Source organism: Lysinibacillus sp. BNK-21, from assembly GCF_048684915.1.
In the GTDB taxonomy this organism is placed as follows: domain Bacteria; phylum Bacillota; class Bacilli; order Bacillales_A; family Planococcaceae; genus Lysinibacillus; species Lysinibacillus capsici.
In genome coordinates this window covers 115344-346029 of sequence record NZ_JBLQTS010000001.1, presented here as the reverse complement: position 1 = coordinate 346029, position 230686 = coordinate 115344, and the positions used below count along the sequence as shown (strand labels likewise).

At 37.1% G+C, this 230686-nt stretch carries 222 protein-coding genes, 9 tRNA genes, 3 rRNA genes, 1 riboswitch and 2 other annotated features (2 of these 237 only partly in view); of the genes, 53 read left to right on the top strand and 181 right to left on the bottom strand.

Features of this window, described 5'->3' with window-relative positions:
- Positions 1-518, top strand: partial view of a YdhK family protein gene (locus ACMGGO_RS01735; RefSeq protein WP_420281534.1) — the 3' portion only. The gene continues 52 nt to the left of window position 1, outside the view; the window shows 518 of its 570 coding nt (coding positions 53-570); its start codon lies off the left edge, out of view; its stop codon occupies positions 516-518.
- 41 nt (positions 519-559) lie between these two features.
- On the opposite strand, the gene ACMGGO_RS01730 is transcribed toward ACMGGO_RS01735, so the two are convergent.
- The 6 genes from ACMGGO_RS01730 to ACMGGO_RS01705 form a co-directional block, all read right to left on the bottom strand.
- Positions 560-1261 (bottom strand): response regulator transcription factor, encoded by a 702-nt coding sequence (locus ACMGGO_RS01730; RefSeq protein WP_054548876.1) that lies wholly within the window; start codon positions 1259-1261, stop codon positions 560-562.
- Positions 1239-2633, bottom strand: coding sequence for an ATP-binding protein (locus tag ACMGGO_RS01725; RefSeq protein ID WP_420281533.1), 1395 nt, complete (start codon positions 2631-2633; stop codon positions 1239-1241). The genes ACMGGO_RS01730 and ACMGGO_RS01725 overlap by 23 nt, the downstream gene beginning before the upstream one ends.
- Positions 2634-3116: 483 nt before the next feature.
- Positions 3117-3659: an NADPH-dependent FMN reductase gene (locus ACMGGO_RS01720; RefSeq protein WP_048394950.1), complete on the bottom strand. Its 543-nt coding sequence runs from the start codon at positions 3657-3659 to the stop codon at positions 3117-3119.
- A 63-nt stretch (positions 3660-3722) separates the two neighbouring features.
- A complete protein-coding gene (locus ACMGGO_RS01715; protein ID WP_004224402.1) occupies positions 3723-4340 on the bottom strand; it encodes a nitroreductase family protein in 618 nt (205 codons plus the stop codon).
- Between the two features lie 70 nt (positions 4341-4410).
- The gene (locus ACMGGO_RS01710) at positions 4411-5394 is read right to left on the bottom strand and encodes a ring-cleaving dioxygenase (protein WP_420281532.1); all 984 of its coding nucleotides are present in this window, start codon (positions 5392-5394) and stop codon (positions 4411-4413) included.
- A gap of 50 nt (positions 5395-5444) precedes the next feature.
- Entirely contained in the window at positions 5445-5879 is a 435-nt protein-coding gene (locus tag ACMGGO_RS01705) for a MarR family winged helix-turn-helix transcriptional regulator (protein ID WP_004224400.1), read from the bottom strand.
- A gap of 152 nt (positions 5880-6031) precedes the next feature.
- Between ACMGGO_RS01705 and ACMGGO_RS01700 the strand changes: the two genes are divergently transcribed.
- Positions 6032-8026: a catalase gene (locus tag ACMGGO_RS01700; protein WP_048394948.1), complete on the top strand. Its 1995-nt coding sequence runs from the start codon at positions 6032-6034 to the stop codon at positions 8024-8026.
- Positions 8027-8073: 47 nt separating this feature from the next.
- On the opposite strand, the gene ACMGGO_RS01695 is transcribed toward ACMGGO_RS01700, so the two are convergent.
- The 3 genes from ACMGGO_RS01695 to ACMGGO_RS01685 form a co-directional block, all read right to left on the bottom strand.
- A complete protein-coding gene (locus ACMGGO_RS01695; protein ID WP_231595732.1) occupies positions 8074-8547 on the bottom strand; it encodes a YusW family protein in 474 nt (157 codons plus the stop codon).
- 96 nt (positions 8548-8643) lie between these two features.
- Positions 8644-10851, bottom strand: coding sequence for a YcdB/YcdC domain-containing protein (locus ACMGGO_RS01690; RefSeq protein ID WP_420281531.1), 2208 nt, complete (start codon positions 10849-10851; stop codon positions 8644-8646).
- Between the two features lie 128 nt (positions 10852-10979).
- Positions 10980-12152 (bottom strand): glycosyl hydrolase family 18 protein, encoded by a 1173-nt coding sequence (locus tag ACMGGO_RS01685; protein ID WP_412758673.1) that lies wholly within the window; start codon positions 12150-12152, stop codon positions 10980-10982.
- 604 nt (positions 12153-12756) lie between these two features.
- Here ACMGGO_RS01685 and ACMGGO_RS01680 point away from each other — a divergent pair.
- Both ACMGGO_RS01680 and ACMGGO_RS01675 read left to right on the top strand, forming a co-directional pair.
- Positions 12757-13176, top strand: coding sequence for a hypothetical protein (locus ACMGGO_RS01680; RefSeq protein WP_048394944.1), 420 nt, complete (start codon positions 12757-12759; stop codon positions 13174-13176).
- Between the two features lie 12 nt (positions 13177-13188).
- The gene (locus ACMGGO_RS01675) at positions 13189-18279 is read left to right on the top strand and encodes a DUF4132 domain-containing protein (protein ID WP_420281530.1); all 5091 of its coding nucleotides are present in this window, start codon (positions 13189-13191) and stop codon (positions 18277-18279) included.
- Positions 18280-18322: 43 nt separating this feature from the next.
- Here ACMGGO_RS01675 and ACMGGO_RS01670 read toward each other — a convergent pair whose 3' ends face one another.
- Positions 18323-19054 carry a hypothetical protein gene (locus ACMGGO_RS01670; RefSeq protein WP_066038139.1) on the bottom strand — a complete coding sequence of 244 codons (732 nt, stop codon included), beginning with the start codon at positions 19052-19054 and terminating at the stop codon, positions 18323-18325.
- Positions 19047-20384, bottom strand: coding sequence for an ATP-binding protein (locus tag ACMGGO_RS01665; protein WP_259951103.1), 1338 nt, complete (start codon positions 20382-20384; stop codon positions 19047-19049). Before ACMGGO_RS01665 ends, ACMGGO_RS01670 begins: the two co-directional genes overlap by 8 nt.
- 149 nt (positions 20385-20533) lie before the next feature.
- On the opposite strand from ACMGGO_RS01665, the gene ACMGGO_RS01660 reads away from it, so the two are divergent.
- The 4 genes from ACMGGO_RS01660 to ACMGGO_RS01645 all read left to right on the top strand — a co-directional run bounded on the left by ACMGGO_RS01660 (position 20534) and on the right by ACMGGO_RS01645 (position 27192).
- Positions 20534-20959, top strand: coding sequence for a hypothetical protein (locus ACMGGO_RS01660; protein ID WP_420281529.1), 426 nt, complete (start codon positions 20534-20536; stop codon positions 20957-20959).
- A 524-nt stretch (positions 20960-21483) separates the two neighbouring features.
- Positions 21484-23232, top strand: coding sequence for a methyl-accepting chemotaxis protein (locus tag ACMGGO_RS01655; protein ID WP_054548886.1), 1749 nt, complete (start codon positions 21484-21486; stop codon positions 23230-23232).
- Positions 23233-23368: 136 nt separating this feature from the next.
- Entirely contained in the window at positions 23369-26539 is a 3171-nt protein-coding gene (locus ACMGGO_RS01650; RefSeq protein ID WP_066038142.1) for a non-ribosomal peptide synthetase, read from the top strand.
- Positions 26536-27192 carry a 4'-phosphopantetheinyl transferase family protein gene (locus ACMGGO_RS01645; protein ID WP_420281528.1) on the top strand — a complete coding sequence of 219 codons (657 nt, stop codon included), beginning with the start codon at positions 26536-26538 and terminating at the stop codon, positions 27190-27192. Before ACMGGO_RS01650 ends, ACMGGO_RS01645 begins: the two co-directional genes overlap by 4 nt.
- A 79-nt stretch (positions 27193-27271) precedes the next feature.
- Here the strand turns inward: ACMGGO_RS01645 and ACMGGO_RS01640 are convergent, their stop codons facing one another.
- The 5 genes from ACMGGO_RS01640 to groES all read right to left on the bottom strand — a co-directional run bounded on the left by ACMGGO_RS01640 (position 27272) and on the right by groES (position 32537).
- Positions 27272-28282 carry an ABC transporter substrate-binding protein gene (locus ACMGGO_RS01640; RefSeq protein ID WP_420281527.1) on the bottom strand — a complete coding sequence of 337 codons (1011 nt, stop codon included), beginning with the start codon at positions 28280-28282 and terminating at the stop codon, positions 27272-27274.
- Positions 28283-28292: 10 nt separating this feature from the next.
- The gene (locus ACMGGO_RS01635; RefSeq protein WP_054548890.1) at positions 28293-29054 is read right to left on the bottom strand and encodes an ABC transporter ATP-binding protein; all 762 of its coding nucleotides are present in this window, start codon (positions 29052-29054) and stop codon (positions 28293-28295) included.
- 4 nt (positions 29055-29058) lie between these two features.
- Positions 29059-30138: a FecCD family ABC transporter permease gene (locus tag ACMGGO_RS01630; protein WP_281217461.1), complete on the bottom strand. Its 1080-nt coding sequence runs from the start codon at positions 30136-30138 to the stop codon at positions 29059-29061.
- 353 nt (positions 30139-30491) lie between these two features.
- Positions 30492-32123: a chaperonin GroEL gene (groL, locus tag ACMGGO_RS01625; RefSeq protein ID WP_036075467.1), complete on the bottom strand. Its 1632-nt coding sequence runs from the start codon at positions 32121-32123 to the stop codon at positions 30492-30494.
- Positions 32124-32252: 129 nt separating this feature from the next.
- The gene (gene groES / locus ACMGGO_RS01620) at positions 32253-32537 is read right to left on the bottom strand and encodes a co-chaperone GroES (protein WP_004224358.1); all 285 of its coding nucleotides are present in this window, start codon (positions 32535-32537) and stop codon (positions 32253-32255) included.
- A gap of 171 nt (positions 32538-32708) precedes the next feature.
- On the opposite strand from groES, the gene ACMGGO_RS01615 reads away from it, so the two are divergent.
- On the top strand, positions 32709-33473 hold the full coding sequence (locus ACMGGO_RS01615; protein ID WP_036075465.1) for a CPBP family intramembrane glutamic endopeptidase: 765 nt from the start codon (positions 32709-32711) through the stop codon (positions 33471-33473).
- Positions 33474-33550: 77 nt separating this feature from the next.
- Here ACMGGO_RS01615 and tatC read toward each other — a convergent pair whose 3' ends face one another.
- The 3 genes from tatC to ACMGGO_RS01600 all read right to left on the bottom strand — a co-directional run bounded on the left by tatC (position 33551) and on the right by ACMGGO_RS01600 (position 35379).
- Positions 33551-34375 carry a twin-arginine translocase subunit TatC gene (tatC, locus tag ACMGGO_RS01610; RefSeq protein ID WP_048394925.1) on the bottom strand — a complete coding sequence of 275 codons (825 nt, stop codon included), beginning with the start codon at positions 34373-34375 and terminating at the stop codon, positions 33551-33553.
- 17 nt (positions 34376-34392) lie between these two features.
- The gene (locus ACMGGO_RS01605) at positions 34393-34578 is read right to left on the bottom strand and encodes a twin-arginine translocase TatA/TatE family subunit (protein WP_008176991.1); all 186 of its coding nucleotides are present in this window, start codon (positions 34576-34578) and stop codon (positions 34393-34395) included.
- A gap of 165 nt (positions 34579-34743) precedes the next feature.
- Entirely contained in the window at positions 34744-35379 is a 636-nt protein-coding gene (locus tag ACMGGO_RS01600; RefSeq protein ID WP_004224350.1) for a redox-sensing transcriptional repressor Rex, read from the bottom strand.
- A 253-nt stretch (positions 35380-35632) separates the two neighbouring features.
- On the opposite strand from ACMGGO_RS01600, the gene ACMGGO_RS01595 reads away from it, so the two are divergent.
- Complete coding sequence (locus tag ACMGGO_RS01595) at positions 35633-37576, top strand: ATP-binding cassette domain-containing protein (protein ID WP_066038145.1); 1944 nt, start codon at positions 35633-35635, stop codon at positions 37574-37576.
- Between the two features lie 435 nt (positions 37577-38011).
- Here ACMGGO_RS01595 and tsaD read toward each other — a convergent pair whose 3' ends face one another.
- The 6 genes from tsaD to ACMGGO_RS01565 all read right to left on the bottom strand — a co-directional run bounded on the left by tsaD (position 38012) and on the right by ACMGGO_RS01565 (position 41687).
- Positions 38012-39028, bottom strand: coding sequence for a tRNA (adenosine(37)-N6)-threonylcarbamoyltransferase complex transferase subunit TsaD (tsaD, locus tag ACMGGO_RS01590; RefSeq protein ID WP_048394920.1), 1017 nt, complete (start codon positions 39026-39028; stop codon positions 38012-38014).
- The gene (gene rimI / locus ACMGGO_RS01585; RefSeq protein WP_054548892.1) at positions 39028-39480 is read right to left on the bottom strand and encodes a ribosomal protein S18-alanine N-acetyltransferase; all 453 of its coding nucleotides are present in this window, start codon (positions 39478-39480) and stop codon (positions 39028-39030) included. Before rimI ends, tsaD begins: the two co-directional genes overlap by 1 nt.
- Complete coding sequence (tsaB, locus tag ACMGGO_RS01580; RefSeq protein ID WP_420281526.1) at positions 39473-40180, bottom strand: tRNA (adenosine(37)-N6)-threonylcarbamoyltransferase complex dimerization subunit type 1 TsaB; 708 nt, start codon at positions 40178-40180, stop codon at positions 39473-39475. The genes rimI and tsaB overlap by 8 nt, the downstream gene beginning before the upstream one ends.
- Positions 40177-40626 (bottom strand): tRNA (adenosine(37)-N6)-threonylcarbamoyltransferase complex ATPase subunit type 1 TsaE, encoded by a 450-nt coding sequence (gene tsaE / locus ACMGGO_RS01575; RefSeq protein WP_054548893.1) that lies wholly within the window; start codon positions 40624-40626, stop codon positions 40177-40179. Before tsaE ends, tsaB begins: the two co-directional genes overlap by 4 nt.
- A 179-nt stretch (positions 40627-40805) precedes the next feature.
- A complete protein-coding gene (locus ACMGGO_RS01570; protein WP_048394912.1) occupies positions 40806-41144 on the bottom strand; it encodes a hypothetical protein in 339 nt (112 codons plus the stop codon).
- Between the two features lie 467 nt (positions 41145-41611).
- Positions 41612-41687: transfer RNA gene (locus ACMGGO_RS01565), tRNA-Asp, on the bottom strand.
- Between the two features lie 209 nt (positions 41688-41896).
- On the opposite strand from ACMGGO_RS01565, the gene ACMGGO_RS01560 reads away from it, so the two are divergent.
- The gene (locus ACMGGO_RS01560) at positions 41897-42961 is read left to right on the top strand and encodes a M24 family metallopeptidase (protein WP_420281525.1); all 1065 of its coding nucleotides are present in this window, start codon (positions 41897-41899) and stop codon (positions 42959-42961) included.
- Positions 42962-43120: 159 nt separating this feature from the next.
- Here the strand turns inward: ACMGGO_RS01560 and rrf are convergent.
- The 23 genes from rrf to acpS all read right to left on the bottom strand — a co-directional run bounded on the left by rrf (position 43121) and on the right by acpS (position 59134).
- A 5S ribosomal RNA gene (gene rrf / locus ACMGGO_RS01555) occupies positions 43121-43236 on the bottom strand.
- 191 nt (positions 43237-43427) lie between these two features.
- Positions 43428-46355 (bottom strand): 23S ribosomal RNA (locus tag ACMGGO_RS01550).
- 181 nt (positions 46356-46536) lie between these two features.
- Positions 46537-48088, bottom strand: a 16S ribosomal RNA gene (locus ACMGGO_RS01545).
- Together the 16S, 23S and 5S rRNA genes with 8 tRNA genes alongside form the textbook arrangement of a ribosomal RNA operon.
- Before the next feature lie 195 nt (positions 48089-48283).
- Positions 48284-48357, bottom strand: a tRNA-Gly gene (locus tag ACMGGO_RS01540).
- 17 nt (positions 48358-48374) lie between these two features.
- Positions 48375-48451, bottom strand: a tRNA-Arg gene (locus tag ACMGGO_RS01535).
- Between the two features lie 22 nt (positions 48452-48473).
- Positions 48474-48559: transfer RNA gene (locus ACMGGO_RS01530), tRNA-Leu, on the bottom strand.
- 66 nt (positions 48560-48625) lie between these two features.
- Positions 48626-48698 (bottom strand) — tRNA-Lys (locus tag ACMGGO_RS01525).
- Positions 48699-48713: 15 nt separating this feature from the next.
- A tRNA-Gln gene (locus ACMGGO_RS01520) sits at positions 48714-48788 on the bottom strand.
- A gap of 5 nt (positions 48789-48793) precedes the next feature.
- Positions 48794-48869, bottom strand: a tRNA-Asp gene (locus ACMGGO_RS01515).
- 30 nt (positions 48870-48899) lie between these two features.
- A tRNA-Glu gene (locus ACMGGO_RS01510) sits at positions 48900-48971 on the bottom strand.
- A 1-nt stretch (position 48972) separates the two neighbouring features.
- Positions 48973-49049 (bottom strand) — tRNA-Asn (locus ACMGGO_RS01505).
- 91 nt (positions 49050-49140) lie between these two features.
- On the bottom strand, positions 49141-49602 hold the full coding sequence (locus tag ACMGGO_RS01500; protein ID WP_048394293.1) for a SprT family protein: 462 nt from the start codon (positions 49600-49602) through the stop codon (positions 49141-49143).
- Between the two features lie 67 nt (positions 49603-49669).
- Positions 49670-51841 carry a Tex family protein gene (locus tag ACMGGO_RS01495; RefSeq protein WP_311198642.1) on the bottom strand — a complete coding sequence of 724 codons (2172 nt, stop codon included), beginning with the start codon at positions 51839-51841 and terminating at the stop codon, positions 49670-49672.
- Between the two features lie 135 nt (positions 51842-51976).
- Positions 51977-52762 (bottom strand): RNA polymerase sigma factor SigB, encoded by a 786-nt coding sequence (gene sigB, locus ACMGGO_RS01490; RefSeq protein WP_048394290.1) that lies wholly within the window; start codon positions 52760-52762, stop codon positions 51977-51979.
- Complete coding sequence (gene rsbW / locus ACMGGO_RS01485) at positions 52740-53210, bottom strand: anti-sigma B factor RsbW (RefSeq protein ID WP_016993413.1); 471 nt, start codon at positions 53208-53210, stop codon at positions 52740-52742. The genes sigB and rsbW overlap by 23 nt, the downstream gene beginning before the upstream one ends.
- Complete coding sequence (locus ACMGGO_RS01480) at positions 53210-53542, bottom strand: STAS domain-containing protein (protein ID WP_016993414.1); 333 nt, start codon at positions 53540-53542, stop codon at positions 53210-53212. Before ACMGGO_RS01480 ends, rsbW begins: the two co-directional genes overlap by 1 nt.
- A 63-nt stretch (positions 53543-53605) precedes the next feature.
- The gene (locus ACMGGO_RS01475) at positions 53606-54556 is read right to left on the bottom strand and encodes a PP2C family protein-serine/threonine phosphatase (protein WP_048394289.1); all 951 of its coding nucleotides are present in this window, start codon (positions 54554-54556) and stop codon (positions 53606-53608) included.
- A gap of 58 nt (positions 54557-54614) precedes the next feature.
- Positions 54615-55016 (bottom strand): anti-sigma regulatory factor, encoded by a 402-nt coding sequence (locus tag ACMGGO_RS01470; RefSeq protein WP_048394287.1) that lies wholly within the window; start codon positions 55014-55016, stop codon positions 54615-54617.
- A gap of 361 nt (positions 55017-55377) precedes the next feature.
- Positions 55378-55728 (bottom strand): type II toxin-antitoxin system PemK/MazF family toxin, encoded by a 351-nt coding sequence (locus tag ACMGGO_RS01465; RefSeq protein WP_004232054.1) that lies wholly within the window; start codon positions 55726-55728, stop codon positions 55378-55380.
- A gap of 4 nt (positions 55729-55732) precedes the next feature.
- Entirely contained in the window at positions 55733-55996 is a 264-nt protein-coding gene (locus ACMGGO_RS01460; protein ID WP_004232053.1) for a hypothetical protein, read from the bottom strand.
- A 301-nt stretch (positions 55997-56297) separates the two neighbouring features.
- Complete coding sequence (alr, locus tag ACMGGO_RS01455; protein ID WP_420281524.1) at positions 56298-57419, bottom strand: alanine racemase; 1122 nt, start codon at positions 57417-57419, stop codon at positions 56298-56300.
- A gap of 178 nt (positions 57420-57597) precedes the next feature.
- The gene (locus ACMGGO_RS01450; protein WP_048394283.1) at positions 57598-58656 is read right to left on the bottom strand and encodes a LolA family protein; all 1059 of its coding nucleotides are present in this window, start codon (positions 58654-58656) and stop codon (positions 57598-57600) included.
- A 124-nt stretch (positions 58657-58780) separates the two neighbouring features.
- The gene (gene acpS / locus ACMGGO_RS01445; protein WP_048394281.1) at positions 58781-59134 is read right to left on the bottom strand and encodes a holo-ACP synthase; all 354 of its coding nucleotides are present in this window, start codon (positions 59132-59134) and stop codon (positions 58781-58783) included.
- 65 nt (positions 59135-59199) lie between these two features.
- On the opposite strand from acpS, the gene ACMGGO_RS01440 reads away from it, so the two are divergent.
- The gene (locus ACMGGO_RS01440; RefSeq protein WP_048394279.1) at positions 59200-59823 is read left to right on the top strand and encodes a rhomboid family intramembrane serine protease; all 624 of its coding nucleotides are present in this window, start codon (positions 59200-59202) and stop codon (positions 59821-59823) included.
- Between the two features lie 60 nt (positions 59824-59883).
- Here the strand turns inward: ACMGGO_RS01440 and ACMGGO_RS01435 are convergent, their stop codons facing one another.
- The 8 genes from ACMGGO_RS01435 to ACMGGO_RS01400 form a co-directional block, all read right to left on the bottom strand.
- Positions 59884-60459 carry a GNAT family N-acetyltransferase gene (locus ACMGGO_RS01435; protein ID WP_374805683.1) on the bottom strand — a complete coding sequence of 192 codons (576 nt, stop codon included), beginning with the start codon at positions 60457-60459 and terminating at the stop codon, positions 59884-59886.
- A gap of 111 nt (positions 60460-60570) precedes the next feature.
- Positions 60571-62037 (bottom strand): PH domain-containing protein, encoded by a 1467-nt coding sequence (locus ACMGGO_RS01430; RefSeq protein ID WP_048394275.1) that lies wholly within the window; start codon positions 62035-62037, stop codon positions 60571-60573.
- On the bottom strand, positions 62030-62509 hold the full coding sequence (locus tag ACMGGO_RS01425) for a PH domain-containing protein (protein WP_004232029.1): 480 nt from the start codon (positions 62507-62509) through the stop codon (positions 62030-62032). Before ACMGGO_RS01425 ends, ACMGGO_RS01430 begins: the two co-directional genes overlap by 8 nt.
- Before the next feature lie 136 nt (positions 62510-62645).
- A complete protein-coding gene (locus tag ACMGGO_RS01420) occupies positions 62646-64169 on the bottom strand; it encodes a DEAD/DEAH box helicase (protein ID WP_048394273.1) in 1524 nt (507 codons plus the stop codon).
- Between the two features lie 352 nt (positions 64170-64521).
- Positions 64522-65214 carry an alpha/beta hydrolase gene (locus ACMGGO_RS01415; protein ID WP_054549593.1) on the bottom strand — a complete coding sequence of 231 codons (693 nt, stop codon included), beginning with the start codon at positions 65212-65214 and terminating at the stop codon, positions 64522-64524.
- A 75-nt stretch (positions 65215-65289) separates the two neighbouring features.
- On the bottom strand, positions 65290-66657 hold the full coding sequence (locus ACMGGO_RS01410; RefSeq protein ID WP_305193595.1) for a UDP-N-acetylmuramoyl-tripeptide--D-alanyl-D-alanine ligase: 1368 nt from the start codon (positions 66655-66657) through the stop codon (positions 65290-65292).
- A gap of 11 nt (positions 66658-66668) precedes the next feature.
- Complete coding sequence (locus ACMGGO_RS01405) at positions 66669-67748, bottom strand: D-alanine--D-alanine ligase (protein WP_048394267.1); 1080 nt, start codon at positions 67746-67748, stop codon at positions 66669-66671.
- A gap of 223 nt (positions 67749-67971) precedes the next feature.
- Positions 67972-68724 carry a hypothetical protein gene (locus ACMGGO_RS01400; RefSeq protein ID WP_048394266.1) on the bottom strand — a complete coding sequence of 251 codons (753 nt, stop codon included), beginning with the start codon at positions 68722-68724 and terminating at the stop codon, positions 67972-67974.
- A gap of 353 nt (positions 68725-69077) precedes the next feature.
- Between ACMGGO_RS01400 and ACMGGO_RS01395 the strand changes: the two genes are divergently transcribed.
- Complete coding sequence (locus ACMGGO_RS01395; protein ID WP_305193596.1) at positions 69078-70265, top strand: FtsW/RodA/SpoVE family cell cycle protein; 1188 nt, start codon at positions 69078-69080, stop codon at positions 70263-70265.
- Positions 70266-70322: 57 nt separating this feature from the next.
- On the opposite strand, the gene ACMGGO_RS01390 is transcribed toward ACMGGO_RS01395, so the two are convergent.
- A complete protein-coding gene (locus ACMGGO_RS01390) occupies positions 70323-70460 on the bottom strand; it encodes an Lmo0850 family protein (RefSeq protein ID WP_004232019.1) in 138 nt (45 codons plus the stop codon).
- A gap of 368 nt (positions 70461-70828) precedes the next feature.
- Here ACMGGO_RS01390 and ACMGGO_RS01385 point away from each other — a divergent pair, with 368 nt between their 5' ends.
- Positions 70829-71989: an MFS transporter gene (locus ACMGGO_RS01385; RefSeq protein ID WP_115674569.1), complete on the top strand. Its 1161-nt coding sequence runs from the start codon at positions 70829-70831 to the stop codon at positions 71987-71989.
- A gap of 186 nt (positions 71990-72175) precedes the next feature.
- Positions 72176-73633, top strand: coding sequence for a cardiolipin synthase (cls, locus tag ACMGGO_RS01380; protein WP_103119112.1), 1458 nt, complete (start codon positions 72176-72178; stop codon positions 73631-73633).
- A gap of 49 nt (positions 73634-73682) precedes the next feature.
- Here cls and ACMGGO_RS01375 read toward each other — a convergent pair whose 3' ends face one another.
- From ACMGGO_RS01375 to ACMGGO_RS01360, 4 genes are all read right to left on the bottom strand, one after another.
- On the bottom strand, positions 73683-74462 hold the full coding sequence (locus ACMGGO_RS01375; protein WP_048394259.1) for a M15 family metallopeptidase: 780 nt from the start codon (positions 74460-74462) through the stop codon (positions 73683-73685).
- A gap of 149 nt (positions 74463-74611) precedes the next feature.
- Entirely contained in the window at positions 74612-74860 is a 249-nt protein-coding gene (locus tag ACMGGO_RS01370) for a hypothetical protein (protein ID WP_048394257.1), read from the bottom strand.
- Between the two features lie 55 nt (positions 74861-74915).
- Positions 74916-75677: a membrane protein insertase YidC gene (yidC, locus tag ACMGGO_RS01365; protein ID WP_004232011.1), complete on the bottom strand. Its 762-nt coding sequence runs from the start codon at positions 75675-75677 to the stop codon at positions 74916-74918.
- Between the two features lie 176 nt (positions 75678-75853).
- Entirely contained in the window at positions 75854-76648 is a 795-nt protein-coding gene (locus tag ACMGGO_RS01360) for a helix-turn-helix transcriptional regulator (protein WP_048394255.1), read from the bottom strand.
- Between the two features lie 505 nt (positions 76649-77153).
- Between ACMGGO_RS01360 and ACMGGO_RS01355 the strand changes: the two genes are divergently transcribed.
- The 3 genes from ACMGGO_RS01355 to ACMGGO_RS01345 all read left to right on the top strand — a co-directional run bounded on the left by ACMGGO_RS01355 (position 77154) and on the right by ACMGGO_RS01345 (position 80974).
- Positions 77154-77804, top strand: coding sequence for a LytTR family DNA-binding domain-containing protein (locus ACMGGO_RS01355; RefSeq protein WP_004232004.1), 651 nt, complete (start codon positions 77154-77156; stop codon positions 77802-77804).
- A 352-nt stretch (positions 77805-78156) separates the two neighbouring features.
- Positions 78157-79677 (top strand): succinate CoA transferase, encoded by a 1521-nt coding sequence (locus ACMGGO_RS01350; protein WP_004232003.1) that lies wholly within the window; start codon positions 78157-78159, stop codon positions 79675-79677.
- 154 nt (positions 79678-79831) lie between these two features.
- Positions 79832-80974: an MFS transporter gene (locus ACMGGO_RS01345; RefSeq protein WP_054549597.1), complete on the top strand. Its 1143-nt coding sequence runs from the start codon at positions 79832-79834 to the stop codon at positions 80972-80974.
- Between the two features lie 17 nt (positions 80975-80991).
- Here ACMGGO_RS01345 and ACMGGO_RS01340 read toward each other — a convergent pair whose 3' ends face one another.
- From ACMGGO_RS01340 to ACMGGO_RS01285, 12 genes are all read right to left on the bottom strand, one after another.
- Positions 80992-81300: a hypothetical protein gene (locus ACMGGO_RS01340; protein WP_004232000.1), complete on the bottom strand. Its 309-nt coding sequence runs from the start codon at positions 81298-81300 to the stop codon at positions 80992-80994.
- A 499-nt stretch (positions 81301-81799) separates the two neighbouring features.
- Positions 81800-82081 (bottom strand): GNAT family N-acetyltransferase, encoded by a 282-nt coding sequence (locus tag ACMGGO_RS01335; RefSeq protein WP_009370656.1) that lies wholly within the window; start codon positions 82079-82081, stop codon positions 81800-81802.
- 227 nt (positions 82082-82308) lie between these two features.
- Entirely contained in the window at positions 82309-83223 is a 915-nt protein-coding gene (locus ACMGGO_RS01330) for a DUF1002 domain-containing protein (protein ID WP_048394252.1), read from the bottom strand.
- A gap of 158 nt (positions 83224-83381) precedes the next feature.
- Complete coding sequence (locus ACMGGO_RS01325; RefSeq protein ID WP_048394250.1) at positions 83382-84239, bottom strand: S1 RNA-binding domain-containing protein; 858 nt, start codon at positions 84237-84239, stop codon at positions 83382-83384.
- 29 nt (positions 84240-84268) lie between these two features.
- Positions 84269-84688, bottom strand: coding sequence for a transcriptional regulator MntR (gene mntR / locus ACMGGO_RS01320; protein ID WP_004231993.1), 420 nt, complete (start codon positions 84686-84688; stop codon positions 84269-84271).
- A 122-nt stretch (positions 84689-84810) separates the two neighbouring features.
- Positions 84811-85107 (bottom strand): late competence development ComFB family protein, encoded by a 297-nt coding sequence (locus tag ACMGGO_RS01315; protein ID WP_369700627.1) that lies wholly within the window; start codon positions 85105-85107, stop codon positions 84811-84813.
- A 170-nt stretch (positions 85108-85277) separates the two neighbouring features.
- Positions 85278-87401 (bottom strand): heavy metal translocating P-type ATPase, encoded by a 2124-nt coding sequence (locus ACMGGO_RS01310; RefSeq protein ID WP_420281523.1) that lies wholly within the window; start codon positions 87399-87401, stop codon positions 85278-85280.
- Positions 87382-87753, bottom strand: coding sequence for an ArsR/SmtB family transcription factor (locus ACMGGO_RS01305; protein ID WP_048394243.1), 372 nt, complete (start codon positions 87751-87753; stop codon positions 87382-87384). The genes ACMGGO_RS01310 and ACMGGO_RS01305 overlap by 20 nt, the downstream gene beginning before the upstream one ends.
- Before the next feature lie 141 nt (positions 87754-87894).
- Entirely contained in the window at positions 87895-90264 is a 2370-nt protein-coding gene (locus tag ACMGGO_RS01300) for a penicillin acylase family protein (RefSeq protein WP_328013025.1), read from the bottom strand.
- A 457-nt stretch (positions 90265-90721) separates the two neighbouring features.
- The gene (locus ACMGGO_RS01295) at positions 90722-91477 is read right to left on the bottom strand and encodes an exodeoxyribonuclease III (RefSeq protein WP_048394240.1); all 756 of its coding nucleotides are present in this window, start codon (positions 91475-91477) and stop codon (positions 90722-90724) included.
- Positions 91478-91529: 52 nt separating this feature from the next.
- Positions 91530-92444, bottom strand: coding sequence for a UDP-N-acetylmuramate dehydrogenase (murB, locus tag ACMGGO_RS01290; RefSeq protein ID WP_115674564.1), 915 nt, complete (start codon positions 92442-92444; stop codon positions 91530-91532).
- A 219-nt stretch (positions 92445-92663) separates the two neighbouring features.
- Positions 92664-92969: a winged helix-turn-helix transcriptional regulator gene (locus ACMGGO_RS01285; protein WP_004231981.1), complete on the bottom strand. Its 306-nt coding sequence runs from the start codon at positions 92967-92969 to the stop codon at positions 92664-92666.
- 359 nt (positions 92970-93328) lie between these two features.
- Between ACMGGO_RS01285 and ACMGGO_RS01280 the strand changes: the two genes are divergently transcribed.
- Together ACMGGO_RS01280 and ACMGGO_RS01275 are read left to right on the top strand one after the other, a co-directional pair.
- Positions 93329-93856 carry a YceI family protein gene (locus tag ACMGGO_RS01280; protein ID WP_048394236.1) on the top strand — a complete coding sequence of 176 codons (528 nt, stop codon included), beginning with the start codon at positions 93329-93331 and terminating at the stop codon, positions 93854-93856.
- A 34-nt stretch (positions 93857-93890) separates the two neighbouring features.
- Positions 93891-94256: a DUF2500 domain-containing protein gene (locus ACMGGO_RS01275; RefSeq protein ID WP_066038021.1), complete on the top strand. Its 366-nt coding sequence runs from the start codon at positions 93891-93893 to the stop codon at positions 94254-94256.
- 31 nt (positions 94257-94287) lie between these two features.
- Here ACMGGO_RS01275 and ACMGGO_RS01270 read toward each other — a convergent pair whose 3' ends face one another.
- From ACMGGO_RS01270 to ACMGGO_RS01260, 3 genes are all read right to left on the bottom strand, one after another.
- The gene (locus ACMGGO_RS01270) at positions 94288-96648 is read right to left on the bottom strand and encodes a bifunctional 2',3'-cyclic-nucleotide 2'-phosphodiesterase/3'-nucleotidase (RefSeq protein ID WP_112116763.1); all 2361 of its coding nucleotides are present in this window, start codon (positions 96646-96648) and stop codon (positions 94288-94290) included.
- A gap of 303 nt (positions 96649-96951) precedes the next feature.
- Entirely contained in the window at positions 96952-97578 is a 627-nt protein-coding gene (locus tag ACMGGO_RS01265; RefSeq protein ID WP_004231976.1) for an FMN-dependent NADH-azoreductase, read from the bottom strand.
- Between the two features lie 178 nt (positions 97579-97756).
- Positions 97757-98464 carry a DsbA family oxidoreductase gene (locus tag ACMGGO_RS01260; RefSeq protein ID WP_112116765.1) on the bottom strand — a complete coding sequence of 236 codons (708 nt, stop codon included), beginning with the start codon at positions 98462-98464 and terminating at the stop codon, positions 97757-97759.
- Between the two features lie 125 nt (positions 98465-98589).
- Between ACMGGO_RS01260 and ACMGGO_RS01255 the strand changes: the two genes are divergently transcribed.
- Positions 98590-99969, top strand: a complete 1380-nt coding sequence (locus ACMGGO_RS01255; protein WP_066038018.1) for an FAD-dependent oxidoreductase — start codon at positions 98590-98592, stop codon at positions 99967-99969.
- Between the two features lie 41 nt (positions 99970-100010).
- Here the strand turns inward: ACMGGO_RS01255 and ACMGGO_RS01250 are convergent, their stop codons facing one another.
- Positions 100011-100937: a manganese-dependent inorganic pyrophosphatase gene (locus ACMGGO_RS01250; protein WP_054549605.1), complete on the bottom strand. Its 927-nt coding sequence runs from the start codon at positions 100935-100937 to the stop codon at positions 100011-100013.
- 452 nt (positions 100938-101389) lie between these two features.
- Between ACMGGO_RS01250 and ACMGGO_RS01245 the strand changes: the two genes are divergently transcribed.
- Entirely contained in the window at positions 101390-102193 is an 804-nt protein-coding gene (locus ACMGGO_RS01245) for a GNAT family N-acetyltransferase (protein ID WP_259950583.1), read from the top strand.
- 109 nt (positions 102194-102302) lie between these two features.
- On the opposite strand, the gene ACMGGO_RS01240 is transcribed toward ACMGGO_RS01245, so the two are convergent.
- On the bottom strand, positions 102303-103169 hold the full coding sequence (locus ACMGGO_RS01240) for a MurR/RpiR family transcriptional regulator (protein ID WP_103118902.1): 867 nt from the start codon (positions 103167-103169) through the stop codon (positions 102303-102305).
- A gap of 316 nt (positions 103170-103485) precedes the next feature.
- Complete coding sequence (locus tag ACMGGO_RS01235) at positions 103486-104715, bottom strand: MFS transporter (protein WP_115673157.1); 1230 nt, start codon at positions 104713-104715, stop codon at positions 103486-103488.
- Positions 104716-104919: 204 nt separating this feature from the next.
- Between ACMGGO_RS01235 and thrC the strand changes: the two genes are divergently transcribed.
- From thrC to ACMGGO_RS01220, 3 genes are all read left to right on the top strand, one after another.
- Positions 104920-105972 carry a threonine synthase gene (thrC, locus tag ACMGGO_RS01230; protein ID WP_004231969.1) on the top strand — a complete coding sequence of 351 codons (1053 nt, stop codon included), beginning with the start codon at positions 104920-104922 and terminating at the stop codon, positions 105970-105972.
- Positions 105969-106883, top strand: a complete 915-nt coding sequence (gene thrB / locus ACMGGO_RS01225) for a homoserine kinase (protein WP_420281522.1) — start codon at positions 105969-105971, stop codon at positions 106881-106883. The genes thrC and thrB overlap by 4 nt, the downstream gene beginning before the upstream one ends.
- 99 nt (positions 106884-106982) lie before the next feature.
- Positions 106983-107669 (top strand): MtnX-like HAD-IB family phosphatase, encoded by a 687-nt coding sequence (locus ACMGGO_RS01220; RefSeq protein WP_269897935.1) that lies wholly within the window; start codon positions 106983-106985, stop codon positions 107667-107669.
- Positions 107670-107724: 55 nt separating this feature from the next.
- Here the strand turns inward: ACMGGO_RS01220 and zupT are convergent, their stop codons facing one another.
- The 8 genes from zupT to ACMGGO_RS01180 form a co-directional block, all read right to left on the bottom strand.
- Positions 107725-108534, bottom strand: coding sequence for a zinc transporter ZupT (gene zupT / locus ACMGGO_RS01215; RefSeq protein WP_016992734.1), 810 nt, complete (start codon positions 108532-108534; stop codon positions 107725-107727).
- 157 nt (positions 108535-108691) lie between these two features.
- Positions 108692-109300 (bottom strand): phosphatase PAP2 family protein, encoded by a 609-nt coding sequence (locus ACMGGO_RS01210; protein ID WP_054549609.1) that lies wholly within the window; start codon positions 109298-109300, stop codon positions 108692-108694.
- A gap of 85 nt (positions 109301-109385) precedes the next feature.
- Entirely contained in the window at positions 109386-109517 is a 132-nt protein-coding gene (locus ACMGGO_RS01205; protein WP_255349868.1) for a hypothetical protein, read from the bottom strand.
- Between the two features lie 39 nt (positions 109518-109556).
- The gene (locus ACMGGO_RS01200) at positions 109557-110456 is read right to left on the bottom strand and encodes a hypothetical protein (protein ID WP_048394215.1); all 900 of its coding nucleotides are present in this window, start codon (positions 110454-110456) and stop codon (positions 109557-109559) included.
- Positions 110457-110878: 422 nt separating this feature from the next.
- Complete coding sequence (locus tag ACMGGO_RS01195) at positions 110879-111490, bottom strand: response regulator transcription factor (protein WP_225341057.1); 612 nt, start codon at positions 111488-111490, stop codon at positions 110879-110881.
- The gene (locus ACMGGO_RS01190) at positions 111474-113777 is read right to left on the bottom strand and encodes a sensor histidine kinase (RefSeq protein ID WP_233436267.1); all 2304 of its coding nucleotides are present in this window, start codon (positions 113775-113777) and stop codon (positions 111474-111476) included. Before ACMGGO_RS01190 ends, ACMGGO_RS01195 begins: the two co-directional genes overlap by 17 nt.
- The gene (comX, locus tag ACMGGO_RS01185) at positions 113768-113926 is read right to left on the bottom strand and encodes a competence pheromone ComX (protein WP_054549612.1); all 159 of its coding nucleotides are present in this window, start codon (positions 113924-113926) and stop codon (positions 113768-113770) included. Before comX ends, ACMGGO_RS01190 begins: the two co-directional genes overlap by 10 nt.
- 12 nt (positions 113927-113938) lie before the next feature.
- Positions 113939-114841, bottom strand: a complete 903-nt coding sequence (locus tag ACMGGO_RS01180; protein ID WP_066038010.1) for a polyprenyl synthetase family protein — start codon at positions 114839-114841, stop codon at positions 113939-113941.
- Between the two features lie 340 nt (positions 114842-115181).
- On the opposite strand from ACMGGO_RS01180, the gene ACMGGO_RS01175 reads away from it, so the two are divergent.
- Complete coding sequence (locus ACMGGO_RS01175; protein WP_103118905.1) at positions 115182-115727, top strand: hypothetical protein; 546 nt, start codon at positions 115182-115184, stop codon at positions 115725-115727.
- A gap of 740 nt (positions 115728-116467) precedes the next feature.
- Here ACMGGO_RS01175 and tnpA read toward each other — a convergent pair.
- The 13 genes from tnpA to putP all read right to left on the bottom strand — a co-directional run bounded on the left by tnpA (position 116468) and on the right by putP (position 130657).
- On the bottom strand, positions 116468-116944 hold the full coding sequence (gene tnpA / locus ACMGGO_RS01170) for an IS200/IS605 family transposase (RefSeq protein WP_115673398.1): 477 nt from the start codon (positions 116942-116944) through the stop codon (positions 116468-116470).
- A gap of 170 nt (positions 116945-117114) precedes the next feature.
- Positions 117115-117429: an antibiotic biosynthesis monooxygenase family protein gene (locus ACMGGO_RS01165; RefSeq protein ID WP_054549614.1), complete on the bottom strand. Its 315-nt coding sequence runs from the start codon at positions 117427-117429 to the stop codon at positions 117115-117117.
- 1 nt (position 117430) lies between these two features.
- On the bottom strand, positions 117431-118456 hold the full coding sequence (locus ACMGGO_RS01160) for a siderophore ABC transporter substrate-binding protein (protein WP_054549615.1): 1026 nt from the start codon (positions 118454-118456) through the stop codon (positions 117431-117433).
- 62 nt (positions 118457-118518) lie between these two features.
- The gene (locus tag ACMGGO_RS01155; protein ID WP_048394201.1) at positions 118519-119280 is read right to left on the bottom strand and encodes an ABC transporter ATP-binding protein; all 762 of its coding nucleotides are present in this window, start codon (positions 119278-119280) and stop codon (positions 118519-118521) included.
- Positions 119277-120230, bottom strand: coding sequence for an iron chelate uptake ABC transporter family permease subunit (locus tag ACMGGO_RS01150; RefSeq protein ID WP_004231949.1), 954 nt, complete (start codon positions 120228-120230; stop codon positions 119277-119279). Before ACMGGO_RS01150 ends, ACMGGO_RS01155 begins: the two co-directional genes overlap by 4 nt.
- Positions 120223-121173, bottom strand: coding sequence for an ABC transporter permease (locus ACMGGO_RS01145; RefSeq protein ID WP_048394199.1), 951 nt, complete (start codon positions 121171-121173; stop codon positions 120223-120225). Before ACMGGO_RS01145 ends, ACMGGO_RS01150 begins: the two co-directional genes overlap by 8 nt.
- A 284-nt stretch (positions 121174-121457) precedes the next feature.
- Entirely contained in the window at positions 121458-122510 is a 1053-nt protein-coding gene (locus ACMGGO_RS01140) for a hypothetical protein (RefSeq protein ID WP_054549616.1), read from the bottom strand.
- A gap of 50 nt (positions 122511-122560) precedes the next feature.
- Positions 122561-123667 carry an o-succinylbenzoate synthase gene (gene menC / locus ACMGGO_RS01135; protein ID WP_054549617.1) on the bottom strand — a complete coding sequence of 369 codons (1107 nt, stop codon included), beginning with the start codon at positions 123665-123667 and terminating at the stop codon, positions 122561-122563.
- 21 nt (positions 123668-123688) lie between these two features.
- Positions 123689-124513, bottom strand: coding sequence for a GNAT family N-acetyltransferase (locus ACMGGO_RS01130; RefSeq protein ID WP_054549618.1), 825 nt, complete (start codon positions 124511-124513; stop codon positions 123689-123691).
- Complete coding sequence (locus ACMGGO_RS01125) at positions 124513-125658, bottom strand: M20 peptidase aminoacylase family protein (protein ID WP_048394190.1); 1146 nt, start codon at positions 125656-125658, stop codon at positions 124513-124515. Before ACMGGO_RS01125 ends, ACMGGO_RS01130 begins: the two co-directional genes overlap by 1 nt.
- Before the next feature lie 203 nt (positions 125659-125861).
- The gene (locus tag ACMGGO_RS01120; RefSeq protein WP_048394189.1) at positions 125862-127349 is read right to left on the bottom strand and encodes a peptide MFS transporter; all 1488 of its coding nucleotides are present in this window, start codon (positions 127347-127349) and stop codon (positions 125862-125864) included.
- Positions 127350-127749: 400 nt separating this feature from the next.
- Positions 127750-129036, bottom strand: coding sequence for a GTPase HflX (hflX, locus tag ACMGGO_RS01115; RefSeq protein ID WP_420281521.1), 1287 nt, complete (start codon positions 129034-129036; stop codon positions 127750-127752).
- 133 nt (positions 129037-129169) lie between these two features.
- On the bottom strand, positions 129170-130657 hold the full coding sequence (gene putP / locus ACMGGO_RS01110; protein WP_066038005.1) for a sodium/proline symporter PutP: 1488 nt from the start codon (positions 130655-130657) through the stop codon (positions 129170-129172).
- A gap of 198 nt (positions 130658-130855) precedes the next feature.
- On the opposite strand from putP, the gene ACMGGO_RS01105 reads away from it, so the two are divergent.
- Entirely contained in the window at positions 130856-132016 is a 1161-nt protein-coding gene (locus ACMGGO_RS01105; protein WP_328023509.1) for an SAM-dependent methyltransferase, read from the top strand.
- A 62-nt stretch (positions 132017-132078) separates the two neighbouring features.
- On the opposite strand, the gene ACMGGO_RS01100 is transcribed toward ACMGGO_RS01105, so the two are convergent.
- Together ACMGGO_RS01100 and ACMGGO_RS01095 are read right to left on the bottom strand one after the other, a co-directional pair.
- On the bottom strand, positions 132079-133398 hold the full coding sequence (locus ACMGGO_RS01100) for an ABC transporter permease (protein WP_257961902.1): 1320 nt from the start codon (positions 133396-133398) through the stop codon (positions 132079-132081).
- 1 nt (position 133399) lies between these two features.
- Positions 133400-134086, bottom strand: coding sequence for an ABC transporter ATP-binding protein (locus ACMGGO_RS01095; RefSeq protein WP_048394180.1), 687 nt, complete (start codon positions 134084-134086; stop codon positions 133400-133402).
- Between the two features lie 425 nt (positions 134087-134511).
- Between ACMGGO_RS01095 and ACMGGO_RS01090 the strand changes: the two genes are divergently transcribed.
- The 3 genes from ACMGGO_RS01090 (at position 134512) to ACMGGO_RS01080 (ending at position 138387) form a co-directional block, all read left to right on the top strand.
- On the top strand, positions 134512-135132 hold the full coding sequence (locus tag ACMGGO_RS01090) for a DUF47 domain-containing protein (protein WP_004231927.1): 621 nt from the start codon (positions 134512-134514) through the stop codon (positions 135130-135132).
- 21 nt (positions 135133-135153) lie between these two features.
- Positions 135154-136170, top strand: coding sequence for an inorganic phosphate transporter (locus ACMGGO_RS01085; RefSeq protein WP_004231925.1), 1017 nt, complete (start codon positions 135154-135156; stop codon positions 136168-136170).
- A gap of 105 nt (positions 136171-136275) precedes the next feature.
- The gene (locus ACMGGO_RS01080) at positions 136276-138387 is read left to right on the top strand and encodes an MMPL family transporter (protein ID WP_420281520.1); all 2112 of its coding nucleotides are present in this window, start codon (positions 136276-136278) and stop codon (positions 138385-138387) included.
- Between the two features lie 46 nt (positions 138388-138433).
- Here the strand turns inward: ACMGGO_RS01080 and ACMGGO_RS01075 are convergent, their stop codons facing one another.
- The 20 genes from ACMGGO_RS01075 to ACMGGO_RS00980 form a co-directional block, all read right to left on the bottom strand.
- On the bottom strand, positions 138434-139042 hold the full coding sequence (locus ACMGGO_RS01075; RefSeq protein WP_259950552.1) for an alpha/beta hydrolase: 609 nt from the start codon (positions 139040-139042) through the stop codon (positions 138434-138436).
- A gap of 17 nt (positions 139043-139059) precedes the next feature.
- Complete coding sequence (locus ACMGGO_RS01070; RefSeq protein ID WP_004231917.1) at positions 139060-139251, bottom strand: hypothetical protein; 192 nt, start codon at positions 139249-139251, stop codon at positions 139060-139062.
- Between the two features lie 22 nt (positions 139252-139273).
- Positions 139274-139738, bottom strand: coding sequence for a hypothetical protein (locus tag ACMGGO_RS01065; protein WP_004231915.1), 465 nt, complete (start codon positions 139736-139738; stop codon positions 139274-139276).
- A gap of 134 nt (positions 139739-139872) precedes the next feature.
- Entirely contained in the window at positions 139873-140496 is a 624-nt protein-coding gene (locus ACMGGO_RS01060) for an NUDIX hydrolase (protein ID WP_420281519.1), read from the bottom strand.
- A gap of 11 nt (positions 140497-140507) precedes the next feature.
- Positions 140508-141599 (bottom strand): AI-2E family transporter, encoded by a 1092-nt coding sequence (locus ACMGGO_RS01055; protein WP_048394176.1) that lies wholly within the window; start codon positions 141597-141599, stop codon positions 140508-140510.
- Between the two features lie 165 nt (positions 141600-141764).
- Positions 141765-143462 (bottom strand): M3 family oligoendopeptidase, encoded by a 1698-nt coding sequence (locus ACMGGO_RS01050; protein ID WP_420281518.1) that lies wholly within the window; start codon positions 143460-143462, stop codon positions 141765-141767.
- A gap of 141 nt (positions 143463-143603) precedes the next feature.
- A complete protein-coding gene (locus ACMGGO_RS01045; protein WP_420282313.1) occupies positions 143604-144164 on the bottom strand; it encodes a YdcF family protein in 561 nt (186 codons plus the stop codon).
- A 92-nt stretch (positions 144165-144256) separates the two neighbouring features.
- On the bottom strand, positions 144257-145999 hold the full coding sequence (locus tag ACMGGO_RS01040; protein ID WP_054549625.1) for a methyl-accepting chemotaxis protein: 1743 nt from the start codon (positions 145997-145999) through the stop codon (positions 144257-144259).
- 217 nt (positions 146000-146216) lie between these two features.
- The gene (locus ACMGGO_RS01035; protein WP_112116779.1) at positions 146217-147965 is read right to left on the bottom strand and encodes a methyl-accepting chemotaxis protein; all 1749 of its coding nucleotides are present in this window, start codon (positions 147963-147965) and stop codon (positions 146217-146219) included.
- An 82-nt stretch (positions 147966-148047) separates the two neighbouring features.
- On the bottom strand, positions 148048-149343 hold the full coding sequence (locus tag ACMGGO_RS01030; RefSeq protein ID WP_305193605.1) for an arsenic transporter: 1296 nt from the start codon (positions 149341-149343) through the stop codon (positions 148048-148050).
- Between the two features lie 64 nt (positions 149344-149407).
- Positions 149408-150127, bottom strand: coding sequence for a YebC/PmpR family DNA-binding transcriptional regulator (locus ACMGGO_RS01025; protein WP_004231899.1), 720 nt, complete (start codon positions 150125-150127; stop codon positions 149408-149410).
- Between the two features lie 201 nt (positions 150128-150328).
- Positions 150329-150790 carry a low molecular weight protein-tyrosine-phosphatase gene (locus tag ACMGGO_RS01020; protein ID WP_420281517.1) on the bottom strand — a complete coding sequence of 154 codons (462 nt, stop codon included), beginning with the start codon at positions 150788-150790 and terminating at the stop codon, positions 150329-150331.
- A gap of 60 nt (positions 150791-150850) precedes the next feature.
- Positions 150851-151453 carry a lysophospholipid acyltransferase family protein gene (locus ACMGGO_RS01015; RefSeq protein WP_048394163.1) on the bottom strand — a complete coding sequence of 201 codons (603 nt, stop codon included), beginning with the start codon at positions 151451-151453 and terminating at the stop codon, positions 150851-150853.
- A gap of 79 nt (positions 151454-151532) precedes the next feature.
- Complete coding sequence (locus tag ACMGGO_RS01010; RefSeq protein ID WP_387256398.1) at positions 151533-152366, bottom strand: putative RNA methyltransferase; 834 nt, start codon at positions 152364-152366, stop codon at positions 151533-151535.
- Positions 152367-152368: 2 nt separating this feature from the next.
- A complete protein-coding gene (locus ACMGGO_RS01005) occupies positions 152369-153736 on the bottom strand; it encodes an MATE family efflux transporter (RefSeq protein WP_048394160.1) in 1368 nt (455 codons plus the stop codon).
- Positions 153737-153870: 134 nt separating this feature from the next.
- A complete protein-coding gene (locus ACMGGO_RS01000) occupies positions 153871-154638 on the bottom strand; it encodes a tyrosine-protein phosphatase (RefSeq protein WP_066037996.1) in 768 nt (255 codons plus the stop codon).
- Between the two features lie 145 nt (positions 154639-154783).
- Entirely contained in the window at positions 154784-155734 is a 951-nt protein-coding gene (locus tag ACMGGO_RS00995; protein WP_420281516.1) for an ABC transporter substrate-binding protein, read from the bottom strand.
- Positions 155718-156275, bottom strand: coding sequence for a hypothetical protein (locus ACMGGO_RS00990; RefSeq protein WP_004231886.1), 558 nt, complete (start codon positions 156273-156275; stop codon positions 155718-155720). Before ACMGGO_RS00990 ends, ACMGGO_RS00995 begins: the two co-directional genes overlap by 17 nt.
- A 157-nt stretch (positions 156276-156432) precedes the next feature.
- A riboswitch (cobalamin riboswitch) is annotated at positions 156433-156631 on the bottom strand.
- A gap of 124 nt (positions 156632-156755) precedes the next feature.
- On the bottom strand, positions 156756-157301 hold the full coding sequence (locus tag ACMGGO_RS00985) for a glutathione peroxidase (protein ID WP_420281515.1): 546 nt from the start codon (positions 157299-157301) through the stop codon (positions 156756-156758).
- 80 nt (positions 157302-157381) lie between these two features.
- Positions 157382-157936 (bottom strand): hypothetical protein, encoded by a 555-nt coding sequence (locus ACMGGO_RS00980; RefSeq protein WP_420281514.1) that lies wholly within the window; start codon positions 157934-157936, stop codon positions 157382-157384.
- A 90-nt stretch (positions 157937-158026) separates the two neighbouring features.
- On the opposite strand from ACMGGO_RS00980, the gene ytvI reads away from it, so the two are divergent.
- A complete protein-coding gene (gene ytvI / locus ACMGGO_RS00975; protein WP_048394150.1) occupies positions 158027-159085 on the top strand; it encodes a sporulation integral membrane protein YtvI in 1059 nt (352 codons plus the stop codon).
- A gap of 131 nt (positions 159086-159216) precedes the next feature.
- Here the strand turns inward: ytvI and ACMGGO_RS00970 are convergent, their stop codons facing one another.
- Together ACMGGO_RS00970 and ACMGGO_RS00965 are read right to left on the bottom strand one after the other, a co-directional pair.
- Positions 159217-160371 (bottom strand): C40 family peptidase, encoded by a 1155-nt coding sequence (locus ACMGGO_RS00970; RefSeq protein WP_004231877.1) that lies wholly within the window; start codon positions 160369-160371, stop codon positions 159217-159219.
- Positions 160372-160692: 321 nt separating this feature from the next.
- Complete coding sequence (locus ACMGGO_RS00965; protein ID WP_066037994.1) at positions 160693-162681, bottom strand: ABC1 kinase family protein; 1989 nt, start codon at positions 162679-162681, stop codon at positions 160693-160695.
- A 249-nt stretch (positions 162682-162930) separates the two neighbouring features.
- Here ACMGGO_RS00965 and ACMGGO_RS00960 point away from each other — a divergent pair, with 249 nt between their 5' ends.
- Positions 162931-164625 (top strand): FAD-dependent oxidoreductase, encoded by a 1695-nt coding sequence (locus ACMGGO_RS00960; RefSeq protein WP_420281513.1) that lies wholly within the window; start codon positions 162931-162933, stop codon positions 164623-164625.
- A gap of 38 nt (positions 164626-164663) precedes the next feature.
- On the opposite strand, the gene ACMGGO_RS00955 is transcribed toward ACMGGO_RS00960, so the two are convergent.
- From ACMGGO_RS00955 to hmpA, 11 genes are all read right to left on the bottom strand, one after another.
- A complete protein-coding gene (locus ACMGGO_RS00955) occupies positions 164664-165614 on the bottom strand; it encodes a c-type cytochrome (RefSeq protein WP_009370633.1) in 951 nt (316 codons plus the stop codon).
- Positions 165615-165848: 234 nt separating this feature from the next.
- Complete coding sequence (locus ACMGGO_RS00950; protein WP_054549636.1) at positions 165849-166553, bottom strand: DsbA family oxidoreductase; 705 nt, start codon at positions 166551-166553, stop codon at positions 165849-165851.
- Positions 166554-166565: 12 nt separating this feature from the next.
- Positions 166566-167342 carry a sulfite exporter TauE/SafE family protein gene (locus ACMGGO_RS00945; protein WP_103118920.1) on the bottom strand — a complete coding sequence of 259 codons (777 nt, stop codon included), beginning with the start codon at positions 167340-167342 and terminating at the stop codon, positions 166566-166568.
- An 80-nt stretch (positions 167343-167422) separates the two neighbouring features.
- On the bottom strand, positions 167423-167653 hold the full coding sequence (locus ACMGGO_RS00940) for a sulfurtransferase TusA family protein (protein WP_103119113.1): 231 nt from the start codon (positions 167651-167653) through the stop codon (positions 167423-167425).
- A gap of 141 nt (positions 167654-167794) precedes the next feature.
- Positions 167795-168922 (bottom strand): MBL fold metallo-hydrolase, encoded by a 1128-nt coding sequence (locus ACMGGO_RS00935; RefSeq protein WP_054549638.1) that lies wholly within the window; start codon positions 168920-168922, stop codon positions 167795-167797.
- Between the two features lie 79 nt (positions 168923-169001).
- A complete protein-coding gene (locus tag ACMGGO_RS00930; RefSeq protein ID WP_048394137.1) occupies positions 169002-169397 on the bottom strand; it encodes a DsrE/DsrF/DrsH-like family protein in 396 nt (131 codons plus the stop codon).
- 17 nt (positions 169398-169414) lie between these two features.
- Positions 169415-169963, bottom strand: coding sequence for a sulfurtransferase TusA family protein (locus ACMGGO_RS00925; protein WP_048394135.1), 549 nt, complete (start codon positions 169961-169963; stop codon positions 169415-169417).
- 66 nt (positions 169964-170029) lie between these two features.
- Positions 170030-170326, bottom strand: a complete 297-nt coding sequence (locus ACMGGO_RS00920) for a rhodanese-like domain-containing protein (RefSeq protein WP_048394133.1) — start codon at positions 170324-170326, stop codon at positions 170030-170032.
- A gap of 12 nt (positions 170327-170338) precedes the next feature.
- On the bottom strand, positions 170339-170680 hold the full coding sequence (locus ACMGGO_RS00915) for a rhodanese-like domain-containing protein (RefSeq protein ID WP_066037989.1): 342 nt from the start codon (positions 170678-170680) through the stop codon (positions 170339-170341).
- A 41-nt stretch (positions 170681-170721) separates the two neighbouring features.
- Positions 170722-170982, bottom strand: coding sequence for a metal-sensitive transcriptional regulator (locus tag ACMGGO_RS00910; protein WP_048394130.1), 261 nt, complete (start codon positions 170980-170982; stop codon positions 170722-170724).
- A gap of 220 nt (positions 170983-171202) precedes the next feature.
- Complete coding sequence (gene hmpA, locus ACMGGO_RS00905; protein WP_112116789.1) at positions 171203-172369, bottom strand: NO-inducible flavohemoprotein; 1167 nt, start codon at positions 172367-172369, stop codon at positions 171203-171205.
- Between the two features lie 190 nt (positions 172370-172559).
- Between hmpA and ACMGGO_RS00900 the strand changes: the two genes are divergently transcribed.
- The gene (locus ACMGGO_RS00900) at positions 172560-172997 is read left to right on the top strand and encodes an Rrf2 family transcriptional regulator (RefSeq protein WP_048394127.1); all 438 of its coding nucleotides are present in this window, start codon (positions 172560-172562) and stop codon (positions 172995-172997) included.
- 49 nt (positions 172998-173046) lie between these two features.
- On the opposite strand, the gene ACMGGO_RS00895 is transcribed toward ACMGGO_RS00900, so the two are convergent.
- The 4 genes from ACMGGO_RS00895 to ACMGGO_RS00880 form a co-directional block, all read right to left on the bottom strand.
- The gene (locus tag ACMGGO_RS00895) at positions 173047-174027 is read right to left on the bottom strand and encodes a GNAT family N-acetyltransferase (protein WP_048394125.1); all 981 of its coding nucleotides are present in this window, start codon (positions 174025-174027) and stop codon (positions 173047-173049) included.
- Between the two features lie 177 nt (positions 174028-174204).
- Complete coding sequence (locus ACMGGO_RS00890; protein WP_103118923.1) at positions 174205-175323, bottom strand: DUF4179 domain-containing protein; 1119 nt, start codon at positions 175321-175323, stop codon at positions 174205-174207.
- The gene (locus ACMGGO_RS00885) at positions 175295-175885 is read right to left on the bottom strand and encodes an RNA polymerase sigma factor (protein WP_048394121.1); all 591 of its coding nucleotides are present in this window, start codon (positions 175883-175885) and stop codon (positions 175295-175297) included. The genes ACMGGO_RS00890 and ACMGGO_RS00885 overlap by 29 nt, the downstream gene beginning before the upstream one ends.
- 225 nt (positions 175886-176110) lie before the next feature.
- On the bottom strand, positions 176111-176605 hold the full coding sequence (locus tag ACMGGO_RS00880; RefSeq protein WP_103118925.1) for a DUF1648 domain-containing protein: 495 nt from the start codon (positions 176603-176605) through the stop codon (positions 176111-176113).
- A 311-nt stretch (positions 176606-176916) separates the two neighbouring features.
- Between ACMGGO_RS00880 and ACMGGO_RS00875 the strand changes: the two genes are divergently transcribed.
- Both ACMGGO_RS00875 and ACMGGO_RS00870 read left to right on the top strand, forming a co-directional pair.
- Entirely contained in the window at positions 176917-178611 is a 1695-nt protein-coding gene (locus tag ACMGGO_RS00875) for a methyl-accepting chemotaxis protein (RefSeq protein ID WP_259950531.1), read from the top strand.
- A 262-nt stretch (positions 178612-178873) separates the two neighbouring features.
- Positions 178874-179112, top strand: a binding site (T-box leader).
- Positions 179113-179204: 92 nt separating this feature from the next.
- A complete protein-coding gene (locus tag ACMGGO_RS00870) occupies positions 179205-180776 on the top strand; it encodes a 2-isopropylmalate synthase (RefSeq protein WP_036079516.1) in 1572 nt (523 codons plus the stop codon).
- Positions 180777-180825: 49 nt separating this feature from the next.
- Here the strand turns inward: ACMGGO_RS00870 and metG are convergent, their stop codons facing one another.
- The 4 genes from metG to rsgA form a co-directional block, all read right to left on the bottom strand.
- A complete protein-coding gene (gene metG / locus ACMGGO_RS00865; RefSeq protein ID WP_420281512.1) occupies positions 180826-182460 on the bottom strand; it encodes a methionine--tRNA ligase in 1635 nt (544 codons plus the stop codon).
- A 57-nt stretch (positions 182461-182517) separates the two neighbouring features.
- Positions 182518-182778, bottom strand: a binding site (T-box leader).
- An 87-nt stretch (positions 182779-182865) separates the two neighbouring features.
- Positions 182866-183513, bottom strand: coding sequence for an HAD hydrolase-like protein (locus tag ACMGGO_RS00860; protein WP_279493330.1), 648 nt, complete (start codon positions 183511-183513; stop codon positions 182866-182868).
- A 15-nt stretch (positions 183514-183528) separates the two neighbouring features.
- Positions 183529-183954: a FosM family fosfomycin resistance protein gene (fosM, locus tag ACMGGO_RS00855; RefSeq protein ID WP_279493331.1), complete on the bottom strand. Its 426-nt coding sequence runs from the start codon at positions 183952-183954 to the stop codon at positions 183529-183531.
- A gap of 17 nt (positions 183955-183971) precedes the next feature.
- The gene (gene rsgA / locus ACMGGO_RS00850; RefSeq protein ID WP_319839709.1) at positions 183972-185042 is read right to left on the bottom strand and encodes a ribosome small subunit-dependent GTPase A; all 1071 of its coding nucleotides are present in this window, start codon (positions 185040-185042) and stop codon (positions 183972-183974) included.
- 392 nt (positions 185043-185434) lie between these two features.
- On the opposite strand from rsgA, the gene ACMGGO_RS00845 reads away from it, so the two are divergent.
- On the top strand, positions 185435-186517 hold the full coding sequence (locus tag ACMGGO_RS00845) for a type III polyketide synthase (protein ID WP_279493335.1): 1083 nt from the start codon (positions 185435-185437) through the stop codon (positions 186515-186517).
- A 1-nt stretch (position 186518) separates the two neighbouring features.
- Positions 186519-187061, top strand: a complete 543-nt coding sequence (locus tag ACMGGO_RS00840; RefSeq protein WP_036079526.1) for an isoprenylcysteine carboxyl methyltransferase family protein — start codon at positions 186519-186521, stop codon at positions 187059-187061.
- Positions 187062-187081: 20 nt separating this feature from the next.
- Here ACMGGO_RS00840 and ACMGGO_RS00835 read toward each other — a convergent pair whose 3' ends face one another.
- Positions 187082-188275, bottom strand: coding sequence for a GTP-binding protein (locus ACMGGO_RS00835; protein ID WP_066037980.1), 1194 nt, complete (start codon positions 188273-188275; stop codon positions 187082-187084).
- A 169-nt stretch (positions 188276-188444) separates the two neighbouring features.
- Between ACMGGO_RS00835 and rpmG the strand changes: the two genes are divergently transcribed.
- Positions 188445-188594 (top strand): 50S ribosomal protein L33, encoded by a 150-nt coding sequence (gene rpmG / locus ACMGGO_RS00830; protein WP_004231780.1) that lies wholly within the window; start codon positions 188445-188447, stop codon positions 188592-188594.
- 211 nt (positions 188595-188805) lie between these two features.
- Here the strand turns inward: rpmG and ACMGGO_RS00825 are convergent, their stop codons facing one another.
- The 4 genes from ACMGGO_RS00825 to ACMGGO_RS00810 all read right to left on the bottom strand — a co-directional run bounded on the left by ACMGGO_RS00825 (position 188806) and on the right by ACMGGO_RS00810 (position 191134).
- On the bottom strand, positions 188806-189540 hold the full coding sequence (locus ACMGGO_RS00825) for a hypothetical protein (RefSeq protein ID WP_420281511.1): 735 nt from the start codon (positions 189538-189540) through the stop codon (positions 188806-188808).
- Between the two features lie 12 nt (positions 189541-189552).
- On the bottom strand, positions 189553-189834 hold the full coding sequence (locus ACMGGO_RS00820; RefSeq protein WP_048394106.1) for a hypothetical protein: 282 nt from the start codon (positions 189832-189834) through the stop codon (positions 189553-189555).
- Positions 189827-190399 carry a hypothetical protein gene (locus tag ACMGGO_RS00815; protein WP_048394104.1) on the bottom strand — a complete coding sequence of 191 codons (573 nt, stop codon included), beginning with the start codon at positions 190397-190399 and terminating at the stop codon, positions 189827-189829. Before ACMGGO_RS00815 ends, ACMGGO_RS00820 begins: the two co-directional genes overlap by 8 nt.
- 84 nt (positions 190400-190483) lie before the next feature.
- Positions 190484-191134: a hypothetical protein gene (locus ACMGGO_RS00810; protein ID WP_004231775.1), complete on the bottom strand. Its 651-nt coding sequence runs from the start codon at positions 191132-191134 to the stop codon at positions 190484-190486.
- Positions 191135-191369: 235 nt separating this feature from the next.
- On the opposite strand from ACMGGO_RS00810, the gene ACMGGO_RS00805 reads away from it, so the two are divergent.
- Positions 191370-192557 (top strand): hypothetical protein, encoded by a 1188-nt coding sequence (locus ACMGGO_RS00805; RefSeq protein ID WP_420281510.1) that lies wholly within the window; start codon positions 191370-191372, stop codon positions 192555-192557.
- A 163-nt stretch (positions 192558-192720) separates the two neighbouring features.
- Positions 192721-193338 (top strand): exosporium glycoprotein BclB-related protein, encoded by a 618-nt coding sequence (locus tag ACMGGO_RS00800; protein ID WP_054549653.1) that lies wholly within the window; start codon positions 192721-192723, stop codon positions 193336-193338.
- 79 nt (positions 193339-193417) lie between these two features.
- On the opposite strand, the gene ACMGGO_RS00795 is transcribed toward ACMGGO_RS00800, so the two are convergent.
- From ACMGGO_RS00795 to ACMGGO_RS00735, 13 genes are all read right to left on the bottom strand, one after another.
- Positions 193418-193930, bottom strand: a complete 513-nt coding sequence (locus ACMGGO_RS00795; protein ID WP_420281509.1) for a YfiT family bacillithiol transferase — start codon at positions 193928-193930, stop codon at positions 193418-193420.
- A gap of 266 nt (positions 193931-194196) precedes the next feature.
- Positions 194197-194676, bottom strand: a complete 480-nt coding sequence (locus ACMGGO_RS00790; protein WP_420281508.1) for a hypothetical protein — start codon at positions 194674-194676, stop codon at positions 194197-194199.
- A 72-nt stretch (positions 194677-194748) separates the two neighbouring features.
- Positions 194749-195393: a hypothetical protein gene (locus tag ACMGGO_RS00785; protein WP_420281507.1), complete on the bottom strand. Its 645-nt coding sequence runs from the start codon at positions 195391-195393 to the stop codon at positions 194749-194751.
- Positions 195390-195878, bottom strand: coding sequence for a GNAT family N-acetyltransferase (locus ACMGGO_RS00780; RefSeq protein WP_420281506.1), 489 nt, complete (start codon positions 195876-195878; stop codon positions 195390-195392). Before ACMGGO_RS00780 ends, ACMGGO_RS00785 begins: the two co-directional genes overlap by 4 nt.
- Before the next feature lie 82 nt (positions 195879-195960).
- Entirely contained in the window at positions 195961-197532 is a 1572-nt protein-coding gene (locus ACMGGO_RS00775) for a BCCT family transporter (protein ID WP_420281505.1), read from the bottom strand.
- Between the two features lie 119 nt (positions 197533-197651).
- Positions 197652-198422 (bottom strand): alpha/beta hydrolase, encoded by a 771-nt coding sequence (locus ACMGGO_RS00770; protein ID WP_112116804.1) that lies wholly within the window; start codon positions 198420-198422, stop codon positions 197652-197654.
- Positions 198422-199201, bottom strand: a complete 780-nt coding sequence (locus tag ACMGGO_RS00765) for an ABC transporter ATP-binding protein (protein WP_066038038.1) — start codon at positions 199199-199201, stop codon at positions 198422-198424. The genes ACMGGO_RS00770 and ACMGGO_RS00765 overlap by 1 nt, the downstream gene beginning before the upstream one ends.
- Before the next feature lie 29 nt (positions 199202-199230).
- Positions 199231-200226: a FecCD family ABC transporter permease gene (locus ACMGGO_RS00760; RefSeq protein WP_420282312.1), complete on the bottom strand. Its 996-nt coding sequence runs from the start codon at positions 200224-200226 to the stop codon at positions 199231-199233.
- Positions 200227-200254: 28 nt separating this feature from the next.
- A complete protein-coding gene (locus ACMGGO_RS00755) occupies positions 200255-201262 on the bottom strand; it encodes a FecCD family ABC transporter permease (RefSeq protein WP_009370610.1) in 1008 nt (335 codons plus the stop codon).
- A gap of 154 nt (positions 201263-201416) precedes the next feature.
- Entirely contained in the window at positions 201417-202400 is a 984-nt protein-coding gene (locus ACMGGO_RS00750; RefSeq protein ID WP_048394087.1) for an ABC transporter substrate-binding protein, read from the bottom strand.
- Positions 202401-202604: 204 nt separating this feature from the next.
- On the bottom strand, positions 202605-203435 hold the full coding sequence (locus tag ACMGGO_RS00745; protein WP_420281504.1) for a helix-turn-helix domain-containing protein: 831 nt from the start codon (positions 203433-203435) through the stop codon (positions 202605-202607).
- A 10-nt stretch (positions 203436-203445) separates the two neighbouring features.
- Positions 203446-203910, bottom strand: coding sequence for a DinB family protein (locus tag ACMGGO_RS00740; RefSeq protein WP_103118936.1), 465 nt, complete (start codon positions 203908-203910; stop codon positions 203446-203448).
- A 21-nt stretch (positions 203911-203931) separates the two neighbouring features.
- A complete protein-coding gene (locus tag ACMGGO_RS00735) occupies positions 203932-204501 on the bottom strand; it encodes a nucleotidyltransferase family protein (protein WP_054549657.1) in 570 nt (189 codons plus the stop codon).
- Positions 204502-204613: 112 nt separating this feature from the next.
- On the opposite strand from ACMGGO_RS00735, the gene ACMGGO_RS00730 reads away from it, so the two are divergent.
- Positions 204614-205408, top strand: a complete 795-nt coding sequence (locus tag ACMGGO_RS00730; RefSeq protein WP_259950516.1) for a sulfite exporter TauE/SafE family protein — start codon at positions 204614-204616, stop codon at positions 205406-205408.
- On the opposite strand, the gene ACMGGO_RS00725 is transcribed toward ACMGGO_RS00730, so the two are convergent.
- The 3 genes from ACMGGO_RS00725 to ACMGGO_RS00715 are packed head-to-tail and all read right to left on the bottom strand — an operon-like array spanning position 205405 to position 207673.
- A complete protein-coding gene (locus tag ACMGGO_RS00725; protein WP_066037968.1) occupies positions 205405-205770 on the bottom strand; it encodes a YybH family protein in 366 nt (121 codons plus the stop codon). The two genes, ACMGGO_RS00730 and ACMGGO_RS00725, sit on opposite strands and share 4 nt — an antisense overlap.
- 54 nt (positions 205771-205824) lie before the next feature.
- The gene (locus tag ACMGGO_RS00720) at positions 205825-206718 is read right to left on the bottom strand and encodes a DMT family transporter (RefSeq protein ID WP_259950514.1); all 894 of its coding nucleotides are present in this window, start codon (positions 206716-206718) and stop codon (positions 205825-205827) included.
- A 4-nt stretch (positions 206719-206722) separates the two neighbouring features.
- Positions 206723-207673 (bottom strand): proline dehydrogenase family protein, encoded by a 951-nt coding sequence (locus ACMGGO_RS00715; RefSeq protein WP_259950513.1) that lies wholly within the window; start codon positions 207671-207673, stop codon positions 206723-206725.
- A gap of 113 nt (positions 207674-207786) precedes the next feature.
- On the opposite strand from ACMGGO_RS00715, the gene ACMGGO_RS00710 reads away from it, so the two are divergent.
- Both ACMGGO_RS00710 and ACMGGO_RS00705 read left to right on the top strand, forming a co-directional pair.
- Complete coding sequence (locus ACMGGO_RS00710) at positions 207787-209178, top strand: PLP-dependent aminotransferase family protein (RefSeq protein ID WP_279493353.1); 1392 nt, start codon at positions 207787-207789, stop codon at positions 209176-209178.
- A 4-nt stretch (positions 209179-209182) separates the two neighbouring features.
- A complete protein-coding gene (locus ACMGGO_RS00705) occupies positions 209183-209674 on the top strand; it encodes an SRPBCC family protein (RefSeq protein ID WP_233436270.1) in 492 nt (163 codons plus the stop codon).
- A gap of 44 nt (positions 209675-209718) precedes the next feature.
- Here ACMGGO_RS00705 and ACMGGO_RS00700 read toward each other — a convergent pair whose 3' ends face one another.
- The 3 genes from ACMGGO_RS00700 to ACMGGO_RS00690 all read right to left on the bottom strand — a co-directional run bounded on the left by ACMGGO_RS00700 (position 209719) and on the right by ACMGGO_RS00690 (position 212882).
- Entirely contained in the window at positions 209719-210483 is a 765-nt protein-coding gene (locus ACMGGO_RS00700; protein WP_231595682.1) for a hypothetical protein, read from the bottom strand.
- 70 nt (positions 210484-210553) lie between these two features.
- Positions 210554-212185, bottom strand: a complete 1632-nt coding sequence (gene abc-f, locus ACMGGO_RS00695) for a ribosomal protection-like ABC-F family protein (RefSeq protein ID WP_257961876.1) — start codon at positions 212183-212185, stop codon at positions 210554-210556.
- Positions 212186-212516: 331 nt separating this feature from the next.
- The gene (locus ACMGGO_RS00690; protein ID WP_054549664.1) at positions 212517-212882 is read right to left on the bottom strand and encodes a hypothetical protein; all 366 of its coding nucleotides are present in this window, start codon (positions 212880-212882) and stop codon (positions 212517-212519) included.
- A 132-nt stretch (positions 212883-213014) separates the two neighbouring features.
- Between ACMGGO_RS00690 and ACMGGO_RS00685 the strand changes: the two genes are divergently transcribed.
- The 3 genes from ACMGGO_RS00685 to ACMGGO_RS00675 all read left to right on the top strand — a co-directional run bounded on the left by ACMGGO_RS00685 (position 213015) and on the right by ACMGGO_RS00675 (position 215273).
- The gene (locus tag ACMGGO_RS00685) at positions 213015-213905 is read left to right on the top strand and encodes an endo alpha-1,4 polygalactosaminidase (RefSeq protein ID WP_054549665.1); all 891 of its coding nucleotides are present in this window, start codon (positions 213015-213017) and stop codon (positions 213903-213905) included.
- 71 nt (positions 213906-213976) lie between these two features.
- Positions 213977-214459 (top strand): DUF2243 domain-containing protein, encoded by a 483-nt coding sequence (locus ACMGGO_RS00680; RefSeq protein WP_196333044.1) that lies wholly within the window; start codon positions 213977-213979, stop codon positions 214457-214459.
- A 13-nt stretch (positions 214460-214472) separates the two neighbouring features.
- The gene (locus ACMGGO_RS00675; RefSeq protein ID WP_115673128.1) at positions 214473-215273 is read left to right on the top strand and encodes a cytochrome c oxidase assembly protein; all 801 of its coding nucleotides are present in this window, start codon (positions 214473-214475) and stop codon (positions 215271-215273) included.
- Positions 215274-215287: 14 nt separating this feature from the next.
- Here the strand turns inward: ACMGGO_RS00675 and ACMGGO_RS00670 are convergent, their stop codons facing one another.
- Both ACMGGO_RS00670 and ACMGGO_RS00665 read right to left on the bottom strand, forming a co-directional pair.
- Positions 215288-215797 carry a DNA-deoxyinosine glycosylase gene (locus ACMGGO_RS00670; RefSeq protein WP_066037962.1) on the bottom strand — a complete coding sequence of 170 codons (510 nt, stop codon included), beginning with the start codon at positions 215795-215797 and terminating at the stop codon, positions 215288-215290.
- A gap of 18 nt (positions 215798-215815) precedes the next feature.
- The gene (locus ACMGGO_RS00665) at positions 215816-216610 is read right to left on the bottom strand and encodes a DUF2268 domain-containing protein (protein ID WP_066037961.1); all 795 of its coding nucleotides are present in this window, start codon (positions 216608-216610) and stop codon (positions 215816-215818) included.
- 105 nt (positions 216611-216715) lie between these two features.
- On the opposite strand from ACMGGO_RS00665, the gene ACMGGO_RS00660 reads away from it, so the two are divergent.
- Complete coding sequence (locus ACMGGO_RS00660) at positions 216716-216967, top strand: hypothetical protein (RefSeq protein WP_259950507.1); 252 nt, start codon at positions 216716-216718, stop codon at positions 216965-216967.
- A 65-nt stretch (positions 216968-217032) separates the two neighbouring features.
- Here ACMGGO_RS00660 and ACMGGO_RS00655 read toward each other — a convergent pair whose 3' ends face one another.
- Entirely contained in the window at positions 217033-217767 is a 735-nt protein-coding gene (locus ACMGGO_RS00655; protein WP_259950506.1) for a polysaccharide deacetylase family protein, read from the bottom strand.
- A 271-nt stretch (positions 217768-218038) separates the two neighbouring features.
- Here ACMGGO_RS00655 and ACMGGO_RS00650 point away from each other — a divergent pair, with 271 nt between their 5' ends.
- From ACMGGO_RS00650 to ACMGGO_RS00635, 4 genes are all read left to right on the top strand, one after another.
- Positions 218039-218161, top strand: a complete 123-nt coding sequence (locus ACMGGO_RS00650) for a hypothetical protein (protein ID WP_004231718.1) — start codon at positions 218039-218041, stop codon at positions 218159-218161.
- A gap of 182 nt (positions 218162-218343) precedes the next feature.
- On the top strand, positions 218344-218646 hold the full coding sequence (locus ACMGGO_RS00645; RefSeq protein ID WP_004231716.1) for a YunC family protein: 303 nt from the start codon (positions 218344-218346) through the stop codon (positions 218644-218646).
- A 105-nt stretch (positions 218647-218751) separates the two neighbouring features.
- Entirely contained in the window at positions 218752-219378 is a 627-nt protein-coding gene (locus tag ACMGGO_RS00640) for a DUF2238 domain-containing protein (protein WP_103118945.1), read from the top strand.
- Between the two features lie 47 nt (positions 219379-219425).
- Positions 219426-220070 (top strand): SIMPL domain-containing protein, encoded by a 645-nt coding sequence (locus ACMGGO_RS00635; RefSeq protein ID WP_048394056.1) that lies wholly within the window; start codon positions 219426-219428, stop codon positions 220068-220070.
- A 42-nt stretch (positions 220071-220112) separates the two neighbouring features.
- On the opposite strand, the gene ACMGGO_RS00630 is transcribed toward ACMGGO_RS00635, so the two are convergent.
- The 3 genes from ACMGGO_RS00630 to ACMGGO_RS00620 all read right to left on the bottom strand — a co-directional run bounded on the left by ACMGGO_RS00630 (position 220113) and on the right by ACMGGO_RS00620 (position 222381).
- Positions 220113-220760, bottom strand: a complete 648-nt coding sequence (locus tag ACMGGO_RS00630) for a uridine kinase family protein (protein ID WP_054549670.1) — start codon at positions 220758-220760, stop codon at positions 220113-220115.
- 60 nt (positions 220761-220820) lie between these two features.
- Entirely contained in the window at positions 220821-221378 is a 558-nt protein-coding gene (locus ACMGGO_RS00625) for a histidine phosphatase family protein (protein ID WP_054549671.1), read from the bottom strand.
- An 85-nt stretch (positions 221379-221463) separates the two neighbouring features.
- The gene (locus tag ACMGGO_RS00620; protein ID WP_103118947.1) at positions 221464-222381 is read right to left on the bottom strand and encodes a DMT family transporter; all 918 of its coding nucleotides are present in this window, start codon (positions 222379-222381) and stop codon (positions 221464-221466) included.
- 118 nt (positions 222382-222499) lie between these two features.
- On the opposite strand from ACMGGO_RS00620, the gene ACMGGO_RS00615 reads away from it, so the two are divergent.
- Together ACMGGO_RS00615 and ACMGGO_RS00610 are read left to right on the top strand one after the other, a co-directional pair.
- Positions 222500-223837 (top strand): PLP-dependent aminotransferase family protein, encoded by a 1338-nt coding sequence (locus ACMGGO_RS00615; protein WP_054549673.1) that lies wholly within the window; start codon positions 222500-222502, stop codon positions 223835-223837.
- 74 nt (positions 223838-223911) lie between these two features.
- Entirely contained in the window at positions 223912-224154 is a 243-nt protein-coding gene (locus ACMGGO_RS00610; protein ID WP_004231701.1) for a hypothetical protein, read from the top strand.
- Positions 224155-224202: 48 nt separating this feature from the next.
- On the opposite strand, the gene ACMGGO_RS00605 is transcribed toward ACMGGO_RS00610, so the two are convergent.
- The 8 genes from ACMGGO_RS00605 to ACMGGO_RS00570 all read right to left on the bottom strand — a co-directional run.
- Positions 224203-224361 (bottom strand): DUF1540 domain-containing protein, encoded by a 159-nt coding sequence (locus ACMGGO_RS00605; RefSeq protein WP_004231699.1) that lies wholly within the window; start codon positions 224359-224361, stop codon positions 224203-224205.
- Positions 224362-224457: 96 nt separating this feature from the next.
- The gene (locus tag ACMGGO_RS00600) at positions 224458-225342 is read right to left on the bottom strand and encodes a helix-turn-helix transcriptional regulator (RefSeq protein WP_420281503.1); all 885 of its coding nucleotides are present in this window, start codon (positions 225340-225342) and stop codon (positions 224458-224460) included.
- Positions 225343-225411: 69 nt separating this feature from the next.
- Complete coding sequence (locus ACMGGO_RS00595; protein ID WP_420281502.1) at positions 225412-226668, bottom strand: erythromycin esterase family protein; 1257 nt, start codon at positions 226666-226668, stop codon at positions 225412-225414.
- A gap of 18 nt (positions 226669-226686) precedes the next feature.
- Positions 226687-227424 carry an ABC transporter permease gene (locus ACMGGO_RS00590; RefSeq protein WP_420281501.1) on the bottom strand — a complete coding sequence of 246 codons (738 nt, stop codon included), beginning with the start codon at positions 227422-227424 and terminating at the stop codon, positions 226687-226689.
- Positions 227424-228134, bottom strand: a complete 711-nt coding sequence (locus tag ACMGGO_RS00585) for an ABC transporter permease (protein ID WP_054549677.1) — start codon at positions 228132-228134, stop codon at positions 227424-227426. The genes ACMGGO_RS00590 and ACMGGO_RS00585 overlap by 1 nt, the downstream gene beginning before the upstream one ends.
- Positions 228131-229042 (bottom strand): ABC transporter ATP-binding protein, encoded by a 912-nt coding sequence (locus ACMGGO_RS00580; RefSeq protein ID WP_103118950.1) that lies wholly within the window; start codon positions 229040-229042, stop codon positions 228131-228133. The genes ACMGGO_RS00585 and ACMGGO_RS00580 overlap by 4 nt, the downstream gene beginning before the upstream one ends.
- Positions 229043-229153: 111 nt before the next feature.
- The gene (locus tag ACMGGO_RS00575; RefSeq protein ID WP_054549679.1) at positions 229154-230527 is read right to left on the bottom strand and encodes a sensor histidine kinase; all 1374 of its coding nucleotides are present in this window, start codon (positions 230525-230527) and stop codon (positions 229154-229156) included.
- A protein-coding gene (locus tag ACMGGO_RS00570; RefSeq protein WP_103118952.1) for a response regulator transcription factor crosses the window boundary here: on the bottom strand, positions 230524-230686 show its final stretch. 506 nt of this gene lie beyond the right edge of the window; only the last 163 of its 669 coding nucleotides appear in the window; the start codon falls outside the window, past its right edge; it ends in the stop codon at positions 230524-230526. Before ACMGGO_RS00570 ends, ACMGGO_RS00575 begins: the two co-directional genes overlap by 4 nt.

Genomic DNA, 230686 nt, shown 5'->3' with positions numbered 1-230686 from the left:
TTAGTTTATCGGCTTGTACAGAGGATCAAACAAAACCTGCGTCCACTTCTAATGAAGCTGCTGAAGAAATGGATCATTCTACAATGAACCATTCAAGTTCTGGCGAAGTACCAGTAACGTTAAAAAAAGCTGAAAATCCGAAATTTCCTATAGGAAGCACAGCCATTATTACAGATGGACATATGGAAGGTATGAAAGGGGCCGAAGCAACAATAGTAGGTGCCTATACTACAACTGCCTATGTTATTTCCTATGAGCCTACAACTGGTGGAAAGCGAATAGAAAAGCATAAGTGGGTAATTCATGAAGAATTAATTGACCCACAAGAAGCACCACTGGCTCCTGGAACAGAAGTAAAAACGGACGCAACACATATGGAAGGTATGGAAAATGCGACTGTCCTTATTGACGAGGCTGTGCAAACAACTGTATATATGGTTGATTATACTTCCACTACAAGTGGTGAAGCTGTAACAAATCATAAATGGGTAACAGAAGAAGAGCTTAGTCCAAAATAATAGAAATAACCTCTACCTTCAATTCTGGTAGAGGTTAATTTCTAGCTTTTATGTTCCATTTGCTTTCTCTTTGCAGACTTATGCCATTTATAGCCGATGCCCCAAACGGTTTGCAAGTAATCATCCGCCGGAAAACCACTTTTTCTTAATTTTTCTCGTAAATTACGTACATGTGAATCAATGGTACGATCTTCAATCGTTACATCATATCCCCAAACGGCATGTATAAGGTGTTCTCTAGAAAATGCTCTATTTTGATAATCTAAAAATAGGGCGAGCATGGCAAATTCCTTTGGTGTTAATGGAATTGCCTTATGTTGAAAATATACTTCAAAGGACTCTCTATCTAAACAAAGCCCTTCAAAGTTAATCACTTTTTCTTCAGATATCGTTCTTCTTAATACAGCATGTATGCGTGCTAACAATTCTTCCTCATCAAAAGGCTTTAAAACGTAGTCATCAGCACCAAGATTTAAACCTTTTACAATATCAGCGTGTTCTCCTTTTGCAGTAAGCATAATGATAGGAACATCCCAAAACTTCCTAATTTCCTGGCAAACCTGCCACCCATCCATCTCTGGCATCATAATATCCAAAAGAACTAAATCCACATGCTCTTCTTCTAAAAAATCCAATGCCTCTTGTATAGAAGACATTGCTCTACAATTAAATAGTGGTTCCAAATAAAGGGTTAATAAATCTAACATTCTTGGTTCATCATCAATGCATAAAATCGTTTTCACTCGTTTCTACTCCTTTAAATGATAATTCAAAAGTAGTCCCTTTATTTATTTCACTTCTAACCTTTATTTCTCCCCCATGTGCTTGTACAAGCTCCTTGACAATAGCAAGCCCAAGTCCAGATCCACCTAAAGCACGACTACGTGATTTTTCCACTCGATAAAACCGATCAAAAATATACGGTAAATCCTTCTTTGGAATTCCTTTCCCTGTGTCTTCAACGATGATACTTAAAATTCCACTGTCTTGTTTTACAGTGACTGTAGTCATATCTCCTGGTGCACAATAGATTAATGCATTATTTAATAGATTAATCAGAATTTGCTCAAGTCTTGCTTCATCTGCACATAGTGTTAAGCCATTATCACAACGTACAACTAAATAGATACCTTTATCTTGAAAAGCGGGACTTAATTTTTCTTCAATGCTTGTAAAAAACGGCTCTAAATGTAAGCAATGTTTTTCAATTACAAATGAGTTTTCATCCATTTTCGCTAGATCAAATAAATCTTTGATTAATCTAGAAAGTCTATTTGTTTCTTCTATTATAATAGCTAAATACTTTTGACGATCTTGCCCTGTTAAATCCCGTTTAGCAAGAATGTCTGTATAGCCTTTAATAAAAGTTAGCGGTGTACGAAGCTCATGTGCAATACTTGATAAAAACTCCTTACGCTCTTGCCTTAGATGATTTAAATCATTGGATAAAAGCTGGATAGCATTTGATAAATCCCCAAGCTCATCTTTTCCATTCGTAGAAAGAGCAACTGTAAAATCACCCTTACTCATTTTCAATGTAGCCTCTTTCATTTGAATAAGTGGCTTAGCCAGCTTACGAGATAGAACAACAATGACTGCAATACTGACTAGACCAGATACAATACCCACGATGAGAAAATGCTTATTCAGCCGTTTCATTAATGCATGGATGGAATCGGTATTTTGAAACATAAATACATAGCCAATCGTTCCTTGCTGATTTTGAATAGGGCTTATAGTCGCAATTGCTTTAACTTCTTGCCAATTGTCTTGTAAAACCCTTCCTTCATAAGGTATTTCCCCCTCTATTTCACGAATCAGATCACTGATTTCTTGATGTGGCTGTGAGGATGCAAGGATTGTCCCGAAATGGTCAGTCACCACGACATCTGTACTTGCTTCTGATTCCATAAGAACGACATGTGCTAGTGTTTCATTATTGAAGTTCTGTTCTAATATAGTACGATGTGAATTTCCTCTCGCTTGTAAACGCTCTAGTTCCTCTTCCACTCTAGAATTCGTCAAGGAAACATGCAAAAAAAACATCATAAAGGTTTCAATACAAAACAATGTGATGAAGAAGATAATGCCCAGCTTTAATGATAATTTTCTCATCCGTAACCACCATTTTAGAATTTCTTAAAAGTATATCTTGAAAGTGTGAAGATTTCATGCAGAAGTAGCATCTTTCCAAACAAAAAATGCCCATAAGTATATTGTATACCTATGGGTCATAGTATTGAACATTCATTAGAATTTGTATGAAAAAGGCTTGCCGTTTCACAAGAATTACCATCTTAGCAAAGATTTTATGGGTAACTAATCACTTCTCCAAGTGCCTATCCTTTCTCTAATGGGCTATTTTATCCGCTACTGCTAATATGAAAAATAATCTCTTGATGTATGGTTGATGGGAGAGGAGCTAGCGTCACAGAGTAGACCCTAGAGCGAACGGAATTGAGGGAAGCGGCATCGGACGCTAGCGGAACCGAAATCAACCATTCGCCTTAACAAAAGAGCTTTTTTTGCTAGTGACATCCTCTTTTTTTCAACAATATAACCCATAAGTATATTGTATACTTATGGGTTATATTTTAATTAAACGTATTTTTTTGCCCAACTTAAGAAATTATCAATAACTACGTCAAGGAATTTCACTGTACCTTCATCAGTTAAATTGCCTTCTTCATCAAATTTAGTGTGAACAGCACCAATATAAACGTCATTACCGCTAAGTAATGGTGAGTTAATGCCTGGAGAGAATAAAATATCACGTAAATGTAATTGTGCTTTTACAGTACCTAAATTCCCCATTGATGCACCCATAATGATAGATGGTTTGCCAATCATTACTTTATCTACACGAGATAGCCAATCAATAGCATTTACCATAACCCCAGGAACTGTACCATTATATTCAGGTGTAACCCAAAGTACAGCGTCTGCAGCTTTTACTTTTGCTTTAAAATCAAGAACTGCTTGTGGAGCCTCATTTTCAATATCTTGATTATACATTGGTAGGTCCTTTAAGCTTAATACTTCAAGATCTAACTTTTCTGTATAACGTTTTTGAATAAATTGAGCTAATTGCATATTATAAGATTCTTTACGGATACTACCTACGATTGCTACTACTTTCATGATGTTTCCTCCTAAATGTACATTATTCATAGTATTTGTATAGCTATTGTATTTTATACCATTTCAATAATAAATGGCAAATTCTTCAACTGGCTTGCGATACCCACGTAATCGACGACTGCTTTCTTTTTCTTTTCCAATAGTAATCATTAAGGCTATTTCATGTGTTTCTGGCACATTGAAAAGCTCACGCATTTTCTGATTATCAAAGCCAATCATTGGGCAAGTGTCCCAACCACGATTTTTCGCAGCTAGCATGAATAACATTGCAGACAGAGAAGCATTACGAATGGCTTCATCTTTCATGAATCCTTCACCGCGATCCTCATAAAATCTTGTATTCTCTGCTACAATATCCTCTAGTTCACCCGCTGTAATTATGCCTAAATCCACCATGCCCTGACTTAACTCAGCAGTATTTTTATATGCTTCCTTGTCACCTAGTACAAGAATTACACCTGAAGCTGAATGTACTTTATATTGACCATATGCTGCCTCTCTCACCTTTTCTTTCATATCCTCATCCAGCACAACAATATAATTAGCATGCTGTAAGTTAAATGCTGAAGGGGCAAGCTTAACATCCTCCAAAATAGGGCGTATATCTTCTTCAGTCATTTTAACGTCCTTGATAAAATTATTAGCAGAGCGACGCTTATCAATCAGCTTGGAAAATTCCATTTTTTTATCCCCCTATACAGTTATGTATACATCCAGTGGGGCTTTGCTTTCCCAACTGGATGAAATTGTGTTACTCATATTCTTTATCGAACATAATGGAACTTCTTACAGTGTCAATCGGACGAACAAGACTTTCAATCTGTTCACGTTTTGGTTCTAAAAATGGTGGTAATGACAGTTTTTCTCCTAATGTTTCATATGGTTCATCGCCCATAAATCCTGGACCATCTGTAGCCAATTCAAATAAAATCTGCGGAGCTACTCGTGCATACAATGATTCAAAGAAATGACGATTTACATAGCCAGAAGTGTGGAAACCAAAACTTTCGAAACGTGCAGTCCATTCATCTAATACCGAACGATCCTCTACACGAAAGGCAGCATGGTGAACAGTACCAAAACCTTGACGAGCAACGGGTAACACTGTGTTGTGCTCGACAATAATCTGGGCGCCATTTCCTCCCTCACCTACTTCAAATAAATGGAAGTCCTCTTCATCTGCAATCTCTGTAAAGAGCATTACCTTTTCTAAAACATCCTTAAAGTATTTAAAATTAGCGACACGGACAAATACTGGTCCTAAACCTGTAATGGCATACTCAAGTGGGATGGGGCCATCCTGCCAAGGCGTACCTGCCGCCACACCTGTATTGTGCTCATCAGAAATTAACTGATAGTGCTGATCATCAAAATCTACGAAAGATAGTGTTTTCTTACCAAACTGTTCTTTCATACCTGTATGCTTCACATTTAAACGGTCAAAGCGCTTTATCCAATAATCTAAAGCAGCATCCGTTGGTACACGGAAAGAAGTCTTTGAAATTTCATTTGTACCATGTACACCTTTTGGGATATTAGGGAAATCAAAGAACGTCATATCTGTACCCGCACTACCCTTATCATCTGCAAAGAATAAATGGTATGTTTGAATGTCATCCTGATTCACTGTTTTCTTTATTAAGCGCATTCCTAAAACATAGGTAAAGAATTTATAATTTTCTTCAGCACTACTTGTGATAGCCGTTACATGGTGTACACCTTTTAAATGATTCATAGTATGCTCCTCCTATATATCTCGATATCGAGATATATATTTAAATTTTTTTATTGGTTAGTGGCGTTCTTGCCAACTTTTTTAAGTGATAAAATCATGTTGTCCAGCTCCTGAGCTTCCAATACTTCAAATATCTCATTTATTTTCTGTTCATGCTTAGGGAATATTTCCTCCATCAAAACCTGTCCCTCAAGCGTTAGTAATACATATGTAACACGACGATCTCTTGGACATGCCTTACGGTACACATAGCCCTTTTGCTCGAGCTTATCAATCACATAAGTAATACTACTGCTTGCAATTAATATTTTTTTACCAATCATTTGAACTGGTTGTTCTCCATGATGATACAAAAATTCAAGAACCGAAAATTCAGTTTGATTTAAATCGAATTGAAGTAAATCTCTTCTAGTTGCATCTTGAATCGTTTGATATGCTCGGAACAAGACCGTAAATGCTTTTAAGTTACGATTGTTTTGCTTCATACGACTCCCTCTTTTTACTTCGAATTTAATTATCTCTAATTCGAGATAATAATAACATATACATTTTTAAACAGCAAACAATTTGTTTCTTTATGTTTGCCATCTTTTCGTTCGGGTAGAAGGTAGTTGTAACTTATAAAGGAGGATTCTAAATGAAAAAAGATGTCAATCAAAAACAACAACAGCTAGAAGCATTCCGAGTAAGTGATAAAGATCAACCTCTTACAACCAATCAAGGATTAAAAATATCGGAAGATGAACATTCACTAAAAGCAGGTGAGCGAGGACCCACTTTACTAGAGGATTTTCATTTCCGTGAAAAAATGACTCACTTTGACCATGAACGAATTCCTGAACGAGTAGTACACGCACGTGGCTCAGCCGCTCATGGAATTTTTGAAACATATGAATGCGCAAGTGATATTACAAAGGCTCAATTTTTAAATGGAAAAGGCACTAAAACCCCTGTTTTTGTCCGCTTCTCTACCGTTGCTGGGTCTAAAGGCTCTGCAGATACTGTTCGTGATGCACGCGGCTTTGCTACTAAGTTTTATACACAAGAGGGCAATTATGATTTAGTCGGAAATAACATACCAGTATTTTTTATTCAAGATGCTATTAAATTCCCCGATTTTGTACACGCTGTAAAGCCAGAACCAAATAACGAAATACCACAAGCACAAAGTGCCCATGATACTTTTTGGGATTTCATTGCAAATAATCAGGAGTCTGCTCATATGGTTATGTGGCATATGTCAGATAGATCGATTCCACGAAGCTACCGAATGATGGAGGGCTTTGGTGTTAATACTTATCGCTTTATCAATGCCGAAGGAAAAGCCCACTTTGTTAAATTTCATTGGAAACCTGTACTTGGGGTAAAATCATTAGTATGGGATGAAGCACAAATCATTGCTGGAAAAGATCCCGATTTTCACCGCAGAGATTTATGGGAATCCATTGAACGTGGGTATTTCCCAGAGTGGGAGCTTGGTGTGCAACTTATTCCCGTTGAAGATGAATTCAAATTTAGTTTCGATATTCTTGATGCCACGAAAATATGGCCTGAAGAAGAAATTCCAGTACGCATTCTTGGGAAAATGACCTTGAATAAAAATGTGGATAATTTTTTTGCAGAAACGGAACAAGCCGCATTCCATGTCGGGCATGTTGTGCCTGGCATTGATTTTTCAAATGATCCTTTATTACAAGGTCGTTTATTCTCCTACACCGATACACAGTTAATACGACTGGGAGGACCTAATTTCCATGAGCTTCCTATTAATAAACCAATTTGTCCATTTCATAATAACCAACGAGATGGCTATGGCCGACAAACCATTAATGTGGGACAAGTTAGCTACCATAAAAATTCCTTAGCCAATAATACACCACATCCTGTTTCTGAAGCAGATGGTGGATATAAGCATTATGAAGAAAAAGTTGAAGGGCATAAAGTACGTGCACGTAGTGAGAGCTTCAAAGACCATTTTTCTCAAGCAAGATTATTCTGGCTTAGTATGACAGATATTGAGAAAAAGCATATTATCGATGCCTTTAGCTTTGAACTTGGCAAAGTAAAAAATAAAGCGATTCGAAAACAAGTTGTAGACATGTATGCTCATGTCAGTTACTCACTTGCTTCAGCTATCGCTGAGCGTATTGGTATAGTTCCACCTGTAGAAGTGGAAGTACCACATATTCAACAAACTTCTCCTGCTGTTAGCCAAGTAATCAATGCAAAGGAAAGTGTCAAATCTAATAAAGTAGCTGTAATTGTTACAGAAAATAGTAGTGAAAAATTAAATGAACTTATTGCTACATTTTTAAGTGAAGATATCGTAGTTGAACTAGTAAGTAATAAACAAGGCATAGTAAGCGGTTATGAAATTCACGAAACATTTGCTACTACCTCCTCAGTTCTTTATGATGGGGTTTATGTTACAGGAGCCTTTCAGAATTCCTATGAACAAGCAAAAGCAGAACAGTTTATTGAACAAGCCTATCAGCACTGTAAAACAATAGGTTATACGGAAAATGTTTTATTTTTACAGCATATAGCCAATAAACATGGGGTTGCAACCGATCCAAAATCTTTTGTTCATGCCCTTGCTAAACATCGACATTGGGTACGAGAATGTAAATGAATGTAAAGCCAGCTAACTGATTAAATCAGCTAGCTGGCTTGTTTTTATTATTTAATTCGTTTAAATTCCTTTTCATTGCCGTCTACAAATTCGACATCCACTTCAATGGATTGATAGTTATCTTCAATATTAAATACTTTGATTACTTGATCAATCACTTCATCATTAGATGTTGTAGAATCAAAATTCAACTGCTTAAATAACGGCTCTAATTTAGTATAAGCTTCATCGCCCTGCAGTTTTTCATTTTTTCGATCATCTTCTAATTTTGCTTCTATTCCTGTTTTTTTATCCTCATATTCTACCTCATAAGACTCCGTTGCAGAGTAATCAACATCTAAAGAAAACTCTAAAAAATTAAATGTCACTTGGTCAGTTGGCGTCTCACCCGTCTGTTGTGTAGCATTCTGATCTGCTGGAGCATTTGCAGGCACATCTTTTACCTCATCCTTATTACAGCCGTAAAGAATAACAGTCATTAAAGAAATCACTAAAATAAATTTCAATTTCAATTTATTCACTCCTTTCTTTACATATTATTTCCCCATTCTTCTACAAACTAACCTAAAAAGGGCATCTCCTACAAATAAGGAGATACCCTTTTCATGGAATGCGACTTAATAATAGAAGTTACGATCCACTTTATTTTCTTGAATAGCTTTTGCTAAACGAACTGTTGACACAGCTAAATCAGCATATGACACACTCTTGGTAGCATTAAAGTTATTTTGCTGTGTATCAATCAGCCCCATCCCATTTGCTATTGCTATATAGCCTGTATACGCTGGATCAATAGAAGCTGCATCCGCAAAGTTTAATTTGTAAATATCCTTATACTTTGCAACATTCTCCAATTGCATTGCTTTAACAGCCCATACTGCTAGCTCTTGACGAGTCAATGTTTCATCCAAAGTGAATTGGTTTGCTGGCTGTAAAATTCCCATTCTTACAGCTTGTTCAACCACTCCATATAATGGATGGTTTTTATCGATATTGCTGAAGGTTTGCTTTTCACCATCGCCACTACCAAAATGGCCATATGTTAAAGATTTTAGTAGAATCTTTAATGCTTCTCCCTTTGTCACAGCAGCATCAGCATTAAAGTTTGCTATATCTTTTACCTCTAATACATTTTGATGTAAAAGATAATTTAATTCATTGGCTGCTGTTGGGTGTGAAATAGATGGTTTTTCTTTTGAGTCATCTACCTCATACAACCATTCACCAGTAATTGCATCAATCTGATTAACTAAGCTACCGTTGTAAGTTGGAGCATAGACTAGATCATAATGTTGTTTACCTTCAGTATCTTGTTTTATATATTGTAACTGTAATGTAAGGGCCTTACTATATGCTTCTTTTGCTTTATCAGCAGAGATTACCTGACTAAGAGAAGGCCAGTTATTAATCTTTTGCTTATTAACATTCAATGAACGTAATGACCCATCAGAGCCAATACCTACGTTTATTTCATCTCCAACAACCGCAATCCCGTTTACGATGCGTGGGAAGGAGAAGTAATAATCTTTACTATAATCATCATATACAGGATCATCAATTGGCATCGAATACTCATGTAAATAGGATGGAGCCCATTGCTTTAAGTATTCAATCGCCTTTGCTAATGCCGCATCCTTAGAGAGGGTAGTTGTTTTGTCAGTGTTGATAAAATCTCTCATAATATCGTGATACTGCACGATATCGCCTGTTGCCTTATTAATTTCTAAAGAGGTACCAGACCCGCCATTATTGTACATATACATGTAATTTACTGTATAAACTGTTTCACCATTGTCATTTTCTCTTTCGTCAACCATATCAATAGTGAGCTTTGCCTTGTCTTCATCAACTTTTAATAAATTTTTAGCGAATTCCTCAACCTCTGCTACTGTCATACCGCTTTTTCTTGGTGGTAATTGCTGTGAGGATATTTTCTCAGCGCTTTTCGTCTTTGGAACTTGTGTAGAGAAGCCATTCGTTGTTTGCCATTGACCTGTTAAAGCATGTACACCATTAAATCCTGTTGCTGGCATATAGACAAGCTTCACATTACGTTGATCGCTAAAATAGTCAACGTAATAACGAAGTTCAACTGCTAAGTTATCACGTACTTGTGAAACAATTTCTTCCTCATTTTTTTTCTGGCTTGAGCTATCAAAGGTTGCTTTACCAATTGATTCTGTATTTTTATACATTCCTGTTATTTGACCATTAGCAAGAACATCTATAGTGATACTTTGATCGCCAATAAGCACTCCATTATAGGTTGGTGAATAAACAAATGAGTAGGTAATTGGTTGTGATAATGGACGATTAATGACATTGTAATAACCGAAGCCATCTTCACGGAGTTTATAGTTCTCTATTTTCGCAAATTTTCTTAGGAAGTCATCTGCAATTTTTTTTGCTTCAGTCTCTGAATATTTTGCGGGATATACTGCTTCAGCGATATTAGCTGGCTGATAATAGAAATGTTCTAACTCTAAATCTTCACCTTTAAATGTAAAACCACCATATACATCTTTACCATTTACCGTTTTATGGAAGTTTAAATCATAACGGACCGTTGTATCATCTCTAAAGAAATGACCGCCTCCAGAATTAAACTCATTATCAGCTACAAATTTGAACTCTTCAGGGAATAGTGCACGTAATTTGTTAATTAGCATACCTTTTGTCACTTTCGTCTCTGAGGCAGCCAACTGTATTGCAATACGCTCTGAAGGTTCTTTCACATTTGCAGAAGCTTGTGAAACGGGTGCTAGAATACCAACAGAAAATGCAGTAGTGGTTAAAATAATACCTAACTTTTTAAATTTACCCAAAATATACCTCCTAAAATACTATTTACCATAATTATAATATATTTACCCATGATTAGAAATGAATTTTACAGATAATTTCCTCTTCGAAGAAAATACATTGGGCAATCCGTCCTTTTTTCTTCATTTTCTCATTTCTTTACCACATCAAAATTGGCACCAATTAACACCCAGTTCTGAGGGAATGGTAGTCCTAATTTCCAATAACCAATACCACGAAGGTTATATTGTTTAATGAGATTGAATTTAGCTTGAATAGATCTAGCATCTTCAAACCATACCATATGCGCCCTACCTTGCTCATCATAGTATTCAAAAAATGGTGCTTGGGCTCTCCAATCATACTGAATTGCTGCATTATAACGTTTAGCAATTTCAATGGCTCGCTGTGGACTAAGCGCTTCTGCATACGGTCCCCCCTGAACAAAAGGTAACGTCCAATCGTAGCCATATAAATTTTGCCCTAACATAATTTTGCTTGCAGGTATTTCACTCACCGCATATTTTACAACTGCTTCTACCTCTGGGAGAGGTGAAACGGCCATTGGTGGGCCAGCTGAATATCCCCATTCATAAGTCATGAGTAAAACAAAGTCCACGATTTCCCCATGTGCTCTATAATCATGTGCCGCTGTCCATGGTCCTCGTTCACTATCACTTGTTTTAGGAGCTAATGCTGTAGACACTGTATATCCTTGAGCGTGAAATTTTTCTACAGCTCTTCTTAAAAAATTGTTATAGGCTTGTCGTTGATCTGCTGGCAAATTTTCGAAGTCAAAGTGGATATCTTTAACATCCCCAAGTCGCTTTGCTTCTGCAAGAATATTATCAAATAATAAATCTTGAACAGCTGTACTTTGAAAAATATCTCTCGCTAATTCACCACTAAAACTAAAATTCTCCAAATTAGAAATAACCATTGCCATTGATGCTCCCGTATCATTTGCAATTTGTGTCACACCTTGGCTTGGTGGCTTCTGTAAAGTACCATCACGCCTAGCCTCATAGCTAAATAAAGCTAAATATGTTAAATTAGGACCCGCTTCCCTCGCTTGATTCAAGAGTGCTTCACTAACTGATGTTCCTCTCGGCTCTAAATAGGCTAATGTTTCTGCCCTTGTTTTTGGTGGCTGTGGGATATATAATCTCGTTCCAACTGCTAATGGTTGATTTGGATTAATGCCATTTACTTGTGCAAGTGTTACATAATTAATACCGAAACGTTGGCCAATTGACCATAGGCTATCACCTGGCTGTACATAATAAAAGCTTCCGACAATCGGGATTACAAGAGCTTGCCCCACAACTAAACGATTTGGCTCTGGAATTTGATTGGCATCTATAATGCTCTGAACCGTAGCCCCATACGCCTGTGCAATTCCCCATAAAGACTCGCCAGCCCGTACAACGTGTATTTGAATGATTTTGCCTCCTTCTAGCTTTATAAAATCATACCTATAAAGCTTATGAAATCAGAGATGAAAAGATGTCTCTTAACAACTCCACAAAAGTACACCACTATTTATAGCAAATAAATAGTAGGCTGTATTATGTCACCTATTTAATACTAATGAGAATAATCTTCGTTTACGAGATTTCATGAAAGAATGTTCTTTTAAATACGTATGTCTAAAAAGTTACCTGAGTAATATATTCTGCTTCTTCACCGTTATTAGAATAAAAAAACGCAAAATGATACTTATCTTGATAACAATAATCGTACAAATGTTCTATTTTCCGCATAATCTTCAGTAAATTTTTACCCACTTTCTACCCTACAAATCAGTTGTAGCAGGCTACTTTTGATAACACTTTTCCCAAATTTTTTTACGCAACTAGCGTCATATGCCTTATTCTTTTCCCTGTTCTCACTCTTGTATAATGAAATTATTGTAAGGAGGTGTTAGATTGCGTTTATTTTACCAGCAAAAAGTAATCGGTAAGAAGTCTCGTAAACTTGAAAAAATTTCATTTTCAATTGAAGAGCCTGTCATAACGTTACAAGATTTACTTGTTCAGCTTGTTACACAGCAGGTTCAACAATTTAATGAGAAAATGGTAGATACACCACTTCATGTTTATTTATCGGATCAGCAACTAGAAGAAGCTGCTCAATATGGCAAAGTACATTTTGGAGAAAAGAAAAAGGATACTGTACAGTCAGTGGATCAAGCTATTTCCACAATGCTTCAAGCCTTTCAGGACGAGCTGTTTTTAGTCCTTCATAATGAAGAATCTTTAGATTCTCTTTCTACACCATTAAACATACAGGAAGACGATGTCTTTACATTTATTAAACTTACTATGCTTGCAGGACGAATTTGGTAAGGAGGGATTTATATGACACTTTCACATGAACAAAAAATACATTTTCAAAGTATAGTTGATTCTGCACCTATAGCAATACAGCCTTTAGCAGCTGCATTGTTAAAATACATGGACAATAGAGATTATGACATTGAAACGCTTATAGCTGCTCAGCAATATTCCTCACTTGAAGAACTATTTAGTGGACCATTATTTGAAGTGCTTACCATGTTTTCTTCACAAGAACGTGCACTTAAGATCAAGAAACTAGCATTACGCTTTGATGCTACAATGTTCCAAAGAGGTGTTTTACGTCGATCTTTTCGTTCTTCTCAACCAGTGCAAGACCATCTGTTTCAATGTTTACAGTTAATAGAAGAAATGCTGACATTTGAGGAAATTACTTTGCAGGAGTTGTTAACGAATCATCGTCAATATGAGCATGGAACCTATCCAAACTATAGCTCCTATGTCTTAAAGAATGAAAATACAAAAGTAATGGGTTTTAATGTCTTTGAGCAGTTGCTTGCTGAAGAACTATCATTAGAAAACCCGTCAATTGAAGAAGCAGTAGAAGGTATTTTATTTGATGAACATCAAAGTAGCTTTTTCGGCCATCCATTCATTCGAGGTATTTTTAAATCAAGTAATCATCGGATGCATGATGCACTTGGCAAACTCTTATTAGCAGCTGCACGACAAGAAGGTTTACGACAGGCAATAGTAGAAAATATTGACCATGGCAATCTTGATGCACAACTCAACATGATGAAGCTTATTCAGGAACATCGCCTAACACGCTTCTCCTCTGTAATTCGAGCAGTCGATACTTGGATGGGACTTGGCTATAATAGTTTCGAAAATCAAAAAATAACAGAGGAAGTTCTTGCATTAGCCATCCAAGCAATCGAAGAAGACAGCTTTGTTGAGCAATTGTTAACGAGTGAACGTACAATTGATATTTATGTTGTATTATGGGCTACTGCTACAAAGGACTATACGAAGTTAAATGACCTTGTAACAATACTCTTAAAGCGTGACAAGCATATCCAACTTACAACGCTTGCCTTTTTGAAAAACTTATCGAAAATTTCCTTCACTGCGCCATTTGTAAAGGATTTAATCTTATCAACAAAAGATATCGAGTTGTTTGCCTTTGCATGGGGCAATTTTCTTTATGCTAATCACCATATTAATAGTGAGTATGCAAGAGACAATGAATGGGCGCAAATCCTTCAAACCTTCATGCAAGAAAACACACAGTTACAAGGGATTGAATACCTTTTATTTGAACAGCTTGAGTGGGCAAAAAATGAAATTACGAAAGATGGACTTAACATTACAGGTAAACCTCTATCCTTTGTCCATGTCCATTTGTCATTAGAAGATTTAATTTCAACACAAATTATTTTAGCCCATCATGTACAAGACGAGGCATTATTCCAACGAATTATTGAGCATGCAGATTCTTACTCACCATCTAGCAGAATCGGCCTACTGAATATTTATTGTCTTGACCCTGTCACAGAAGGTCAACGTGAATTTTTATTTAATTCATTACGGGATCGCAGTTCCATCAATCGTTCTCTTGCGTTAAAGAAAATACATGCTCTAACACCAACAGAAGAAGAAATAGCAAAAATTGAAGATCTTTTAGCTAATAAATCAGGTGCACTTCGTAAAGAGGCTATTTCACTCTTAAAAGTTCAGGCACAGAATAATCTGTTACAAAGTGCTGAAAGGCTGATAAAAGATAGTAAGCAGTTAAAGAGACTTGGAGGGCTTGAATTACTACTAGTAGCCTCTAAGCAATACAACTTAGCAAGCGAGCAAATTACAGCTTTATGCTCCTTATTACCAAAAGTAACTAAAAACGAGCAAGTTTTGTTAGAGCAATTAATTACAAGGGATGTCCCTGAGTATAACGAGAGTAATGGCTTTGGCTTGTATACACCACATCCCCCTATTCAATATGGCTGTATTTCGGATGGAGCCATTCAAATGAATGGTGTAGAGCCTTGGCAACAGCTTGCTCCACTTTATATACAGGAACCTACACCTTTTGAAAAATTCTTTCAATATGATGTTGATAAGTTATTATCTAAGCTTGAACAGCTTATTCAGGTTTTAGATCAACATGCTGAACTAGACTATGAAACATACCAATGGAATGACACTCCCATTAGCACTACATTAGGACAAAGATATAGTGTAATGGCAACTAAATCGGATAATCAACGACATGCTAGTCTTGATGCTTATCCTATCCCCGAAGAAATTGTTCAATGGATGAAGACAGCATTATTTAGTAATGAGGACTTAGCCTATTTTAATTTTTACCATAATCTATCAGAATACCCTGCTGCTCATGATCTTTCCGAAGCAGCTCATACACTAATCAAACCGTTCTTCCAATACAAAGATTTAAAAGTACGTGTTGCGCAATTTAATTCCTTGAAATATGACGATACAATTCAACAGATTTTCTCAGTGCTATCCCAAGACATCGACAAAATCTCAGGTGATACAGTGCTGCATCAGGAAGCACTTTCATTACTCGAAAAGCATGCACCCGAATTTAATCGCTTCGAACAGGCAGTAGGCATAATGTTACAGCTATTCAAACAAATCCCTGTTGATCAGTGGCAACTTGATGTTCGAGAGAAGGGTTATTATTACTATCGTTCCACTTCTACTATTATCGATTTAGATGTCGTTGAGTCATTCGTTGATCGATGCTGGTCTGATTACTCAACCTATGGTGAATATGTCAAAATGCTAGCTGTTAATGAAGAGCTAACAAAGCGTATGAAAAATGCAAGCTATAGCCCAAACGTCTACAATTTATCTTTGTTCCAATATTTAGACGCCATGAAAGTTGGTTTATTTACGCAAGATCACTTATTTGAAGCCATATTTACCAACACGCTCGCTTCAGAAATATTTAATGAGCCAACTAAGTTACAAGAACGCTATCAACAATCGTTTGAAGATTTAACAGATTTCTTTGCTATTCGTGAACAAGCGATTGATCGTATTTTAGCCATAGAGCTAAAACGTGGTGATACGCCTACTGCTGTAACAAAGCTTGCTAGTAGCATTTCTTATTTTGAGGGTATTGATTATTTCTTACAGATTCTACAGGCACTTGACGGAGAAAAGCTTGCGAGAGGATATATTTGGCAGGCAGAAACGAAAAAGGATGTATTCTCCCGATTGCTAACTAACTGTTACCCCAAAAAAGAAGAAACAGCGCAGCAATTAAAAGAAGCTTGGCAGAAAACAGACATTTCTAAAGAACGATTAATTGAAGCAATGATGTATAACCAGCATTGGATAGACCTTGTCAGTGAAGTGATTGGCTGGGATGGACTAAAAGAATCAGCCTGGTATTTTATTGCTCACACCACAGATTCTTTATCCGACTTTGCCAAAGATCAGATTGCCCTTTTCTCTAGCATCACTGCTGAGGATTTCCGTGATGGTGCATTCGATTTAGCTTGGTTCCAAAGCGCCTATCAAACACTTGGAGCTAAGAAATTCAAACTTGTTTATGATGCTGCAAAATATGCTTCTGAAGGAGCCAACCATCGTCGGGCACAGCTTTATGCCGATACAGCCATCGGTAAACTCAGTCCAAAAACGTTAATGCAAGAAATTCAAGATAAACGCAATAAAGATAAACTGCGCGCACTTGGTCTTATCCCTTTCATAAAATCAGATGACAAAGACGCCCTGACACGCTATCAATTTATTCAACAGTTTTTGAAGGAAAGTAAGCAATTTGGTGCTCAACGCCGCGCAAGTGAGGCTCGAGCAGCAAGTATCGCTCTAGAAAATTTAGCGCGCAATGCAGGGGATGGAGAAGCCACTCGCTTCACATGGCGTATGGAGTTATCTGCCTTTAACGATATGAAGCATTTATTTAAAGCACAACAAATCGAGCAAATTACAGCCCATCTACAAATAGAGGATGATGCCTCTGTAGCTATTATTGTTGAAAAGGATGGTAAACGTCTAAAGAACGTTCCTGCTGCATTAAAAAAGCATGCTGATATTGTAACCTTGCAGGAAGCCCGAAAAGACTTACAAGAACAATATAAACGAGCACGCCCAGCGCTTGAGCAAGCAATGGAATTAGAAACAGTATTTTCGGTCGAGGAGCTCATTCATTTATTAGCTCATCCGATTCTAGCTCCGCTGTTACAAAAACTACTATTTATTAGCGATAATTACGTTGGAATGCTGACATCAGAAGGTTTACAGCTTTTATCGGCTGACATTGTGAACCTTGCTCCTACGTCCTCTATAAAGATTGCTCATCCTTACCATCTTCTAGAGAGCGGTCAATGGAGACAGTGGCAATCCTATATGTTCGAGCACAACATTAAACAGCCATTTAAGCAAGTGTTCCGTGAGTTATATCTCATCAATGCTGATGAAAAAGCACAGAAACATTCATTGCGCTATGCAGGGCATCAAGTAAATCCTTCACAAACAGTAGCCCTGTTGAAAACACGTGGCTGGCAAATCAGCTATGAAACAGGACCACGTAAAGTATATTATAAGGAAAATATTGTGGCATCCTTGTATGCACAGGCAGATTGGTTTACGCCAGCAGAAATTGAAGCACCTGCAATCGAAGGTGTTTACTTCTATGATCGACTAACAGGCAAAGATATCGTTTTAGATGATATTCCAGCTGCGATATTCTCTGAGGTTATGCGAGATATTGATCTTGTTGTCAGCGTAGCTCATGTTGGTGGTGTAGACCCTGAGGCAAGTCATTCTACTGTTGAAATGCGCAGTATTATCGTAGAAGAATTGGCTAAATTATTGAAGCTAAACAATGTGGAAGTGAAAAAGCAACATGCCCTCATAGAAGGTAAGCTAGCAAGTTACTCCTTACATTTAGGAAGTGGTGTGGTGCATCAAATAGGCGGTTCCATGATCCCAATTATTGCTGTCCCATCTCAGCATCGTGGACGAATTTTCTTACCGATGGTGGATGATGATCCACGGACGGCTGAGATCATGACCAAGCTCTTATTACTATGTGAAGATACAAAAATTAAAGATCCAGCTATATTAACTCATATTCGAAGCTATGAGCAAATGCACTAACGTACTCTAGATAAAAACAGGTGACTCCATTCGTCACCTGTTTTTACTTTACATCTGTTTTAATCATTTCAAACAATAGCGGTACATTCGTGCCACGATGCAATGAATGACAGCCTTCCATTAAAAATGACCAACTTTTCTTTATTTTTTCCCTATAAGACAACTCTGAACTAACTGGGAGATAGGTGCTTAAATATTCCTCAATCGTGCATGTCAGATTGTCCATAAATTCATCTGCTTTTTGTATTTTTTCTGTTGGGATTTCATTGCGCTCATTCCATAAGACATGTTCTAAATTCGTAGAAAAATAAAATAATTGATAAGGTACTTTCATACGGTTAATGCTAAAGTGGTCATTGGCAATCAAAATTCTAGCATTCTTAGCCTTCATATCATTGCGTTGTTCTATTTGTTCTTTGCGTTTATCCGACTTCACTAAAATAGCATCCTCTGTATAAAATAAGTTTTGCTCGATACGCTCATCTACCTTGACGCACTCTGGTGCAATAAAGCATCCATCTGCATCTGTAATATGAACAACCGCTGTTAAATCATTGGCTAAAAATTTATATTTTTCAAGATAGCTTTGAATCACTCGTACAACACTGTTTTTAATATTCGGTATTCGTTTGTGCGCATCCCACTTTGTTAAGATATCTTCTCGTTGTACATCAAAACGTATTGTGGAGTTCGCAAAATGAGCATCTAAATAATCCTCTAAAATAATTTGCTCCGTCTGCCCTTCCACAATAATCAAAAGTACTTTTTTAGTCATGTTGAACACCTGCTTTACGAAAAGCCCGCTTTATTTTAAATGTTTTAGTTTCCTTATATATCTCTTCCTCTTGCCCGCCAAGCTGGATAGCACGTAAATAGACATCTCTAGCGTTATTCACTTCTTTGATACCTTTTAGCTGCATATAACGGTGATGTTCATTTGTTGTCGTAAACCATAAATTTTTAATAGCTAGCACCTCTAACACACGTAGATTATGGGAAGTAAAAATAAGTTGCCCTTTTCCATCCTCATCTATCACTGTTAACAACTCACCTAACAAATATTCAAATACACCTGAATCTAATTCATCAATAACCACGCATGCATTCGGATTATTGTATACAGCAATTAATACACTAAGAATAGAAATGATCTTTAAAATTCCCTCTGACTCTGTTCGTAGCGGTAATTCCTGCTCCCCACGCTGAGACAAAAATTCAAAACGAATTCCTTGCTCGCCACTGTCCATCATTTGCTTTGTAATGATATTAATTTTAATCGTCAGACCAGGAATAATTGCTGAGAGCACTTGATTACTTTGTTCAATAACTTCACATAATGCATAGAATGCATCCTCTGGTAATAAAGCTGGTCCATTTAAATCATAAGGAATAAGACCTCTTGTTTTCTCTAAATGAATACTGAATGGCATCATCCGTTCTTCAAATAGTGGGGCAATATTTTGAGTATTAACAACATGTAAGTCTCGACTAAAATCAACAGCAATATTTTGTAGCAACTGCATTTCTAGCTCAGAAAGCCGTTCCTGTAATAATGTCTTTATATCTTTATGGAATAGAAATGACATATATTGTTTTCTTGCTAACTGTTGAATAACCAGTAATTGAATTCGTGCTTGTTCACTCAAATCATCCAGTTTCGATTGACGAATTTGTACATCCCTCTCCGTCACAGCCACTAAAATCTTTGATCGCTTCCCTTTCGTGTTTTCTCGATAGGTAAGGCGCTCCAACGTAGTATATAGTCGATGTTGATCCTCCTGTAGCTCCACATAGTAATTCACAAAAAATGTACCGAATTGATTCTGAACTAGAAATTCTACATCCATGCTAGCTGTTTGCTCTCCTGCCAATATAAGTCGCTTCTTTTGAGAGGGCAACTTCACTTCAGCAAGCCATCCTGATAGAAGTGTCTTCAATAAACTAAATGCATCTACAATGGTTGTCTTTCCAGAGCCATTTTGTCCATATAGGCCAACAACATTCGCTTGTAGAAATGTCTCAAAATTTACTGTGAGAACAATTTCACCCTGTCGTACATTTCGTAAATTTTGTATGTTTATTTTTTTTATCTTAATAATTGCCATGTGCTAAACATCCTTTTAGCTTTTTCCCTTATTATAATGAAAATCGTTTTATTTTATAACAAATTCGAACTTAAGCATCCATAGCCTATAGCCTATGACAAAAATCGTAATAGGCATATGTTAGAAAAAATGAAGAAAGGTGTGTTTCATTGGTTTATCCTAGATTAGCCCCTGATGATTTTAACAGTCAATTTCGCCCAGGTATGAAAATATGGGTAACACTCCCTACTGGTACTTATTCAGGTACATTAATTCGGACATTCGGAACTGGAGGAAGAACTGCTGAAATTCAGTTAGATAATGGTCAAATAGTGACTGTGGATGTTAGTCAAATCACTGCTGCAGGTACAGGAACACCTCCTGGTAGTTCCTATCCGCCGCCATACCCACCACCATATCCACCATATCCACCATATCCGCCTCAACCTTATCCGCCACGTCCTTATCCACCACAGCCTTATCCACCGCAACCTTATCCGCCACGTCCAGGGGGGCAATATCCTGGTTTCCCACCACCATTAATACCTGGACTCCCTAATATTTTACCGGGCATATTTGGTAATCCGCGGCCTTAGCAACAATAGAAAAGGTTATTTCTTTATTTAAGAATAAAGAAATAACCTTTTTTCATTTTATTCCCATAACAATAATCATCAAATTCCTTTACATATAAGTCATGACAAAATAAGTAAAAAGCCCTAACAAGGAATTGGAAATTGGTATTTCAGCCAAATTTTTAATCAACTAAAAATAAGTTAGATCTGAGCATACTTCTTTTTTATACTAGGAAATATATAGCTTTTTGTAAAAATTTAACCTAACCTAAAAAATATATAGACTAAAAAACTATATATCATCATTTATTTATAGAAATCATGACTTGAAATAGTAAGTTTTCTGGGTTGTGAATCAATTTTTTTGGCAGTATAGTAGTTAAATGATAGGGGATAAATAGATTATTTTGCATTTATAAATAGTTAAAACGCATCTGGACTTCTACGAATAACATCAACATCTTCAATGTGTAGTACATTGACTAAATTATCCATTTATAGTCCTTAGCTTGAAATATTTGCTATATCATATTAGGAGGAAAAGCATGAAAACACGCAAGAAGCAGCAAATGTCTATTAGTAAGAAATTAACTGCAATAGTAGTGAGTATTTTATTATTATTTGGATTAGTTACTTTAGGTCTTTCTTATTATATAGTAAGAAATAGTAATTTAACAGACATGAATCAATCTCTTTCTGACAAAGGCATGATCCTAGCCAAAACCATTGATATTACTACACTAAAATCGATATTAGAGAATCCTACAAATAGTAACCCTGATGCTCTACGATTAACTAGTGAAATGGATGCAATCAATGATAATTCAGATAGCATTACCAATCTATTTTTAATTACAGTTAACGGTGAAAATATTAATGCACCTGTTCTATCATCTAGTATACTTGAACTAGGGGCAGAGTATAACCAAGATATGATTGCAATGGGTTTATCTCCAGATTTCCTAGCAAGAATTAAAGAAGTCTTTGATACAAAAAAAGCAACAGCAACAGATATTTATAGCGATGAATATGGTAGCTATAAAACAGGCCTTACACCAATCTTGGATGAGAATGGGAATATGCTGGCTGCTTATGCCATTGACTATGACGTATCAATGGTAACAGGAAAAGCGATGTCTGAAGCCCTATGGACGTTATTAGTAACGGTTATTTTCTTAATTGGTTCATCCATTGCTGTTTACACTCTTTTAAGAAAAAAATTAACACCAATTCAACAACTTTCCTTACAATCTAAAAAAGTCGCAGAAGGTAATTTAGAGCTGGAACCATTACCAGTTACTTCAACAGACGAAGTAGGAATGCTCACACAAAATTTTAATTCTATGATCGATAACTTAAAAAATGTTATTAAGAGTACAACGATTGTTTCTGAGCGTGTTTCAAACACAGCCAATGTTTTATCTGTAAATATGCAAGAAGCTTCCGATTCATATAATAATGTAGCATCTTCCATGCAGGAGATTGCAAGTGGCGCTGATCTTCAAGTACAAAAGGCAAAAGAAAGTACAATTACCATTGAAGAAATGAATATTGGTATTCAACGTATTGCCATGACGTCCAATCAAATTTCAGAATCCTCGATTTTAGCATCAGAGGAAGCTGAAAGAGGGAATGAATCGACAAATAAATCTGTTGCACAAATGAATGCTATTAGCAAAGCTGTTAATCAATCTGCAGCTTCTGTTAAATTACTTGGCGATCATTCTAATAAAATAGAAGAAATCGTAGGAATCATTACAGGGATTGCTTCGCAAACCAATTTACTTGCATTGAATGCGGCAATCGAAGCTGCACGTGCTGGCGAGGCTGGTAGTGGCTTTGCAGTGGTTGCTGATGAGGTACGTAAACTTGCAGAGCAATCTGAGGCATCTGCAAGAGAAATTTCTACACTTATTTCTCATATCCAGCATGATACAAACGAATCTGTAAATATCATGGTTCACGCTGTAGAAGAAGTAGATCATGGTATTGTCATGATCAATGATTCGGAAAAATCATTTAGCCAGATTTTAACTTCCATTCACCATGTGACAGGGCAAATTCAAGAGCTTTCTGCAACAATTGAAGAAATGGCAGCTGGTATGGAAGAAGTAACATCTGCCGTAAAAGATATGGAAGATTTTTCAGTCAATTCAAAGGACAATACAAGAGCAGTAGCAGCAACTTCTGCCTCTCAATTGAATACAGTACAACGAGTTTCTGAAGAAGCTCAAGTATTATCCGAGCTATCTGATGAATTAATGAATGTTGTTAATACCTTTGTAGTGAAATAAAAAATGAAAGGGCTGCCCTTATTAAGGAGAGTTATGTCCGTTAGTTTCTCACAGATCGATTCACTACTGTGGACCTAATGACGATAATCGCTCCTTCATAGGTGTCGGCCCTTTTCTAAAATAGGAGTTGTCATAATTGAATAATAAAAATGAATTTGATGTACACCCATCACAGAATAATACGCTTTCTTTTGACCAACAAACACTTCAATCCAATAGTACACAATTATTAAACAGAGAAGACTTACTCGCATATCAAACGTTAAACCGTACAATAGCTGACTACGATCAAAACACCACAATACCTGACGTATTTTATCAGGCAGCACAAAAATTTGCGGAACGAATCGCATTATCCTATGAAGGTGGAAAACTTACCTACCGTCAGCTAAATGAACAATCCAACCAAGTTGCTCATATGTTAGTTGCCAACGGTCTACAAAAAGGAAACTATGTAGCGATAGTTATGGAACGCTGTAAAGAAACCGTCATTAGTTTGTTAGGTATCCTGAAAGCTGGTGGAGTTTATGTCCCCATTGATCCGAGCTATCCAAAAGAACGTTGTCAGTACCTATTAAACGATACAGGTACTCCATTTATCATAACGAAAAACGAACATACAGCTCTACTGAATGATTTTATACATAATGATTCCCAAACACGCACAGTGTTCACAATCAACCAAATGGAGCAAGGATATTCACAGGAAAATATCCAATGTGAAATTCTTCCATCCGATTTAGCCTATATTATTTATACATCTGGTTCAACAGGTAAGCCAAAAGGCGTCATGCTTAAGCATGAGGCTGTCATTAATTTAATAACAGATAATCAACGAATCTACCATTCAACTAAAGAAGATGTTTATTCCCAGTTTATTTCTTTTAGTTTTGACCCTTCTATAACAGAAACCTTTACTGCTTTATTTTCAGGTGCAAGACTTCATATGCTTACAAGTATAGAGCGTTTGTCCATTGAGGCATTTGCTGATATGATCGACCGTGAGCAAGTAACGACCGCTACTGTTCCAAATGCTTTCTTTACACAGCTAGCTACACATTTACCAGTAAGCTATAGAAAAAAGCTTTCGACATTAAATTATTTATCTGTAGGTGGTGAAGCCCTATTGCCTGCCATTGTTCAAAAATGGCAAGACAAATTTGGACTCTCTACAGAAATTATTAATGTGTATGGACCAACTGAATGTACAGTATTGTCCTCCTATTTTAAGGTGAAAAGTCAGATAACAGACATGCAATCTAGTATCCCTATTGGTAGACCAATCGCCAATTATGAAATGTACGTTATTAACACGGACGATCAGCTATGTCCCGTTAATGTAATCGGAGAATTATGTATTGCTGGTGCTGGTTTAGCAGCAGGTTATTTACATCAGCCTGAAAAAACAGCTGAAGTATTTGTACCTCATCTCTTAAAGCCAGATCAAAAAATGTATCGAACAGGTGATTTAGTTCGACTATTGCCAACTGGTGTCATTGAATTTGTTGGACGTAAAGACTCTCAAATTAAAGTAAGAGGCTTCCGTATTGAACTTGGAGAAATCGAAACAGTATTGAGCAATCATACGAGCATTCAGGAAGCTGTGATCATTGCAAAGAAAATGGCTGATGGGAATAATCATTTATTTGCCTACTATACGGTGGCAAGTGGGATGCAGCTTGAGGAGAATCTTTTAAGGGACTACTTAGCAAATCTTTTACCAGATTATATGGTGCCAGAGCAATTTATTGAATTGCAAGAAATGCCATTATCCCCTACAGGAAAAATTGATCGAAAACACTTAGCTTCATTGGAATTAACTTTATCACGCAGTACTACATATATTGCCCCAGAAAATGATACACAGCGTATGCTTGCTACTGCATGGGAATTTGTACTCGGTATTGAGCCAATTGGCATTCACGATAACTTCTTTCATATCGGAGGGCATTCGCTAAAAGTGCTCGAGATTCTTGTACAAGTGAAAAAACATATACCATTCTTAAAGATTCAGGATTTCTTCCAATATCAAACGATTGCTGAACTGGATCATTATATTCGTCATTATCAACCAGAAGCGATTGAAGATCAAGACGAACCAGCTAAAAGCATTGTATTCAAGGACTTAATGGAGCCTAGTCCTCTAAAAGTCTCCCAAAATGTGAAGCCCTTGCCAATGACATCGGTATTACTAACAGGTGCTACAGGTTATTTAGGTAGTCATGTATTATATGAGCTATTAGCAACAACAACTGCGCACATATATTGCCTTATTCGACCAAGCACCCAAACTACGATTGAAGATAAACTAAGAGAGAGTATGCAATTTTATTTTGGCAATACTATTGCTCAACAGATGAAAGATCGTATTACTGTTATCCAAGGTGACTTAGGGAAGCAACGACTACACTTATCTGATAAAGATGAAAAAATCATTATGAAAGAAATTAATGCTATCATTCATTGTGGTGCAGATGTACGTCATTTTGGTGCAGCTGATCATTTTAATAATGTCAATGTGAATGGAACTCGCTACTTGCTTGAAATAGCCAAACAGAAACCAGGTGTGCATTTCCATTATGTATCGACAATTGGCATTCCAGAGGAGCTAGCCGCCATACAATGGGGACCAAATGAAGCAAAAGGTAACTTCAATTACAATGTTAAGCTTGATAATGTTTATACTCAAAGTAAGCTAGAAGCAGAAAACCTTGTTCGAAACGCTGTACAGGATGCAATCCCTGTCTCCATTTATCGTGTAGGAAATTTAAGCTGTCATTCTGAAACAGGTAAATTCCAACGTAATATCGATGACAATGCCTTTTACCGTATGATTAAATCAATGCTTTATTTAGGTAAAACACCTACCGCACAATGGCATGTTGACTTCACACCAATCAATTATGCTAGTCAGGCACTTGTTTCTTTGGCAAGCCAGCCAGCAACCAACGGCCATGTCTTCCATTTATGTAACCCTGTATCGCTTACTTATTTAGAATTAATCGATATGCTTAAGGAAATTGGTTATGACCTAACAATTGTGTCAACACAAGAGTATACAGATTGGCTATTAAATGGTGATCATTCAAAAGATGTACAGGAATATTTATCGTTAGCCATTGCGCAGCTTGAAGGTGATGGAGCAAGTGACTCCCCATTTATCTTCAATTGCAAAAAAACGATAGAATTTTTAGCTCATACCAAGATTGAATGTGCGGCACCAAATAAAGCCTTTATTTACAGAATGATTCAATATGGCATTGATACAGGCTACTTTCCTGAGCCAAAACAAGTCAATATAAGATGATAAAACAAACTATAAAGTTATTTGCACTTCCTCTAGGAGTACAGTTAGCACCACCAGAACGGGATGCTTTCCTTAAAGTACTCCCTTTTGAGGTGCAAAGAAAAGTTCAGCAATACAAGCACTGGCAGGATCAGCAAAGAGCGTTGCTAGGTAGCACTCTTATTAGATGGGCACTCCTTCCCTATATAGATGACGTTCTGTTACATCTAGCTCATAATGAATTTGGGCGCCCTTATATTGCAGGACATCCTCATTGGCAGGGAGATTTTAATCTCTCTCATTCTGGGGATTGGATAGTGTTAGCAGTCACCACCATCGGACGAGTGGGCATTGATGTTGAAGAAATAAAGCCAGTGAGTGAAGATATGATGATATATGCGCTTTCTGAGACAGAGCGTCAATTGGTCTCTCATCAGCCTTTACATGTTTTTTATGAGTTTTGGACTTTAAAAGAGGCTCTTTTTAAAACAGGCTTATTGCCAATCCTATCGCCATATTTGCTTGATACCACCAACATAAAAAAAACAAGGAAAGACCTTTTTACCCAATTACTCTATCTCGATCCGCAGCATCCTGTATCCGTCTGCTGGAACAATGAAAATTCTAAGTTAATAACCACAATATTATATAAAGAGCAGCTTCTACAGCCATAACAATAATTATTCCTCCGTATTAAGAAAACGCTGCCCTAACGTGTCATTTATTCGACCCGCTAGGACAGCACTTTTTGTTTTATTTAAATAAGTCTGGATACATTTCTTTTGCTAATGCTTCCATTCCATCAATTGTGTTATAGCCATAGCCAAACATGTAATTGTAATCTACAATATACATTTGTTTATTTTTAATAGCCTTCATGCTTGATAGTTTAGGATTCGCATAAATTTCTTCACGTACTTTTGTCAAATCAGAACCGTCCCAGTTAGGAAGAATTAATACATCTGGATCTGCTGCAATTAATGTTTCAACACTTACATCGCCTGTTTCATCTTTAAAAATATTATCTAATTTAACCATTTTAAATGCATCATTAAAGAATGTTTCATCGTGTGCTGAATAAACAAAAAGCTCTTTTGGATCATTTGTATGCAAATAGGCAAATGTTTTTTCTTCTTTTATACTTTCTAATTTTGAGGAAATATCTTGTTGTCGACCTTTTAATTCTTTAATAAAGCTATCTGCTTTGTCTTGAACATTAAAAATTTCACCAATATTCTTTATATCTTTATAAATAGAATCATACGTGCCGCCTGTTACGGATGACTCTAAAACATATGTTTTTACACCCATTTCATTAAGCGAATCTACTGTCCCTACTCCCCATTCAGCATTATCAAATAAGCCACCACGACCAAATACTAAATCAGGATCAGTACCTAATGTAACCTCTTTCCCAACATATTCATCACTTAAAATATTTAGCTTAGCATACTCTTCTTCAACAGCTTTATCAACTGCACCAAAATTTGCACCAACACCAACGATTTTATCGCCTAATCCTAAATGTAATAATAATTCTGCAGCTGGGCGTGTATTTGCCATAATTCTTTCTGGTGCTTTATCAAATACTTGATCTTTCTTTTCCCATGTTGATCCACCTTCAGCCTTTGTAAAGTTCTCAATTGTCAGTGGATAATGCTCTTTTGTTTGAGTTTCCTTAGATGTATCTTTTGATGTGTTACCGCAGGCTGTTAATGTTAATAAAGCTGCTAAACCAATTCCTAATAATAATTTTTTCTTCATGTTTTTCCTCCTACAGTCCATATGCAAAGCCTAATCCATTCGTCACTGGATTAGTAAACGTTTGACATTTGATATGATATAAAGCTTCTATTGTTTCTGGTGTTAAAACTTCTTGGGGTGTACCATGTGCATAGATTTCACCATCTTTTACTGCATAAAGATAATCACAGTAATGTGCTGCCATTTCTAGATCATGAAGAGCTGCTAAAACACCGATGTTTAAACTTTTTACACAGGATAGTATTTCAATTTGATAACGAATATCTAAATGATTTGTTGGTTCATCCAAAATCATAAATTTAGGCTGCTGGGCAATCGTTCTAGCTAAAATAACCCTTTGCTTTTCACCACCAGATAGTGAAAGAAAACTGCGCTCTCTATAAGATTGTAAGTTCGTTCTTGTCAATGCCTCTTCTACGATGTCAAAATCCTTTTGGTTATCTGACTCTAGCATTTTTTTATGAGGTGTTCTACCTAACATCACCATTTGTTGTACCGTTAAATCAAAGTGCATTTCATTGAATTGTCCAACTACACCTAAGTGTTGAGAAATCTTTTTTTCGGCGCTTTTTAAAACATCTAAATCATCTAAGAAGACCATCCCTTTTTGAGGTACTAGGCTTTTATAAATGCTTTTCAGTAAAGTTGATTTTCCGCATCCGTTTGGTCCGATTAAGCCCACAAATTGTTGCTTATTCACATGAATGGATACGTTTTTTACGATTTCCTTTTTGCCGATTTTTACTTCTATTTCCTTTGCTACTAATTCCATTGTTCTACCCTCCGAAGTTGTAACCTTTTTTTACAATCATATAGATAAATAATGGTGACCCAATGACAGAAGTAATAATACCAATCGGTAATTCTACATTTTGGATTAATGTTCTAGACAAAATATCAGCCCAAATCATGAAAAGGCCTCCTAAGAGCAATGTTCCTAACATTAATCGTTTATGATCTGCTCCGAAAATACCTCTTGTGATATGTGGAATAATTAAACCAACAAAACCGATCATACCTGCATAAGCGACCATCGTTCCTGTAATAAGCGAGGTAAGAATCATATATAATTTACGATAAGCACTTAAATTGATCCCTAAGGTGATAGCTGATTCATCCCCAAGTAGCATTGTGTTTAGCACACGATGTTGGAAAAGGAATAATGCAGCTCCTAGTACAATCACGATTGTTAAAATTGGTGTTTTGTCCCAGCTGGCAGATGCTAAACTCCCCATAGACCAGAACGTAACAGTTTTAATGCCCTCTGCATTATTGGCAAAAAAGATGATAAGGCTTGAAAACGAACTACATAATGCACCGATAACAACCCCTGATAAAACCAATTTTACTGAGGTTGCTTTACCTCCAATGCTGGATAAGATAAGCACTGCCATAGAGGTAATCATCGCCCCTGCAAATGCACCAAAGGCTACTCCAAATTGTGCTAACAATGCACTACTCCCAAAACCAACTAGAATAGCAAAGGTTGCACCTAATGACGCTCCTGAAGAAATACCAAGTATGTATGGATCAGCAAGCGGGTTTTGGACAACTGCCTGCATGACAGCCCCACACAATGCAAGACCGACACCAATTAATAAGGCAAAAACCACACGTGGCATTCTGACCTGTAAAATAATATTCAAGTAGGATTCACTTTCCACACTATCAAGGGTGCCAAGTTTTCCATTGGATATAGTATGTAGCAAAATATCCATCGATTGCTTGAAAGGAATGCTGACTTGTCCTATTGATACAGAAAAAACGGCAGATATTAAAATGGAGGCTATTAAAAGCAAGATAATAACATAATAAATATTGCCCGTCCCTATTCTGTTAGCTTCCTGTCTATCCAAAATTTCACCTCTATCTATTAAACTTTTAGTTAATGATAACGATTATCATTTTCATTTTGTATTGTAAGTGATAATCCATTGAAAAACAACAGGAAAATTTTTAATTATAGATTATGCATACATTCAGTAGATAAATATTCCACTACTGGCGGGTTTTAATTCGCTAAAATTATTGTTCCGATAGAAATTAAAACAGCTCATTGTAAATTCCGGATATTATATAGCTAAGAAAATTTAAGGATTTTTATTTAAACTCTGTTCTAATAAAAAATCAAAATAAAAAACCACTTTCCATAAAACTATGGAAAGTGGTCATATTACTTAAAAGATTGTGCTTATAGGCTAACTAAATCTTACATCATTCCTGGCATACCGCCCATGCCGCTCATATCTGGCATTGCTGGTGCTGCTTCAGGGATATCTGCTACAACCGCTTCTGTTGTTAAGAATAGGGCTGCAACTGATGCTGCGTTTTGTAAAGCTGAGCGAGTTACTTTTGCTGGGTCTACTACGCCTGCTTCCATCATGTTTACCCATTCGCCAGTTGCTGCATTGAAACCAATGCCAACTTCTTCACGTTTTAGACGATCTACGATAATTGAGCCTTCAAGACCAGCATTATTAGCAATTTGACGAACTGGTTCTTCTAAAGCACGTAGAACGATTTTCACACCTGTAGCTACATCGCCTTCTACTGCTTCAGCCGCTTTTTCCACTGCTGCATAGACGTTAAGAAGTGCTGTACCACCACCTGATACGATACCTTCTTCAACAGCCGCACGAGTTGAGTTTAAAGCATCCTCAATACGAAGTTTACGCTCTTTCAGCTCTGTTTCTGTTGCAGCACCAACTTTGATAACTGCTACACCACCTGCTAATTTAGCAAGACGTTCTTGTAATTTTTCTTTATCGAACTCTGAAGTAGTTTCAGCAAGTTGTGCACGGATTTGACCAATGCGTGATTCAATCGCGTCTGCTCCGCCTACACCTTCAACGATTGTTGTGTTATCTTTTGTTACAACTACTTTTGCTGCACGACCAAGTGCAGAAATATCAGCGGATTTCAGGTCTAAGCCTAATTCTTCTGTAATCACTTGGCCACCTGTCAGGATAGCAATATCTTCAAGCATTGCTTTACGTCGATCACCGAAACCTGGTGCTTTTACTGCTACAGCATTAAATGTACCACGAAGTTTGTTCACAACAAGTGTTGCAAGAGCTTCACCTTCTACATCTTCAGCAATCATTAAAAGTGGACGACCTTGTTGCACCACTTGTTCTAATAATGGTAATACTTCTTGAATGTTTGTAATTTTTTTATCAGTAATTAAAATGTATGGGTTATCAAGAACCGCTTCCATTTTATCTGTGTCAGTTACCATGTAGTGAGAAGCATAACCACGATCAAACTGCATACCCTCAACTACATCTAACTCTGTTGTGAAGCCTTTTGATTCTTCAATTGTAATAACTCCATCGTTACCAACGCGTTCCATTGCTTCAGCGATTAGTTGTCCAACTTCATCATCTGCAGCAGAAATAGCAGCAACTTGTGCAATTTCTTCCTTATTGCTTACTGGGCGAGAAATAGCGTGTAATTCAGTAAGTGCTGCAGCAACTGCTTTATCGATACCTTTACGGATACCTACTGGATTTGCGCCAGCTGTAACGTTTTTCAAGCCTTCACGAATAATTGCTTGAGCTAATACTGTTGCTGTAGTTGTACCATCACCAGCGATTTCGTTTGTCTTAGAAGCAACTTCTGCTACTAATTTTGCTCCCATGTTTTCGTATGGGTTTTCTAGTTCGATTTCTTTAGCGATTGTCACACCATCATTTGTAATAAGTGGTGAACCGAATTTTTTTTCTAAAACAACATTACGTCCTTTTGGTCCTAATGTTACTTTTACTGCATTTGCTAATTTATCTACACCTTGTAACATTAATGAACGAGCGTCTTCTGAGAATTTAATATCTTTTGCCATGAGAATTTACCCTCCTGAAATGGAATATTCGTTAAGCTTCTTCAATATATTTATATCAATTTCACCTTATTGTCACATTTGTTATGCAAACAATAAGTATTCACCTTACGTAAGGTGCCTTTAAAGTTCTTATTCAATAATTGCAAGAATATCGCTTTCGCGTAAAATTAGGTATTCATTACCTTCAAATTTAACTTCTGTGCCAGCGTATTTAGAGAAAATAATGCGGTCGTCAACTTTAACGTCAAGCTCTACACGTTGCCCGTTCTCTAATACACGACCTGTCCCAACTGCTACTACTTTACCTTCTTGTGGTTTTTCTTTTGCAGAGTCAGGTAGTACAATACCGAATGCAGATTTTTCTTCTACCTCGATTAGTTCAATTACAATACGATCTCCTAGTGGTCTTAACAAGTGAAACAACCTCCTAATAGTTAAATAATTGTTGATATTTATTAGCACTCTATATCAATGAGTGCTAACACAATTATTATGATAATCAATCACTCTTTTTTTTGCAAGTCAGAACTTCAAAAAATTTTGTTTTCTTTCCATATTCCTCTACAATAGAAAGGAAGCATATGAATGGAAAGGATTTTGACTGTGACTAATTCTCAAAAAGTAACGAAACATAAAAAAACAGCCCTGTATGTTTTGCTGATTTATATCTTGATGCAAATCTCTAGCAGATGGTTGCTCTTACCGTTCCATAAGCTCATCATGAAGGTAACTGGTTTAGCTTCTGAACAAGCGGCTCCTATTACTCAAGGTTGGTATATTGCACTAAGTTTTGCAGTAGCGCTCATTTTAAGCTTAATCCTTACATCTCGAGATAAAGCATTTTGGAACATTTATCAAGGAAAAAAAGAAACGATACCTCTTACAATTGTGTGGGGAATCATCGGCTTCTTCCTAGTGTTCTTTGGACAAATGATTGGTGCAGCTATTGAGATGGCTGTTTTCGGTATTGAAGGAGGCTCACAAAATACTGCAGATATTGTCGCGATAGCTAAAGGTGCTCCCATCGCCATATTAGCAATTGTTGTATTCGGGCCAATCTTAGAAGAATTCGTCTTCCGTAGAGTGATCTTTGGCTCGCTTGTCCAAACAACAAATTTCTGGGTGGCAGCAATTGTGAGTGCCATTTTCTTTGCGATTATACACTTCGACTTCTCACATATCTTGCTTTATACCATTTGTGGTTTAATTTTCGCCTTTTTATATCACAAAACAAAGCGCATTTGGACGTCTATTATTGCACACGTCATGCTTAATGGATTTGTGACACTTGTACAATTCTATGCGGAACCATTGCAAAAGTTTCTTCAAGAACTCGAAAAAATGCAATAAATTTTTGTAAAGCGCTTGTAAGATGCAAAAATAACACAAAAGCTCGGTGTCCCATTTAGGGCACCGAGCTTTATTTATTACTGTTGATTCAATTCTTCTATTTGTCGTCGTTGCTGCTCAAGTGCTTCTTCAATCTGGCGCTTTTGCTCCGCTTCCTGTTCTTCTTTTAATCGAATCTCTTCGGATTTAAGATATTTCTTATAGCCAATTCGTGAAATCATAATACTAATTTCATACAAAATAAACAGCGGAACTGAAACCATTAAATGCGAAGCCAACTCAGGTGGTGCAATAATCGCAGCACATACAAATAAACCGAAGTACGAGTATTTACGAATACGAATTAGTAATTCCGGACTTAATATGCCAATTCGTGAAAAGAATAAAACAACAATTGGCAACTGGAAAAGGAAACCGAACGGTATTGTAAGCTTAAACAAGAATGTAAAATACTCATGTATACCAATGGTTTGCTGTATCTCCAAATCATTCGATAAATTCATCATGAATTTGATGACATATGGGAATAGTAAAAAGTACGAAAAAGATAACCCTGCAAGAAACAATAAAAATGAATACGGAATATAGCTTAGAGTTGCTTTACGCTCTACTTCCCTTAATCCAGGGCTAATAAACGACCATAATTGATACATCAACACGGGTGATGAAAGAATAAATGCAATTATAAAAACAACTTGTATATAAATTGCAAGTGGTGTGACTACATCAAATGCATGAAGCTCTATATTATATTTGGCTCCAGTCATTTGAAGGTATTTTACAAGTGGCTTTGCGACAAAAAAGGCGCCGGCCATAGCTAGAACAAAGAAAACGGCAACAATGAACAGCCGTTTTCTTAATTCTTCTATATGCTCAATGACAGTTAGATCTTTTGGATTCATTCCTCAAACATCCTAACTTACTTATCTAGTTCTTTCTTTTTCTTATCATCATCATCTTCGTCGGCTAAACCTTTAGTAGCATTTTTGAATTCACGTAGTGTTGAACCAAATGCCTTACCAAGCTCTGGTAACTTTTTAGGACCAAAAATTAGTAACGCGACAACTCCGATAATAATGAGGCTCATAGGACCAATACCACCCATTACAGCCACCTCCTCTTTATATCCATCATTTTAACGCATATTTCGCCATTTTGCTAACTAATTATATGTGAAAGTTTTTCGTCACACTCACTGATTTGACCTCATTTTATTTAAATTATCTATTTGACAGAAACGGTGAATTACACTAAAAAATATGTATGGTTTTCACTCTTCCTGATTACGAATTAAATAAATAAGCGCTTGCAACTCTACCGATAAATCGATGGTTAAAAGCTGCATTCTATCAGGTACTGTTAATCGCTCTGGCGTAAAGTTTAAAATTCCCTTTGCATTCATGGCTGCTAAGCGATCCGCCATTTTTTGAGCGGAGCGTGGTGAAACGGTTAAAATAGCAAGCTCTGCACCGTATTCTGCATATTTTTCTTCCAATAAATCTGGATGAAAAACCGGAATGTTACTGATCATTTTGCCATCCTTCGGTGCTTTTGAATCGAATGCTACCACAATATGTGTATTATGGTTTTTTTGAAAATTATATTTTAATAATGCACTGCCTAAATTCCCCACACCAATTAACGCTACTTTTGTCGTTTCATGTTGATCAAGCGTCTGGCTAAAAAATTGTAATAGATGCTGCACATCGTAGCCATAACCTTTTTTCCCAAGTGCACCAAAATAAGAAAAATCACGGCGAATAGTTGCAGAATCTATTTTCATCGCTTCACTCAATTCCTTCGACGAAATACGTTCCATACCTTCTTGTGCAAAGTTTTGAATAAATCGATAGTAAAGAGGAAGTCTTTTTGTAGTGGCTTGTGGAATTTTTAATTCTTGTTTCAAACTTTTTCCTCCTTATGATGTACCTCCATCAATTTTACTGTCTTTAACTACTAATTTTAATACATTCATCCTTAACAATATACAACATTTTTGCAATCCCCTGCTGTATTTCTCTTTAGTTAATGGCGCCTTATACGCAGCTAACTAAAAAGAAATCGTTTCAATCTTACATGACTGCTAGGAATAAGTAAAGCACGGACATTGCATGCAAATCGTTCATCCATTACACTAAGGTAGAATTGAGGTGTCAAGAATGATTGTTTTACAGGTCAATCAACTAACTAAATCCTTTCTTGCAGATGAAATTTTAAGTGGTGTTAAATTAGAAGTTCAACACCGTGACCGTGTTGCCTTAGTAGGACGAAACGGTGCAGGTAAATCTACTTTATTAAAAATAATTGCTGGTCAAATGTCTTATGATTCAGGTGATATCATTATCCCAAAGGATATTCAAATAGGCTATTTAGAGCAACATGCAGGATTAAACTCTACGCTAACAATTTGGAATGAAATGATGACTATATTTGAATCTCTTTTAGCCCAAGAACAGCTGCTACGCTCACTTGAACAACAAATGGCTGATCCTACTGTCTATGAAAACCCTACTATGTATGCGAAAGTTATGTCGGAATACGATCATTTACAGCATACGTTTAAAGATGCAGGTGGCTATCAATATGAATCAGACATACGGTCAGTCCTTCATGGTATGCAATTTTATTCCGAAGACTATGACAAACCCATCAGTTCCTTATCTGGTGGACAGCGCACACGTTTAGCACTTGCTAAGCTCTTACTTAGTAAACCAGATCTTTTAATTCTCGATGAGCCAACGAACCATTTAGATATCGAAACACTATCTTGGTTGGAATCCTATTTAAAGGGCTATGAAGGCGCTATTTTAATTGTTTCCCATGACCGCTACTTCTTAGACCAAGTCGTTTCTATTGTCTACGAAGTATCTCGTCATCGCGTTACCAAATATCCGGGTAATTATAGTGCATATTTAGATGAAAAAGCTAAAAATTATGAGCGTGATGTCAAACTCTATGAACGTCAGCAAGATGAAAAGGCCAAGCTAGAGGATTTTATCCAAAAAAATATTGCACGTGCTTCTACAACAAAAATGGCACAAAGTCGACGTAAAATGCTTGAACGTACCGAGTGGATGGAATCGCCAGATGGTGATGAGAAATCCGCTAGTTTCGGTTTCACGATTGAACGTCAAAGTGGAAATGATGTTTTATCTGTTGATGAATTAACGATAGGTTATAACGATCGTACCATTTCTAGTGGGATAAACCTCCGCACTTTTCGTGAGGATCGTATTGCCCTTGTTGGCCCAAACGGAGTTGGTAAATCGACATTATTAAAAACAATTGTAAAAGATTTATCCCCTCTTGGAGGTAGTATTCGTTATGGTACGAATGTACAAATCGGCTACTATGATCAAGAGCAAGCAAAGCTATCGAGCAATAAGAGTGTCCTAAAAGAATTATGGGATGAATGGCCACTCATGAACGAAAAAGATATTCGAACTGTATTAGGGCGTTTTCTTTTTAGTGGTGAAGATGTGGATAAAGCTGTATCCTCTTTATCGGGCGGTGAAAAAGCACGCCTTGCACTCGCAAAGCTAATGATGCAAAAGGCTAATTTCTTAATTCTAGATGAGCCTACCAATCATTTGGACTTAGATAGCAAAGAGGTATTAGAAAATGCCTTGATTGATTATCCAGGTACGCTTCTATTTGTCTCACACGACCGCTACTTCATTAATCGTATCGCAACAAAAGTGGTGGAGTTATCTGGAACGGGTTCATTTGAATATTTAGGTGACTACGATTATTACGTTGAGAAAAAGCAGGAACTATTGGAGCTAGCACAAATGAAGGCTGCCTCCCAACCACAAGTACAGCAAGACCTACCTGATAAAACCTCTACATCAAAAATTGATAAAGAAGCAAAAAAGCGTGAACGTCAAATTAGACGTACGATTGAAGATTTAGAAAGCAAGATGCAAGAAACATCTGCTATTGTTGCAAGACTAGAAGAAGCTCTTTGTGACTCTGCCATTTTTACCGACCATGAAAAAATTTCAATGCTTCAAGCAGAATTAGCAACTGCTAAAGAACAGCATGAGCTATTAGAATTAGAATGGCTTGAGTTAAATGAAGAACTTGAAAATATTAGTATGTAAATGATGTAAGCCATGTGAAAGGTCACATGGCTTTTTCTTTACTTGTCTTCATTTTTCATATATATTGGTCAAGTGCTATTTTTCGACAAAAAATGCCCACAGTTTTATTCACACTACAAATCTAGTAGTACCAACATATCAACAGAGTTTTCCACATTGTCCACAATGAAAATTTATTTTATCCACATTCTATCGGATAAAACCAGCTACTATATATTGAATAATCACAAGTTATACACAAGTTATCAACAATTTGTGCATAAGTACGCGTGTTCGCCATTTAATTCGCTCCTTTACCTGTGGATAATTTTCTGAAAAATTTGTCAATTGTGATGCCTCTACTGACTATTCCCTTAGCACGGTTCTTTTTTATCAACAATTATTCGACAATTAAAAAAAAGAGATATCTAAAAATATAGATACCTCTTTCCTATACTATACCCAGGATTTTAACTCCATTCCTGGACGTCCATTCATCATTAAGTTTCCTCGAATACCAGCCTCAAACATCGGCATAGCTGCTGCCCCAATCATTGCCGCATTATCAGTACACAATTTAAGCGGCGGTACAAAAAACGGGATACCTTCCTCTTCAAATACAGTCTCCAAAGAAATTCGCAAACCCTTATTTGCTGCTACACCTCCAGCTGCAATAACCTGTTTCACCTGATATTCGCGAGCAGCACGTAATGTCTTAGCAGTCAGTACTTCAACAACACTTTCCTGAAAGCCCTTGGCGACAGCTGCTGGTGAAATGGCTTCACCTCGTTGATCCATATTATGTTTATAATTGATGACAGCTGATTTTAAACCGCTAAAGCTAAAATCATATGAATCCTCTTCCAACCATACTCTTGGAAAAGGAACAGCCTCTCCTTCCTCATGAGCAAGACGATCAATATGTGGTCCACCAGGATAAGGTAAATTTAAAACACGCGCCACTTTATCATAAGCTTCACCAGCTGCATCATCTCGTGTTTCACCAATGACTTCAAAAGAGCCATGTTCCTTCATATAGACAAGCTCTGTATGACCGCCTGAAACTACTAGTGCTAATAAAGGGAACTCCATCGGCTGAACAAGCGCATTGGCATAAATATGCCCTGCAATATGATGCACACCTACAATTGGTAGGTTATTCGCAAAGGCAAAAGCCTTCGCTGCATTAATACCAATCAACAATGCCCCTACAAGACCCGGACCCTCTGTAACAGCAACCGCATCCAAATCTACCGGCTTTAAATTTGCTTGAGCTAATGCTTCTTCAATTACCATCGTAATTTGTTCAACGTGATGGCGTGATGCAATTTCAGGAACAACGCCACCAAATCGCTTATGACTCTCTATTTGAGAAGCAACAACATTCGACACGATTTCATGACCATTTCGTATAATCGCTGCAGCTGTTTCATCACAGCTTGATTCTATTGCTAATATCAATCCATTATTCATTATAAATTCACCCACATGACAAGGGCATCCTCCCCGTTATCCGTATAATAACCTTTCCGTATACCACCATCTTGGAATTGGAGCTTACGATAAAGATTTTGTGCAACTGTGTTCGTTACTCGTACCTCCAATGTCATAACCTCCATTCCATGTAAACGAGCTATTTGCATTGCCTCACGCATTAATCCCTCGCCTATACCTCGTCCACGAGCTGCCTCAATAACTGCTACATTCGTAATTTGGGCTGCATCTATAACCATCCACATCCCGCAAAAACCAATAATACTTCCACTTGCATCAACAGCCAGCACATAATGGGCATACTGATTTTCATGTACTTCATAGTAAAAGGAATCCAACGTCCAAGGTACAGGAAATGAAGCTACTTCAATTTCATAAACTGCTGGTACATCATCAGAAACCATTTTACGATAAGTTACATCACTACTCATGTTCTTTCTCCTTCTGTTCTTTCAGCCAATTTGCTTCAGCCTCTGCAATTCGTTTATATTGTGGGACAAAGTGATGAGTAGCTTCAACACTCGGTAATCCCACTTTAGTTCCTACACGAATAACTTCCGTTGCACGTGGCAAGTCAAGACTAAAAGGTGCACGAAAAGCGTTATCGCCAAGCTCCTCTACAATGTTATCCCAAAATAAGCCCACATCTGTTCCTACAAATAAAATAGGTGCATCTAATGCCCTTAAACGCTCTAATAAATCAGCGATATGTGCATGATGATCCTCCACAAGAGCCTCTAGAGTCACTCCTTGATAAACAGCTGTATAAACATTATCTCTTCTTGCATCAAAAATTGGACAAATTAATCCATTATAAAGGGTAGCATTTGCAGCTAATGCTTTTAAGCTAGAGACACCAACTAAAGGTATCTGTAATGTCCATGCTAGGGTTTTCGCTAATGTTACACCTATACGGACCCCTGTATACGAACCTGGCCCTTCAGACACTGCAATAACATCCAAGTCGCCTGCCTTCAAACCTGCTCTTGCTAATACCTCTTCAATAGCGGGCATTGCGCCTGCTGAATGTGTTAATTTTATATTTTGTACCAGCTCAGCTACCACTTTTCCATCCCTCACAATAGCAACGGAAAGTGGTGTATTCGCTGTTTCTATTCCTAACCAAATCATTTCATTAGCTCCTCACATAGTGCCTCATAGCGTTCCCCACTAGGTATTAACACAAATCGTCGTTCATTGTCTCCGATTCGATAAATCTCTATCGCTAATCGATTCTGTGGCAAATCCTGTTCTATTAAATGCGCCCACTCTACCACTGATACTGCATCTCCATAAAATAATTCATCCCAACCAAGGTCCTCGTCACTTTCAGCCAAACGATAAACATCTAAATGATTGAAGGGTAAACGTCCTTCATACTGTTTAATGATTGTAAATGTTGGACTGTTGACCGTTCTTTTCACACCAAGCCCTTTTGCTAAGGCCTTCGTAAACGTTGTCTTGCCTGCACCCAAATCTCCTTCTAATGTAATCGTATCTTGAGCTTCTAGTAATTTTGCAAGTGTCACGGCAAAACGCTCTGTATCATCAACTGAATTCATGATTATTTCATACATTCTCATTTTTCCTCTCATCACTACATTACCTCTAGTTTACCTAAACTAGCGAAAATGTTCAAAGCATCCAATATCATTATATCCTACATAGATTATCTTCGTTAAAAAGCCTAATTTTATGACATGGTAGCCATTTAAATAAAAAAACACGCCTTCTTTTACAAAGACGTGACAACTATTTATCTGTTTGAATGACCTTTCACTGCTATGATTTCTTTGCCAATTAGTTTATCATCCTTAAATTTTACTATATAGGCCTGTGTCATCAAGATTTCATCATTCCAACGATATTCATTATTTTTGATTTTTTTACCTGCGCCGCCTGCTGCTTCTACTACCTCAATATATGACATATCATTTTTTAATTTCTCAAATTCTACTTCGTTCATATTTTTTTGCCAGTGATACGCATTTGATTCTTCAATCTCCATAATAGGATCTCCACAGCCTACCATCATTATCATGGAACCAATAAGCAAAGGGAAATAAATACTTTTAAAAGAATAATCTTTGCTCATATAAACACCTCCGTAGCCAATCCGATTACTTCTACTTTTTTACCCCTAATCTTTATATTAGAAACATCTCTAATTTTACCTTATAGAAACGCTATCATTTATCGGTAATTTTTACTATTTTTAGATAATGTTAAATATATGAAATTCGCTATGCTTATGGCAATATTATCGATCATTTCACAGCGATTTAAGCCATTTTTTAGATATACTTGATATGTTTTAGGGAAATAGATGTTGTTTATGAAATAATAAAGGGAAGTTGGTCTCAAATACTTCACAGAATGTTATGCTTTTAGCCTCTGTGTTTCTACTAGGCAGTGTTGATCCTTTCGACATTATTCATTTGTCATGTAATTTCTACTTAATTTACTGATAAATTCCTGAAAGATGAATTGGATCCATACTCCAATCACATACAAAAAAGTCCCTATGATGTAAAATCATAAGGACTGTAATATCAATTTAAATGGCGGTCCCGACCGGGATCGAACCGGCGATCTCCTGCGTGACAGGCAGGCATGTTAACCGCTACACCACGGGACCTCTTTAAGACATTTATAAATATATCATAGAAAATATAGATATACAATATCTTTTTTCACATTTTTTTAATATATTTTCCAACACTCTTTAATCTAGGGTAGAGGTTATCCTGCAATGCATTTTCCACATAATCAACATCTAATTTCATATAAGCTCTAAACATGATACAAATTTTGCAGTATATTTAACTTTGAAGGGGGAAACATAACATGTCAAAATTAGAACAATTACAAGCAGCCTTACAGCTCCACAATACCGATGCAATTATTATCACAAATGCTCAAAATCGTCTCTATCTAACAGGTTTTACAGGTAGTGCAGGTACAGTTATTGTAACAAAGACACGCGCACTTTTATTAGTAGACTTCCGCTACACACAGCAAGCAACAAATCAGTGTGACACCTTTGAAGTACTAGAGATTGATCGCAACCATTTATATGAAAACATTCAGGAAATTCTTGAACAGGAATTAATTCAAACTGTTGGTTTTGAGCAACATCATGTAACTTATTTTAGCTATCAATTAATGAAGAGCAAATTGACAGCTATATTAAAACCAATGCCTACTATTGTAGAAGATTTACGGATGATTAAAACACCAGAAGAAATTGAAATAATTAAGAAAGCAGCATGGATTTCCGATGAGGCGTTTAATCATATTCTGACATTCATCAAACCAGGTATTTCAGAACTTGAGATTGCCTATGAATTAGAGTCTCATATGCGAAAAAATGGTGCAACAGGTGCAGCCTTCGATATGATTATTGCTTCTGGCCATCGTTCAGCACTCCCACATGGCATAGCATCCTCTAAAATAGTGGAGCAAGGTGACATGTTGACAATGGATTTTGGTGCTTACTACCGAGGTTATCGTTCTGATATGACAAGAACGATTGCTGTTGGAGAACCATTAGAGCAATTAAAAGAAGTATATCAAATAGTTTATGGTGCCTTACAGCATGCCCTTTCCAATATGAAGGCTGGTATAACTGGACAAGAGGCCGATAGTTATTCACGAGACTACATTACTAAAAAGGGATATGGACAAAATTACGGACACGGTGCAGGACATGGTATAGGCTTAGATATCCATGAAAACATATTTATGTCTACCATATGTAAAGACATGTTAGAAGAAAATATGGTACTAACTGTCGAACCGGGTATTTATATACCTAATGTAGGTGGTGTTCGAATCGAGGATGATGTTATCGTTACAAAAGAAGGTGTGGAAGTCATCACTCACTCTCCTAAGGAACTCATTATTTTATAGCCCATTAAAGTGATGTTTTATATGGAGATATCATTAAAGAAGTTTAGCTGCTTACTTTGATATATAACAAATGTTTTAAAGAGTAAGTACAATAAATTCTTTGTACTTACTCTTTTTATAAAAGAAAAAACAGCCAACACACAGCTGACTGTTTTGTTTGCCTAGCGACGTCCTACTCTCACAGGGGGAAGCCCCCAACTACCATCGGCGCTAAAGAGCTTAACTTCCGTGTTCGGTATGGGAACGGGTGTGACCTCTTTGCCATCATCACTAGACTTATGCGACCTCCAATACACGGCGTATTACTGCGTCAGCTGCTCTCGTTCAATCAGTCACGTACAGAAGTACGCTCCTTCAATCACTCGTTTGCTTCCTTGTACTACTTGTGTCTTGAAGCTCTCTTTTTTTGTTGAAAGATTTATTCTTTCAAAACTGGATAAACGGTGCATTGAATGTTTCAAACGTTTTGGTTAAGTCCTCGATCGATTAGTATTCGTCAGCTCCATGTGTCACCACACTTCCACCTCGAACCTATCTACCTCATCGTCTTTGAGGGATCTTACTTACTTGCGTAATGGGAAATCTCATCTTGAGGGGGGCTTCATGCTTAGATGCTTTCAGCACTTATCCCGTCCACACATAGCTACCCAGCGATGCCTTTGGCAAGACAACTGGTACACCAGCGGTGTGTCCATCCCGGTCCTCTCGTACTAAGGACAGCTCCTCTCAAATTTCCTACGCCCACGACGGATAGGGACCGAACTGTCTCACGACGTTCTGAACCCAGCTCGCGTACCGCTTTAATGGGCGAACAGCCCAACCCTTGGGACCGACTACAGCCCCAGGATGCGATGAGCCGACATCGAGGTGCCAAACCTCCCCGTCGATGTGGACTCTTGGGGGAGATAAGCCTGTTATCCCCGGGGTAGCTTTTATCCGTTGAGCGATGGCCCTTCCATGCGGAACCACCGGATCACTAAGCCCGTCTTTCGACCCTGCTCGACTTGTAGGTCTCGCAGTCAAGCTCCCTTGTGCCTTTACACTCTACGAATGATTTCCAACCATTCTGAGGGAACCTTTGGGCGCCTCCGTTACCTTTTAGGAGGCGACCGCCCCAGTCAAACTGTCCGCCTGACACTGTCTCCTGCCCCGCTAAGGGGCATGGGTTAGAATTTCAATACAACCAGGGTAGTATCCCACCGACGCCTCCTTCGAAGCTGGCGCTCCGAGATCTCTGGCTCCTACCTATCCTGTACAAGTTGTACCAAAATTCAATATCAGGCTACAGTAAAGCTCCACGGGGTCTTTCCGTCCTGTCGCGGGTAACCTGCATCTTCACAGGTACTATAATTTCACCGAGTCTCTCGTTGAGACAGTGCCCAGATCGTTACGCCTTTCGTGCGGGTCGGAACTTACCCGACAAGGAATTTCGCTACCTTAGGACCGTTATAGTTACGGCCGCCGTTTACTGGGGCTTCAATTCGCAGCTTCGCTTGCGCTAACCACTCCTCTTAACCTTCCAGCACCGGGCAGGCGTCAGCCCCTATACGTCACCTTACGGTTTTGCAGAGACCTGTGTTTTTGCTAAACAGTCGCCTGGGCCTATTCACTGCGGCTCTCATGCGCTTGCACGCTCAAGAGCACCCCTTCTCCCGAAGTTACGGGGTCATTTTGCCGAGTTCCTTAACGAGAGTTCTCTCGCACACCTTAGGATTCTCTCCTCGACTACCTGTGTCGGTTTGCGGTACGGGCACCTCTCACCTCGATAGAGGCTTTTCTTGGCAGTGTGAAATCAGGAACTTCGTCCATACGGACTCGCCATCACAGCTCAACGTTACAGTGTGCGGATTTGCCTACACACACGCCTTACTGCTTGGACGCGCACAACCAACGGCGCGCTTACCCTATCCTACTGCGTCCCCCCATTTCTCAAACGGTGAGGAGGTGGTACAGGAATATCAACCTGTTGTCCATCGCCTACGCCTATCGGCCTCGGCTTAGGTCCCGACTAACCCTGAGCGGACGAGCCTTCCTCAGGAAACCTTAGTCATACGGTGGACGGGATTCTCACCCGTCTTTCGCTACTCATACCGGCATTCTCACTTCTAAGCGCTCCACCAGTCCTTCCGATCTGACTTCAACGCACTTAGAACGCTCTCCTACCACTGACATCGTAGATGTCAATCCACAGCTTCGGTGAATCGTTTAGCCCCGATACATTTTCGGCGCAGCGTCACTCGACCAGTGAGCTATTACGCACTCTTTAAATGATGGCTGCTTCTAAGCCAACATCCTGGTTGTCTGTGCAACGCCACATCCTTTTCCACTTAACGATTACTTTGGGACCTTAGCTGGTGGTCTGGGCTGTTTCCCTTTTGACTACGGATCTTATCACTCGCAGTCTGACTCCCGTGTATAAATATCTGGCATTCGGAGTTTGTCTGAATTCGGTAAACCGGGATGGCCCCCTAGTCCAAACAGTGCTCTACCTCCAGTATTCTCATCACGAGGCTAGCCCTAAAGCTATTTCGGAGAGAACCAGCTATCTCCAAGTTCGATTGGAATTTCTCCGCTACCCACACCTCATCCCCGCACTTTTCAACGTGCGTGGGTTCGGGCCTCCAGTAAGTGTTACCTCACCTTCACCCTGGACATGGGTAGATCACCTGGTTTCGGGTCTACGACCACGTACTATTTCGCCCTATTCAGACTCGCTTTCGCTGCGGCTCCGCCTTCTAAAGCTTAACCTCGCACGTAATCGTAACTCGCCGGTTCATTCTACAAAAGGCACGCTATCACCCATTAACGGGCTCTAACTACTTGTAGGCACACGGTTTCAGGATCTCTTTCACTCCCCTTCCGGGGTGCTTTTCACCTTTCCCTCACGGTACTGGTTCACTATCGGTCACTAGGTAGTATTTAGCCTTGGGAGATGGTCCTCCCGGATTCCGACGGAATTTCACGTGTTCCGCCGTACTCAGGATCCACTCAGGAGAGAACGAACTTTCGACTACAGGGCTTTTACCTGCTCTGGCGGACCTTTCCAAGTCGCTTCATCTAACTCGCTCTTTTGTAACTCCGTATAGAGTGTCCTACAACCCCAAGAGGCAAGCCTCTTGGTTTGGGCTCTTCCCGTTTCGCTCGCCGCTACTCAGGGAATCGATTTTTCTTTCTCTTCCTCCAGGTACTTAGATGTTTCAGTTCCCTGGGTCTGCCTTCAAGACGCTATGTATTCACGTCAAGATACTACGCGATTAAACGTAGTGGGTTCCCCCATTCGGAAATCTCCGGATCAAAGCTCACTTACAGCTCCCCGAAGCATATCGGTGTTAGTGCCGTCCTTCTTCGGCTCCTAGTGCCAAGGCATTCGCCGTGCGCCCTTAATAACTTAACCAAGTTATTAAGCCTATAAAAAACTTAAAAAATAAATGTGTTTGTTACAATTTCAATGTCGTTTTATCCAGTTTTCAAAGAACAAGTTTTGAAGTGTTTCATTCAGATAGAATGAACCTTCAAAACTGAACGCAAAACGTAATCTTACAAACCCAAGGTTTGTATTCCGAAATAATCCTTAGAAAGGAGGTGATCCAGCCGCACCTTCCGATACGGCTACCTTGTTACGACTTCACCCCAATCATCTATCCCACCTTCGGCGGCTGGCTCCAAAAGGTTACCTCACCGACTTCGGGTGTTACAAACTCTCGTGGTGTGACGGGCGGTGTGTACAAGGCCCGGGAACGTATTCACCGCGGCATGCTGATCCGCGATTACTAGCGATTCCGGCTTCATGTAGGCGAGTTGCAGCCTACAATCCGAACTGAGAACGACTTTATCGGATTAGCTCCCTCTCGCGAGTTGGCAACCGTTTGTATCGTCCATTGTAGCACGTGTGTAGCCCAGGTCATAAGGGGCATGATGATTTGACGTCATCCCCACCTTCCTCCGGTTTGTCACCGGCAGTCACCTTAGAGTGCCCAACTAAATGATGGCAACTAAGATCAAGGGTTGCGCTCGTTGCGGGACTTAACCCAACATCTCACGACACGAGCTGACGACAACCATGCACCACCTGTCACCGTTGCCCCCGAAGGGGAAACTATATCTCTACAGTGGTCAACGGGATGTCAAGACCTGGTAAGGTTCTTCGCGTTGCTTCGAATTAAACCACATGCTCCACCGCTTGTGCGGGCCCCCGTCAATTCCTTTGAGTTTCAGTCTTGCGACCGTACTCCCCAGGCGGAGTGCTTAATGCGTTAGCTGCAGCACTAAGGGGCGGAAACCCCCTAACACTTAGCACTCATTGTTTACGGCGTGGACTACCAGGGTATCTAATCCTGTTTGCTCCCCACGCTTTCGCGCCTCAGCGTCAGTTACAGACCAGAAAGTCGCCTTCGCCACTGGTGTTCCTCCAAATCTCTACGCATTTCACCGCTACACTTGGAATTCCACTTTCCTCTTCTGCACTCAAGTCCCCCAGTTTCCAATGACCCTCCACGGTTGAGCCGTGGGCTTTCACATCAGACTTAAAGGACCGCCTGCGCGCGCTTTACGCCCAATAATTCCGGACAACGCTTGCCACCTACGTATTACCGCGGCTGCTGGCACGTAGTTAGCCGTGGCTTTCTAATAAGGTACCGTCAAGGTACAGCCAGTTACTACTGTACTTGTTCTTCCCTTACAACAGAGTTTTACGATCCGAAAACCTTCTTCACTCACGCGGCGTTGCTCCATCAGGCTTTCGCCCATTGTGGAAGATTCCCTACTGCTGCCTCCCGTAGGAGTCTGGGCCGTGTCTCAGTCCCAGTGTGGCCGATCACCCTCTCAGGTCGGCTACGCATCGTCGCCTTGGTGAGCCGTTACCTCACCAACTAGCTAATGCGCCGCGGGCCCATCCTATAGCGACAGCCGAAACCGTCTTTCAGTCTTTCACCATGAAGCAAAAGAGATTATTCGGTATTAGCCCCGGTTTCCCGGAGTTATCCCAAACTATAGGGTAGGTTGCCCACGTGTTACTCACCCGTCCGCCGCTAACGTCAAAGGAGCAAGCTCCTTTTCTGTTCGCTCGACTTGCATGTATTAGGCACGCCGCCAGCGTTCGTCCTGAGCCAGGATCAAACTCTCCATAAAAGAAATTTGATTAGCTCAAATTGTTTTGCTGGCATCATGTTTGATGTCCAAAATTGTGTTTTGTTCACTAGCAAAACTAGCTACTTAAAACTTTATTGATTACGTTTTGCTTGTTCAGTTTTCAAGGTTCATGTCATCGCCCTTTTGGACAACTATTTAAATTTACCATACAACCAAGAGGTTGTCAACACTTTTTGGAGCGGGTGATGAGAATCGAACTCACGACATCAGCTTGGAAGGCTGAGGTTTTACCATTAAACTACACCCGCATATATTTTCTTGAAAATGGCGCGCCCGGCAGGAGTCGAACCCACAACCTTCTGATCCGTAGTCAGACGCTCTATCCAATTGAGCTACGGGCGCATATGAAATTAATTAATTGACTTGGTGCGGCCGAGAGGACTTGAACCTCCACGGGGTTGCCCCCACTAGGCCCTCAACCTAGCGCGTCTGCCGTTCCGCCACGACCGCATTCAATTAGTAACTTTTTTATTATACTATGATAATTCAAAAAGTCAACTCTTTTTCTTAAAGAGATGAGCCATGAAGGACTCGAACCTTCGACCCTCTGATTAAAAGTCAGATGCTCTACCAACTGAGCTAATGGCTCGAATTAAGAAATGAATGGCTGGGGTACTAGGATTCGAACCTAGGCATGACGGAATCAAAATCCGTTGCCTTACCGCTTGGCTATACCCCAATAAGTGGCGGTCCCGACCGGGATCGAACCGGCGATCTCCTGCGTGACAGGCAGGCATGTTAACCGCTACACCACGGGACCAAAATATTATTTACATTAAATTATGAAAAATGACCCCTACGGGATTCGAACCCGTGTTACCGCCGTGAAAGGGCGGTGTCTTAACCACTTGACCAAGGGGCCATGGCTCCGAAGGCAGGACTCGAACCTGCGACAACCTGATTAACAGTCAGGTGCTACTACCAACTGAGCTACTTCGGAATAATTCATGTTATGTTGTCGTCGTTATCTTGTCGACTTTTACTATTATAGGGACAACTCAACAAAACGTCAACTATTTTTTAAACTTTTTTTACTCTACTAATTTTAATTTCCCCAAACACTTACTGCAACAATACCTTTCAACATTCATTTTTATTTTCCGTATATATAATTGGTGGCAATTGACACAAGTATATGTATAGCGTCGTCGTTGTTTTTTAACTGTAGCTTTCGGGACATGTAAAACTGCGCAAAATCGAGGGGCATCTACTTTCCTTAATAATTCTCTAAAATCTTTATCTCGATGCTGATACCCTTTACCTTCAATATGTAGGTGATAATGGCATAATTCGTGTAAAACAATACCTTGAATCTCTTTCAAACCGTATAACTCATAGGCTTTAGGATTAATCTCAATATTATGGGATTGTAAAAGATATCGTCCTCCCGTTGACCGTAATCTCGGATTAAAGTAGGCTTGATGCAGAAAAGGCCTCTGAAAGTTTTCTAAAGATAAGCGACGAACAAGCTCTTGTAATTCTTGATTGTCCACAGTAATCACCTCTAACAACAAGAATACCACACTGCGTAGTATAGACAGTGTGGCAAAAATTTAGTACTCAAACTAATGCTTGATTTTTAGGAGGAAGCATCGTTAAAGAGATACGTCCTTTCGTTACATCTATTTGTTCAACCCAGACAGTTACAATATCCCCAAGTGCCACAACTTCTAATGGATGCTTAATACGTTTATTTTGGAGTTTAGAAATATGCACAAGTCCATCTTGCTTCACGCCAATGTCAACAAATGCGCCGAAATCTACTACATTTCTTACCGTCCCCTGCAATTCCATACCTACTTTTAAATCTTCCATTTTTAATACATCAGTCTTAAGCAATGGTTGTGGGAATGCATCACGTGGGTCACGACTAGGTTTCATTAAGGTATCCACGATATCTTGAATTGTCACAACTCCTACTCCAAGCACATCACTTAATTTTTGGATATTTAGTGCTGCAATAGCATCCTCTGCCTTCTGTGTCCCTAACTCTTTTTTATCTATTTGAGCCTCTGCTAATATTTGCTCAGCAAGGGCATAGCTCTCAGGATGAATACCTGTAGCATCAAACGGATTTTTTGCTTCTGGGACACGTAGGAAACCAATAGCTTGTTCATACGTTTTGGCGCCTAACCTTGGAATCTTCTTTAATTGCGCACGTGTAGTAAATTGACCATTTTCCTCTCGCGTCTTTACGATATTCTCTGCAACAGTTTTTGATAGACCAGAAACATATTGTAAGAGTGATGATGAAGCCGTATTTACATCTACACCAACTTGGTTAACAGCTGTTTCTACTATAAAAGATAGCGATTCATTTAATTTTTTTTGAGAAACATCATGCTGATACTGACCTACACCCACAGCTTTTGGTTCAATTTTCACTAACTCTGATAAAGGATCCTGTAAGCGACGTGCAATGGAGACAGCACTACGTTGTTCAACCTGTAAATCAGGAAATTCTGTACGTGCAATTTCAGACGCTGAATAAACAGATGCCCCCGCTTCATTGACAATCACATAGGCTATGTCAGTAGTAAGTTCATTTAATACATCCGCGATAAATTGTTCTGTCTCCCGAGATGCTGTACCATTACCAATGGCAATTATACTTATTGGATACTTTGCCAAAATTCCTTTTACAATAGCTTTGGATTTTGCCACATCTGGTTTCGGTGGATGTGGGTAAATAGCTGTAACCTCAAGCATTTTCCCAGTTTCATCTACAACCGCCAGCTTGCAACCTGTACGGTAAGCTGGATCAACCCCTAAAACATATTTACCTTTCATAGGTGGTTGTAGCAATAGGTTACGTAAATTTTCAGAAAAAATATGAATAGCCTGTGCCTCAGCTTTTTCTGTAAGCTCGTTTCGTAATTCCCTTTCAATTGAAGGCTGAATTAAACGCTTGTACGAATCCTCGATTGCTAGTTTAACTTCTGCAATAGCAGGAGACGAACCAGTTGCAGGTATCCATTCTTTCCACATAATCATTAATACTCGGTCCACCGGCACATGAATAGAAACCTTTAAGATTTCTTCTTTCTCTCCTCGGTTTATTGCTAAAATACGGTGTGGTACAATGCGACTAACAGGCTCTTCATATTCGTAATACATTTCAAAAACATTTTTCTCGTCGATTTCTGTATTTTTCACAGACGTCACAAGAATTCCATCTTTCCATGAATAAGCTCGGATTTTTTCACGAATAGAGGCATCGTCCGCAAAACGTTCTGCTAATATATCTCGAGCTCCTATCAGGGCTTCTTCCGTATTAGCAACTTGTTCGTTGTCCACAAAGTCAGTTGCTAATTGCTCTAATGCATCATCACTAAATGCTAACAGGAGATCTGCAAGAGGCTCTAAACCTTTCTCTTTTGCAATCGTCGCCTTTGTACGTCGTTTTTGCTTATAAGGTCTATATAAATCCTCAACACGTTGTAAGATTGTTGCAGAAAGAATAGCCTGCTCTAATTCTGGTGTAAGCTTTTCTTGCTCTTGGATTAATCGTATAACTTCTTCTTTTCGTTGTTCAAGTTGCTGTATGTAGTGATAACGATCTTCTACAGCTTTAATTTGCACCTCATCAAGTGATCCTGTAACCTCTTTTCGATAGCGCGCAATAAATGGTACCGTATTTCCCTCTTCTAATAAGTTAATAACAGCTTCTACTTGCCCTGGTTTGACTGCTACATCCTTTGCAATGAGCTGTAACATTTGCTTTTGCTCCACATCATCACTACCTTTTTCTTTTCATTTTACCATTACACTTTACTAAAAATGCAAAAAAATAGTCTACTCAGACGAATATGAGTAGACTATTTCCATTCATTTTAAAGGTATTTTTCATTAAACACCCACGAAAGATTAGAGCGAAACACTGCCACTTGCTAGAATAGCCTCTTGTAATTTCTTTATTGCTTTCCTTTGTATCCTCGATACATGCATTTGAGAAATCCCTAATCGTTCTCCAGCTTCTTTTTGACTAAGTTGCTCTAGATATGTAAGCTGAATAATTTGTTTTTCCCTCTCATTCAACACAACCAGCGCCTCTGAAACAATCATTCGTTTATTGGTCATTTCATAGCCATCGTCTTCCCTGCCCAAAATATCGAATAACGTGACTGTACTACCATCTGAGTCTGACTCTATCGAATGGTCCATAGAAAGAGCTTGATAACTACGGCTCATTTCCATAGCTTCTAGTACCTCTTCCTCTGCTACTTCTAATCGTTCAGCAATATCTTTAATGGATGGAGAACGCTGTAATTCAATTGTCAGCGCCTCCACAGTTGATTTAATCCTCGGCCCAAGTTCCTTTATACGTCTAGGTACATGCACATCCCATGTTTTATCACGTAAAAAACGTTTGATTTCCCCAACAATTGTTGGCACGGCAAAAGCTTCAAAACTACGACCAACATTCGGATCAAAACGTCTTATTGCACCTAACAATCCCAGCATCCCTACTTGAACAATATCATCATAATAAGATTTACCATTCGAATATTTACGAGCTATAGATTCAACTAGATATCGATAATGAATCACTAAATTGGTTTGTGCTTCATCATCCTCCGTTGACTGGTACAATTCAATCCACTTAAGTACATCTTCTTTAGATGAAGATTTATGTAGTGATTCTTTCGACATTTTTCTCCACCTGCTCCCTAGTGACATACTTTGTCATGAAGACAGTTACGCCACCATCGTTATTGATCATCACCTCATCCATCAAAGTTTCCATTAAATAAAGTCCCAAACCACCTTCTCTTAGCCCTGCAATACTTTCTTCAGGATGATACGGCCCAATCTTAGACTTAATCTCTTCAAAATTAAAACTATTGCCGTAATCCGCAATCATCATTTCCATTTTATTGTCATACAGCGCACACCCGATGACAATTTCACCCTCTTCTTCGTCTTTATAAGCATGGTGAACAACATTTGTCACAGCCTCACTTGCTGCAATTTTTAAATCTTCAATATCATCATAATTAAAACCAATCCTACTCGCTAAGCCCGAGACAGTTAATCGAATGACACTGACAAATTGCGGTTTAGCAGGAACTCTTATTTCAATATAGTCAAATTCCTTCATTATCTTAATTCCACCTTTTTATCAGTTTCGATATCCATCAAATCACTAAGACCAGTAATTTCAAATAATCTTTGTAACCTATTCGATAAACCAACGAGCTTTACTTTACCATTTTCACGTAATGCTCTTTTATAAAAGGCAACAAAAATCCCAAGTCCTGTACTATCCATGTAATTTACCTTTGATAGATCAAGCTCAATTTCTAAACCCTCTGTAATCTTTACAGCTTCTAATTCGTCTCGTAATCCTGAAGCAGTAAACGTATCAATCTCACCCTCAACAAAGCCAAATAATTTATGATCAATTTCTTTAAAATGTATCGTTACGTCCATATAGCACACCTCCACCATATTTGTTAGACTATTTTCTCTACCCTGTTCAATTTAAACTTAAACCTATTTTTTTAAAATAACTACAGTAAAATCATCAAATAGTTTAAAATTTTGCACTCTCTCTATTTCCTTATAAAGGAGCTGACACAATTGCTGGGCAGATAAATGTCTATTTTCTTTTATTAAAGTTGTGATTACCTCTCGCGAATTTAATTCTTCTTTCACTCTAAATTCTGTCACACCGTCGGTCATCATAATAATCAAATCATTCTCTTCTAACACAATTTCATGAAACGTATAGTTTGTTTCAGACAATACACCCAATAGTAAACCTTTAGCCTCTAAGGTAAAGAACTGATCGTTCTTTGCACTATAATGTAAAGCTGGTTCATGGCCTGCCGAAGCATAAGAAAAAATGTTTTGCTCTACATCTAAGCAGCCATAAAACATCGAAACAAACATACTGTCATCCACACCTTTTTCTATTACCCTATTAATAACTTCTAAAACATATGAGGGATCTTTATATGCATATACTAATGTTTCAAGTCCATATTTCACCATCGACATACATAAAGCAGCAGGAACTCCTTTACCGACAACATCTGTCACAGCCACACTCAAATATTCTTCTCCATCATGAAAAAAATGTACATAATCGCCGTTCATTTTTCGAATAGGTACTGAAATCATACCTATATCAATATTTTGCATATTCGGCACATAAGTTTTCAACAATGTTTTTTGGATGTTTGTCGCTATTTTCATTTCCATTTCATATTCAGCTTGCTTTTGAAGTAAACTTTGATGCTCTCTATGTGCCATTCCATAATGCACCATTACTTCAATCAAAAAATCATAAGCAGGCTGTGATTCGTTCATTTGATTCGGAAATATTTGTTCTACAGCATTTTTATGAATGCTAATAACATCCTCGGGAGAGATATTTTTTTGAATTAACTGACGTGTGAAGTTCTGAGCGATATATAAATTTCTTTCTGTTTGGTTGACCATATAATCTGCTAATATTTTTTTATACTGAGCTTCTAATTGTTTCAGTTTTCTTCACGTCCTAACGCAACCATTTTTCCGCTCTTATCGTTGTTCCCTCTCCAACGACAGATTGAATATCTAAACTATCCATCAATCGTTTAACACCTGGCAAACCAGCACCTAGCCCCCCCGAGGTGGAATAACCATCCTCCATTACTTTACGAACATCTTTAATACCAGGCCCTTGATCTGTTGCAACAACAACTATTTTCTTTTCAGTATCTGCTTCAACCCTTTCAATTGCTATGATACCTATACTTGCATATAAATAAATATTTCGTGCTAATTCACTAATTGCTGTGGTGATGCGGGCTTGATCAACAGTGCCAAATCCAAGTGCTTTTGCTTCATTGCGCCCCAGTTGTCTAGCTGCAACAATATCCCACTCTGTAATAATTTCAACCGAAGACCTATATGTCACTGCTGTCCCTCCATTTCCTTTGGAGTTATACTCTTACACTTTTATTCAAACTGCTTGCCATCATTTAAAATGAATGAATTGCCTCTATAAATGGAATATTCTATGTAAATTTTCATATACCTTTTAAGAATTTTTTCAAAAATCTATTTTTATTAAAAATCTTGTGTATATCTTAAAGCTTTTTGTAACATTTATCAATTACACCTTAGCTTAATTATTTCAGGTACTTCATCTTTCGTAGCAAAATCGTTCGTTGAGCAAGATCTATCGTAATTCAAATTATGGTAAAGACATTTCAAGGATATAAGACAAAAAAGCATCGAGATATCATAATCTCGATGCTTCTATACACATATGTATATCAAAATTTAACTAGACCTAAACTAATCATCAACGCACCATCAACTTTTTCCATCACAGCATGATCCAGTTGCGTAATACGATCCGTCAATCTTGACTTATCAATTGTCCGCACTTGTTCTAGCAAAATAACCGAATCACGTTCAAAACCATACTTTTCAGCATTGATTTCAACGTGTGTCGGTAACTTTGCCTTTTGAATCTGTGCAGTGATAGCTGCGATGATGACAGTCGGACTAAATCGATTGCCAATATCATTTTGAATAATCAGCACCGGCCTAGTGCCTCCTTGTTCAGAACCTATTACCGGTGATAAGTCTGCAAAAAAAACGTCACCACGTTTTACATTCAAAGTGTCATCCCCCGCTAACGAGACGCTCCACCATATGTTGTGCTTCATACTCTGCATGCAAGCATTCGCTCGCAATCATTAAATTAATATGAGACATTTCAACATATCCTTTAATCATAGCTTCCCGTATTTGATTTGGTTGCTCCTGCATTAAATTTTTGCGCGCCAAAATACGCACAAAAGATTCACCTTCAATTACTTCCTTTGTTTGTAGAAATAGTCTGTCTTGAACAGCAATTGTAGCTTCTCTTAACTTTTTCTCGTACACAGCAAGCACCTCCAACGGAACCATACACTTTTCATTACTTCCCATTCTATCATTGAAAGATATTGTTGAAAAGACATGAAATGACAAAATATCTGACAATTTGAAGTACAAATTGTAAAAATATGTTGGTTGTCGAAGGTATATGCTGAATAATTATTATTGCAATGTGTTTTCAAATATGAGCCATTACTATGTTTTGGAAAAGAAATAAGTTCTCCAGTGCTAATTTATTTACCAAATTCAACTTGGAACATTGCTCATGACATTACATTGAGATTTGACTTATTCTAATGAAAGACAACTAAAGATATGTTCTAGGAACTCTTGTTGTTATAATGCATGGTATTTCATAATTAATTGTTTCGAGCTTTGTTGCCCATTCATCGATCGATACTCCAGTATTTCCTTGTCGACCAATGAGTGTTACCTTCTCACCTATATCATATGCTTTTGGTAGGGCAACCATACATTGGTCCATACAAATTCGTCCAACAATCGGCATTCTTTGTCCATCAATTAAAACCTCTTGTCCACCTAACTTGCGAATCACGCCATCTGCATAGCCAATTGGAATTGTTCCTATCCACATATCTGTCGGAGCAACATATGTAGCTCCATAGCCAACTGGATCACCTGATTTTATTTGCTTTACATGAACAAGTTCACTTTCAAGCGAGAACGCTGGTAACAAGGGAAAAGGTAATATACTTTTCACATATGAAGAAGGTGATAATCCATACATCGAAATACCAAATCTAACAGCATCATATTGTAAATGCGGATCTTTTACTAATGAGGCGGCTGTATTAGATGCATGAACAAGTCGCGGCTTATTAGGTATTACAGCTAAACATTTCTCAAAAAATTGTACCTGTTGATCAAAATGTAGCGTATCCTCTTCATCAGCTGTCGCAAAGTGTGTAAATATTCCATCCAGCTCCATGTTATCTGCAGACTGTATTGTTTGATAGAGCTCTAATAATTCCTGCTCTGAGCGAATACCTATTCTACCCATTCCGCTATCTATTTTTATATGAAGTCGTAAAGGAAGCGCTTCATCCACTAAAAGAGAAGCAGCTTGCTGAATCCAATCATCGGCAAATGCCGTAAGTATAATACGTTGCTGCGCTGCATAAGGAGCAAACGAAACTGGAGATGCACCTAATATTAATATGTCTGGTTCTTCAAAATGTGCTCGAATATGTAATGCCTCATCGGGCGTTGCCACTGCAAGTACTGTGGCACCAGCTTCAAGAGCTGCCCGTGCAACGGCTACATCTCCATGACCATACGCATTTGCTTTTACTACAGCGATAATTTGAACATTAGGTCGTAAAAATTCTTTTAAGTTTTTTACATTTTGTTGAATTGCTTGTAAGTCTATTATTGCTTTTGTTGGACGAAAAAACTGCTGTGTCTTCATAAGAATACCCTCTTTATTTTTAATTAAAACATTATGTAGGACATACATATTGCAAAGTATGTCGATTTAGCTTGTACACACAAAGTTTTAGTTTTCGGATGAGCCTATACTTTATAGGTTCATTTTAATTATCAATAAGCTACAGCCTCCGTATTCCAGAAGGCTGTAGCCAGAAAAGTTACTTCATACTACTTATCGTCATAGATGTAGCAACTTCAATCATTTCTTCTCGCGTTAATTTACTTGATGCTACAAAGAATTCAACGCCATCTTTTTCCCAACTAATTGATGTATCTGTAATAGCACCAATTGTATAGCCTAAATCAACTGGATCACCAGGTGACGATACAGGTAACATTGAATTTTCCTTCATTACTGGTTGCTGCATAACAGTAAATGCCTTCTCACCATCGTATGTTAAGATTACTCGTTCCATTCCACTTTCCTGCACAACTTTTTCATTCGCTAATTGTGCCCAATTTACAACAGGATAATGTGTTTGGAATTCTTGATATTCAACTTCTGCTCCAACAGCTTCCTTATCCTCATTATCTTCTTGCCCTTCTTTTTCGGCAGGTGTAGCTTGTTCACCTTTCGTGTTATCTTTATCAGTGAATTGTTCAACTGCATACTCTTTTGCAGCATGTTGTACACCTAGCTTAATTTTCTTAAATGTGATTTTGATTTGCTCTTCTTTCACATCATTCATAATAACTACTGAGGTTGGCAATAAAGTTTTCTTATCTACTGTTATAACCTGATGTGGCATACTGTTCTTATAGCTATTTCTAGTAGCCGCTTCAAATATATATGCTTTTTCTTCTTCTTTCATGACAAGATTTTTATCTTCTGCTAAATCTTCTGCTAGCGCTCCAATTAGGTATGCCTGACTATTTTTCTTTGGCCAATCACTTTGGAATTTATACATTTTGTTTAATGTCGGTGTTACGACAAAAACACCATCAGCATTACGTACAATCATTTGAGAAACATCTTTCCCACTTTCAACTACTTCTACTCGATAGAAATCAGGTTTTGTGTGCCATACTGTTACATCATAATTTCTAGGTTCCCCACCCGATTTAATTTCCATCGATGCATTTAATTCATAACCATTCGTCTCTGCCCATTTACCATTCACTTTCTTCAACACTTTTTCCTGTGAGGCTGCACCACATGCCGACAGAAGTAATATCGTACAAAGTAAGACGAGCCATTTAACTATACGGTTGCCCACGCTTTCACCCTTTCTTCTTTCAAATCCACTACGACAATATATGAACCGTATTTGTCAGTTATGTCATTTGAAGAAAGGGCAATATATTTAAATTTACATGCAATCCTTTTAGACAAGTTAAGTACTATTCTAATAAGATTACTTGAGCAGCTGCGTATTGCTTAGAATGCGTAATACTAACAAATCCATTGACAAGTTCATCCTTAAAATATAAAACAGGATTGCCAGCTGCTCCTTTTAACACTTCCAAATCATGAAGCTTACATTGTTCCCCGAGCCCTGTTCCCAGAGCCTTCGAAAACGCTTCTTTTGCAGCAAATCGCCCAGCTAAAAATTCTATTTTGCGAGTTTCCGAATAACCATCAAATATTTTTTTTTCATTTATCGTTAAAATGCGGTCTTTAAATTTATCTGTTCGTTTCATAGCCTTTGCAATACGATCAATCTCTACAATATCGAGGCCAATTCCCTTAATCATGTGAACCTTCTCCTTTACCTATTTCCAACAAGGCATGTATAATAATTGTAAATTGAGGTGGAGCCATGTTTAGTAGAACGGAAAATTTTAAGCAATATACAAAGTATTACCCTGTTGTTTCAACTTTAATAGCAATAAATCTTACTCTTTATGTATTGTCTCTCATACCCAGCATAGGAACACTCTTGTGGAATTATGGAATCCAAGCAAATTTCCTGATTCAAAGTGGTGAATGGTGGCGTGTTTTCTCTGCCATGTTTTTACATGCAGGTTTTATGCATGTGTTTTTTAATATGTTTTCCTTATATCTCTTTGGACCAGAGCTAGAAAAAATCGCAGGGAAAGCACGTTTCATTACAATTTATTTAGTATCAGGTATTGTAGGCAACATGGCAACCTATATATTCTATGATAGTAGTTATGCGAGCCTTGGTGCAAGTGGGGCTATTTTTGGAATTTTTGGTGCATTTGGGGCATTAGTTTACTATACTCGACGTACAATGCCCATGCTTCGTAAGCTCATTTTACCAATCATCGTCATCAGTGTCATTATGACCTTTCTCCAACCAAATGTGAATGTCTTTGCTCATTTAGGCGGTTTAGTAACCGGATTTATCCTTGGACTTGTCTATTTACATCCAAAAAGAATTTTAAGTTGGCGCAAACAAAAGATGGCTGGTAGACCATAACATTAAAAAGAGGAGCTGCTCACCTATAGAGCAGCTCCTCTTTCCTTACAATGACCTCCATTATAAAACCACTGTAGCTTCATTTGACATCTTTATTTTTTTCCATTCAGTTGCTGTTAAACCATAAACAACCTGATCTACGTAGTGATCATATAGCCACTCAGCATCCCTTAAACGCTCTTCTTCATGAAAGCCCAATACCTTTGGGATTGTACGACTACGAATATTACCAACTGCAACACGCACTTCTATACGATTTAACTTCAAATAATTAAAGGCAAAATCAATCAATGCTTTCATGGAATTCGTAACGAGCCCCTTTCCTACAAATTCATTCCCTAGCCAGTAGCCAATACTTGTCCATTTATGTTGCCAGTTAATTTGGTGATAACCAATAACACCCGCAAGCTTTCCATCATAGTAAATCCCTGCTTGTATGCCATTGTGATCAGCATATTGTTGCATAGCATTTTTTACGAATTGCTCAGTATCCTTTACTGTTTTGACATCATCTACAAAGGGCAACCATTCACGTAATGTATCCCTTGAACGGTCAGTTAAAGCGAATAACTCTTCTACATCACTTAAATCCAAAAGCTTTAAATAAGCGCTTTCATTAATGTCATATTTAAACAATGTCTCCACCCCTTTTGTTCTATTTATTTTATTATAAACAGCATCTCTATTTATTTATAGTTAAAAAAGCTAATCCTTCCATAAAATTGAAAGGATTAGCTTTTTAGTTCATTAATGTTCGTACCATGTTAAGATCGTCTCGGCATCTTGTTGCTCTAAGCTGGAAACACTCCCCGTTGTACCAGTTGCTCCTGACATGACGGTTGCTTTTACAGACATAACATTCTTTCTTTTTTGAAAGTACGATTGTGTACTTTCAATAGATTGAATTCGCTTCTTCTCCATGATTAACGTAATTCGACTAAACACTCGATACTGCATAGCCAGTTGCTTGCCATCTATTTGATAGCCTGCTGTTTTATGTTGCCAAATACCAAGTAACATTGTTAATGGAATTAACAGCAACGACAATAGCCCGTATGGATAAAAGAAATAGATAGATGCACCGATAATCGGAACTAGCCAGAAAAAATCAATGCGATAAAAAAATGGTCTTGCCCTTTTTGGTGAGCGAGTAAATGTAGGCTGCCAATTCATTTCTGGGAAAAGCTGTTCTAATGTTTGCATACAATCCGGCTTCTTAATAAGTGGAAATAGCGTAATTTTTTTATCATTTCCATTTTCACCATTACCACCAGCACTTTCAACAACCACTGTAGCATAGCCTGTTAACTGACGTAGTGGATTTTCCACAATACGAATTGCCTGAATTCGATTCAACGGCAAAGTAATACGCTTTTTTTCTAACAGTCCCTTTGTGATAATCAACTTTTCTTCCTCAATGCGGACAGTGTAATCATAATAATTTATCAGTGTGATGACCACTGATACAATCCAAGCAACAATTAAAACAACCATCACCGTCAATGCCACTAAAAATGCGCCGATTTTCACGAAATCAGCTAACTCATGAAATACAGTTTCATAAGGAATAATGTCGGAAAATTGTGAAGCAACGGCTGCAAGACCTGATAACACAACACCAATTCCACCAGATGTTGTTGCTAATACTAGTAAATCTCGCATGGACATATGGTAAATCATCGGAGTTGGTATAGCTTCCTCTACAACCTGCATTTGATCCTGTTGTTGAACTGCTTCGTTTTTAGCATGACGCATTTCTAATTCAATAACATCTGCTGCTGCTTTGCGAATGGCTGTCAGCTCAACCTCAGGTTTTCCCCCTTTACTACCAGCAGTCTCCACCTGAACTTTCACTAAACCAAAAATACGATGAAAAACACCTTCATTGTAATTCAAACTTTGAATACGTTCAAAAGGGATATAACGTTTCTTTTTAACAAATAATCCATATGTCACACGCAACTCCCCATCTTCAAACCAGTAAACAAATGTCCGCCACTTTATGATTCCTCCCACGAGCGCAAGAAGTGCTGCTACTCCCCATACACCGAAAAGTAAAATGGTTTCAAAAAAATGATCACTACGAAAATTCAAAGAAAAATTAAAGCCGTTACTTATGATAATAATGGCAATTGGTAATATCATACTTTTCAATGCTTTTACACTCGTTATAATTGCAGACACTGGGTGTAAACGATTAATTTCCTTAGACATCATCTTCAGCCACCCTTGCTAAATCAGAAATACGCGCACGCAGTACGTCTGCTTCATCCATAACAAGTGCAGGAATCGTATGTACAGTTGCAGCTGTAGAAATAGAGATATTACCTAAGTCGTATTTTTTTAATATCGGCCCTTGTGTTGTATCAACATGTTGCACACGTACCATTGGAATTAATGTGCGTTTCACAACAAATAAACCATGTTGTACTTCGATTTCATGCTCTCGAACTTCATAGCGCCATCTTTCCCATCTTATTTTCGGGAAAATAAAAATAGATAATATCGCACTTAGTAAAACAATTGCACATGCTATGAAGTAAATAAATGAAGGCCATTCAAAATAATAAGTACCATAGCTTACAAGTCCTGCTACAACTAACAGCACCAATGTTTGTATGACTCCATATAAACGCCACACGGTTAGCCCTTTACGAGAAATTTGATGAATCGGTTGTGCTCTCATTGTCGTTCCCCCTCTTTCTTCATTAGGTGTATACGAATTCACTCACCTTTTTGTTTCAACTATAGCCGAAAAAAAACCTTACAGCCATCATGACTGTAAGGTTTACTGTAAAAAATTAAGTGTATTTCGTCTAAAATTATCCTTCGTGACGTCTTGGAGAACGAGAACGACCTTGTCCACCTTCACGACGTCCGCCTTCACGGCGTCCACCCTCTCGACGGCTACTGCTACTGCGACGCTCTCCACTGCGAGCATTGTCACGACGTCCGCCGCCAAAGCCACGGTTACCACGGCCACGATCACCGCCACCACGGTTATTGCTAGAACGTTCACGACGCATTGGTAATGGACGTTCTTCTGTGATTGTTACTGGTGTATCGTCTGGCTCTCTCGTTAATGAACGCAGAGCAGCTGCAACAACATCAACAGCATCATGATTGTCTAATAATTCTGCTGCAAGTGTACGGTAATCACCTAAATTGTTATTAGCAATAAGACCTTCCAGTGTTTCAACAGCTAAGCGTTGTTGACCTTCTAATGCTTCGTCCGTTGTTGGTGGGCGAAGAGGTGTCATACGTTTTTTCGTAGTTTCTTCTACAATACGTAAGTAACCCATTTCACGTGGTGTTACAAATGTTACGGCAAGACCTGATTTACCCGCACGACCTGTACGTCCAATACGGTGAACATATGATTCAGGATCTTGAGGAATATCAAAGTTATAAACGTGTGTCACACCAGAAATATCAAGTCCACGAGCGGCTACATCTGTCGCAACAAGGATATCGATTTTATTTTCTTTAAACTGGCGTAATACTGAGATACGCTTCGCTTGGCTTAAATCACCATGAATACCTTCAGCTAAATAGCCACGAATAGATAGGGCCTGTGCAAGCTCATCTACACGACGTTTTGTACGACCAAAAATAATAGCTAGCTCTGGTTGGTGAACGTTTAATAAACGAGATAAAACATCGAATTTTTCACGTTCAGCAGACTTAACAAAATATTGATCAATATTATCAACAGTTAGTTCTTTAGCTTTAATTTTTACAATCTCTGGATCACGCATAAATGTTTCTGCAATTTTACGGATTGCTGGTGGCATCGTTGCTGAGAACAGTAATGTTTGGCGCTCAGAAGGTACGTTTTCTAAGATTGAATTAATATCATCGATAAAGCCCATGTTTAACATTTCGTCTGCTTCATCCAATACTAATGTTTGAACATCTTCTAATTTTAACGTACGACGATTAATATGATCAATAATACGACCTGGCGTACCAACAATGATTTGAGGTCTATTTTTCAGTGCACGAATTTGACGGCCTATTTCTTGACCACCGTATACTGATAATAATTTTACGCGTTTGTCATAGCCAATTTTATAAAGCTCTTCTGAAACTTGAATCGCTAACTCACGAGTTGGAGCAATGACTAATGCTTGAATATTAGGGTTTTTTGGATCGATTTTTTCAATTAGTGGAATCCCGAAAGCGGCAGTTTTACCAGTACCTGTTTGTGCTTGACCTAATACATCACGGCCTTCAATCGCAAAACGAATAGTACCTTCTTGGATTGGTGTTGCTTCTTCAAATCCCATACGCTTAACTGAGCGTAAAGTAGATTCGCTAATATTTAATTCTGAAAAATTTGTCAAACTTCTCAATCTCCTTTTTTTCCTTTTAAGTTGACAAATGGTTACATTTTCAGATGAAGTTGTCGGCAAATTCGAGCCTGTGTAGTGGAACGTTTCCGTTACTTAAAAATTTTCTCTACATGATAGTCCATATAGAGCTCTCTTATATGAAAAGGAAAGCCCGGTCTTTACCGAGCGGTTCGATTCTGTCGTAATTTTTCACTTTAGAATAAAACCGTTGTGTTCAAAAAAAAGTACTCTTCAACCAAATATGAAGAGTCTTCGCACAAAATGTATCCATTGCTTACACTAGTCTAACATGGCTTTAAATCCTATGCAACGATAACGCATGAGTCGTAATAATCTGACTACTTTATTTACCTTTTAAAAACATTAAAACCTGTGGAAACCATTCAGAGCAATCTTCCTCAAAACATATATGGTGCTTGCCATTATCAGAAAAATACAAAACCTTGTCTGTAGAGGCTAATTCATCAAAAAGAAATTGAGCCGTATGATAAGGCACTATCCCATCCAACTTCCCCTGCACAATATATACAGGAATTTGAATATGCCGATAATATGGCTCCACCATTCTTACCAACTTCATAAATTCTACTGTTGAGGCAAGTGGCACATTGTTAAACTTCTGATGGTATCGTAGATAGAGTTCGTTATTAGTTAAATTATGGTGATAGGCTTCAGTAGCTAACATTTTAAAATCTTTGACTAGCTGTTTAGGGCTCACATACTTTGCAGCAGCACTTAGTAATACAAGCTTTTTCACTTTATAGCGTTTAGCTAAATATAGCGCTATAATTCCTCCCATTGAAAAGCCAACAACGATTACCTCGTCAACTTTTTTTGCCAACGATCGGAAAGCTAATTCGGCATCCATTAACCAGTGTTTCGCCTTAAAACCACTCATATGTAATTCTTCACCATGTCCAGACAATGTTGGCTCTTCAATTATCCAATCTGTATGTGAACGTAAATAACTTGTGAATGGCTTCACCTCATATGGTCCACCTGAAAATCCATGAATACATAGTACACCTACTGACAAATTCTTCACCTCATTTAACAAAGATAAACCTACACAAATAAATCGGTGAGCGTTTCTCTCACCGATTCATTGCTACTATGACGTAAATGCCTTTAAGATTGTCTCTAATTTCATACCACGTGAACCTTTAAGTAAAACAATAGATGATTCATTCGCTTGTTTTAGCTTTTCAATAATAGCCGTATAATCATCTTCTGTATACAATAAACGTTCAGCCTCAAAGCGCTCTTTTAATATTTTGTAAAGATATAGCATCCGAGGGCCAAACAAACAGACATAATCAATTTCATCCTCATTAATATGCTCAGCCAGACCCTCATGGAAACGTTGCTCATTTGGTCCAAGCTCTAGCATATCTCCTAACACAAGCCATTTTTCAGGTCGAATAGTTGATGTAGCCATAAATTGAATGGCAGCTTTTACAGAGGTTGGAGCTGCATTATAGGCATCATTGATAAATAGAGCGCCATTCGTTCCTAGTACCTGTTGCATCCTCATATCAGTTAATACGACATGCTCTAAGGATGTACGTATTTGTTCATTGCTTAAACCTAGCTTATGAGAAATTAACATGGCCACAAGTGTATTTTTTACTTGATGCTTGCCAAGCACTGAAATAAAGAAATCACCCTCGATCATACCGTGTGTAGTGAAGTTGCTGCCATCAGCGTTAGCATGAATATTGTCAGCGTATAAAAGATTATTGGATTCTAACCCGAACGGCACTGACTGTAATTGCTGTTCTTTTGACACTAATTCCTTGAGCAAAGGTTCATCACCATCATAGAATAATAGACCATCTTCTTGCATTCCTTGAATAATTTCAAACTTAGCTTTTGCAATACCTGCACGTGACCCCAAATCCTGCATATGGGCCTCACCAATGTTGGTAATAACCGTCATATGTGGACGAGCAAGCTTCGTTAAAAACTCAATTTCACCAAATCCACTCATGCCCATCTCAAGGACAGCCACATCTGTATCTTCATCAAGCTGTAAGATAGTAATAGGCAAGCCCAATTGATTATTAAAGTTCCCGATCGTTTTTTGTACTTTAAAGAATGGAGCTAGTGTTCCCGCTAAAATATCCTTTGTTGATGTCTTACCATTTGAACCTGTAATGCCTATAAATTTTGCTTTATGTTCATTACGATATGCTCTAGCCATTTCTTGCAAAGCTAATTCTGGATCATCCACAAACAACAACGGGTAACCTTCTGGTGGATTCGGCTCATCCTTTTGCCAAAGAGAAGCTCCGGCACCTTTCTCAAATGCCTGCATTACAAACTTATGCCCATTTGTATGCTCACCACGAAATGGAACAAATAGGTCTCCTTGTTGAATTGTTCTTGTATCAATAGAAATTCCTGACACAACAGTGTCACCCAAAGCCGCCATATCCTCATTTAACCATGCAGCTAATTGTTTTAAAGTTTTTTTCACGATAATCCCACTCAGTCTTTTTTATAGTGAAGCTGTTGTTTTTCTTCATAGCGTTCAATTGCTAGGGTAATTAAACGGTCAATCAGCTCTGGATAACTCACATCTGTATGCTGCCATAATAATGGATACATACTTACAGGCGTAAAACCTGGCATTGTGTTTACTTCATTAATGTAAACGTTATTTTCAGTTGTTACAAAAAAGTCCGCACGAACTAAGCCGCTACCATCTATAGCCTTAAATGCACGCTTTGCCAGTTCTTTTAAGCTTGCCACAGTTTCTACTGGAAGCTCAGCTGGAATAATAAGTGCTGTAGAACCGTCCTTATATTTAGAATCATAATCATAAAAATCAGTAACGGGTTTAATTTCTCCTGGCACTGATACTTCAGGATAGTCATTTCCTAACACCGCTAGTTCAACTTCACGAGCGACAATTCCCTGTTCAACAACGATTTTACGATCATATTGTAAAGCAACCTCAATTGCTTTTACCAATTGCTCGCGATCTGTTGCCTTGCTAATCCCAACACTTGACCCTAAGTTTGCAGGCTTCACAAACATTGGCCAATTCAGGTTATTTTCACAGCGTTCAATGATTGCGTGTTGCTCATTCTTCCACTCACTACGAATAAAATACGTATAGGGCACTTGAGGTAATCCAGCAATTTCAAATAATTGCTTCATTACCACTTTATCCATTCCAGCAGAGGATGCCAATACACCATTTCCTACATACGGTAAATTTAGAACCTCAAGTAAACCTTGCACTGTTCCATCCTCACCATTCGTACCATGTAACAATGGGAAAATGACATCAAACTTTACCTCATTGCCATTTTTATCAAGCAAAAAATCAGTGATATTATTTTCTAAAATTGTAGTATTATCACCAAATTGTAGTTCTTCTATTGCACTGACGGGTTTTTCTAAACGCTCTCCACGGCGCCATTCCCCGTCAGTTGTAATGAAAATCGGATATACTTCATACTCCTCGAAATTCAAAGCTCCTGTGACTGCACGTGCTGTCGATAACGACACTTCGTGCTCCGCTGACTTTCCGCCGTATAATAAACCGATTCTTTTTTTCATTTTTGTGCCCTCCACATACTTCTTGAGTACTATTAGTTTATCATGAAACGTCTTGACAAATGACATAAAAATCTCACCGTATTTTTAACGGTGAGATTTTGCGTGTACATTTCTTCGATTATGCCCCAGCATCAATACTTCCTGCTATTAAATTGTACAGGAATAATGCAACATAAATATTGTCTACCAACATCTTAGTTCTTTGATTGCGTCACCATGAAGTTTAAATAATATAGATTAATTCATCATGCTCTGTTTTTAAAATCGTATTTAAGTCATCCCAAACTTCGTCAGGAAAAGAATATTCAGACAGATTGCGAACTTCTATTCCATACGCTACTTTTGGTTTCTCAATCCGATACAAAGATAGTAACGCTCCATCTTTCGCAAAGGATCGGTAAGAACGTAAAAAATCTGGTGATATAGCAGGAATACTCGCTTTTACTTTTCGACGCCAAAATCCAGTGCTGCGTTCCTTTTCACGAATTAAACTATTAAAAACATTGGCAACCAATAAATCCGAATCACTTAAATGACGAAAATAAATTTTAGTCATTTTCTCTAAGTCTGAAGAATAATAGACGAATCTATTTTGTAATTTATTAAAAAATGCTGACGTAATTGGTTCTTTCTTGTGACTTATGTACAGCAATTCTCCTTGTTCCATCGGTGTTAAATGATCTAGCCTCTTCTCGTCCATAAAATCTACCCAGCATAATTCTTTAGATTCAGCAGATTTTTTCACAAAACGAGGAACATCTTCTTCTAATACATATTCAAATTGTGTATGCATATTAAAAGAACCGTCTTCATAGGAATGTTTTAATAACAGTAAGTGATGTAGTGGTTCAAGTGCAGCCACAAATTGCGAGAATTTTAACCCGCTAAATATAACAAATTTATCGACATCATTCATATGAACATAAATATGATACATAAAATCATCAGCTGACTTTAATTTTTTAGCCACAACCATCACCCCATTCTTCACTACATTATAAGACTAAACATGATTTTTTTGAAACATTTTATGTTAATTGTCGTCACTACTATATACGCAGGCATAAAAGTAATTTTTGCGTTATAATTAGGAATGTTAAACATGCATTTGCATATAAAGTTTAGATTACTCAATGAGTTCAAGTATTTGCTTAAAATTCCATTGACAATATTCAAAGCAAATTGCAAGCTTATCAATAGATATGAGCTATTTTCACACCACTGCTGGTTATTAATTTGCTTTCTTCTTTGACCAATTATAAACGAAATAGGGAGAATCGCATCACATTTACTCATATTGAGATACTATTTTAATTTTAGGTGGCTTTTATGGAAAATAAACGAAATTTCGCAAATCGTTTTGACTGGACACTTGCATTTATACTCTTCACTTTTCTAGTCATTAGTTTGTTAGCTATTGCATCTGCCCAAACTTCAGGACAATATGGCATTAACTACGTACCAAAACAAATGCAATGGTATATGATTGGTGCAGTAATTATTGGTATAGTCATGTTTTTTGAGCCAGATCAATATAAAAAAATGTCATGGTATATGTATGGAGCAGGGATTGCCTTACTGGTACTGCTTATTTTTATGCCAGAAGGAGAAGGTCAAATCGGTGCACCCGTTAATGGTGCTAAAAGCTGGTATCATACGCCGATTGGAAATATTCAGCCTTCTGAGTTTATGAAAACTTTTTACATTTTAGCACTAGCTCGATTAATTAGTAAGCACCATGAAATTTATTCATTACGATCAATTAAAACAGACTTTTTGCTACTAGGTAAAATCGCTATCACCTTAATCGTACCATTAGCTATTATTTTAAAGCAGCCTGACCTAGGCTCAGCACTTGTATTCTTTGCCATTACGGCAGCACTTATCATTGTAGCAGGGATTTCTTGGAAAATCATTCTACCAACATTTTTAGGTGGCATGGTAGCAGGCGGTACCCTACTGTGGATGGCACTCTATATGCAGGACTTTCTAGAAAAAACATTTGGTTTTAAGGCCTATCAATTTGCTCGTATTTATTCTTGGCTAGACCCTTATTCCTATTCATCCAGTGATGGCTATCATTTAATTACCTCTTTAAATGCCATTGGATCAGGTGAAATTTTTGGTAAGGGATTTAGAAATCGTGAAGTATATGTAGCTGAAAACCATACCGATTTCATTTTTACAGTTATCGGCGAGGAATGGGGCTTTATTGGCGCTAGTATTGTTATTTGTATTTTCTTCTTATTAATTTATCATTTAACAAAGACAACCCTATTACTGAAAGATCCCTTCTCGACCTATGTATGTGCTGGGATTATTGCTATGATTACCTTCCACGTTTTCGAAAATATTGGTATGACTATTCAATTATTACCTATAACAGGTATTCCACTTCCGTTCATTAGCTACGGAGGAAGTTCACTTATGGGGAATGCTTTAGCGATTGGGCTAGTCTTTAGTATGCGATTCCATTATCGAACATATATGTTTACCACACATGATGAAGATGAATAACTATAGAAAAAGGGAAGTCTCGCGTATTGAGACCTCCCTTTTTCTATTGGAAACGAGTTAAGCTTGAACTTGCGGAGTTTGCGTTGGTGGTGTTAGCACTTTTAAAAGTTCTAGTCGAGACTTTGTTACAGTGGCTGTTACACCCAACTTAGATAAATTCGAAACAATCTTTTTCAAATCTACTTCTTTTGTCATACATTCCACCTCAATCTTTCCTCGATTTTATATAACGTTTTATTTACGAAAAAGTTTCATTTTTCTACGAGTATGATGTCTGACAAATTTATCATACCATTTAACTTACCTTTAAAATTTTTCAATTTTGTTACATTGTAAATTTTTCACATCATCAAACTTTTCCATCAAACATATTTAAATTACCCAAAATGGCTACATTTTATTCAAAAATCAGAACATAGATTTAAAATATCTAAAATACTTCATTTCTTTCTTTACTAAATTGTTCCACTTTATTCAAGCTTCCCCTCCCCTATTGTTGTAATCGCAAGAACAAGAGAGGTAGAATATACATATTGAAATATCGTATGAAAGCAGGGAACAGTATGAAAAAGGCTATTTTACTATTGATGTCTGTTCAATTCCTCGTTTATCTAGGGTTCGGCATTATTATTCCCGTCTTACCAGAGGTAATTGTGCAGCAAAATTGGCATGATCTCCACGTGGGTGGTTTATTGACCGTTTATTCACTTGCAAGTTTTTTCACAGCACCGTTATGGGGTATGCTATCAGATAAGGTAGGGCGAAAACAACTAATCCTTACTGGTCTAATTGGCTTTAGCCTTAGTTTTGTTATTTTTTCACTATTTATAGATAACCTAGCTATATTGTATGTTTCACGTATTATTGGTGGTTTATTTTCAGGTGCATTATATACAGCAGTAACAGGATTTATCGCCGATATATCTAGTGAAGAGGATCGCAATAAGTATATGGGCTTTATGGGCATGTCCATTGGTCTTGGGTTTATTTTTGGTCCAGCAATCGGGGGAATGCTAGGCCATTATAGCTTGCAGTTACCGTTTACTGCATCAGCATCATTAATTGCACTATTATTTATTTATGCAAGTTTCGTCCTAAAAGAACCTAAAAAACGAAAAGATTCAAATAAACGTGCTATAGTGCCAAAGGGTGCTGCAACAATGTTACAATTCCGTGTGCGCTATCTATTTATGTTTTCTTTTTTAGTAACTTTTATGCTAGCTGGCGTAGAGGCTACATTTCAGCTATTTCAAATCGAAAAAATTCACATTACACCATTACAAATTGGTTACTTGTTCATGTTTAGTGGATTTGTCGATGCTGCTATTCAAGGAGGGGTCGTTCGACGCATAAAAAATGGCAGTGAAACGACATGGTTAATCGGTGCACAAATTGTAACTGCTATCGGCATGCTTTTATTTACATTGACAGCTAATCTTTTTATCGCTGGGCTTGCCCTTTGTGTCTTTACAGCAGGTAATGCACTTGCAAGAACATGTGTTGTATCACTCTCCTCTAAAGAATCTGGAGGACAATATGGAACTGCCGCTGGACTGTCCTATTCAATGGATAACTTAGGACGTATTCTTGGTCCACTCTTTTTTACATGGTTATTTACCGTACAAGCAAGTCTTGGTTATTATATTTCGGCTGCAATAGCCATTTTTTCTATAAGCCTAATCTTTATATATAAGGCATCCCGTAAATCATTACGTCTTCCGTAAAATATAGTAGGTTGCATTTTATGAATTTCTAACTATTAGAGAATTACTAATTAAACCATGCGGATTATTCCTATATATCAAAGGGATAATCCTTTTCCATGCTATCTAGCCATTTCATATCTTCTTTCCGCATTTGAAGTAGGCTATACTAAGTATGTTATTAACAATACAAAGGCAGGTGTAGGAATGAGCATTTTTACAGATATAGAATATTTAGTTCCTTTAACTTTGTTTTTTAATATTTTATTAGCCATGACCATCATTTTCTTAGAACGTAAAGATGCTACCTCTACATGGGCATGGATCCTCGTGTTATTTTTCCTGCCATTAGCTGGATTTATTTTGTACTTATTACTTGGAAGACAATTACGAAGAAAGCACCTATTCCGTTGGGAAGGACGCAAGGATATTGGGATTGATAATCTGATTACCTATCAGATGGAAGCGATTCGTGATGAAACGTTTGAGTTTCGTATTGCTAATGCAGAAAATTATCAAGAGATGATTTATATGCACCTCAGAACAAACAATGCGGTGTTAACACAGGACAACCATCTGGATATTTTTGATGATGGTGCCGATAAGTTTGAGCAGCTCCTTAAAGACATTGAAGCAGCTAAAGATCACATTCACATCCAGTATTATATTTTTAGACTTGATGACTTAGGTACACGTATCGTCAATGCATTGATAAAAAAAGCAAAGCAAGGTGTTAAGGTGCGTCTTCTCTATGATGAAATGGGATCACGTAATGTTAAAAGACGCCATTTTAAAGAGTTGCTGCATGCTGGTGGTGAAGTAGAAGTTTTCTTCCCATCCATTTTGCCACTTCTTAACCCTCGTTTAAATTTTAGAAATCACCGAAAAATCGTTGTCATTGATGGTCGAATTGGCTATATTGGTGGTTTTAACGTCGGTGACGAGTATTTAGGTTTACAAAAAAAGTTTGGTTATTGGCGAGATACACACTTACGTATTGAGGGTAGTGCCGTACATCCTTTGCAAACACGCTTTTTACTCGACTGGAACCAAGCTAGTGCACAACAAAAAATGGGGTACTCTGATCGTTACTTCCCTGCCATCCCACAAAAAGGTGATGTGGGTTTACAGATTGTTTCAAGTGGACCAGACTCAGACTGGGAGCAAATAAAGATCGGTTACTTAAAGCTTATTAATATGGCTCAAAAATATATTTACATTCAAACACCATATTTCATCCCAGATGTTAGTTTTTTAGACGCCATTAAAATTGCCACCTTGTCAGGCATCGATGTACGCATAATGATTCCTAATAAGCCTGATCACATGTTTGTATATTGGGCTACTTATTCTTATGTGGGTCAATTATTACGTGCTGGAGCCAAAGTCTACATCTATGAAAAGGGCTTTATCCATGCTAAAGCTATTATTATTGATGACGAGGCTTCCTCTGTCGGAACAGCGAATATTGATGTACGAAGTTTTAGTCTAAATTTTGAAGTCAATGCCTTCATATATGATGCAAATATATCGCACCAATTGGCAGAACTGTTTGAGAAGGATATTTTTGATTGTACGGAATTAACATGGGAAATGTATAAAAACCGTTCAACACTGATTAAATTTAAAGAATCTATTTCCCGTCTATTAACACCCATTTTATAAAAATAAAAAGGAAGAGAGCCTGTTCACAGAATGGCTTCTCTTCCTTTTATTATTTTACGCCTAAATATTCTTCCAACGTAATGTTTTTCTTTGTTATCTCTTTTGCAATCTCTTTGCCCACATAACGATAGTGCCATGACTCATACATATAACCTGTTATCTCTTCTTTGTTTTGAGGGAAACGCAAAATAAAGCCGTACTCCTGGGCATGTGCAAATAGCCATTGCCCTGCTGGAGTTTCCCCAAACTCTTCTGTCAGCCACACATCTTCTTTTCCACGCTCTCCTATATCAAACGCTAAGCCTGTTTGATGTTCTGAGTAGCCAGGACGAGCACTATATCGATCTGCCGCTGCCTGTCCATCACGTTTAACATAGTTATCATAAAGGGTTGTTTGATATTCAAAAGATCGGTAGCCACTAAATGCAACTAAATCAAATCCTTGCTGCTTGGCAGCTGCTAACATTTGATTTAACGCTTCTCGTGCTTCTGGATTTTCTTCAGGTGCAAAGGTAGATGGAAGCGGATAAATTTTATTAGCTAACAGAATTCCATTGATATAGGTTGGTTCCGTAGGTAATGTTTGATTTGGAAGATACCCATTTTCGTCTGGTTGTTGCTCTGGCTTTGCAGGAGTTTCAGTATTGTCTGGTTTCTCTGTTGCAGTAGAATCTTGTTCAGTTGTTTTGTTTGTTTCTGTTGTTTTTGGCTGCTCATCAGATGCACTATTTACTTGATTATTTTTATAGTTATAGACTACAAAAATTGCTACAATTAACGCGATAGATATGAAAGCACCAACGATAAGCGGAAGACGATTGTTTTTCACTCTTTATACCCCTTTTAAAATATCAGGTATCTAAAAGGATATTTAAAGCATTTCACCTTGAAAATACCTATTTTATTGTATTACTAGTTATAATCTTATTTTAGCACTGTTCACATTTTCAGGTGTAAATTTCCCACGTAAATATTCAATTAATCTGTAAGAACGATGACAAATACTACTATAGATGCAATTGCGAAAAAAACTGCCATATACTGCATCCATTTTGCTTCTTTTACATAACCTTGCTCTTTAAAGCTTTTTGCTCTAAACCCATTTGATAGGGCAAACATGATCGTCATTGCAAGTACGGCAAAATTAAATTTCCCCATAATAATAAATACAAGTGCTGCAATACTAAAAATTGCGACAAGAATAGATGATAGCCATTTTTTGTTCATCTTGCTGTCCTCCTAAAAAAATCGAGGCAGCAAAGGCGCCTCGACATCAATCAATTTATTTTTTTGCTTTCTCAGGATGTTCCGAATAATATTTACGCCCAATATATGTTTGAATAATCAACAATGCACCACTGACAGACCAATACAAAGGCAGTGCTGCCATAGAAGACATGGAGATAAAGACAATCATAATTGGTGAAATATAAATAAACATTTTCATCTGCGCTTTTTGTTGCTCAGGTACCGTCCATAAAGATACACGAGCCTGGATTAGGTAAACAATCCCAGCAACAATAGTCATTACGATATCAGGTGAACCTAAGCTAAACCATAAAAACTCATGGGATTTAACATCGGCAGAATACAAGATCGAGAAATACAGACCCATAATAATCGGCATTTGAATTAACATCGGTAAACAACCCATATTAAGTGGATTAATGCCATGCTTTTGATATAGAGCCATCATTTCTTGTTGATATTGCGTTTGCTCTTCTTTTGTCTTAGCTTCCTTCATTTTTTTCTGAACGGCTTCCATTTCAGGTTTAAAAGCATCCATCTTCGTTTTCATTAATTGCTGTTGACGATAGTTTTTTAGCATAATCGGCATTAATACTAAACGAATTAGAACAGTAATCGCAATGATTGCTAAACCATAGCTCCCTGAAAAGATATCATTCCCGAAAAACTCCAATAAAAATTCCATAGGTTTTACAAAGATACTATAGAAAAAACCTTCTTTGTTTTGCACAGCTTGACAGCCACTAAGAACAAAAACGGCAATACCAAGCATTGAAAATAGCTTCAAATTTTTCATTTTTCCACCTACTATTATTTATCAACTACTGTGAAGTATACCTTATAGGGTCTCTCTTTATCAAATAGCAAGTGCTACTTATTCCTTAAGCTGGTTCCTCAGATGATTCATCAAAAAAGATGCGAGCTTTAGCAACGCTAATATGTTCGCACCTTCTCATTTTCTATGCTCAAAATCTACACATTTTGTAATTCAGCTTCTGCCATTTCAAAACGATAAAATTCATGATGAAGCTCGTCTCTAAAATGTTTTGGCGTAACTCCAGTATATTTTTTGAAAATACGAGTAAAATAACTTTGATTACAGAAATGGAATTGATCTGAGATAGAAGTAATACTTTTGTTTGTATGTCGTAAGTAGTATTGTGATTCTTCTACACGTCTAACATTTAAATACTCAACCAATGTAATGCCCACATGTTCTCTAAAAATACGTGATAAGTGACTAGTACTTATATGAAAGTTATTTGCTATACTTTCAACAGTTAAATCATTTTCAAGCTCGTCATTTATATACATTATCACTTTGTTAACAGTTTGATGTCGGAAAGTCGGTTGTTTGCGATCTGCAATAAAGTAAACAAAGAAATCAATTAAATCATCAGCAAATTGTAAAAACTCTGCGTCTTTCATTTGATTTTCTATCATATCGTTACACGCAATATTGAAAGCAAATGCTTTTTTCGAAGGTACTTGATTGTCCAGCAATTTACGAGCAACAATTGATGACAAAACAGAAAAATAACTTCGAACGATTTTAATGACCTGTTTGCCAAAACGAATTGAGAGAATATCAATTAACTCATGCAAAGATTTTTTCGCTTTTGCAGATTCTAAATGGTAAATTTCAAAAATTAATTTCGACTCAATATTAAAAAATTCTTCGACACCGATATATTGATTAATATTATCGATTTCTTGGAAGTATCTTTTGGATATCGTTTCTGACATAGAATGTTGATGTAGTTGCATAATCTTCCCCATCTTTCCTCAGAGTGCACGAATTGCATGACAATATTTGACACCAATCCCGACGAATTAAAAATAAGAAAATAGTATTTACTTATTCAATATAAGAACTGAGTCCTATTTCACAAATTTTATTAACAAATAAATCAAAAATAACCCTACTAAAACACCAGATATAAAAAAAATAGACTATACAGTGAATTTTACCATATTCTGCGATTTCCTTTCAACCACATTTTAATTGCTACTCTAGTTCTAATTTATCACATATGCATAGTAGAAACCTCGTAAACTTATTCCTAACAATTAAATTTTACCATATACATATCAAAATAAATTAGTCATTTTATAAATTTATTTACAAATTATACAAAACAACTTACATCATTCTAATGGATCATTCGACATTTTTCTATTTTATTCCTAAATCTTCTCTATATAATTTATATGAATATGTAGTAAAATAGATGATAATACTATTTTTAAAAGTTTAGACGAGGTGTTTAAAGTGGATCCAAAACAAATAGAAGAGATCATGGAAATTATTAAGGAATTCTTCCCTGAAAATACGTCCATCGCTATCTCTGATACAAATGAATATTTGTATTACCAACCAAGCAAGAAAGTTGATTTAAAAATTAAACCTGGTGACCCTATCAAAGAAGGTTCAGCCGCACACAAAGCATTAAGCTATGGTCAAAAAATCAGCTCTTATATCGAACCTGATGTATTCGGTGTCGCTTATTATGGCATGAGTATTCCTTTAATGGAGGAAGGCGAAACAAAAGGAGCTATTACTGCTATCTTCCCGCAAAAACCATCAGCATTCTTAACTAACTACATTACAATCAAAATTGATGATTGCTGGTACCCAATCAAACATGATCAAGTTATTTATTTAGAAACACAACTCCGTAAAACATTTGTTAAAACAATGACACGTGAAGGTTATCACCGTTTAAACTTAAGTGATCTAGAGCTATTTTTAGCACCTGACTCATTTATTCGTTGTCACCGCTCTTATATCGTTAACATTGACTACATCGATGAAATTCAACCAGATTCACACTCAACGTTTTTATTAATTATGAAAGATGGTACACGTATTCCTGTTAGCCAACGCTATGCAAGCTATTTCCGTCGTTCTTTAGGTTTCTAATTTGTATGAACAGCGAGCAATTTTTATAATTGCTCGCTGTTCTTTTTTGCGCACAAATCCGCCTCATTTACCTCAACATTTAACTATTTTTGCACTATTTTTAATATAGAAAACAACTAAATTTATACAGCTCTACAATAAAACGTTTTCTCTGTCGAAAAATCATCTTAATGCTCGATTTTCCTTTTTTTACTCAATTTAATGCTAATTCTAAAGTTTTTGTGACAATTTGGTGATAGTATTATTCAAATGGTTGGAGTCATACTACAACTGAATAAACAGAAAATTCTTAAATGTTTTTTCTAGTTTTGTAATCGGTTTCCATCAAAATTATTTAGGGGAGGATTTTTTTATGGATGCAAATGTTCAAAAACGCCTAGGTTTAAAAGAACTTGAGAGTAAAATTGTAACTGCTGAAGAAGCAGCAGCACTTATTTCTAATGGTGATGTAGTTGGGATGAGTGGTTTTACTCGTGCTGGGGATGCAAAAGTTGTTCCAATGGCATTAGTTGAACGCGCAAAAAATGAAGAATTCAAAATTGATGTATATACAGGTGCATCATTAGGACCAGAAGTAGATAAGTACTTAGCAGAAGCTGGTGCCATTCGTAAACGTGGACCATTCCAGGGTGATGCGGGTATCCGTAATTTAATTAATTCTGGGGATATCTTATATGTAGATGCTCATCTTTCTCATAATGCTGAGCTAGTGCGCCAAGGAATTATCGGACCAATCAAGTATTTAATTCTTGAAGCGGTTGCTATTACTGAAGATGGTTTAATCATTCCAACAAACTCTGTAGGTAACTCACCTATCTTTGCAGAATATGCAGAAAATATTATTATCGAGTTAAATATCTCTCATCCAGAAGCTTTAATCGGTATCCATGATATTTATGTACCTGGAGAACAAGGTAAACGTGAAGCTATTCCAATGACAGATGCTATGCAACGCCTTGGTGATATTGGTATCAAAGTAGATCCAGCTAAAATTAAAGCAATTGTTATTTCTGAAGAGCCAGATGCTCCTTCATTAATCGTACCTCCAGATGAAGAAACACAAACGATGGCAAACATTTTATTAGACTTCTTCCGTGATGAAATTAAAGCGGGTCGTTTAACAAATCAATTAATGCCATTGCAATCTGGTGTAGGTTCTGTAGCAAACGCTGTACTTGATGGCTTTGCAGATTCAGAATTTGAAGATTTAATTGTTGCATCTGAAGTACTTCAAGATGCTGTATTTAACTTAATCGATGCTGGTAAAGTTAAATTCGCTGCTGCAACTTCAATCACACTTACTGAAGAATTACAGCAAAAAGTTTATGGTAATTTAGAAAAGTATGCTGATAAAATTTGCTTACGTCCACAAGAAATTTCTAACCACCCTGAGCTTATCCGTCGTTTGGGTCTAATCTCAATCAACACAGCTCTTGAGTTAGATATCTATGGTAACGTTAATTCGACGCATGTTTCTGGTACTCGTATGATGAACGGTATCGGTGGTTCAGGTGACTTCGCACGTAACGCACGCCTTGGTATTTTTGTTACAAAATCATACGCAAAAGGTGGAGCAATTTCTTCTATCGTGCCAATGGTATCTCACGTTGACCATACAGAGCATGACGTTGATGTTATCGTTACAGAACAAGGTATTGCTGACTTACGTGGTCTTGCACCAAAAGAACGTGTACCTTTAATTATTGAAAACTGTGCACACCCAGATTACAAAGAACAATTATGGGATTACTATAACCGTGCAGTTGAAGCAACTGGCAACCACCAAACTCCTCATCTGTTAGAGGAAGCACTTTCTTGGCATGTAAATCTTGCTAAAAACAAAACAATGAAAAAAGAAGTTGCAAAAGCTTAATTATTAAATTCTCTACGTCTAATAAGTTAATACTTATTAGACGTTTTTTATACGTGAAAGCAAAAAACAAGTGAGAAGTATTATCGATTGGAAGATGCTATAATAGGACTATATTAATCTTATTGACTATAATGTTCTATTTATCGGAGGAACCATGAAGAAATTTATCTATGCTATTATTTTCTTTTCGTTTTTCGACCTTTTTACCCAGCTTCCTGTTATGAGTACTTATGCTGAGTCTTTAGGTGCATCGGCATTCCTCACTGGTCTTGCAGTGGGCATGTATTCGCTTTCCAATACATTCGGTAATATCATTTCTGGTTTCTTAACGGATCGCAAAGGACCTTTCATCATACTCATAATAGGTCTTCTCACAACAGGTCTATCATTAACATTTTATAATTTAGTAGAAGAGCCCATTGCTCTATTAATTGTACGTTTTATCCATGGCCTTGTTGCAGGCTTCATTGTTCCTGCTGCCTTTACATTTCTAGCGAACGCTACAGAGCAGGAAAAAAGAGGTAAAGGCAGTGCTATTTCTGGCGCCTTTGTTGGTATTGCAGCCATTATAGGCCCTGCATTTAGTGGCATTTTAGCTAGCCGGACAAGTGTACCATTTGTTTTCAATATCACAGCAAGCTTTATGCTTCTGCTAGGTATCCTTGCGTTCTTTATATTGAAAGCAAATCAAGTAAAAAAAGAGAAGGCTAAACCAAGTAATTACATTCCGATCAGTGTCTTTTTTAATAACACAGGAACATTAAAAGCCTTTTTAGGAGCCTTTTTCTTAATGTTTTCTCAAGGGGTTATTGCGTATCTACTCCCTCTTAAAGTACATTCCTTAGGCTTCGACTCTCGTTTAAGCGGCACTTTAATGAGTACATTTGGTATTATTGCAGTTCTTGTTTTCCTATTACCTACTAATCGTATTTTTGATAAGGTTAATCCACTCAAAACATTGTCTTTTGGTATAGGTTTAATGGGAATAAGCCAGCTATTAATTAGCCAAGCAAATTCTAGCTCTTTACTCTATACAGCAATGGCTTGCTATGGAATCGGATTCGGTTTCCTATTCCCTTCAGTAAATTCGCTGCTAATTGACTCTACAACTGCTGAAGTACGAGGAAAAGCTTACGGCTATTTCTACGCGTTTTTCTCTCTAGGTGTAGTTATAGGCTCTTCTTTATTAGGTTGGCTATCACTTGGTACTGTCAGTGGCTTTGCATTTACTGGCTTTGTATTATTGCTCTTTGCAGGCGCAATTCTTATCCCACACAAAAGACCTTCTCATGCTTAGATGAGAAGGTTTTTTGTTTACTTTTCCTTTTCTTGAATTTCTTCATTATAGAAATGGACACCAGTATGTCCTCCACCTTCAGCTACCATTTCATTCGAGGCAATTTTAGTTGGTGAAGTACCAGCCTCTGTTGCTACCTCTGTAGCTACACGTTCTGCAATATTGTCATGCATATCAGGACCTGTAGTAAGATACGACTCTAATTTTGCTTTCATACTATTAAACATTGTTAGTGCTTTATCACGATTCTCTTTTTTACTGAAATAAGATGCTGCTAGTCCTGCTAATCCTGCAACGACAACACCTGTTCCTTTTCGTTTTGCCATAGTTTATAACCTCCTAAAAATATAGAAACTAGCTCTGTAGTATAGTTTTTCCCTATTCTTAAAAGAATAAACATTATTTTTTTATACCCTCTAGCATATATATTAATGTATGGATAAATACTTGCCCTTTTATCTAGTAAAAACTCCGTCAATCCATTGTAGTTCGTCTAGTTTTTAATGCAGACAATCTCACTCTATTTCCTATTAAAGCCCAGTTATCGTACCCTTATTTTTAGCATTCGTCAAAATTTTGTAACTATTTATGATTATAAAAGGCAAGTAAAGGGAATTAATGAATTAATACTAAAATAGGAGAGTGGTTAAAATGAAAGATTTCGATTTAGCATACGATTGGATAGATATGGCTTCATTAATTGGCGGGGCTGGCTTCTTAACAGTACTAATTTATAGTGTCATTCTATTATAAGGAGCTATTTACATGATTTGCTCTAGCAATTAAAAGGCAATCCGCTTAATTAAAAGCAGATTGCCTTATTTTTTATTGTTTTACATCATTGTATGCATCTGACTTTTCAAATGCTGCCACCACATAGGAACAAACGGCCTTCATTTTATAACCATTTTCGCGTGCATACGATGCTGCTTGATCGAGTAATTGTTTGGCCACACCTTGACCACGGAGCTTATCAGATACATATGTGTGATCCATTACCATTACTGAGCCATTTTGCTGCCAAGTAATTTCTGCTAGTTTTTCCCCTGCTTGCTCATTCAAAAATGCAAACTTATTTTCTGCTAATTGTTGTAATTGGAATTCCATTTCTCACCACTCCTTTTATTCATAGTACCATAGCTTTTTATATTTTCACAAAATTTGTGTACGCTTCTTTTATCAAATCAGCGAAGCTATGTCCAGATATTCGGTTAGCTTTCCTATGTCGAAAACATCACACTTCAAAATCTTTCACTTGTTGCATCAAAAAAATCTGTACACCTTCTCTAGCAAAGTGAGAAGGTATAACAGATTCCTTTCTATCAACTATAAATTTAGTTAAACCATGAAGAAATAGTATCTTTTAAATTAGCAAAAAAGCTTTTTACGCTTTCCCAGAAACCTTTATCTTCCATAAGTGAGCCGAATTTTTCTTGGATTGTATTACTGATATCATTTAATTGATCAGACCATTTACTAAAATCAATGTCCAACTTGCTTATTTTATCCATTAGATCCACTAGCAATTGACGGTCCTTTTCACTTAAATTAATTTCAAGCTTACTTAATTGCTCTTCTACAATTTTCTCCACATCTTCACGTGTTGCTGGCTTTAGCTCTGCAATTTGCTTTTTAATTTCTGTCAGTAATTCCGCAACCTTTGCATCGTCTACCCCTGCAGATTCTGCAATGGATGTTGCTACTGATAATTCTTCGTTTGCTACATCTGTACGATCAATATCCAGTGTTTCCCCTGTAGTGACCTCATATGCCTTGTAAATACCTACTAATGCTGAATGCCCTGTAACGGCTTTCGGTGCAGCTACTTGTACGGATGCATCCTGAATTCCTGCTGTTAACATCGCATTTGCGTACATCTCTGAAGTTACCTGCGTTATATTTGATGGTGTGACAATTTGTATTACTAGACCCTCTCCTGCTTCTCTGCGTGTAATCTTTGCAGAAGAGTACATACGTGAGCTTGAATTACTATCTTTAATGTATTTTACTAGATCCTCACCAGACACAGTAATTTCTTCAATTTCAGGTTCTTCGCTTACTTTTAATGATTTTTTTACAGACTCTTTTTCAGCCTCAGATAAATTTGCTCCATACACGACGATCGGTACGCCTAGTTTTTCATCAATTGCTTTTGGAGGCGTATTGTCAGATGCAAATCCTGTTGCTGGTGCCATCACTCCAAATACTAACATAGTAGCAGTTAGTATTTTAATCCATGTTTTTTTCAAATCGTGTGACCCCTTTCGCTAAAACTTCATAATTAGCAAGTATAATGTATGCCACTATACAATAATTAGTACGAAAAAAAGACGAGAAGGTTTCAAGGATGTCTCTCGTCACTTTTCCTGTTGTAAATGTTTTGCTAGCTAGTCAAACAAACCATCCTTTAAATTTCTTCAGTCCAACCGTCTTGTTGTTTCACTTTACCAGCTTTCATTAACGTTCCTAAGGCACGTTTAAATGCCCCTTTACTCATATTAAACATTTCTTGAATCTCTTCAGGAGACGATTTATCACCAAATGGCATTTTACCGCCCACATCCTGTATATACTTTAATATTTGTTGCGCATCATTTGAAAGACGCTCATGTTTTCTTGGTAAAAGTGAGCCATTCATGGAACCATCGTCTTTTACATCAATAATACGTACAACTACATCTTGTCCTAATCGAGGCTCATTATTTCGCTCAGACTCATGCACAAAAATACGGTAAGGAACCTCTACACCTAGCAAAAATGTCCCGATCGGTAACAAACGATATGGGCGTGCTTGGATATTCTTATTGTGCATATCTTCAAATGCACCTTCATATAGCTCCGAAATTTTTTCCTCTGTGGCTAAACGACCAAATAAATCACCGTTACGATCTGTACGTAGTGTCATAAATAAATGATCGCCTGGTTCTGGCCATACCTCTTTTAATGCAGGTAAATCTTCTGCTCTTACTAATACTTCACGAGATGTACCAATATCCACAAAAGCACCTTCACGTTCCACTACTTTCAAGACACGTGCCCAGCCATATTCACCTTGTGTAAAAGCTGGAATAGCCGTTGTTGCAGCCAAATCTCCACGACGGTCTGCAAATAAAAATACTTCAAGGCGGTCACCTACTGTTAGTGGCTCTGTTACCTCTGAAGCATTTAAAGGTAGTTCTTCAACTCCATTTGTTAAAATCCATTTTGATGCTTGTTGCTCTAATACCGTTAATGTAACGACTTCACCTGATTTTAATGCGTTCATATTGTCTCCCTTTCCTTCACACCATCATTTTAAAGATTGTGCTGTGTCTTAGATGCCTCTAATTTTTTCACGATGTCTGGATTTTCTTCCATTACTTGCACAAGATCTGCAATACGATCGATTGAATTCCAACTTAAATGATGTTCAATTCCCTCTACATCATCATAAATACGTTCTTCATCCACACCAATCATTCGTAAAAACTGCTCGAGCAATTCATGACGCTGCACAAGACGCTTTCCGAGCTTATCCCCTTTAGGCGTCAATGTCAGTCCACGGTACTTTTCATAAACTAAATAACCATCTTTATCTAATTTTTGAACCATTTTTGTAACAGAAGAAGGAAGAACAGATAATGCTTCAGCAATGTCAGACACTCTCGCATATCCCTTGTTGGCAATTAATAAATATATTTGTTCGATATGGTCCTCCATACTAGGTGTTGGCATATCCTTTTCCCTCTCTTTCCTTTTCTTACTCTCTAGTTTACTACAAGCTTGGCTTAAAAGTTAACTGAAAATACATTGCCTAGAAAAACACTTCCTATACAACTTAAATAGAGCCTCTTCTATTAAGAAGTAGGCTCTATTTTGTGTCGAGGATACTTATTTACCACATGTAACGCATGAATAATCTCTTTATTAATACGCTCAATGTTTCCAGGAGTATTCATTTCTTTAAATGCCTCATCTCTAGCTTCCATAGATGTAACATACTTACTTGGCAATGCATTTAGTGTAAGTGCCACCGTGTCTAATTCACAGATTTCGCATTTACAAAATGTTTGATATTCTGGTCCTCGTAGTAAAAAGCTTACTAAACCACGCACAATTTCTTCTGTAACATTTACTAAAATAGGATCTGACATATTCAAACTTTCGCCTCATTTATATTTAATTGTTACATTACTCCTGAAACTATAATAGCCTTAAAAAAAGTCTTTTTCAAGAATCACAAGTAGCATCTATTCACATAAAATCCCTTGTGTCAAAGCAAGATTAATTTCCTACCTTTTCAGATTGTTCTACACCTTACTTACTACTTTTTTGCTCTAATTAGTCTTAATGAATTAAACACAACTAATAGTGTCGCACCCATATCGGCAAAAATTGCTATCCATAATGTTAACCAACCAGGTATGACAAGTAGCAATGCAATTAATTTTAAAACTAGGGCAAATATAATATTCTCTTTAATGATACGTAATGTTTTTCTGCTCAATCCAATAGTGTAAGGAAGCTTTGTTAAATCATCACCCATTAAGGCAATATCTGCTGTCTCAAGAGCTGCATCTGTTCCTGCTCCACCCATGGCAATTCCTACATTTGCAGTGGCCAATGCTGGTGCATCGTTTACACCATCTCCAACCATTGCTACAGCACCAAATTGTTTACGTAAATCCTTAATCGCCTTTAATTTTTCTTCTGGTAACAAGCCAGCGCGCACATCTGTCATCTTTAATGAAGTAGCAATGGCTTGCGCAGTAGGCTCTGCATCGCCTGTTAACATCACCATATGCTTTACTTTTAAGGCATTTAATTTGTTCAATACATCCTTGCTTTCATGACGTAATTGATCAGCAATTGCAACCAGTCCAATAAGTTGATTATTCGAAACAGCTGCTACTACTGTTTTACCCTGTTCTTGCAGATTCTTAACCTGACTTTCTATGTTTTGATCTACAGAAGTTAATGAAGTAGCCCATTTCATGCTACCTACATAAATAATCTGATTATCAACGGTAGCATAGGCACCTTTTCCTGTTACTGATTGGAAATTTGTTGGTATTAGCTCAGATAATTTTTTATCGTGTAATCTATTTAAAATTGCTTTAGCTAAAGGGTGCTGTGACTGTTTTTCTACCGCTGCCACTAGTTGTAACACATAGTCCTCTGACCAGTTTTCAGTCGTTACGATATCTGTTACTGCTGGCTGCCCCTTCGTTAATGTTCCTGTTTTGTCAAAGGCAACAGCTTCAATATGTCCTAGCTGCTCTAAATGAACACCACCTTTGATCAGTACACCTTGCCTTGCTGCATTACCAATGGCTGTAACAATGGCGACGGGCGTAGAGACGACCAGTGCGCAAGGACATCCTACTACTAAAACAGCTAGCCCTTGGTAAATCCAATGCTGCCAATCACCTACTATTAAAGGTGGAATTACAGCTACTAAAAAAGCAATAACCATAATCGCTGGTGTATAATACTTTGCAAAGCGATCTACAAATTGCTGAGAAGGTGCCTTTTCTGCTTGTGCTTCTTCCACTAGATGAATTATTTTAGCGATAGTAGTATCTTCTACACGCTTTGTCACACGTACTTCAAGAGCACCCTCTTCATTTAAAGTCCCAGCAAATACTTCATCATTTACTGTTTTATTTACGGGAATCGACTCACCTGTAATAGCTGCCTGATTGACTGCAGACAACCCACTAATGACTATGCCATCCATCGCAATCTTTTGCCCAGGCTTTACAATCAAAATATCTCCTATTTCTATATCCTCAGTAGGTAACTCAACCTCATGGTAGTGTTCACCGTGGGCTCTTTTGATAATCGCTGTTGGTGGAGCAATATCCATTAGTTGACGAATAGATTGACGTGCCTTATCCATTGAATACGCTTCAAGTGCCTCACTCACAGCAAATAAAAATACGACAACTGCCGCTTCTTCCCATTCACCGATAATAGCAGCTCCAATGATGGCGATTGTCATAAGCGTCTTCATATCAAATTCAAAGCGAACTAAATTACGGAAGCCTATTTTAAAAATACCCACTCCACCCACAAGGATAGCTATAATGAACATGGAAATCGGTAGCGGGCTCGATTCCCCATTCATACCCGCAAATAGATAACCTAGAATGACAAAAAGCAATGAAATTCCTACTAAAACGTTTTCCTTTTTACGATAAAAAGGTGTAGTATTTTCAAGTGCTTTTGCTGCCGATTGTGTAACCTTAATGCCATCAAAGGCACCTGCTTCTTCAATTTGGTCTACACTAATAGCACCGATTACTGTAATTTTAGAAGCACCAAAATTCACTTGTGCATCCTGTACTTCTGGTATAGCCTTTACGTTTTTCTCAAACTTTGCAGCACAACTAGCGCAAGATAAATTTTGCAATCTGTATTCTTGTTTAATTGGTGTCGTTGCCATTCGCAATCCCCTCTTTCGCATGTTCGTAGGCAATTGTTACAATTTGATATACATGCTCATCCGCTAAAGAGTAATACATTTGCTTACCTTTGCGGTGTGATCTCGCTAAATTATTATCTTTCAAATATCGTAAATGATGGGATGCTGTAGCAACTGAAGAACCAATAATAGTTGCAACATCACAAACACATAGTTCATCTTCCACCGTTAAAGCATAGGCAATTTTAAGTCTAGTTTCATCAGCTAACGCTTTTAAAAATTTGGCTACACCTGATAAATCAGGCATTTGTTGTTTCACCTTTGTGACTGCCTCTTCATGTACATGCGTCACCTCACATATTTCTTTCGGCATTTTTCTCACCTCATTCAAATATTCGTTTGATTGTATTCAATGTAACATATTATTCCATCATATTCAAACGAATATTTGAATGTTAGGATGTATATCCTTAAATAAAAAAGTTAGCGCACTTTCTGTACGCTAACTCTTTTATTACTTCGCTATTAATTGTAATGTTTTCCCTTTTATCTCTTCCTGTTTAATAAATGTTTGATGGTAATCACCATTTGCCCAATCCAGCACCTGATCTTGATACCAATCAGATTTTACATGACCACTTTGACCAGGACCAACAATATGATAGGCTGAGCTTAAATCACCTACATCCACCACAAAACGCCAAGATGCACCGTGATCTACATTACCAGCTAAATCATTATCTGCTGCTTGTACGGTAACTTTTGATCCACCAATAGGAACCTTTTTAGCATTAAAATAGGCTGCAAGAATAGGCGATGCACTTCCTAGTGTATGGTCAAAAGTAAGCTGATGGTAATCACCCCATTGCCATTTCGAGGAATTTTTTCCGAATTGATCTTCTAATTGTGCAATTGTTAGCTCAAATGCCTTGTATATGGTTTCATCAATGCCACCCTGCTCCTCAATCCAAATGCTTTTCTCTCCTGAATAGGCTGTACGTAAGAGCTGGTCTGTAATATTAAACTTCCCATACATGATGCCATACATATCTTCAGGCATTTGATCTTTAAACAAAACTTCCTGTAGCTTAATCATTAATGTATGGAACACAAGTGGTGCACCTGATTCCTTTGCGTCTACCATATCCCACTTCTCTAGCATGGCTATAATCTCGGCATACTTCCCATCCTGATCTTTTTCTTTTAAAGATGTTAATAAATCAGGCAGAAATTCTCTTGCATAGAGGTTGTGCTGATCCATTTGCAAAGCCATCATATCTTCTACTGTAATCGCATCATTTGCCTCTAACACTTCTTTAATTCTTTCGAAACGATAAGGTTGCGCCCAGAAATCAGTTATGTGATAAGGGTAGTCCTCTCCTATTACTTGGTTATTTGCCGTTGCAATAAAACCTTCTTTTGGATTTACCAGAGTTGGTAATTCATCCCATGGGATAAAGCCCTCCCAGCCATATTCACTCGAATCACCTGGAACTGGTAATTGGCCCTCACCTTGCTTACGAATAGGTATTTGACCATTAGCTTTATAGGCAATCGTACCGTCTTTTGATGCAAATACAAAATTTTGTGCTGGCGCTTTAAAGTCTTCTAATGCTTTTTCGAAATCACCCCAAGTTTTTGCCTTATTAAAACCAAGCACTGCTCTTAGTTCAGCTGTCGGTTGTAGTGCTGTCCACTGCATCGAAAATTGTGCGGTTGGCTCTGTATCTTTAAAAGCTAAATCTGTCATTATAGGGCCGTGACGTGTAACAACGACTTCAAAATCTACCGTTTCTCCATCTTTTACCTTAATTGATTCGTCGCGCACCTCTGCTTGTTCCCACTTTCCATCGTATCGAAATTGTGTTGGATTATCTGGATTTGGTATTTCAATATATAAATCCTGTACATCTGGACCCACATTGGTTACCCCCCAAGCAATTTCATCATTATGGCCTAAAATAATACCTGGAATCCCTGCAAAGATAACGCCACTAACGTTTTGCTGTGGTGATTGCAGATGCATTTGATACCAAATAGAAGGGGTGCTTAACCCTAAATGTGGGTCATCTGCTAAAATAGGCGTTCCTGATTTCGTTTTATCACCTGAAACTACCCAGTTATTACTTCCGTTAAATTCGTTTGGTAGCATTTCCGCACTGAATTGCCCAGCTACTGCTACAGGATTTTGGATATTGGCCTCGATAATCGCTGAAGCATTTTCTGGGTATTTAATAAATAATTCTTTTGCCTTTTCTTCATCAAAATTCTGTAGTGCCCAATGACGAAAAGCTAACGTATTCCAATTTCCACCCAGATCATAGGCCATATATTTTCCAATGGTTAAGGAATCAACAACTGTCCACTCCTCAGGTTCATAGCCTAACAAAGCGAATTCATAGCTTAGTGTATTGCTTTCCTTTGCCTGTGCAATAAAAGCATTTACTCCTTCGGCATACCATTCAAGTACTTGTTTGCTTTCGTCATCATAGGCAGCTAATGATTTCTCTGCAGCATCTCGTAAGCTAAATGTACGGAAATGTTTGTCAGTATTAATCGTTGCTTCTCCAATAATTTCAGATAGTCGACCACTTGCCTGCCTACGTGCTAAGTCCATTTGAAATAGTCTATCCTGTGCTTGGACATAACCTTGCGCACGATACAAATCCGCATCTGTTTTGGCAAAAATATGCGGAACCCCTTTTTCATCTCTCGTAACTGTCACATCCTGATCCAGAATAGTAACAGCTAATTCACCATCAATCACCGGCTTAGATTTATTCATAAACCATGTAAATCCAATGAAAGCCACAAGAGCCAAAGCAGTTATTATCCCAGCTATGACAATTAGCCACTTTTTCCAATTAAACTTTCTCTTCCCCACTGCATAACCCCCTTTTTGCACTATATTCCCGTACTACCTTCCCAAACCCGCTTTGTAACGCAAAATTTTTTAGCGAAATTTCTTATTTTATGTATATAAAATTGTCTCTAAATACAAAATTTTATATTTATCCGCTATTAGAATAGTATAATCAATAGGAATTATGAAGGCTACTGAGTAATGTTAAAAATTCGTATGTTCATAGAGGTATAATGATTCTATAGAGTATATTTTCTTTTATCTTCTCTCGTGGAGCGGACTTATATGGTGGAAGCGGATTCCCACATGATTGGAGCGTTCTTCCCTACTTTAGGGCGGGTTCCCATGTGATTGTAGCGTCTACTCCTCACTTTGAAGGTACCCCCTGGCATTGCTAAATCTCACATTTTTAAAAGTCACCTTATTAAGTTACAAATACAAAAAATCGTATTTCCATTTAGAAAATACGATTTAAGTACTAGCATTGTAATTGCAATTCAATTGGACAATGATCACTGCCCATAATGTGTGGGTGAATTGTTGCGCTTTCAATTTGTTCCTTCAATTGATTGGATACAACAAAATAATCGATACGCCAACCAATATTACGTTCACGCACTTTATTCATATAGGACCACCATGTGTAGTGGTCAGTTTCCTCGGGATGCTTGTATCTAAAAGAATCTACAAAACCGCTTTCCAATAACGCTGAAAATTTTGCTCTCTCTTCATATGTAAAGCCCGAATTTCCAATATTAGATTTTGCATTTTTTAAATCAATTTCCGTGTGTGCAACATTTAGATCACCACAATAAACCACTGGCTTCTGACTATTTAGTTCTTGTAAATAGCTAGCTAAACGATCCTCCCATTGTAAACGTAATGGTAACCGCGCTAAATCACGCTGTGCATTTGGAGTATAAACATTTACTAAATAGAAATTCTTATATTCTAATGTTATAATTCTGCCTTCATCCTGAGAATCTTCGGCGCCCACCCCATACTTAACAGACAATGGCGTGTGTTTCGTGAAAATTGCTGTTCCAGAATACCCTTTTTTCTGCGCGTAATTCCAATACTGCTCATAACCTTCGATAGAGAGCTCAACTTGTCCAGCCTGACATTTTGTTTCTTGGATACAAAAGAAATCTGCATCTATTTGATGAAAGAACTCTAAAAAGCCTTTACCTAGACATGCTCGTATCCCATTAACATTCCATGATATAAATTTCATTTTATCCACACTCCTAAAAAAACGCCCTTCGGCTTATGCGAAGGGCATCCTATTATAGATCGTCACCAACAATTTTGACTTCCGTCTCTAATTCAATGCCAAATTTTTCTTTCACTACACGTTGAACCATTTGGATTGTCTTAATATAGTCTGAAGCAGTAGCATTTCCTTTGTTGACAATAAATCCTGCATGCTTGGTAGAGACTTCAGCATCACCAACACCTTTACCTTGTAGGCCACTATCTTGAATAAGTTTTCCAGCAAAATGACCAGGTGGGCGTTTAAATACACTTCCAGCAGATGGATATTCTAAAGGCTGTTTTGATTCACGTTGGAAGGTTAAATCAGCAATCTTCGCATCAATTTCCTCCTGTACGCCAACTGCTAATTGAAATTCAGAGGACAGCACATAATAACCCTTTTTGGCAATAATGCTTTGTCGGTATCCTAGCTCAAGGTCTTCTTTACCTAATATTAAAATGTCCCCTTCTTTTGTTAACACCTTCGATGAAACAATAATATCTTTAATCTCACCGCCATAGGCACCTGCGTTCATAGCCATTGCTCCGCCAATTGATCCAGGAATACCACATGCAAATTCAAAACCTGTTAAGGATGCTTGCGCTGATAGCTTTGATACATCTTTGATCAGTGCACCACTTTGAGCATATACATGCTCACCAGTAATACGAATCTCATCTAAGCGTGAAAATGTTACAACGATTCCTCTATGACCGCCATCTCGAACAACCATATTAGATCCGTTACCTAACATTAATAAAGGAATATTATTTATATATGCATAGCGAATAACGGATGCCGCCTCTTCTTCTGTTTCAGGAAGAACAAAAACATCTGCTTTGCCACCTAATTTTGTCATTGTGTATTGTTGTAATGATTCATTTAACTTAATATTGGCAGGATTAATACTTTTTGCTAAATCCATCGCCCATTGTTCTTTTGTCATGAGAGCTAATTCCTTTCTAACGTCCTTCTTACTCTACACCAGTATGGATTTACAACCCCAATTTGACAAGTAAAATGAAGGGTATTTTTATCTCATATTAAAAGACAGGTAAGACCTGTGCAGAGATGATGAATATTATAAAGAAAATTGACAGTCATTCCAAGTGTCGTTTTTAGGACACTATTTCATTGTATTATCTAGTAAAATAATCCATTCACCCTAGAGCCAACTACTTGCCCATGTTTCGATATTGCGGATAGCACCTTCAAGTGCCTGACCTTTATCTGTTAATGAATACTCAACGCGTACCGGTACTTCTGAATATACTTTACGTTCAACAAGCCCCTCTTTTTCAAGCTCCTTTAAACGTTCTGATAATAAACGTCCACTGACAGGTAGTGCAGATTCGATTTCATTAAAGCGCTGTGGTCCATCTAGTAATTGATATAATATTAACCCTGTCCATCGTTTTCCGATTAAATCCATTGCTTTAGCTAAACGAGGACACAAAGTTGTCTCATTCATAATTTTTCACCTCTATGTAACTATTGTAACGATTAATGCACTAAATGTAAATTTGAAGTAACTTATTTACGTAAAATAATCTATTAACTTTTATATATTTAATTACAAATAGTAACTCACAATTTCAATGTTGGACATATCTAACAAGGGAACATAAAATGTCTTAGACTAAACGCTATCTTAATAAAATGCACATATTTCCAATAATATGCCTATTCGATTTTAAATATGTTCTGTTTCATGTTCACAGATTACACTTTTATAGAGGGAAATACTTCCACATTTATAAAAAACTCATTGAATATGCGATTTGTTTACTTTATCATTCGTTGTAGAATGCTGTTTTAGGAGGTTTTCAAATGAAAAAATATGCTATTGATTTCAGTCATTCAACGATCGGGTTTTCCGTAAGACATATGATGATTTCTCGTATTCATGGTACGTTTGAATCGTACAGCGGTGAAATAGTTACATCCAATATCGAACAAATGCAGGATGCAAACATTTCTATCACGATTACAGTGGCTAGTGTCTCCACCAAGAATCATGATCGTGATGTCCACCTTGTGTCTCCTGACTTTTTTGATGCAGACGTCTATCCAAAAATAGTATTTACCTCTACATATATTGATAAACTTGATGATAAAAATTTTGCTATTCATGGTGATTTAACCATCAAAAACATAACAAGACCTATCGTATTTACAACAGTATATACAGGAAAAGGTGTGAATCCATGGGCACAAGAAGTTTTTGGCTTCCAAGCTAAAGCCCAAATTGATCGTCGTGATTTTAATCTAGTCTACAATACCTTTTTAGAAACAGGTGGTGTATTGATTAGCGATGAAATAGACGTGATAGTAGATCTTGAATTAAATCCTCTTTAAGTATTGTTTCTACCTTAAAGAAAGGGAGGAATTTATGTTTTGGTTTGATAATGATTTTTTATTTGGCTCTGCTTTTATTACCATCATCTTCTTTATTGTTTTTGGGAGCATAGCCTTTATGATTGTAAACGGTATTATCACTTGGTCTAAAAACAACCGTTCACCAATATTAACGGTACCCGCTAAGGTTGTGACAAAGCGTACGAATATACGTGGGGGATCTAACAATTCTGGGGCATCTACGTCCTACTACGTTACGTTTGAAGAGCAAAACGGAGAACGGCATGAACTAAAGATGAATGGCTACGATTATGGTCAGCTTGTAGAAGGTGATCTTGGCATTTTAACCTATCAAGGTACACGGTATCATTCATTCAACAGACATAAAAAAGGAGAGTAGCGATTATCGTTACTCTCCTTTTCCTATTCTTTTATTTAATTAAATATTTAGCAAATCCAGCTTCTGTATCTTCTAAATATTCAATACCACTACCTGCTGGTATGAACTTTTGTGCATCTTTTGCAGATAGGTAGATAACCTTTGTATTGGCTGGGAACGGTACAAATGACCAGTTATTATCCGCAGCTGGGTTAATTGTTTTATTCGCCATAATATAATCTACAACAGCTTGTCGATTTTCATAAGCATAGTTAGTTATATTAGAGCCTTCTGCATTTTTAAATGTCGCCCCATATGATCCACCAACACGATAATTGTTTGTAATGATGATGAATTCTTGTTTTAAATCGATTGGTTTACCATTATATTGTACATTCTTAATACGATTTGCCTTTTCATCAGTAAGATTACCGCGGCGGTCATATTTTGCTGGCGATGTGACATCAATTTGATATGTTAAGCCATCTAACACATCAAAGTTATAAGAACGTGCTTCTGCATCGATAATATTTTGCTCTTCTGTTTTAGTCGGATCAATTGTTGCGAAAATACCAGCAGCCATCTCTAACCACTCGATTGCTTGTGCGCCTGTCACTTTAATCGTAGCAACAGTATTGTCATAATGATAAATGTCGGCCATATTTTTAATAGCAAGCGGTCCTACAGGAATATTTGTATAATCTAATGGATTATTACGTGATCCTGCTTTGAAAGGTGCTCCTGCTGAAAGAATTGGTGTCTTTTCATCAGCCGTACCCTTTAGCTCTTGTTCGATAAACCATTTTTGAGCTTGTGTTACGATTTGAATGGATGGATCATCTTGCACCATTGAAAAATAACTATGGATTGGTGCAGTTGTTTCTCCAACAGGCTGACGGATATACGTTAATGTGCCATCATGTGCCTCTTTAATAGCCTCTAAAACCGTTGTGGATGGTTGTAAACCTTCTTGCTTGATCGATTGCAATGAACCTTTACCATCTACCACTACCCACTCAGATCCTTGTTGTTCTAGTTTTAAATCAATTACACCAAGATGACTACCATAGCTACCTGCCATAACAGTAGGAACACCATGAATTGTACCCTTTTCTTGGTCAACATCTTTCAAATCCTTATAGTCACCAGGGAATGTTAAATGAGAGTGTCCTGTAATTAAAGCATCAATACCATCAATTTCTGCTAATTGGTAACCAACATTTTCAGCACCCTTCACATAAGTATCTTCACCGATACCTGAATGTGACAGAACGACAATCACGTCTGCTCCAGCCTTTTGCATTTCTGGTACTACCTCTTTCACAGCTTCGACTGGCTCTTGCATTTCAACTTTACCTGCTAAATGAATGGCATCCCATTCAACAATTTTCGTTGGAACAATCCCTGTTACACCAACTTTAAGTGTATGTTTTTTACCTGAACTGTCTACCACTTCTTTATCAAGAATGACATAAGGTGTAAACATACGTTCTTTTGTTTTTGCATCATAGGTATTAGCATTTACGACTGGATACTTTGCATCGTTTAATACTTCATCTAAAAAGTCTAGACCATAATTAAATTCATGATTTCCTAAAGTTCCACCATCGTATTTCAATGCATTAAGTGCAGCAATAGCTGGATGAACTTCACCTGGCTTTAAAACACTTTCTAATGCTTTATATGAGCCAAGTGGTGTGCCTTGAATTAAATCACCATTATCAAATAGTAATGTGTTTGGATTTTTAGCTCTTGCTTGCTCAATTAGTGTTGCTGTATTAGCTAACCCAAGCTCTGATGATGGAGCATCTAAATAGTAATTGTAATTAGCTAAATTGGTATGAATATCTGTTGTCCCTAAAATCTGAAGATCAACTGATACACCAGTTGAAGGTGCTTTGTATTCTGCTACAAAGCGCTCCACAATACTCTCCATCTGTTCCTTTGTCACATAGTCACGAGGACGAATAGTATTATCCTCAAATGCTTGTAAAATGTTTGCTGCAACAGCATTCGCTAAATCTTGTTTATATGCCGTTGCAATTTGATCTGCATCCTTAAATTGCTCTAAAACTTTGAGGGAAGCGTTTTCACTAACAAGTCCACGAGCAGAGATAACAAATGCTTGCTGACGTGTTAATTTGTCATCTGGGCCAAATGTCGTTGCTGTTTTCCCTTTAATAAGTTTTAATTGAACAGCTTTTTCTACATAAGGTGCTAAATCCTTAGAGACATCGTTAAAGGCAAGCGAAGAGCCGTCACCCATCTCTACATCTAAATTTTCTACTAATTCTTTTACATAATCTGCGCGTGTTACATCATTGGAAGCAGCATCAGCAGAAATTCCAAATGGTATAAACGCGAAAAGGACTAGTAACGTCGCCAAGAAATTAGTTATTAATTTCTTATTCATACAACAACCTCCTTAATAATCTAGTATTTTCCTACAAATTCTATTATATTAAAACCATTCTAATTTTTACTGAATATATAGTCCTAATTATATGTATTTTTAAAAGAATGGTTAATTACTTTCCCTCCAAATCATAGATTTCTACTATTCTTTATTTTTCTATTAAATAGGATGTTAGTAAATGTAAATTCAAAATAATTAGTTACTGTCAATATGTCCGACCTCCATACCACACCATACATCTGTTAACAAAATAAAAAAAGTCCTCCCAAAATTGAGAGGACTTTTAATAAAAAATAATTTTTATGCATTCACAGTTTGTAGTGATTGAGCAACCTTTTTCACTTCTTCTAGGCCATTTGCAATAATTTCTTGCGCTTTATCTGGTGAAGCATTGTGACCTTCAATAATCACTTCTTCAATAACTTTCATCCCGAATACGCCACCTACTACATTTTTAATGTAGTTTACTGACATTTCCATTGGTTGAGCTTCAGGTGATGAATAGTAGCCACCACGAGCATTTAAAATAATCGCTTTTTTGTCAGTCATTAAGCTAATTAATTGACCATTTTCGCCATATTTGAATGTGAATCCTGCTTGGTATACATAGTCAATAAATGTTTGTAAAGGTGCTGGAATTGTTAAGTTCCATAGTGGGAATGCAAATACAACTAAATCAGCAGCAGTTAATGCATCCATTGCTTTTTGTTTTGCAGCTAATAGACGTGATTCAATGTCTGTTAACTCTCCACCATTTTGTACTTTACCAAAAGCATTGAAAAGATCTTGGCCAAAATAAGGCATATCTTCTGCAAATACATCAAAAGTTGTTACGTTGGCACCTTGTACATTTTCCATGAAAGTATCATACATTTTTGTTGAAATACCGTCTGGACGGTTGTTAGCTTTTACTACTAAAACGTTCATTATATAAAATCTCCCTTAAATTTCAAAATCTAATATCTCGAATTCAAGATATGTGTTTATCTTAAAAAATTTCATCTAAAATGTCAATGCTACTTGCCTCAGACTTTTGACTGAAATATTCTATCTTTCATCCATTCTAACAAGAGGAGTTGAAAGCCTTACTCCTCTCTCTAGTAAGCTAAAATTTACAGTTATCGTCAGTACAAATACCCGCATCACCTGTGCCAGCCATCTTTAGCGATGGTTGTAAGCCCTCTTCTTCAGCAACTTTACGCAATGTATCCTCAAATACCTCCTGCGGTTGTGCACCTGAAATACCATATTTACGGTTTAAGACAAAGAACGGTACCCCTCGTACACCAAGCTGGAGACCTTCTTGAATATCCGCTTCTACCTCATTTTTATAAACATCATCAGCAAGAACCTTTGCAACTTCTTCACGCTCTAGGCCCACTTTCTCAGCTATCTCTAATAAAACATCATCTTGACCGATACGCTTTCCTTCAATAAAATGACTGTGTAAAAGTGACTCCACTAGAGCTGTAACATCTCCCTGTTGTTCAGCCCATTTTACAAGCCGATGTGCTTTTAGCGTATTCTCTTCCATCAAATTGCTAAAATCGTAGTTTAGCCCTACTTCTTTCGCACGCTCTGTTACACCCACTGTCATTTCCTTTGCCTTCTCTAAGGACATTCCATATTTCTTTGCCAATGATTCATAGACAGTACTATGCGAATCTATTGGAGTAGTTGGATCTAGTTGGTAGCTTTTATAGACAAGCTCCACCTGCCCCGAATAGCCAGTATCCTCAATCGCTTTCTCTAATTGTTTTTTACCAATATAACAAAATGGGCATACATAGTCAGACCAAATTTCAATTTTCATTTCATACTCACTCCTTTTGCTACATTGTAGCGATAGTTGAAATCACAAGGCAATTTTAATGCCTCACTGCATAAATTTTCAAGTTCTTCTACATACTGAATACAAAAACAATGTGAGGTTTCTATATGACACAATCTCTTTGGCTTGCTACAACTGAGTCTGTCTCTTTATCTTCTCTTACTTCCTCAACAACATGCGATGTATGTATAATCGGTGGTGGCTTAACTGGTTTATATACTGCCTATACTTTAGCAAAAGCAGGTGTGGATGTAGTTCTTCTCGAAGCAAATACCCATTTTGGTCACGGTACGACAGGGCATTCAACAGGAAAATTAACAGCCCAACATAGCATTGTCTATGCAAATCTTTTAGAAAAATTATCTTTAGAAGAGGCACAGCTTTATTATCAACTGAATCAACAAGCCATTGATAAAGCTAGACAAATACTCCCACCAGACAGGGTTCGTTCGGTGGATTCACTGTTATACTGTCAAACAAAAGAAGGCTATGCACAATTATTAAAAGAATGGAATGCCTATAAGGTTTTAAACATTAAGTCTAACCTTACCTCTGACACAGAGCTCCCATTCCCTATTACAAAAGCTTTATGTATGACACAACAAGCACAAATAAATCCTGTTGAAGTAAGTAATTTTCTTGCGAAAGAGGCGCAGAAGATGGGCGCAAAGCTTTATGCAAATACCCGTGTTCAGCAATTAAACATACCACAGAATAACTTATATACCGAAAAAAATATGTCGGTTCAATATAATAAACTTATTTTATGTTCACATTATCCCATTGAAGCATTTAAAGGGCTTAAACTTTTTAAATTATCCAATAGTCGCTCCTATATGGTTGCTAGTAAAACCTCTGAGACTATGCAAGGTCAATATTTATCAGTTGATTTTCCTTCCCGTTCGATACGGACTGCCACGATCAATCAGGAAAATTATTTAGTCTTAGGAGGGGCGAATCATATCGCTGGCGAGACCGTTCATACTGAGCCATATTATGAGGCCATTTCCAATGAAATGAAGGAGCATTTTGAACAACAGCCACTTTATCGATGGTCAGCCCAGGATATAGAAACACCTGATATTGTCCCTTATGTTGGGAGAATTACAAACTCCTTACCTAACGTATTAATTGCCACTGGCTATCGAAAATGGGGAATCTCCAATTCCTTTGTCGCAGGTGATATCTTATCGTCTCTTTTAACAGGCTCAAAGATTGAAGAAGGTGCTATCGCTCTTTATTCACCATCACGTACTAAATTCGGTGCCCAATTCATGCAAATGCTGAAAGTAGGAGGCTTTGTTGCCAAGGAATATATAGCTGGGTATATGAGGAATGCCACTGCTCCAACCTGTACTCATTTAGGCTGCAAAACAAAATGGAATGAAGCTGATGAAACATGGGATTGTCCTTGCCATGGTTCTCGTTTTAACGCTAAGGGTGAGGTGCTTGAAGGCCCTGCTGTACAGCCATTAAAACTTGATTAAAAAAAAGAGGCTGTCTAAATAGACAACCTCTTTTGTATTTTTTATTTTAGAGCTTCTGTTAATACTGGAACAATTTGTTTCTTACGAGAAACAACACCTGGTAATACAACACGGTTATTGATAAGATCAGCACCGAATCCTTTTGCTGCTGCTTCTGCTACTTGCCCTATTGCAACTGCTGTTGAATCATTATTTAAAATGTCAGTCACAACGAAGAAGAATAGATCTAAGCCATTTTCTGCAACATTTTTATTGAGTAGGATTTCTAACTCCTCTTGACGATTAAGAACATCATTAACATCAACTGCATTAACTTGAGCTACAACAGATTTGTACTCACCAAATTGGAACTCTTTTGCATCTAATGATAATAAATCTTCTAATGATTTATCAGATAAATCAGCACCTGCTTTTAGCATTGCTAAGCCATACTCTGCAATTTCCACACCAGCAATTTTTGCTAGCTCTTCACCAGCTTTTACATCTTGCTCTGTGCAAGTCGGTGATTTGAATAATAATGTATCTGAAACAATTGCAGATAACATTAAACCAGCAATGTTCGCAGGAATGTCTAAACCGTTTTCGCTAAAAATTTTCTTAAGAATAGTAGCCGTACAGCCTACTGGTTCTGCACGATAATATAGTGGATCAGCTGTTTGGAAGTTGGCGATGCGGTGGTGATCAATTACCTCTGCAATTTGCACTTCCTCAATACCGTCAGCCGATTGTTGGAATTCATTGTGGTCTACTAGAATAACTTTGTCCGCTTCACCAACTACAGAAGAGATTAAACGAGGCGCTTCAAAGCCAAATTTATCTAATGCAAATTGAGTTTCATTATTAACATCTCCAAGACGTACCGCCTCAGCTTCTTCACCAATTTGCTGTTTTAAATAGGCATATACAATTGCAGACGTGATTGTGTCTGTATCTGGGTTTTTATGTCCAAAAACTAATACTTTACTCATTGAATTAATTCCTCCTAAAATGGCACTTACATTTATATTTTATTTTATCATACCTTATAGCCTGACAAGTGATAAAGTGAAACTTTGGAACAATTTCGCCTCAGCGTATTTGCCATTGACCTTCACTCTCGAAATAACATACAGGCTTAATTGCGGTTAACCTGTATTATGCAAATATAATGATAGCGCTCTAAATACATACTTTTCAAATAAGATATCTATATTATAACTAGCTTAAGTTGCTATGTATACTTTTAATAGGTCTAATTACTTCTATAAAATTCTCTATTTTTACCAACCTATTTTTAACATTCAATAGTAAAAATGCCTCTTTTTTATAAAATAATTAGTTTATATAGATATTTAGTTGGGTTTTCATATTTAAGTCATCATAATTTTATGCTATCATCAGGTAGTCTATATTTTTGGATATTCAGGAAATGGGGATTACGATGACGAAGAAGATAGAAAAAAAGTACATTCCTTTAGCTAACTATTTTGATGTAGCTTTACAACAAGAAATTACTTTATCCTTTGGTGAATTAGAAAACATTATGGGACAAGCATTACCGAACGCTGCCTACTTAAATAAAAGCTGGTGGAAAAAAACTAAGCCCCCTCTCTCACATTATTTATCATGGACAAATGCAGGCTATTATGTCATTGATGTTAAACTAGGTTCTAGTGTATCTTTCTCACGTACGCAAATGAAGTCTACCGAAAACAACACTTCTAATAGTGAGGAGAATTCATCTGCATACATAATACGAGGAATTGAAGCATCTGATGCTAGATCATTCATTCATTTACAAGAGGAGATTTTTCAAGAAACTGACTTCATGTATAATGTTCAAAACGAGCTAGATCTCACTGTCCAACAACTTCGTAAAAATTTAACCTATTGGAAGCAATTAAAAAACCGTACTATACTACTTTGTGTACTAAACGGAATTTTTGCGGGTTATGCGGTTATTCATGGATATAAACAATCAAAAGCTAGACATGTTGCCTCTATTCGTTTAGCTGTGAAAGAAGAGTATCAGCAAAAAGGTATTGGCTCCGCACTGATGAAAGCTGTTGAAAGTTGGTCTAAACAACATGATATTTCCCGTTTAGAGTTATCTGTTATGGAGCATAACAATGTAGCTTTACACCTCTTTACAAAGCTAGGATTTCATCAGGAGGGCATTCGAAAAAATGCCATTAAATTAAATGATACTTATATTAATGAATATAACTTGAGTAAAATTCTATAATTCACTTTTCCTAGATGTCTAAATACTATTTGGACATCTTTTTATATAGAAAATTTCAAAAAAATACGCATAGATAGTGTGTTTCAACAACTATCTATGCGTATTTACATTAAAATACCTGCTTTTCTCTAATAGCATCTAAGAATAATACATTACTTTCTACTTGCTCATACAATTGCTGATATTTATCATAGTGGTCTTTATCCTGGCTTATCATTTCCTCTATCAACGCATGCAAAAATGAAATCAAGACTGGGGCAATGTCTAGAGAAGAATGATTCTTGGTACCGAGGGTAAATAATGCACTGGCATATTCTCGAATAGGCGAAAATGCAGAACCTGTAATGGCAATAATTTTCACTTTCTTTACCTTTGCAATTTCAACAATCGTTTTAATATCCACAATCTGTTTATCAAAAGATAGTACAATTAAAGTCGTATGTTCGCCCATACTGTTTATTTGATTCACTAAATCATCTGAGTCTAAACGAAGCTGCTTAATATTAGCACGAAGTGTTTTCAATGTATTAGATAGCCAATTTGCAACAGATGCATTGTGACGAGTACCTAGAATATAGATATTGTCTGCTTCATGCATCCATTTTGAGCATTTTTGGATCTGCTGATCGTTAATCAAATGAATTGTTTCTTGAATATTTTGGCTATCTCGTTGCATCACCTTACCAAAGCTAGAATTAGTCAGCTTCTTAGCAGTATATGTAGGCTGTAGATTTGCACCTACATCTTGAGACATTATAAAGCCTCTAACTTGCTCTTGTAGTTCTACATACCCTGACAAATCCATAGCATAACAAAATCGAATCACGGTTGATTCACTTACATTAGCCAATCTGCCAACCTCTGCTGCTCCATTAGCAATTACTGTTGTGGGATTATCCATTACAAATTGTGCTACTTTACGCTGGCCCTTTGACAGCCTTACAAACCTTTTCTTTATATCTTCATGAATACTCATTCCTAACAACCTTTCTTTCAATGACCTTATCACGAACGGGAGATTGTTTCCTACTGACTCAAAATTCGATTAAAAATACAGTATCACGATTACAATTTGAATACAATGACTTTTCTGAAAAATCTTCATCGCATTAACCTGCTAATAAAACAATTTGATTTACTCTTTAACCATTTTATATTGATTTGTCATTTTAACAAATAAATCAGTAAAATCGAATAAAAATTAATAAAAGCTAATTTTTATGTATTATTTAAGCGAAATCAGACAAAAACGTCCTGGATCAATTCTTTGATCCAGGACATTCTATTTCATACTATTCTAATTCAAGCTGCTTCGTTTCCTTACCAAGGAAGATGACCCCTACAACACCGATAATAATCGCTCCACAGAAAATGGCAAAGATAAAACCTATATCATAGCCTGCCGTTAATAAAAACCCAACGAGCAACGGCCCAAAAATACCACCAATTCGTCCAACCGCTGCTGCCATACCAGCACCTGTTCCACGTATAACCGATGGGTATTGTTCGGGTGTATAAGCATATAATGCTCCCCAAGCCCCCAAGTTAAAGAAAGATAAAAGCATCCCTGAAGTTAGCAATACGGCTAAAGTATCTGCATTTCCAAAAATATAAGCACTCGCTGCAGTACCAATTAGATAGGAAACAAGGACAAATTTACGCCCAAACTTTTCTATAAACCAAGCGGCTGTAAAGTAACCTGGTAATTGAGCTAAAGTCATGATCAAAACATATTTAAAGCTTGTAATCATGTCAAAGCCCTTCCCTACCATCACACTTGGCAACCATAAAAACATGCCATAATACGAAAATACAACCGTAAACCATAATAGCCACAGCATAAATGTAGAACGAGCATACTTTTTTGACCAAACCTCTTTCATATTTTGACCAATGCTCCGTTTTTTCGCTTCTTCCTTCACCGTAAATTGAGGTGAATCTGGCAAATGCCAACGAAGATAAATAGCATAAAACGCTGGAAGTGCTGTTAGTATAAGGGCTACTCGCCATCCCCATGTGGGAATAACAAAATACGAAATAAGTGCCGCTATTAACCAACCTGCTGCCCAAAAGCTTTCAAGTAATACAACCACACGACCTCTTTCTTTGGCAGCCACACTTTCAGATACAAGTGTTGAAGCTACAGGCAATTCTCCTCCTAGCCCCATCCCTACTAAAAACCGTAAAATTAAAAATGCAGTTAATGTTGTTGTAAAAGCGGATAAACCACTTGCAATAGAAAAAAGGACAAGTGTCCACATAAATATTTGCTTGCGACCTACTTTATCAGCAAACACACCAAAAAAGAGAGCTCCTACAGCCATCCCGATAGAATTTATACTACCAATCCAACCAGATTGACTTGGTGATAGTCCCCACTCAGCGGCCAATGCTGCAATGACAAAGGATAATATACCAACGTCCATTGCATCGAAGAGCCACCCAACCCCCGCTACACCCAATAACTTATTTCTGGAAATGGATTGCTGAGGTTTCTTTGTTACTACTGTATTTATTGTCATTCTAACCACCTGTCTTTACACATGACTTTACATTACAAGATTACTATACAGTTGTTTCAAGAAAGTGACAAGTACTATTCAAATTACCGAATTGTTTCGACAATTAATGAAATGGTATTGAAATAATAGTGCTATTTGCGTTAAAATGTCTTTTATACAAAAACAACTGTTCTTTCTATAAGAACAAAAGGAGATCGTTACGTTATGTGGAAAGGCCTTATTGAAGAATATAAACAATTTTTACCCGTAACTGAAAATACACCTGCTTTAACTTTAAACGAAGGCAATACGCCTCTTATACATTTAGTGAACTTATCTAAGAAACTAGGCATTGAGCTTTACGGAAAAATTGAGGGTGCAAATCCAACTGGCTCATTTAAAGACCGAGGAATGGTATTTGCTGTTGCAAAAGCTATCGAGGATGGAAGTCAATGCGTTATTTGCGCATCTACAGGAAACACTTCCGCTGCTGCGGCTGCCTATGCAACTCGTGCAGGCATCCAATCAATCGTTGTTATTCCAAAAGGTAAAGTTGCTCTTGGAAAGCTAGCACAGGCAACAATGTATGGGGCAAAGATCATTGAAATTGATGGAAACTTTGATGATGCACTCAATATCGTTCGCCAAGTAAGTGAAACGACACCAGTTGCACTTGTTAACTCTGTAAACCCATACCGTATCGAAGGTCAAAAAACGGCTTCGTTTGAAATCGTAGATGCCTTAGGTTCAGCACCTGATTATTTGTGTATTCCAGTTGGGAACGCAGGTAATATTACTGCATATTGGAAAGGGTTTAAAGAATATCACGCTGCAAAAAATTGTGGTCTACCAAAAATGTATGGCTTTGAAGCTGAAGGTGCTGCAGCAATCGTTAAAGGTGAGCCGATTGCTAATCCTGAGACTGTAGCAACTGCCATTCGTATTGGAAATCCTGCGAGCTGGACATTGGCAGAAGCTGCTCGAGATGAATCTGGTGGTATCATTGATTCTGTTACAGATGAAGAAATTGTAGCAGCCTACAAATTAATCGCAAGTACAGAAGGCATTTTTGTTGAGCCTGGCTCTGCTGCTTCTTTAGCTGGTGTTATGAAATCTGTTGCAAATGGAAAAATCCCTCAAGGCGCCAAAGTTGTAACAATCTTTACAGGGAATGGCCTGAAAGATCCTGATACAGCCATGAATGTATCCACTGTAGAGGTCGTATCCCTTAAAAACGATGAAGAAGAAATTCGTGCATATATTGAGGGTGTACTATGAGTAAAATGTGGCAAATCTCAGTTCCTGGAAGCACAGCCAACTTAGGTCCAGGCTTTGATTCAATAGGACTTGGCTTGTCTCTTTACTTACAGCTTTCTGTTACGTCGCAACAACAATGGGAAATTATTCATCTTGATGATAATGGTCCTAAAGAGTTTGAGCTTGAAGAACACTTACTATACGTCATTGCTAAAAAAACTGCAGATCTATATGGTCAACAGCTACCGGCTTGTCGTGTGGAGATGGCTAGTGAACTTCCATTGGCACGTGGACTTGGCAGCAGTGCAGCAGTTATTGTTGCAGGTATTGAGCTTGCTAACCAAGTCTGCGAGCTGGAATTAACAATTCAAGATAAACTCAATCTATCTTCACAAATTGAAGGACATCCAGATAACGCAACTGCTTCAGTTTTAGGAGGATTAACGATTTCTTCGATGGATGACAATGGCATAGTCGATACATTCCACATCAATGATATCGATGCCTCCTTTGTGGTATATGTACCAGATGTTGAATTAAAAACAAGCGAATCCCGTTCTGTTTTACCAGAGCAATTTAACCGTTCCTATGCTGTTCATGCCTCAGCAAATGCAAATATGTTAGCCGCTTCTTTAATGGCGCGAGATTTTGAACGTGCTGGGCGTTATATGGAGGAAGATTTATTCCATGAACCGTTTCGTGCAAAGCTAATTCCTGCTTATGAAGAAATTCGTATGGCTGCAAAATCGAACGGTGCATATGGTACTGCTCTAAGTGGCGCTGGACCAACAATGATTTCTATTATTCCTTCTGCTATTGCCTCTGACTTCGTTGAATTAATGAAAAAGCAATTCCCAGAGCATCAAATTATTTTAACAAATGCTGATGAACATGGTGTACAAGTCAATGAATGTGTGAAACGTCTACTTTAATAGTAGGCGTTTTTTCTTGAAAGCAAGATTGGATAAAACTAATATTATAGAAGTATAGAATTAAACTTTTTATACGCGCTTTCCTAAGGAGGAATTATTTTGAAACCCATTATATTCTGTGATTTCGATGGCACGATAACAGAAACAGATAACATCTTTTCACTTATGACTGAATTTGTACCAGAAGAATCTGAGAAAATTGCTCAAGCGATGATGGAACAAACCATTTCATTTAAAGATGGGCTATCAGCAATGTTTCATCTACTTTCTACTCATCAAAAAGATGAAGTCATTCAATACCTGATGGAGTCGGCAGTCATACGTGAGGGATTTGGTGATTTTGCCCGCTTTGCTCAAAACAACGATATTCCATTTTATATTGTAAGTGGCGGAGTTGATTTTTTCATCGAGCCTTTAGTTGAAAAATTTGGCCCCTTTTCAGGCATTTACTGTAATAGGGCAGATTTCTCTGGTAAACAAATAGAATTGATCTACCCAAATAGCTGCGATGAGGAATGCGCTAAATACAACACACAAGGATGCGGCTGCTGTAAACCAAGCGTGATGCGGAAGGTTGCCAAGGAGGATCATTATAAAATTGTAATTGGTGATTCTCTATCAGATTTTGAGGCAGCTAAACTAGCAGATATTGTTTTAGCTAGAGATCATCTTATCCAACGCTGTGAAGAGCTTCATGTTCCATATAGACCTTTTACCACATTTCATGATTGTCTAAAAATAGTACAAGAGCTAGTGGAGTCAAAAAAAGCTGTTGTTACACGCTAATAGAAAAAAGAAAAAGGAGCCACTTTTACAAAGATGTCTCCCTTTTCCTACTTACTTATGCTAATAATACTAAGCTAATGGCCATGACTGCCATTCCCCCTACTAGACCATACATCGACAAATGTGTTTCATCATATCTTTGTGCAGCTGGTAGCAATTCATCTAGTGAAATAAAGACCATTATCCCTGCAACCCCAGCGAAAACGATTCCAAACATGACATCTGTTAAAAAGGGCATAAGGAGCAAAAAAGCTACTAATGCACCTACAGGCTCTGCCAATCCTGATAAAAAGGATAATTTAAAGGCTTTCCTTCGATTACCTGTTGCAAAGAAAATAGGAACAGATACAGCAATGCCTTCTGGAATATTATGAATAGCAACTGCAATGGCAATAGCAATTCCTACATTCGGATCATTAATAGCTGACATAAATGTAGCGATCCCCTCAGGAAAATTATGAATGCCAATCGCCAGGGCTGTAAAAACGCCCATCTTCATCAAATGTTCTTCATTAACCTGTGGTTTGATGGCATTAACATCCTCTACCAGCTTTACTTCATGAGGATTAGTTGCCTTCGGAATGAATTTATCAATTAAGGCAATAAACAACATCCCACCGAAAAATCCAAGGATTGTCATCCAATAGCCATTAGTTGTACCTAATGCATTGGTTAAAGCATCTTTAGCTTTCACAAATATTTCTACAAGGGATACATAAATCATCACCCCTGCTGAAAACCCCAATGCTAATGATAAAAATTTTGTATTTGTTCTTGATGTAAAAAATGCTATTAAACTACCTACACCTGTTGCAAGTCCAGCAAACAGAGTTAATCCTAATGCCAGTAAAACATTTCCGTCCATACCCTTCTTCCTTTGCTCTTTTTCTTATTGTACTCATCTTAACGTAGAAGTTTCCTATACGCAATTCTTTTTTATGAGGCAAATATCATTCTTTACAATGTCTCGGTAAAATGTAAAAAAGCAGTATCTATCATAGAAATAGATACTGCCTGTCTTTTTATTTATGATTAGATTGAAATAAACGTTTACGACGTTCGTACCAAATGACACAGATGATAAACCAAGTATAGCCGATGCTCCAACCAGCAAGTACATCTGTAGCAAAATGTCGAGCTCCTGCAATACGTGATAAACCAATAAGCACCATTAAAATTGTTGCCCCAAGCCACAGAAGGATTTTACGTCCTTTACTACTATTCTCCGCTAAAATATAAGCAAGTGTAAATAAATAAAGTATACCAGTCATCGAATGTCCAGATGGAAAACTAAAGGATGTCAGTTGATCCTCAATTTCAGGTCGTGGACGCTGCTCCCATTTTTTTAGTAATTGGTTCAGAACATTGCCTGCCGCAAAAGTTAGGACAACAAATAGCATACCTCGATAATTTTTTTCCTTCCAAGCTAAATACACCATTAAAACTACTGCAACACCAACAACAAATTTAGGCTCACCTATATAATGAAAAATCTCAATAAATCGATTACCAAAAAAAAGCTCTGCCATCTTTGCATCAAATGTATTCATCAGCTGGCTTTGATAAGTGGCTCTTAATACAATAAAGACAATTAACGTTAAAACTGCTAATGGATATGCCCATTTTTTCATTTTTTCACCTCAAAAAACATTCATGCTATGTCCTTCACATCATAACACAAATAAATCTTTTCTGAATGAAATATAGGCCTTCATTTTAAGAAAGGTATACACCATTGACCTCTTGATAAATAGTGACTGATTCTTCTTCTGGTTTGTTAAAGTAATTGGAAACGGCCAATGCAACAATGAATAAAATGGCTACTATAGGTAGTATTCTTCTAAACATCCTAAACACTCCCTTATTCTTTTACTAGTCCAAATTTGACTACTTAATTAGCACTGGATCAAAAAGCCAATCTTTTGGACCAAAGTTTGCATCCTTTTCTCCTCTAACCTCACGTGAAATACCATATTTTATAATAGTTTCTCTAAATCTTTTACTAAACAAAGTCTTTCTATATAGATATCTTCCATCATGACTACACTCGGCTGAGTAGAAAACATCCCCTTTTAAGTTTTCCAAATCTTCATGATGATAAATATCAGGACCATTAATGACACCATTTAAACCACAACTGCACGGAGGTTGCTCAGTTGCAAAGTATAATTTAACCCTGTCCTTACTACACTCAGGGAGCATTTGTATAGGAATAATTTGATAAGCTGGCTGTTTGCCTTCTTCCGGACCTTGATGGATCACCTCTAAAAGCTCATAGCCTTCTAGTTTTTCTCTTTTCATTAATGATACTAGTTCCTCAGAAGCTACCCAATAACCATTTACATGCACTAAATGACGATCTTTCATCTGCGTAGTATCGATAACTATTGGTGATAACTGCTCTTTATCCATGAGCCCACAACACTTACAATGTGTACTCAAAGAAAATAGTGTCCCCTTATCTTCTAAGAACATTTCTGGTGAATTACCTGTTGAATTTAAAGTAAATAATGGTGCTCGTTCATACTCTAAATCTGAAAATTCAAAATAAAAACGTTCTCCAATTGAAACGATTCCAAATTCACGCTCTAATGACTCATATAAAGCTGTTACCTGCTCGTATGTTACATCTTCATTTAATGTAAAAATAGGATTAAATTTAGTTTTTAAGTTTCTTTTTCTCAATTCAGGCGCACCAATAGCAATACCATGACGATTATAAACGTTAATAACTTGATCTTGACTAGTTTCATCTATGGAAAACAAATTTTCAAGTTCTACTTTCACAATACACGCCTACCTTTATAAAGTTTTATGGTGAAGTATATTGACTAGCTAGTAACATTCTACAATCTACTAACGCTACTTTATTCATAGATAGTCAGGCTGCTTATTTAATAAAATGATTTATATATTACTCACTAAAGCAAATCTACTTAACCACTGTTAATTTAAGCGTACCAGTAGTTATACCGTTATTTCAACTTCGGGTTTACGCCAATTTTCTGGCGTGATTCAGACAAGTTTTTGGCGTGATTTGGCGGTTACAAAAAAACACCGCCACTTTTTTGGCGGTGTCTATCATATTTTATAGGTAATTTAGTACAGGGATATGGTTTTATTTTACTAAGGAAATATATAGGATATTTAATTCCCATAATGCCCCCTATTAATTGAAAAATATACCAACAGTATAACATAGAAATAGTTTAGAGTAAATTCATTCTCTCTGCAAGATTTACAGCTTCTGTTCGTGAATCTACATTTAACAAAGAAAAGAGTTGAGTTAAATATCTTTCCGTTGTACGTTGAGGAATATTTAATTCAATAGCGATAGCTTTATTTGTATGGCCCTCTGCAATGAGTCTTAGAATTTTCTTTTCCTTTTCATTTAAGTGAATATCTTTAGCACCTTGCAGTTTAAATTTATCATCCAGAAAATCTAAGAAATTTTTAGGTAAAACAATTTCACCGTTTGCAATTGCCCTTACTGTTCTTAATATTTGCTCTTTCGAAGCTGTTTTAGCTAAAATACCTTCTATTTTTCTTTCTAAAATGAGTGGATAATAATCCGTAATATCATCACCTGTGTAAAGAATAACTGAAGCATTTGACTGAATAGCCTTGATATTACGGGCTAGGTTAATTCCATTTTCTAATGGCATATTGATATCTATTAGATAGATATCGTACGGTTTATTCTTTATCCTTTGAATGACACAAGTTGCATCACTTTCCGTATCGATGATAATATCTTCATTCTCTTGAAATAAATTTTTAGTTCCCTCTAACACTATAGGGTGATCATCCACTATGAGCATCGTAATCAAGTGTTTCACTCCCTTCTTTCACCATGATTCTAATAAACATCCCTTCATTGATATTCGAGTCAATAGTAAATTGTCCGTTAAACGCTTTTACACGCTCTTGCATGCCTTGAATGCCCATTGATTCGGCTACTATAATGTCCTCTACATTACAGCCTACACCATCATCTTTATAAATAATTTCGAAACCATCGTTCATTTCTTTTAAGTGAATTTCAACTGATGCTGCATAAGAATGCTTCAACGCATTATTAAGTAACTCTTGGAATAAACGATAAATCATTAAATTCATACGCTCATCCTCTAAATAAAGACGGTCAATGGTGTAAATAAGCACGAAGTTAGCTCTTTCTTGAACTTTCCGAATCAATTTTTCCAAAGCTGCATTTAAACCTAATGTATCTAATAACGGTGGTTTTAGGTTTTCACAATAAGTACGTAATTCATGTAAGGATGCAACCATTTGTTTATGAATTTTCGCAAGCTTTTCTTGAATATCCGTTGTATTTTTTGCATTTACTAGGACATCCACCTCGCGGGCTATATGAAGTTGCTCCTGTAAATTGGTGTCATGTAACTCTTGAGCTAACTGGTATTTTTCTTCTTCAAATCTTAGCCATAATAGCTTATTCAGCCATGGTAACTGACCATCATCAGCTTGCTTCATATGCTTTAGTTCCTCTAGCAGTTCTTCCACCATCTTGGTATTTTCAATAAAATTATTTACATATAATAAGAGCAGTTCAAGCCATAAAAGCTCCTCATCTTTTAAATGAATTGTATTATTATGCCCTAGCACTAAAGCTCTTTTAAAATGTGCATCCTGATGGAGGAATGCTATATAAACTTTGTCAATTTTGCGTATTTCACCTAATCTGATATCTTCCATTATGTCAGGATCTATCGTAATACTTTCACCAGCTATTGGTATGAATTCATTTTTGTCATAGTTATATGTTAAGACAAAAACATCCTCTAACTCCAGATGCATGGAAACCTCATAAGCAAACTTTTCTAAAAGTTCGTCAATTTTAATTGTTTTCCCAATTTTATCTACGGCTGTATATAGCTGATGAATATAGTCACCCTTTGTGGAAAATAATATTTTCCGCTTGCGATAATCGACCTTCTCTTTTACGTAAAAAAGTATGACTAATGAAGAAAATGTAAAGAAAGATACCCCTGACATAACCGTCATGGTTAAATAACGCCCTGCAATAAAATATAGTCCCACTGTAAACCAAACAGTAAAGATTAAAGAGAATATAACATAATAACGTAATCTTGTAATATGGTACTCAATATCAAATAATCTCTCTGCTAATTGCGTAAAAATAAAGCTAAAGGGTATAAGCAATAAAAATAATGAGCTTATCTCAGATGAAAGTATATACGTATGAAAAAAAATTTTAGGGAGTGCATATAAAAAAAGAAATGGTAGAAACGGAATTAATATACTATTTAATAAAATTTTCAACTGAGGTGAGCTGTACTTAAAATAGCTTATTAATAAAATACTAAGGATGATCACTAGGAGAATAAAGAAAATAGCCAATATAACATTGGAAAGAATATCATTTGAAGCAGGATAAATAGTACCCATACATCCTAATACAAAAGCTATGAAAGGAAGTATATAAAAGAGCTTGATATTATTTGTAAACACCCAATTTGTTTTCACAAATGAATAATAATTTCTCAAAAAATGTAACAGTATAACTAAACATAACAGCATACTACTTCGATTTACGATAATGCCAATCGTATCCATTCTACCAGAGACACCACTACTTACATAGGCCAAAGAAACCGTTAACATAAAAAGAATTAGTAAGTCAGCTAATTTTGTATTCCTTTGTTTGAAATGTAAATAAAACGCTATAAATAATGTTAATAAATAGTAACAAGCTGGAATGATTAATACATAGATAAATTGTTGAGGGATATCCAAATGCTTAATATGTATATTGATTAGATCTCCATCGGGCTTCAGTATTGTTATTTCATTAGCAGATAAAATTTTAGATTTATATCTCAGTTGATTTAATTCATTGATGGGTTCATGATCTACAGTTAAAATTGCATCACCAACAGAAATATTTTGACCCTCTGCCCAGTCTTTATAATAAAGTTGAGAAATGACCCATTTGTCATTCTCTTCTTCTACCCCAATCTGTATATAAGGCTCGCTATAATTCACATAATTTAAATAAAAACCAATAATTAAATAGAGAATTATAGCGGGCCAAAACAACTTACTTCGCAACTTTCTTAGTTCCAAATATCACTTTCTGTATTCATTTCACCGTTAAACGCTTCTAAAATTGCTGTTTGCTCTACAGATGAAACTCCAACTAATGAGGCTTTTTGATCTTTTAATAGTGCAACTAGGCTTGGATTTTGCTCTAAATATTGGATTACATTAATCATTCTTATCTCTCCTCATTTCAATAGTTTTTGTAGGTATTCTCTACCTACCTGATTTATAGCTACATTTTCCAGGTAATTCAATGCTTTAAATTTATAGACGTTTTTTATGGTAATGGCATAACGTATCGCCCCACCATTTGTCAACGCGTCTTCTGTTGCATTATTATCCAAATCTGTAACTATATCATTATTATAATAGCTAGAAACAGATTTTGAAACATCATTTTTCTGTGATAATAGATAAATAATAGGAAGAGAATACCTTTTATTTAGCAGATCATTTTTAGGACCCCACGCCTTTAAGCTTTGAATATCATTTTTAATTTGTTGGATGATCCCTATGTATTTCCCATATTCCTCTACTTCTTGAGATATTTCTCCTTTTGCAAGTACTTCGCCAACCAAGCAACCCATCGCTGTTAATGAGCCGGATTTCAAGGTAATCATTTTTACATAGGAATCTTCATCGCGACAACTATTTAATAAGTCTAATTGCTGTCCATTTATACTTTTTAATGCGTATTCATCAACTAGCTTTATAGCCGCTCTTTTATGTTCAAAAGAGGTTTCATCTATTGTTTTAGATGCCATGACCAGCATAGCTAAAGCAACATTTAATGATAATTCAGGTGTTTTGTTCCAACTATAGTCTGAATCTTTATCCTGCAGATCATCAATAATATCAAAAGACAGTATTAAAAGTTCAATTGCAGCAGCTACCTTGTAGATATCTGGATTTATACTACTTGAAAATGCTTCATAATGCCAAAAACACATTTTACCAAAGGAAAAACCTACTGTTGTTTTTTCTTCTTTAAAGCTTTTTAGCATTAATTTTAGCTCTGGTCCAAGTAATAGCTCATTTTCTATAAGGATGTCTAATGATTCATTGATGCGCACATCTAAATCCTTCAATAGTCCTCTCTCCTATCTAGTGTATTAATAGATATTATATAGATTAGTGGGAATTAATACTAGTCACGCAATTATATAATACATTAAATACCATTAATTCCTTTATAAAGAGAGAGACCGCCAAAAAATGGCGTTATTCATACAAATCACGCCAGATTTTTGCTAATTATTACTAAAAAAATGGCGGTAGAGAACCAAGTACCGCCATTAAAGTGGCGTAAACTTACCATTGAAATGGCGCTCTAACAGATGTTACGCTTAGATTAGCAATAAAATATATTTATAAAGTCAGGATAGATTGATGAACATGAAATCTTTTTGTACTGGGAGTGACTTAAAATTGAATGAAACTGTTTTCATACTTACGGCTACTTTTTCATGTAATATCTCTGTCTCAGCTGAAGAAATTACAATTAAACAGCCTAGCAATGATCAACGACGAATTGAACAAATTATTATTCAATCTGAAGTAAAAGCCTATCAAGATACACTGGCTGCATATAAAAATATTTCACCCTATTCAAAATATATTAGTGATATTCCTGGATTTGAGGATACATTTCAACAAAAAAGAGATTATTATATTGAGCAATATGGCATTATTAGAATATCAAACGAAAGTATTTCTACTATGTCATTAGTCAATCCTTTCACTTTTGGATTAAATATAGATTCCCCTATAGTGTATGTAACGCCACATGACACAATTATTAATGCAAGAGGGCTAGTAATAGCGGCTAATGCATCTAATAATAACAATCATTCTGATAGTTTGGATGAGCTCTGTAATACCAGTATCTCAGGCTTGTCCATTAATGAGAACACCATATCCTTTAATATGGATTCGACATTTAGTAAATGGAGAAAACCATCTATTACACATTAACCTATACCCCTAGCTAAGCAGGTCACACTGATTGTGACCTGCTTTTTGAGTAATAAAACGACATCTCTACATAGTGTTGATAAACAAAGCAATCAATAGCATTTTTATAAAAGATGAAAATGAATTTCCGTTGCAGGCTACTTGCTTTCCTGTAGGCGAGCGCCGAATCGCTTCCTCCGCTACTGCTCCGTTTAAAGTTTTGCCTGTCTCGCTATTCCATGGTAGTCCAGTAGCCCACCACTATAAACCGCTTTTTAGCAAAGGTATTCAAATAAAGTGAAGGTGTTCATTACTCTTTATGAAGAGGTGTTGTCACGCATCACTTCTCCACATTGAAAATAAGAGCTTATCCCCTCTAAGAATACAGATAATGGGCTATTTGATTGTTATGCTACTATGAAAAAAGTAAAGACACTTTGCAGAATGGTTGATTGGAGTGGAGCCAACGTCACTCCTAGGGGATTTAGCGTCACTGAGGAGACCCTGGAGCGAGCGCAAGTGAGTGAAGCGGCTCATCGGACGCCCCCTGGAAAGGACGCTGGCGGAACGGAAATCAACCCCTCACCTTGCTAAAAGGGCTTTTTCTGCTAGTGACATTCTTTTTTCAACAATCAGAACCACCAGTCTAACTGGTGGTTTGCTCTACGCGTGAAACGCTGGGGTACTGGCCCATGTCTAAAGACACACTGAAAGGTCCGCCAACCGCACTCCGTTTTCACGCTACCACTAAAGTGGTTTTATTATTTTCGCTTTTTTGCTTGTATTTCTTCTCCTGTAAATGGATCAATGAATTCTTTCATGGTCATTTGATCCTCAAGAATATCCTCTTGCAATTGATTTTTTATATATTCCTGTATGATTTTTCTGTTTCGTCCTACTGTATCTACATAATATCCGCGACACCAAAACTTCCTATTTCCATATTTGTATTTCAGGTTCGCATGCCGATCGAATATCATTAAACTACTCTTCCCTTTCAAATAACCCACAAACGATGAAACACTTATTTTTGGTGGAATACTCACCAACATATGAATGTGATCAGGACAGGCTGTGGCTTCAATGATTTCTACTCCTTTTCTTTCACATAACTGGCGAAGAATTCTACCTATATCTGCTTTGATTTGTCCATAAATAATCTGCCTTCTATATTTTGGCGCAAAGACGATGTGATACTTACAATTCCATGTCGTGTGTGCTAAACTTTTATTATCCATTTGGAGCCCCTTTCGTACGAAGTCGGTTGACCAGACCTGATTTCATTGTACGGCTGGGGTTTTTTTCTTGTCCATAGCTAGAAGCTCTTTGGAACCCCTCGCATAGCAAGGGGTTTTCAAAATATACAACAAGAAAAGGTGTCTCAATCCCTTGAGACACCTTTAGATGATTAACCTTTTACATAATAAACTTCTTGTCCGCTTTCAATGATATGATCAGGCTTCGGTTTACCTGCACTTGCCTTATGGCCTGCAATATGCTCAGGACTCTTCTCCCAATTTTTCCATGCTTCTTCTGATTCCCAACGAACCATCACTAGCACTTCTTCATCACCGCGGCGAACTTTCTTTACAAGTACCTGCTTATCAATGAAGCCAGGTTGTTGTTCAAGTAATGAGGGACCGTTTGGCTTAGCACCAAAACGTTCCACAACCTTATCCGAATTCCCTTCCGTCACAACAATACGTTTAATTTGTACAAACATATTAGTTGAACGCCTTTAATACATCTTCAGCTTTTTGTGTTTCTGATTGTAAACCGCCACCTGAAAGGTACCAAATTTCTGGATCTAAGTAGAATACTTTACCGTTTTTCACAGCGTTTGTTGCACTTACAATTTCGTTTTCAATTGCAGCTTTAGTACCTGATTCACCGTTTTCATTTACAACAGCGTCACGGTCAATAACGAATAAGATATCTGGGTTTTTCTCACGCACAAATTCAAAGCTTGCATTATCACCATGTGATTCGATTTTGAAGCCACTAGCTTCAGCTACAGCTTTTACACCATATACATCATGAATCACACCGAAACGTGAACCAGGACCGAATACTGATAATGAACCTTCACTACCTAAAACGATTAACGCTTTTTCTTCTGTTGCAGTAGCCTTAGCTTTTACTTCTTCTACTTTTGCTTCATATGCAGCAATTGCATCTGCCGCTTCTTTTTCTTTACCAAAGATTTTACCAGCTAATTCTGTATTAGCTTTGAATGACTCTAAGAAGTTAGTATTATCTACACCAATGTATACTGTAGGAGCAATTTTAGATAATTCAGCATAAGCTGCTGAAGCACGACCAGAGATGAAAATAATATCTGGGTTAATTTCAGATAATTTTTCATAATCAGGCTCGAATAATGTACCTGCGTTTACATAAGTACTATCTTTAAACTTGCTTAAATATGCTGGTAATGAGTCTTGTACCACTGCTGTAGGATTAACGCCTAAAGCATCTAATGTATCTAAGAAACCATTATCAAAAACGACAACTTTTTCTGGCATTTTATCAAGTGTTACTTCTTCAAATGTTGTACTACCGTCACGACCTTCAACTGTGCTACCTGGAATTGTTAGTGGATATACTGATGATTCTTCATTTTGTTCCTCAGCTGGTTTGTCAGTTGAAGTACCTTTATCATCTTCTTTTGCTTCATCTTTCGAACCGCAAGCAGCTAATACTAATAGCATCATTGCCATTAATACCGTAAGTAATTTCCATTTTTTCATTGTGAAATTTCTCCTTTAATTAAATGATTTGATAGTTAGATGTTCATCATCTGGAACTATTTTTACGAATTAAAATAAACACAAATTCGACAGCCATCCTGCTCTTGAACAGGAATATCCATATCATAAATTTCCTTCAATGCATGTGAGTTAATAATGTCATTTGTAGGACCATTTTTAACAACACGGCCATCTTTTAATGCAACAATATGGTCAGAGTAAACAGAAGCAAAATTAATATCGTGTAAAACGATAACCACTGTTTTGCCTAACTCATCAACCAACTTACGTAAAATCTTCATAATCTGGACAGAATGCTTCATATCTAAATTATTTAATGGTTCGTCCAGTAAGATATATTCAGTATCTTGGGCAATAACCATTGCGATAAATGCACGCTGACGTTGACCACCTGAAAGCTCATCTAAATAATTATGTTGCATATCTTCTAAATTCATATAGCGAATAGCTTCATCCACTTTTTCTTCGTCTTCAGGTTTTAAGTGTCCTTTTGAGTAAGGGAAACGGCCAAAAGATACAAGCTCACGAATCGTTAGACGAACATTCATAAAGTTTGATTGCTTTAAAATCGATACACGTTTAGCGAAATCATCTGATTTCCAGCTACGTACATCTGCCTTATCGAGTAGTACTTCGCCAGTATCTGCATTCAGTAAACGACTCACCATAGAAAGTAGCGTGGACTTCCCTGCACCATTCGGTCCAATAAACGATGTGATTTTTCCTGAGACAATATCAACACTTACATCTTGAACGACAGGTTTTTTACCAAAAAACTTTGTAATTTCTTTGACTTGTATCATCCTGCTGACCTACTTTCTCTTAATAATAAGTAGATGAAGTAAACCCCACCCACAAAATTAATAATGACACTCAGTGTAGTAGTGAAACTAAATAAACGTTCAACCATCCACTGTCCACCGACTAAAGCTACAACACTCATTACACAGGAGCCAGTAATTAAGATGGAATGCTTGTATGTTCTGAAATACTGATATGATAAATTTGCAACGATTAAACCAAAGAACGTGATCGGACCAACAAGCGCTGTTGAAACAGCAATCAAAATTGAAGCTAAAATTAACATACGTTGTACCAGCTTATCGTAAGGTACACCTAAATTTATAGCTGTGTCTCGTCCTAGAGACATGACGTCTAATTGATTCATGTGACGAGCACCGTAGATAAACGTTATTAAAATGATAACGCCTGCTAGCCAAACTAAATCTGAATTAACATTATTGAAACTTGCAAACATTTTACTTTGTAAGCCTAAAAATTCATTCGGATCTATTAATACTTGGAAGAACGTCGTAATACTTCCTAAAAACGTACCAACAATCATTCCAACAAGCAGTAAAAAATAAATCGGTCGCTTTCCTTCTTTAAACAATACTCGGTAAAAAATTAAAGCGAATAGAATCATCGCCCCAATTGCAAGCGTAAAATTATAGTAGATATTAATAACTAATATGGATGTAGAGCCAAAGAAGAAGTAGATGCATGTTTGAATTAACATATACAAAGCATCTAAACCCATGACACTTGGGGTTAAAATCCGATTATGTGTAATTGTTTGGAAAACTACTGTTGAATAGGCAATCGCTATACCCGTTAATGCCATTGCCACAACCTTTATGACACGGCGTGGAAAAGCATAGTGATAATTACCATTGAGTTCCCAAAATAAATATAGAACAACTGCTATAACAGCGAGACCTAGTAAAATGAACATTTTTGTACGATTACGCATATGCTCTCCCCCTAAACAACATGAATAGGAAGATGGCACTTCCAATTACACCAACAGTCATACTTATTGGTATTTCATAAGGGAAAATCAGTACTCGTCCTAAAATATCACAGAATAACAAGAATGACATACCAAGTAATGCTGTGTGCGGCAAGGTTTTTGCCAGATTATCACCTTTAAACAGGGAAATAATGTTCGGAATAATCAAACCAAGAAATGGAATGATACCGACTGTTAACACCACTGTTGTGGAGATAAGAGCTACCAACACCAAGCCTAAATTGACTACAAATTTATAGGATAGACCAAGATTTTTTGCAAAATCCTCTCCCATCCCAGCTACTGTAAAACGATTTGCGTAAATGTAAGCTAAAATGAGTATTGGTACACTTACGTATAACAGTTCGTAACGGCCTTTCATGATTAATGAGAAATCTCCTTGTAACCATGCAGAAATGTTTTGGATAATATTCGCCTTATATGCAAAGAATGTTGTAACAGAGGACAAAATATTCCCAAACATTAAGCCAATAAGCGGTATAAAAATCGCATCTTTAAACTTAATTCGGTTTAATATTTGCATAAATAGTAATGTGCCGGCTAAAGCAAATATGAAAGCGAAGGAAATTTTTTGGAAATACGTAACGTTCGTAAAGAACATCATGGAAATCAATACACCCAACCGTGTGGCATCTAATGTACCAGCTGTTGTTGGTGAAACGAATTTATTCCTACTTAAGCTTTGCATAATTAAACCAGCAATACTCATACCTGCACCCGCTAGCAAGATTGCAACAAGTCTAGGTACACGACTAATTAAAAATAGTCTAGCTTCTTCTGATTGGAAGTCTAATAGGTCGCTAGGCTTAATATCTACTACTCCGATAAAGAGCGACACAATAGACAGCAAAACAGTTGCTGTTAAAAGATATCTTATTTTCATAGTAATCCCCGGTAGATTTCATTTTTGTGTGTAACTCACTTATTAGTGAAAATGATTATCATTACTCACGATTTCCATTATAAGCATGATTTTATTCTCAGTCAACCAGCAAATGAGAATTATTCTCGTTTTATTAATGATTAACTAAAAAATATGCCAAATTAACGAAATATCAGCATTACCGTAAATTAATCAACAGAAATAATTCACTATTTCTACAATATTTTTATCCAAATAAAAAGGTAATTGAGAATAAAATCTATCCCTCAATTACCATTTCTATATTAGATAATTTTTTTAGTGCCTCTTAACCATGCAGAAATAATGAATATGATTAATACTAACCCAACATAGCCCATCACTGCATATAGTTTAGCTACTAGCGTTGTAAACCCTACAAGACTTGCTAGAAAACCGAGACCACCTATAAATATAACTGCAATCCTAAAGCTTGCTCTACTAGGCTCGAAAAACCTTACCATAAAGGAATATAGCATCCCTACTGCCGTATTATAAATCATTCCCAAAAGAGAAATAGTCATTAATACTCCAACAATCGGATGAATTTCATTCGCTAACGCTAGCATCGGAATGTCTAATCCAACAATGATATTCATCTTTGCTAAAAGGGAGAAATTCACAAGTAAGATTAAAGCACCTAACAAAATCCCACCAATTATACCACCCATGCCAGCTACCTTATGATTGCGTATGGATCCACACATAACAGTCAGTAAAGAGAAGCTAACCCCTACATTGAACGACATGTACAATAAAGCCGTTACCCACCAACTTTTCTCACTTATTTGAGCCTGTTGAGCAATAACAGCTTGCTCTGCAAAGGTAAAATCCATCGTTGCAATAGCATAGATAGCGATGATGGAGACAACGGTTAGTAGATAGGGGGTTGCTAGTGCAATGATATTAATGATGCTTTTCACATCCATCATGACAGTGGCTACTGTAAGCAAGATCATACAAATACTCCCTAGCCAAATAGGCAGTCCAAACATTTGCTGAAATGTTGCACCAGCGCCAGCAAACATGATGACAGCTACACCAAATAAAAAGAGTGATAGCACTAAATCCAAGACAAAGCCCATAGTATTCCCTGAAATTTGATAAATCAAATCCTTATGGGACGATGTGCGAAGCTTAGAGCTCACTTGAGCAACACACATTCCAACAATTGAGAAACCAACCATAGCTAACAATGCTCCATATATTCCTTTAAAGCCATAGCTTGTAAAATAAAGGACAATTTCCTGCCCTGATGCAAATCCTGCTCCAACGATAATCCCCACATAGGCACCACCGATTTGCAAGCTTTTTTTCAATCAGTTCTCTCCTCGTTTTCCTTATACTAAATGATCGACTAAGTACTCCCTTATTGATAGATTTCTTTGCTAATTGTTAATTTATCAATCACAGCCATATTAGGCTTATAACCAATACCTACCGACTGGGGTACCTCAATATAACCATCTTTAACTTTTACTTCAGGATCAATGATATCCTCGTACCAATAATGACTAGAACCTGCTGTATCGCCAGGTAAAATAAATTGACTAAGAGACGTTAAGGCAACATTATGTGCTCGTCCAATTCCAGCCTCTAACATACCACCACACCAAACTGGAATATGGTTTGCTTTACATAGGTCATGGATTCGTATTGCTTCCGTTAAACCACCTACTCGTCCAATCTTGATGTTTATGACACCACAGCTTCCAAGTTCAATTGCTCGTCTGGCATCCTCATATGATGTGATGCTTTCATCTAAGCAAATAGGCGTTTTTAACTTTTTCTGTAATGCTGCATGATCGACAATATCATCAGTAGCTAATGGTTGTTCGATCATTAATAAATTAAAATCATCAAGCTGCTGTAGTATTTCTATATCCTCTAATGTATAAGCAGAGTTTGCATCAACCATCAAGGGTAAATTTGGAAATTCCGCACGAATTGCCTGTACTATCTCTACATCCTCTCCAGGCTTTATCTTGATCTTCACCCTTTTGTAGCCTTCTTCAATATGACCTTTTATTAATGCAATTAACTGAGCAATAGAGGGTTGAATACCCACACTGACTCCTACTTCAATACGTTGTTTTTGACCACCTAACGCCTGTGCAAGTGATTGCTTTGTTTGCTGAGCATAGATATCCCATACAGCACCCTCAATTGAAGCTTTCGCCATGCAGTTTCGCCGAATAGGTGCAAATAATGAGGTTACCTCATCTGGATGCCCAATCTTTTTATGTAACAAGATGGGTATCAAAAAATCTTGTAGCATATGCCATGTTGTCTTTAATGTTTCTTCCGTATACCATGGTGCTACAAAAGCAACAGTTTCTCCCCACCCCGTCGTCCCTGATTCATCTTTTGCTTCTATCAGTAACATTTCCTTTTCATCAACTGTGCCAAAACTCGTAGTAAATGGTGCTTTCATAGGCATTTTTAAATGCCTTAATGTAATCTTTTCTAATCTCACATTGTTCACTCCTTATCATTATTATAAAGCTAATAAGGAGCGTCTGACTAACAGATAGCTATGAACATATTCTGGATGTTTCTTCATGCGTACGATGGCATAATCTTGGTTAAATAATGTTGTTAAGATTGTGCGAATTTTATAACGCCAGTCCTCTGCAAGTTTTGGACTTTCCACTTTCATTTTCTGTAGAGATTGAGGGATCGGTAAAAAATAGGCATCTTTATAAAAGGATTGATTTAACTGAAATGTATTTTCTACATCTAGAACTGGTAATCCGTCTACTGTTAATGTCCAAGGTACAATTTCCTGTGCTACTTCTTCTAATTCATCAAGGCTATCTGCCATTTGATCACGCTCGATCCACCATTCAACGACAAGTCTATCTGAAGGTAGTCCTTCATTAAAGTCATCTCGAAGTGGACCATAATAATCATTTTCATATTGATAACTAGTGGCGTTCAGTTTTAGAAATGCTAGATTCGCTAAACGCGCCTCTAATGGGTCAATTAACCAGCGGACAAGTTGAAAACCATGCTCTTTTGCATATTCTTGTTGGGCATGCTTCAATAATTCACCCACACCTTGTTCACGATATGCTTTTTCTACACCAATCATGTGCGAATGTAAGTACATTTCTCTATTCCGATAGCCAACGAAGCAATAGTTAAAGCCAATTAGCTTTTCATCTAAATACGCTCCTAATACGATTCCCCCATTTTGTACAGCAGCTAGTAATTGATGGGAGGGGATTGCTTGACTGCCCCATATTTCAGCATTTAATTTTTGGATCTCTGCAATTTCTTTCGGTGTCGTTACTTTGTGAATTCGCACTTGCTCTAACATTACGCTGACGCCTCCTTTTTATGCCCTGACTCCAAAGCTAATAAAACTGCTCTTGTAAGTATCTCCACTCCCGTGACAAGTCTTGCTTGTTTAAATTTCATTTTCGGATGATGCAAGCCTGGTGTTAATCCACAACCCAAGCCCAGCATGGTTGTTTTTAAATGCGGCCGTTGTACAGCATAATGGTGAAAATCCTCTCCTCCTGGTGTATGAACAGGCTTTCTTAAATTTGATAATCCAGCAGCCTGTATAATTGCCTGCTCCATTAAATATTGAGCACTTGTATCAACTTCAGCAGCTACGATATTGGCCACCGTACGTAATTCAATTTGTACTTTATGCAACAATTTAGAGGAATCGATCACACGCTTTACGCCTTGTGCTAAATCGTCCATCACCTTGTTTTGCTGTGCACGAATATCAATCGTAAATGAGGCATTACCTGGGATAATATTGCCCGAATCTCCCCCAGCATGGAATTTCGTCATCTTTACAGATACAGGAACCATAGGATCTGTATGAATGGTTCGCAAATCTTCGATGATTGTTGCACCTACTTCAATGGCATTAATACCTAGGTGCGGTCTTGCAGCATGAGCATCCTCTCCGATAATTTCGCCTTCAAGTAAACGAGAGGCACCATGATATAAGGCTGCACAATAAGTGCCGTCCTCTAGCTCATGAACAGGTCTTACATGGACACCAAATAAATAATCTAAGTCATCAATAACACCTTCTTCTAATACAGATAACGCTCCAGTTCCTTTTTCTTCAGCAGGTTGGAAAATAACGCGGATTGTACCATTAATAGATTGCTGTAGTTCTTTTAAAAGTAATAGTGTACCAATAGCCATTGTCATATGACCGTCATGTCCACATGAATGATTCGCACGGAAATGACCATCTACTTCTTGCCATAAGGCATCTATGTCTGTTCTTAGTCCTACTTTTGGGTTACCTTTGCCTACATCAACATATAATCCTGTGGAATTTTTAAATCGTTTAGGGGAAAAGCCTTCCTGCGTTAATAGCTCCACTATATAATTGGTGGTTTCTACTTCATGCCAGCTGATTTCTGGATTTGCATGTAAATACGTAAAAATCTCCATTAATCTTGGCCTCAAATAATCTAACTCTTCCTTCATAGATTCCAACCCCTTAAATTTTCATATTATTAAAATTATTATAACGAAAATGATAATTTTCTACATAGAAACTTATACCCACATTCAACAAAATAACTACTTACGATAATATATTTCGCTCTCAGCCTCTTAGATAGACTTTTATTTAGATACAAAAAAAGATGCAAGCACAGTTTTTTAATAACTGTACTTGCATCTTTCATTTAATTAATACCCTTCATCGCTTTTGAAATAATTGGTGAAAGCACCAATATAATAATCCCGACTACAATAGATAAGGTACCTAAGAAACCAAAGTATGTGAATTCGCTTACAACTTCATAGACCTTAACTAATTGCGCATTAATTGCTTGTGCTGCTGCACTTGTTAAAAACCATAAAGACATCGTTTGCGCTGCGAATGCCTGTGGTGCCAATTTCGTTGTGGCAGATAGACCAACTGGTGATAATAATAACTCACCAACAACCACTAAGAAGAATGACAATACTAACCATAAAGGACTCACTAATGTATCCCCACCAGACAGGTGTGCTGGAATCATCATCACTAAGAATGATAGACCCGCAAAGAACAATGCATATGAGAACTTACGTGGTGTTGTTGGCTGCTTGTCTCCCCATTTAAGCCATAGCATCGCAAATAATGGAGCCATTGTAATAACAAATAATGGGTTCAATGACTGGAACCAAGAAGATTGAAGCTGAATACCACCAAAACTTAGCTGTGTACGCTCATCTGCATAAGTAGCTAAAATAGTTGCTCCTTGTTCTTGAATAGCCCAGAACATTACAGCTGATAAAAATAAAGGAATATAAGCAAGTAGACGAGACTTTTCATCCTTTGTTGTTTTTTTACTGCGATACATATAAATAAAGAATGCAGTTGGAATTAATACACCTAGAGCTGTGATGATTAAACTAAATACATTCATTGTTAAAGTACCAGTTTTAATACCGATAGCACCCAAGATGATAATAAGTAAAGCTGCAACTCCGAATTGCGTAAAGACTTTTTTACGTTCTTCAGGCTTTAATGGGTTGTTTACTTGTAAGCCCGCTAAGCCTAAATATTTTTTCTCTGTTAATTTATAAACAATTAAACCAATAAACATACCCAGACCCGCTAAACCAAAGCCAAGGTGGAAGCTATATTTTTGTCCAATTGTTCCGACAATAAAAGGTGCAATAAATGCTCCCATATTAATACCCATATAGAAAATAGAAAAACCTGCATCACGACGGCTATCTGTTTCAGCATAAATGTCCCCAACAATACTTGAAACGTTCGGTTTTAATAAACCAGTACCCATAACGATAAATGCCATGGAAGCAAATAACATGCTCACACCACCAGGCAATGCTAGCAGTAAATGACCAATCATAATTAACACGCCACCATAAAAAATAGTTTTTCGTGTTCCTAAAACTCGGTCGGCAATCCATCCACCTATAATTCCAGACATATAAACAAGTGAGCCGTAGATGGCCATAATAGAGTTTGCTGTTCCGCGGTCTAGACCTAAGCCCCCGTCATGTAATTCGTAATACATAAAGAAGATAAGAATTGCTCGCATACCATAGTACGAGAAACGTTCCCAAAATTCTGTGAAAAACAAAGTAAAGAGCCCTTTAGGGTGTCCAACAAAACCATTTTGAGGGACAGATTTTACAACTTCATCTTTACTAGACATACAATACCCTCTCCCAATAAAAAATTATTCTACAAAAACACAACTACCCTAATATAAGGATAAAAAAACTTTGTTTCATCATACTAAAGCGTTTTATACACTTTAGCAAGAGTTTTAAAAAATGTTGAAAATTTGTCATTTTTCTATAAATTCTGATTGATTATTAGATAAATTATTAAATCCTTTGATATATCTAAGTTTTCTCACACTTTATACCTAAAAGATTTTTAAATTTACAATGAATTATTCTAAAATATTTAAAATTCAGATTCCTTACTTTACTTGAAAATTAATACAATTTCTTGAGTACACGTTTTACCTTTGTTCTAGATTCTACTATTCCCTCTAATCACAAAAAGCATGCCAAAAATCTTTTGGCATGCTTTGGGAAGTACATTTTTTAATTAATTACATAGTGCTGATACTTTGCGTAATCTGCTGCTTTTACTTCAAGAGACAATAATGTCCCACCCTCTTCATAGGCTGTATTAAAAACAGAGGCATTCTCATTTAAATAAGAAACAACGTTCCCATGATCATAAGGTATTAACATTTCACACGTTACGTAATGCGAGAAGATGTGTTGACGAATTAGCTGTACTAATTCTTCTAAACCAACCCCCTGCTTTGCTGAAATCCAAATATTATCTCCACTTACCACAGGATATGGAACATCTGCTATATCTGCTTTATTGTATACATAGATTGTAGGAATGTCCTCAACACCAACTGCTTTAAGTGTTTCGTTCGTTACATCCATCATAAATCCGTGCTCTGTATTCGAAACATCCACCACATGCAGTAAAAGATCCGCATCTCGCGCCTCTTCCAAAGTGGAACGAAATGCCTTCACTAAATGGTGAGGTAATTTACTAACAAAGCCTACAGTGTCTGTCAGTAAAAAGGTCTTCTTATCAGGTAGTTCAATCTGACGAACAGAAGTTTCAAGGGTAGCAAAAAGCATATCCTTCTCAAAGACTTGTTTGTGCTCTTCTTGTCCTATTTGTGTAAGCAGTTGATTCATAATCGTTGATTTCCCAGCATTTGTATAGCCTACAATCGATACAACCGGAAGAGCGTTTTTACGACGCTGTTTACGCTGCGTTTCTCTCTGTTCCTTAACGTGCTCTAGATCCTTTTTAATTTTAGCAATTTGATCTTCAATTTTTCGTCGATCCAATTCCAGCTTTGTCTCACCAGCACCACGGTTTTTAAAGCCTCCCCCAGTACCTCCACCCTGACGGCTTAAAGAGGCATGCAAACCCACTAAACGAGGTAGCATATATTGAAGCTGTGCTAATTCCACCTGCATTTGGGCTTCACGTGTTTTTGCGCGCCTTCCAAAAATATCTAAAATAAGCATTGTTCGATCAATGACCTTTGTTGCTAAATCACGCTCCAAATTACGGATTTGCGAAGGAGACAGTTCATCATTAAAAATCACGAGGTTTGCATGTGCTTCTTCATAAAAATTTTTGATTTCTTCTATTTTACCTGTACCCACATAATGGGAAGGTGTCACACGTTCCAAATTTTGCGTGACAGTCCCAACCACTTCTACATGCAAGGCCTCAGCTAAATTTTGTAACTCTTCCATAGAATAGTCAAAGTGCTCATCATTTCGTAAATTCACGCCAACTAGTATGGCCTTTTCAATTAATACATCAACTTCCTTAATTCTATCCATTAGAAACCTCCAACCAAAGCTTGGTGTCGCTACGACAAATTTTCTTCATCTTACCATAATATACCCTTTTTCGTATTTGAAGATCATCGTTAACTTTCCTAAAAAATGCGCCTCATGTAAAGGCGCATCTCAACTATTTTCTTTCTTCTTTTAGCAGGGCTTCTGAGCGTGTGAACTCTTCTTCAATTTCTTTATTTGGTTTATATGTCAGTATACTGACAACAACCGCAACAATTAAACAAACAATGAAGCCAGGAACAATTTCGTACAACGCACTTGATAAAGCATCTACTTTACCCCAAATAAACGCAGTTGCAGCCCCTGTTACCATTCCGCTAAGTGCTCCGTAGTTTGTTAGCTTTCTCCAATATAAAGAAAGTAAAATAACAGGTCCGAAGGCTGCACCGAATCCTGCCCAAGCAAAGCCTACTAAGCTTAAGATAGAACTATCTGGATTCCACGCTAGGATTGCTGCAATAATTGCAACAACTAATACAGCCATACGCCCAACAAAAACGTAATGCTTATCGTCTGCTGTTTTATTAAATAATGCTTTATAAATATCCTCTACAAGTGCTGAAGAAGTTACGATTAATTGAGAAGAAATTGTACTCATAACAGCTGCTAAAATAGCCGCCAGCATAATACCTGCTATAAATGGATGGAATAAAATCTGACCAAGTACAATAAATACTGTTTCAGCGTCTTTTAGCTCACCAGCATTTTGCTGATAATAGGCTACACCCACCAAAGCAGTTCCAATAGCTCCAAATAAGCTTAACATCATCCAGCCAATACCAATGCGTCGTGCTTGCTTTGTTTCTTTAACGGAACTAATCGCCATAAAGCGGACGATAATATGAGGCTGTCCAAAATAGCCTAATCCCCAAGCAACTGAAGAAATGATCCCTGCTGCTGTCGCAGTGGCTGGTAATAAATTTAGAAGATCTGGATCAACAGATTTAATAGATGAAATGGTTTCACCTATACCACCTGTTACAAATAAACCAAATAGCGGTACCATAATAAGTGCTAAAAACATAATAAGACCTTGTAAGAAGTCTGTATAACTTACCGCTAAAAATCCGCCAAAAAGAGTGTATGCTACAACTACAGCTGACACAATTAATAAGCCTGTATGGTATTCATAACCAAATGAACTATCGAAAAACTTGCCCCCTGCTACCATTCCTGACGATACATAAAATGTAAAGAATATGAGGATGATGATACCTGAAGCAATTCTAATAAGCTTCGTATGATCACGTAATCGATTATCCAAATAACTTGGAATAGTAATGGAATCATTTGTAACCTGTGTATATACCCGTAAACGTGGTGCCACAAGTAGCCAGTTTAGGTAAGCTCCTATTGTTAATCCAATTGCAATCCAAGCTTCCACAAGACCTGATAAAAATATCGCACCTGGTAAGCCCATTAGGAGCCAGCCAGACATATCCGCAGCACCCGCACTTAGCGCAGTAACCGCTGGACCTAAGGAACGACCGCCAAGCATATAATCTGTTAAATTAGATGTTTTAACAAATGCATACCAGCCAATTGCTAGCATGGCGATCATATAAATAACAATCGCTAATAATTGATACATGTTATCCGACATATTTTCTCCTCCTTATTAATCCTTAGTATCACCAATTCAAAAAGAATTACTGTATTTAAGATACCACGAATATACAATTCCACCTATAAATACTCGGAATTTTTATTAAATTTATTCCGAATACCAAAGATGCCATTGTCTTTTATAAAATGTGTTAAACTAGTGCCATCTATAACACAATAAAGTAGGCGAAAATGTATGACATTTGAAGAAATGAAAGCTCTGCTCACTGAGCAAATTTTGCAACAAAAGCTTGTGACAGCTACAATCAGTCAACCACGTATGAAATCAAATGAAATAAAACGAATAAAATTAAAACCATTAATGTTAAAAAATCAGTACCATATACAAATTGAATACCAATATGAACGGATTTTAAAACATGAAAATATTCTATTGGCTCATTTACCTTCCAAGCTTGACGTGTTTTTTGAGGAGTATCGTCAAGCTCATATTGATTTCGTAGATGAAACAGTACAAGTACAATTATCAAAAAAGAACAAAGTCCTTTGGAAATCAGATAAAACAGCTTCACCTAAACAAGTCCATCTAAGCCATAATCGTAAAAAAAATTATTTACTATCTGATGATCAACCCTATCCATTTTTAATTCGACTGGGGGTACAAACAGAAGAAGGAAAGGTTAAGAAACAAAAGTATGATAAATTTAAACAGATTAACCGCTTCATTGAATTTATAGATGATGCCTTAACCTATTTACCTCAGGATCGACAGGTGAGGATTTTAGATTTTGGTTCAGGAAAATCCTACTTAACCTTTGCTTTGTATCATTATTTAAAAATTGAAAAAGGCTTAGACATTCGTGTTACTGGTTTAGATTTAAAAAAAGAGGTTATTGAAGAGTGCTCAAGAATAGCACAGGATCTAGGCTATGATCAGCTAGAATTTCTTGTAGGAGATATCAATGATTATAATGATGAAAGTGCTGTGGATATGGTGGTGACACTCCATGCATGTGATGTAGCGACAGATATGGCCTTGGCTCGTGCTGTGAAATGGGGAGCAAGTGTCATTCTAAGTGTGCCTTGCTGTCAGCATGAGTTAAATCGTCAACTAAATACACCTGCTCTCGATATTATGTTGCAACATGGACTTATTCGAGAGCGATTTGCGGCACTTGCTACAGATGCTATTCGAGCTGAAATTTTATCGCTTGTTGGCTATGAGGCACAGCTTTTAGAGTTTATCGATATGGAGAATACACCTAAAAACATATTAATTCGAGCCTATCAAACAGGTAAAAAACCAAATGAAGAGCAACGTGCCAGCTATGATGCCTTCTTAAAATTATTGAATGCAACACCATTTTTAGCGAATGAGTTAAAAGAGTATTTATAACATATAGATGTACTTCAATCCAAATAAAAGGCGATCCAATGTTGATTGGACCGCCTTTTTTATTATAACTCTTGTCGTAAAGCTTGAATAACGTCGATTTTTGTTGCTTTACGTGCTGGGCGATAACCTGAAATCATCGCTACCCCAACACTAATGGCTGCTGCAATAATGACTAGTTGCCATGGAATAAGAGAAAATGTTATATCATTTGTTGCAAAAGCTTCCTCCCCTGTTGCCGCCTTAAGAATTAATGGTAATGCTGCATTAGCCGCAAAGCTAATAGCATACGAGATGACAACAGCAATTAGCGTACCAAAAATACCGATAAATGTGCTTTCCATTAAAAATAACCGTTGTATAAGCTTCGGACTTGCCCCAATTGCCTTTAATACACCAATTTCACGTGTTCGCTCTGTCACAGCCATTGTCATTGTATTAAAAATACCAATGGAAGCAATCAACACAGCAATTGTACCAACAAAGATTAAGCCAATTTTTAAGACAAGGAAAAATACATTCATTTGATCTAGTTGCTCTGTTACTGAATATACGCTATAGCCCTTATCTTTTAACTTCTCTAAAATCGGCTTTACGTTTTCTAATGTATCCGCATAAATATTAAATTCAGAGTAAAACAGCTCATCCTCTGCCATGTTACTATCTGTAGATAAATTTTCAACCCATACTGCTTTTTGCTCTTTGTCCATATGAATAGCGTTATCAACCATCCAATCATAAGAAGGTTTCTCCATTACGCCAACAATTGTATAGCTCATTTTTTGCGTTTCATCATTTGTACCCGTGTGAGGAACTAAGGACAGGTCTATGTTCTTTCCAATCAATGATTCTTTATAGCCCTCTTCACTACCATCATAATACGTACCCTCTGCTTCAGCCTTTTTACTTTTTTCCGAAATGACATCACGTTCTCTTTCATTCAATAATGTTTGAGCAAAATGATAGCCTACAACAATTTCATTAGATTTCGTTGGATAACGCCCTTTTGCAAGCTTTCCATTTACCTGTTCAAAGTCCTGCATATCTGACAATATTAAATTAGAAGTAGTATCACGATCTTCAAAAAATGATTGTGCGGTAGCATTGACACTAATTGTTTCAAGCACCGTTTCTACATGTTCCATTTTTTTAATTTCTTGTACTTGTTCTTCAGTTAATTGCTTATCGCCATATACTTGAATTTTTGTAACTGTTTCGTTTGAAAGAATTTCATTACGTAAAGATTCCTGTAAACCAAAACCAACGGATGCTAGCACGATTAAAAAGGCACAGCCCATCGTTGCAGCTAGTATCGTCATAAACACACGCAGCTTATTTTTCTTGATATGCTGTGTTACAAAATCTAATTGATCCTTAAATAACATGTTAAGCTTCCTCCTTTACAAGTTCTCCATCGTACATGCGGAAGCGTCTATGTGCGATAGTAGCTACTTCTTCATCGTGCGTGATAATGACAAAAGTTAGCCCTAATTCACGATTTAAACTTTGAATAAGCAATAAGATATCCTGCTCGGTTTCTGAATCGAGACTCCCTGTTGGCTCATCAGCAAGTAATATAGGAGGATTCGTAATAAGGGCTCGTGCAATGCTGACACGCTGTTGCTGTCCACCTGACAATTCATTGGGATAATGGTCTGCTACTTCTGTCAAACCAACCTTGTCCATTAATTTCTTCACTTTTTCTTTGCGCATAGCCTTACGCAAACCCTGTAGCTTTAAAGGTAATTCGATATTTTCAAAAGCAGTTAAACCAGGCATCAATTGAAAGTTTTGAAAAATAAAACCGAATTGACGTAAACGGAAGGCAGCACTTTCTGTTTCAGTTAGATGGGCTGTTTCCTTTCCATTTACTTTAATAGAGCCCTGTTCAGCCTTCATAAAACCAGCTAGAACTTGTAATAAGGTCGATTTTCCTGAGCCACTTTTACCTACAATGGCAACAATTTCTCCTTTATGGACCTCGAAGTTCACACCTTTCAATACCGGCACTTGCTTTTCCTTCCCTCGTTTTCCAATTAAAAATGTATGTTGTAAGTTTTCAACCTGAATCATTAGTTAATAAACGCTCCTTTCCTCTTCATTTTCCATTGTAGTAAACAATTCTTAATAAAGAGGGAGGATAAAAATGAAGATATTCTTAAGAATAAGAAGGTACTCTTCTGGTTATCAAATGAATTTACAATACCTTTACAATTCGAATGCGCTATTTTTATTACCTTCTATTATCTTTCGTGTCTTAATCTGTACTAATAAGTCACCATTACAGAAGAATAGCCATTTATATCAAGGTTTTATCTGTACTCATAAAAATAAATACAGCTGGATTACCTTATATTTTGTGAACGAATTGTATATTACAGCAATGTAAATTTTCATGTCGATTAGTAAATTTTTATGTAGATAAATTAAAGATTTTGTTATGATAGTAAAGTTTAGAGGTCGATTAATTTATTTATATCCAGGAGGATTCGATTCACATGCTTAACTCAAAAAAACAAGACCCTTTCTTTATTGCATTGCATAAAATTGCTGAAAATATGAGAGAGGCTGTACATTACGCAAATGATTTTCGTATTAACAGTGTAGCTGACCTAAAAGAGATTAGCATTACAATGAAAAATTATGAAACTGCTGGTGATAAGCTTATTCATGAACTGATTGTCATGTTAAACAAATCATTCATGACACCTATTGAACGTGAGGATATTTTAGAGCTCGCCATTCGTATGGATGATGTTTTAGATGGAACAGAACACTGTATTGCACACTTTGAAATGTTTTCGCTCACTGAGATTGATGAATCTATGCGCATTTTCTTAGGGTTTATTTCAAAAAGTGCTGATGAAATAGTCAAAGCGACAGAAGAGTTAAAGAAAAAGAATCTAATTGGCATGCGTCCACACGCAATTCTTATTAAAGACTATGAACGTGAATGTGATGAGGTACAACGTACTTCTATTAAGAAGTTATTTTTAAATGAAAAAGATCCAATCCGCCTCATTAAATTTAAGGATATTTATGAACAACTTGAAGATATCGCTGATCATTGTCAAAACGTAGCAAATACTATGGAAACAATTATCATGCGTAACGCATAATTAGGAGATGGGCACTTTACAATGAACACAATCATTATATTAACCGTACTGGTCGTCATCTTTGCCCTAACATTTGACTTTATCAATGGCTTCCATGATACAGCAAATGCTATTGCAACTTCGGTTTCTACTAGAGCATTGCCGCCACGCACGGCAATCATTATGGCGGCAACTATGAACTTTATTGGTGCTATCACCTTTGTAGGGGTTGCAAAAGCTCTAACAAAAGATATTGTAGATCCTTTTGCATTAAATGCTTTTGAAGGAGACACAACTGGCTCAGTCGTTATTTTAGCTGCATTAATTTCAGCTATAATTTGGAATTTATTGACATGGTATTTCGGTATTCCGTCAAGTTCTTCACACACATTGATTGGGTCTATTGCCGGTGCTGCAATCGCATCCGCTGGTTTTAATGTGTTAAACTATGGCGGCTTTACTAAAATCATCATGGCTTTAGTGTTTTCACCTTTACTTGCTATTTGTGCAGGCTTTATTATGATGACTCTTTTTAAACTATGGTTTAAAAATTTAAATTTATATAGGACGAATAAAGGTTTCCGTACAATGCAAATTTTTACTGCTGCCATCCAATCGTTCACTCATGGTACAAATGATGCGCAAAAAGCGATGGGGATTATGACGATGGCGTTAATCGCTGGTGGTTTGCACACTGGAGATGAAATACCTTTCTGGGTGCGTGCTGCTGCAGCTACAGCAATGGGGCTAGGTACGTCAATTGGTGGTTATAAAATCATTAAAACGGTTGGCGGTAAGATTATGAAAATCCGCCCTGTTAATGGTGTTGCTGCAGATTTAGCATCTGCTACTGTTATTTTTGGCGCTACGCTAATCCACTTACCAGTTTCAACAACACATGTCATTTCTTCCTCCATTATGGGTGTCGGTTCAGCACAGCGTGTGCGTGGTGTAAACTGGGGTATGGCTCGAAAGATTGTTACTACTTGGGTGATTACAATGCCAATTTCTGCCGTTATGGCATCTGTTATTTATTTCATATTATCATTATTCTTTTAATAGTAAGACTCCTGTCCAAAAAGTGGATGGGAGTCTTTACTTTGTCACACGACAAAATGTGACACATCCTTTACACTAATTGAAAAGGGGGATGTATAATCAACTATGAAAACTTTTTCAGCTTTTATTACAGCACATGCGAAAGCAATCGTAGTCATATGGCTTATTATTTTTCTAGCAATGGCGTACTTTGCTTTACAGCTTCCAGGCAAACTTCAAGGTGATGGTTTCTTTGTCGAAGCAGATCATACCTATGTTACCAACGAGCTAGCAGAAAAATTTGATTTACCATCTAATACGATTTTGGTTGTCTTTGATCCAGCTGAAGATCAGAAAATTGAAGACACTTTAAAAAAATTAGATAACATAAAAGAGATTCATTCTATTCAATCACCTTTAGAAGACTCCTCTTTACGGAAAGATGGTATTGCCTATGCTATGGTTCACATAAAGAACGATGTAGAAAACCTTCCTGACATTGTTGAGGAATTCCGTTCATTAATTGAAAAAGACGGAATTAGTATCACTGGAGGGCCTGTTATTTCTGCTGACATAAATACTGCTAGTCAAAAGGATTTGGCATCAGCTGAGGCCATTGGATTGCCAATTGCCATCGTGGTTCTCTTATTAGCGTTCGGTACAGTTGTTGCTTCTATTTTGCCAATCGTCATTGGTGTTGTGACAGTGGTTACCGCCTTTGGTATGATGACACTGCTCAGTGCTAATGTAAATCTATCTATTTTCGTCTTAAATATTGTTCCAATGCTTGGGCTGGCTTTAAGTATTGATTTTGCGTTGCTGTTTATTAATCGTTACAGAGAAGAACGCACACATACTTCTATTGCTCAAGCCATTCAAACTGCTATTCAGACAGCAGGTCGTTCTATCATTTTCTCCGCAGTCTGTGTCATGATTGGCTTAGGTGCGATGATTGTCATTGATGTAGAAATTTTTCATAATATCGCCCTAGGAGGCACTATAGTCGTCCTGTTAGCCGTTCTTTCTGGCTTAACATTACTTCCTGCCACTATGATGCTATTAGGAGATAGACTTAATAAATGGCGCTTAATACGCGTTAAACCAGGTGGGGCAAATCGTTGGCGTGGCTTTGCAGGTTTTGTCATGAAACATCCAGTAGCTATAGTGATTTCAGCATTATTATTACTAGGCATCGGCATGATCCCTTTAAAGGATATCCAATTAACCATTCCACAGGTGGACTCCTTACCTACGAAATATGATGCTCGTGCAGCATACGATAAATTAGATGAAACGTTTGGACTAGGTGAATCTTCTACATTATATTTGTTGGCTGAACGAAAAGATGGCTGGGAGGATACTGAGGGTAGAGAGCTAATTTATACTATTCAAGAAAAGCTATTAAAGGACCCATTAGTGACTAATGTTTCAACTATTTATACAGCTGCTAACATTCAAACACCAGAGGAGCTTTCTGCTTCTTTAGCTATTCCACAGGTTGCTGAACAATTAAAACCTGTTATTAATTCATTTTCAAAGGATACACAGCTATTTGTTCCAATTACAATTGATGCAGCAGGTTCTTCCTCTAAAGCTCAAAAATTTGCCCGAACATGGATGGACAAAGACCTGGGCGTGGATTTTGCACTTGGTGGACCAGCTAAATTCAACCAAGAAATCTTTGATGAAATTGCTAATAAAATTGTTTTAGCTATAGCAATTATTATCGTTTCTACATTCTTTATTTTAATGTTGGCATTCCGTTCTATCTTAATTCCGTTAAAGGCAATAATCATGAACATTATTGGGCTTTCATCTGCATTCGGGATACTCGTTTATATTTTCCAATATGGTCATTTTGGTATTGAAGCAAGCTCCATCGTGCTAATCATTCCAGTTATTGTTTTTTGTCTTGTATTTGGCTTAAGTATGGACTACGAAGTCTTTTTAATTTCTCGTATCCAAGAGGAATATTTAAAGGGTTCCGATAATACGCGTGCAACAATTGATGGCTTAACATCCACTAGCCGAATAATTACATCTGCAGCGCTTATCATGATTGTTATTACAGGTGCATTTGCCTTCACAGATGTAATGCCTGTGAAGCAAATTGGTGTGGGTATCGCTATTGCTGTTGCCATTGATGCAACAATTATTCGTCTTATGCTTGTGCCTAGTCTCATGAAGCTGTTTGGTGATTGGAACTGGTGGCTTCCTTTCTTAAAGAAAAGTAAATAACATAAAGAAAATCCGCCTCCCTTATAAAAGGAGGTGGATTTTTCAATTAAGCGTAGATGCTTTTATACCATTCTTTTGCAGCTTGTACTTCAGGCATTGTTAGTTGATGACCAAAATTAAACCATTTCGTCGTTACTGTTGCACCTGCAGCACTTAAAAGGGTTTCTAAATCCTCAGACTCCTGTGCTGTACACATCGGATCATTCGTACCAGCACCGATAAACACAGGTGTTGGAGAAAGTTGCGGTAATTCAATACCACGTCTTGGTACCATTGGGTGATGCAAAATAGCTCCGGCTAACGCATCATCGTAGTGGAATAATAAGCTTGCTGCAATATTAGCACCATTCGAATACCCTATTGCTACAATTCGTTGACGATCAAAGCCATATTGCTGTGCTGACGTCTGTAAAAATTCATGAAGCTCCTTTGTACGAAAGATTAAATCCTCAATATCAAAGACACCTTCGGCTAATCGGCGGAAAAATCGTGGCATTCCATGCTCAAGTACATTTCCGCGAACACTTAAAATATTGGCTGTTTCATCTATTTCTTTTGCCAGCCCAATAAGACTTTCCTCATTACCACCTGTACCATGTAGCAATAATAATGTCGGCTTCGTTTCGTCTGTACCTTTATAATAAATATGTTGCACTGACAGTCACCTCTCAATTATCTTGAATTCGAGATAATTGTAGCCTGTGGCAAAATTAAATTCAAGCTCTTTGACTTATTAATTTCACGATTTTCACGATTTGGCTGTTCTTCGTGATTTTTATAAAAATTAGTAATGGTATAAACTGAAAATAAACATGCCGCAATCACAACAACAATAACAATTCCCACTAATTTTTTTCCGTTCATCTATCATGATCCCCCGTATTTCTTATTTCTTTGTACGAAAGCCTTCTTCTAGTAAATATTCCTTTGCTGCCTCATACGTACCAAATGCCTCTTCCAGATTGTCTCCATGATACACGTTCCACGAACGTTGCTCAAAAGCTAGCTGTAACTGACTACCATCGCGACTATGCCAAATCTCTACAATTGGCTCCTGCTCTTCTACTTCTTCAGATAAATATTGGATTGCGTCTTCAATAATTTCACGAAGTTGTTGTTCATCGTAATCGCGGATATTTACTAATCCTTTATCATTAGCCTCATTCTCATAACGTAATAAATCTCCTACAAAGACAAAGCCATTGCCGTTTGGATGTAATTTCTCAACTACAATCGTCTTTTCGTAAAGACTGTCCATGTAATGATAATTTAGGCGCTTTAAAGAAATTTCTTTTTTTGTTAGCTCAGAAAACGATTCAATAATCGCTTGTTTTTGTTCAAATGTTAGCATATAAAAAATGCTCCTTTTCTTTACAATCTATCTAACAGTATAACTCATTTTTTCCTATTATATCGTGTCGTTTCTAAATCATTTTTGCGCAAGAAAATAGGACAAGCTAATAGTATAGCTTATCCTATTTAAACTTATGAGGTTTGATTAAATATTTTTTCACGTGTGAATTTTATCACCTGTGCAACATACAATTCCCGATAAGGAACAAATTGTGCAGTACCTACTGGTCTGACAATTCTCACACGTTGACCATCAGGGAAATATTCATACCCTTCAATATTAAGTGTCGTCGTTTCTCCCAAGAAGAAAGCCTCCGCCTCATTTAGCCTCGCTCTAACTACACCCGATACTTCTTCATACTGCAAAGCAAAGGAATCCCAATCATGCTTGAAAGGATATATGTAGACATGGCAAAATTCATTGTCGATCATATTTTCAGAAACGATACTACAAGATGTCATGCCCATTTTGACAACTTCATGGACATCAATATTAAGTCCCAATTCTTCTTTTACTTCTCGAATGCCTGACTCTACTGTCTCAATCGCTAAAAGATGTCCTGCTGCTGTAATATCGAGTAACCCTGGATAATCCTTTTTCTGTGAACTACGTACTTGAAAATAAATATAGTCTTCATTTACAAACCAGCAATGAAAAGTCTCATGCCAAAGCCCCTTTTCATGCACTTCCGCTCTCGTAGCTGTCCCAATTTGCTCATGCTGTTCATTAAATACCTTTACAATTTCTTGTTCCATTGTTTCGACTCCTATACTGACTTCGTCGCTTTTTTCTTAATTGCATTACGTTGATCATAAATATTGGATACGATAACCTTTAAGACTGCATAAAATGGTACAGCGATAATAATACCAATAAAACCTGCTATATTACCTGCCGCTAAAATAATTGTAATAACGGTAAGGGGGTGGATATCAAGTGATTTCCCCATGACATTAGGTGTAATAAAGTTGCTGTCTATTTGCTGAGCAACCAGCGTCACAACCGAAACCCACACCACTAAAATTGGATCTTGAATAACTGCCACAATCAGGGCTGGCGCAAAGGCAATCCAAGGCCCGATAAATGGAATCATATTCATAAAGAATGCAAAAATCACTAGTAATAACGAATAGTCTAATCCGATAATTAAATAGCCTACATACATTATTAGTGCTAATAAAAAACTAATTTGCAGTTGGCCCTGAATGTAGGTACGTAATACATCATCAATTTCACTTAACGTTTTCTTTACCCATTGCTGACGTTCACCACTGAAATATTTATAGATGGATGGAGCAAACTTCTCATGATCCTTCAGCATAAAAATAAAGAAGAACGGAATTAAAATGGCTAATAACGACACAGATACAATGGATTGTAAAAAGGACACAAAACCTTTACTCGCCACTACTGCAATATCTTGAACCGAATTCGCCATTTTTTCGATAACATCATTTAATTGCTCAGGGAAGTTATCCTTATTTTGCGTTACATAGTCTGTTAATTGCTGGATGCTTGTACTAATACTCGTACTAATCATAGGGGCATTTTTCACTAATTTATTGACCTGCTCGGCAATCGGGTTACCAATAATCCAGCCAAAAATACCTACCATTGCTATTAGTCCGAACACAATCGTCAATATACTTCCCCATCGAGGAAATCTACGTTTTTCTAAAAATCTCTGAATTGGTTCCGTCACATAATAGAGAACACCACCAAGTAGTAAAGGCACAAAAATGGCTTTTAATATGATGACAAGCGGTGAAAAAATCCAATGAATTTCTATAAAATATTTAATGATTAATAGTGTAAGTAGTATCCCTACCCCTACTTGAAACCAAACTTTCCTTGTCACTTTCTTTCACTTCCTTTAATAGCAGTTACTGAAAATACTACTGATATATTAACCATTTCGCAAGTATCCTAGTATTTTTTTACAGAACTCCTCTGACAAACTAAAAAATTCGCTCACTTCCCCAATAATAGTTATCGTGGAAGTGAAACGAATTTAAGTCATCAATTATAGAGAAGAATCATCTATGGAATTTAAGAATGTCTCAATTTCTCCAATAACCGATTCAACACAGCCATCCTCAAATGGCGAGATTAAACCTGCCTCTTTTACAAGCTTTGTAAAGGACATAGAGCCACCTAAACCACAAAGATGAATATAGTCTTTCCAAGCCACTTCAAATTCTTCACGTGAACGTTTCCAGAATTGGAAGGCACAAATTTGCGCTAACGTGTAATCAATGTAGTAGAACGGACTTGCATAGATGTGAGCTTGACGTTGCCAAATGCCCCCAGCCTCTAGGTAGCTGTTATGATCATAGTCACGGTGTGGTAAATACGTTTCCTCAATTTTTTTCCATGCAGCTTTACGTTCAGCAGGAGTCATTGTTGGATTTTCATAAATAACATGCTGGAACTCATCTACTGCCACACCATATGGTAAGAATAAAAGACCACTACTTAAATGTGTAAATTTATATTTCTCTGTATCACCTTCAAAGAACAGCTCCATCCAAGGCCAAGTAAAGAATTCCATACTCATCGAGTGAATTTCACAAGATTCGTAGGTAGGCCATAAATACTCAGGAATGCCAATGTTACGACTTGAATAAACTTGGAAAGCATGTCCAGCTTCATGTGTTAATACATCGATGTCACCTGAAGTACCGTTAAAATTTGAGAAAATGAATGGGGAATGATAGTTTTCAATAAACGTACAATAACCGCCACTTTCTTTCCCTTTCTTCGCTACAAGATCCATTAAGTCATGGTCAATCATGAAATTAAAGAACTCTCCTGTTTCAGGTGAAAGTTCCTCATACATTTTTTTACCGTTTGCTACAATCCACTCAGGATTCCCTTTTGGTGTAGCATTACCTGATAAGAAGTTAAGTGCTTCATCATAAAATTTGAAATCTTCAATGCCAATTCGCTTTGCCTGACGCTCGTAAAGCTTCGTTGCAACAGGCACAATTAAATCACGTACCTGATCACGGAATTTTTTAACCATATCAGCATTGTAATCAATCCGATTCATACGAATATAGCCTAGTTCAACATAGTTGTTATAGCCGAGTTTAATCGCAATTTCATGGCGTACCTTGACAAGTTCATCATATAAACGATCGAATTCATCTTCATGCTGTGCAAAGAAGCCAAAGCGAGCATCCGTTGCTGCCTTACGTGTTTCTCGATCCGTTGACTCTGCAAACGGACCAAGTTGAGCGAGTGTTAATGTTTCCCCATTAAAGTCAATTTGTGCAGATGCAACAAGCTTATTGTACTCAGAAACAAGTCTGTTTTCTTTTTGCATCAAATCAATAACTTCTGGTGAGAAGCCTTTAATTTGATAAGTTGCTAGATCAAATAATTGTTGTCCCCATTTTTCTTCTAATTGCTCACGAAATGGTGAATCAATTAGAGCTTTATAGTATTCCGTCGTTACTTCTTCTAGCTCAGGACCTACTTCATCGAAATAATCACGTTCTGCTTGATAAAATTCATCGTTCGTATCGATTGAAGCACGAATATATACTAAATTAGCCATTGTCGCAAAGTCATTACTAATTGCATTGTGCTTTTCAATGATATTACTTTGCTCGTCCATCGATTGTGCTTGTTTAAATTGCTCAATGAGTGCTAACTGCTGCTCTTTCATTGATGCCACATTTGGACGGCTGTATTGATATTCTTTAAACGTTGTCATTAAAGTCCCCTCTTTCTGTCCTATACTCCGTAATATTTCTATTATATGCCAAATAGAATCTATTAAGAAACAATTATCTCTTTTCTGTTCCATGATTTTTTTGAGAAAGAAGCGGTTCCTAAATATAATGGCGTTGTTGTTTTAATAGCCCACAATATATGTTTTTAATAACGCCGCTCTTTCTCTTATTCTTAATTTTGCCTCTACTGATTTGGGTGTTCTTGCCGATAGAACATCTACTTCAAAATCTAACGATTCAGCAAGATATTTTGCACGTTTCAAATGAAAGTCATTTGAAACGATGGTAATTTTCTTTGTTTCTTGTGGTAATAATTCTTTAGAGAATACTAAATTTTCATAAGTAGATGTAGATTGATCTTCTATGATAATTCTCGCGGCATCGATGCCATGCTGTTCCAAATAGTCTTGCATTACAGATGCCTCTGTACGATCTTCATCAGGTCCTTGTCCACCTGACACAATGACCTTAACATGTGGGTATTTTGTTAAGTATGGAACAGCCACCTCTAATCTACTTTTTAATGAAAGCGATGGTACACCACCTGGCCTTACTTTTGCTCCCAATATAATCATATAATCAGCTGAACCATTGGCATTCGGTTCAATACCCTGATCAATTTCTTTTCCCAGCCAAATATAAAGAACGATTCCAATACTGATTAAAATAACACCAATTGTCATCAGCCACCTTCTCACAAATCATTCCTCCTTTACCTTTTATTAACGATGATAAAAAGAAAAGGATGCTTGTTAAGCAAGCACCCTGAAAGATATTATCTCAATATAAATCGTTTAATAGACTCCTGTAAGGCAGATATTTCATCAGTTAAATCATTGGAAGATTCGCTAACGAGTTGTATTGCGCGTTGTTGCTCATCTACAGATGCTGTTACCTCTTCAGACGCAGCAGCATTCTTTTCACTAATCATCGCAATGCTTTCAATCGATTGCATAATCGTATTCTTAGAGCTATTTAAATATTCTACGCTATCTGTTGTATCGCCTATAATGGCTATGATTTTTTCAACAGCTAATTTAATTTCTTTAAAGGATGATTCTGTTACCATGACAGAATCATTTTGTTGACTTACAATGATATGGGTTTTCTGCATTTCTCCATTGACTAAGTTTGTTTCACTTTCAATGCCTTTTAGCGTCGTGCGTACTAGCTCAGTTGCTACAGAGGTTTGATCAGCAAGTTTACGTACCTCTTCCGCGACAACTGCGAATCCTTTACCATGTTCACCCGCTCTTGCTGCTTCAATAGAGGCATTAAGTGCAAGTAAATTCGTTTGATCTGAAATCTCCGTAATCGTCCCCACGATGCCTTCAATTTCACGTACCTTGACAATTAGACTACCAAATACAGACTGAATATTCTGAACGAGAGTTGAAGACTCCCGCGACTTATCCTTTAAGCTTTCTAAATTGACTAGGCCTTCTTCATTTGATTTTTTCATATGCTGTGAGGCATCTAACATTAATTCATTTTTATCATGCAATCCTTCTATTTGCTGCGCAAACTCGATAGCCGTTCGGTTTGTATCCTCTGCATCAGATGCTTGCTTGACTGCACCCTTGGATACTTCATTGATTGCTTTGACGATTTCATCACCATAGGCATTTGTCTCTTCAGCTACTGCGGTTAAATTTGCTGAAGTTGATTGTATTTCTACAATCGCTTCCTCCACATCTGAAATAAGTGTTTTAAGTTGTTGTACCATTTCATTAAAGCCATCATTTAACTGTCCTATTTCATCCGAGCGCTGTAAATGCTCAATTTCAACCGTTAAATTCCCTTTTGCTACTTCACGTACACGTTTAGATAATTTTTGAACTGGTAATGCCAGATGTCTTGATACAAGAATGACAACGATTGTCCCAATAATTATGGCACCTACTAATGTCAAACCAATTACTAGCAATAAAGAATTCGCCTCTGCATTAAAATCCTGCATATATGTACCTGATGCAATAATCCATCCCCAATGTGGATCTTTCTCAGAATAAATAATTTTATCCGCTAAGACATCCTGACCTGGTAGTTCAAATTCATATTGTGTAAAACCACCACCATCAAGTGCCTTTTCAGTTACTTCTCGAATAAAGTAATTGCCACTGCTATCTTGATCATTCCAAAGATTATCTCCTTCTCGTGTTGGATGTGTTGTTAATGTTCCCTTATCATCCAACACATAGATATAGCCATATTCCCCTAAATCACCCGGATAATTAATAGGCCGTTTTCCTTCGCTATCTTTCGGACCAAGAAATGCTTCTCTTACTCGTTCCTGTGCAACCTCTAAGGGTATGTCACCCTTTTCAACACTCTCGTTTGCGAGCTCGATTAATTGCAAAGCAGATTCAACACTATTGTAAAGTACCTGTTCTCCTATATCCTCCATCCCATTCTTAGCCTTACCATAACTAACTATACCAATTATTAAACTTGGAATAATTAGTAGTGCCAATGAAATAATAATCAATTTCCCCTGTATTGAACGTAAAAACTTCATACTTTAGCCCCCCCTATTTTCTTCGTTCAACAATATATTACTTTATATTATGTTATGGTTTGAAAGTTTTCACAATGGGTAAAGCACAAATTATTTTCTTATTTCCCTTAATATGGTTTGTTTTATGCTAATCTCCAGTTAAATTTTTAAATGCCAAAAATAAAAAGAACTATTTCTCCACAAGACATAAGCTTATAGAGAAATAGTTCTAAACTAATCATAATTTAAATGTATTAATCGTTTCTATAACCTCTTTCGATGTTTGATCTAATATTGTTACAACTTCATTTAATTCAGAAACCATCGTTACTTGTAAATCTGAGGCAGTTGCTACTTCCTTTGTTCCTAGGACACTATGCTTCGCAATAGCATTCATCTGTTCGGTAGTAGCTAATACTTCCTCAGAGCCTGCTGACATTTCTTCAATGACAGCAGAGTCATCTTGAATTTTATTATTCACCTCAAGGACAGATTGCAATATTTTCTCTAGACTTTCACCTATGTGTTGCACTGCTTTATTGCCTGCCTGTACATCTATGGTACTACTAGCCATCTCTTGTAACGCTCGATCAGTAATTTTCTTAAAGCTTTCTAAATGCATGTGTATTTCGTCAGCAGATGCTTTAGACATCTCTGCAAGTTTACGAACTTCATCTGCCACGACCGCAAATCCTTTACCAGCTTCTCCTGCTCTAGCTGCTTCTATTGCCGCGTTTAAAGCTAGTAGGTTGGTTTGATCCGCAATACTCGTAATGATGGTCACCATCTCTTCAATTGATCGGAACTTATCACCCATTTCCTCGACATGATTAGCCGTACGTAAAACAGAAGATTCTACGTTTTGAATTTGAGATACAACTTCTTGAGAATGACTAACACTTGTTTCCACAAGTCCCGTCATTGCTGATGATGACTCTGCAATTTCTGAAGTTGTATCAGCCAGTCGTTGAATACCAATCGACATCTCATTCATAGTTAATACAACCTCTTGATTATTTTGCTGCTGTTGCTCACTACCAGCAGCAATTTCAATAATTCGATCTGCAATTTGAGCGTTTGATTCTTCCACATGCTGAGAAGTCTCATCAATTTTTTGAACAACATTTTGTAAAGCAAATGTGCGTTGTTGAATCGTATGGAAAGTTTCTTTTAATTTTTGTAGTGATTCTCTGAAGGATTGTGCAAATATTGTAATTTCATTTGCTCCTTTTAGCTGGATTTTCTCCACTGCTATCGTTGCCTTAGCAATATCACCTTGAGCAAAACTTTGTGCTGCATCACCTAAATGTGCAAGAGGTTTTAACGCTCCATTAATATAACGATATAGGATGAACATAACAATACCTGTTAAAGCTAATATGACAATAATTAATGCAGGTAAAATAGCCGTTAATACGGCATTCGCAACATTGCTTACCTCTGTTGCTTCTATATCGACCCCAACAAAGGCAACAGTATTCCCTGCCTCATCCTTTAATGGAACAGTACCAGATAAATAATCTCCAAAATCACTATGTAAAATAGCGGAATAATAACTTCCTGTATTCTTTACCTTTTCAATATCCTTGTAGTATGTGGTGGAGGACTCATCTCCTATAGCTCCAGCATTTTCTTGATCATCTGCTGGCATACCGTCCACTAAAAAACGTACCTTTTTATCTTCCTGTGGTACTGCGAAAGTATAGGCATAGAGAACACCATTTATTTCACGTAATTCGTTGAGCTCTTCTCGAAGTCGCCAATATAACTCAGATTCTTTTGGTTCCTTTGAGAGTTGCTCATACTCATCAGCATTTAGATGTTTTGCAATATTCTCAGCAACTGCAACTGCCTGTGTTCCCATGGTTTTATTAACAGATAATTTTGCTGTGTAGATAGTTGTTATAACAAAAAAAGATAACAAAGCCACTAACATTACTAATGACATTAACACTATTTTATTGCTTAATTTGCCTGTCGCTCGCATACTTTCCTCCTTTAATATACTGATATACTAATATCTTAATAGTTCCTATTGTACTATTTTTTCAACTATTTCGACAATAATTCTATGATATTAAGCATATCCAAATAATTAATGCAATTAAAGTGGCGAACAGTGTCGGAATGGTAAGAATAACACCGATTTTAAAATATTGTCCCCAGCTAATTTTAATGCCTTTCTGGGCTAATATATGAAGCCATAGCAATGTTGCCAGTGAACCAATCGGTGTCATTTTTGGACCTAAATTCGTACCAATTATATTTGCATAAATCAGTCCCTCTTTCATCATGCCCGATGCGCTTGTTTCTGAAATCGCCAAAGCATCTATCATAACAGTAGGTAAATTGTTCATGACAGCAGACAAAATGGCAGCGACAAATCCCATTGTCATCGTTGCTACTACGAAGCCCTGTTGTATAGCTAGTTCAAATAAATTTGCTAACATTCCTGTCATCCCTACATTTTTTAACCCATAGACAACCACATACATGCCAATTGAGAAGAACACAATATTCCATGGCGCTCCTTTTACAACTCTTTTTGTATCTACCACAGAGCTACGCTGTGCTAGCCATAAGAATATTGCAGCGACCCCACATAAAATAAAAGATACAGGGATGTGTAAAACCTCACCAGCTAAGAAGCCCGCTAATAGAATCCCAATTACATACCAAGCGATCGAAAATAATTTGGGATCTCGGATTGCCTGACTTGGTTGCTCAACTGCCTCAAGAGAATAATGTTGTGGTATGGAACGGCGAAAAACAATGTAAAGTACTACTATACTTGCCACTAACGAAAAGAAATTCGGTACAAGCATATGAACTGCATAATCTATAAAGCCTATATCGAAAAAGTCAGCGGATACGATATTCGTTAAATTGCTAATAACGAACGGTAACGAGGTTGTATCTGCTATAAATCCACTTGCAATAATAAATGGAAAGATCATTTTTTCACTCAAGTTCAGTTTTCTCACCATCGCTAAAACGATTGGCGTTAGAATTAAAGCACCCCCATCGTTCGCAAACAAAGCCGATACAACAGCTCCAAGGCAACTAATATAAACAAATAAGCGAATTCCACTTCCCTTTGCAAGTCGTGCCATATGTAGAGCCGCCCATTCGAAAAAGCCAATTTCATCTAAGATGAGTGAAATTAAAATAATACCAATAAATGATAGCGTTGCATTCCAAACAATCCCCGTTACCTCTAACACATCATGCCAGGTTACTACACCTATTAATAGCGCAATAGCTGCTCCTATACAGGCTGACCAGCCAATTGATAGTTTTCGTGGTTGCACTATGACAAAAAATAATGTGACTAAAAATAAAATAATGGCTAAAGCAGTCTGCATCGTTTTCCTCCCTAATTAAAAACCAGTAGCTTAAATGCTACTGGTTTACTCATTTTGTTAATATTTATTCGCCTAAATCTGCATTGTGGAAAACATTTTGTACATCTTCTAAATCTTCTAATGCATCAATTAGTTTTTCAAACTTCGCTACATCATCGCCAGTTAAAGTCACTTCTGTTTGAGGCAACATAGAAAGCTCTGCTACTGTAAATTCTTCTACGCCCGCAGCCTTTAATGCTTCTTGTGTCGCAAAGAATTGGTCTGGCTCTGCATAAATAATTACCGCTTCTTCCTCTTCTAGAATATCGCGAGCATCAATATCAGCTTCCATTAAAATCTCTAGTACTTCATCAGCCGTTTTACCTTCTAAGCCAATAACTGCTGTTGAATCGAACATATAAGCTACAGATCCACTGACACCCATATTGCCGTTATTTTTACCAAATGCTGCACGTACATCTGATGCTGTACGATTTACATTGTTTGTTAAAGCATCCACGATAATCATTGTGCCGGCTGGTCCAAAGCCTTCATAACGTAATTCATCAAAGCTTTCATCACCGCCACCTTTTGCTTTATCAATGGCTTTTTCTATAATATGTTTTGGAACACTGTATGTTTTTGCGCGTTCAAGCACTACTTTAAGTGCACGGTTTGACTCTGGATCTGGTTCGCCTGATTTAGCTGCCACATAAATTTCTCGCCCAAATTTTGCATTAATACGGCTTGTGCTTTGATCTTTAGACGCTTTCTTTTCTTTAATATTGTTCCACTTACGACCCATTGTTTCCACTCTCTTTCAAAAGATAAATTTATAAAAATAATAGATACACAGTTGTATATCTGTAAATGGTAATTAAATACTTATCGTATCTTTACTCTGCAAATAATAACACAATGATGCTTACAAAGCTAGATATACCAATGTTTAAGGTAGCATTTTTCTAAAAAAATGGCTGTTAAAATTTACGATTTTAGCGCCATCTTATAACAGCTCTTGTTTAATTTTTGCTAGCAATGCCTGACAGCCTTCTTGCACCAATTCATAGGTTTCTTGAAAATCACCTGTATAATAAGGATCCGGGACATCCTTGCGATGCGCTGTTAAATCTAAAAAACGAAAAATCTTTGGTGAGTTTGGATGGCCTAGTATTATGCGAATATTACGAATATTGCTTTCATCCATTCCAATAATATAAGCAAACTTTTCAAAATCAGACTTTTGTAATTGTCGACCTTGCATATCTATTGTAGAAATACCATATTCCCTAAGCTTATCCTGTGTACCTCTATGTGGAGGTTCGCCAATATGCCATGAGCTGGTAGCAGCGGAATCCACTTCAATTTTATCTTCTAAATGTTCTTTCTTCACCATGTCACGCATGACCGCCTCAGCCATGGGTGAGCGACAGATATTACCTAAACATACGAAAAGTACTCGAATCATTTTATTTTCCTCCTACAACAAAGCACTCAAAATCAATTTGATTCTGAGTGCCGTTTGCTTTTATTTTACAGGAATACGTTTCTGTAGTTCTTCTGTTAGAGCAACTAATTCATGCTCAAGGTGTTGAGTAAACTGCTCACGACCTTCTTTACCCTTGCCTGTTACATAAAAAGGCTCACCATAAATTAAATAGCCTTTGCCTCGCTTCATTACATCACCCACATTACGTGCACCAACATAAGCAGCTGGAACAATTTGCGCCTTTGCCAACTGTGCAATGGTAATAGCCCCTTGTTTTAAATCTGTTCCTTCTGCACTACGTGTCCCAGAGGGGAAAATCCCTACAATTTTACCTTCCTTCAATAACTGCGAAGGAATTTTAATCACGCTTGGTCCAGGATTATCACGGTCTACCGGAAAAGCATTTAAATGCTTAACAAGCCAGCCAAGCCCTTTCATTTCAAATAATTGCTTCTTCGCCATAAAGTGAATTTCACGAGGGTACATGGCTACACCAAGGTTTAAAATATCCACATAGCCAGTATGTGTACAAGCTATAATAAACCCACCCTCTTTCGGCAAGTTTTCTTCTCCGTATACACGAGCCTTTGAACCCATTAATTTTAATATTACTTTGACAACATTTGCTGCTAGTTTATACACTGTTACATTCCTACCTTATTCAATAGTTATTCCCATTGTAATCGAAAAGACCAGTATACTGCAATTGCAGGTGACCAACTTAAACCTTCCCTACTAATAGATCCACATCAATCGTGATTTCATTTAGTTCAACGGCTGTTTGTTCTGCTTTATGCCAACCCATTGGTGTCATCTCTAATAGCGCGGGTACTAGCTCTTCTGAAAGCGGTAAAGTATAAGTTACACGTTCTACGTTTACCTCACGAAAACTATCTTGAAAACGAGCTACAATTTGTTCATTAGAGTAAGTTTCCCTGTTTGAATCTGCATATAATTGAGCTCGCAGTTCCCGCAAATAACCACTTTGTGGTACAACCTTCACAAGATAGCCATTCGGTGTAAGAAGTCGTTTAAACTCCTCATAATTTGCTGGTGATAGTATATTTAAAATGGCATCGAAACTCGCTTGAGCAAATGGACTTTTAGCTAAATCCCCTACACACCAAATTTGTTGAGGATAATGACGTGCTGCAGCCAAAATGCCCTCCTTCGCTATGTCAATTCCAACGCCAATACCATGAACTCTATCATTCATAATGCGAGCTAAATGTGAGCCCTCTCCACAACCAGTATCGAGCACCGTTTTTGCAGAACTTATAAGCTCACCGATTCGGGCTTCTACAGCATCATAAATCCCACTATCAATAACAGCCTTGCGGGATTCAAAAAGGCTCTTACTATATTTAGAAGCGGCGTTATGTGTCAGCATATTGACATAGCCTTGTTTCGCAATATCAAAGGAATGGTTAGAAGTACAAACCAATCTCCCCTGCTCATAGACATGCATTGATTGCTGACAGATTGGACAAGCAAAAAGGATGATATGTTGATCCATTAATGCCGCCCCGATAGCACGTTTCGATAATGCGCCCATTTCTATGCCTCCTTTTTGTCGTTCGGTGATACAAGAGCATAACGCTCCCATTTACGACTTTTCCATCTAAAGTATACGATAATTGCCCGCACCCATTCATCTGCTGAAATGGCTAGCCAAATTCCGACCAAGCCCCAATCCAATACAAAGACAAATAAATAGCCAAGTGGCAGGCTCATGCAAACCATTGATAGAAAACCAATTTTCACAGGGAATCTAGCATCCCCAGAAGCGCGTAAAGAGTTAATGACAACGATATTCATTGTGCGACCAGTCTCTAGCAAAATACTTAATGCTAACACGGATGCCCCAATCTTAATGACTTCTGGATTATCAGTAAATACCTGCATAAGTGGCTTACGGAATAGCGTAACGACTGCGACCATAATAATCGTAAAAGCAAATGCTGCACGAACACTTTTCCATAGCTGATGATACGCCTCATCTTTTTCTCCTGCACCTACATGACGACCAATAATAATGGCTGTTCCTGTACCAATGGCAATTGCAAATAAATACGTAAACATCGAAATATTCATAGCATATTGTCGTGCTGCTAGTGTTTCTGCTCCTAAGTAAGTCGCATAATATAAAAAGATGATTTGGCAAAATTGATAAAGTACCTGTTCAAACGCAGATGGTAAACCAATGTTTAGTATTTTTCTCACATATTCCTTTGAATACTCAAAATAATATTGTAACTTTACGCGCACTTCCATTACCTGATACAGCAACCAGAAAAATACTAGGACGGCTAATCCGCGACTAATGACAGAGGAAATAGCCGCTCCTTTCACACCAAGCTCTGGTAAACCTAAATTCCCAAAAATAAGACCGTAGTTTAGCACAACATGTAAGACGTTCATGCCAAGCGAAACGTACATAGTTTGTTTTGTCCAACCATGTACACGAATAATTGCAGCGAGTGCATTAATAATAGCCTGTAGGAAAATAAAACTCCCAATGATGGCTAAGTAACTTTGTGCATAGTGGAGTACTTCTCCCTGCAAGTTCATCATTGTCATTAAATGTCTCGCAAAGAAGAAAAATAAAATACTCATTAAAAGCCCAACGACCAAATTCATCGTGACCGCTAACGCCGAGATCTTGGCCGCTTCAAAAAAGCGTTTAGAGCCTAAATACTGAGAAACAACAATAGATGCACCATTGCCCACTACCTCCAGAATCAAGATGGCAATATGGATATATTGATTGGCTGCACCTACTCCTGATACAGCATTATCTGATAAAGCACTGAGCATAAAAGTATCGGCTAGTCCCATCAACATAAATAGAAAAACTTCTAAAAAGATTGGCCATGTTAAATGGAATAGACTTAACTTATTTGTCTCTTTAATTGTGTCTGCCAATACTTTCACTTCTCCTATTTTTTCTTAAAAATCTATTGTATCTTATCACAAATATTCAGACTGTAAAGAGATTTATAGGAAGACAGCGCTTCCACATAAAAAATCCCTTTCACATCGTGTGAAAGGGCTCATTTTTAAATTAAGCAATAAGATTGTAATTGCTCTCGTTTTTCAATTGTTAGGCCAAATTCCTGCTCTAAAAACCCAGTCTTAGAACCATAGCGACGATCCATCGCATCCAATGCTGCTTGTAAATAGTCTTCACGGGCGGACATTAATGCATAAAATTGCTGTAGTTCTTGCTCATTATACTGATGCTGAATAGCCTGAGCCATTCGTTCTACCATTGGACGTAAATGTATATTAGTATCTAAATAATCCTCCATGATAGTCTCCTCAGGTACATCTAAAGCTAGTAAAATAAGTGCTCCTCCAATACCCGTTCGGTCCTTACCAACTGCGCAATGATGTACAAGACCTAGATTATTAGGATTTTGAATCGTTTGCATTAACTCTTTAAATGAAAGATTGTTAAAAGGCATTTGTGCATAAAAATCCCGAAACATCTCAGGGCTTACCACTTTATAGAAATCTCTACCACCAGCATTGGTTGGCATTTCAAAAGCATGATTACCCTTCGCTGGGATTTGTATATATTGAGCATGCGAGAACACTGGGTTAGGATTATGATACGCCTCATTGTTATCGCGATAATCAAAAATGGTTTTAATCCCTAACGTTTCAAATAGCTCTTTATCCGCCAGTGTCATTTTTCCAAGGGCAGCTGAGCGGTAAAATAAACCGTTCTTTACCCTACGCCCATCTTTTGTTTTATATCCACCCATGTCTCGGAAATTATAGACTGCTTCAAATGGAATTATCTTTGTCTCTAATTGCTCCAATCACTACACCTCCTAAGATTATCAAGCATACTTACTTTTATTTTAAAGAACAAACTACATTAATTCCAATTTTCACGCTAGGTAATAATTTAAACCACATAAAAAATGCTAGCTGAATGGCTGACAGCTAGCATGGAAACATTTCTTATTTAAATAACTCTGGGTACACAGCCTTCGCTACTAATTCTACAGCTTCACCAATACGCGGACCAGGTCGATTAGAGATATCTGTATCAATGGACAATACCGCTTTGTTTTGAATAGCTTTCACAGTATTCCAACCATCTCGCCCAAGAATTTCTCCTATTGGATCTTCTGTATAGTTTACTGTTGTTAAAATAACATCTGGATTTTTCGCAATAACATCTTCCTCATTCACTTTTGCCCAGCTATTCAAGTCAGAAAAAACATTATTAACATTAGCTGTATCTAATATTTCTTGCTGGAAAGTGCTAGAGCCTGCTGTATATATGTCTGGCTTAGGGCTAACCTCTAAATAAACATTTTTCGGCGTTTTGACATCCTTCACCTTCGTTTGTACTTCAGCAATTTTCGCTTTAATCTCTTCGTTTAATTTATTTCCTTTATCAGGAACATCCATCACAGCAGCAATTTGTTCGATATCTCCATAAACATCGTCGAAAGTAGTCGCAGATTGAATAACAAACACTTTAATTCCTGCGTCCTCAAGCGGCTTTAGGGCATCCTTATCACCGATTGTATAAGCAATGACAACATCTGGCTTTAACGCTATAATTCTTTCACTGTTAAAGTTCGTAGTATCAGAGACACGTTCAATTTTTTGTGCTTCCTCTGGGTAAGTATCGTACTCAGTTGCTCCTACAATTTTATCGCCAACACCTAAAGCAAACAAAATTTCAGTATTACTTGGTTGTAAAGATACAACTGTTTTTGGTACTTCATTAAACGCTATTTCCACTCCACGGTCATCTGTCACTTTATAGCTTGTTTTCTCTGCTTGTTGTGTATCTTGCGAAGCATCTTTATTTTTTGTATCTTCAGCAGTGCCACAGCCTGCTAATACCAGTGCAAGTAAGAGCACTGATAGCCATTGGAAATTAAATACTTTTTTCATTGTTATTCTCCTTTTTCTTTTTCATTGGGTAGGATTTACTAATAAACGGTATTTCCGCTATTCCAGCTTGCTGATTCATAAAAACAGCCATGACAAAACATACATTAGCTAATAAACCAAGGTAATCGAAAAGAATAGCTGGAACCTCTCGTTCTTCTGATACTTTGTGTAAAGTACGATATGATTTTTTTGCCTCACTGCGACAAAGATGTAAGGCTGCAGCAGCCTCTGTTCCTTGAGGTAAAACAAAACTTTGAATCTCTTCCTTCACATGGCGAACGTAAAAATCATAACGTTCACTTAACCAAGATAAATCCTCTTCAGTTACTGCTAATTTCCCACGTACTGAGCCATTCACATGATAAGCCATAGGTAACATAAGCAATAAATCCTCAGCAACAACTTGAACATCCTCTTTTTTTACCGCAGCTAATGCAACTCCTAGATGTGTTGTCAGGCTATCTGTTCGAATTTCAAAATCGACCGTTGAAGCTTTCTCACGCATAAATGGATAACAAGAATAACGGGCATCTTTTTTCACTTGCTTCCCCCCTATTTTCTATAATGAAAAATTCTTATTTGAAAGGCATAAAAAAGTCGCTCCTTTTTGCAAAGGAACGACAAAAATAACATAATGAGCCATCAAACTAGACAAAGCCTATGTATTTGCCGTATATCCTCCTAGCTTCCGAGAAGTTTTTATACGTTCAAATAAAGGTCGGTCTCCTGGCTTGTACAGTTCGTCACATGAAACGAATGTGTTATAAAGGACCTTCCCATCTTCTTTGAGACAGTGGTAAATCTTTATAATGGCTGCACTTACAGTTGCGGAAACAGCTCCGGTTTTTCACCGGATTCCCGATTATGCTAATTAGCACCTTTATTCTGCAAGAATATTTCATTTGTAAAGCAGTTTATCATATATGCTTCAGAAAAAATAGCTGTACACAGTTTTAAAATATAGCATTATTTCTATTTGAAGAGAAAACCCTAACAAATTTTTACATTATTAAGAAATTTACTATAATAGTCTTTCAATTGCTTTTTCAATATCGAGCTGTGAATCTGTTGGTTCAAAGCGTGCGACGGTCTTACCATTAGCATCTACTAGAAATTTTGTAAAGTTCCAGCGAATATTACGACCATCTAAAAAGCTTGGGGCAAGTTGAACAATTGCTTCTGCCAACATTTTCTCCTGCATACTTGCCTTCCCAAACTCTCGGTAATCCACTTCATGCTTTAAATAATTAAAGAGTGGATGGGTAGCCTCTCCATTTACCTGTACAAGCTCAAAAATCGGGAATGTGACCCCATAGTTTACCTTGCATAGATGCTTAGTTTCCTCCCCATCTTCAGGATTTTGATGGCCAAATTGATCACAAGGGAATCCAAGAACTACAAAATTCTCTTTTCCATATTTATCATACATTTTCTGTAAGTCTTCAAATTGATATGTAAATCGGCATTGGTTTGCCGTGTTAACAATTAACATTGTTTTTCCACGATATGTTTCCATCGATAAAATTTCGCCATTAGGCTTCCGAACTAGATAATTATAAATGCTCATGCATAATCCCCTTTTTTCATTCATTATAGTTGACTATTCTATCGTTCATCAAAGAATTTGCACAAAAAAACACCACCTCGCTACTTTGAACGGATGGCTGACTTATACTTCTTTTTATATTTAGCATCTTGTTCTTCATTAATTAAACGATGGGCAATATCTAATAATTTCGAGTCATTTGTTTGATCAAATAACTTTTTAAATGACATAATAATATCCTGACGAATAAGAGATGGCTGTTTTTCATCTATACATGTTTGAAATCTTTTAGCTAGATACGATACAACCAAATCTCTTTGTACTGGACCCGCCTGTCCAATTTTCCAAATTGCTTGTAATGCATGCCTTGCCGTAGCAGATTGTTCATCGTAAGTCACAGCCCAAATCTTTAAAAAATCCTCCAAGACCCTTTCTTCTGGATCACTTTTTGCAGCTAAAGCGCATAAAATTTGTGCAGCACGTGCACGAGAATAACCATTATTGTATGTAAGTGCTTTTATTAGCTGTTCCCAAACTGCATATGTCCAATCTACGGGTTCCTGCATAATTTTCATTAATTCCTCGTAAGATTCATATTGAATATCGCGATCATGCTCTGTTAGATTACTAAAAAGTTGCAAAATCTCTTTTTCCATAATTCATCCCTACCTTTATTGTTTCAGAACGTAATAAAATTTGATTTATGGTACACTTAACTTAATTTTTTTCGCAAAGAAGGTGAGTTTATGAATAAATTTAATGCTAGGAAATTGATTTTTCGGTTGATTGTGATAATATCACTACTTCTAGCTGCCTATTTTGTTATCCCAGTGTCCATGCCTTTAATACTTGCTGGGATTAGTGCATTTTTCTTAGAACCGATTGTCATGTTCTTTAAACGGAAATGGAAAATGTCACGGAAAATAGCAGTTGCTTTTATTTACATAGTGAGTGTTATTGTTATATCTATTATTTGTTATCTTTCTATTACACAAATAATGACACAAATAATTTTACTATCTAAGCAAGCTCCCTATTATATTTCCAAGCTATCAGATATGTGGCTTCATATGCAAGAAAATATTTCTAAATACACAGAAGACTTTCCACCTGAAGTAAGTGCTTCGCTTCAAAAAACCACTATGGATTTCATAAAGAAAGTCGAAGAATCCTTTTTAAGCTTCTTTAATTATAGCAAAGTTTCTGCCTTCTTTTCAGAGATACCCAGCCTATTTATCAGTCTTCTCGTTTATATGATTGCGCTATTCCTATTTATGCTTGATTTGCCTAAGTTAAAGCAAATCACTTATAAATATTTAAAGCCCAATACAGCAAAGAAGATAAAAATTATTTTAAATCGCTTAAAAGATGCAACATTTGGCTATATGAAGGCTCACTTATTTGTAAGCTTTATTATTGGAGGCGTCACACTCATTGGACTGCTATTAATCCAACCGAAATATGCAGTAACAATGACGATTATTATCTGGCTAATAGATATTGTACCATTCCTAGGCTCTATCATTATTCTAGCGCCATGGGGACTTTACCACCTGTTGATGGGAAACACCTCTATAGCTGTAAAATTATTCATCTTAGCTGCTATTTTACTTATTATTCGTCGAGTAGTCGAGCCTAAATTAATGGGAGACCATATCGGTTTATCCACTTTACCAACATTAATTTCCATGTTCATAGGTCTACAGTTATTTGGTATTATCGGTTTACTTGTCGGCCCATTCGTTATTATTTTCTTTATTGCCTTGAAAGAGACAGGTGTCATCAAAGTAAATTTTAAAATTTAATATCAATTTAGTATGCAGGAAAGTTTCTTTTGAAAGAATAGCATTCCAAAAACAAAAAAGGTCATCTTTGTATATTTTTCTCTACAAAGATGACCTTTTTCTTATCTCAACCGTCTATATATTAGTGAGGCCTATTGAATACGTCCAAAGCCTACTAAGTATTGATTCCACCAATCAAGTGATTCAATTACGACACCATTGTTTTGAGCGTCGATCATTGTGTTATTACCTAAATAAATACCTACGTGAGCTACACCTGAACCATAGCTGAAGAACACTAAGTCCCCAACGCGTGCTTCACCTGCTGAAATGCGTTGTGTTGCTAAATATTGTTGTGATGCTGTACGAGGTAAAGAAACACCCGCTTGCTTATATGACCATTGTACAAGACCTGAACAGTCAAAACCTGTCGATGGGTTGCTACCACCCCAAACATAAGGACGTCCTAGGAATTGTTTAGCTGTTGAAATGGCATCTCCTGAAGAAACAGTGCCAGCTCCTGACCCAACAATAATTTTTTGTGGTTCGCCTCCACCATTATTCTGAGTTGCTTGTATAACTGGTGTAGCTGCTTGAAGTGCACGTAAACGAGCTGCCTCTTCTTCAGCTGCTTTACGCTCTGCTTCTAAACGTTCTTCTTCTTGTTTCGTTGCAATTTCAGCTTTTAATGCAAGTGATTTCGCTTCGTTCTCAGCTTTCTTCACTTCCATTTCGCTTTCTTTTTGCTGAAGCTCTTGGAATTGTTTTTGAAGTTCCTTTTGTTTTTCATCTAATGTAGCTTTTTGTTGCTCTAAGCTTGCTTTATCTGCTTCCTGTTGATCCACTAATTCTTGGTCAGCATCCATTAATGTTTTTACCGCTACGACACGATCCATTAAATCTGCAAAGCTTTTTGCCTCAAGCACTACATTTAAATAAACACCTACAGTGTTGTCTTGCGCTTGGTATGCAGCCATACGCTCACTTAAAATTTTTGAACGTTGCTCGATACGTTTTTGTGTTTCAACAATACTAGCATCCACTTCTTTAATATCTGCTTGTACTTGTTTAAATACCTTTACTTTTGCGTCGATCTCTTGTTGTAGTTTCGTTAGTTCTTCTTGTAATTTTTTAATTTGTGCATCTATTTCAGCCTTTTTCTCAATCATTTGTTGAGAAGTTTCTTCGGCATGTACTTCTGTTGGTTGAATTGTATTAAATAATAAGCCGCCAGCTAGTGCTAATGCTAGCACCATCGACTTACGCCATTTGTTACGCTTAGCCACGTTACCTTCATTTCCCTTCATCTATCAATTTCGCTCTCGATATTCTATGTAATCACTTGAACGATTTCTATTTTAATTAAATGTTCTTATATTTATTTTAGCCTTTTAAAGTTTAGCATTTTCTACATAACTTTTATACTATTTCATGTCTATTTAATACATTAGTAAAACTCGAAACATTTCTGTAACATTCGCACTTAAACTACATTATTCTACATAATACATTTTTCTTCTACACAGAGAAACTATTAGCTAATTCGACATTAGACCTAACAGATCTTTTGTAATGTTTTTGTAATATTTGAGGATGCCAAAGAAAAAGGTAGGGAAAAAATTCCCTACCTATTGCTTCATCGACCTTAATGCTTGTATAGATAATCTCACTAACAAAATAGCACATAAAAATAAACCTAAATATGCCGCTGTGTTCAAATAGACCGCATAAGAATCGTGGATAAATTGTGAAATAGCTAAAAGAGCAACAGATATAATACCAAAAGTTATACCCACCAGCAGCAAAACAAATTGAGAAAACAAATGTGTAATAAAACGTGAATTATGTTCATCCGAAAAGACATCATGATGTAAAATGATTTTTCCGCTCTCAACTCGCTGAATGAGCTGATCGACTCTTCTAGGCATTTTACGCAAAGTCGGTATTAGCATAGATAATTCTTCTTGCAGCCGCTCCTTAGTTGCCATCGGTTCTTTAAAAGGCTTAAGGAAAGAGGCACGCATATATGTAGCAGAAAAATCCTTTGCCTCAGTAAAGATATCAAAACGTGGGTCTATTACCCGTAATGTGCCATCTAACGTCACTAAGGAACGGAGAGCTAATCCCACTGCTGGATAAAATGCAAGTCCAAAATCTCTTACCACTGTAAATAGCGCGTGAATTAATTCTTCAGTAGGTATACGGTCAACATAGGAAATTTTCAGTAAAATTTGGTCGATTGCCTGCTCCATTCTCGCACGTTCTGCATGATCAGCATTTTCCACTAATAATGTTAAACCATCATATAAAACGCTTGAATCATTTAGTTGAATGCCCATTAAGAATAACTTTAAGCCTTCTTGCTGTGTTGCACCTAAACGTCCTACTGCGCCAAAGTCAAGCAAGACTGGTGTTCCATCTGTTTCATCTATATGGATATTTCCTGGATGTGGATCTGCATGAAAAATACCAGAGAATAGCATCTGCTCAAAAAATGAGTAGAGTACGGTTCTTGCAAATTGCCTACGATCAATCGACAAACGATTAAATTCAGATGCCCCATCTGCCACACTTTGTCCACGAATATACTCCATCACAATAACATTTTCATTACTGTAAGGCGTAAATATTTTAGGAATTCGAACCTTGTAATCGCTTTTCGCCAGTGCATTCTTCACCTGTAGCGTATTACGTACTTCAATATCTAAATGAATCTCCTCACGTAGCCCCTCTGCAAATCCCCCAGCCAACTCTCGAAAGCCTAATGATTCAGCCCAGGTTGATTTTGTGGATAGCCAATTAGCAAATTCCTCTAAAATTTCAAGGTCATCGCGCATAATTCCCTTTACTTCTGGACGCAATAGCTTGACTACCACCTCTTCATAATTTTTAAGCCTTGCTTTATGCACTTGGCCAATAGAGGCTGCTGCAATGGGTTCCATTTGAAATTGGCTAAATATTTCGTCCATTGATTGCGGAAGAGATCTCTCTAAAATTTGTTTCACTTGTTCCTCTGATAAAGGCCTTACTCGGTGTTGAAGCCTTTCTAATTCATCAATAAAAATAGGTGAAAAAAGCTCTTTTCGTGTGGAAAGTACCTGGCCAAATTTGATGAAAATCCCACCACATTGTTCTAACGTTGCGCGCAAAGCAATTGCAAGTTCTTTTTCATTTTCTCGTTGCCTCGCATATTTAATCGTTTGTACGACACCGTTTGTAACAGCAATTTTTAATACCTGACGCAGGCGTTTCTGCTGTCGCCAATAGCTACGCAATCGCAATAGTAAAGATTTTTGGCCGTGACGGCGATCTCCATTCGTAATGCCACTAGGGTCAAAAAGCTCAAATACCAAATAAAGCAACATCGAAATTAGTAGCATACTACCGATCCAAATCAGTGTGCTTACCTCAGTTACTGTTTGCATCATCGTTTCTGATAAAAAATCTGTATGGCGTAGATAAGAATACCAGTACACAAAAGAGGTTAATGTCACACTAATAACGACTGACAGCACTCTTCGCACAAAATTAATATTCGAGCCAATTAATCGTCCACTCACAATATAAATCAAACCCGATACTATGAGGATTTGGGTTAAAAATTTCAAAAAGATCAACAGTGTCACCCCCTGTGCCATTTCCATTTCCTACTTCCGTTAGTATAGCAAATTTGTGCATCAACTTTCTTGAACGAGGAACACCACAGAAAATTTATTAATTTGGCACCTTGATAAAATACCCTTTAGGGTATATTATTTATTTGTAGTATTAAAACTACATAATTCACCTACTTTTAGAAACAAAACCTTTATTTAAGAGACTTTAAATACCCCATTATGTATTTACTATGAAAAGGAGTGTTTACATTGAGTAAAAAATTTTTAGTAGTCGGTGGCGTTGCAGGTGGTGCATCCACAGCGGCTCGTCTTCGTCGTCTAGATGAAAAGGCAGAAATTATTATATTTGAAAAGGGGCCGAATGTTTCATTCTCTAATTGTTCTCTCCCCTTCCATTTAAGCGGGATTGTTGAAAATAGCGACAAATTAATTTTAATGACGCCTCAAGGCTTCCAAACAAAATACAATATAGAGGCTCGTGTTCAGCAAGAAGTTGTACGTATTAACAGAGAGAAAAAAACCATCACCATTAAGGATTTAAAAACGAATAGAGATTATGAGGAAAGTTACGATACGTTAATTTTATCCCCAGGAGCAAGTCCTATCGTCCCTGACTTAGAGGGCATTCATTCTAAGCACGTCTTTACCATTAGAAACGTGGCTGATATTGACCGTTTAAATTGGTATCTACAAACAGATAATGTACAGGATATTGCCGTGGTTGGCGGAGGCTTCATTGGTGTAGAGGTAGCAGAAAATTTGAAGCTAGCAGGCTATAATGTATCTCTAGTTGAATTTGGCCAACAAATTATGGCCCCTTTTGATTATGATATGGCTCAAATCTTACACAAGGAAATGACTGATAAAGGGGTTCAAGTTATTGTCAATGACGGTCTTGCAAAGGTTACACCAAATAATGTGACGTTGAACTCAGGCAAACAATTGAAAGCACAAGCAGTAGTATTAGCAATTGGCGTTCGACCTGAAATCCGCTTAGCCAAAGAGGCCGGGCTAACAATTGGTGAACTCGGAGGTATTCAAGTTGATGCAAATTACGTGACGTCTGATCCTTCCATATATGCTGTGGGAGATGCGATTGAAGTATTCCATCAGCTTACCCATAAACAGACGCGCCTTGCTTTAGCCGGTCCCGCTCAACGACAAGCACGTGCAGCAGCTAATCATATGTATAACATCCCTCATCACAACAAAGGAGTCATTGGATCTTCAAGCGTACAAATTTTCGATCTCGTATGCGCGACAACAGGTTTGAACGAAAAAACAGCCCTAGCAAATGGCTTCCAAGCAAAAAGTGTTTATTTGATAGCTCCAGACAAAGTAGGACTAATGCCAAATAGTAATCCACTTCACTTTAAGCTCGTTTATGAAACACCGACGGGTAAAATACTAGGGGCTCAAGCAATAGGTAAAGGTAATGCAGATAAGAGGATTGATGTTATAGCTACCCTCATCACAATGGGCGGTACATTAGAAGATTTAAAGGAGCTAGAGTTATCCTATTCTCCAATGTTTAGCACTGCCCGTGATATTGTTAATTTGGCAGCTCTTGTAGCTCAAAATCTATTACACGGACACTTTAAGCAGGTAAAAGTTGATGAAGTAAGGGAACTCATTGAAAATCAAGCCTTTTTCTTAGACGTTCGTGAAAAAAATGAATTTGAATCCGGTCACCTTATCAATGCACACAATATTCCTCTAAGTGAACTTCGGGAAAGAATGGATGAAATTCCGAAGGATCAAGCAGTGTATGTGCATTGCCGATCTGGTCAACGTAGCTATAATGCTGTTATGGCCCTTCAAAATAGCGGTTTTTCTAACGTCTTTAATGTAAGTGGGTCATTCCTAGGGATTTGCTTATACGAATATTTTACAGATATCACAACGAACAGAGATAAAATAGTAACTGCTTATAATTTTAAATAAGTTAAAGGGATGCCAATTATCAGCATCCCTTTTCTTCGTTAATTTGTAGACAAAACTTTTTCCCAGTCAATCGTACCATTTTTAACTTGTTCACGTTTTTCCTTAGTCATGATGTCATTTGGACGCCCGCCTTTTGGCCAATCTTTTTCATGGTTTGCCCACTCTGGACGATCTTGCGATAAAATAAAGGCAGCTAAATCTGCAGCTTCTTGATCTGTTAATGTTCCCGCTGCACCTATCGGCATATTATTTTGAATATAGCCAGCCATTTTTGACATACGTGCCATACCTGCGCCATCATTAAATGAATTATCTCCCCATAAAGCTGGGCCAGTATTAGCACCAGTTCCTGCGCCATCAGCTGCATGACAGGCTATACAGGACTGTGCATAAAGCTCCTCACCATCTGCAACATTTGGAATCGGCACATTCTTCATATCACTTGTGCCCGCCCATTCACGTTTTGCTCCAATCGGAACACCTTCAGAAATATAAGCGAAATACGCCACCATAGCCTCTAGTTCATCACTATTCATTTCGAATTTTTTACCATTCATACTCCGAACCATACAGCCATTAATCCGTTCTTCTATTGTAACTACACCACCTGAGCGTCCAATATACTGTGGATAATTTGCCATTACACCTACTAATGATGAGGCTTGCTCGTCATAGCCAGCACCGGCATGACAGCTTGTGCAAGATAATTGGTTGCCCACATATTCATCTGCCGCAACATGTGTGTTATTAACAAGTTCATAGCCCGTTAATATTGCTTCTTTCATTGGACCATCTGGTACTTCTTCAATACTTGGCGGAGCATAGACCATTGACTGAGCAGCTGCTGTTGTTGGTATTTGTGTTTGCACTGTCGCTTCTTTCTCACTCACATTCGAATCAACTGTAATTTTGTCACTGACAAACGTCCCAACAAAAATGGCGCCTGCTAACAGTACTGTTCCTGCTACTCCTGCTACTATAGGTTTCATCTATAATACCCCCCTTTGTATTCTCACTTATATTTTAGCAACATAACAATTTATTGGATGTGATTTTTCTCACACTACCATAAAATAGAACCATTCAGATGATAAAAAAGGATAAATTATACATTTTATTTTGTTCTATAACACAGAAAACAAGACTTAATACCTCTTGCAGTATTCATTTGTTCGAAAAAAAAGCGTCAAGTACACATACGCACTCGACACCTTTAAAGCCTTTTATAGTTTACACTGTCCATCAGCACATACCGATTCTCCATTACCATTTATCATTATCGTTGGCTGAATACCAGCTATTTCTGCAGCTTGATGCAAAGTTCGCACAAACACTTCATTCGGCTCAGCCCCTTTAATACCATAACGATTTTCAAATACAAAGAACGGTACACTTTGTACGCCAAGTTGCTGTGCTTCATAGCGATCCTTGTCTAGCTCTTCACTAAAATCAGTTGAAGCTAATATTCCCGCTGCAACTTCTCTATCCAAATCTAATTGCGCAATAACTTTTAATAAGAACTCATCTTTATTCAAATCTTCACCATCTTTAAAATAACCAGCCATTAGTGCTTCCGTATAAGCTGTCGCTTTACCAAATTGCTGCGTCCATTTAGCTAAACGATGAGCCTTTTCTGTATGCGCTGTTTTCATCTTAGCAAAATCATAATGCAAACCAACTTCCGTTGCTCTCGTAGCTATACCCTCGACCATATCTTTCACTTCATCTAGCGTGACATCATACTTTTTAGCCAGCGCCTCATAAAAAGAGGGTGCATTCACTTTCGGGATATCTGGGCCTATTTGAAATGCTTTATATTCTATTTCCACTAATCCTGTATAGCCTGCGATGCCAATCGCCCGTTCCAGTTCTCGCTTGCCAATATAACAAAATGGACATGTAAAATCAGAGAAAACTTCAATTTTCATTACCATACCCCCTTATAATATATCCATCCAAATTTTAATAGCTGTTGCTAATATAAGAACCGCTAAAATAATTTGTAGGAATTTAGTATTTAACTTGCCCCCTATTCTCGCACCTAGAGGAGCAGCTATTAGACTAGCTACAATCAAGATGAGCGCTGGATAATATTCCACTTGCCCAGTCATTAATTTACCAATAGTTCCTCCTATTGAGGAGATAAACGTAATAGCAAGGCTTGACGCAATGGTCATACGAGTAGGGATTCCTAAGACCACAAGCATGATTGGTACTAATAAAAATCCACCAGCTGCCCCTACTATCCCGGAACCGATACCAACAACGAAAGCTAATAGGGCCGACAATGGTTTATTAAATGTAACAGCCTGCATCGGTTTATCATCAATTTGCTTTTTCGGTATGAACATCATCACAGCTGCAATCAATGCAAGGATTCCATAGACCATGTTAATACCAGACTCAGATAAAAATTTTGAACCGAAGCTACCCACAAAGCTTCCTGCTAATATGGCGCTCCCCATATAGATAATGAGTGATTTATTTAAATACCCACCTTTACGATAGACCCAAACACCTGAAAGAGCAGCAAAAAGTACCTGAATCGCACTTATTCCTGACACCTCATGTGCAGAAAAGGCCGCAAATCCTAGTAATGGCGGTATATATAGTAGCATCGGGAAATTAATGATGGCACCGCCAATACCTAACATCCCTGATACAAATGAACCGAGAAAACCAATAAGTAAAATGGTTAAGATCCATGCAATATCCATTTAGTTTTCCTTCTTTCTGGCTGTATTCAACAAAAGGAAAGAAGGGTTGTTCTACTGTAATAGACAACCCTCAATCAGCCCTATGCTTTCTGAATGAAAAATGTAATAACGCCAGCCTCTTCAGATTGATCTAAAATGATATGACCTCCTGCTTTTGCCCAAGCAGGAATATCCGCTAAAGCTCCTTTATCTGTCACCTGAACTTCTAAAACTTCCCCAGACTTTAGGGAATCTATTGCTTTTTTTGTCTTCACAATAGGCATTGGACAAGAAAGGCCTTTTGCATCTAGTTGTAAACTTGATTTCATCATATTCTCCTTCAACTCGACAAAGGTTGTAAGCGATTTTGCCGGTTCTTCTTGTTTTATATCTTCATGAAGGATGAGCGCCTTCAATTCACGAAATTTACATATAATAAGCATACATGCATACTCATTGCACTTTAGCATGTTTTATCGTACTGCACAGCGATTTGGTCCAATTTCCATTTCTGTTTGCTCATCTAACGCAGGTGTGATTTTCCCCATATTCACCTGACGAATTTCCTGATAAGCATTTGGTTGTGGAGGTAATTCATCTGTTACCACACGTCTAAATTCTTCTTCATCTTGAATATTTAATCCATGGTTTTGTACAAATAAATCCCCTAGTCGTCTAGCAACCGTCCCATCTTCACTCAGCTCATCAATAATCATAAAATGTGCTGGTAAGACAATAAGTTCATCAGACAATTCTCGATAACGCTTGTAAAGCGTGTCTCGTAAATCTCCAACCCAGTCATCAGCAAGGCCAGCTAAATCAGGACGTCCGATTGAATCGATAAATAAAATATCTCCTGTTAATAAATATTTGCTGTCAACAACAAATGAAGTAGAGCCTATCGTATGACCAGGAGAATAGATAGCTCCTACATCTATTTTTGATGCACCGATTTGAACAGTCGTTCCATCAACTAATGGTGTATAGTGGAACACAACTTCCTCAGCGTCCTTAGGTGGCAAATAATAGGTTGCGCCTGTCATCTCTGCAATATGGCGCCCACCTGAAATGTGATCAGCATGTAAGTGTGTATCAAAAACATGTTTAATTTGGACATTTTTATGTTCTGCAAAATTTATAAACACATCTGTAAAACGTACAGCATCAATAATAGCTGCTTCACCTTCAGAAAGGACCATATAAGACAGACAGCCCTTTCCTAAGCGAACAAACTGATAAAGCTCACCACCGCCTGTTAAATCACCTACTTTAATTGGCTCTAAATATTCACTCCAGGATTTCATACCTCCAGCTAAATAGGCAACCTCAATACCTGCCTCAGCTAACATTTCAGCAACCATTAAAGACGATCCTTCTTTAGCACAAACGACTAATACATCTTTATCAGTTGGGATATTCGGTAAAATATTATCAATACCATCTAACAGTTCAAAATACGGTATATTTAAGTACTCAAAACGATGTCCATCGATTTTCCAATCTTCGAATGCATCCGCATTACGAACATCTAAAATAAACAACTCTTCATTGTGAATAACCTTTTTAGCTACTTGTGACGCGCTCCATTTTTGAATTGACATCTCTTTTACCCCCATTGGTATTGTTTTTATGTTTTTTATAGCGGAGAGGGGTGCCCTCTCCGCTTTTATAGGTAGGTCACTAGAATGTAAGTGACGGTGCTGCGTCTTTCGCGAATTCTAGGAACGTTACGGCTCCTCCCACTTCAATACCCTCAATGAAATCTTCAGTAGTTAAACCCATAACATCCATCGTCATCTGACAAGCAATAAATTTCACACCTAATTCTTGTGCCATTTCCACTAGTTGAGGAATAGCTGGCACATTTGCTTTTGTAAACCCTTCAGCATAGTGTTCTGCTCCAGCTGGCATTGGTAATGCATGCATACCTTGCTTATGAATTAAATTCAAACCTTCAAATGTAAAGAAGATAGCTACCTCTTTCTCAGAAGCTGCCGCAGCTGTTGCGATATTAAATACCTTATACGCATCAAATAAACCACCGTTACTTGCAATGATTGCTACTTTGTTCGACATAATAAAATTCCTCCAATTTAAATGTTTTTTGTTAAATCGCCTGACCAGGATGTCATACCTGGTAAGACGTTAAATACTTTCGTAAAACCATGTGAAGCCAGCTTTTGCGCAGCCATGTCACTGCGTTTTCCAGTACGACAAATAACATATATCTCCTGCTCTTTATCAAGCTCAGAAAGTCGTGTCTCCAGTTCGCCCATTGGTATCGATTTTGCTCCCGCAATATGCCCAAAAGCGAATTCCGCTTCCTCACGTACATCTAGAATTAATCCTTTACGACTTGTGATTTGCTCTAAATCAATTGTTTGATCAAACGTCATTTCTTCTATTTGGTCGTTTGTACATTTACGAATATAGTGTTTCAGTACACCATCATCTTCTAAAGTACCAATATACTGATGACCTACAGTTTCAGCCCATGCCGCAATATCAGCTTTAGATCCTTTGTCAGTCGCAGCTACTTCTAAAATTTGACCATCTACTAAATCAGCCATCGCTTTTTTTGTTTTCACAATCGGCATCGGGCAAGAAAGACCCTTGGCATCTAGCTGAAAATCCGCCTTCATACTTTTCACAACCTCCATATACCTATAAGGGTATTATTTTAATCAAAAAAATATAGATTTAACCTATTACTGTACTTTTCCCTCCCAAGCTAACATACCACCAATCATGTTAGTTACATTAAAGCCATTACTTTCTAATAGTTGAGTAGCCCGAGCACTTCGTCCACCTGATCGACAAACCATAATATACGACTCCCTCTTATTTAATTCAGGTAGTCGAAACTCTAATAAACCTAGCGGGATATGAATAATGCCTGGGATGTGGCCAGCCTCTACTTCATCTACCTCTCGCACATCAATAAGATTCAGCTTCCCTCCTTGCTCCATCGTTTGTTGAACTTCTTTTGCTGTAATTTCTTTCACTTTTTTCTCCTCCTAGTATGCACTCATTCCACCACGAACATTAGAAACACGCTCAAAACCTTGCTTTTTAAGTTGCTTACAAGCCTGACTACTTCGCATACCACTCTGACAAATAACTATGATCTCTTTATCCTTCGGAAGGTTTTTAAAGCTCGACCCAAGCGGAACATTTTTAAATTGCGAGATATGCCGACCTTTATACTCAGCAGGCGTGCGTACATCGATAAATATCTTATCCTTATCATTCAGCATATCTTTTAATTGGGCTGTAGAAATTGATTGAACGCCCTTCGCTGGCTTCATTCGCCAAACGAAAAAGGCTGCCACAAGCGCGATAATAATCCATATTTCCATATGACCAGTCCTCCTTTTTATACGATTATGGGTATATCAAGTTATCGACTTTTCACGACCAAGTCCATCGCCTCTTGGATAGCAGCATTCATTTTTTCAGCATTGCCTTCAGCAGTCGATACACAATCTAATAAATTTTCACTTACAATGACACCAATCGTCCGGTCAACAGCAGAACGCACGGCAGATAGCTGTGTAATCACATCTTTACAACTTTGACCTTCTTCCATCATGCGTAAAATACCCCGCATTTGACCTTCCATACGTTTCACACGATTTGCAGTGTTTGAGCCATACGCCATTCTGTTATGCCCCCTTCCAAACGATAGATTGAACTTCCTTACGAGATTTATATTATACCCCTATAGGTATGTTGTCAACATAAAGCTTCTATCTTTTTTAAAATGCTGCAATTGCGAGTTACAATGTTCTCCCTATCGCTTTAACCTCATCTATCTGCTTCCTTATTATTTCAACAAAAAACCCTGCTACGAGTTATTACTCATAGCAGGGAGTTTATTTTTATTTAGCTAATTGCATGGCTGGCCCAAAGAATTCATAGTGAATTTTTTCATCTTTCACGCCAATTTCCTGTAAATTTTTAATAACCGCTTCCATAAAGCCTACAGGGCCACATACATATACATCTGCATTATCAGCTACTTTTTCAGCCAGCAATTCTTTTGTAATAAGCTTGTCTTCATCAGAGTATAAAGCTGTATAGGATGCATTCGGTAAGACGTTTACTTTCTTTTGAATGTCATCACTGAACGCTACAACCTTCTCATTACGAGCACATTGGATAAAGTTCACTTCATTCACTGCATTATCATTTAGAGATTGCAGCATACTGTTTAAAGGTGTTACACCGATACCGCCACTTACAAATGTAATTGGTGCAGCCGTTTCTTCTAACACAAATAATCCGGCTGGAGCACTTACATCTACCAAATCTCCAACTTGTAAGTGATCATGAATATAATTTGACACTTTACCATTTGGCGTATGATCACTTTCACGTTTCACCGAAATACGATAGCCATCTTCTGCACTCGCTTGTGAAAGTGTATATTGACGGTTCATTAAATACTCTTCTCCTGGCACTTTCACTCGAATAGAGATGTATTGACCTGGTTCATAAGTTGGTAGTGGTGATCCATCTTCATTTACAAAATAAATAGAAGTTACTAAGTCACTTTCTACAACTTTTTTTGCCACTTTCAATGGTTTAAATAGACGCCAACCACCATTGTTCTCAGTTTTTTGGTATAACTCTTCTTCTACTTGAATGAAAATATCTGCGATAACGCCATAAGCCTCGGCCCATGCACCAATAATGTCATCAGTTGCTGCATCACCAAGTACTTCTTTAATCGCTTTTAATAAGTTTTCACCCACAATTGGGTAATGTTCAGGTAAAATTCCTAAACTACGGTGTTTATGTGCAATAAGCATTACGGCTGGTAAAATTGCTTCTAAGTTTTCAATATGAACTGCTGCAGCGTAAACAGTATTTGCTAATGCTGTTTGCTGACGGCCTTGTTCTTGGTTCGTGTGATTAAAAATATTTAGTAATTCTGGATGAGCTTGAAACATATTTTTGTAAAACGTCTTTGTGATTTCAACACCATGAACTTCTAATACAGGTACTGTCGCTTTAATAATTTGAATTGTTTCTTGTTTTAACATATCGCTTACCATCCTTTCGTGATTACAATATAACGCTTTCATTCTCTTAAAGCAATATATAAAATACATCTTTAACAAAATAGACATAATTAATGTATTTTAAATACATCTTTAAAAATAGGTTGTAGATATTATACTTCAATGTAAAAATGCTATAATTATTTTGAATTATAGAAAGTAGGGTGTTTAGATGCGCTTAACTTTATACACAGACTACTCTTTGCGCACACTTATTTATTTAGGCGCAAAGGAAGATGGTCAATTATCGACTATTCAAGAGATCTCAGATGCTTATAATATATCGAAAAACCATTTAATGAAGGTGACACACCAACTAGGGTTATTAGGTTACATTGAAACAATCCGTGGACGTGGCGGTGGAATTCGCCTTGCTATCGATCCAAAAACCATTACCATCGGTGAAATTGTTCGTCATACAGAAGAGGATTTTCATCTTGTAGAATGTTTCGATAAAGAAAATAACCTATGTAAAATAGCTCCAGAATGTCAATTAAAGGGTGTACTGTATGAAGCTTTGCAAGCCTATTTGAAAGTATTAGATCAATACACCTTGGACGATTTCCTTCATTCTAAGGAAAAATTAATGGCTCTACTGCTCGGTAAATAAAAATACCCGCTCAACATTTGTTGAACGGGTATTTTTTTTAGAAGTTTGCTTATAATTGCTTTGAAAAGAAAATCATATCCAATGCACGAATACCATTTTCATAAATTGGTTCTGGGTAATGACTGAAGAAGTCCTTTTCAATAGCCTCCATGCGAAAGCCTGCTTTTTGATAAAAAGCGATATTATCAATACTTGAGTTCGCCGTTCCAACTAATACCGTTTGATAACCATCCTTTTGACATTCTTCAGTGAGCTGTCGCAATATCTCTTTGCCTATTCCCTTCCCTTGATACTTTGGTACAATAGCAATATTCTTCAATTCAATTGTAGTATTAGTTTGAGGAATGACTAATGCCACTCCCACCAACAGTTCTCCACAATTAATTTTATATAATGTACCCTTATCTAAATATTTCCGAACTGCCACTTCACTCTCATCAGCTAATAAAAGCTGAGGTAAAAAGGCTTCTCGGTTTCCTTCTACCTTTTCTAGGGATGTTCGATAACGGACATAATCTTCTCGTTCAAAAACATTTAACACACATGGTTGCTTTTCCTTCACTTCTAACCACGAATGCTCCTCAGGATAATCTTTTTCCACCCCTAATCGAACAAAAGGTAGCTTTTCTTGTGCTTTTTGTGAACGGATATTAACCTTTCGGGCTCCTGCAAAAACACGTGATAATCCCAGCTCAAAAAACGCAATATCTAAAATAGCCGTTTTTGCTTCAAGATTATAGCCCTTCCCCCAAAATTGATAGCCAAGCCAAGAGCCGATATGACAGCTCTTTTTATGACGATCGATAAACATTAATGATGTCACACCAATGACTTGCCCCTCCTCATCTAAAATCACACGAGGGACGGTCTTACCTTCTTCTTCATCTATACGTTCACGCTTAATAAAATGAATTGTGTCTTCTACCTTGCCAGCAGGTAAGCCTAGGGCATCTCGAACCTGTGGCATAGAAGACAACGCATGCATAGCCTCAGCATACTTCACATCATGCCTTACTAACGTTACTGCCATCTTCTATTCCCCTTTATTTCTTAGGATTGAAAACTTATTCTTTATATATACTCCATATACTATAGATTATTCAAAAGCCTTGTTTTGCTAGTATAACTGAATATCCATCTACTTTATATAAATATAGAAAAATAAAAATTAAGAAAGTGAGCTTTTACTACACTTTCTCGATTATTTTTATGGTTGAACTGGTATAGTGATCTCTAGTTCAGGTATATATTGAATTTTCGGATAACCGTTTTTATCCAATTGAAACATACCTTTTTCGTTTTCCTTGAAAAGATGGATATAGGGTTTTAAGGTTATTGTTTTTGGAACAGATTCAAAAGGAGTGTACCGAAGATCATCAAGATGAATGTTTCCATTGGTAGCGTTCCAACCGTTTCCTCCAATTAATTCAATTTCACGACCATGCTCATCAATAATAACTATCCCCATTGTTAGTAGTGTTAAATTATCAGTGAACGTTGAATTATCAGTTAAAACCATCCGTGTTGTGATACTTGTTGTAACTGGTGTTAGCTTGACCTTTTCAAGAGTCAAATGAATATTGTCATATTGTCGACTTATATTTGGTGCTAAAGCTACATAGTCTTTCACTTTATTTTTCACAGGAATATCAATTTCAATGGGGTTTTCTATACCTTTGACAAAAGCTTGAATGGTTAAATCAAATTGCTCTGGGAAAGGCTTCCCCCCCTGATTTCTCAGATCCGAAAATTCAATAATAACAGAAGCATTATCTTTACCAGGGTACATAAAACGACTAATAGAATTGGACTCACTCGGAGCAAAAGAATTAATAGGCTCATCATTTATAAACAAATTATAATTACTGATACAATCCATTAAAGCTTCTTTCTGATCTTCTTTATAGGGGCGTTCAATAGCAATTGAAACACGTGTACCGTCATACGCTACTTCCGATACACTTAATGTAAACCCCTCCTGTGTCACACTTGTCTGTGGTTTTGTAGAAAGTCCTTTTTCATCAGCCATCTGCAACCCCAAATCACCAGCGAGACGGAAAATTGAGGATAGTACAGGCACTTGTTTAAGCGTTGCAGCCATTGTTGGTGAAATAAATGATGTAATAAATAGTAAGCTAACTAGCATGGCTGTTGCAAAAGCAACTTTATAGTGCCATTTCTTCTGGTGCTTTACTACTTGTGGCTGCTCGTTACGTTCATATTTACTGATTACACGATCAACCAAATCAATTTCTACAGGTGTTTCTCGAATTAGCAGCTCTATTCGTGCCATTTCTTTATCCTTCTGCTTTGAATGAATGCTCATAAAATCCACCTCCTAACTTATTTTCCTTTATTAATTTTTTGCGTAATCGTTCATATTTTTTTCTTATTGTAGCTGGTTTCATATCCATAATTTCAGAAATCTCTTCAAAGCTATATTCTTCAATAGAACGAAGCAGTAAAATCCTTTTTTCATCTACATGTAAGTTTTCCAGTAGCCTATGCACCATCTCATCATATTCAGGTATCGGTGCTTGCGTCTGCTTCACCTGTTCTCGCTTCACACTTAGCCAAAATTTATAGCCCCTATTTTTTGCTTTTATGACATCAATACAATGGTGGTGAGCGATTTTATAAAGCCACGCCGATAAGGAAACCGTATAAGAAAATTTATGAATATTCTCTAGTCCTTTAATAAAAATATCTTGCGAAGCATCCTCCGCCTCCTCTTTGGTTCCTAGCATATAGTAACAATAAATATAAATTTGCTTTTGAAAACAACGAATGATTTCTGCATAGTCATGCGTGTCCCCTGATTGAACTTGCTCCACGATTGATTGAATATCTATATCAGCTCGCTCTTTTGATGGTTCTCGTGTAGTCAATGTTGTCCCCCCTCTCCAATCTATATAACTGAAATTATTAGAAGTTTGTGATACTAGATAAAAAATCTTAAAAATATTATTGAATGTCATCGAGTTACTTGGAGAAATCTTTTATATCTTCCCTTCTTCGCCTATATAACTGAAATCAACAGCCATTTGTGACACACTATAAAAATTTTTCACAAAAATAAAACGCTTAAGGGTAACCTAAGCGTTTGAGTCTCACTATTTTATTTTGTAGCTTGTTATAAACCCTTTAATAATTGGGATAAATACTCCTATCAATACAATGGGTAGGAACCACCATCCTAATGAATTTACCTCACCAAGACCAATACGAACCATCTGAATCGATATAAAAGCAAATAAAATGAGACAGATATTTTTTACTTGATTTAGTATTTTTCTGCTATTCAAATAAAATACTTTTACATTACTTTCATCCAAACGTGACGGATAATTATGCATATGAGGTGCTTTTTCTAGCAGCCACATAACAATCCATAAAAATAAACCGATGAACGGAAGAATGAATAATTCTATTTTTGATCCCCATCGATCCACCTCACCTAATCCATTAAAATGACCAGGTATTTCATCAGGCAACTTACCCCATGCCAATATAATATAAAAGATGGATAAAATAAATATACTACCACCAATATAGTCCCATATCTTTTCTGATCTTGTTTTAGGTAACTTTAAAATTGGCCTATACATTTTCTCCACCCCTGTTCTTTTCCTTTACTACATCTACGTTATGACTACTATTAAAGTTTCAAAATTTATGAAAATTGACTTAATATTCAACATGCACCATTAATTATCCCTATTATTAGTAGCATTATAGCGATAAAATCTACTTTTTTTATTACTTCATATATAATTTATACCCATTTTCAAACTGCTAATTACTGTAGAAATACTCATAATACTTTGTAAAATTCATATAATCTGATATAAATGATATATATACATATTTCATTATTTTGTAACATTTCTACTAATTACTGAGAAAGGATATTTCAACTATGCGATTTACTATCTACAAGAAATTATTACTCGGTTTTTTTATAGTTATTTTGGTACTCGTTACAACAATCGGCTTAAATATAAAACAGCTTGATTCTGTAAATAAGACCTATCGTACATTATTGGAGGAACAAACTACTAAATCTATAAGTATTCAGGAATTACGGGTGATTGCAAAACAGGAAATTGTCAGCATGCGAGGCTACTTACTACTTGGTGACAAACAAAACTTTCAAAGTAATCAAGCCTCACGCGAGGAATTCAAACAAAAATCTGAAGAATTAATGGCTACTTTAGATTCAGAAAAATCAATTAAGATGCTTGAAGCTATTAATAAAAGTGAGCAAAATGTGCAAGAATTTGCAGATCGTATGTTTGAGTTAAAAGCTGCTGGAGAAACAGAGAAGTACGAAAAATTGGATAGTACTCAAGGACGCTTAATTATTAAACAATTCGATGAACGTGTTGAAAACCTTTCTAATTATCAAAATGAATATGTAGAAGGTAAAATGGCTGCTACATCCAATCAAATTCAAGACATCAAGCTCCAAATGATGCTTCTTGGAGTCTTTGCTGTTGTCATAAGTCTGATAATTGCTATGGTTGTTGGTAGTCTAATGTCTCGTCCAATTAACGGTATGGCTAAAGCTGCGAAAAAAATAGCTGAGGGTGACTTAACAGCTGAACAAATTCGTATAAAAAATCGTGATGAAGTAGGTGATCTAGCGCTTGCGTTTAATCAAATGGCTACAAATTTAAAGGATTTAATTACGAATGTGCGCCAAAACACTGTACAAGTTAGTGGCTCTGCTGCTGAGTTAACAGCTAGTGCAGAGCAAACTATACAGGCTACAGAACAAATCACTTCTTCTATTCAAGAGGTTGCTAGTGGCTCAGAGGCTCAAGGGAAAAACGCAACTGAAAGCTCAGAAGCAATGAAAAACATGACAAAGGGTATACAACAATTAGCTTCTACTACTGCGGCTGTTTCTGAACTGGCAATCGAAACAAATTCAGAGGCTAAGAAAGGGAATGATTCTTTACATCGTGTTATCTCTCAGATGACAACAATCAACACGGCTGTTTTAGAGTCAGCAAGTGTTGTTAAAAATCTAGACGGGCACTCCATTGAAATTGGCAATATCATTGGCATTATTACTGATATTGCAGAACAAACAAACTTATTAGCACTTAATGCTGCCATTGAAGCGGCTCGTGCAGGCGATCATGGACGCGGCTTTGCAGTCGTAGCAGATGAAGTGAAAAAGCTAGCAGAGCAATCAAAAAAATCCGCTGAGCAAATCGCTACCTTGATTTCTGAAATACAGCAGGATACAAACCGTGCTGTAACGGTGATGGATACTGGAACTCAAGAGGTTCAAATTGGTATGCAGGTAGTGAAGGTAGCAGAAGAAGGTTTCTCTAAGATTGTTGAGCTGATTGAGCAAGTATCCATGCAAATCCAAGAAGCAACGACAGTGTCAGAGGAGATGTCCTCTAGTGCAGAGCAAATCTATGCTTCCTTTGATGAAATTGCAACTATTGCACAGATGTCCTCATCTAATTTACAAAATGTTGCTTCTGCTTCCGAGGAACAATTAGCTACTATCGAAGAAGTAGCTGCTTCAGCAGCAACACTTTCAAATATGGCAGAAGAACTTCACACGCAAGTCTCTCGTTTTAAGCTAGAATAAAAAACTGCTCGTTTTCTTTAGGTTTATAGAAAACGAGCAGTTTCTTCATACAAAGAAAAATAGCATGATTTTTCTACCTATCGTATGCTAACCCTATTCACCATTTTCTCCTAGTAAATACATTCTTCACCACTTTATTTTACACTTCACCAAATATCAAATTTTTAATAAAATAGACATTACTTAAGACAGAATTAAATAAATTTTTAGAATATTATTGACAGGCAGTTAATATCCAAGTAATATTGCTTTCAACAACACATTGCAGGCCAAGATTGGAAATAGTAAAAGTGATTGTGTACTTGTAGAGAGCCGATGGTTGGTGTAAATCGGTAGGCACACATTTTGAACTCGTCCATGAGCTACTCCCTGAACTTTTTAGTAAGGGATGTCGGTTTCCCCCGTTAACAGGATAGACAGTGATAGCTGTCGATAAGGGGACTTTTTCTATAAAGAGAAGGTCAATTAGAGTGGTACCGCGAGCATAAACTCGTCTCTATTTTTAAATAGAGACGGGTTTTTTTATTTTTTTAATGACTTATTGGCCTAAGTGTAGATTTTAGATACTAATCACTAAAAAGGAGTGTTTGAAAATGGGAAGAAAAATTTGGGTGTTTGATACAACTTTACGTGATGGCGAACAGGTGCCTGGAGCAAAGCTAAATCTTTATGAAAAAGTAGAGATCGCACAGCAGCTGAAAAAATTAGGTGTCGATATTATTGAGGCTGGATTCCCCGCTTCCTCTCAAGGTGATTTTGATGCCGTCAAAGCTGTAGCTGAAAAGGTTGGCAATACAAACGACATTATGATTACAGCATTAGCACGTGCTGTAAAGGCTGACATTGATGCTGTCTATAATGCTGTGAAGTATGCTCAAAACCCGATGATTCACATGGTACTAGGAACCTCTGATATTCATGTGGAGAAAAAATTCAGCAAGTCAAAAGATCAAATTTTACAAATTGGCGTGGATGCTGTGAAATACGCTAAAACATTATTGCCGCAAGTTCAATATTCCACAGAGGATGCCTCTCGTTCTGACTTTGAATATCTTTGGAAAACAATTGAAGCTGTTATGAGAGCTGGCGCAACGATGATTAACGTTCCTGATACGGTTGGCTTTGCAGAGCCAGAGGAATTTGGAGAAATGATTTTTAAATTAAATGACCGTATGAAAAACTTAGATGATAGCGTTCTTTTAAGCGTTCATTGTCACAATGATCTTGGAATGGCAACGGCTAATACGCTAGCTGCAATTAAAAATGGTGCAGATAAGGTAGAGTGTACAATCAATGGTATCGGTGAACGCGCAGGTAATGCTGCATTAGAAGAAGTTGTCATGGCACTTAAAACTCGTAGCTCCGTCTACAATGCAGAAACACGTATTAATACAAAAGAAATTATGAATACTTCACGTCTTGTTTCTAGCTTTATGGGCTTAGATGTACAGGTCAATAAAGCCATTACAGGAGATAATGCATTTGCCCATTCTTCTGGTATTCACCAAGATGGTTTGTTAAAATCGCGTGATGCTTATGAAATCGTCCATCCTGAGGATGTAGGTCTTGATGATATGGAGCTAGTACTAACAGCTCGATCTGGTCGCCATGCAGTGAAAAATGCTCTTGAAAAATTAGGTTTTACTAATCTTTCAACAGAGGAATTTGAAGGTATTTTCGAAGGATTCTTAAAGCTAGCCGATGCGAAGAAAGAAGTATATGATCACGATTTATATGTTATTGTTGAAAGCTATTATGAAAAACATGATGCCAATAATAAAAATGCTACACATTATAGTGAGCAATTCTTTGATTTTGATGATCTACAAGTCGTCAGCAATACAAGCTTCCCTTCAGCAAGTGTTAAGGTTCGAAAAGGCGGCGAAGTATTTAAAGCTAGTGCAGTAGGCTCTGGTCCAATTGATGCCCTCTATTCAGCCATTGCAGAAATTACAAATATGGATGTAAAACTAGTGGAATATAATATCAATAGTGTTTCACGAGGCAAAGAGGCTTTAGGTAAAGTAAAAATTACGATTGAGCATGAAGGCGAAAAGTATATTGCAAAAGCAGCAGATACAGATATTCTTAAGGCAAGTGCATTAGCCTATATTAATGCGATCAATAGCATTGTAGTGACAAAATTAACACCTGTTATGAATTAAATGAAAATAGCAAGCAGTATGGCACTTGTGCCATACTGCTTTTTCAATCCTAGTGACTATCCCTAACTAGTTTTTGATATTCCTCATCGATTCGTTCGATATCAAGACGTTCAAATAATGGTGTCACCTCTCGAATGACTTTAGTGAGATCTACTTGCTCATGCCACATCATTTCATTTATACCTAACATATTTCTTACTTTCTTTGCTGAAAACGGTAAGAAAGGATGCAGCAGCTGTCCTAAATTCGCAATGATATAGACGCAAGTTGCTAATGTACGATTACCTGCCTCTACGTTTTCTTTTACCTGCAGCCATGGCTGTTGTTCATCAAAATAACGATTAGCACCGCGAATATACTCAAAAATCGATTCTAACGCCTGTTTGAAATGACCACCTTCGATAAGAACACCCGCTTCATTAAACAATTGTACGGTTTGTTTTCGAATGTCGCTATCCACCTCCGCTTGTGGCACCTGACAAGCAAATGATTTCTCAATAAACTTCAATGTACGGTTTACAAAATTGCCATAGGCTCCGAGTAGTTCGCCATTATGGCTATAAATAAATTCCCGCCATGAAAAATCAGTATCACGATTTTCTGGCGCATTCATCGTTAAGAAGTAACGAATAGAGTCCGCATCATAACGGCTTAAAATATAAGGAACCCATACAGCCCAATTCTGACTAGTAGATAATTTGCGTTTTTCTAATGTTAAATACTCATTAGATACGATATGGGTAGGTAAGGCCTTGGATCCAATTCCCATTAAAATGGCTGGCCAAATAACTGTATGGAATGGAATATTATCCTTCCCATGTACATAGTATGAAATGGTCTCTTCATTCCATAAATCTTCAATAGCTATATGATGCTCTTTTGCCCATTCTAAGCTTGCTGTTAAGTACCCTGCTACAGCTTCAATCCATACATATATTTTTTTCCCTTCAAAACCTGGCACTGGAACATCTATGCCATTCGGTAAATCTCTTGTTACTGCTCGGTCGGGAACTCCCTCTGCCAAGTATCGCTCCGTTAACCCTAAAGCATTGTCACGCCAACGTTTCTCGACTTTCGCTTGTGCTAAATAAGACTCCAACCTTCCTTGAAATTGACTAAAGGTAAAATAAAAGTGCTCAGTTTCCCGAATAACAGGTTCGTTCCCACAAATTTTGCAGCGCTTATCAATTAAATCCAATGGGTCTAAAATTTCTGAGCAGTTATCACATTGATCTCCCCTTGCTTTCGCTCCACAATTTGGACAGAGCCCCTCGACAAATCGATCTGGTAGAAATTGTTTATCCGTCTCACAGTAAGCCTGTTCAATTTTCTTCTTGTATAAGAAATTATTAGCCAGTAGCTGTAAGAAAAGGGCCTTAACGGATTCATGGTGGTGCTCCGCATCCGTTCTTGTGTACAAATCATAGGTAAATCCTAAATCATGAAAGCATCTAGTAAACTCCTCATGATAGTGATTAGCTATAGCTTCTGTCGTTGTATTCTCTTGTGCGGCACGTATAGAAATGGGTGTACCATTACAATCACTGCCTGATACATATAAAACCTGCTCACCTTTTTGTCGGTAATATCTAGCCAAAATATCACCTGGTAATAATGCGGCAACATGCCCTAAATGCAAAGAGCCATTTGCATACGGCCAAGCGCCTCCAATAACAATCGTCATTCTAAATTGCTCCCCTCACAGAAAAAATGGTAAAAAAAAATCGCCCTAATCAAATCTGATTAGGACGAGTATACCCGTGTTACCACCTATATTTACAAATAGCTTACACTATTTGCCTCTATCAGTACGTCTTCACTCAAAAAAGAGATACTGCTGCTGTTGTAACGAGTGCCCATCTCGTCGTAATCTACTGGCTAAAAAGCTTTCGGTACGAAGCTCAAAGGTCATTTTCAAAAGGGTTCATTTACCTCATTTCCACCAACAGAGGCTCTCTACAAAATGCTAATCCAATTTACTTTTCCTTCTCAATGCTTTTTCTATAGGATTGGCATTATTTTACGCCTTCTTGTGAGGAAATGCAATGATTGTTGTAAAAGCGTCTTTTTTTTGATTCATTTTCTCGAGTTAATCGAATGTAACCTTTAGCAAATCAGTTAAATCATCAATTACTATATCTGCTTTTTCTAACTCCTTGTCTTGTGCAAAGTCAAAGCGAACACCTATTGATAGTAATTGATTGTCCTGTGCAGCTTGGATATCCGAAGAACGATCTCCTACCACTGCTCCATAATCAATTGTATTTTCATCTACAACTCTTTTGACCAGATCCGATTTATGCCCACTTGCAATTGCTTGAATGCTATAGATTCCCTTTATAAAACGCTCCAACTGATAGGTTTCGACGATTGCTTGTAAATAGTCAATCTGTCCATTACTCGCTATGTATAACGGATAATTCTCTGACAATGTTGCAAGGGTTTGTTCAGCGTTTGGATACAAAGCACCTTTATGTCCACGTATTTGCTCAATCAGCTTTACATGGAATAATACATTGCTCTCTTCTCGTATCTCTAAAGCATGCATAGGACATAATGTTTCCCACACAACAGGTAAAGGAACCCCCATTATTTCTCTATATTTTTCTATAGGTGTTTCTCCCTGCCACAAGCCGTTTGTCCGCAGCACATCAAATGTTGCGTCGAGCGCAGGCTCTAAAATAAGATTGGTTTGAAATAATGTTCCGTCCATATCAAAAATAAACGCTTTATTCATAAAATCTCTCCTTAATTAGTTATCAAAAAACACCATATGCTGCTTTTCTTGCTTATAATAATCCAAACGATCTTGCAAAGTTCCTGTATGAAATTCAAATTTATGACCATCAGGATCTGTAAAGTAAATCGATTTTTTATCCTTTTCATCTCTTTGCCGACCTGCTAAAATATTGACCTTTAGCTGAACCAATCTGTCATACACCTTATCAAAGTCATCCTCAGCGATTGTGAAGGCAATGTGTGTATAGGAATGATGGATGTCATTACGGGGTATATCCTTTTCTACATTCAGAGCTAGCCACAGCCCATTTACATCAAAATAGGCTGTGCTGTTCCCCTTTACTAGCAACTTGGCATCAAATACTCTTTCATAAAAAGTGATGGATTCCTCTAAATTAGAAACTGAAAACAATAAATGATTGATGTTTTTAATTGTCATGGCTGTGCTCCTATTGATTATTTCTTCCCCTTTTTCATTCCCTTGGCTATTTGCTTCCACTTGCGTTGCTCCTCAAGTTTTGCTTGCGTATTTGTTTTGCGCTCCATATAAGCCAATTCTCTTTGCAGCTTAAAATAGCCTTGTAGACGATATTGGTCCAAGTCCCCATCTACAATAGCTTGCTGGACAGCACAATAAGGCTCTTTTTGATGTGTACAATCACGATAACGACAAGCTGTTGCTAGTTCCTCAATATCTTGAAAGCTAGAAGCTAAACTATCCCCTTGATCCCACAGTTGAAGCTCACGCATTCCTGGCGTATCAATTAGACAGCCACCAGCAGGCAATACTACTAGCTCTCGATGGGTTGTTGTATGTCGTCCCTTGGCATCATCCTCACGTATACCCGCTACCTTCATTAGTATCTCACCACATAAAGCATTTGTTAATGTGGATTTCCCTGCTCCAGAAGACCCCAATAGTGCCCCCGTGACCCCCTCTGTGAATAACGTCTGAATTTCCTTTAGACCTTCTCCCGATAGAGCACTCGTTACAAAGATATCCACACCAAAGGCTACAGACTCCACTTCTTGTACTAAGCTCGAAACATCCTCGCATAAATCAGCTTTTGTCAGGACAATAATGGGCTTTGCCCCTGAATCCCAAGCAGCCACTAAATATCTCTCCAAACGTCGAATATTAAAATCTGCGTTCAAGCTCATAACAAGTAACACAATATCGACATTTGATGCGACAATCTGTTCTTGAATTTCCGTTCCTGCAACTTTACGTGAAAATACGGATTTTCGTTGGAATAGCTGATGAATAATTGCTCGTTCCTCTCCGGGCATTTTCTCCACTAGCACCCAATCACCAACTGCTGGATAGTCCTCCCTCGCTAAAGATGTATACGCATAATGACCAGCAATTGTCGCAAGCCATTCTCCCTCTTCAGCTAACACCCGATAAGAATGCTTATGCTCTAAAGTAACCCTTGCAGGCACACAATTTTTTAATTTAGCCTGTTTTTTCATTTCTATCATTTGCTCTTCAAAATATGTTGTAAAACCTAATGTTGTTAAATTCAATTTATTTTCCTCCTAAACGTATGATGCCTCAGCGAAAATAGTTGTCATCCGCAAGAGGCCCTATCGCAATTCACCTTTTGGAACTACAATAAAAAACCTTGTAGCTGCAATTCGGCAGTTACAAGGTTTCACAGGCACGTTTAAAAGATACACAAATACCCCGAGTTATGGCACGGCGTCACTTTGTATATTTTAGGCGTGTGAAATTGAACAAACCGAATTGCAGTTCGCTAATTACAGATCTATTCATCATGTCACATCACCTACTTTCCATTTAGTTGTTATCAATATAGCTAAATTTTCAGAAATTGTCAATTACAATATTATAAGCATTTATTCCAATCATCCACGCATACAATGAACAAAACCATTAAATGCGAGGAGATGTTGGATTGCCTAAAATCATTTCAATTAGCACATATCAACCACCTTACACATTACAGCAAGATAACGCAGAGGAACTAACGAAAGAGCTTTTTTATGCAAAAATTCCAAAACTAGAGCGCTACTTAAAGGTTTTTGAAAATGGTGGCATCGACACACGCCATTTTTGTGTGCCAGCTGAATGGCATCGTACGAATCACTCCTTTGAAGAACGTAATAATTTATATATTGAGTTAGCTACACACTACAGTGTAAGTGTCATTCAAGCATGTTTAGCTAATACAGCTTTTTTATCCTCACCTATTCCTACTGAGGACATCGATGCCATCATTTTTGTTAGCAGTACAGGAATTTCAACACCTAGCATTGACGCACGTGTTATGAACAAGCTTCCCTTTTCAGATCGACTTAAACGCATTCCTCTATGGGGTCTTGGTTGTGCAGGAGGAGCCGCTGGTATAAGCAGAGCCTATGATTTTTGTAAAGCCCATCCACATGCAAAGGTACTTGTCGTTTGTGTCGAGTTATGTAGCCTCACTTTTCAGCCAAATGATTTTTCTAAAAGTAATTTAATTGGTGCTTCTCTTTTTGCCGATGGTGCAGCATGCATACTTGTTGGTGGGGATGAAGCAGCTATCGCAACAAAAAGGCCAACCCCTAATATTCTAGCTACAGGTTCTAAATGGATGCCAGATTCGGAAAATGTAATGGGTTGGGATGTGAAGAACAACGGGCTTCATGTCATTTTCCAAAAAAGTATTCCTTCTATTATTACCAATTGGCTCGGACCTTTCATTGAGCAATTTTTAATGGAACAAAGACTGTACAGCGAACAATTGACTCATTTTATTGCGCATCCGGGAGGAAAAAAGGTATTAAAAGCTTACGAAGATACACTTTATCTATCTCCCAAAAAAACCGACATTTCTCGGGAAATATTGAGACGACATGGTAATATGTCATCACCGACAGTGCTATACGTATTAGAGCAGTTTATGTTAAATGAAGGACAAGTGGAGGATACAGGCTTGCTCGTAGCTCTTGGCCCTGGTTTTTGTGCAGAAGCTGTATTATTAAACTGGAGGGAGTAACATGATCTTCTATTTTATTTTTATCCTTGTCGTTCTACAAAGATTGACAGAAGTTGTCATTGCCAAGCGCAATGAGAAATGGATGCTTTCACAAGGAGCCTATGAAGTAGGTGCTTCACACTACCCCTATATGGTAGCCATGCATATTAGCTTTTTTCTGTTTTTAATAGTGGAAATCGTCACAAACAACAATGGTATCTCGCCCTTATTTCCGTTATTTTTTATATTATTTTTAGCAGTGCAGGCTTTGCGGATCTGGTGTATTCGCTCTTTGGGCACTTTTTGGAATACAAAAATCCTCATTTTACCTGACGCACAAGTTGTTCGTAAAGGGCCATATGAATATATGCGCCACCCCAATTATGCGGTAGTTTGTTTAGAAATCCTTTTGCTACCACTCATGTTTCAGGCTTACTTTACAGCATTTTGTTTTACATTACTCAATATTACAATGCTTTCTGTCCGAATACCTATAGAAGAAAAAGCATTACGAGATGCTACTAATTATAATCGTGTATTTCAAAAGAAGATTTCGGAGTCTTAGCCGAAATCTTCTTTTCTTCTTTATTGCCATTCCCAGTTAAAGGGATCTTGTAGACTTTCCCAAGGGTTCTGAAACTCTTCATTTGTTAACAGACAGTTGTCCAACTGTTTAGTGATGTCTTCTCGATCTAGATCAATGCCAATAATCACAAGTTGTGTCATTCGATCTCCGAACTCTTCATCCCAATCTTCCAATACTTCAGGGCTTTGCTGGAATACATCCTGCTGCTGGGCTTGAGAAAGTGCCGCTACCCAATAAGAGACTGGTTCAATTTTTGCAGATGACCCCGCTTGCGATAATAATAGCGCAACTTCCTGATGTCTTGCACTCCAAATAATACCCTTCGCTCGTACTATTGAATCTGGCATGTGATCACACCACTCAACAAAGCGCATCGGATGAAACGGTCTTTTGCGTTTATAGGTAAAAGAAGAGATCCCGTACTCCTCAGTCTCTGGTGTATGGTTTTCATGACCAAGCTCCAACTCCTTTAACCAACCAGCCGATTCAGAGACACGTTCAAAGTCAAAGCGCCCCGTATTTAAAATTTCAACTGGATCAATAACACCATTTGTTGTACGTATAAGTTTTGCCTCAGGCTGTAATGCACGTAAAATACGTTCTAATCGCTCAAGCTCCTCTGCGGATACTAAATCGCACTTATTTAAAATAAGGACATCACAAAATTCAATTTGATCAATAAGAAGGTCTGCAACATCACGCTCATCTAATTCACCAACAGCTTCCTTCCGCTCCAATAAGCTTTCCCCAGACTGAAAATCATGCCAAAAACGATGGGCATCTACGACAGTAACCATTGTATCTAATCGACAAAACTTCGTTAAATCAATGCCAAGCTCCTCGTCTAAATAACTAAATGTTTGTGCAACTGGAATCGGCTCACTAATCCCTGTCGATTCAATCAAAATGTAATCAATATTGCCTAGCTTCGAAAGACGTTCCACCTCCTGCAATAGATCCTCTCGTAATGTACAGCAAATACAACCATTCGATAGCTCCACAAATTTCTCTTCTGTACGTGATATACCGCTACCATTTGCGATAAGCTCCGCATCAATATTAATTTCACTCATATCATTCACAATAACAGCGACACGTAAATCTTTTTTGTTTTGCAATACATGATTCATCATTGTTGTCTTACCAGAACCTAAATATCCACTCAATACTGTAACAGGAATTTTCTTTGTCATTCTTACAACTCCTTAAATCGTAATCATTACTGTTTACAATTTGTAATTAAATCATATTACTTTGGAAAATGCAAAGCTTTTTATTACTAGTGAAATTAAACTTGACAATCTCCAGTGAGAAATATATTGTTTAAATCGTAATAATTACTATTTAAAAGGAGGTCCTTCAATGCGTGTACAAGTAACACTAGCCTGTACTGAAACAGGTGATAAAAACTATATTACTACTAAAAATAAACGCAATAATCCCGAAAGATTGGAGCTTAAAAAGTACTCCCCTCGCCTGAAGCGTGTAACCCTGCATAGAGAAACAAAATAATATTGGAATGGGGGGTCATGATGAGATCCTCATGAGCGGGTCTGACCTGTTTTAGAGCGGTGTCTTCTACTTTGTGAGCGGGGTTAACCTGCTTTGGAGCGCCTTCCTCTTCTTTGTGAGCGGTTGAACCTTCTTATAAGCTTTTTATGCAAATCAAAAAATGACTGTTTCAAAGGCATATCTTTGAAACAGTCATGATGAAATTTTATAGCTAAAGCTGCTCACTATTGATTTCTAACGCTAGTTCATTCAATTTCTCATCTAATTCATCGAGCATGCGTAATCTAAAATCTATTTGTTCGTCAATATTAACTCCTTGTTTCATTGATGTGCTACCATCCTTAGATTGTTTCTTTAATGCAACTATTTCATTGGATAATCTCTCAATATCTAGATTTTTCGTCTCTAACTCACTTAGTAAATGTCGATGAAGGCTGTCCGATTCTACTTTCTCTCTATGGTATTTTTCTAGTGTCTCTAAAATATTCTCCATTTGTTTACTTGCTATGGTTGTATAGTCACTTAACTTTTTATCTATGCCTTCCACAATAGACCTTTCATTTGAATCGATCGAAACCTCCTTCGATGCTTGAAATTTGTCCATCAATGACTTTTTTTCAGCCCGCAATTCTGCCAATTCCTTTAATAATGCCTCAATGGATGCAATTTGCTTTTTTCTTTGCGCTTCTCTCTTCTGAATTTCTTCATCGTAAGCTTGCAATTCTTTATCAAAGTCTCTTTTCAACTTTAGGAGTTCCATCGAAAGTTCTTTTTTATGCCTTGTTAATTGAACATTTTCTCGTTCAAGTCGAAGAACCAAAGCATAATAATCACTATCTCTAAGTCTTTTTACTTCATTTTTGTACTTGGCTAACTCGGCCCTTAAAAAAATAATCATTTGTTGGAGCTGTATTGGATCATTGTTTTTCACAATATCATTGTCCATCATCACACCCCCCTAGCCTGAATATCTTTTTAGTAAATCGACCACCTCTTCAAGCTGCTCTCTACTTTCCTCTAGTAAATCATCCAGCTGCTTCATCCATTTTTCTTCTAACTTTGAATTCTCTATTTGTTCAACATGACTCTTTTCGTCTGAAACAAGATAGGCTATTAATAGCTGTAATGTACTTTTTTCAAGAAAGGCAAAGCTATTATCTTGTTCATTACGACGACTTAGCTGTTCCTTTACTAATTGTTGAATTACACTACCAAACTCTTGTTTTTCGTTGTCACCCATTGTCTTCCTCCTGTGTTTGGCCCATTCCATTTAGATTAATTGGATTTAAAACAACAACACCTTCTGTGAGCTGATCGCAATATGTAAAACCCATAATCGTGCCTGAATATGATAAATTATGGGACCATTTTATTTGAAAATTGGTAAATGAAATGGTTTCATTCGGTTCGATTGTTGATTTACCAACTGGTCTCAGCCAATACTCCTCTTTGCTTGATTTGTCATTAAAACGCTCCCACTGACTCTGCCCCTGAGTTTTAAAATTCGGAGTGAAATTTTCATGAACATATCTCCCTGAAAAGTAAAACGGTGACTCCTTGGGTATTGTTATACACAAAGATGGGTTCGTGACGGCTGCACTACCAATATTACGAATATGATAGGAGCCTAAACATAAACTCTCTTGCTCAGGATCATAAGAAATATTAAGTGCAGTTGTAAAATAACTAATGAGGTTAATCCTATTCGGAATTGCTAATTCCTCAACCAATCTTTTAATATCATGAACATAGGCATTTGTTTGTTCTTTTAGTGCCTGTATCTTGTCTTCAATACGATCTGCCACTTTAAACCTCCTTGTTATTTCCATTAAAAAAAGAGAGGATTACCCTCTCTTCATAGTATGACTTTCTTCTTTTTGTTATCACAATTAACCAACAGTTGGGAAAATAACTGGGCATTGTTGTGGACGAACCGCAGTTGGACATGAGAATGGTAAGTCTGCTCTTGGTTCGCAGAAAGTTGCTAAAAATTCCACAGTAACTGGGAATGTAGATTGAATACTTTGACAAACAGCAACAGTAATTGTCAACGCAGAGAACGTGATTGTACCTGCTGCAGCACCTGTTCCAACACTAAGTGTTCCAGTTGTACAAACGAAGCAATCTAAATCTGTGTATAAAATTTCAACGTCTGTTCCCTTAGGTGCACATAATGTCACTTGCTCACAGCGAGAAACTGGAATATTATTGCTTGTGAAAACAGTACCATTAGGTAAAGTAACGACAATTGTTAGAATGAAGTTCTTTTGAACATTTAGATGTTGCAGACAAACAGTTGATCCATCAATAGAGAATTGGCGATTCTCACGGTTCAGAATCACAATTGGATTTGTAGTTGCTGGAATTACTCGACAAGTAACAATAGCACCTGTTAAGTCAGTAGTTGCTGTAACACCTGGGAATGTAATTGGTCCAGTAGGTGAAATATCAAACGACATTTCTTTTACAATCCAGTCGTATACCTTATCAACATTTATACAGATTAGTTCCTGCGCCTGGGATGGCATATGCTCTTGCATCCTTTTGACACCTCCATAAAATTTTTATCTTTCGTTTGTAGCATATGTTTTTCAGCTATAAGTGCATGGGCTAACAAATAGTTACATTGGATATTTATTAAAATCAATCAAGATTTGTTTTCATACACTTCCCTCATTAACGATACGAATCAAAATGTTGAAAGAACCGTTATATTTGTAACAGAAAGTCAATATTTTTAATAAACTAATAATGGACTGAAAGGGGTGAACTACAATGGAAGAGTCAAAATTGTATACCACTCAAGAAATTGAAAATTTAAAGGAAAAAATTGAATCTTATAGAGAATCGTTAACCTCGTTAAAAATGGGGAAGTCAATTGAAGATTTCCTTTATATGAAGCAGGAGTTTGATGGACTAAAAACACAGATGGCCCATTTAGAAGGGATTACAGAGACATTGGATACTAAACAAAATTCATATATAAAAGGATACGACGATCAAATTAGGGTTCTTTCAACACAGCTTGAGTCTTTGAATCAAGCCATTGAAGGAATGAACCAAGAGATTTTATCAATTTTAAATAAACTGTTGCCAGTTAAAGGAAATGATACAAAAACCATAATGCCCTCCATTGACATGCCTGCTCAAACCTATTCTAATCTTTTACCTAGACAACCTAGAATGACACAGACAGCAGATCAAACTACAATTACATCAGCACAACCTTCTTATAGACTACTACAAAGTGTGGCAGGTAAAGCCAAAAACCACCAACCAAATGTAAATATCGGGGGTCCCTCTCCTCAGAATGGTCTACCGGAAACTAAACCTGAAGAACGGCATTTTAATCAGCAATATTTCCAATCAATCAATACGCACCCCAGCCAAATATACAATGGTTTATACAGAAACACGACAGTTGAATCCACCTTCCATTTTAAAAATGCCATGGATGCAAAGGAAGTTCCAGTAAGTGTATATGATCCATCTGCCGTACAGCCTGCTTCAAGAGAAGTAAACATCGAGAATGATACTTTACAATCTTCTATAGTTAATGAATCAGATAGCACTAAAACTGAAACATTAAATAATCCTATGGAGGCTGTGAAAATTGAGAATGAACATAACAATCTTGAGAATCCCATTGTAACGAATGAATCGATAGAACAAGTTATCTTGGAGCAAATTAGCGACCCTGTTAGTCAAGACATTGAAGCAATAGCTAGTGAGCCTCTCAACCAAATCATTGCAGAAACAGTAGCAGAACCTGCAGCTATAGATCATTCTCCTTCATTGGAAACAGAAGAATATGTTGAAGTGTATCATGCTGATGCAACCTATGAGGTTCATCTGTCCTTTGAAGAAGAGATCATGCAACTTGAATCTGTAAACAAGCCGATTGAGGAAGAACATAAAAAGGGAAAAAACTCATTTTTCGATTTCTTTAAAAGATGGAGTTAACATTATCTTAAACATCCACTATGTCAAAACATACATAGTGGATGTCTTTATGTGTCAAATAAAAGCAGTCATAAAGAAATCATTGAATTTATAGGTGAAATAGATAATTGCCCTTAACCCCTAATCTGAAATGAATAGAATAATGAAGAAAGGGGGTGTAAAAATGTGTTTGAATAACTCAATGTGTGGCTGTTCAGGTAACGGTCATGGTAACGGGGAGTGTACTGCACTGGGACCTTTTGTTGCAATTGACGCTGCATGTATTACTCCACCAGTAGCTACTGGTTCTATTATCCCATTCTCATCAGGAATAACTCCTGTTGCTTTAGTGTCTCTTGCTACTGGTTTAGTTGGTACTGTAAGTCTTGTTGGATTTGGTACATCTGTTCCAGGAGTTGCTCTTGCTGGCGTTAATATCGATTTAACATCTAGTCTTGCTACTGAAGCATTTACGGTTCCACGTCCAGGTACAATTACATCTATTTCTGCTACAATCTCAGCAACTGCTGCTTTAACTCTAACTGGAACAGCGACTGTCAGAGCACAGATTTACCGCGCAGTTCAAGGAAGCAATGTATTCAGCCCTACTGCAGCATTTGTTGATTTATTACCAGCTTTACCACTAATAGCATTAGCAGTAGGTACGATTGCAAGTGGTAATGCAAACGTTTCAGTACCTGTAAGTACTGGTGATCGTTTACTAATGGTATTCTCTATGACTACTACAGGAGTTGCTGCTACACTTGCTGGTAACGCAAGTGCTGGTATTACTATCGTATAAAATAAACTTAAATAAAAAATGAAAACAAGTGATTTCCTTATTAGCAGAAATCACTTGTTTTTTCATAAAACATCCATATTTATTTAACCAAAGCATTCTGAATATGTGCCAAATGATGCTTACCATGCCATGCATAAAGGCCAATTGCATGCTCAAGAGTCGTCAGGCCTGAATCAGGATGATTAAAGGCTCTTTGTAATTGTTCATCCGATAAGCTTGACAGTAAATAAACCCAACGTTCATGTAAGCTTTCAATTAATTTAAAAGAAATTGCTACTGGCATTTCAGAATCTGGTAGCTGTGCCCATTCTGCCTCATTGTATGGCTTAATGGTTGGTACATCCTCTGTTAACGCTAGCTTAAAACGAATATAGCTATTCATATGACTATCAGCAATATGATGGACTAGCTGTGTCACTGTCCAGCCATTTTCACGATAAGATTTTACTAAGTCTTGCTCGCTTGCACCACTTAATGCCTCTGCAAGTTGTTTTGGTAATAAACGGATTTCATCAATCCACTCTAGTACTTGCTGTGAATTCACTTCTTTTGGGAATTGAAAATGTCCAATGGGATATCGTAAATCTGTCATATTACTCTCCTCCGTTTTATTTTTTATATTACCAATTTAATATTTTTCTTGCTACAACCATGCACTGTAATTATCTATGTTCAATAGCTTTTCGCATTTAAATTTCTGAATGGCGTCTTCAGCATCTTGTGCATTTCAGAAATATGAAAGCAATACACAATGCAAGCTTACATGCGCACACCATACACCTCCTTTCCCAATACATATACAAACATCAAAAACCCTTATTTTATAAGTATAAATACTTACAAAATAAGGGTTTACTATTATTCCTGGATATCGTATATCAACGTATCAAAGTATTTTTCATTTGTATACAGTAGAATAGCCCATTCACCAGGCTTAGGAACTTTCACATGAGAAGGTGTATGAGCATCTGCTCCATTAACAGGTCCTCCGAGTCCTATGCTCCAACCATTCGCTAAAATCGGTTGTATGACTTTAGAGTCTCTATGGTATCCAATAACTGTTAATTCTGTATCTCGTACTTCATCTATTCCCCATAGATGCCACATCCATTTTTGTGTGCTTAGACTAGGCATATTCGCACCAATGACACCCGACTTATCAGCATTACCAATAATGCCTCTATCACCAAATTCCACTGCCTTTTGATTCCAATCAACTGATTCAATATCACTTTCTTTCACAAAATCAGGTAGATCCTCTTGCATTGTAACATTTACTTTGTCTGTACAACCCACTAAAAATAATAGCAATATACATCCAAATACAACTCGTTTCATAACATCCCCCTTTCTTATGAAACGTTTGTTTTAACCAGATTGTTACAGATAATTCTGTAAATTATGAAACTATCATTTTATCGTACTCTTTACAATATCAACTAATGACTTTAATGGATGGAGAATTGTAATCGCCGTGTGATCTTCAAATCGTTGTGCTGCATCCACCATCGATAGCTGGGCAACTGATATGGATTTTTCTTCAGCTGACAAATTATGTAAAGCTCTTAAAATAGCATCATCATAGGCTTTCTTTTTCCCCTGCATAATGAGATTAAATGTATGCTCAATAATTTTTCCCTCTACATCTACTGATACTCCTTGATGCTTAGCATATTGGTGAAGTCTTGCCATCGTTCCTTCGACAGTTGCAGGATTTGTAAAAAGAATAAATTGAGGCTGTTGCTTACATATACTTTCAAAATAGGGCTCATCTATCTTTATGATAGGGATCGAGGGATCGAACAAAGTTTCATCCTCTAATAAAGCAATATAATTTGTACACGTTATTAAAATGGCATCCACATCACAGCTAATCATCCATTCAATTTGCTCCTTAACTTTACGTGCTAAACCATCACTACCTTTAGACACGTGCTGTATCACGCCAGGGTCTACAAAATGGAGTATCTCTATGTCTTCAGCGCTTTGAAAAGCCTGCTCAATGTATTGTATATTGGAATAATGAGCATGCAAGCAGGCGACCTTTTTTCTCAATTAAACTCCTCCTCATTGGAAAGTCTCTTTTCCATTGTTGCTATTACTAGAGAGTTACCATTACGATTCTTCACCATTTCCTCTTTCGTTACAACATAACCTAAAGAACGATATAACTCAATATTACGTGGAACACTCATACGTACTTTGCACTGACTAATTGTAATCCCCTTCGATAGTGTATATTGTTCAAGCCAAGAAATTAGTGTTTTAGCTAAACCTTGTCCCTGTCTTTCTGGGATAACTGAAAGTCTAAAAAAATAAATTCCCTTTGTACTGAGGGTAAACCTTACCATGGCAACTGGCTGTTTTTCGATATAGCCAATAAACGCTTGTTCACTTTGCTGCATTGCCTGCTCAATAAAATCCACCGTTTCACTTAGTGCACTGGATGGTGGAGTGGCTTTTTCATATTCTTGAAACGCCTGTAGCATCACCTGATGTATAACTGGGGCATCCTTGCTCTGTGCTAAAACAATTTCCATCCTAAACCACCTCTTATCGTTTTTTATTCATAATAGTGCATATTAAAACAAAAAGAAACCGTATTATTTCGAATACGGCCTACTACTTAGTATGTTTGTCTTTCACTTTTGCTTCCTTTTCAATATGCTTTCTCGCTATTTTCAAACGTTGGATATCCTTTTTCTTAAGAGGAATAATCTCTTCCTTCATCATCTTAATATAAGAAATCATTAATAAAAGTAACACCACTGTAAAAGGTAATGCAGCGATTAACGAGGCCGTTTGTAATGCTTCAAGACCTCCTGTATACAATAAAACGCCTGAAATAGCTGCCATTAAAACACCCCATACTAGCTTTGATAAAATTGTGGGATTTAAAGAACCTCTGGACGTCATGCTCGCCATAATAAATGTAGCTGAATCAGCAGAAGTGATTAAGAAAGTAAAAATTAACATTATGCCTATAACTGGTGCTAACAGTGATAATGGCAAATGCTCAAGCATTTGAAAAAGTGCAATTGTAACATCATTACTAACTGCTTCAGCTATATGTGCATTTTCATGTAAATCAAACCACATGGCAGTACCACCAAAGACCGCAATCCAAAAACAGGCAATAAGGGGCGGGATAATTAAAACACCTATAATAAATTCTCGAATCGTTCTACCTCTAGATACACGAGCTATAAATGATCCTACAAACGGAGACCAAGCAATAGCCCAAGCCCAATAAAAAATAGTCCAATCTTTTACCCAAGTTCCCCCCACATATGGCTGCATTCGAAGGCTATACTGAATAAAATTTGAAATATAATCCCCTATCGCTAATGTAAAAGTTTCTAGAATGAAAACTGTAGGGCCTGTTATAAATACAAAAAGCAACAGAATAATAGCAAGGCCCATATTAACATTACTTAAAATACGAATCCCTTTTTGAAGACCTGTCGTAGAAGAAAACATATAGCCTACAAACATAATGGCAATAATAGATATTTGTATAAAAAATGTATTTGGCAAGCCAAAGACAAACTTCAATCCCCCATTTGTTTGTAGAACTCCGAGGCCAATAGACGTGGCTACACCCATAACTGTAGCAATAACTGCCAGAATATCAATCGTACTTTTGACTATACGATTTGAACCAGTGACTGGCTCTAAAGCTGTAGAGATTAATAAATTTCGTTTTTTATTAAATTGTACATAGGCCATGACCAGTCCCATAATAGCATATACTGACCATTGGCTTATACCCCAATGAAAGAATGAATATCCCATGGCAAGTCTTGCAGCATCTGTTGTTAAAGGTTCCGTAGAGCTAAAAGGTGGTGAAAAGTAATGACTCATTGGCTCAGCTACTCCCCAAAAGACCAAGCCTACGCCAAGTCCTGCGGAAAAAAGCATGGAAATCCATGTTAGAAAGCTAAATTCAGGTCGACTATCTTCTGTCCCTAAGCGAATGGTACCATATTTGCTAATTGCCAAGCCAAATAAAAAAATAACGATAATAAAGACTGACATTAAATAAAACCAGCCAAAATAATCCGTTGTCATATGAAATACGCTGTTTGCTACGTTCTTAAATTTTTCTGGTATCGTTGCTCCGATAATGACCAAAAGAAAAATTGCTCCACTTGAAATAAGAAATACTGGGTTTCTTAAAATTTTATTTTGCATACAGCGCCTCCATTTATCCCAGACAGATGACCAAATTTCCTTTATTATGCGTATCATTCGTTAATTTTATTAATAAATAAAAAAGAAACCGCATTATCAAAAGACAATGCGGTCTACTATTAATGTGATTTATGCATAAAACGTATGGCTCTACTCATAACAGTTGGTACGATCGAAGCATGATTTTCGTTTAAAGCCTCATAAAATTCAACATTCATTATTTTTTCTAATACTGTCGCCATTTGGCGCGCATCATCCACCATAAAGGTTTCAAGTTCACCAGCGCTCAAAAACAAAGTTTCGTTCATGTCTTGATGCTCGTTCAGAAATACTGAAGCACACTGCACTAATTCATGCTCATTCCACCAAATGGATGGGCTAATAGCTAGATAGCGCTGGAAGCTGGATTGGTGGTGAAATAGTTGCCACAGTGCAAAGTAACCTCCTAGGGAATGACCAAATAAAGCTTGCTGTGCTTGATTTACTGGATATTGTGCCTCAATCGTCGGCTTTAGCTCTTCTTCTATAAAGCGACTAAAATCCACTGCTCCTCCAAGCTTCTCATGACCTTTTCCTTTAAATCTTGCTGGATAAATATAAGACTCCGCAGGTGCTGTAAAATCATAAAATCTTCTTTCACGCATATCGTCGCCATGACCAATTCCAATAACAATAGCTGGAAGGATACCTGTTTTTGGTGCATTACGACTTTGTAGACGCACCGCTTCCTTTACAAGGTTAAAATAGGATGAGCCATCAAGTACATACAAAACTGGAAAGCCATCTTGTGGCGCTTCCTCCTCTGGCACATAGATATTAATCGTGTACAAATAATTTGTCAATTTTGAAGTCATATGTTGTGTAATGTAGTCTACTTTAGTTGTATTCATTAGATATCCTCCTTCAAAATTTCATAGCCATAACATACAGGTGTATTGGTTACAGGATCTTCCATAATGCGTGCATCAATATTAAATACTTTACGCATTACCTCAGCACTTAAAATTTCCTGTGGCGTGCCAGTTTGCATAATAGTACCCTTACGCATTGCAATAAGATGATCTGAATATCTGGCCGCGTGGTTAATATCATGTAGAACCATCACTACTGTACAGCTGTGGTGCTCATTTAAACTTTTAACAATGTCCAATACCTCTAGCTGATGCGCCATATCTAAATAAGTAGTAGGTTCATCCAATAGCAAGATATTTGTTTCTTGTGCTAAGGCCATAGCTAGCCAAACACGCTGACGCTGACCTCCTGAAAGCTGGGCAAGCTCCCTATTTCGATATTCCATCGTATTAGTAACCGTTAAAGCCCATTCAATCATTTCCTCATCCTTATTCGTTAAACGATTGACATTGTTGCGATGTGGATAGCGACCATACGCAATTAACTCCTCCACTTTCAATTGACCAGGAGCTATAGGTGTTTGAGATAATATTGCTAGTTTCTTGGCAATATCTTTGGTCGATAAATTTTGCATATTTTGCTCCTGCAAATATACCGTACCTTGTTGTTTTTTTAAAATACGTCCTATCGTTTTAAGGAGTGTAGATTTACCACAACCATTTGGACCGATGATTGTAGTCACTTTGCCCTCTTCTATCGTTAAATTTAACCCTTCAAAGACACGTACCTGCTCATAACCAGAGGCCAGGTTTTCCATTCTAAATGCAGTTTGCACGCCATTTCCTCCTATGCCTTAGATTTCACCAGTAAATACAAGAAATACGGAATCCCAATAATTGAAACGACAATACCTACAGCCAGTTCCGATGGTGCAAAAACGGTTTTACCAATAAAATCAGCGAGGATTAACAGACCTGCACCAATTAAAGCACTCACTGGCATAACATAACGGTGCTGAATACCAACAAGCTGCTTGGCAATGTGTGGGGCCATTAAACCTATGAAGCCAATACTCCCTGATACAGACACACAAGCACTGACAAGACCTACACTGGCTAGTAACAGCTTCATTTTCTCCTTTTCAACAGCTATTCCTAAACTTGTGATGCTATCCTCTTCAAGCTGAAAATAATCGAGTAAATATGATTTTCTATGCACATATATTCCTAAAATCAAAAGCCAAGGTAGCATCGTAAGCGCAAAGATCCAATTCGCATTATAAATTGAACCTGCCATCCAAAGAGCCGCTGATTCAAAATCTTGTGCACTCATTTTTAAGGATAGGAACAAGGACAAAGCTCCAAATCCACTATTGATAGCTATTCCAGTTAAGATTAATCGCTGCATATCCAGATGACCATTTTTTAAAGCAAATGAAAAAATCAGGATAGCTGCAATTGTTCCACCGATAAAACCGAATAGTGGCATCATTAAAATTGACATCCAGCTGTTCATATCTGCACTCACTAGCTTTACTTGAAAGAAGTACATGAATAGTACGACTGCTGCACCAGCTCCAGCATTAATCCCTAATATTCCTGGATCTGCTAGTCCATTGCGTGTAATCCCCTGTAATACAACACCTGCCATACCTAAGCCAATACCGACAAGTCCAGCAATGACAATCCGAGGTAAACGGAACTCAAATATAACAAGATCAAACTTTGAATTTGACTCGATCCGTAGCAATGTTTTGATGACATCCATTACAGACATATCAAAAACACCATTTGTAATATGTAAATAGCTCGCAACTAAAATCATTAAAACAAGCATCAGCATGGTTAAAAAGAATACACTTGAGGTTTTTTTATGCACGTTTTTCACCTCCGTGCTTACGAACTAAATATAAGAAGAATGGTACACCGACCAATGCGGTTAAGACACCAATTGGCGTTTCAAATGGATAATTGACAACGCGGCTCAGGACATCACAAAGCGCTAAGAAAAAGGCTCCAATGACAGCTGCACAAGGAATAATATAGCGATAATCAACACCAACAAGGAAGCGTGTAATATGTGGTATGACTAGCCCTACAAAGGCGATTTTCCCTACAAGTGCAACCGCTGTCCCTGTCAAACATACGACAGCTAGCATGCTAATAATACGTACTGCTTTTGTTTTCTGTCCTAGCCCCATGGCAATATCTTCACCTAATGAAGTAATGGTAATCGCTTTTGCCGATAATAAAGCCAAGATCAACCCCGTTAAACCAAATGGAATAGAAAGAATCAGCATATCCATATTTACCATATGTACCTTTGTGTTATACCAAGCACTTACTGTTTGTGATACTTGGAAATACATCGCAATGGCAGTAGCAATACTACTTAAAAATGTGCCAATGACCGTTCCAATTATGGCTAGCCTTACTGGAGATAAGCCATTGCGGATTAACGAGCCAAAACCAAAGACAATACCAGCTCCCAATGCAGAACCAAGCATCGATAATAAAATCATTTGATAGTTTGGTAGCCCTGGAAAAAAAACAATGGCTAATGTAATGACAAATGCAGAGCCATCATTGACACCCATTAATGAAGGCGAGGCTAAATAGTTTCGTGTAATCCCCTGCATGACTGCACCGGCAACTGCTAAAAATGCTCCAACTAGTAATACCGCGGCAACTCTTGGAATACGGCCTGTTCTTATAATTTGATGATCGACATCCGATGGATCAAATGCTGTCATCGACTGCCATACTGTAATGGCACTAATATCTTTTGTCCCATACATAACAGAAATAAGTGCCACAAGGGCAATAAGGAAAGGAGATATCGCTAATATTGAAAACGACACTATGTTTGTTTTTTTCAACTTTCACACCTTTTTCTTTATCCATTTTGCGGTACACAATATCAATCACTTAAGTGTATACCCTTAACAACGCCTGCAATGAAAAATGCCACATCTTACAAAAGGCTGGTAATAGCCCGGTGATATCACCAAATCTACTACCAGCCTGTTTATACTATTTAAATAATTTTTCAGCCGCAGCATCTAAGAATTTCACCTTAGACCAAGCAGTACCACCTTGTGCTAATGGCTCAATTGTGTTGACGAAAACTTGATTATTTTGTGTTGCCTTTAAGCTAGTGAAAATTGGATTCTTTTGTAGCTCCTCTAAAGCTTTTGGCGTATCCTTATTCTCGGAATCCTCGAATTGCAGGAAAATCACATCTGGATTTACTTGTGCTAATGTTTCAAGTGATAGTTCCGCTTGCGCCTTAGCTGTTGTAACAACTTCTGGTACAGGTGCTCCTAAATCTTCATATAGAACAGGGTTTAAATAAACGCCTGCTGGATAGATGTACATCACTCCACCACGAACACGGATGATTAATACTTGCTTATCTGCTAATTGCTCCTTGGATTTTACTTGGGCATCAGCAACTTTGGCTTCATAGTCAGAGATGATTTTCTTTGCATCCTCTTCCTTCCCAGCTAATTGTGCAAGCAATGTTAAATTTTCTTTCCAATTTGTTGAAATATGTGAGTATGGAATCATTGTTTGAATTTTGTTGAGCTTTTCAGCCGTTTCTTCAGGGAATTTCGAAGTACCCACAATTACATCAGGATCCAGATTAAGAATGGCTTCTGCATTTGGCTCCATTTTATTTCCTACAAGTGTAGCTCCTTCAAAATCTGTTGCTAGATAGGCAGGAACTTTTCCACCTACTTCTAGAACACCTACTGGCTTAATACCAAGCATTGCCGCATCTTCCATTGATTCAAGACTGGCAGCGACAATGTTCTTTACTTCGGCTGGTAGCTCATATTGCTCGCCTAAGTACGTGATGGTCTGCGTTGATTTAGCTTGCTCTGTCTGTGATTCTGTTGCACTTGTCTCTGCTGTATTAGCTGTTGATGTTGATTCCTCTGCTTTGTCTGTTCCACATGCAGCCAGTGATAATGCTAATAGTGCTGGTGCACACATTTTAAAATATTTATTCATAGATATTCTCCCCTAACGAGCTCATATTGATAATGATAATCGTTTTCATATATAAGTCAATATATAATTGATACTCATTATCATTTACGGATACTATCCTAACAAAGTGAAAAAAGATTGTGAATGGACGATTTCGAAAATGACATGGATTTTTGCCGATTTAAGCAATAAAAAAACTGCTTCTTTTTTATAAGAAACAGTCAATTATACATATCTGGCTTCCTCTATTTTTAACTTGCGATAGGCTGAGGGAGATAAACCCGTACACTTTTTAAATACTCTGCTAAAATAATAACAATCTACATATCCAACACATTCCGCAATTTCAGCTACAGGTATTCCACCATATTCTAGTAAGTCTTTCGCACGTCGTATACGGTATTCTGTTATATATGTACTTGGATTCATACCTGTATGCTGCTCAAATAAATAAGCAAAACGACGACGCTCAATGCCCAATTCCATCGAGATATTTGATACTGAGATTTGCTGTGCATAATTTTCATGTATATACTGTAATGCCTGTTCCATTAATTCGCTGGCACTATCTAAAACCTGCATTTTTGCCGCTACAAGGATATCTTCCAACAAATTCATAAATAATGTCTTAGACTTGAATACAGCCATATTACCAGGAAAGGAATAGCTTTCTACTAATTGCTGAACATGGCTAATAATTTGTGTGTTAAAGCCTGTATTGATTAGAAAATGTTGCTCGGCTAGTGGATATAGATTTATTTCTTCTGTAGGTAGGCTGTAATGAACAACTGCATACTCCCAACCTTTATGGCCAGTCGCTCTCACTTCTATCGGCATCTGGGGGCCAGCATGGGCAATCATTCCTGGCTCCATCATATAGGGGGTTCCATTAAAGCTAAAGATCGCACTCCCTGCAAGTGGCACTACTAAACCACACTTTTCTGGAGCTGTTGTTCTACCAGCATCTACTTCACCTGGCTCCATTTTTTTAGTAAAAACATCTGTAAATTTTACAGAAGCATGTGCAAAGTAATCAATTAAATACTTGATATCCATATGCTAACTCCTATACATGTATAACATTCTGAATCTGTGAAAAATGATGTAAATCATGATTGATTAATCCTACAAAATAGTCGATTATAGTCATTTCTGACTGCCCAATTTTAAATGACTGTTGCCATTGCTCATCTGTCCATTGCTGAATGTCCTGCAATAATTGACGCCTTGTGGAAATAAAATCATTCAATGTTTCCTCCATTGTTTGTTCACGGCTTTTCTTAGCTGCCATAGTATTCAAATGTGCTACATCTGGCCCTTTCGGCAGACGCTCATCTGTAAAGAGAAAAGGAATTCGGTAATTTTGCACAAACTTGTCCCATGGAGGAAGATGCCCAATTACCTCTGCAACCGACCATTTCCCAGGTTCAATGGGCATACGCCATTGTGCCTCAGATAACCCTCGTAAATTATCTATCCAATCTAAAGATTTTATATAGTGTTTAATGACATAGGTTTTATCTTGTTGCAATTGTTCCCCCTCTTTCTTTTTTTATTGAAGATGAATTTTCAATTCTGGCCAACATAAATGCCATTGTTTTTGCTGAATTCTTTGACGATAAATCGCATAGGCATACTTATTTTCTAGGTAAAACGATGTTGGCTCTACTATGCCTGCTCCTAAAAGATGAATACCGTACGGTGCTGCAATCTCTAGTACCCCATCTGATAATTTTACTCCAATTGCCGTTGGGATTTCTGGGAAATGAGAGATTCCATCAACAGCAGACTGATATGGTTTACTACCATTTAGGACATGCATTCGTGCTTGATTTTTCACGGACCAAGGCTCGTTTGGAGATAACTTTCTCAGTTCTCGCTCATACTGCTTCTCTACTTCTTCTGCTAAATTTTCTTTATCAAAATATATCACATCAATATCAGCAATTGGTGTTCTTTCTTTTTTATTATGAAGGTAATCCCATACCTTTGAGCGAATAATTCCTGCGCATATCCACCAATCTGGTAGTTGCAAGTTTTCTACTGTGGATAAAATGCTCATCACCCAGTCATCAGATGCAATTAAGTTCTTCAGCTCTTCCTCCGATTGAAGCAACCTCATTCTGTCAGCCTCCATTAATATAAATTAAATTTATAAATCACTAAAAATTATATATTAGATTTATACATTAACACCATTTACCCTAAAGCTAATAAAAGAAAGGGAGAAGCTTATGAATAAAATGATCATGCTGTTATTATTTGTACTACTTAGCTTAGTTGGACTTTTCTATACAAACATTTCTTTAACACTCATATGTATCGGAATGGTAGCTGCTTTTATTGGTACACTTGCGGGAGGTGGTGGACTAATTACACTTCCTGCCATGATGCTTGTCGGTATCCCTATTCAAACAAGTATTGCCACAAACAAATTTTCGACAGGCATTTCGTCTTTATCCAGTATTTTTTATCTACTCTATCAGAAGGAGCTACATCTCACATCTATCATCAAATATATAGCTCTTGCTATTGTTGGGGGGATTTGCGGCTCACTTTTAGCGGTTTCGCTGTCTGAGCAAACTATGAACTATATGGCCTGTGTACTACTTCTTTTGGCTTTAGTCGTAACTTTAAAAAATAAGGCATGGACGGAAGTTCCTGATTCGCTAGAACATCAAGCACCTCATTTTTGGCAACCATTTTTCATCGCTATGTATGATGGTGGTTTCGGCCCTGGCTCTTCGACATTTAGCATCTTACACTATCTACGTACTCATCATACTTACATAAAGGCTATACAGCTCACTCGAGTACTCCTCTTCGGGAGCTGTACAGGAGCATTTATTGTGTTTTATCACACTGGCTTTATTCAATGGCACTATGCAATTGCTATGGCAGTTGGCTCCATTATAGGCTCCCAATTAGGTCTTATAGTGCTCCCATACATTCCATTAAAAATAGCCAAAACACTACTAACATTGATTATTATATTGTTGCTTGTTCAAGTTACATTGAAAATAATTTAATGACCACTACTCAAATGCTCATGAATTACCTTCCATTGATCGTTAACTAATGTAAAAATATTAGTTGCTCTACCGCTACCTGATACAAATTTTTCGTTATGATAGCCTTCATAGTGATATGTATAAAGACAGGTAGCCGTCGTTTCATCAACGGTTAACCATTTTACATCAGTAGCTGAATAAACCTCTTCTTTAATGACATTCCATGCATGCTTGAAATAAGCCTCAATCTCCTCTGTTGTTGTGCATGTTTTATCAGAGAACCAATAAATTGCTTGTGGATGCAAAATAGCCTTTACTTGATTAAAATCATGGGTATTTGTTGCTTGGATATAATGTTCCAATGCTTGTTGATGTGTCATCTTCACCCCTCCTTTTTTCACAATATTATCCGATAATTAACTTTTTATAAATCACTAGTTCTCTATCCTTTTCTGCTTTGACAGTAAATAGATGGCAGCTATAATTAAGAAAAAACCACAGACCTGAAGATTAGTTATTTTTTCATCCAATAGAATAGAAGATAAAATCATACTACTAATTGGCAATAAGCTAGTAAGTACACCTGCCCAAGATGCTGAAATTACTGCAAGACCCTGTTGCATCAAAAGAAACGCTATGACGGTTACAACAATGCCGAAATACAATACTAATCCCCACTCTGCAGCTGATATTTCTTTAAATTCAAAATATCTGCTTTCAGCTACAGCAAATGGGAAAAATAATATGACGCCAAATAAGCTAACCATAGTTGAGACTGTAAGAGCACTCATACGATAAGAAATTAACTTACCAATGATGATAAATAAAGATTCACAGAATACTGCACCTAAAATGAATAGATTGCCTAATAATGAAGTTGAATAATGGTTAGTAGTAGAATGGTTAGCAATGTTCATAAGGATAGCTCCCACTACGGCAAGAAGTATGCTAATACCCATATTCCTCGTTAATTTCTCCTTCAAAATAAAATAGGATAGGAATGCCGTGCAGACTGGCAGAGTACCAGTAATAATACCAGCTTCCATAGCAGTCGTTTTTGAAAGACCATGGAGCATTAATAGATTAAATAAAAACACTCCTAATAACGCTTGTAAAAAAATCGCTACTAACTCTTTTCTGTTTAATGTTGAAAATCCCTCTATCTTTATCCACAAAGGAATCAAAATAATTGCAGCCACAAGAAATCTTAGTTCATTAGCTAAGAAAATTGGAAAACTTTGAACAACCAATTTGCCCGCAACAACTGAACTACCAACGATACTCATCGCCACAATAACTTTCCCACTACTCCAGATCCACCTATTCATTTTTCTATACTACTCGTTCCATGGATTCATTAATAATATCGGTTACTGCTAAATATAGGTTTTCAGGGTTTTCAGCAATTCGGTGGCAAAGATATAAGTACCACTCATTTCCATACGTTAAATATACTCTACAACGATAATCTTTCCTTCTTAATTCATTGAGTAATGTAGGGCGTACACCATAAAGCATCTCAACTTCAACATTTGAGTTATCAAGATATTGACGTCGCTCTATCTCTTGAATAAGCATTTCATCATGTGTAGCGATTGATAACAGATGATTCGCATTTACTAACTGATCAACATAATCAAGATAATGCTTGTTCAGTTCTTCTGATCTGATCATGGCTATATCGACAGACTCTTGAAAAGCCCCTTTAACAAGTCTTATTTTCCCTGGATATTGCATAAGTTCTTGTAAATCTAACTTTGTACGATAAAGATGCACTTGCAATGTAATTCCAACATTTGTATACTCCGTTGCTATTTTTTTGTAAAGAGTGATAATATCATTAGTCTTAGAGGATTCTTCCATACTTATCATCAAAGTTATTCCATACTGCTGAGCTTTTTGTGTAAGCTCTTCAAGATGCTTATAAGCTATCTCAGCATTAATAGAAAGACCTATATGAGATAAATCGAAAGATACTGTTTGCTTCAAAGATAAAATCCCCATTTCCTCAATTACTTGTAAAAGCTCATCCTTTGCTCTTTGACAATCCCTTAAATTGGTTGTATTTTCCCCAATATATTCAATGGAGATATTATAATTGTCATTAAGATAATTACGTGCAGCAGCGATGGCATCCTCTCTTTTTTCTCCTGTTACATACCTTTTTGCTGCTTTCCATAATAATGGGTAGAGCTCTGTTGATTGCTGCACCGCATATTTCAAGCGCTCGTCTCGTGCCGCGGCTTTTAAGGCCTGAATCACTAATTCTTCTGTTTTCTTCATATTTATTCCCCCTCTTCGGTATTGGTAAGTACTTTATCATGATAAAATTGGTAACTGTAGAACCACTTTAAAGTGATTTTAAAGGTACCACTTTCAAATCGGAGGTATGTAAAATGTTATGGATACCTATAGATCGAGCATTAGATATTCCTTTAAATCGTCAAATCTATCAGCAAATACGGGAAAAAATTTTAAGTGGACAACTTCAGGCAGGAGAAAAATTAGTATCAACACGAGAGCTTTCAGTAGAATTAAAAGTATCAAGAAATGTCATATTAGAAGCTTATGATCAGTTACTTGCCGAAGGATTTTTAATTGCACGAAGAGGAGCTGGTACATTTGTTGCAGAAGGCACATTGTTACCACAACAGACCAAACCTCTTATTACAAATAAAGCAGGAGATCCAATAGTAGGGAAAGAGGTTGTAAACTTACGCTCGGGTATTCCAGCACTCGACTTGTTTCCTCGTAAAACTTGGGCGAGGATAAGTAACCAGCTATGGCACGATAGTGAGTCCTCCATATTAGGATACGGGGTTCCAGAGGGGCGCATAGAATTAAGGCGTACTCTTGCCCACTACTTATTAAGGACAAGGGGCGTTGAATGTCATCCAGAGCAAATTATTATTACATCTGGTGCGACACAGGCAATGATGCTTGTGTCGAGATTATTGCTGTCATCTAATGATATTGCTATTATGGAAGATCCTATAACGAATGATATTCAAACTATCTTTAAAGCTTCTGGTGCTACCATTTATCCGGTACCAGTAGATGATTTCGGGATGAAAACAAGCCTATTACCAGATAATATAGATCCTAAACTTGTCTTTCTAACTCCCTCTCATCAATTTCCTTTAGGAAGTACCTTACCTATTCAGCGTAGAATTCAATTAATTGAGTATGCTAGAAAGAATCATTGCTTTTTAATAGAAGATGATTATGATAGTGAGTTTCGCTACGAAGGGCCACCTGTTAGCTCTTTACAGGGCCTAGATCCAGAGCTAGTTCTCTACATCGGTTCTTTTAGTAAAATTCTCTCTCCCGCATTAAGAATAGGATACATTATCCTTCCAACACAGCTTACTGAAAAATGCCGTCAATTAAAATGGTTTACGGACTTACATACACCTTCCTTAGACCAGCTTATCCTTTCTCGCTTTATACAGGAGGGCTATATGGAAAGACATATCACAAAAATGAAGAAGTTCTATAAAAGCCAACGTGATTTTCTGATTCAATGTTTACAATCCACTTTTTCACATAACATAAAAATATTTGGCTATTCTACAGGTATGCACTTAGTTGCAGAATTTGAGAAGATTGATTTTACCCGAAACTTATTAGTGAAAATAGAACAATTTGGTGTAAAGGTTTACCCAGTAGAGGATCATACAATTAAAAAGGGAAAATATAATAACAGATTGATTATTGGCTATGGTCATTTACAAAAGCATGAAATTGAACTAGGCATCACTAGACTTTTTCAAGCAATTTATCATTAGGAGGATGTCTGTGCTAGCTACTATTGAAAAACAATCAAATTACCATATTGCTACATTCAAACGGCCATTACTATATTCAATAGATGCCGTTTGGGCCGCTATGACTAACAATGAAAACCTACAAAAATGGATGAGTAATTTAGAAATCATTGAGCTACGTAAGAACGGGAAAATACATTTTAATATGAATGATGGAACAGGTAATTTTGAGGAAATAACCATCACAGATTATGTTGAGAAAGAAGTATTAGGATTTGGTTGGGGAACAGATACGGTGAGATTTGAATTATTTTCTACTGAAAAGGGTTCTTTATTGGTATTAGTGGAGACACTTCAAAATCTGACAGAGCATACACCGAAGGATTTAGCAGGATGGCATATTTGTCTTGATATGTTAAAAGATCTACTAAATGGCGTTGACCATCAATATTTCCCAATGGATGAATGGCAGCAAAGATTCAGCGAATACCAAAAAATGCTGAATAGTATAAAGTAAAATAATACAAAAAATCCTAGAGCAGCATTACTCTAGGATTTCTATTATTGATAAAAGGCTGTAGCAATTGCTAGTGCTTTTAAAGGATCTTTGATTGAATCCAGTGTGTAAACAAGCTTTTCATCCTGCCACACAATTAAATTACCTGATTGATAGACATCTAGCTGAGCCATGCCATATTGCCTTGGAATAGGCAGCATGTGGTTTTCTAAATACGCTACTGCCTGCTTAGCAAGTTTGACACCTGCATCAGGATTATCAGTTCGTGTATGAGTGGCAATTGCCCATCGCCCTTCGTTCCAACCAGTCCATAATGAACCAGCGCCTGCATCTTGATAACCTTTTATATTGTAACCAAGATCAACCTCTTGCCCGCCATTTTGATTAAAATTATCAAATGCTATCTGTGTGCTTGCACCTTCCACACTTTTATATTTCTTGACCAGCAATCTTCCAATAACAGTCGCTGATTTCTTTAATCGAATATCGTTAATTGGCATATTCTCTTTGCTCTCATAAAAAATAACTTCAACCTGGTCGCCCTGTGTTCTTGCTGTAGCTGATAAAAATGTACCCTCTGCAATAGGTAACGTTGTTGGCATTTTTATTGGAACATTGAAATGTATCTGCTCCTTTATTTGTTGAAGAGCTTCAGTTGCTTGAACCGTATCAATTTGATCATTATTAGACAGTGCTACAGATGTACTTGTTTCAATCTCATGTTCTTGTGCATTCTTATTTCGTTCAGCACAAGCACTTAAGCTACAAATGCTTAACAATAAAAAGAGAAATACTACCTTTTTCAACATGTTAACCCCCATTTAAGAAATGCCTTCTCTCCATATTTTCCCCTGAAAAAGGTTAACTTAAACGCTTCAGCTATCGAAGTTCATTGATGCGCTTCGTCAGCTCATTAAACTTCTGATCAAGCATGGTGTAGTCCTTATCTTTTACTGTTAGAAAGCTCAGTTTGCCTAAAATCTCTTGTCTTTCCGTTTCAAGCTTTAAACGGAGAGCCGCTGTATCATCCACTTTATTCGGTGTGACTTCTGTCCACTTTTTCTTGATGTGCTGACCGTGAAGCTCCCAAACACTGTTCGTGACTTTTTCTAGAAAGTATCGATCATGTGAAACGACAAGCAATGTTCCATTATATTGAGTAAGAGTATGCTCTAACTGCTCACGAGAAGGTAGATCAAGATGGTTTGTCGGCTCATCTAAAATAAGAACATTTTTATCCTCTAAAATATAAGCCATCAGCTTACACTTTACGCGTTCTCCCATACTCATTTTGCCTATGGGAGATGTCCAATGTGTCAGTGTAAACCCTAAATTCTTCATCAAGTTGCGCACTTTAGCACGCTCTTCAAATGTCTCTTGATAAAAATATTGCTCTGGTGTCTGATCAAGTGGTAAATCAAATACTTCCTGTGTCAGATAACCAATGTTTGCAGCTGGTGATACCCATACTTCACCCTCAGCTTCTAGCTTGCCTAAAAGAACTTTTAAAAAGCTTGTTTTCCCACTTCCATTCTTTCCTGTTATAGCTATCTTATCTCCAAATTGAGCCGTAATATTCACATCGTTAAATAGTATGCGTTCACCAAATTTTAAAGATAAATGCTTGATTTCCAGTAAGCGCTTGCCAACTCGTTGATTCGTGCCTAAAGAAAAACGAATCTCTGCTTCTGGCTCCACTGCTTCCACTCTTGTCTTCGCAAGTTCAGCCTCTAATCGCTTTTTCTTAGATTTCACCTGAGAATCTAAACGCTTTGCTTTCACACGATGGTACTCCTTAAAACCTTCCAGTTTTGTTGACTGGGCGTGGCCCTTTTGTGACCAAGACGTCAGTTCCGACATTTGAGCCTCAATTCGTTCAATGTTTTTTTGCTGCTTCTCGTAGGCACGTTGCTGTGTTAATCGTCGGTGTTCCCTATCAGCCATGTAGCTTGTATAATTGCCATCATGTTCAATCAGGCTTTTTTCCTCAATAGACCAGATTTTTGTGGCAACCTTATCTAAAAAATAGCGATCATGTGATACCACGATGATTGTCCCCTTATAGTTTTGTACTTGTCTGATGAGGAATGCGGTACTTCGTTCATCTAAATGATTCGTTGGTTCATCAAGTAATAAAATTTGAGCATTCTGGGAAAAACCTTCTGCAAGACGCATTTTCAGCTTTTCACCCCCACTTAACGCTGCAAATGACACATTAGGTACCTGCCACTTAGCCAGCAGATCAGCTTCTCTTGCGGATACTTCTAGTTTGTCAAAATGAGCTAGCTCCTGTTCAACAAATGTAATTTTTAAAGCCTGTGCTCCCTGAATTACTCCCATAGTTGGTGATAATGTACCTTGAATCAATTGTAATAATGTCGATTTCCCAGCACCATTCCTCCCTATAATGCCGATGACTTCGCCTTTTTTTACTGTGCCTGTCACATGCTCAAATAACAACATATCCTTTATTTCATAACGTACATCCTGTAATTTTAAAAGTTCCTTCATACTATCCATCCTCTCCAGTTGGAGGGACAAAAAAATCCCTCCAATTCATTTGGAAGGATTAGTCGCTACAATATCATACACAAATAAGCTCCAAAATTATTGTGAAAACAAGCTTTGGAGTAGCTAAATATCGGCAGTGGTTTGCGAATATAAAGCAATTATTATGAAAAATGGGCAGACTAATCCTATTTTTGTTGTTCGTGAAATATAAAATTTCCTATACAAAAATTAAGATTAGTTATTCATTAGCCACCCATCTTCCCTTCATTCATCGTTATCGTCATTGTAACATCATTTTTTTAAAAATAAAACTCCATACCTTGAGCTAAGTCTATCTAAAACATTCATAGGAACGAATTTGGTTTCTAGAAATGGTACGGAAATACCAGCCATATCTTCGACTCCATCTAAAGCCAGCAATGATTTCCCTTCCTACAGCTGTTGGGAAAAACCAAAAACTTCTACCACTATTCATCCAAATATACGTATTTCTAAATAAACAGGAGCGTATACCACTAGAACCTTCTCGCCAAGCAGGAATTGGTGGTGAAAAACCTGGTGGTGTACTCATTGGCATTTGTCCTGCGGGAGGGGGGCCGAAATGAGTTGGCCCAAATGACGTTGTTTCAAAATCATTATAACCTCCCCAACCACCAGGTCTTCTAAAATTATCTTCTCTAAATGGATTATTATACACACAAACCCTCCTTTTACATTATTCAATATATGTAAAAGGGCGATTCACCGTTGAGCCATTGCCCATTTACCAAAGGTAACCTAGTTCCTATTATTGTATAATGGAAGGAAAATCCTTCAAAAAGGAGTACTTATGAAAAAATTATTGATACTCTTATTAGCCCTGCTTATCGCAGGTAGTATGTGGATGCTGCTTGCTAAAAATTCAGTCTCTTCTTCCATAAATATTCAAGCAAAGCTTGCTGATGTGAAAGATTACACATACTACTTAGATAAAGGCAACGATGCCATTGGCAAGAGCATGACGAAGTTAGATTTAGTGATTGTAGAACCTCTTGAAATGCAGCAAAAGTATATCGTCAATGCTCAAAAAAGCGGTACTTTAGTGTACGGCTATATTAATGTGATGGAAGCAGACAAATGGAATACAGCACTCTATCAACAATTAAAGGAAGAAGATTTTTATCGAGACAAACAGGGTGAAAGAATGTATTTTGCCAAATGGGATTCTTTTTTAATGGATTTGACTTCTACGCACTATCAAGACATTTTGCTAGCAGAAATAGAGCAGCAAATTGTTCAGAAAGGCTTAGACGGTGTGTTTTTAGATACGGTTGGTAATATCAATTCCTATTTACCTGAAGATGAACAAAAGTGGCAAAATGAAGCCATGTTATCTTTTATCCAACAAATCAAAAAACGACATCCAAATATATCTGTTGCTCAAAATTGGGGATTTCAAACACTCGCCGATTATACAGCACCATATATTGATTTTATTATGTGGGAGGATTTTTCGTATCCTGTGGTAGGAAAAGATAAATGGTCACTCGATATGATGCAACAGCTTGTCCACATACGCAATAAATTTGGTACACAGGTGATGGCAATTGGTTTTGAAGAAGAATCAAAAAGCCGTGCATTAGCTGAGAAGCATCATTTCAAATTCTTTTACAGTCCTGCTGGTTCTTACTATAATAGCTGGCAATCATCCTTACTTCCCTCTGACAAACGACTGTTTTGAGGGATATTTGTTTAAGAGCTCATCTCAGGGGTAGACTAAAAGAAAATCAGCTTGAGGTGATAGGATTGGATATGACCAATATGTATGAAGAACAAAAACATCAGCATGAAAATCGCTTTCAATATAAGCAGCGTAACATGTGGACTGGGATTTTATTTGGGCTTGGGGTTGTTGCATTTATAGATGAGGTGATTTTTCACCAATTATTACACTGGCATCATTTCTATGATAAGTCTACAGCAGCTATTGGACTAGTTTCAGATGGTTTATTTCATGCATTCAGCTTTTTTGCTACCATTGGATCTGCTTTTTTATTGGCTGATCTAAATAGAAAACATGGGTTTTGGCTAAAAAGATGGCTAGGCGGTATTTTTCTTGGAGCAGGCTCATTTCAGCTTTACGATGGAATTATACAACATAAATTCATGAAACTTCACCAAATTCGTTACAATGTTGAAATACTTCCCTATGATATCGTTTGGAACATATTGGCGGCGCTATTAATAATTATCGGTATTGTCTTACTGCTCCAAACAAATCAAAAAGATCAATAGGAGGTGGCGCATCTTGCATTCTCACGATGTTCATGCTCAAAACTTTCCTATTATGGTTCAGCTTCTACTGGCCTTGCCATTTGTTCTAGCTCTTATAGGCTATATCCTCGCTGTTATTATTTCGAATCAACATAAAAAACAATGGCCTCATTTCCGTACTATCTGTTGGATTGTTGGAAATGTCTGTGCTCTGATTACATTAATCGGCCCATTGGCTGCTCTTAGTCATATTCATTTTGACGCACATATGATAGGACATTTATTGCTTGGCATGCTGGCACCATTACTTATGGCTTTAGCAGCACCAATGACTCTGCTGTTAAGAACCTTACCAGTAAACAGGGCACGTATTCTCTCTCGACTACTAAAAAATCCGTATGTTCGTTTTATTCGTCATCCAATTATTGCATCTATTCTAAATGTAGGAGGCCTATGGTTACTCTATACAACCTCACTTTTCAATTTGATGCATGAACATATACTATTGTATGTATTCATTCATCTCCATATTTTTCTAGCGGGTTATTTGTTTACTATTGCCTTTATTTATATTGATCCTACTCCACATTCATACTCTTATGTTTTTCGATCCCTTACATTAGTAGTAGCATTGGCTGCTCATGCCATATTGGCAAAATTTATTTTTGCAAATCCGCCTCATCATGTACCATCCACTGAGGCAGAACTAGGTGCTAAGATCATGTACTACGGTGGAGATGCTATTGAAATCCTTCTTGTGTATATTCTCTTTTATCAATGGTTTAAAAGCACAAGGAATAGTATTCAACCCAAAGCAGCTACTTCATCACGCTAATCTCGCCCTGTTGATTAGGTTAAATAGGATTGGATAATCTGCCAGTCCTCTAGCTTTTCAGTGAACGTTTTAATATTTTTCCCTGGTATTGGACTTGTTGATGGCATTTTTTTATAGGCTCGTCCTTCTAGAAGCCCTAAGCCAATATGCTTTTTAAAAACCTCAAATGCTTTCGCTCCATTAAAAAGCACTAATTGAATATTAGGGTATTGTTCAAAAAGGGTTTGAAAATCATTGGGCTTTTCATTGCGTATCGCTGCATCTAAACTTCCTTCACGTTCACAAGTTGCAATCGTGTCCCAAAGACCGATTGCATTGTTTTTTAATAAGGCTATTCTCTCTGTATAATCATTTGGAATCGCTATCTGTAATAACTCACCCATAATAGGCCAAAAGTGATTGCGTGGATTGCCATAGTACTGCTGTTTCTCTAACGATTGTTTTCCTGGCATGGATCCAACAATGAGCACCCTTGTTGATGAGTCTACAATTGGTAATAATATATTTTTTAATTCATTGGACACAACAATCACTCCTTTTCTCTATTGTAGCGGAAAATTCGAACCAGTAAGTAAATCTTGGCTTGAAATGAATAAGGGATGTTGGCATAAATGGTTCATTTTATACGACTGCACAATTTTGTAGCCTATACAGTAGCCTATCCAAGGTGGAAGGGCCCCCCCGTATAGAAATGGATGATGTTGTTTGATTCCTTGAAGTTGTAAATTCGGTAAAAAATGATGCTCCCATAAAGCTAAAAGTTCTTTTTCTGAGTAGGATTGTAACCAAGGAGCAATCCACCTTTCTCCGTATAAATCTTTCACCGCATCTTCTGCTAAGCCTTCTAAAATGAGAGAATCCAATAAAGTCATATCATCTAAAGTTTTTTTTAATATGTGTATACGACAAACATGGTTATATTCATGAGCAAATAATGCTTGAAGCTCCTGCTTTTCTAAATCACCCACAAATAAAAAAAGCGAATGAGGATAAGCGACACCATTTTTATTGGTTATCGTTTGCTGCTGAGTAATTGGGAAAATATAAATTGGTATTGATGGGCCATTCCATTTCCTCTGTAAGTATAGGAACTCCTGCTGTACACTGGCCCATACTTTTTGCCTCTTTAATTTTTCAACATCGACTTCCTCATGAGGTAAAAAAAGACCCTGTTGCTGTAATGTATAGTGAATTTCTTCTGGAAGCCCATCTCGAAATAGTTTGACTAATCGACCGCAAAGAATCGAGCATTGTAAGCTTGTTCGCTCATCCTTTCTAGTTGATTTTCTAGCACTTACAAATTCATCTAACCACTTATCCGTTGACACAACTGCCATATTATCACCTCTTCACAGCATATGTCTTGAATAGACAATCGGCTAGTGATAAATGCATCAAATCGCATATATTAGCTTGTAATGACAATGAAAGGAGGGATATGTGTGAATCCAGCTGATGCTTATAGTCTTTGCTGTAAATATCATGGTAAACGTGTTCGAATCTCGGATTCATCTGGTAAAGTACATGTTGGAGAAATCACAAGGGTAGATAGAAGACAGGTATGGATTCTACCTGATAGAAGATATAGTGGTTATGGTTTAGGGTTTTGGGGATTTGGAGGAGAAGGTTTTGGCTATGGAATTGCTCTAGGAACAATTTTAGGTATTGCGCTAGCTCCAATTATTTTCTTCTAATTCAAACCTTTTATTTAAGTGAAAAAGAAGCCATTTCAAACATTCTTGAGATGGCTCATTTTTCATTATTGAACTTGTTCTTGTTGCTGTTTGCTTTCAATCAGCTCGGATATTGTAACAAATGTGTAGCCTTGCTTTTTTAATGCAGGTAGTATTTCTTCTAGTGCTTGAATTGTTTGTGTACGGTTCCCGCCACCATCATGAAATAAAATAACATCTCCAGGCCTTGTTCCCTTCATTACCTTTTGCACAATTTTCCTTACACCAGGCTCTTTCCAATCTTGCGTATCCTGATGCCAGGACCACATTACTACCTTATAGCCGTCCTTAACAGCAGCATTAATCATAGCATCCGTGTAATTTCCACCAACGGGACGGAATAAAATTGGGGAAAAACCAGTAATACTATAAATCGTGTCATTTGTCTGTTGAAGCTCCTCTTGCAATTTTTTGATGGAAACTTTAAATGGATGTGTATACGTATGATTTGCTAATTCATGGCCTTCTGTATAAGAACGTAAAACAAGCTCTGGATATTTTTCTGCATTTTTTCCAATAATAAAAAAGGTGGCTTTTGCATCATATTTTGCTAATAAATCTAGCACAGCAGCTGTGTATTTAGGATGTGGACCATCATCAAAGGTGAGTGCAACAATTTTATCCTCTGTTTTGATATCCCAAACAACTTCACCTGTCTCCTCATAATAAGGACGACCTCTATCTGCGTAGCCTTCCTGCACTAAAAATCCCGAGATGATTAAAAAGAAAACCATAAAAATGAATACGTAATTACGTGTCATAGCATCACCTCCCAAGTCCGAAATCACAGAACTCCGTCAACTTACTATTTACGAATTACCCGGAAATATACTTGTGAAGGATTGTCTGTTTTCTCCTTTTAATTATTTCAAAAAAATTTTAAACGTTCTTTATAATTTTGAACAATATGTGAAAATCTTTGAATAGTACTTTATTTTTTTATTTATTGATGTAAAATTAAATCAAATCTGATATATAACAGTTATTATAAATATATAAATGTTATGCAACACAATAAAGGGGATGACATATATGTGGATTATTACAGTATTTGAAGAAAACACTTATCGCATGTTTGAGTATAGTTCTAAACGTGAGGCAACAAATGCATTACATAAATTTAAAGAAACTGCTTTGCTTTCTTATACAAGATAAGAAAGGATAAAAGGAATCTATTCATTTGAGTAGATTCCTTTTTGTTAAAAAGTACCTCCGATGCTTCCCCTAATTCCTTTCATCCTTATACATCTAGCAACATATTTAGTTTTTTTTTCATGAAAATGTCGAACACCTTGCTAGCCTTCACCATATGTATATAGAGAAAAGGAGTGATTTCAATGGTGACAATTGAACCTATTATGATTAAAGGGCATTTCTTCACTGCAGTAGTTGTTCAATTACCTAAAACAACATTACTAACGATTTCTAATGATACAGGCTACATTATGTGTGGTGCTTTAGATGTCGGCCTATTAAATAGTCGCTTAGTTGATCGAAAAATTATTGCTGGTCGTGCAGTAGGCGTGAAAACAATTGACGAGCTATTAACAGCTCCATTAGAATCTGTAACATATGAAGCAGAACAGCTTGGTATTACAGAAGGAATGACTGGTGTAGAGGCACTTTTAAAAATGATCTAATTGGCTAAAAAAGCGTCAACTAGACGCTTTTCTTTTTTGTTTGCTAACTATTTGAATAAGCAATTTCCCCATTTCCCATACTGTTGGACAAAGGGAGTTGTTAGTATGAATAGTAGGCAACATGTTAAAATACACGCCACATTACTTATTATTGTTTTAATTGTTTTCATCTGGTCTGTTATAAAGCCGTCCTCCTATTTAGATTGGCTAGCTGAAGTTAGTCCTGGAATTGTGGCAATAACAGTCGTTGTTTGCATTTATCATAAATTTCGCTTTACCACATTTTCTTATTTTATTATCGCTCTCTTGTCGATCCTGACATTTATAGGTGGGCATTATACCTATTCGGAAGTCCCTTTTTTTAATTGGATAAAAGATGAATTTCATTTACAACGTAATCACTATGATAGGTTTGGTCATTTTTTAAAAGGTTTATTAGCCATCGTAATAAGGGAAATACTAATCAGGAAAACACCACTTACAAAAGGAGCTTGGCTTACAGGTATTACGATCAGTATTCTGCTCGCAATTGCTGCTTTTTATGAAATCATTGAATGGTTAAGCACAAGAATCTCGAAGGGAAGTAAAGGAGCAAAGGATTTTTTAGGCATGCAGGGAGATAAATGGGATGCACAATGGGACATGTTTTTAGCCTTGCTGGGAGCTATTTTAGCTTTACTTCTATTCACAAAGCTCCATGACAAATTTTTAAAAAGAATAAACAAATCATAAATATTTTTGCATAGCATGATTATATAACCTATGAAAGGTGGTATTAGATGTACTATGCACAGGTCAATCAACAAACACATCATCCATCACGTACTATGATTGTAATCGGCTATGGACAGGTAATGGCTACACCAAGCTCTGTACAATTACAAATTGAAGTCCAAACACAGGGCAACCATGTACAAGGTCCTCAACAGGAAAATGCGGCAATCATGAATGAAGTTATGCAATCACTTATCGCACTTGGTATTCCAAGAGAACAAATTCAAACTGCTAGTTATACAATCACACCACTATATAATTTCGAAGATGGCAAACAAATTTTTAATGGCTATGAAGTAGTCAACGCCATTTCCGTCAACGTTTCGGATACCAATGATTTGGGCTTAATCATTGATACGGCTGTAGAAAATGGGGCAAATCGAATAACCAATATTCAGTTCAAAATGGACCATACCGATGCTTACTATCAGCAAGCATTAAGTTTAGCGCTACAGAATGCTCAATTGAAGGCGAAAACAATAGCAGAAACTATGCACCTGCCTTTGCAGCCACTCCCTGTAGAGATTGTGGAAGAGCAGGCTAACACACCTATCCTTTATCGCTCTATGGCTGTATCCTCGGGAATCACGCCTATAGAACAGGGACAAATTGCTATTGATGCTACTGTTCGTGTGAAATTTCAATACTAAAGTTAGGAGCCTTCCGCTAGTCAAAGTGCAGAAGGCCCTCATTTATTTTACAAGTGTATTTTTTTCAATAAGGATTTCATCATCCTGAGTTTTAATAACCATATCAAAATGTTGGCAATGTGGATGCATAAATAATTCATATTGAATACGTCGCTCATCATGTGATTGTTTTAAATAATTTATATCTGTCCCTCTTTCAAGCACATCACGATCTGATCTTCTTTTAAGTTCTGTAGCCCCATCCGTATAAAAATAAATCTTTAAATCGAATAACTGCGGATCTATAAATGCTACACACATTCCTTCTACTATCGTGATCTGTTTTTTTGAAGAAATTAATGCACTTTTCATATAATGTGTATCGATTGTCATTAAATCGAGTCCTTCTCTTATCATCTGAACATCTCGCTCCAATGATGGTAGATGATGAGCAGCGGGATGACAAGCCGTCATTTTAAAACGATGATGCTCATTTTGATATGTATATTCAAGTATTGATTGTTTGCGAATATCCGAATCCACAATATACGGATCAGTATTTAAATAATTCACTTCATCTTGATCTAAAGCATGTATAAGTTTTTTGGCAAATGTCGTTTTTCCAGCAGCTCCATGACCAGAAATGCCGATTATGATTTTTTTATCAGCTTGTTTAACCCATCTTAAAATTTCTTTTAATATCGTCTCCATCATACTCTCCTTCACTATAAAAGGTATGGCAAGAAACAATTCCTACCATACCACTTAATATTAGCCTTCATTATACGGGGAATCCCATATTCGCTCTATCATTACTCCATTATGCTTAGGGCTTAGTAGAAAAACATCTGGGTTGCTTAAATTTTTCCAACAGTGAAAATCAACATCCTTATCATAATACTTCAATAGCAAAGAGATGATATTGCCATGACTCACAATTAATGTATTATCAACATCCTGAGCAAATGCATCTTTTACAAGGTCTACAATTCGATGCATCGCTTCATTACTGGATTCTCCACCATCATATTTTAAATCCATATCAACAAATGTCGCCTGTAATTTTTCGTACCAATCTGGAAAATCTCTAGTACTTAAAAGCCACTCCGAAAGACGTTCATCAATTTCAATCTTCATACTTTCTCTGCTACTTAATGGTTCAATGGATTGGATTGCTCTTAAGAAAGGGCTAGATACAATTCGATCAATTTTTAGATTCTTGAAAAATTCAGCTAAACTATTTGCTTGCTCTATTCCCTTCTGCGTTAAGGGTGCATCTAGTGATTGTCCTTGTGCTAGACAATGTCTAATAACATAAATTTTCCCCATAAAAACCTCCTAATTTAGAAAGTCATTTATAAACGATTATTATACCCCGTTTACTAAATAGCTCCGATTTAAATGTTCCTATTCATTATCTCACTTGTTCTACATTTTTCCGCCCAAAATAATTCGTCCCTATCACACCAATAATAATCATGATGCCACCAATAAGATGATATAGATGGAAATCTTCCTGTAAAAATAAGACCCCTGCCAAAATAGTAATAAGTGTTGCAAAATTGCTAAAGACACTCATTTTAGATGCTTCCAATTTAGATAAAGCATAATTAGATAAATAGGATGTACCAAGTGAAGATAGTATACCTAAATATAAAATAGCGAAGACAAAATGAGCATGTGTTAATGGCTTAAAAAATTCATTGAGTGTTCCATTCATCATATGACTTCCAAGAGCCATTCCATTAAAAATAACAAATCCACACAATGTCATGACATATGTTAATGCTAGTAAAGAATATTTCTTGGTAAGCCCTCTAGCAAAAATATTATAAAGTGATGTCGCAATCGCTGATAGTAAAATAAATCCACTTCCTATGACATTTCCTATAGTAGTATTTGCTCCATTCATCATTAACAGATAGATGACACCAAGTACGGACAAACTTACAGATACAAGTTGACCCCGAGTAGCTTTTTCCTTTAACAATAAACCTGCCAATGCTAATGTAAAAATAGGAATTGTCGCTTGAATAATTCCCGCCTCTGATGAGGAAATTTTAGCAAGTCCAAGCACTTGAAACGTAAAAAAAGCAATTGGATACAAGATGGCTAACGGTAATATTTTTAGTAGGTCCTGCATGTTCATTATTAGCTTATTTTTTGTCATTACCATGATTATAACAATACCGATGAATGCAAAAGTAAAACGATGTGCAAGTATATCAATAGGACTTGCTACAGTCAACGTAACTTTCACAAACATAAATGAGAGCCCAATGACAAATGCATAAATTATTGCTGCTATATAGGCATTTCTATTTTCTGACATAGGATCGTACTCCTTCTTTAAACATTCCGGCCGGTATAGTTATCGTATTAAATAGAGAACTTATTGACGATATAAAAAAAACACATCTGTACCGATACAGATGTGCTGGAGGTTATGTATGCTTAAATACGAATGGATTTATTCTCAGCTCCTGACTCAGATCCAAACAGGCTCACTTCAAGCAGGGGCAAAACTCCCCTCGATTCGCCAGTTATCACAGCAATTTTCCTGTAGTAAGAGTACGATTTTAGCATCTTTAAAAAAACTGGAGGATCAGCATCTTATCTATTCAATGCTTAAAAGTGGCTACTATGTTGTTGATCATCAACTGCCCATCCAACCAAAAATGAAAAATTACATAGATTTTGCTACATCTTCGCCCAATTGGCATGCATTCCCTTATCAAGATTTTCAGCATTGTATTAATAAGGCCATCGACACATACCAAGCAGATTTATTTAGATATGGGACACCAAAAGGCCTACCGTCATTAATAGCGGAAGCAAAAAAACTATTAACAAGCTATCAACTGTTTACAAAGGAAGAAAATATTTTCATTACTTCAGGTGTCCAACAATCTCTATCCTTGCTAAGTATAATGCCCTTTCCAAATGGTCGCTCAACGATCTTAGTGGAACAACCTAGCTATCATTTGTATATGGATTATTTAAAAACCTATGAACTTCCGGCAATGGGCATCAAAAGAACAACGGATGGCATTGATTTAGATGAATTAGAAAACATTTTTAGTAAACACGACATAAAGTTTTTTTATACGATGCCACGTCTGCACAACCCTCTAGGAACTTCCTATAGTAAAAAAGAAAAGGATTCAATACGAAAACTTGCCTATAAATATAATGTGTATATAGTTGAAGATGATTATTTAGCGGATTTTGAGCAAAATACAAAAATAGATCCCCTATTTACGGAAGATACACAGGATCGGGTTATTTATTTAAAAAGCTTTTCTAAAATTATGTTTCCTGGCTTACGTATCGGACTTGCCGTATTACCAAATGTTTTGATTAATACCTTTCAACAGTATAAAAATACCACTGATATTGATAGCTCCATGATCTCCCAAGCTGCATTAGAGCTCTACTTGAAAAGTGGTATGTTTGAACGTTATCAGAAGAAAGTCAGTGAAGCTTATGCAAGCCGAGCAAATCAACTTCAACAATCTATAGCAACTCATCTGGCAGACTATCAATCCTCAAAGGAAATCTGTATGCATAGCCATATCATTCTACCGAGACAGGTGAATACTTCTAAGATTATTGATCATTTGGCACAACAAAATATTTTGCTAGATCCTATTAAACGCAATTATTTAGATGCATTTTATCGGGAACGTATTATCAAACTAAATGTATCGAATATAGACGAATCCAAGATTGATGTTGGCATAAGGGAAATTGCGCTAGCCCTTCATAACACGAGCAATTATTTCTAAAGAACATTATTCATGAAACCTTATTGTAGCTCATATAATTAGACATCATAAATTGGTTCAATAAGGAGGATTCAATGCAATCTGAGAAATTGCGACTAAGGAAGATTCAACGTCTTGCATATGAAATTATGGATGAGATGCACAAAGAAAAGCATCGCACAGAAATGCACAAATTAATTCCGATTATTGATAACTTGTCGCGGGCAATTGGGGATTTAACAGATTCTGTTGGTAAATACTCACTGGATTATGTAGAAGAAAAAGTAAAAAATGCCCATGCTCTTTTATTTAACAAAGAAAAGGTAGATATTTATTAATAAAGACAGGGAAAAAGGGTAACCATATACATGGCTACCCTTTTGGCATTAATGCGTTTCAGGTTCGAATGTTTTACAGTCTGTTTCCTCGCTGTTGGAAGCATGTTGTCCCTTTTGGCTGACAACATAAATTTTTTCAGCTGTGCATTTGTTACCAGAATCCCAAAATGTGCAGTTATTGACTTCACAAAGAATTTCTTGTGCCATCGTCTCACACCTCCTCCTTGTTATCTTTAACAAATTAGAGGTAATCAATACGTTATTCAAAAAAGTCATCTTGCACTTTTGTCAGTGCTGTCTGATTCACTCCATACTGAAGTCTAGATTAGTAGGATGATTTGATAAATGTTCCTGCGTAAGCATATTAGTTGAGGGTACCTTGTTGTCAACTTCTTCAAAACGGAAGCCATCTGCCCAGACTTTACCCGAACCAATTAGTAACACACCAAAATAAATGGAATTACCTTCTTCAGGTACATCTAAGACAATAGAATAATGATTCCATTCAGTAGAACCTGTCACAGGGCGTTGATCCATATTATCAAATTGAATCGTATCACCTGTACCATTGTCAATACGCATCCATGCACCACACTTTGTAGCATCTGCCGTCTTTAAGTAGCATGACATTTTCAAGCGTTTCCCTTTATAGTCAGCTGCCTGAAAACCCTGCATCATTGTAGCAAATTGACCATGATTTGCTGAGGCAGTTGTGGAATACAATACTCCTGAACGCTTCCCTGAATGAAATACCTTGTCATCTGTATGAAATTTATACAATTCTGGATTAGCACCACTCAACACCCAACCTTTAACCTGTTCAACTGTTTCCATGTAATGTTCCTCCTCCATCATATTTAATGATTGCATTACTTTTCGATACTTCCCTGGTGGTAAAGCATAAACTTCTTTAAAGGCTCTTGTAAAAGCCTCTTGTGATTGAAACTGAAGTGTAACAGCAATCGTTAATATCGATACATTAGAGTACATCAAATAACTCGCTGCCATAGCTAGCCGACGTATACGAATATATTCACCAATCGTAATTCCCGTTTCTTGCTTAAAAACTCGGCTTAGATGGTACTTCGAATAGCCAGCAGTATTAGGAAGACATTCAAAAGAAATTTCTTCCATCAATTGCTCCTCGATATAGGCAATAGTTCTTTGTGTCGCTTGACTATACTCCATGTTACTCACCTCATCTTTATCATAATGGAGAAGGAAACAGATTTTTTGATGGAGGTTGCTAAATTTAGCTTAATCAATTATTTTTGTTGGTGTTGCTTCTTGCACAACGATGAGACCATCATAAGCTTCCTCAGGTGTCATTTTAATGGTGTACTGCATTTGTGTCAGCTTATACCACGGACGAAAATCATCGCCGATATTGCCCATTCTTTGCTTTTTGGAAAGAATATTCGCCAGCTCCTTCGATTGTTTGGCAGCTTCAAAATCCACATAAAAGATGTTATTATCAATGTCACTAAAGGCATCCACTAAAGCATTGTGATGCTCAATTTTATATTCCTTTCGTGCTCCAGACCCATTTTGTGCCTGAAATGTATTTTTCACAAAGTCTGTGCCAATCGCAAAATATTGATCTTTATATATCTCACTTAAATAATGCCCCATCGATTGATAGCCTGCCATCGTAGCAGAAGTTTTCTCAACATGACCATTATGAGCAGACATTAATACTTTATCATGACCTTGTGTTGCTTCATATTCAACAATCCATTGTAAATTTTCAGCTAAATATTCGTCCCGTAAATTCATATAATTACCATCATTTAAAAATAATTGCGTACGCTGCTTCATAATTTGCGCATATTGAACAGCAAATGCGAATTCATCCTTTGAAGATTTTTTCTCATACATCGCTTTGTTTGATTGTAAATCGTTGATTATTGTATCAATCGTTTTATCAAGCTCAAGTAGCTGACTATCCGATAAATCTCTCATCGTTTTGTTGGAAACATGCTCTAGCTTAGTCGTGAATTTTCGTGCATTGTCAGCATGTACCATGGCGTAAAAATCAAGTAACCCCTTTTTGCTGTAATCATAGCGTTGCATATCATTTCCATAAAAGTAAATTTTCTCTTGATCATCAACTGTCTGATTATAGTCATGCATCCACTGCACAAACTCTACCATTTGTTCTGTTTTGTAGATGCCATAGTCTAACGCTTTTATAGCTTCCTCCGCCGTTCCGACACCGTTTTCGATAAATTGATTTATCTGTTGGGCCCCACCAAAATCTCCTTCTAAAACGAAAACATGGACATTTTCATTTTTTATCATCGCTTCAAATACATCTTTTTTTAATGTTTGAAATTCGATATTGCCATGTGTTGCTTCCCCAAAACCAATAATTTTTACATCATCAGGAATGTTGATATCTTTAATTTCATTCGTATATTGTGCGGCATCTTTTACTGCCTCTCTCTGTCCACATCCTACTAAAGCTACTAATAGCATCGATGCAGTTAAAAAACGTAAGCTACGTTTCAGCATTCTCATTCTCCTTTTAGCTTAAATAGATTTTCGCTGGAAATAGTAATATCCTCCGAGGAAAAATACGATGAATCCGCCACCTACTACGGTTAACAATTGCTCCCACGGTACAAAGAATACATCGTCTGTTTTGCCCCCTATATACATCATCGAAAAGGGTTGTGCCCAAGGATAATACGGACCAATTCTTTCAGAATTCACTGCTAAAATTGATGGTAAAGTAAATATGACATTAACAGCAAATGGAGCAGCAAAGCTTTTAAACATAATGGACATCCACAATTGCAAGGCTACTAATGGCAGTGTCGCTACCCAGCCTCCTACTATGCTTTTCCAAACAATCTCCATAGGAAAAGAATCTGTATAGCCTTTTACCATCCCAACAGCAAAGACCGAGCCTAAATACAATATCTGCATTGCTAAAACAAGCAGCATAATCAATATGTATTTAGCTACAAATACTTTCCCTCTTGTTACTGGTAATGCTAAAAGTTGCTTCCATCCACCAGACTGATGTTCATACCTACAAATAAGACTGGTAAAAACACCAGAAATAAGAGGTAAAAATAATAGAGCATATGTTAAATTCATCGAAAATAACGATATATACCACTCATTGATTTCAATCCCCTGCATGTTGTCCTCTAAATTAGCGGATAGTCCTATAAAAAGTCCAATCATGGGTCCTGCTAAAATAATTGGTACCATTTTTGATTTACGTAACTTAAACCACTCAGCTTGAAGTAAAGTAATCATTATTTCACGTCCCTTCTTGCAAAATCAACCATGCCGATAATATAGAGTAAGATACCAATTCCTACGCCTAATAAGACATTGATCACCGGCTCATTCCATTGGTTCATCAATGATGGCCATTTCCATATCATCCAATCTGGAAGAACATAGGAAGAATAGGAAAAAATCACCCCAAAAATGCCTACAGTTATAGGAATCCCTTGATTATGACTTACACTCGCTATCCACAATTGAAGTGCCAAGATAGGTAATGCTGCAAAAGCAGGGAAATAACTATATTTGGCTAGCTCCATGTAAGGTACCGTGTCACCTAATTCTAAAAACAACCCGTAGCTCAGCGTAAAAAACATTAATAACGTTGAGGCGAAGAATAGTAAGATAGCTAACAACGTAAATTTAGACAAATACACGGTTAATTTCGAAACAGGTAATGCAATGAGCTGCTTCCAAGCATTAGTCTCATTTTCAATGCTTGCTATGAATGACGTAAGAATGGCAATACCCAAGACTATGGCAAGCGGTGTAAATGAATGCACATTTAATAAGAAATAGCCCCAATCATCCTCACTTTGCTGTAAGAGATAATCCTTTCTTACTCCATAATTGACCATTTGCAGAGCAACCACCCCTAAAGGGCCAATAAGCGTTAGAAGCCATAATCCTTTACGTTTGATTTTTAAGAAGTCAGCAGTTAATAGCTTTCCCATCATATCTCCTGTTCTCCCATCGTCATTTGGAGGAATATATCCTCCAATGAACGTTTCTCTTCCTCGACTCGGAATACCGATATACCCTCCTGAACAAGAACTTGGACAATATGAGCAACCTTTTCATCCGAGCACTCTTCTAAGAAAATCACACCACCCTGATAATCTGCCTTAATACCATTTGCTAATAAGAAGCGCCATCCTTTTTCACCATTGTTTACTTTAAAGGTAACCTTTGGTTGGGCAAATCGACGCATAGCCTCAATAGAATCTTGGAAAATTAATTTCCCTTTCGAAACAATCCCAACTTGTGTTGCCATTTGATCAATCTCTGATAATAAATGGCTGGAGATTATAATGGTCATGCCATATTCCTCTGGTAATCTTTTAATTAAATTACGAATCTCTATAATGCCTGAAGGATCTAGGCCATTCGTTGGTTCATCTAAAATAAGTAATTCAGGACTATGTAGTAAAGAAGCAGCAATACCAAGACGTTGCTTCATTCCTAAAGAGAAACCTTTGACCTTTTTATGGGCAGCTTCCTTCAAACGGACAATTTCCAAAACTTCATCGATTCGAGTTTTCGGTACACCTAGTATTTTTCTTAGTGCCTCTAGATTCTCATATGCTGTTAAATGTGGATAATAAGAAGGGTTTTCCACCAACGAACCAATCTTAGCTAAAATTTGGATACGTTCCTTCGTAATATTCTTTTCAAAGACTTTAATTGTTCCAGAAGATGGCTTCATTAAACCTAGAAGCATTCGAATTGTAGTCGTTTTACCTGCCCCATTCGGACCTAAAAATCCATATATTTCACCTTTGCGTATTTGCAAGTTCAAATTTGATACAGCTTGCTCTTTTCCAAAGCGTTTTGATAAGTTTTGTGTTTGTACGATATATTCCAATGTCCTCACCTCTTTAACTATCTTAAAAAGGGAAGTTTAAAAAAAGGTATGGGCTAAGTTTAAATTTTGTTTAAAAAATCATTTCTATCATAAAAAAAATCTGCGAAGCATTTATTTCTCAAGCTTCGCAGATTTTTTTATGATAATTTTAGTACCAGAGTGATCGGAATGGATATCCCATTCAAGATGCATGCCCTTTATCATGACATCAACAATTGACAAGCCGATTCCGGCTCCCTTTGCATTCGACTCATTTTTCATCCCTTGACCATGATCCTCAACAATAAATGCTGTATAACACGCCGTCGATTCGGTTTTCACACTTATATATTTACCACTATTCGCGTGGCGCAGTACGTTTTGGAAAATATTATCAAATACTCTCCCTAACCATAATGGATCAACACGCCATTCAACAGGTTCAAATGACTGTAGCTCAATATCGATTGTAAAACCTTCTCGCTCGAAAACTGGATACCATGTCGTTAGATGTTCCCTTACAAATCGGATAACATTGATGTCTTTCGGTTCAAACTTATATTTACTTGCCATAAGCAATGTGTAGGACATCAAATTTTCAATTAAAGCATCAATATTCACTATGGATGTGTCCATAGCCTTTAATGCCTGCTTCCCTTCCTCAGATAACGCTTCTTTGCTAATTGTATAGGATTGAGCTCTTACCTTCGTTAAAGGTGTCCGTAAATCATGTGATAAATTAGCAATCAGTTCACGTCTTAGCTGTTCTTCCTTCTGTTGACGTTGTTTACTGTCTCGCAGTTCACAAACCATTCTGTTAAAACTATGCTCCAATTGCCCAATCTCATCTCGTTTTTTCACCTGAATTTCAATAGGTAGACCATCTACATCACGTATTTCCATCGCCTCTTGCAGATGTAATAGTCTTTTTCGAATTCCCTTGAAAAATAGAAGCGAAACTACAATAAAAAATAAAATAACTGCAATAACACCAAAAAATAAAAAGTTACCATAGTTATCATAGACCTTTATAAGTGGAGGATTAAATGCTACCCTTGGAATCTCTAATACAATAAAGCCATTTGATATATCATCACCTAAGAAGGCAATAACAGTAAATGGATCATCTCCATAACGTTCTTTTATAAATTGAGTTGTATAGGCTGGTGTCCATTTTGCTGGTAACTGATCCTTCACATTCCATGTAGTCAGTAAGTTCCCCTCTTCACTTACCCAAAACATAGAAGCCGTAGGAAATTGCTCTTGCCACTTTTGAAATAACTGCGTAATCGCATCATCTGTTGCATTGGTCATATTTTTAGCCTGTGCATGCCATTGCTCTTCAATATCACTTTCTACAAGTACTCCACTTGAAAAATCTCCTGTCCCTGTCTTTGTAATGCCTAATACGAAAATAGCAACACCCAGATAGGAGATTTGCACAATAGATATGGCTAATATAATAATGAGCATATATTTCGCTAATAATGATCGAAAAAATTTCATTGTTTCACCCTATAGCCAATGCCTCGGATTGTTTCAATAATCATAGGCTTTGCAGGATTGATTTCTATTTTTTCTCTTAAGTAACGAATATGCACCATGAGTGTTTTATCACCTTCTATATAGCTCTCACCCCAAACACCCTCATAGAGTTGTTCCTTC

Coding starts and splice junctions, on each gene's coding strand:
- rsbW (WP_016993413.1), bottom strand. CDS start 53,210: ATGAAGGAATTTGACTATATTGAAATAAGAGTTCCTGCTAAACCGCAA.
- ACMGGO_RS01090 (WP_004231927.1), top strand. CDS start 134,512: ATGCTTAACTCAAAAAAACAAGACCCTTTCTTTATTGCATTGCATAAA.
- ACMGGO_RS01045 (WP_420282313.1), bottom strand. CDS start 144,164: ATGACAATTGGTGTTATTTTAATCAGTATTGGAATCGTTCTTTATATT.
- ACMGGO_RS00575 (WP_054549679.1), bottom strand. CDS start 230,527: ATGAAATTTTTTCGATCATTATTAGCGAAATATATGCTCATTATTATA.
- ACMGGO_RS00970 (WP_004231877.1), bottom strand. CDS start 160,371: ATGAAGGGAAATGAAGGTAACGTGGCTAAGCGTAACAAATGGCGTAAG.
- ACMGGO_RS00700 (WP_231595682.1), bottom strand. CDS start 210,483: ATGTTGAAAAAGGTAGTATTTCTCTTTTTATTGTTAAGCATTTGTAGC.
- ACMGGO_RS01425 (WP_004232029.1), bottom strand. CDS start 62,509: ATGAGAGCACAACCGATTCATCAAATTTCTCGTAAAGGGCTAACCGTG.
- tatC (WP_048394925.1), bottom strand. CDS start 34,375: ATGAATCCAAAAGATCTAACTGTCATTGAGCATATAGAAGAATTAAGA.
- ACMGGO_RS01390 (WP_004232019.1), bottom strand. CDS start 70,460: ATGACAAAAGAAGTAGATTTGAAAAAGATTGTTTCGAATTTATCTAAG.
- ACMGGO_RS00820 (WP_048394106.1), bottom strand. CDS start 189,834: ATGGGTGACAACGAAAAACAAGAGTTTGGTAGTGTAATTCAACAATTA.
- ACMGGO_RS00590 (WP_420281501.1), bottom strand. CDS start 227,424: ATGATTACTTTACTTCAAGCTGAGTGGTTTAAGTTACGTAAATCAAAA.
- ACMGGO_RS00810 (WP_004231775.1), bottom strand. CDS start 191,134: ATGCAAGAGCATATGCCATCCCAGGCGCAGGAACTAATCTGTATAAAT.
- ACMGGO_RS00645 (WP_004231716.1), top strand. CDS start 218,344: ATGGTGACAATTGAACCTATTATGATTAAAGGGCATTTCTTCACTGCA.
- ACMGGO_RS01605 (WP_008176991.1), bottom strand. CDS start 34,578: ATGGGTGGTATTGGTCCTATGAGCCTCATTATTATCGGAGTTGTCGCG.
- ACMGGO_RS01725 (WP_420281533.1), bottom strand. CDS start 2,633: ATGAGAAAATTATCATTAAAGCTGGGCATTATCTTCTTCATCACATTG.
- ACMGGO_RS00685 (WP_054549665.1), top strand. CDS start 213,015: ATGAAAAAATTATTGATACTCTTATTAGCCCTGCTTATCGCAGGTAGT.
- ACMGGO_RS01085 (WP_004231925.1), top strand. CDS start 135,154: ATGAACACAATCATTATATTAACCGTACTGGTCGTCATCTTTGCCCTA.
- ACMGGO_RS01715 (WP_004224402.1), bottom strand. CDS start 4,340: ATGGAATTTTCCAAGCTGATTGATAAGCGTCGCTCTGCTAATAATTTT.
- ACMGGO_RS00995 (WP_420281516.1), bottom strand. CDS start 155,734: ATGAAAAAAGTATTTAATTTCCAATGGCTATCAGTGCTCTTACTTGCA.
- ACMGGO_RS01570 (WP_048394912.1), bottom strand. CDS start 41,144: ATGAGCAAAGATTATTCTTTTAAAAGTATTTATTTCCCTTTGCTTATT.
- ACMGGO_RS01070 (WP_004231917.1), bottom strand. CDS start 139,251: ATGAACGGAAAAAAATTAGTGGGAATTGTTATTGTTGTTGTGATTGCG.
- ACMGGO_RS00750 (WP_048394087.1), bottom strand. CDS start 202,400: ATGAATAAATATTTTAAAATGTGTGCACCAGCACTATTAGCATTATCA.
- ACMGGO_RS01335 (WP_009370656.1), bottom strand. CDS start 82,081: ATGGAATTCCAATTACAACAATTAGCAGAAAATAAGTTTGCATTTTTG.
- ACMGGO_RS01245 (WP_259950583.1), top strand. CDS start 101,390: ATGACGAAGAAGATAGAAAAAAAGTACATTCCTTTAGCTAACTATTTT.
- ACMGGO_RS01145 (WP_048394199.1), bottom strand. CDS start 121,173: ATGAAAATAAGATATCTTTTAACAGCAACTGTTTTGCTGTCTATTGTG.
- ACMGGO_RS00760 (WP_420282312.1), bottom strand. CDS start 200,226: ATGCTGATGCTTGTTTTAATGATTTTAGTTGCGAGCTATTTACATATT.
- ACMGGO_RS00605 (WP_004231699.1), bottom strand. CDS start 224,361: ATGGCACAAGAAATTCTTTGTGAAGTCAATAACTGCACATTTTGGGAT.
- rpmG (WP_004231780.1), top strand. CDS start 188,445: ATGCGTGTACAAGTAACACTAGCCTGTACTGAAACAGGTGATAAAAAC.
- ACMGGO_RS01665 (WP_259951103.1), bottom strand. CDS start 20,384: ATGGCAATTATTAAGATAAAAAAAATAAACATACAAAATTTACGAAAT.
- alr (WP_420281524.1), bottom strand. CDS start 57,419: ATGAAGACACAGCAGTTTTTTCGTCCAACAAAAGCAATAATAGACTTA.
- ACMGGO_RS00895 (WP_048394125.1), bottom strand. CDS start 174,027: ATGGCAGTAACGTTAGTAAGGCATGATGTGAAGTATGCTGAGGCTATG.
- acpS (WP_048394281.1), bottom strand. CDS start 59,134: ATGATTAAGGGAATTGGCCTCGATATTGTAGAGATTGATCGTATTGCA.
- yidC (WP_004232011.1), bottom strand. CDS start 75,677: ATGAAAAATTTGAAGCTATTTTCAATGCTTGGTATTGCCGTTTTTGTT.
- ACMGGO_RS01670 (WP_066038139.1), bottom strand. CDS start 19,054: ATGACTAAAAAAGTACTTTTGATTATTGTGGAAGGGCAGACGGAGCAA.
- ACMGGO_RS01250 (WP_054549605.1), bottom strand. CDS start 100,937: ATGAGTAAAGTATTAGTTTTTGGACATAAAAACCCAGATACAGACACA.
- ACMGGO_RS00665 (WP_066037961.1), bottom strand. CDS start 216,610: ATGGCAGTTGTGTCAACGGATAAGTGGTTAGATGAATTTGTAAGTGCT.
- murB (WP_115674564.1), bottom strand. CDS start 92,444: ATGACAAAAGAACAATGGGCGATGGATTTAGCAAAAAGTATTAATCCT.
- ACMGGO_RS01675 (WP_420281530.1), top strand. CDS start 13,189: ATGACACTTTCACATGAACAAAAAATACATTTTCAAAGTATAGTTGAT.
- ACMGGO_RS01700 (WP_048394948.1), top strand. CDS start 6,032: ATGAAAAAAGATGTCAATCAAAAACAACAACAGCTAGAAGCATTCCGA.
- ACMGGO_RS01595 (WP_066038145.1), top strand. CDS start 35,633: ATGATTGTTTTACAGGTCAATCAACTAACTAAATCCTTTCTTGCAGAT.
- ACMGGO_RS00955 (WP_009370633.1), bottom strand. CDS start 165,614: ATGAAACCTATAGTAGCAGGAGTAGCAGGAACAGTACTGTTAGCAGGC.
- ACMGGO_RS01025 (WP_004231899.1), bottom strand. CDS start 150,127: ATGGGTCGTAAGTGGAACAATATTAAAGAAAAGAAAGCGTCTAAAGAT.
- zupT (WP_016992734.1), bottom strand. CDS start 108,534: ATGGACGGAAATGTTTTACTGGCATTAGGATTAACTCTGTTTGCTGGA.
- ACMGGO_RS00915 (WP_066037989.1), bottom strand. CDS start 170,680: ATGGAAATATGGATTATTATCGCGCTTGTGGCAGCCTTTTTCGTTTGG.
- cls (WP_103119112.1), top strand. CDS start 72,176: ATGAGCATTTTTACAGATATAGAATATTTAGTTCCTTTAACTTTGTTT.
- ACMGGO_RS01255 (WP_066038018.1), top strand. CDS start 98,590: ATGACACAATCTCTTTGGCTTGCTACAACTGAGTCTGTCTCTTTATCT.
- ACMGGO_RS01195 (WP_225341057.1), bottom strand. CDS start 111,490: ATGCTCATAGTGGATGATCACCCTATAGTGTTAGAGGGAACTAAAAAT.
- ACMGGO_RS01705 (WP_004224400.1), bottom strand. CDS start 5,879: ATGAAGCAAAACAATCGTAACTTAAAAGCATTTACGGTCTTGTTCCGA.
- ACMGGO_RS00725 (WP_066037968.1), bottom strand. CDS start 205,770: ATGACACATCAACAAGCATTGGAACATTATATCCAAGCAACAAATACC.
- ACMGGO_RS01240 (WP_103118902.1), bottom strand. CDS start 103,169: ATGAGTATTCATGAAGATATAAAGAAAAGGTTTGTAAGGCTGTCAAAG.
- ACMGGO_RS01635 (WP_054548890.1), bottom strand. CDS start 29,054: ATGGAATTAGTAGCAAAGGAAATAGAAGTAAAAATCGGCAAAAAGGAA.
- ACMGGO_RS00985 (WP_420281515.1), bottom strand. CDS start 157,301: ATGAGCATTTATAATTATCTAGTTCGGAAGCCTAATGGCGAAATTTTA.
- ACMGGO_RS00640 (WP_103118945.1), top strand. CDS start 218,752: ATGAATAGTAGGCAACATGTTAAAATACACGCCACATTACTTATTATT.
- tsaD (WP_048394920.1), bottom strand. CDS start 39,028: ATGAATAATGGATTGATATTAGCAATAGAATCAAGCTGTGATGAAACA.
- ACMGGO_RS01720 (WP_048394950.1), bottom strand. CDS start 3,659: ATGAAAGTAGTAGCAATCGTAGGTAGTATCCGTAAAGAATCTTATAAT.
- ACMGGO_RS01130 (WP_054549618.1), bottom strand. CDS start 124,513: ATGTTAGAGCAAGTGCGAATTCACAAAGTAACGACACCGAAAGAAATT.
- ACMGGO_RS01280 (WP_048394236.1), top strand. CDS start 93,329: ATGAAAAAATATGCTATTGATTTCAGTCATTCAACGATCGGGTTTTCC.
- ACMGGO_RS01040 (WP_054549625.1), bottom strand. CDS start 145,999: ATGAAGTTTTTACGTTCAATACAGGGGAAATTGATTATTATTTCATTG.
- ACMGGO_RS00875 (WP_259950531.1), top strand. CDS start 176,917: ATGCGATTTACTATCTACAAGAAATTATTACTCGGTTTTTTTATAGTT.
- ACMGGO_RS00835 (WP_066037980.1), bottom strand. CDS start 188,275: ATGACAAAGAAAATTCCTGTTACAGTATTGAGTGGATATTTAGGTTCT.
- ACMGGO_RS01030 (WP_305193605.1), bottom strand. CDS start 149,343: ATGCAGACTGCTTTAGCCATTATTTTATTTTTAGTCACATTATTTTTT.
- ACMGGO_RS01120 (WP_048394189.1), bottom strand. CDS start 127,349: ATGTCTAGTAAAGATGAAGTTGTAAAATCTGTCCCTCAAAATGGTTTT.
- ACMGGO_RS00680 (WP_196333044.1), top strand. CDS start 213,977: ATGACCAATATGTATGAAGAACAAAAACATCAGCATGAAAATCGCTTT.
- ACMGGO_RS01640 (WP_420281527.1), bottom strand. CDS start 28,282: ATGAAGAAAAAATTATTATTAGGAATTGGTTTAGCAGCTTTATTAACA.
- ACMGGO_RS00940 (WP_103119113.1), bottom strand. CDS start 167,653: ATGATGAAATCAAGTTTACAACTAGATGCAAAAGGCCTTTCTTGTCCA.
- ACMGGO_RS00925 (WP_048394135.1), bottom strand. CDS start 169,963: ATGAAGGCGGATTTTCAGCTAGATGCCAAGGGTCTTTCTTGCCCGATG.
- ACMGGO_RS01155 (WP_048394201.1), bottom strand. CDS start 119,280: ATGATACAAGTCAAAGAAATTACAAAGTTTTTTGGTAAAAAACCTGTC.
- ACMGGO_RS00705 (WP_233436270.1), top strand. CDS start 209,183: ATGTCTGTGCTAGCTACTATTGAAAAACAATCAAATTACCATATTGCT.
- ACMGGO_RS01560 (WP_420281525.1), top strand. CDS start 41,897: ATGTCAAAATTAGAACAATTACAAGCAGCCTTACAGCTCCACAATACC.
- ACMGGO_RS00720 (WP_259950514.1), bottom strand. CDS start 206,718: ATGAATAGGTGGATCTGGAGTAGTGGGAAAGTTATTGTGGCGATGAGT.
- comX (WP_054549612.1), bottom strand. CDS start 113,926: ATGATTAATGTAATCCAATATTTAGAGCAAAATCCAAGCCTAGTTGCA.
- hmpA (WP_112116789.1), bottom strand. CDS start 172,369: ATGTTAAAACAAGAAACAATTCAAATTATTAAAGCGACAGTACCTGTA.
- ACMGGO_RS00805 (WP_420281510.1), top strand. CDS start 191,370: ATGGAAGAGTCAAAATTGTATACCACTCAAGAAATTGAAAATTTAAAG.
- thrB (WP_420281522.1), top strand. CDS start 105,969: ATGAGTAAAATGTGGCAAATCTCAGTTCCTGGAAGCACAGCCAACTTA.
- ACMGGO_RS00890 (WP_103118923.1), bottom strand. CDS start 175,323: ATGAGCATTCATTCAAAGCAGAAGGATAAAGAAATGGCACGAATAGAG.
- ACMGGO_RS00790 (WP_420281508.1), bottom strand. CDS start 194,676: ATGAAACGAGTTGTATTTGGATGTATATTGCTATTATTTTTAGTGGGT.
- fosM (WP_279493331.1), bottom strand. CDS start 183,954: ATGACAATTAAAAACATCAATCATTTATTGTTTTCAGTTTCTAATTTA.
- ACMGGO_RS00585 (WP_054549677.1), bottom strand. CDS start 228,134: ATGATGGGAAAGCTATTAACTGCTGACTTCTTAAAAATCAAACGTAAA.
- ACMGGO_RS00650 (WP_004231718.1), top strand. CDS start 218,039: ATGTGGATTATTACAGTATTTGAAGAAAACACTTATCGCATGTTTGAG.
- tnpA (WP_115673398.1), bottom strand. CDS start 116,944: ATGGATAATAAAAGTTTAGCACACACGACATGGAATTGTAAGTATCAC.
- ACMGGO_RS00800 (WP_054549653.1), top strand. CDS start 192,721: ATGTGTTTGAATAACTCAATGTGTGGCTGTTCAGGTAACGGTCATGGT.
- ACMGGO_RS00825 (WP_420281511.1), bottom strand. CDS start 189,540: ATGGACAATGATATTGTGAAAAACAATGATCCAATACAGCTCCAACAA.
- ACMGGO_RS01080 (WP_420281520.1), top strand. CDS start 136,276: ATGAAAACTTTTTCAGCTTTTATTACAGCACATGCGAAAGCAATCGTA.
- hflX (WP_420281521.1), bottom strand. CDS start 129,036: ATGGATAGAATTAAGGAAGTTGATGTATTAATTGAAAAGGCCATACTA.
- sigB (WP_048394290.1), bottom strand. CDS start 52,762: ATGTCGAAAGAATCACTACATAAATCTTCATCTAAAGAAGATGTACTT.
- thrC (WP_004231969.1), top strand. CDS start 104,920: ATGTGGAAAGGCCTTATTGAAGAATATAAACAATTTTTACCCGTAACT.
- ACMGGO_RS01315 (WP_369700627.1), bottom strand. CDS start 85,107: ATGTCAGATCCTATTTTAGTAAATGTTACAGAAGAAATTGTGCGTGGT.
- ACMGGO_RS00930 (WP_048394137.1), bottom strand. CDS start 169,397: ATGTCGAACAAAGTAGCAATCATTGCAAGTAACGGTGGTTTATTTGAT.
- ACMGGO_RS01385 (WP_115674569.1), top strand. CDS start 70,829: ATGAAAAAGGCTATTTTACTATTGATGTCTGTTCAATTCCTCGTTTAT.
- ACMGGO_RS01210 (WP_054549609.1), bottom strand. CDS start 109,300: ATGAAAAAATGGGCATATCCATTAGCAGTTTTAACGTTAATTGTCTTT.
- tsaB (WP_420281526.1), bottom strand. CDS start 40,180: ATGATTTGGTTAGGAATAGAAACAGCGAATACACCACTTTCCGTTGCT.
- tsaE (WP_054548893.1), bottom strand. CDS start 40,626: ATGTATGAAATAATCATGAATTCAGTTGATGATACAGAGCGTTTTGCC.
- ACMGGO_RS00945 (WP_103118920.1), bottom strand. CDS start 167,342: ATGGATATTGCATGGATCTTAACCATTTTACTTATTGGTTTTCTCGGT.
- ACMGGO_RS00780 (WP_420281506.1), bottom strand. CDS start 195,878: ATGGAAATTGTTTTAGCACAGAGCAAGGATGCCCCAGTTATACATCAG.
- groL (WP_036075467.1), bottom strand. CDS start 32,123: ATGGCAAAAGATATTAAATTCTCAGAAGACGCTCGTTCATTAATGTTA.
- metG (WP_420281512.1), bottom strand. CDS start 182,460: ATGACGATTGTTATTGGAGGCGCTTGGCCGTATGCAAATGGCTCTTTG.
- ACMGGO_RS00655 (WP_259950506.1), bottom strand. CDS start 217,767: ATGACACGTAATTACGTATTCATTTTTATGGTTTTCTTTTTAATCATC.
- ACMGGO_RS00765 (WP_066038038.1), bottom strand. CDS start 199,201: ATGGAAAACCTGGCCTCTGGTTATGAGCAGGTACGTGTCTTTGAAGGG.
- ACMGGO_RS00980 (WP_420281514.1), bottom strand. CDS start 157,936: ATGGAAAAAGAGATTTTGCAACTTTTTAGTAATCTAACAGAGCATGAT.
- ACMGGO_RS01325 (WP_048394250.1), bottom strand. CDS start 84,239: ATGAACGCATTAAAATCAGGTGAAGTCGTTACATTAACGGTATTAGAG.
- ACMGGO_RS01305 (WP_048394243.1), bottom strand. CDS start 87,753: ATGCCGAAAGAAATATGTGAGGTGACGCATGTACATGAAGAGGCAGTC.
- ACMGGO_RS01035 (WP_112116779.1), bottom strand. CDS start 147,965: ATGCGAGCGACAGGCAAATTAAGCAATAAAATAGTGTTAATGTCATTA.
- ACMGGO_RS00595 (WP_420281502.1), bottom strand. CDS start 226,668: ATGCTGAAACGTAGCTTACGTTTTTTAACTGCATCGATGCTATTAGTA.
- ACMGGO_RS01655 (WP_054548886.1), top strand. CDS start 21,484: ATGAAAACACGCAAGAAGCAGCAAATGTCTATTAGTAAGAAATTAACT.
- ACMGGO_RS01100 (WP_257961902.1), bottom strand. CDS start 133,398: ATGTTATTTAAGGATCAATTAGATTTTGTAACACAGCATATCAAGAAA.
- ACMGGO_RS00630 (WP_054549670.1), bottom strand. CDS start 220,760: ATGGAGACGATATTAAAAGAAATTTTAAGATGGGTTAAACAAGCTGAT.
- ACMGGO_RS00610 (WP_004231701.1), top strand. CDS start 223,912: ATGCAATCTGAGAAATTGCGACTAAGGAAGATTCAACGTCTTGCATAT.
- ACMGGO_RS00625 (WP_054549671.1), bottom strand. CDS start 221,378: ATGGGGAAAATTTATGTTATTAGACATTGTCTAGCACAAGGACAATCA.
- ACMGGO_RS01050 (WP_420281518.1), bottom strand. CDS start 143,462: ATGACAACGTTTAAAGAATATCAATACAGCCGTCCAAATGTGGCATCA.
- mntR (WP_004231993.1), bottom strand. CDS start 84,688: ATGCCAACACCTAGTATGGAGGACCATATCGAACAAATATATTTATTA.
- ACMGGO_RS01475 (WP_048394289.1), bottom strand. CDS start 54,556: ATGGTCAACCAAACAGAAAGAAATTTATATATCGCTCAGAACTTCACA.
- ACMGGO_RS00735 (WP_054549657.1), bottom strand. CDS start 204,501: ATGAGGTTGCTTCAATCGGAGGAAGAGCTGAAGAACTTAATTGCATCT.
- ACMGGO_RS00615 (WP_054549673.1), top strand. CDS start 222,500: ATGCTTAAATACGAATGGATTTATTCTCAGCTCCTGACTCAGATCCAA.
- ACMGGO_RS01345 (WP_054549597.1), top strand. CDS start 79,832: ATGAAGAAATTTATCTATGCTATTATTTTCTTTTCGTTTTTCGACCTT.
- ACMGGO_RS01645 (WP_420281528.1), top strand. CDS start 26,536: ATGATAAAACAAACTATAAAGTTATTTGCACTTCCTCTAGGAGTACAG.
- ACMGGO_RS01430 (WP_048394275.1), bottom strand. CDS start 62,037: ATGTCTAAGGAAATTAATCGTTTACACCCAGTGTCTGCAATTATAACG.
- ACMGGO_RS01310 (WP_420281523.1), bottom strand. CDS start 87,401: ATGGCAACGACACCAATTAAACAAGAATACAGATTGCAAAATTTATCT.
- ACMGGO_RS01270 (WP_112116763.1), bottom strand. CDS start 96,648: ATGAATAAGAAATTAATAACTAATTTCTTGGCGACGTTACTAGTCCTT.
- ACMGGO_RS01010 (WP_387256398.1), bottom strand. CDS start 152,366: ATGGGCGCATTATCGAAACGTGCTATCGGGGCGGCATTAATGGATCAA.
- ACMGGO_RS00795 (WP_420281509.1), bottom strand. CDS start 193,930: ATGACAGATTTACGATATCCCATTGGACATTTTCAATTCCCAAAAGAA.
- ACMGGO_RS01405 (WP_048394267.1), bottom strand. CDS start 67,748: ATGAAAAAAAGAATCGGTTTATTATACGGCGGAAAGTCAGCGGAGCAC.
- ACMGGO_RS00715 (WP_259950513.1), bottom strand. CDS start 207,673: ATGAAGAAAACAGAAGAATTAGTGATTCAGGCCTTAAAAGCCGCGGCA.
- ACMGGO_RS01275 (WP_066038021.1), top strand. CDS start 93,891: ATGTTTTGGTTTGATAATGATTTTTTATTTGGCTCTGCTTTTATTACC.
- ACMGGO_RS01350 (WP_004232003.1), top strand. CDS start 78,157: ATGGATGCAAATGTTCAAAAACGCCTAGGTTTAAAAGAACTTGAGAGT.
- ACMGGO_RS00710 (WP_279493353.1), top strand. CDS start 207,787: ATGTTATGGATACCTATAGATCGAGCATTAGATATTCCTTTAAATCGT.
- ACMGGO_RS01165 (WP_054549614.1), bottom strand. CDS start 117,429: ATGTTTGTACAAATTAAACGTATTGTTGTGACGGAAGGGAATTCGGAT.
- ACMGGO_RS01360 (WP_048394255.1), bottom strand. CDS start 76,648: ATGCAACTACATCAACATTCTATGTCAGAAACGATATCCAAAAGATAC.
- ACMGGO_RS01440 (WP_048394279.1), top strand. CDS start 59,200: ATGTTTAGTAGAACGGAAAATTTTAAGCAATATACAAAGTATTACCCT.
- putP (WP_066038005.1), bottom strand. CDS start 130,657: ATGTCGGATAACATGTATCAATTATTAGCGATTGTTATTTATATGATC.
- ACMGGO_RS00635 (WP_048394056.1), top strand. CDS start 219,426: ATGTACTATGCACAGGTCAATCAACAAACACATCATCCATCACGTACT.
- rimI (WP_054548892.1), bottom strand. CDS start 39,480: ATGAGTAGTGATGTAACTTATCGTAAAATGGTTTCTGATGATGTACCA.
- ACMGGO_RS01480 (WP_016993414.1), bottom strand. CDS start 53,542: ATGGACGTAACGATACATTTTAAAGAAATTGATCATAAATTATTTGGC.
- ACMGGO_RS00775 (WP_420281505.1), bottom strand. CDS start 197,532: ATGCAAAATAAAATTTTAAGAAACCCAGTATTTCTTATTTCAAGTGGA.
- ACMGGO_RS01395 (WP_305193596.1), top strand. CDS start 69,078: ATGGAAAATAAACGAAATTTCGCAAATCGTTTTGACTGGACACTTGCA.
- ACMGGO_RS01400 (WP_048394266.1), bottom strand. CDS start 68,724: ATGGTTGTGGCTAAAAAATTAAAGTCAGCTGATGATTTTATGTATCAT.
- ACMGGO_RS00910 (WP_048394130.1), bottom strand. CDS start 170,982: ATGGCGTATGGCTCAAACACTGCAAATCGTGTGAAACGTATGGAAGGT.
- ACMGGO_RS00935 (WP_054549638.1), bottom strand. CDS start 168,922: ATGTCAATTCAAAAATGGAGCGCGTCACAAGTAGCTAAAAAGGTTATT.
- ACMGGO_RS01295 (WP_048394240.1), bottom strand. CDS start 91,477: ATGAAATTTATATCATGGAATGTTAATGGGATACGAGCATGTCTAGGT.
- ACMGGO_RS01340 (WP_004232000.1), bottom strand. CDS start 81,300: ATGGCAAAACGAAAAGGAACAGGTGTTGTCGTTGCAGGATTAGCAGGA.
- ACMGGO_RS00730 (WP_259950516.1), top strand. CDS start 204,614: ATGAATAAAATGATCATGCTGTTATTATTTGTACTACTTAGCTTAGTT.
- ACMGGO_RS01710 (WP_420281532.1), bottom strand. CDS start 5,394: ATGAATCATTTAAAAGGTGTACACCATGTAACGGCTATCACAAGTAGT.
- ACMGGO_RS01265 (WP_004231976.1), bottom strand. CDS start 97,578: ATGAACGTTTTAGTAGTAAAAGCTAACAACCGTCCAGACGGTATTTCA.
- ACMGGO_RS01020 (WP_420281517.1), bottom strand. CDS start 150,790: ATGATTCGAGTACTTTTCGTATGTTTAGGTAATATCTGTCGCTCACCC.
- ACMGGO_RS01260 (WP_112116765.1), bottom strand. CDS start 98,464: ATGAAAATTGAAATTTGGTCTGACTATGTATGCCCATTTTGTTATATT.
- ACMGGO_RS00860 (WP_279493330.1), bottom strand. CDS start 183,513: ATGAATAAAGCGTTTATTTTTGATATGGACGGAACATTATTTCAAACC.
- ACMGGO_RS01160 (WP_054549615.1), bottom strand. CDS start 118,456: ATGAAAAAATGGAAATTACTTACGGTATTAATGGCAATGATGCTATTA.
- ACMGGO_RS00880 (WP_103118925.1), bottom strand. CDS start 176,605: ATGTATAGGCCAATTTTAAAGTTACCTAAAACAAGATCAGAAAAGATA.
- ACMGGO_RS01065 (WP_004231915.1), bottom strand. CDS start 139,738: ATGCTAACATTTGAACAAAAACAAGCGATTATTGAATCGTTTTCTGAG.
- ACMGGO_RS01370 (WP_048394257.1), bottom strand. CDS start 74,860: ATGAACAAAAAATGGCTATCATCTATTCTTGTCGCAATTTTTAGTATT.
- abc-f (WP_257961876.1), bottom strand. CDS start 212,185: ATGAAGGAACTTTTAAAATTACAGGATGTACGTTATGAAATAAAGGAT.
- ACMGGO_RS00840 (WP_036079526.1), top strand. CDS start 186,519: ATGATCTTCTATTTTATTTTTATCCTTGTCGTTCTACAAAGATTGACA.
- ACMGGO_RS01285 (WP_004231981.1), bottom strand. CDS start 92,969: ATGAATGAGACAACTTTGTGTCCTCGTTTAGCTAAAGCAATGGATTTA.
- ACMGGO_RS00770 (WP_112116804.1), bottom strand. CDS start 198,422: ATGAATACAACTAAAGTAGACTACATTACACAACATATGACTTCAAAA.
- ACMGGO_RS01060 (WP_420281519.1), bottom strand. CDS start 140,496: ATGGAACAAGAAATTGTAAAGGTATTTAATGAACAGCATGAGCAAATT.
- ACMGGO_RS01615 (WP_036075465.1), top strand. CDS start 32,709: ATGGAAAGGATTTTGACTGTGACTAATTCTCAAAAAGTAACGAAACAT.
- ACMGGO_RS00600 (WP_420281503.1), bottom strand. CDS start 225,342: ATGGAGTATAGTCAAGCGACACAAAGAACTATTGCCTATATCGAGGAG.
- ACMGGO_RS00950 (WP_054549636.1), bottom strand. CDS start 166,553: ATGAAAATTGAAGTTTTCTCTGATTTTACATGTCCATTTTGTTATATT.
- ACMGGO_RS00620 (WP_103118947.1), bottom strand. CDS start 222,381: ATGTCAGAAAATAGAAATGCCTATATAGCAGCAATAATTTATGCATTT.
- ACMGGO_RS01235 (WP_115673157.1), bottom strand. CDS start 104,715: ATGACAATAAATACAGTAGTAACAAAGAAACCTCAGCAATCCATTTCC.
- ACMGGO_RS01105 (WP_328023509.1), top strand. CDS start 130,856: ATGACATTTGAAGAAATGAAAGCTCTGCTCACTGAGCAAATTTTGCAA.
- ytvI (WP_048394150.1), top strand. CDS start 158,027: ATGAATAAATTTAATGCTAGGAAATTGATTTTTCGGTTGATTGTGATA.
- ACMGGO_RS00900 (WP_048394127.1), top strand. CDS start 172,560: ATGCGCTTAACTTTATACACAGACTACTCTTTGCGCACACTTATTTAT.
- ACMGGO_RS01205 (WP_255349868.1), bottom strand. CDS start 109,517: ATGTTTAGAAGAATACTACCTATAGTAGCCATTTTATTCATTGTTGCA.
- ACMGGO_RS00745 (WP_420281504.1), bottom strand. CDS start 203,435: ATGGATATCAAGTATTTAATTGATTACTTTGCACATGCTTCTGTAAAA.
- ACMGGO_RS00870 (WP_036079516.1), top strand. CDS start 179,205: ATGGGAAGAAAAATTTGGGTGTTTGATACAACTTTACGTGATGGCGAA.
- ACMGGO_RS01150 (WP_004231949.1), bottom strand. CDS start 120,230: ATGCGTAATCGTACAAAAATGTTCATTTTACTAGGTCTCGCTGTTATA.
- ACMGGO_RS01125 (WP_048394190.1), bottom strand. CDS start 125,658: ATGAAGGAAGAGTTAGATTATTTGAGGCCAAGATTAATGGAGATTTTT.
- ACMGGO_RS01095 (WP_048394180.1), bottom strand. CDS start 134,086: ATGATTCAGGTTGAAAACTTACAACATACATTTTTAATTGGAAAACGA.